The organism is Pseudomonas sp. PDM20 (assembly GCF_014852575.3).
In the GTDB taxonomy this organism is placed as follows: domain Bacteria; phylum Pseudomonadota; class Gammaproteobacteria; order Pseudomonadales; family Pseudomonadaceae; genus Pseudomonas.
The window spans coordinates 3,270,694-3,497,277 of sequence record NZ_CM181224.1 but is presented as its reverse complement, the minus strand read 5'-3'; the positions used below and the strand labels follow the sequence as shown (position 1 = coordinate 3,497,277).

Here is a 226,584-nt window from a genome sequence, read left to right as displayed (position 1 = left end):
GCGTCGAGGGCGGCGGGGTCGCCTTGCTGGGCGCGTTGCAGTTGCTGCGGGTCGATGGCGGGAAATTTCATGGTGTCCTCCTGACGTGCCGGACGAAAGACCGGCTGTTCTTCCTTGGACTCGGCTCCACTGATTTTTGTGACCATCAACCCTGTGCGGAGAGAAAGGTATACAGCCGCTCATCCAGCGAGTGCGCGACGTTGAAGCGCATCCACGGCACGCTGCGGCCGTCAGGCATGAACAGCTGGCCGGGGAACAGCAGGATCTTCGCTTCCTTGGCGCGGCTGGCGAGCAGGGTGGCGTCATCCACCGCGCGGTGCCGGGCCCAGAGGAACAGGCCGGCGCGCGGTTCATGGAAGATTTCCAGGCCGGCGGCTTCCAGGCGTCGCGCCACGCTGTCGTGGGCTTCGCCGAGCTGGTCGCGCAGCTGGCGCACGTGCTTGCGGTGGCGGCCCTGCAGGAGGATGTCCAGGGCCAGGGTCTCGGTGAGTTCCGAGCTGGTCAGGCCGCTGACCATCTTCAGCGGTACCAGCTCCTCGATCAGCTCGGGGTGCGCGGCGATGAAGCCGGTGCGCAGCGCCGGGGCGATGACCTTGGACAGGCTGCTGATGTAGATCACCCGCGCCAGCTGGTCGAGGTTGGTCAGCAGCAACTGGCCGGCGGGGTCGAGGTCGGCGTAGATGTCGTTCTCGACGATCAGGAAGTCGTACTTCTCCGCCAGTTGCAGCAGACGATGCGCCGCAGCCAGCGACAGGCTGCCGCCGGTGGGGCTCTGCAGGCGCGCCTGGGTGAAGTAGACCTTGGGGCGGTGTTCGCGGGCCAGTTGCTCCAGGCGGTCGAGATCCAGCCCGTCGGCGCTGCGCGGCACGCCCAGCAGCTGCGCGCCCTGCAGGCGCAGGTTGAGGAACAGGTTGTGGTAGCCAGGCTCGTCAACGAGCACCGGGTCGCCACGCTGCACCAGGTAGCGCACGGTCAGGTCCAGCGCCTGGCTGGCGCCGGCGGTCAGCAGGATCTGCTCCGGGCTGGCAGCCACGCCGGCATCACCCAGGCGGTCGGCCAGCTTGCCGCGCAGCTTTGGGTTGCCCTTGCTGTGGCCGTAGTTGCCGAACTGGGTCGGTTCTTCCCGCGCCAGGCTGCGCAAGCCGCGCAGCAGGCCTTCGCCGTCGAGCCAGTGTTCGGGCAGCAGGCCGACGCCGGGTCGCAGCTCCATGCCCAGCGGCTGGAAGACCTTGTGCAGCAGCAGGTGCGCATCGAAGTCGAATTCGGTGGGCGCCTCATCGCTGGCGCTGTCCTCGACCGCCGGGCCGCGCACATAGAAGCCGGCGTTGGGCACGGCGTTCAGACAGCCGCGCGCCACCAGCCGGTCGTACGCCTCGACCACGGTGAAGTGGCTGACGCCGTTGGCCTGGGCGAACTTGCGGATCGAGGGCAGCTTGGCGCCGGGGCGCAGGCGCTGCTCGTCGATGGCCTGGGCGATGCCGTCGACGATCTGGGTGACCAGGGGAATGTCCGAGGTGGGGTCGAGCAACAGCATCCGAAGGTCCGATTCTGGTGGGGAAGGATCTGTACAGGTCCGCGGACCATAACAGCACTGCAATTTCTGCGTTGTCCCTGTGCATGGTGCGGGCCGGGCGCGCCCAGCACACTCGGTCCCAGACGGCGGCAATTCGCCGCACAGCCTGAAACAAGAACCCCCGAACAAGAACAGGGACAGCCCGTCATGCGTGACACAGCTTACAACATCGATCCGTCGAGCATTTCCGCCGAAGAGTGGCAGGCCCGCTGCGACCTCGCCGCGCTGTACCGGCTGATTGCGCACTTCCGCTGGACCGACCACATCGACACCCACGTCTCCGCGCGGGTGCCGGGCGAGCCGGGCCACTACCTGATCAATCGCTACGGCGTGATGTTCCATGAAATGCGCGCCTCCGACCTGGTGAAGGTCGACCACGCGGGCGACGTCATCGATCCGCGCTTCGGGCCGAAAAGCGTCAATCGCGCCGGCTTCAACATCCATTCCGCGGTACACGCCGCCCGCGAGGACGTGGCCTGCGTGATCCACACCCACACCGCCGCCGGCATCGCGGTATCCGCCCAGGAAGACGGCCTGCTGCCGATCAGCCAGCACGCGCTGAAGTTCTACAACCGCCTGGGTTACCACGACTACGAAGGCATTGCCCTGGACCCGGCCGAGCGCTCGCGCCTGGTCGGCGATCTGGGCAGCCACATGGTGATGATCCTGCGCAACCATGGCCTGCTGGCTACCGGGCGCTGCATCGCCGAAGCCTTCAACCAGATCTACTTTCTCGAACGTGCCTGCCAGGCGCAGGTCCAGGCCCTGGCTGGTGGCCGCCAGCTGTGTTACCCGTCGCACGTTGTGTGCGAGCGCGTTGCGGTACAGGAAGAGGAAGCGCTGGTCGACGGCCTGCACCTGCTGGCCTGGGAATCGGCGTTGCGCCTGATCGAGGACGGCGAGGCCGCCTATCGCAGTTAAGAAAAACAGGCCTACCTGACCCTGTTACCGTGCCCCGGTCCGCAGAGACCGGGCGCCTGCGTGCTTGCACCATCTGCCAACAACAAAGCCAAGAGGTGGAAATGAAAAACCCGATTCTGGGAGCCCTGCTCATGGGCGTGGCGTCCGGCGCCATGGCTGCTGACCTGACCGTGATCTCCTTCGGTGGCATCAGCAAGGACGTACAGACCGAAGCCTTCTACAAACCCTTCGAGAAGAAGGAAGGAATGAAGGTGATCGCCGGCGAGTACAACGGCGAAATGGGCAAGATCAAGGCCATGGTCGACACCGGCGGCGTCAACTGGGACGTCGTCCAGGTGGAAGGGCCGGAGCTGCTGCGCGGCTGCGAAGAAGGCCTGTTCGAGCAACTCGACCCGGCGATCCTCGGCAAGGCCGAAGACTACGTGCCCGGCACCATCTCCGACTGCGGCGCCGGCCTGCTGGTATGGTCGATGGCCATGGTCTACGACGGCAAACGCCTTGCCAACGGCCCGACCGGCTGGACGGATTTCTGGGACACGAAGAAATTCCCCGGCAAGCGCTCCCTGCGCAAGGGCGCCAAGTACACCCTGGAGATCGCCCTGCTGGCCGATGGCGTGAAGAAGGAAGACCTGTACAAGGTACTGTCCACCAAGGAAGGCGTGGACCGCGCGTTCAGGAAGCTCGATGAGATCAAGCCGTCGATCCAGTGGTGGGAGTCCGGCGCGCAGCCGATGCAGTTCCTCGCCAGCGGCGACGTGGTCATGAGCACCGCCTACAACGGCCGCGCCTTCGCTGCGCAGGAGGAGGGCGTGCCGATGAAGGTGGTGTGGAACGGCAGCCTGTATGCCATCGACTCCTGGGCGATCCCCAAGGGCAGCCCGAACAAGAAGGCCGCCGAGGACTTCATCGCCTTCTCGCTCTCGCCCGAACAGCAGAAGATCCACACCGTGAAGCTGGGCTACGGCTCGGTGAACCTGGGGACCAACAAGCTGATCGATCCCAAACTGATCGAGCGCCTGAACACGGCGCCGGCGAACCTCGAACAGGCCGTGCCGGTGAACTTCGAGTTCTGGGTCGACCACGGCGAGGACCTGGAGCAGCGCTTCAACGCCTGGGCGGCGAAGGGCTGATCGGCGGTTTGACGCGGGTGGCAACACCCGCGTGATCGAATCGCTGGCGCGGTTCGCCCCTGCGAGGAGTCGTGTTCCCCCTCAGGGGCGGGCCCTGCCCGCGACCCGCCGGCAGGGCTGGCGTCAATTCAAACCTTGCGCCACACGCTCGCCAGCCAGGGCTGCTGCTCCCGTGGCAGGCCTGCCGGACGATAGTAGTGCTCGAGCTCGCGGAAGCCGGCGTTCTCCAGCAGGCGCGTCCAGTTCTCCAGGTCGTGGTAGGAGCCGTAGCGCCCGCCATTCCAGCCTTCCTGATTCTCCCCGCGCGGATTGGAGCTGAACAGCACGCCACCCGGCTTCAGCGCCCCATGCAGCTGGCGCAACACACGCGGCAGCTCGCTGCGCGGTACGTGGAACAGGCTGGCATTGGCATAGATGCCGTCGAAGCGCTCGGCGGGCAGCTCAAGAGCGAGGAAATCCTGCTGCCAGACTTCGCAGCCGCTGGCCTCGCGCGCCATGGCGACGAAGTCGGCGCAGCCGTCCAGACCGACCGGTGCATGCCCCATGCCTTTCAGAGCACACAGGTCGCGGCCTGGACCGCAACCGAAATCGAGCAGCACGAAAGGTGCTTCGCCCTGGATATGTCGCAGCAGCGCGGCAATGTTCTGGGTGACGTCGTGGTCCCAGGTGCCCTCGCGGAAAGACTGGGCACTGTTCTGGTAGTGCTGCAGGGTGACGCGGGAAATGTCGCGCAGGATCGGGTCTTCGGTGCTCATGGCGGTAGTCGGTCCGGGGTGGATGTCCGAGTCTACAACGACGCCTGACGGATGGCCCCATTGGCCGGTCACCGCAGGGCGAATAACCCGGAGCAGGCTGTCCGCCATGGCGGCGGATAACGCCATAGGCGTTATGCGCCCTACAGGGTTACAGCGGAGTCTCCCTGTAGGAACGGGCCGCTTACTAGAAATGCAGGGGCGCGATCGCGCCCATGAGGCGCTCCTACAGGGAAGTTTGAAAGTCGGCCTTGGGGCGCGGGCGGTAAAGGGGCGGTCCTAGACTGAGGCATTGCCATCACGGATCGCCAAGATGCTCCTCTCCCGAACCCTGTCCGGCCTGGATTGGCCCGCACTCACCCAGCAACTCGACGCCGACGGCCACGCGCTGATCCCCGGCCTGCTGGACAGGGCGCAGTGCGAGACGCTCCGCGCGCTCTACGACCAGGAGGCGCCATTTCGCAGCCGCGTGGTCATGGCCCGGCACAACTTCGGCCTCGGCGAATACCGCTACTTTGCCTATCCCTTGCCGACCCTGCTGCAGGAGCTTCGTCAAACCTTCTATCCGCCGCTGCGGGCCATCGCCAACACCTGGCAGGAGCGCATGGGCACCGGCATCCAGTACCCGCCGGAGCATGCCGGCTTCCTCGACCAATGCCACGCTGCCGGCCAGCGGCGGCCGACCCCCTTGCTGCTGCGCTACCGTGCTGGCGACTACAACTGCCTGCACCAGGACCTCTACGGGGAACGGGCCTTCCCGCTGCAGGTGGCGATCCTGCTGTCGCGGCCGGGCGAAGAGTTCACGGGCGGCGAGTTCGTCCTCACCGAGCAGCGCCCGCGCATGCAGTCGCGGGCGAGCGTGGTGCCTTTGCAGCAGGGCGATGCGGTGGTGTTCGCCGTGGCCCAGCGCCCGGTTCACGGCGTGCGCGGCTATCACCGGGTCAATCTGCGCCACGGCGTCAGTCGCCTGCATACCGGCGAGCGCTTCACCCTCGGGGTGATCTTCCACGATGCGCTGTGAGGAGTAGCATGGATCGGTCCAGGGAACCGGGAGATCGACATGCACTACGAAGTGATTCAGCGTCACCGCAGCGAGTACCCCGCGCCCATCACCTTCGCCAGGGGCGCACCGCTGTTCGTCGGTGAGCGTTATGAAGGCGCCGAGGGCTGGGAAGACTGGTACTTCTGCTCCACGCCCGGCCAGCGCGAGGGCTGGGTGCCGGCGCAGGTCTTCAACATGACTGCGCCGGGCGCGGGGGTGGCGATGGAGGACTACACCGCCCGCGAGCTCGACGTCGAAGTCGGCGAGCGCCTCGAAGGCGGCCGCGAGCTGGGCGGCTGGCTCTGGTGCGTGCGCTCCGGTGGCGAGGCCGGCTGGGTGCCGCTGGATTGCCTGCAGGAAGTCAGCGCCTGACCCGGCAACGCCTGCTACGCAATGGAGTCAGGCCTTGTAGCGGCGTCCGGCGTGCTGCTTGAGCCAGGCCATCAGCCCGCGCTGCTGCACCACCGTGGGTTGCTCTACCAATAGCGCGGCGCTGGCCTTCTGGCGGAAGTCCAGCAGACGGCCCATGGCCTCGGCGATCTCCTGGCGCGCCTCCATGCAGGGAGCGAGGGTTTCCTTGTCGATGTAGTAGGCGGCGCCATCGCTGATCGCGGTGAACTCAGCCTGCCAGGCCGAACCGGTCAGCACGCCGGCCTCGCCGAACACTTCGCCTGGCCCCATGCGGCCGGCCTCGATGGTCTGGCTGTCGTGGGGCAGGGTGACGCTGACCACGCCGGAGTCGATGATCAGCAGGCGGTCGCTGACATCCCCCGGCGCCAGCAGCACTTCGCCGCGCTTGAAGGGGCGGCGCTGCATGCGCTTTGCCAGTTCGTCGCGTTCCTCGTCGCGCAGTGCATCGAACAGCCCCGAACGCACCAGCAGCGCCCGTGCCCGCGAGGCGCTCTCGCGCATCGGCGCATCGGCTTCGGCGAGCAGGTTGATGCCTGCGGCCTGCAGGTGGCGGTAGGCGAGGTCGAACAACTGGTTGCGCACCTCGCGCTTCTCGCCCATGGCGGCGACGAAGCCGCTCATTTCGTATTCCACACCGTCCGGCGCGGACTTGCGCACGCTTACCGCTGGCGCAGGCGTGGCCAGCAGCGCTCGACAGCCGCCGAGCGCGTGCTCCAGCGCCTCCACGACCTTGCGCGGGCGGATGTGCGGGCTGACCGTCAGGCTCACGCTGACGCCATAGAGGTTTGCCGGGCGGCTCAGGTTGAGCACCTTGGCCTTGGCGGCGAGGGAGTTGGGCACCACGGCCAGCGTGCCCTGCGAGGTCTGCAGGTAGGTGGAGCGCCAGTCGATCTCGGTGACCTTGCCCTCGATACCGTCGATGGAGATCCAGTCGTCCAGCTGGTACGGCTTGGTGGTGTTCAGCACGATGCCGGAGAACACGTCGCTCAGGGTGCTCTGCAGCGCCAGGCCGAGGACGATGGCAACCACCCCGGAAGTGGCCAGCAGGCCCTTCACCGGCAGCTCCAGCACGTAGCCGGCGGCGGCGATGATGGCGACCAGGAAGATCAGTGCGCCGACCACGTCCTGCAGCAACCGCCCGCCGTGGCCGATGCGTTGCACCAGCAGGAAGCCCAGCACCACCGTCAGACAGCGCGCGGCGAACAGCCACCAGAATATCTGCACGGCCGTGGCGACCATGTGGCTGGGCAGGTCATCCGGCCAGGGCGCGGCGCGCAGCGGGTTCATCCCGGCGTTGAACAGCAGCAGGCTGAACAGCAGGAAGCACAGGATGCGCGTGGCCAGCCGCCAGTGCGGATGAGCCGGGCCGACCAGCCGCCAGAGCAGCAGGTCGATCAGCAACAGGACGGGGGCGGCGAACAGCGGGTGGGAAGTGAGCAGGGCGGGCATCGAGCCTCTCCTTGGAACGATCGCAAGAAGATGGCACAGAAAGCGCTTTCTGGCAGCGGCCTCAGCTCGGGTTGTGCGAGTTCACCAGCTTCAGCCACTCATCGGTCTCGACTTCCCCGGCAATGCGCAGCCTGGGTTCGCTCTCGTCGAACAGCACCAGGGCGCTGCCGTACTCGGGGGTGTCGGTCTCGCGCACCTTGAGGTTCTCGCGCAGGAGGTCGAAGCATTCGCTGTGAGTGACCAGCACGAGGTTGCGGTGCGCGGCCTTGTGCTGGCGGATCTGCTCGGCGAGGTCGCCATCCTTGCAGGTGAGCAGCCAGTCCTGGCGCGCCACGTTGCGGTCGAACATCAGGTCGGCGGTCTGCATGGTGCGGTTGGCCGGGCTGCTGTAGATGTCGGTGGCGGTCAGGCCCAGGCGCGTGATGCTCTCGCCCATGCTCCGGGCCAGGGCGGCGGCGCGGGCGGTGATGCCGTCGGCGGCGCCCAGGCATTCGGCGGTGGAGCGGTCGCAACGCTCCATGTGGCGCACCAGCAGGACGACCCCGCCGCGGGCCCAGTTGTGCGCGAACAGGCTGCTGCTCGGCACGTCTTCCAGTGGCGTGGGCAGCGAACGCCAGGCCACCAGGGCGAGAGTGGTGCAGGTCAGCAGGGAAGCGGCCAGAAGGCGAAGGCGGGGCAAGGGTCATCCTCGTGCGCAGGCGTCCGCGCGGGATGCGGGAAGCTGAAGGCATGCTGCACCGGGCGGGTGACAATCACGCGATGGGTTGATGACGGGGCGGTGATGAAAGTTCCCCGTGCCCATCGGAAGGTAGGGGCCTAGCGAGCGCTTTCGACCACGCTGACGGTGGCGGTGGTGCCGGCGCGCAGGCGGTCGCGGCCCTTGTAGTCGGGGGCGATGGCGATACGCACGGGGATGCGCTGGGCGAGTTTCACCCAGGTATAGCTCGGGTTGATGTTGGCCAGCAGGCGCGCGCCGGGGGCGTTCTCGCGGTCGGTGATGGCGAAGGCGATGCTCTCGATGCGGCCGTCGAAGCGCTCGCCACTCATCAGCTGCACGTCCACCCGGTCCCCCTCGCGGATACGCGGCAGCTTGGTTTCCTCGAAGTAGCCGCCGACGTAGAAGGAGTCGCTGTCCACCAGCGCCACCAGTGAATGGCCGGCCGTGGCGTAATCACCGGCGCGGGTCAGCAGGTTGGTCACGTAGCCGTTCACCGGCGCCATCACCTGGGTGCGCTCCAGGTCCAGGCGTGCCTGCTTCTGCGCGGCTTCGGAGAGCGCCACATTGGCTTGCGCCAGGCCCAGGTTGGCCTGTTCGCGCAGCAGTTGGGCCTCGGCCACGGTGACGTCGGTCTGCGCCTTCTCCCATTCCTCGTTGGAGATCGCCGAGCGCGCCTTCAGCGCCCGGCGCCGGACCTCCTCGTTGTGGCGCTGCTGCAACAGCGCCTGGTTGGCAGTGATGGCCGCCTGGGACTGGCCGAGTGCGGCGCGGGCGACTTCCACCGCGCGGTCGGCGTGCAGCACCGCCAGTTCGTAGCGCGCCGGGTCGATGGTCAGCAGCAGCTCGCCCTTTTTGACGTGCTGGTTGTCCTTCACCCGCAGTTCGACGATACGCCCGGTGACGTCCGCCGAGAGCGTCACCACGTCGGCGCGCACGCGGGCGTCGCGGGTCCAGGGCGCGCGGGTGTAGTAGGTCCAGGCGAAGTAACCGAGGATCAGGGCGAGCGCGACCACGGCCAGGGTGATCAGCGGCGGCAGGGCTTTGCGCAGGCTGGCCATTCAGTGCAGGGCTCCCATGAGCAGGATCAGGCCTGCGCAGATGCAGGCATAGAGCGCGCCTTCGAACAGCGCCTCGTGCCAGACCAGACGCAGGACGCCGAGGCGACGCAGGCTCCAGTCCAGCAGCAGGAAGATCGGCAGGGCCAGCAGCAGCGCCTGGGCCAGCGGCGGCAGGTAGACCCCGCCCAGTTCGATATCAACGGGCATGCAGCGCGGCTTCCCCGTGGTCGTCATGGAGGGCGGCGGATTCGCCGTAGAGGTCGCGGAAGCGCTCCAGCAGGTCGGCGGCCACCAGCAGCGCGACGCCGCTGACGAACACCGGGCGCATGGCGTCGCCGCTGGGGTAGTTGCCGTGGCTTTGCAGCTCGTCCAGCTCGCTGCCCAGCTCGCGCATGGCCGGCAGTACCCGGTGCAGCGGCGCGGCGGGTGGCTGGTCGAGGCAGGCGGCGAGTTCATCCAGCAGCAGTGACAGGCGCTCGCGCAGCGCTTGCGGCAGGCCGTTGGGGTTCAGGCTCTCGCGGCGCAGCTGGTGCAGCACCACACCCAGGGTCATGCTCGCCAGGCTGCACTGGAAGCGCTCGCCGGACTGGTTGTCGCGCGCCGCCGGCAACAACCCGAGCATGATCGCCAGGCGATCCACCATGCGGCTCTCGAACAGGAAGCGGCGAGCTTCGCTGGGCTTGGACAGCAGTACCGAGCGCACCTCGGCGCGGGTGCGGCGCGACTGACGGCGCAGACGCGCATCGGCGTCAAAGGGGAACACCCAGGCGTAGACCAGCAACGCCAGCACACCGGCACTGACGTAGCCGCCGGCGAACTCGAACCATTGCAGCGAGGTGTTGATCCACGCGCCCTGGTTCTGCGGGCCGACCAGGAGGAAGGTCGATAAGCCCAGACCGATGCCGATCCCGGCTGTCTGCGGGTTGGCCAGCCCGACTGCGATCACGTACAGCAGCGGCGTGAGGAACAGCGCGAGCATCTCGAAGTCGCCAACGCTGGGCAGCAGCAGGAACTGCAGCAGCGCCGCCGCCACCAGCGCCATGGCCAGCCCGCGCATGTAGGCCAGGCTCGCCATCAGCGGGCGCGGGAAGGTGGCGAGCAGGGAGCAGAGGATGCCGATCAGGATCATCCCGGCGCGGGCGCCGTCCCAGGCGGTCTCGATCCAGATCCAGCCGGCGCAGCACAGCGCGACGAACGCGCGGGTGGCGTTCATCGCGGCGAGGTGGAAGTCCAGGTGCAGGGCGTGGGCCTGGCTCTGCGGGTAGGAGCTGCTGCCGGGGCGGCCCTCCTGGATCGCCTCGCTCAGCTCGATCATCTCGTCGAGTTGCTGCATCAGCCGCGCCTGCTCGAAGCGCAGCGCCCAGGCCAGTGAACGCAGTGACGTGGGCAGGCCGTCGGCCAGTTCCTCCGCCTGCCGGGCGGCGGCGCCGAAGCGCTGGCGCAGCTGGGTGATGCGCTTGCGGGTGGCGCCGGGCAGGTCGCGGCCGAACTCGGCCAGCTCGGCAAGGCAGGCCAGTTCGTCCTCGCGCAGGCGCCGCACGGATTCGGGTAGCGGGCCGCTAAGGCGCGCTTCGATCAACTTGCGCTGGCGCCGCAGGATGGCCAGGCGCGAGGTCATCAGCACCAGCTGGTTGGCCAGTTGCTGCACCAGTTCATCGGCGCCGCGCAGCCGCGGGGCGTCGAAATACAGGTGGCGGCGCAGCATTTCCAGGGCGGCTATCTCGCCCAGTAGTTGCTTCTGGCGTTGCTGGAAGTCTTCCTCCAGCTCCTCGCCGCGGATCACCGCGGCGGCGTGCACGGCAATCAGGCGGATCAACTGGTCGACCTTGGCGAAATAACCGCGCGCGACACTCTGCGGCCGGGCGAAGAACAGGCTGACCAGGGTCACGCAGGCAACGCCCAGCAGGGTTTCGGTGACGCGGGTGATGGCCAGGGTGTAGGTGGATTCGGGCGCCGGCTGGGCCAGCAGCGCGACTATCACCGCGGTGAAGCCGCTGAGGACGAAGGCGTGGGAGTAGGTGAAGCGCATCAGGGTGCCGCCGGCCGTGCAGAGCGCCAGCCACAGCGCCAGGGTAACGATGAAGGGCAGCGGCGCCTGGGGAAACAGCGCCATGATGGCCACGGCGACCATGGCGCCGATGGTGGTGCCGATTACCTGGGCGAAGCTTTTCTGCAGGGTCATGCCGGCCAGCGGGGTGCTGATGATCACCACCGTCATGGTCGCCCACTTGGGCTGGTCGAGGTCAAGCAGGAACGCCAGGTAGAGCGTCAGCAGCCCCGCCAGCACGGTGCGCAGGGCGAACAGCAGGGTATCGCGGCCAGGATGGATGATGGCGCGCAGGTACAGCAGCATGGGTGACATGCCAGGCCCTCGATCACGGCGGGAAGACGCCCCGGCGGTGGAGCGTCGCGAACCCTGTTGAGTGTGGTCGAGGTTTTCCGGCTGTGGGAAATTTCTTGGCTTAGCCGGTGGCGTGCAGCGACTGCGCCAGACGCTCCTGGATGAAGTCGAGGAAGCACTGGATGCGCAGCGCCAGCTGCGAGTTGCGGTAGTACACCGCGTGGATCGGCTGGCGGCGCTCGCTGGTCATCTCCGGCAGCACGCGCACCAGCCGGCCGGCGCGGATGTCGTCACAGGTCATGAAGCTGGCGAGGCAGGCGATGCCCTGGGCGCCGATGGCCAGCTGGCGCAGGGTCTCGCCGCTGGAGGCGGACAGCGACGGGTCGACCGTGAGGGTGTCGCCCCCGGCGTGGCGGATCGGCCAGACGTTCAGCGCCTCGGGCTGGGTAAAGCCCAGCAGCGAGTGGCCGAGCAGCTCTTCCAGGTTGGTCGGGGTGCCGTGGCGCTCAAGGTATTGGGGAGCGGCGAGCAGGTTCAGGCGGCTGCTGCCCAGCGGACGGGCGTGCAGGCTGGAGTCGGCGAGGTGGCCGATGCGGATGGCGATGTCGGTGCTCTGTTCCAGCAGGTCGATGTTGAGGTCGTTGGTGTTGAGCTGCAGCTCGATGTCCGGATAGCGCTCGCGGAAGGCGCCGATATGCGGCACTACCGCGTGGAGCATGAAGGGCGACGCCGCGTTGATCCGCAGACGCCCGGCCGGGGATTGCTGGCGCAGGGCCAGGCGCTCTTCCAGGGCGTCCATCTGTTCGAGGATGTGCCGGGCATTCTCGAGGAAGAACTCGCCTTCCTCGGTCAGCTTCATGCGCCGCGTGGTGCGGTTGAGCAGGGTGGTGCCGAGCTTTTCCTCCAGCTTCGACAGCGCCCGGCTGACGGCCGAGGGCGTCAGCCCCAGTTGTTCGGCGGCGGCGGTGATGGAGCCGCAGTCGATCACCGTGGCGAAGGTCTTGAGTTCGTCGGAGTGGGCTTTCATCGGCAGGCCTGTTCGGGAGCGGCGGGGTGATTGTAGGGGCGGCGTAGCTGGGTTGTCTTGAACATCGGGCGCCATTGCAGGAGCAGGCCATGCCCGCGACCGCGCCCTTAGGGCGACTCTGCAGGGAGATTCGGTGCCAGGTGCCGGTAGGGTTGGAATTCGTCCGATGGCAGACTTCCGCTGCGATGGCCAGCGCCGGCCCTGCCGACGGATCGCGGGCATGGCCCGCTCCTACAGGGATACCGGTGCTGGGACCAGGGTGCGGGACTCAGTAGGTGCCCGGATAGGCGCCGCCATCGAGCAGCAGGTTCTGCCCGGTCAGGTAGCCGGCGTGGGCGCTGCACAGGAAGGCGCAGAAAGCACCGAACTCCTCGGCGCTGCCGAAGCGCCCGGCGGGGATCTCCTGTTTGCCGGCATCCACCAGTTCGCCTTCGTCGCGTCCACTGAGGGTTGCCGCGCGGTGGAAGCCGCTGCGCAGGCGGTCGGTGTCGAAGGAGCCGGGCAGCAGGCCGTTGAGGGTCACGTTGTTGCCCGCTACCTGCGGCTGGCGGGCAACGCCGGCAACGAACCCGGTCAGGCCGCTGCGCGCGCCGTTCGACAGGCCGAGGGTGGCGATCGGCGCTTTAACCGAACCGGAGGTGATGTTGACGATGCGCCCAAAGCCGCGTTCGGCCATGCCGTCGATGGTGGCCTTGATCAGCTCGATGGGCGTGAGCATGTTCAGCTCCAGGGCACGCAACCAGTCCTCGCGTTCCCAGTCGCGGAAATCACCAGGCGGGGGACCGCCGGCGTTGTTGACCAGGATGTCCACCTGCGGGCAGGCGGCGACCAGTGCGGCGCGCACGTCCGGCTGGCTGATGTCGCCGGCCACTTCGCGTACTTCCACGCCCAGCAGGCGCAGTTCAGCGGCGGTGGCGGCGAGGGTGTCCACGTCGCGGGCGTTGATCGCCAGGTTCACGCCCTCGCGGGCCAGCGCCAGGGCGCAACCCTTGCCCAGGCCCTTGCTGGCGGCGCTGACCACGGCCCAGCGGCCCTTGATGCCCAGATCCATGATGTTCTCCTGTTCGTTCTGAGGGTTTTGTCCGGGGCGCTCTTGTAGGATGGGTGGAGCGCAGCGATACCCATGCGGCGGGGGCACGGCATCGATGGGTATCGCTGCGCTCCACGCCATCCTACGACGTGTTCATCCTGCCAGATGGGGATTCGGCTTTACCCCGAAGCGGTCCGGTCAGGCGATGACCATCGGCGCCGGCAGGCGACTGATCCATTTACCGCTGCCTGCGCCGGACTTCAAGCGGTGCAGCGCTTCGGGCAGCTCGGCGAAGTCGAAAAATTGCTTCGCCGGCGCCTGCAGCTGGCCATTGGCGACGCCCTGCATCAATTGTTCTGCGCCTGCGTGCAGTTCTTGCCAGTCGAGGGTTTCGCCATGGGCGTGGATACTGTTGAGCGCCACTTCATGCAGCGAGATGGCGGTACTGAAAGCCGGCAGCGGGGCGCCTTCCTGGCGGTCCTGGATGCACACCAGGTGGCCGTTGTAGCCCAGCAGCGGGGCGAGGCTGGCGGCGTGGTTACCGCTGACGGTGTCGAAGATCCCGTGCAGGCGACGCGGGCCGAGGGCTTCGAGCAGGTGCTGGGTCCACTGGCCGTCGCGGTAGTCGAAGACTCCGGCGATACCCAGTTGCAGCAGGTGCTCGCGGCGTTTCGCCGAGGCCGTCACCCACACGCGCAGGCCGCGTTGCAGGGCGAGTTGCGCCAGCAGGTAGCCGACTGCTCCGCCGGCCCCGGTCACCAGCACGTCGCGGTTGTTGCAGGCCGGCAGCTTGTCCAGTGCCTGCCAGGCGGTGAGACCGGGGCAGGGCAGGCTGGCGGCGGTGGCGTCGTCCAGCGAATCGGGCACCGGGTAGACGGCGCGGGCGCGCAGCAGGGTGTATTCGGCGAAGCTGCCGCCGCGGGTCAGCGCCTGGTGGTAGGCGACGCGGGCACCGGCGCGCAGGTTCACCTCGCTGCCCACCGCGATGACGATGCCGACGCCATCCACGCCGGGCACCTGGCCTTGCTGCCAGTCGTCGCGGCCCCAGTCGATCATCTTCCAGTCCACCGGGTTCAGTGCGATGGCGGTGTTGGCCACCAGCACTTCGTCCGGGCCCGGCGTGGGCACCGGCAGGCGGGCGAGGGTCAGCCCGTCGAGGCCGGCGCCGGGCGTCCAGGTCCAGGCGGCGTAGTCGTTTGCGGGGGTGTGTTCGGGTGCTCTCATGAGTATTCCTTGGAAGCGGAAAAGCCGCCCCGAGGGGCGGCTGTCAGACAGGGACGAATCAATCCCAGGCCGGGGCCAGGCTTTCCGGGCTGGTGATGCGCTCGTTGCGCTCCAGCGCGGCGATGGCGGCCATGTCGGCGTCGGTCAGGCGCAGGTCGACGGCGCGCAGGTTGCCTTCGAGGTTCTCGCGCTTGGTGGACGAGGGGATGACCGAGTAGCCCAGCTGCATGGCCCAGGCCAGGGTGACCTGCGCCGGGGTTGCACCGTGGCGCTTGGCGATCTCGATGATCACCTCGTCGCTGAGCACCTTGCCGTAGCCCAGGGTCATGTAGGAGGTGATGTGGATGCCCTGGCTTTTGGCGAAATCGACGACCTTGCGGTTCTGCAGGTAGGGGTGCAGTTCCACCTGGTTGGTGGCGATCTGGCCCGCACCAACGGCGGCGATGGCTTCCTGCATCAGCGCGATGGTGAAGTTGGAGACGCCGATCTCGCCGGTCAGGCCCTGGGCCTTGGCTTCGGCCAGGGCGCCCATGAATTCGGCGACCGGGACTTCGCCCTTGGGTGACGGCCAGTGGATCAGGGTCAGCTCGACACGGTCGGTACGCAGCTTGTGCAGGCTGTCCTTGAGGCTGGGGATCAGCTTGTCGGCAGCGTAGTTCTCGGTCCAGATCTTGGTGGTCAGGTACAGCTCGTCACGCTTGACCCTGGCGCCGGCAATGGCCTCGCCGACGTCGGCTTCGTTGCCGTAGATCTGCGCGGTGTCGATGGCGCGGTAGCCCAGGTCCAGCGCGGTGCGGATGGAGTCGATGACGGTCTGGCCCTTGAGGCGGAAGGTGCCGAGGCCGAATGCGGGAACGCTCATGGGAAGTCTCCTTGGTCGATCAGTGAGTGGGAACCGCGCCAGCGGCGGCCGGTTCCATGGAATTTCTGCGGTCCAGACGGCCACTCAGGGCGGTCAGGCCGAAGGCGGCGAGGGTGACCACGGCGGCGATCCAGGGGGTGTGGCCCAGGCCCAGGTGACTGACGACCAGACCGCCCGCCCAGGAACCGCCAGCCACGCCGAGGTTGAACGCGGCGATGTTGAAGCCGGCGGCCACGTCCACGGCATCCGGCGCCACGCGCTCGGCCTGTTGCACGACATACACCTGCAGGCCTGGCACGTTGCCGAAGGCCACTGCGCCCCAGGCCAGCACCGTCAGCACCACCAGCCACGGGTTGCCGGCGGTGAAGGTCAGCACCAGCAGTACCGAAGCCAGCAGGCCGAAGATGATCTTCAGGGCGCTGACCGGGCCGCGCTTGTCGGCCAGGCGGCCGCCCCAGATATTGCCGATGGCCACCGAGACACCGTAGGCCAGGAGCACGGCGCCGACCATGTTCGGGCTGAAACCGGCCAGGTCCTGGAGGATCGGCGCGAGGAAGGTGAAGGCGATCAGCGAACCGCCGTAGCCCACGGCGGTCATCGCATAGACCAGCAGCAGGCGCGGTTGCAGCAGCACGCGGGCCTGGCGCAGCAGCGGTGCCGGCGGGGTGTGCTGGATGTTCTTCGGCACGAACAGCAGGCTGCCGAGCAGGGCGACCACGCCAAAGGCGGCGACCACCAGGAAGGTCACGCGCCAGCCCAGGTGCTGGCCAATGAAGGTGCCCAGCGGGATGCCGGTGACGAAGGCCACGGTCATGCCGCTGAACATGGTCGCGATGGCGCTGGCGGCCTTGTCCTTGCTCACCAGGTTGGTGGCGATGATCGAGCCGACCGAGAAGAACACACCGTGGGCCAGGCCGGTGAGGATGCGCGCGATGATCAGCGATTCGTAGCTGGGTGCCTGCCAGGCCACCAGGTTGCCGAGGGTGAACAGCGCCATCAGGCCGACCAGCAAGGCCTTGCGCGGGATGCGCCCGGTCATGGCGGTGAGCAGCGGTGCACCAATGGCGACGCTCAGGGCGTAGAGGCTGACCAGCAGGCCGGCGGAGGGCAGGGTGACGCCCAGGTCGGTGGCGATGGTCGGGATCAGGCCGACGATGACGAACTCCGTCGTGCCGATGGCGAAGGCGCTGAGCGTCAGCGCCAGGAGTGCGAGGGGCATGGTGTGGGGCTCCGGACGAATGGGATGCGATGGGAGGCATTGTCCGGAAGTCAGTCATTGAGAAAAACGCGGTAAACAGCAAAGGATAGTTGAGTCGGAGTCACGAATAGCGGGGTGTCTACGCTGATGTATTCATGAGGATCAGCGATGAAGGGCATCCCCGAGGAGGATTCATCCATGCATTACACCGGCACTTGCCACTGCGGCGTGGTGGCTTTCGCCTTCGACGCGGAGCTCGATGAACTGGTGCGCTGCGACTGTTCGCTGTGCGGCAAGCGCAACGCCCTGATGGCGACCGTGCCGAAGGACAACTTCCGATTGACCCGCGGTGATCAGGCCCTGCACCTGTATCGCTGGAACAGCGGCGTCGCGCTGCATTACTTCTGCGGGACATGCGGCATCTACGTTTACCACCAGCGCCGCAGCAATCCGGCGCTGCTCAGTGTGAATGCCTGCTGCATCGACGGCTTCGACCCGGAGTCGCTGCCGCTGCGGCGGGTGGACGGCAAGAGCATGACCACCGTGGTTTCCGGGAACGACGGAGCCAACCTGTAGGAGCAACTGTCTTTCCCTGGTAGTTCGGTGTTTGTGCTTTCCCCCTCACCCCAGCCCTCTCCCTCAGGGAGAGGGAGCAAATCGTGCCGGCTGACGCTGTGATTTCATCCGGCACCGAACGGAGAGGGTTAGGGTGAGGGCCGATCCGAGCACAGATCTATCCCGTAGGAGCGGGCGCTGTGCGTCGGTAATTCCCGCTAGTTGCGGATTCCGCCGCCCGGGACTTCGCGGATAAGTTCGTAGGGCGCATATCGCGCCAGCGTTATCCGCCCTGCAAGGCCAGATGCCCATAAAAAAGCCCCGCATTGCGCGGGGCTCTTTCATTCACTCGTCACTCAGGCGTGCTTGCGCAGCTCGGTGCTGAGGCCGGCCTGGGCGATCGTTGCGATCGCCTGGTCGCGAGCGGCCTCGGAGTCGTACAGCTTGCTGGTCAGCAGTTCTGCACCGGTGTTATCGCGGATCACGAAGAAATTCTTGCCGCCGGGGGACATCTGGCGCTTGTAGCGCTCGACGGCCGCACAGGAGCTGCGGAGGCTGTTGATGGCCTGCTCGGCTGCCTCCTGTGTCGGGTAGGCCAGAGTTTCCAGCAGAGTACCGTGGGCAGTGTTCTTGAGCAGAACGCGACGGTTGCCGCTGCTGAGTTCCTTGATTTCATACCAACCGGGCATGTGTAGCTCCATATAACCGGTGTCAACGTCCTGCGGGTGTTCCCGCAGGGTGACAGGCCAGTTTAGGAGTACGAGCGTTCTATTTGTATAGGAAAAGTCCTATGAATCATGGGGTTACTGTATCAATTTGTCTCAGGGTCACGGGTCTCAGAACGTCGCCTTGACCTGCAGGCCGAGCAGCAGGGCGTTGTCGATGTCCTGGCCGGAGAAGGCGCCCGGCTCGATGACGTACTGCACGTCCGGGCGCAGGGTCAGCCAGGGGGTGGCCTGGTAGCCGTAGCTCAGCTCGATCAGTTGTTCGCCGCTGTCCAGGTTCGGATAGTCCTGGCCGTTGGCGAGAGCGTTGTTCTCCTGCACCTCGCGGCTGCGCGGGTTGGGCACGGCGCGGCCATAACCCAGCGCGAGGCTGTCCTTCGGGCGGCCTTCGAAGGGCTTGTAGAGCACGACGCCGGCGCCATACCACCTGGTGAAGGGCGAGGCGGCGCTGCTGGCGGCCGAAGCCTGGCCGAACAGGTGCAGGCTGCGCCCCTTGGTGGCCGGGTCGTTCCACACGGCCTGGTCCACCAGCAGGTAGTGGCCGCTGCGGCCGGACTCCTGCTTGTCGCTGCCGATGCGCTGTACGTCGGAGCTGTCGTAGTACCAGCCCAGCTTGTACTCGCCGGGCAGCTCGCCCTGGGGCTTGTAGATCAGCTCGATGGGCACCACGGTGCCGGTGGTGTGCCTGGGGGTGAGGTGCCAGGCGCGGCTGGAGTTGCCGTTGCTTTCCGGGTCGACGTTGAAGGCGGCGATGCGCAGCTGCCAGTCCGGCGCGAAGCTGTACTTCACCCGCGCTCCCAGGTGCGCGTTGGGGTAGTTGGTCCAGCCGCTGCCGCCGGACATGTTCAGCGGGTGGCCGCAGAAGCCGGCGTTCATGAAGTTGCAGAGGATGCCGCTGTCCAGCCCGCCGACGTCGTTGCCCATGGCCATGTAGCCGAGCTTGAAGTTCAGCGCCTGGCTCAGGTCGCGCTCATAGCTCAGCTCGGTCAGGCGGGTATAGAGGCCGCCGTAGTTTTCCTGCACCGGCAGGCGGTTGCCCACCAGGTCTTCCGAGGCGCTGTTGCCGCGACGGTCGTTGATGGTCAGCTGGACCTTGCCGCCGTTGTCCAGGCCGTAGAGTTTCGACAGGTCGAACTGCACGCCCAGCTTGATGTTCTGCGAATAGCGCGCCGAGCGGTGCAGGCCGCCGTGGGTGTTGTAGGCGGTCTCGCCGCTGTAGTCGCCGGTGAACTTGACGCCGTCCTGTTCCAGCTGGTGGCGCAGGCCGCCCCAGTCGCCGGTCATGGTGGGTCGGTCGAGGAGGCCTTCTTCGGCCAGCGCAGGCAGCGAGGCGACGCACAGCAGCAGGCCGGGCGTTAGGCGAAGGGAAGTGCGCATGGGATTTCCTGAACGTGAAGCGAATAAAAAAAGGCGCGGTGGTAGTGCCGCGCCGGAAGGAGACGCCCGCACGAGGCGGGCGCGATGGGATCGTCAGGCCGGGCCGCTCACTGCTTGTCGGGCAGGGCGTAGGCCATTACGTAGTCGCCGCGATCGGTGGACTGGCGTGCGCCGCCGGCAGTGATGACGATGAACTGTTTGCCGGTCTTGGGCGACACATAGGTCATCGGGCCGCCCTGGCTGCCGACGGGCAGGCGGGCCTTCCAGATTTCCTTGCCGTTGCCGCTGTCGTAGGCGCGCAGGTAGAAGTCCTGGGTGCCGGCGATGAACACCAGGCCGCCCTGGGTGGACAGCGTGCCGCCGAGGGTCGGCAGGCCGATGGGGATCGGCAGGTGCATGCGGATGCCCAGCGGGCCGGTGTCTTCCACGGTGCCCACCGGAACCTGCCAGGCCACCTGGCGGGTCTTCATGTCGATGGCGGTGAGGGTACCGAACGGCGGCGCCTGGCAAGGAATGCCGGCCACCGAGAGGAAGCGGTTCTTGTTCACCGCGTAGGGCGTGCCCTTGAGCGGCACGGCGCCCATCCCGGTGTTCAGCGCTTCGCCGCCGCCGGCCGCCGCGCCCTTGTTGGCCGAGGGGATCATCTGGATCCACAGGCCCAGGCGCATATCGTTGACGAAGATGAAACCGTGCACCGGGTCGGTGGAAAGGCTGCCCCAGTTCATGCCGCCCAGAGAGCCGGGGAAGCTCAGCGACAGGTCGGTACCCGGCGCGGTGTAGAGGCCGTCGTAGCGCATCTTCTTGAAGTCGATGCGGCACAGCAGCTGGTCATACGGCGTGGCGCCCCACATGTCCGATTCGGTGAGGGTCTGCGCGCCGATCTGCGGCATGCCGACGGATTTCGGCTGGGTCGGCGAGTAGGGCTCGTTGGGGATGTTGCCTGGCTTGACCGGTACATCCTTCACCTCGGTGAGCGGTTTGCCGGTGGCGCGGTCGAGCACATAGATCTGCCCGGCCTTGGTGCCGATCACCACCGCCGGCACGGTCTTGCCGTCGTCCCTGGTGAAGTCGATCAGGCTCGGCTGCATCGGCAGGTCGAAGTCCCAGAGGTCGTTGTGCACGGTCTGGTAGACCCACTTCTCGGCGCCGGTGGTGGCGTCCAGGGCCAGGATCGAGGCGCCGTAGGTGTGGTCGAGCTTGCTGCGCTCCACGCCATAGATGTCGGTGGAGGAACTGCCCATGGGCAGGAAGACGGTATTCATCGCCGGGTCGTAGGACATCGGCGCCCAGCTGTTGGGAGTGCTGCGCACGTAGGTCTTGCCGTCTGCCGGGGCTTCCTTGTCTTCCGGGTTGCCCGGATCGAAGGCCCAGCGCATGGCGCCGGTGATGACGTCGAAGCCACGGATCACGCCACCGGGCATGTCGGTCTGGACGTTGTCCGCGACGCGACCGCCGACCACCACGGTGGTACCGGCTATGAGCGGCGCGGAGGAGAGCTGGTAGTAGGAATCGGGCACGTCACCCAGGCCGGCCTTGAGGTCGACCTGGCCGTTGTTGCCGAAGCCCTGGCAGAACTCACCGGTGTCGGCATCCACCGCGATCAGGCGCGCATCGATGGTGTTGGTCAGCAGGCGACGTTGGCAGTTGGCGCCGGCCGGCACGCTGGCGGCGATGACCTGCGAGCTGTTGGGCTGGGTCGGCTGGGCGATCTCCTTGGTGGCATCGAAGTAGGCCATGCCACGGCAGCGCTGCCAGACCTTGGACTGGGCGTTGATCTCGTTCTTCCAGAGTTCCTTGCCGGTGTCCGCATCGAGGGCGATCAGGTTGTTGTGCGGGGTGCAGATGAACACCTTGTCGCCGACCTGCAGCGGGGTGAGCTGGTCTTCCGCGCCATTGCCGTCGCTGATCGCCACGTCGCCGGTGTGGTAGGTCCAGGCCACCTTGAGCTGGTCGACGTTGCCACGGTTGATCTGGTCCAGTGCGGCGAAGCGGCTGCCGCCCTCGGTGTTGCCGTAGTGGGCCCAGTCCTTCTGCGTGTGGGCCGGGTCAACCGGTGCCAGACCGGGGCCCTTGCCGGTGGGGGCAACGCTGGGGTGGGCGACGAACATGTTGCCGGCGGCGATCACCACCAGCACTGCCAGCACGCCAGCGATGCCGTATGCACCACGACCTGCGTCGCGGCCGGCGGAGCGGGCCAGCAGCGGGTAGACCAGCGCAACTGCCACGCCGATCGCGCTGAACATGAACAGGCGCGAGAACAGCGGCCAGAACGCCAGGCCGGTGTCGGCCACGGCCCAGACCGCGGTTGCCACCAGGAAGGCGGCGAACAGCCAGGCGCCGGCCGGCTTGCGAAGGGCGATCAGCAGGCCGGAAACGGCCATGGCCAGACCGCCGATGAGGAAGTACCAGGAACCGCCGAGGCTGACCAGGCGGATGCCGCCGGCGGCCAGGGCGAGGCCGAGGAGGGCGATGACCACACCCAGGCCGAGGAGGATGAAAGTGCTCACGCGGGAGGCGCGCTGTACCGGTTTCATACAGAAGGTTCTCACTGTTGGATTCGCCGATTATACTCTTAGCAAGCTAATTAACTAGATAGTACAAACGTCGAAGTTAAAAAACCGGATGAATGAAATAGCCTCTCGCACGCTCATTTTCCGCAACATCCCGACCGATCAACCCTCTGTGCAGAGGCTGCCGAGACTGGCAGCATCGCTGCTCGGTCCTACAGAAGAATCCTAGCCGCCGTGCCTGTTTCCCGCTCCGCTGTGCCCGCCCGACTCAAACTCCTGCCGCTGCTGATCTGCGGCGTCACCCACGGCCAGCTGGCCCGCGCCGCTGACCCGCAGAGCGCCGAGCAAGCGCTGGCCGCGCCCATGGTGGTGACGGGTGCCTATGCGCCGGTGTCGAGCTTCGACCTGCCGTTCTCCATCGATACCGTGCAGCAGCCGCAGCTCAGCGACGGCCAACTGGGCGTCAACGCCTCCGAAGTGCTGCAGCGGGTGCCCGGGCTGGTGGTGCAGAACCGCCAGAACTACGCCCAGGACCTGCAGATTTCCTCCCGTGGCTACGGCGCACGCTCGGCTTTCGGCATTCGCGGCCTGAAGCTGCTCAGCGACGGCATCCCCGCCAGCACACCGGACGGCCAGGGCCAGGCAGCGACGCTGAACCTGGATGTCGCCGAGCGCATCGAAGTGCTGCGCGGTCCGGCCTCGACGCTCTACGGCAGCAACAGCGGCGGGGTGATCCAGATGTTCTCCCGCGACGGCTACGGTCCGCCGAAAGTCGGCGCGGAAACCACCTTCGGCAGCGACGGCTTCAACAAGAACCACCTGTATGCCGAAGGCGGCACCGACCAGGCTGGTTTCCTGCTCGATGCCTCGCGCATGGACACCGACGGCTACCGCGACCACAGCGCCGCGCGCCGCGACCAGACCTTCGCCAAGCTCAACTTCAAGCCCGATGAAGACAGCCGGATGGCGCTGATCTACAGCAGCCTGGAGCAGAACAACACGCAGGACCCGCTGGGCCAGACCTGGGACGCCTATGAGCACGACCCGCGCTCCGTCGCTCCGGCTGCCGAGCTGTACAACACGCGCAAGAGCATCGATCACCAGCAGCTGGGCATGAACTACGAGCGCTATTTCGGCGATGCGACCCTGCAGTTCAACCTCTACGCCGGCCAGCGCAGCGTGGTGCAGTACCTGTCGATCCCCAGGACGGTGGCTTCCAACTCCCAGCGCGGCGGTGGCGTGGTGGACTTCGACCGCGAGTTCCACGGTGGCACCCTGCGTTGGATCCAGCCGGTGCACGGCGTGCCGGGCGAGCTGACCGTCACCACCGGGGTGGACTACGACCGCAGCGAGGATGACCGCAAGGGCTTCCAGAACTTCAGCGGCGACCAGTTGGGCGTGAAGGGCGAGATGCGGCGCAACGAGAACGACATCGCCACCAGCCTCGACCCCTACGTGCAGGCGCGCTGGGAACTGGGTAACTGGACCTTCGACGCCGGCCTGCGGCACAGCACCATGAAAATGGAAGTGGACGATCGCTACCTGGCCAACGGCGACTCCAGCGGCTCGAAGAAGTACCAGCAGAACAACCCGTCGCTCTCGGTGATGTACGCCTTCACTCCCGACCTGCACGGCTACGTCAGCGCCGGCAAGGGTTTCGAGACCCCGACCCAGGCCGAGATGGCCTACGCGCCGGGCCTGAGCGAGAGTTTCAACTTCGGCCTCGACCCGGCCACCAGTACCCAGTATGAGGTCGGTCTGAAGGCCAGGGTCGCCGGTAATACGCGGGTCAACGCGGCGATCTTCGAGATACGCACCGACGACGAGATCGTCGTCGCCAGCTCCAGCGGCGGCCGCACCAGTTACCAGAACGCCGGCAAGACCCTGCGCCGGGGTTTCGAGCTGGGCGTGCAGAGCGACCTGTCCGAACACTGGCAGGCCAACCTGGCTTACACGCGCCTCGACGCCACCTACGACGAGGACTTCGTCGAAAGCGGCAGTACCATCGAGAAGGGCAACCACCTGCCCGGTGTACCCGGCAGCAGCCTGTTCGGCGAGCTGGTGTGGAAGCCGCAGGATGGCATCAGCATGGGCTTCGAAGGCCAGTACCGCAGCAAGGTCTATGTCGAGGACAGCAACGAGGACAAGCCGGCCCCCAGCTATGCGGTGTTCAACTGGCGCACCCGCTTCGAGCAGCACGTCGGGCCCTGGACCTTCCACCAGCTGGTGCGCCTGGACAACCTGCTGGATCGCCAGTACGTCGGTTCGGTGATCGTCGGCGACAGCAACGGGCGTTACTACGAGGCGGCGCCGGGGCGCTCGTGGTATGCGGGGGCCGGGCTGGAATACCGGTTCGATTGAGTCGCCGCCGGATCGCCTTCCAATGTTCCGATTGTCGTCTGCGGGGCGCCACAAGGCCCCTGAATCCTCTATCCTCGCGTCCTTTGCATTGCGTGGGACGAGTTGGTAATGGGCAGATGGGCAATGGGCGCACTGTTGATGTGCGTGGCGGGCATGGCGTCGGCGGCTGATCCGCTGTTCGGCAAGTACAACTACGGCGCGGCGCAGAAGGGCTTCGGCAAGCAGCAGGGCTTCGTCGAATGCCTGCAGCCCATGGGCGTCACCGCGCGCTGCAAGGATGGCGTGGACTACGCCGGTACGCGCTTCCGCCTGGCGCTGACCTTCGACAAGCAGAAGCTGGTCGAGGCGGTGCTGTACAGCGAATACAACGATGCCGCTTACCGGCGCGTACTGCAGGAAGTGGCCAAGCGCTTCATGCTGGTGGCCATCGCCGACGACAAGAACGTGGTCGACGTGCTGGCGCACACCCTCAACCCGAACCGCACCGAGGCCGACGCCAAGGCCATCGGCGACTTCGAGACCCATGCGCTGCGCAGCGGGATGATCAGCTACCGCCTCTACGAGCAGCTCGACAAGTACATCAAGCCGGGCCTCGACGCCCGCCAGGTACTGGCCACGGTGCCGTCGAGCATCCGCGTGGCCGAGGTCACGGTGAAGCACGGCAAGTCCGATAACTGGCTGATCGTGAAGTTCTCCAAGCCGGGCCTGGCGCCGAAGAAGCCCAAGGCCTGATATCACCGGCCGCAGCGCCCCGGCTTCATATCTTCGTATGAGGCCTTTCCCCGGATTGCATGGAATGGACGATTGTTCGCCACTGGCCTGACACAGGACAGTGGCGCCACTACCGTTCAACCTGGAATCCGCACATGAAACGTTCCCTGTGGCTGGAGGAAATCGCCTCCGAGCTCACTCCGCTGCCTGCGCTGGAAGGCCCGCTCGACGTCGACGTGGCCATCGTCGGCGGCGGCTTTGTCGGCCTCTGGACTGCGCTGCGCCTGCTCGAGCTCAAGCCTGATTGCCGTATCGCCATCATCGAGCGCGACATCTGTGGCGGCGGCGCCTCTGGGCGCAACGGCGGCTTCGTCATGTCCTGGTGGCCGAAGATCAGTTCGCTGGCCGCGCAGTGCGGCAAGGACGAGGCACTGCGCCTGGCCCGCGCCTCGGCAGCGGCCATCGGTGAGATCGAAGCATTCTGCAAGGCCCACGACATCGATGCGCACTTCCGCCGTGCCGGCTGGTTGTGGACTGCCACCACCGACGCCCAGCGCGGTGCCTGGAAGGGGGTGCAGCAGACCTGCGAGCGCCTCGGCGAGCCGGTGTTCCAGTCACTCTCCAACAGCGAAGTGGCGCGCCGCGCCGGCTCCGCGAAACACCTCGAAGGCGTGCTCGAAGCCAGCAACGCCACGGTACAGCCGGCCCGCCTGGTGCGCGGTCTGCGCCGGGTGGCGCTGGAGAAGGGCGTGCGCATCTTCGAGAACACCCCCATGCTCAGCCTGGAGCGCGGCCGGCCGGCGGTGATCCGCACCCCCGGCGGCGAACTGCGCGCACCGAAGGTGGTAATGGCGACCAACGCCTGGGCGGCGGCAATTCCCGAACTGCGCCGTACCATCCTGCCGGTGACCAGCACCGTGGTCGCCACCGCGCCGATCCCGGAGCGCCTGGAGCAGATCGGCTGGACCGGTGGCGAAGCCATCACCGATTCGCAACTGATGGTCGACTACTACCGCACCACGCAGGACGGCCGCATCGCCTTCGGCAAGGGCACCGGGATGATCAGCTTCGCCAGTCGCATCGACGAGAGCTACGACCACAACCCGCAGCTCAGCGAAGACACCGAGCAGGACCTGCGCCGCACCTACCCGCAACTGGACGACGTGCCGGTGACCCACAGCTGGTCCGGCCCCATCGACCGTACCTACGACAGCCTGCCGGTGTTCGGCCACCTGGAGGGCGCGCCGCACATCGTCTACGGCATCGGCTGGAGCGGCAACGGCGTCGGCCCGAGCCGCCTGGGCGGGCGCATCCTCGCCAGCCTGGCGCTGGGCATCGATGACGAGTGGAGCCGTTGCGGCCTGGTCGGCCGGCAGCCCAAGCGCTTCCCGCTCGAACCGGTGCGCTACGTCGGCGGCCTGATGGTGCGCGGCGCGGTGCAACGCAAGGAACAGGCCGAGGCGCAGAATCGCAAGGGTGGCTGGCTCGACCGCACCCTGGCCGGCTTCGCCCCGGCAGGGCTCGAAGACAAGGACCTCTAGGAGATAAGAAACATGCCTCAACCAATCCTGCTCACCGGCACCGCCGGCCTCGAACTGCCGGCGCCGCAACCGGTGAAGGAACCCCTGGGCGCACCGGTATCCAGCGCCGCGACCCACGCCGAGGAAGGCGAGGGCGGCCTGCTCACCGGTGTCTGGGAATGCACGCCCGGCCGCTGGCGGCGCCAGGTGCTGTCGCGGGAATTCAGCCACTTCATCAGCGGCCACTGCCTGTTCATCCCGGACGACGGTGAGCCGATCGAACTGCGCGCCGGCGACGCCGTGCTGTTCCCGGCGAACTGTCAGGGCACCTGGGACATCCGCGAGACCGTGCGCAAGAGCTTCGTGATCATTCCCTGATCCCGGCGTCCATGCCGGCAATCTGCGCCGAGCGCAGCGCGATCCAGAGGACGGCCACGTCCTCGGTGCAGTCCAGCGAGCGCTCGGTGATTTCCTCGATGCGGCGGATGCGGTAGACCAGCGTCTGCTTGTGCACGTTGAGCCGTTGTGCGGCCTTCTGCCAGGAACGGTTCTGCTCGAGGAAGACGCGCAGGGTGTGCTGCAACTGGCCACCCTGTTGCGCATCGTAATCCGCCAGCGCACCGAGTACCCGGCGATGCACACGCCGTGCTTCTTCCAGGCTTGCCGGCAGCCAGGACTGCTCGCCCTGGGCATCGGCATAGGCCACCAGCGGGCGCTGGTGGTTGGCATGGGCCAGCGCGAGGCGCGCTTCGCGCAGGGCTTCCACCGCCCGTAATGCATGGCCCAACGGGTTGCTGTGGCCCAGGGTGCAGTCCAGCTCGGCCTGCAGCGTTGCGGCCTGCGCCGGATCGCTCAGCAGCAGGATCAGTTCGTTGCCCTGGTGTCGCACCAGCAGGCCCATTCCCAGTCGCTGAAGTCGCTGCTGCCAGTGTTGCGGCAGCTCGCCGGCGGCGCGCGCCAGCACCAGGCAGGCGGCATCCACCGGGCAATTCAGCTGCGCCAGCCGTTCCTGCGCGGCGCGCTCGGTGAGGCGCTGCTGCAGCAGATCGTCCAGCAGTTCCGAACCCAGCCGCAGCATGCGTTCGTGCTCGACTTGGGCGCGCTCCAGCTCGATCCCCAGTACCGCCACGATGTGATGCAGCAGGCCGTAGTCGAGCAGCTCGCCTCCGGTGGCGAGGATCTCGCAGGTGGTCAGCGACGGCAGCGGCATCACCAGCGCTTCCTGTTCGCCATTGCTGCAGCGGGTCACGGTGTCCGGCACCGAGCGGCGCTGGGCGAGGGTTGCCCGCCAGCTGGCCGGCAGCGGAGGCAGGCCTTCCTGCCAGGGTCGCAGCGTCGCCGAATCGAACAGGAACAACTGCGCGCGCACGTCGCTGCACAACCGGCGCAACAGGCCGGCGAGGCCGAGCCCGCGCAGGCCGATGCGGGCGCTTTCATAGATGCGCGTCACGGCGCTGCGGCGCTCGTGTTCTTCCTGCTTGCTGGCGTCGACGATGGCGCGGGTCACGGCGGAGAAGGGCACCGCGTAATCGGTCATCAGCAGTGGGAAACCCAGCTGGCAGGCTTCGTCCTGCAGGGCCTGGATATCCGCCGGGGCCTGCATGTTCTCGCCGATCATCAGCCCCGAGATGCGTGCCGCGGCCAGGCGTTGCAGGTAATCCCGTTGCGCCTGGGCCTGGGCGGGAATGCCGATGCCGGTGGTCATCAGCAGGTCCCCTTCGCCCAGCCACTGGGTCGGGTCCGCCAGCTCGCACACATGCGCCCAGCGCAGGCGCCGGCCGACGCCTTCGCTGCCGCCGAGCAGCCGGGTGCGCAGGGAAGCGTTGTCGAGGATGTCCTGGATATGGAATGGCATGGCGGGTCCGCGGGCAGGAGTGACGATCGATCGGGCCGGCAAGCATGCCACCAAGCGCGAGGCCTTGTCGCGCCTGGCTTGAGCGAGCCTTGCGGGCTTCGTACCGGGATACGAGCAGGGCCCTTCGAATTGTAGTTCCGTCTGATTGTGGAGCCTGGCGGCGGCCCCAAGACTAGCTGGCAGTGCGCCATGCGAGCCCTTGGAGGCCCCGGATGGCGCCGCCTGCCGCGAGGCGGGCCGTCTACTCACCGGAGACCATAACAATGAACAAGATCCTGAGTTCCTCCATCGCCTGCGCCCTGGGTTGCGCGGCGACTTTCCCTGCCTTCGCCGACCTCACCGTGGTCTCCCACGGCGGCGCCAACAAGGCTGCCCAGGTCAAGGCCTTCTACCAACCCTACATGCAGCAGAGCGGCAGCCGCCTGATCGCCGACGAGTTCAACGGCGAAATGGCCAAGGTCAAGGTGCAGGTCGATACCGGCAGCGTCTCCTGGGATGTGGTGGAGATGGAAATGCCGGAACTGGCGCGGGCCTGCGACGAGGGCCTGCTGCAGGAAATCGGCGAGCAGCCGGGAATCGCCAAGCTCGCCCCGGAGCTGCTGGATGGCGCGGTACAGCCGTGCGGCGTGGGCTTCTTCGTCTGGTCCACGGTGCTGGCCTACAACGCCGACAAGCTCAAGAGCGCGCCCACCGGCTGGGCGGATTTCTGGGACACGCAGAAATTCCCTGGCAAGCGCGGCCTGCGCAAGGGCGCGATGTACACGCTGGAGTTCGCCCTGATGGCCGACGGCGTGGCGCCGAAGGATGTCTACGCCGTGCTCGGGACGAAGGAAGGCCAGGACCGCGCCTTCAGGAAGCTCGACCAGATCAAGCCGAGCATCCAGTGGTGGGAAGCCGGCGCACAGCCGCCGCAATACCTGGCTTCCGGCGACGTGGTGATGAGCTCCGCCTACAACGGCCGCATCGCTGCCGTGCAGGACGAAAGCCAGCTGCGCGTGGTGTGGAATGGCGGCATCTATGACATGGACGCCTTCGCCATTCCCAAGGGCGCGAAGAATACCGAGGAAGGCCTGCGCTTCATCCAGTACGTGCTGCAGACCGAACAGCAGAAGAACTACGCGCAGCAGATCGCCTATGGCCCGGTGAACCGCGCCGCAGTCCCGCTGGTGGACGCCGCCCGCCGCACCAACATGCCTACCGATGAGGCCAACCTGGCCGGTCAGGTGGCGATGAATGCGGCCTTCTGGGCCGACCATGGCGAGCAGCTGGAGCAGCGCTTCAACGCCTGGGCCGCCAAGCAGTAAAGCTTCACAGTGTGCGGCGTCGCCGCACTTTCAGGCCGCCCTCGGGCGGCCTTTTTTGTGGGCGCTCCTACAACGACTAGCGCCGTGACTCCCCTGTAGGAGCGGGCCACGCCCGCGAACCGCGGACGAAGTCCGCGCGTCCCGTCGTGGATCGGTACCGTAAGCCCTGCTGACGGATCGCGAGCATGGCTCGCTCCTACAACGACTAGTACCGTGACTCCCTTTTTGGAGCGGGCCATGCCCGCGAACCGCGGACGAAGTCCGCGCGTCCCGTCGTGGATCGGTACCGTAAGCCCTGCTGACGGATCGCGAGCATGGCTCGCTCCTACAGCGGCTAGCACCGCGACTCCCTTGTAGGAGCGGGCCACGCCCGCGAACCGCGGACGAAGTCCGCGCGTCCCTACAAGGAGCGCCGTGCCTGGCCGAATCGCCGGGCACAAAAAAGCCCATCGGCAGCGCCGATGGGCTTCGGGTCAAACGCAGGAGCGGATCAGGTCGCCAGGCTCAGCGATGCCGATTGCTGCAGCGAGCGACCCTTGGTTTCCGGCGCCCACGCCAGGCAGATGAAGAACGCCAGCAGGGTGATGCCCGCACCGATCAGCAGGGTTGCCTGCAGACCGATGGACTCGATGCCGATGGGCATCAGGTAGGTGCCGGTCGCCGCGCCGATGCGGCTGAAACCGACCGCCACGCCGACAGCGGTGGCGCGTACGGAAGTGGGGAACAGCTCGTTGGGGTAGATCCACTCCAGGATGCTCGGGCCGCCGGAGACGAAGGCGTAGAAGGCGAAGGCACCGACGATGAACCAGGCCGGGGCGTCCGCCCACAGGCCCAGGGCCAGCAGCGGCAACGCCATCAGTGCGAAGGGCACCACCACCATGGGGCGGCGGCCCCAGGTTTCCACCAGCTTCAGCGCCGGGATCACGCCGATGGCGAAGAGGATGGCGATCATCAGCTCGCCCAGGGTCGAGGAGTTCTCGCCTTTGATGCCGGCGGTCAGCAGGATCATGCTGCCGAAGGTGTAGAGCACGTATTGCGGGGTGATCTGCGCGAAGTAGAGCATGCCGCACATGATGGTGCGCTTGAGGTAGCCGCCCGAGGAAATCATCTTCAGGTCGCTTTTCCACGAACGATGACGGCCACCGTCGTTCAGTTCGGCGACGTCGGCGGGGGTGATCACCACGTCCTTGTCGTAGACCAGCTTGATGACCTTCTGCGCTTCCTCGATGCGCCCCTTGCTGGCCAGCCAGCGTGGCGATTCCGGGATGCCGCGGCGGATCAGCACGACGATGATGCCCACCACCGCGCCGCTGAACAGCATCCAGCGCCACAGCGAGTGGTCGCCGGTCCAGGAGACCATCAGGTAGCCGACGATGAAGGCGGTCATGGCGCCGCAGGACCAGGCCAGCCCGGACACGCCGATCATGAAGCCACGGCGCTTGGACGGGGTGAACTCCGTGAGCAGCGAGGTGGCGATGGGGTAGTCCGCGCCGACTGCGAGGCCAATGACGAAGCGCAGCACGATCAGTTGCCAGGCTTCGGTGACGAAGGCCGAGAGGCCGCAGGCGATCACCAGCACGGTGAGATCCAGCGCGTACATGGTTTCCCGGCCGATGCGGTCGGTGATGGCACCGAACACCGTCGCGCCGAAGAAGATGCCCAGCAGCGAGGCCGCGCCGATCATGCCGGTTTCCACCGAGGTGGCGGCGATGTCCTGGCCGAAGCCGATCAGCGCAATGCCGATCAGGCTGAGGATGTAGCCATCGAGGAAGGGGCCTCCGCAGCAGGCCAGCAGCAATTTCCGGTGAAATTTCGATACCGGGGAATGTTCAATGACATCAAACACGCTCATGGGTACAACCTTTGTTGAATTTATAAGTGGCCGGGCAGGCAGCTTTCTGGAGCCGGCAACGGGCGGCAGGAGCCCTTTTCAGAGGCCGGCAAGGGGGAGGGAGAGGGTGCAGGGGGAGGCCCGGGCGGACAATTCACCCAAGGTAAGAAGCGCCGCGGAGGGCCTTGTACGATCGTATGAGCGGCGCCGCTGAGGCACTCAGCGCGCGCTGGCCTGTTGCAGCAGCAGGTGCACGGTGGCGCAGCAGCCTTGGCCGGGCAGATGGGAAACCTGCAGCTCGCCGCCGAGGCTGTTGATCAGGTGCTGGGCGATATTCAGGCTCAGGCTGTTGCGGGCCGGGTTGCGCGCAGGGTAGTCGCGGGTCAGTTCGGAAAGGGAATAGGCGCGCAGTTCACGGCGCTTGCTGCCCGGAAGGCCTTCGAGGGTGATACGCACACCCATTTGCTGCTGCTTCGGGCTGGCGGCGATGCGCAGCTGGACGCTGCCGTCGTCGGTCAGGTCGATCACGTACAACCCCAGATGGCGCAGGACCTCGCGCAGGGACTTGGCGTCGACCAGCAGGGCTTTGCGCGAGCGACTGTCGGCCTCCAGTTTCAGCGGCAGCTGTTTCTGGTCGGCCGGTGCGTGCAGGACGTCGAGGACTTCGGAGGCGAGCTCGTCCAGCCGCGTCGGCATCAAGGGAACGTCGTCCTGGGCGATGAGCGCCCGCTTGAGCGAGGCGCCGTGGACCTTCAGTTCCTCGAGTATCGCCAGGGCCTGGTCGAGATCCGTGGCGTTGGGCTGCGCAAGGGAGCCGGCAAGCGCCTCGATACGTTCGTTGAGATGGGTCGTCGCGCTGGTGAACAGGTCGGTCAGCTGCTGGTGTGCCAGTTCGCTGGCTTCGGCACGGCTGCGCAGGTCGTTGAGTTGGTCGTAGCGTTCGGTGATGTCGGTGCTGCAGCAGATCATCCCGAGCAGGTTGCCGTCGCCGTCGCGGTAAGGTGTGCCCCAGTGGTGGAGCACGCGGCGTTCGCCGTGGACCGAGAGTTCGATGTCCTTGCTGAAGGGCTGCTCCTCGGCGAGTGCGCGCTGCAGGAAGCGCAGCATGTTGCGGGCATCGGTCGGTTGATACCAGTCCACCTCGGTGGTGCGGGTGCCGAGCACGTCGTCCAGTTCCGCCTGGTACAGCTCCAGGTGCGCCGGGTTGGCGTACACCAGGCGCGCCTCGGTATCGCGGACATAGAAGGCTGCCGGCAGGCTTTCCACCATGGAGCGCCACAGGGGGGCCTCACCACCGTCGGCGCCCGTGTCATGGGTATGGCTTGCCGGTGCCGCGAGATGGTTGCGCCGGGCGAAGTCGATCAGCTCGAGCATGCTGGAGAGGTTGAGCTTGCTGCGCATGCGTGCGCGATAGGTGCTGACGGACTTTTCGCTGATGGTCAGCTCGTGGGCGATTTCCTGGTTGCTGTAGCCGCTGGCCAGCAGGCTGAGCACGCTGAGTTCTCGGTTGGACAGCGAAGCGACGCGCTCGGCGTCATTCTCGTGCAGGCTGGCGCGGTGCACGCTGCCGAGCATTTCGGCTGGGAAATAGCTGTGCCCGCGCAGGACCACCGCCAGGGCTTCCTTGAGCCGGTCGATGTCCTGGTGCTTGCTGACGAAGCCCGAGGCTCCGACCTGCAGGAAACGGCCGACGTAGTGCTCCGAATCCTGCGTGCTGTAGCCCAGGATCGGCAGCGTCAGGCCGCGGCTGCGCAGGCGTGAGATGACGTCAAGGCCAGTGAGCTGCGACAGGTCGATGTCGATGATCAGCAGGTCCGGTGCGAGGCGGGTGGTCAGGCTCAGCGCCTCGAGGCCATTGCAGGCCTCGCCGACCACCGTGTGGCGCTCCGCCTGCAGCAGCATGCGCACCGCGTAGCGGGTCATCGGGTGTTCGTCCGCGATCAGTATCCGCGCCATCTGTTCCCCCTGGGTTGCCCTTCACTCTAGGGCATGGTGATCGCACTCGTGTAATCATTTTCCTACAAATCGTGACTGGTTTTCGCATCCTCACTTTGAGCGGGCACGCCAAGAATGGCCTCAACCGCTTCCCCTCAAGGTGACTCGCCATGGAACCCCTCACACGCAGTCCCAACCTTTCCCACACACCGCTGGCACTGTTCATTGCCATGCTCATCGCCTCTCCGGCGCTGGCTGTGGACTTCAACTCCCCGCAGGTTTTCACCGCCACCAGCGCACTACCCCACGCGCTGGTGCAGTCGCGCGTCGATATCCCCGGCAACGGCCCAGCCGTCAACGTGCAGGGCACTGACTTTTCCCTGCGTGATGTGCTGCTGCGCAACGCCGGCAGCGGCGGAGCGCTGCAAGCTCTCGGCGGCGCGGTTCTGGACGCGACGGCGCTCGACGCGCAGACGCTGGGTGGCCGTAGCCCGGCCATCCGCGTCGACAGCAGCTCCCTGCGGCTGAGCGATTCGAGCCTGGTGACGCGCGGCATCCTCAGCTACGGCATACAGGTGTCGGGGGCCTCGGCCCTGCAGGTGGAGCACTCGCGCATCGAAACCTTCGAGACCAGCAGTACCGGCATCCTCGTGGAAAGTGACGCGCTCCCCGGTCTGGTCAGCCACTCGCAGATCCACACGCACAAGGCCGAGAGCGCAGGCGTCGGCCTGAGCGCCAGCGGCCCGCTGGAGCTGGTCGACACGCGGATTCTCACCGAGGGCAGTTCCAGCTACGGCGTTTCCGCGAACAACGGCAGCCAGGTGCTGCTGGGCCAGGGCAGTACGGTGAATACGCAGGGAGACTATGCCGCTGCACTGAGCGCCCGGGACGGCTCGGCCATCGCCATGAGCGACGGCTCGGTGTTCACCCAGGGGCGCCAGTCCACCGCCGCCTTGGCCGGCCGGTCCAGCCAGATCGAGCTGCAAAATACCCAGTTGCTGAGCGCAGGCGCCCAGTCTTCCGCGCTGGAAATCAGCGGCGACAGCCGCATCGGCCTGTGGGACAGCCAGGCCGCCAACGTCGATGGCAGCACCGTGCTGTTCTCCGGAGGGCAGGGTATCGGCCAGCTGGAACTGACCGACTCGGCGCTCACCGGCCAGCAGGACCTGATCGAAACCGCCAGCGGCAGCCAGGGCCATGTTGATGCCCGGGGCGCGCAGCTGCATGTCGTCGCCGGCAGTGCCTTCCTGGTTCGTCCGGGCAGCGTGCTGAACGCCGCTCTGGACAGCTCGACAGTCGAAACCCCGACCCTTGCCAGCGTCGAGGACAACGGCCAGTTCGACCTGCTCGCGAACGGCAGCACCCTGCATGGCAACACTCAGTTGCTGGCTCCGTCCCGTGGCCGGCTGGACATGGACCTGGGCACCAGCACCTGGGAGTTTGCCGGTAACGCCTCCCTGGGAAATCTCAAGCTGCGCGATTCCGCGGTGTTCTTCAGCGGCCCCGGCTACCAGGTGCTGACGGTGAATGGCGACCTCAGCGGCAATGGCCGCTTCCAGATGAAAACCGATCTTTCCACCTCCCGGGGTGACCTGCTGCAGGTGCTGGGCCAGGCCCAGGGCAGCCACGAGATACTGGTGGCCGACAGCGGCCGGGACGCCCAGGGCGCCCCGCTGAAACTGGTCGGCACCGGTGGCGGCACCGGGCAGTTCAGCCTGCTCGGCGGTCATGTGGACGCCGGGGCGTTCCGCTACGGACTTCAGCAGCAAGGCAACGACTGGTACCTGGTGCAGACCGGGCAGGTGGCGCCGATGACTGGGCTCACTCCGTCGCTGCGCCCGCAGTTGGTCCCGCAGCCCAATGGCAGCAGCATCCCGATGACGGCGCTCAACCCCTCGATACCACCGCAGAAGGTGCCCCAGCCCAACGGCAGCAGCGTGCCCATGACTTCGTTGAATCCGTCGCTGCGCCCGCAACTCGTGCCGCAGCCCAATGGCTCGAGCATTCCCATGACGGCGCTGAACCCCTCGATGCGCCCTCAGCTGGTGCCCCAGCCCAAGGTCGATACGCTGCCGATGACGGCGCTGACACCGGCGAATCAACCCGCCGTCGCCACGGGTACCCCGTCCATTGCAATGAGCACACTGACCCCGGCATCGCGCCCGGCCAGCCAGGCCCAGCGCCTGTCCAAGGGTGCCAACGCCGCATTGGGCATGCAGAGCGCCGCCGCCAACCTCTGGCAGAGCGAACTGGGCACCCTGACTCGCCGCCTCGGCGAACTGCGCCAGGGTCACGACCAGGGCGGCCTGTGGACCCGCGCCATGGGCGGCAAGCTGAACGTCGATAGCGGCGACAGCCGTGCTTTCGAGCAGAGCCTGAGCGGGGCCGAGATCGGCGCCGACCGCGCCTTCGAACAGGCTGACGGCACCCTCTACGTCGGCGGCATGCTCGGGGCTGGCCATGCCGACCAGGACTTCGGCGAGCACAGCTCCGGCGACCTCGACAGCCGCAGCGTCGGCCTCTACGCCACCTACGTGCGCGAAGACGGCTGGTACCTGGACTCGGTACTCAAGTACGACCACCTGCGCGGCGAAGTGAAGGTGCCGACCAACACCGGTGGCCAGGTCCGCGGCCACTACGACTCCGACGCCTACGGCGCCAGCGTTGAGCTGGGTCGTACCGTGCAACTGGGCCAGGGCTGGTTCGTCGAGCCGCAGGTACAGCTTTCTGGCGCCCACCTGCAAGGGCCGCAGTACACCAGCAGCGACGAACTGGAAGTGGACGGCGACGCCGTGGACTCCGTCCAGGCTCGGGCCGGCGGGCGCGCCGGGCGCAACTGGCAACTGGACTCCGGCGCACAGGTGCAGGGCTACCTCAGCGCCTCGTGGATCGACGAACTGGCCGGCGACAGCACGGTCAAGGTCAACGGCCACGCGCTGGACAACCAGCTGCCGGGTTCGCGCGCCGAACTGGGCGTCGGCGGTTCGCTGCTGGTCAGCGCCCACCAGAAGCTGATGCTCGAAGCCCACTACGCCAATGGCCACGAAATCGAGCAACCGCTGTCGCTGACCCTCGGCTACCGCTACCTCTGGTAGTCGACCATCCCGCTCGGGCACACGCCGTGTGCCCTCTGGAGACCCATCATGAGTCGCGCTCGCATCGTCAGGACCGGCACCCTCGCCAGCCTGCTGGGTGTCGCTCTGGTACTGACCGGCACCGGCTACCTGGCCTGGCATCTGGTCGTGCAACACACCGCGGAACGCCTGGAAACGCTGGCCCGGCTCGCCTCGCAACGGGCGGACAATACCTTCGCCCAGGCCGCCGCGACGCTGCGCGAGCTGAACCGCTCACCGCTGCCGCCCTGCTCGGCGGAGGGCATCGAACAGATGCGTCTGCTGGCCATCGACACGCTGGCGGTGAAGGCGGTCGGCTACGTCGAGGAAGAGGTGTTCGTCTGCAGTTCCTGGGGCCTGGTCGGTCGTCCGGCAGAGCGTTGGCCGGAAGACTTCCGCACTCGCGAAGGCATGGGCGTGTCGATCAACGTGCAGCCGTTCATGGCGCCAGCCAAACCCATGCTGGCCCTGCGCGATGCGGCGTTCAACCTGCTGATCGACCCCGAGCACTTCCTCGAAACCTCCCTCGCGCCCGGCGTCAGCCTGGCCCTGGGCACACCGGCAGGGCACTGGCTGGGCACGCCGGCCGCCGGCTTTGCCCAGGTCCTCACGCGCATCCATAGCGAGCCGCACTCTGCGCTGCGGGGTGGTTACCTCTATACGCGGGTCAACCATGGCAACTGGCAGACGGTGGCTGCGGTCAGTCGCGAGGCCCTGGTCCGCGACCTGTGGCGGGAGCTGCTCATGCTCACGCCGCTGGCCCTGCTGCTTTCCGGCCTGTGGTGCTGGGTGGTTGCACGTCGCGTGCGTGCCTATCTGTCGCCACTGGCAGTGTTGACACGGGCCGTGGCGAACAATGAGTTCACTGCCTTCTACCAGCCCATCCTCGACCTGCGCGATGGCCGCTGCATCGGCGCCGAAGCGCTCGTGCGCTGGCGTCGCAAGGACGGCTCGGTGACCCTGCCTGAGAGCTTCCTGCCCCTGGCCGAATCCAGTGGCCTGGTCGAGTCGATCACCGCGCAGGTGATCTCGACGGTCTGCCGCGACCTGGGCGCCAGCCTCGCTTCGGGGCAGTTACAGCATGTCTCGATCAACCTCTCGGCACTCGACGTGGCAAGCGGGACCTTCCTGCCGCACTTGGTCGAAGCACGGCAGCAGGCGGGCATCGATCCCGGCAGCATCTGGCTGGAAGTGACCGAAAGCTGCCTGTTGAGTATCGACGCCGCGCACCGGACACTGGCGCAAAGCCGCGAGGCGGGCCACCCGATCGCCCTGGACGATTTCGGCACCGGTTACTCCAGCCTGCAGTACCTGCGGCGCCTGCCACTGGACCTGCTGAAGATCGACCGCTCCTTCGTCCAGTCGCTGTCGGACGGCGCGCCTTGCCCGGTGACCGACCACACCATCGCCATGGCTCGCCAGCTGGCGCTGCGGATGGTGGCCGAAGGCGTCGAGACCGACGAGCAGCTGCAGTACCTGCGTCAGCGCGGCGTGCAGTACGGCCAGGGCTGGCTGTTCGGCAAGGCGATGCCGCTCAACGAATTCCTCGCTTACCTCGCCGGCCAGACCTGGCTGGCGGCCTCATGATTTCCAACCCCTGACCACAGGATGACCACCATGAAAACCTCCCTGCTGCTGTTCTGCCTGCTCAGTGCCACCCCGGCACTCGCGCTGGCCGCCGATACCGTCACCACGGTCCCGGTGCACTTCACCAAGGGCGCGAGCAGCACCACCGTCAAAGGCAGCTTCAAGGGCTATGACACGGTCGTCTACACCCTGTCGGCCAAGGCCGGGCAGCACATGAAAGTCGCTGTCAGCGGCAGCAACAACGCCAACTTCAACCTCTACGCGCCGGGCAACGAGCCGGGTGAATCCACCGCCCTGGGCAGCGGCGCCGTGGGCCAGGACTGGAGCGGCGCGCTGCCGGCCTCTGGCACCTACAGCGTGCAGGTCTACCAGATGCGCGCCACCGCACGCCGCGGGACCAAGGTGGACTACAGCATTCACTTCGGCATCGAGTGACGCCGGGCCTGCCCTCCGGGTGACTCAGGGCTTCTGCGCCCGGGTTGCCGGGAGGGGGATCAGGTCGGCGCAGAACCAACCGGGCAAGGAGGTTGGGGAATTCATGCGCGCCTTACTCCTACAGATCGAGCAAGTGAGGGCCGACAGGACTTCGGGACCAGTCCTGCATTCGATCCAATAACAAACTGCCTATGTTCGCTTCTCCATTCCTTCACTCAGGGAACGAACATGGCGGTTGGGTATTTCATCCGCAGGGGCGATAGAACCACCTGCGGCGGCGTTGTAATCGAGGGAGACCCCTCGTTCATACTGGATGGCAATCCGTTGGCCCGCGAAGGGGATCGGGTTCTATGCGGGAGGGATCACCAGACTTATCCCATCCTCGGCGGCGTTTATGACTTCATCTCGGAACGTCCCGCCGCAGGCTCGCTGGACAGCGTCAGCGGATGTCCCTGCAAGTCGCAACTGATCCCCTCGTCGTATGACATGTCCTACCAAAAAGACCCTGGCCCTTCCAACGCAGCGCAGAGAGGCACACAGGTAGCTCGTTCGGCACCAACTGCAGAGCGTGCCGGCTTTGCTCGCAATGCGTCGGCAATAAAGCCGGCGAGCAGCCTTGCATCCAAGGGCTGCGTGTTCGCCAAGTGCAGCAAGCTGCCGAATTCGGTGATCGACTACAGCACCTCGTCGGGTGCGTTTCCTGTCGACAATGCGAGCGACTACGGAAATCTCGTACTGCTAGGGGGCCGCGCGGCAGACGATCACGGCAAGGTGCAGCTCAGGAAGATCAGCGGCAACGTCCCTGCAGGTTTCGGTTCCCTGGCATTGCGCGGGCTTGCTCCCGCAGGCCCGCAAGAATCCTGTGGCGGTCTTTGCGACGTCGTTTCCGCTGGCGGAGCAGTGGCCAGTGGTGGTCAGGTTGCGGCAGGAGTTGGTGGCCGTGCAGTTGGTGGCGGCATCCTCACGGGAGGCGTTGTCGGGGGCGCTCTCCTTGGCGTTGTTGCGATGCTCTGGCCTTCCAGCCTGGGGGACAGCGCCCTCTACACGGAAGAGCAACTTCGCACAATGAGACAGGGGCGAACCCGTGTACGCATTCGTGTAGAGCAGCAATCAGATGGCAAGCTGAAAGGCTACGGCTTCAACACTCAGCTCCGCAGCGAGTGGGAAATGATCCCCGTTGTTCAGTTCGAACCGACTGGTAGCCAGATGGTTGCCGACTTGGGGGATGGGATTGGGCTGATCTGGACGCCTGCTGCCAATCCTGCCGACACCCTGGGTATTCCAGCCTTGGAAGCTGCACCCCAGGCGCCGCAGATCACGATCTACCCGCCTGTGGAACAGGCCGATACCCTCATCGTCAACCCGATCTACCCGCCTGAGTATCGAGACTTCATTCTCGTGTTCCCCGCAGGCTCCGGGATTGCTCCGCTCTACATCGTGATGAATGCCCGGCATGAGCCGGGGACAGTGAGAGGTGCTGGGGAATATGTGTCTGGAACCTGGTTGCTAGGGGCAGCTGAAGGGCTCGGAGCGCCGATTCCAGCGAGTGTTGCTAATGAGTTGCGTGGGAAAAGCTTTAATAGTTTTAACTCGTTCAGGAGGGCGCTTTGGAAGGCCGTAGCGAAAGACTCAGAGCTGGTCGCTAAATCCACCCGGAAGAACCTTCAGCGTATGCAGAAAGGCAAAGCCCCACGTGTACGTGAAGTTGACATGGTGGGCGGGAGGCAATCATTTGAGTTGCACCACGTGGACAGAGTTACGGATGGTGGCGAGGTTTATGACGTAGACAATCTCCGCGTCAACACGCCAAGGAATCACATCACCCTGCACAGAAAGAGCAAGTAGCACATGGCTAAGTACGACATTCTGAAGGAAAGCTTCTCGGACTACACGGAAGCTGAGTTTATCCAACTTCTAGAAGACCTCTTTGAAGAGGATGCATCAGAATCTGATGAGATGGCTGATGTGCTGTTATTGCACTTTCGAAAGGTGAGCCAACACCCTGCTGGCTCCGACTTGATTTACTACCCCGAGCCGGGGGCTGATGACTCAGCAGAGGGAATTACACGCACAGTGAAGGAGTGGCGTGCCGCCAACGGATTGCCCGGATTCAGGAAGAGCTGATCCGCCGAGTCAGCGGCTAACCGAGTTCTAATCGGGAGTTTGGCGGGGTTGAAAAAATAGGACGCTAAGGCTCAAAGCCGCTCCGCCCGATACTGACTGGGCAACCGCCCGAGAACCCGCTTGAAGGTCTGCGAGAACGCACTCGGGCTCTGGTAGCCGTGCTCCAGCGCCACTTCCAGCACCGAGGCGCCGGCGATCAGGCGTTGCAGGCTGAGGACCATGCGCACGCGGGTGCGCCAGTCGCCGAAGTTCATTCCCAGTTCGCGCTGGAACAAGCGGGCGAGGGTGCGGCTGCTCATGTTCAGTTGCTGCGCCCAGTCTTCCATGCCGGTCTCGTTCGCCGGTGCGCCAATCACCGCGTTGCACAGCCGCAGCAGGCGCGGGTCCTGCGGCAAGGCGAGGTGGATGCCGACCGTCTGCGCCGCGTCCATCTCCACCAGCAGCAGTTCATGCAGGCAGCGGCGGCGGTGCTCGTTGCCGGCGTCGGTCGGTACGGCACTGGCGGCCACGAGCAGTTCCCGCAGCAGTGGCGTTACTGCGATCAACTGGCACTGCTGGCCGCCCCAGGGCCAGGTGGAAGCGGGCATGAACAGGGTGCGCATGCGCACGTTGCCGAACATGCGGATCTGGTGCTCGTTGCCCGGCGGCACCCACAGCGCATGGCCGGCCGGTACCACCCAGTTCTTCTGCGCCGCGCCGACCAGCATCACGCCGGAGATCGAGTGGATCAGCTGCGCCTGGGGATGGCAGTGGGGCAGGATTTCTTCGCCATCCTGATGGTCGTAGGCCAGCGCTTCGAGGGAGAGTGCGCAGGTCATGACGGGCTGCCTTCGGTGCGAGTGGAGGTGTCGAGCGGTTTCATGCGGAGCTCCTGGTGGGGCTTGCATTTTAAGTGAAACTTCTGGCGGATAATCGGCTTTAGAGTGCTGGAAAGTGAATTATCAAGCAATTAATGCTCGAATTATCGGCAGATGAAGCAATCGCCTGAAAGGCGGTGGATGGTCAGTGGGACGAGACAAAAGCCGAACCTTCCTGCGCCGGCGGAATCGCGAAGTTCTCCCGCATGCGCTGCGCCTCCGCCAGGGGCGTACGGCCGAACAGGCGCTTGAACTCGCGGTTGAACTGCGAGGCGCTGGCGTAGCCGACGGCCAGGCTCGCCGCCTGAGCCGTCATGCCCTGGCGTACGATCAGCAGCCGCGCCTGGTGCAGCCGCGTGCACTTGAGGTACTGCATGGGCGAGGTGCGGGTAATGACCTTGAAATGGCTGTGGAATGACGGAACGCTCATGCCGGCCTCGCTGGCCAACTGCGGTAGGTCGAGGGGCTGTGCGTAGCCCGTGTGGATGCGCTGCAGGGCCCTGGCAATGTTGCCGAAGCGACCACGCATGGCCAGCGCCGCGCGCATGGCATTGCCCTGTGCGCCGGTCAGCACGCGGAAGTACAGCTCGCGCAGCAGGGCCGGCGCGAGGATGGCGGCCTCCAGCGGATCGCCCAGCGCTTCGAGGAAGCGCAGCACGGACTGTGTCAGTGCCGGGTCCATCGGGCTGGAGAACAGGCTGCGCGGGGCGGTTTCTGCGGGTGGCTGGCCCAGCTGGAGGCTGTGCTGGTCGATCTGCAGCATCAGCTCGGCGGCGAGCTGGAAGTCCAGGTGCAGGTAGATGGCCAGCAGCGGACGCTCTGGTGTGGCGTCGGTTTCCATGGTGAAGGGCACCGGCACCGCGACGGCCAGGTAGTGCTGTGCGTCGTAGACGTAGGTTTCATCGCCGAAATAGCCGCGCTTGCAGCCCTGGCAGACGATCACGATGCCGGGATCGTAGAGCACCGGAGTGCGCGCCAGCGGTCGGTTCGAGCGGAACAGGCGCACGCTTGGCAGTGCGGTGAGGTTGTAGCCCTCCTGCGGAGCCAATGCGGCGATCAGGGCGACCATGCGCGCCTGCTCACTGCTGGGAGTGTCGATATCGGCATTCATAGAATCAGGCAATAAAGACAGAGCTTGAGGTCTCTGAAAGGGAGGTGAGGCTGCGTATTGTGCACTCATTCCCCCTGCAATGGAGTCACCCCATGTCATCTCCCAAGACCCTGCTGATTACCGGCGCCAATAGTGGCTTCGGCCTGGCCCTGGCCCACGCGGCGCTCGCCGCCGGACATCGCGTGGTGGGTACGGTACGCACCGAGCAGGCCCGCGCCGAACTGGAAGCACTGGCGCCCGGCCAGGCCTTCGGCCGCCTGCTCGACGTGACCGACTTCGACGCCATCCCCGGCGTGGTCGAGGAAGTCGAAGCCAGCGTCGGCCCGCTGGACGTGCTGGTGAACAGCGCCGGCTACGGTCACGAAGGCATTCTCGAGGAGTCGCCACTGGAGGCGATGCGCCGGCAGTTCGAGGTGAACGTCTTCGGCGCCGTGGCGATGCTCCAGGCCGTGCTGCCCTACATGCGCCAGCGCCGGCGCGGCCACATCCTCAACATCACCTCGATGGGCGGCTACATCACGATGCCGGGCATCGCTTACTACTGCGGCAGCAAGTTCGCCCTGGAGGGGATCAGCGACGCGCTGGGCAAGGAAGTCGAGGGTTTCGGCATCGCGGTGACCGCCGTGGCGCCGGGTTCCTTCCGCACCGATTGGGCCGGGCGCTCCATGGTGCGCAGCCCGCGCTCCATCGCCGACTACGACGCGCTGTTCGACCCGGTGCGCCAGGCGCGGCAGGAAAAGAGCGGCAAGCAGCTGGGCGACCCGCAGAAAGCCGCGCAAGCGATGCTGGCGGCGATCGAAGCGCCACTGCCGCCACGGCATCTGCTGCTGGGGAGCGACGCGCTGGGGCTGGTGCGGCAGAAGCTTTCAGCCCTGCAGGAGGAGATCAGCCACTGGGAAGCGCTCAGCCGCTCCACCGACGGCTGAGCGGCGCATCAGTAGCCGGCGTTGCGCTCCTCGGGGCGCAGGGTGAGGACTTCGAAGCCCGTGGCGGTCACCGCCACGGTGTGTTCGAACTGCGCGGAGAGCTTGCCGTCGAGGGTGACCACGGTCCATTCGTCCGCCAGGGTTTTCACCCCGGAATGGCCCTGGTTGAGCATGGGCTCGATAGTGAAGGTCATGCCTTCGCGCAACACCTGCCCGGTGCGCGGGCGGCCGAAGTGCAGTACCTGCGGCGGCTCGTGCATCTCGCGGCCGATGCCGTGGCCGCAGTAGTCCTCGACCACGGTGTAGCCGTGCTGCCGGGCGTGCCGCTCGATGGCGTGGCCGACGTCGCCCAGGCGCGCGCCGGGCTTCACCGCGCGGATGCCTTTCCACATCGCCTCGTAGGTGACCTCCACCAGCCGCCGGGCAGCGGGGGCGACGTTGCCGATCAGGTAGGTCTTGCTCGAATCGGCGATGAAGCCGTTCTTCTCCAGGGTGATGTCGAAGTTGACGATGTCGCCGTCCTGCAGGCGGTCCGCCTCGGATGGCACGCCATGGCAGACCACCTGGTTGCGCGAGGAGTTGAGCACGTAGGCGAAGCCGTACTGGCCCTTGCTGGCCGGCCGCGCGTGCAGTTCATCGACGATGTAGCGCTCGACCCGGTCGTTCACTTCCAGGGTCGTCATGCCTTCCAGCGCCAGCGTGTCGACGAAGCTGAAGACCTTCGCCAGCAACCGGCCGGATTCGGCCATCAGTGCCAGTTCCGCGGGAGTCTTGGTCACTTGGCGCCTCCCGCGGCGGAGTATTTGACCCCGGCTTCCTGCAGTTCGCGGGTGATGATCTCGTTGAAGCTCAGGGTCGGTTCCAGCTCGCAGAGCATGCCGATCTTGATCCAGAACGCCGCCTGGGCGTTGATCGACCGGCAGGCCACGGAGCTGGCGCGGCGCAACTGGTCGTGCAGGTCGTCGTCCAGGTTGATGATGCCCATGATTCTCTCGCCTCTCTCTGACGCAATTCGCTATGAAGCATAACAAAACATATATTCATCATATTGATCGAGGCGAGGGAATGCAAAGCCGGCGGCTCAGCCCACCTGCGAGACGGGCTCGGCCAGTGGTTGGGCCAAAGCGATCGCCCCCTTGCCGGCCAGTTCCGCCAGTTGCTCGGTGGCCAGCCCCAGTTGCTCGGCCAGTACCTGCGCGGTGTCCTGGGCGAACATCGGCGGCGCCAGGCGGTAGGTGGGCGGCGAGGCGGAGAAGCGTGCCGGGTAGCCTAGCAGGGTGACTTCGGTGCCGTCCTGCCGGGTCAGGGTCTGCAACAGGCCGCGGGCCTGTACCTGCGGATCGGCGAGGGCCTGCTGCAGGTTGTTGATCGGGCCGCCGGGCACGCCGGCCTTTTCCATGGCGGCCAGCAGGTCGGCGGCATGCCAGCCGGAGATGCTTTTTGCCAGTTCCACTTCCAGTTCGCGGCGGTGCTGGCTGCGGCCGGGGTTGCGGGTGAAGCGTGGGTCGTCGCCAAGGTCGTCACGGCCGAGGAGGCGGCACAGCGCCTGGAACTGCCCGTCGGAGCCGCAGGCGACGAGGATGTAGTCGTCGTTGCAGGCGAAGTCGCGATACGGCACCACGTTGGGGTGGGCGTTGCCCAGGCGCTGCGGCACCTGCCCGCTGACCAGATGGTTCATCGCCTGGTTGGCCATCAGCGACAGCTGGCTGTCGAGCAGCGCGCAATCGATGTGCTGGCCTTCGCCGCTGGCGTGGCGATGGTTCAGCGCGGCGAGGATCGAGATGGTCGCGTACAGACCACAGAACAGGTCGCTCACCGGCAGGCCGACCTTCAGCGGCCCGGCGCCGGGTTCGTCGTCGCGGCGCCCGGTGATGCTCATCAGCCCGCTCATGCCCTGCACCAGGAAGTCGTAGCCGCCGCGCCCGGCATAGGGGCCTGTCTGGCCGAAGCCGGTGACCGAGCAGTAGATCAGCTTCGGGTTCAGTGCCTTGAGCGCGGCGTAATCCAGGCCATAGCGCGCCAGGGTGCCGACCTTGTAGTTCTCCACCAGCACATCCGCTGAGGCGGCCAGGCGTCGCAGCAGCGCCGCGCCGTCGGGGTGGCCGAAGTCCACGGCGATGGCGCGCTTGTTGCGGTTGGCGCAGAAGTAGTAGGCGGCGTCCCAGGTGGGGCTGCTGTCTTCCAGGAAGGGCGGGCCCCAGGTGCGGGTGTCGTCGCGCCGGGTGGGGCGCTCGACCTTGATCACGTCCGCCCCCAGGTCACCGAGTATCTGCGTGGCCCAGGGCCCGGCAAGGACCCGCGAGAGGTCGAGGACGCGCAGGCCCGAGAGCGGGCCGTGCTGTTGAGTGTTGCTCATGCTTCTCTCCAGTTCGCTGCGGGGCTTCAGTGCAGGTCTTTGCCGCGGGTTTCGGGCATGCGCACGAAGGCCACCAGGGTGATCACCGCCATGATCGAGACGTAGACCAGGAACCACTGCTCGTGGCCGCGGCTCTGCAACCAGGTCATCAGGTAGGGCGTGGTGCCGCCGAAGATCGCCACCACCAGGTTGTACGGCAGGCCGATGCCCAGGGCGCGGATATCGGTGCTGAACAGCTCCGACTTGATCGCCGGGGCGATGGCTGAGTACAGCCCGTAGAGCAATAGGCCGAACAGCTCGACGGCGAGGATCGAGGCGAACGAGGCCTCCATGGAGCGCACCACCGGATAGAGCAGGGCGGCGTAGCCCAGGGCGAAGACGATCAGTTGCGGGCGGCGGCCGATGCGGTCGGACAGCCAGCCGAACAGCGGCTGGGAAATCATGAACACCACCAGCGCCAGGCTGCTGGCGGCATAGGCAGTACCCGGCTCCACGCCGAGGCTGCGGATGGCGTGCACCGGCAGGTAGCTGACGAACAGGTAGAAGGCGAAGGCCCCCAGCAGGCTGATGCCGACCAGGCGTCTCACGGCTTCCGGATGCTCGCGCCAGAGGGTGCGCAGCGGCTGCTCGATGCACTGGCCGCGACGCTGCTCCTGGCTCTTGCGGAAGGCCGCGGTCTCGTCGACACCATGGCGAATCCAGAAGCCGGCGAGGCTGCCCAGGCCGCCGATGAAGAACGGAATGCGCCAGCCGAAGTCGATCAGCTGTTCACGGCTCAGCCACTGGCTCAGCACCCAGGCCAGGCCCGAGGCGAACAGCAGCCCGAGGGCGATGCTGGCGAAGAAGAAACCCGAGTACAGGCCACGCTGGCTGGCCGGCGCCGATTCGGCAAGGAAGGTCGCGGCGGCGCCGTACTCGCCGCCTACCGAGAGCCCCTGGACCATGCGCGCCACTACCATCAGCACGGGCGCGGCGATGCCGATGGTGGAATAGGTCGGCATCAGGCTGATCAGCAGCGAGGGCAGCGCCATCATCAGGATGGTCAGGTTGAGCGCCGCCTTGCGCCCGGCGCGGTCATTGAAGATGCCGATCAGCCAGCCGCCCAGCGGGCGCATGGCGAAGCCGATGGCGAACACCGCGAAGGAGGCGAGCAGGGCGGTGGTCTCATTGTCCGAGGGGAAGAACTGGTGGCTGAAGTAGAGCGCGAAGGCGGTGTAGACCGTCCAGTCGAACCATTCCACGGTGTTGCCGACGCTGCCGGCGATGATGGTGCGCCAGGCGATGGGCCGGGCGCTGGCAGCCGCGCTCGTTGAAGCGGCACGATGCGGTTGGCTGAGAAGGTGGGCCATCGGTGTTCTCCATTGTCATTGTTTTGAGAAGCACGGTTTTGAGAAGCACGGTTCTGAGGGGTACGGCTCAGGCTGCGGGCAGGTGGCGACGCAGGAAGGCCAGGCTGTCGCCGCTCTCCCGCAGGGCTGCGCGGCCGATCAGCGGCTGCCAGTGCGCCTCGCTGCCGAAGTCCGTACGCCAGGCATACAGGCGGCGGGTGTAGAGCTGCAGGTCGCATTCCTCGGTGACGCCGATGGCGCCAAAGACGGCATGGGCGATGGTGCAGATGCGCACCGCCGCGCTGCTGCAGCGCGCCTTGGCCACAGCGGCGGGGATGCCTTGCGGCCATGTCGACCCACGCAGCGCCAGTTGCGCCGCCATGCGCGCGGCGAAGACTTCCTCGGCGAGCACGCTGATCTGTTGCTGGATGGCCTGGAAGCCGCCGACCGGCTTACCGAACTGCTGGCGGGTAGTGGCGTAGTCCAGGGTCAGTTGCAGTACCCGCTCGGCGGCGCCGGCGATCAGCGCTGCGCTGAAGGCCGCGCCGAGGGCGCGCCAGTCACGATTTGGCGGCAGGCGCTGGGCGTTCTCCGGCAGGCTCGGCCAATGCAGTTCCTCGGTGCTGCTGGCGTGAACGCCATCCGCCCGCCGTTGTGCGCCATCCACCGGCATTAGCCAGGCGTCTTCCGGCAGCGTCGCCAATACCCAGCGGGATTGCGCGGCAAACGGCACCGCATGGCAGCGCAGGCCCTGACCAGCGCGTTCGCCATTGGCCAGGGCGATGGGCCCTTCGGGCAGCGCCAGGCCGGCTTCGGCCAGTGCCAGGCGCGCCCACCAGGTGCTGGCGAGCGGCAGCGGCAGGGCCGCGCCGCCAGCGGCGAACAGCAGGTGGCAGGCGGTTTCGGCACTGGCCGCCGCGCCGCCGAGTTCCTCGGGCAGCAGCAGGTCGGCGAAGCCGTGTTCGGCCAGCGAACGCCACAGCCCGTCGGCGGGCTCGCCCAGGTCGATGCGGCGCACGCGCTCGGCGCTGACTTCGCCTTCGAGCCACTGGCCGAAGGCGTCGAGAATGAGGTTGTCGAGGCTCATGGGGATTCCTATCGCAAGCCGAGGCCGCGGGCGATCACGCCGCGGAGGATTTCGCGGGTACCGCCGCGCAGGGAGAACACCGGGGCCATGCGTTCCAGGTAGGCCAGGGTGCGTTGCAGCAGGTGCGGGACGGCGGCGCCCTGCACCGCGCCCAGCAGGTCGCCGAGCAGGGTCGGGATGGATTGTTCGAAGCTGGTGCCCAGGTCCTTCACCAGCGCCGCTTCCACTACCGGGCTGCGGCCGTCCGCCAGTTGTGCGGCGAGGCTGACCGACAGCGCACGCAGCACCATCAGCTCGCCGAGCAGTTGGCCCAATAGACGTTCCTGGCCTGCCTGCGGGTCGGTGCGCAGCCAGTCCAGCCAGGCATCGAGCAGGGCAATACTGGAGTAGATGCGCTCCGGCCCGCTGCGCTCGAAGGCCAGCTCGGCGGTCACCTGCTTCCAGCCGTCGCCTTCCTCGCCGACCAGCGCTCCGGCGGGCAGCTGTACGTTGTCGAAGAACACTTCGCAGAAGTGCTCGGCGCCGGTCAGGTCGCGGATCGGGCGGATGCTCACGCCCGGCAGCGACAGATCGACCAGCACCTGCGACAGCCCGCGATGGCGGTCCTGGGCGCTGCCGGAGGTGCGCACCAGGGCGATCATGTAGTGGCTGTGCTGGGCGTAGGTGGTCCAGATCTTCTGCCCGTTGAGCAGCCAGCCGTCGGCATTGGCTTCGGCGCGGGTGCGCACGCTGGCCAGGTCCGAGCCGGAGTTCGGTTCGCTCATGCCGATGCAGAAGAACTGCTCGCCACGGCAGATCGCCGGCAGGTGCTGGCGCTTCTGCTGTTCGCTGCCAAAGCGCAGCAGCAGCGGGCCGCTCTGGCGGTCGGCGATCCAGTGCGCGGCTACCGGCGCACCGGCGCAGAGCAGTTCTTCCACCACCACGAAGCGCGCCAGCGGGTCGAGGCCGGCGCCGCCATACTGGCGCGGCAGGGTCAGCCCGACCCAGCCGCGCTCGGCCAGGGCACGGCTGAAGTCGGCGTCGAAGCCTTGCCAGCTGCGCGCCCGCAGGTCGGTGGGGTAGTCCCGCAGGCGCTCGGCGAGGAAGCTGCGCAGCTCCTCGCGCAAGGCCTCGTGCCGCGCCGGCAGCGCGCGGAAATCGAGGGCTTCGAGCATCAGCCTTCACTCCGCTCGGGGCGGCCGGCGAGCAGGCGCTTGACCTGGTACTCCATCACCGTTTCCTCGCGCTGGTTGAGCACGAAGACGCGGGAGGTGACCACGGCGCGGTTGTTCTTCGAGGTCGGGCGGACGTCCTCGATCTCCACCACGGCTTCCAGGGTGTCACCTACGACCACCGGGCCTTTCACGCTCTTGTGCAGTTCCAGCAGGGCCAGGCCGGTGCCTTGCAGCATGGTCTGCATGAGGATGCCTTCGATCAGGCTGTAGCTCAGCGCCGCCGGCACCGGGCGGCCCTGGATGGCGCCGTTGAAGGTGCTGTCGATGAAGATGACTTCGGTCTGCCCGGTGACGCCGACGAAGCCGATCAGGTCGGCCTCGGTGACGGTCCGGCGGAAGGTGCGGAAACGCTGGCCGGCTTCGATCTGCTGCCAGTAGTAGCCTTGCCCGAGGGCGATTTCGTTGTGCGCCATGCACCACTCTCCTGTTGGGATTGTTGTCGTCGAGTGGGGTCAGGCTATGGGCAGGGCTCGTACTCATCCAATATTATTTGGAGAACGATTGATACATATGGAGTATCAGTATGGAGCTGCGCCAGATTCACCAGTTCCTCGCCCTGGCCGAGACCCTGAACTTCCGCGAGGCCGCCGAGCGCCTGCACATGTCCCAGCCGCCGCTGTCGGTGTCGATCCGCAAGCTGGAGGAGGAGATCGGCCTGCCGTTGTTCGAGCGCACCACGCGCCAGGTGGCCCTCACCGAAGCCGGCGAGGCGGTCCTGCCGGAGCTGCGCAAGGCGTTGCTGCACTTGCAGCAGGCGCGGCGTTACGCGCTTGAGGCAGGGGCCGGGGAACGCGGGCAATTGACGTTGGGTTCGTTCGGCTCGGCGACGCTTTCGCTGATTCCACAGCTGATTCCGGAGTTCCGCCAGCGCTATCCGGGCATTGCCCTGGAGCTGCGCGAGCTGCCTTCCAGCGGCGTGCTGGAACTGGTGGAGAATGGCGGCGCCGATGTCGGTCTGGTGCGTTTCCCACTGCCGCAGCCGACGGCGCTGAAGCTGATTCCGCTGGTGTGGGAGCCGATGATGCTGGTGGTCCCTCAGGACAGCCCGCTGGCACTGAGCGGGCGCAGCCGCGTGCACCTGGCGGAAGTCGCCGACCAGCCGCTGATCGATTACCCGCACACCGAGGGCCTGCACTACGTGCTGTTGCAGCTTTGCCAGGCGGCGGGGTTCGTGCCGCAACTGGTGCATTCCACCACCCAGGTGCAGGCGGCCATCAGCCTGGTGGCGTGCGGTCTGGGCGTGGCGCTGGTGCCGGCGCTGCATGCGCGCAACTCATCGGCGCCGGTGTGCTTCCTCGAGCTGGAAACCCCGCGCCAGGAGCGCACCGTGGCACTCGCCCTGGTCTACAACCCGGATAACGAGAGCCGCGTGGTGAGGCAGTTCCGCGATGTGGCGGTAGAGTTGCTGGCCGCGGAAGGCTAGGGGTTGAGCTTGCGCAACGCAGGCGGACGGGGTTGCCGCTCGCCACGCTGACGGCGCAGTTCTGGCAGCAGTCCACGCAGCACGCGCAGGCCCCGTTCGGCATCGGGTGTACTGCCGTACAGCAGGCGCAGGGTTCGTTGCAGCTCGGTCGAGCGCACCTGCTGCCTCTGCAGCCAGAGGTAGAGACCATCCAGCCGCGCAGGCCGCTGCTGCAGTTGCCGGTGCAGCCGACGCCAGGCCCGATGTTCCGAATGCCGGTAGCGTTGGCGCAGCCGGCTGACGAGGCGCTGCAGCCATCGCAGGGCCGCTGCGGCGGGCACGGCCAGCCAGTGCCAGGCCAGCGCCAGGCCGGCAATCAGCAGCAGGGCGGCCAGCGCGTGCCGCTCGATCCACAGCCCCAGTCGATCGCGCCACGCCCTGTGGTTCACCGAAGGCGGTGGTGCGGCCACTTCCAACGTCAGGCCCGGCAGCTGCTCCACGTGCAGTTCGCCGTTGCTGGCTTGCCGCCAGCGCAGTTCCAGCGGCGGCAACTCGATGCGTCCCGCGCGCTCGAACTGATAGGCGACGCTGTCGACACGCAGCGCTCCATCGCTGTGGCCGCGCCCGTCGTCGAGCTCCTGCAGTCGGACGGGGTTCGGATACTGGCGGGTGCCTTCCACGGCGGCGAATTCGGCGGGAGGCAAAAGCTCCATCGGCGCGCCCCGTACCCGCAGCTCGACGCGGCGCTCCAGGCTGTCGCCCACCTGAAATGCAGCCACGGGCGGTCGCAGAACCTGCTGCAGTTGCACCGAGTCGGCGACCAGGCGGGCGCCGTCGTCCGGTGCGGGCGATACCCCGAAGCTCAACGGCCGGCTGTTGGCGTGAAGCGTGGCCGTGGCTTGCCCGACCTGCGCGCTGACCTTGAGCGCGGGAATCTCGAAACGCTGCGCCTGACGGGGCGTGATCCGGTACTGGTAACGCAGGCCAAAGAAGGTCTGCCCGTCGCGCTCCACCGTCAGATGCACGGGGGAGCCGGCTGGCTCGGCCACGCGGGTGCCTGGCAGTTGCAGGGCAGGGAGCTGCGGCGCGGCGGTGAACCAGGTGTCCGTCAGTACGTCCAGTTGCAGCGCCAGCGTCGCGCCGAGACTTACCTTGGAATCGGGGATGAGCTGGGCTTCGACGCGCAATTGTGGTCCGTCTGCATACGCGGCAGTGGCGAGCAGCATCAGCAGCAACTGCAGGACCCGCTTCAAGGCCTGTCCTCCCCGATGTGGCTGCCCTGCGCGCGGAACTTGTTGCGCAGGAAGGCGGCGGGAGAGGTCTGCAGGCTATCCAGCCAGTGCTCGTCGGCCGGTCGTTGGCCCGAGGGCTGGGCGATGCTGCGGCCCTTGTCCGCCGAGTCGTCGATGACTTCATCGTCGCCGCGTTGCTTGGGTGCGTTTTGCGCGGCGTCTTCGCGGTCCTTTTCCAGCGCTTCCACCAGCGCAAGGTTGGCGCGAGCTTCGGGGAAGTCGGCCTTCAAGGCCAGGGCCCGGCGATAGGCTTTGATGGCCTCGGTGAGGCGGTATTGTCGGGCTTGGCAATTGCCTGCGTAGAAGTGCGCCTCGGCCGTGTCGAGACGGGAGAACAGCGCGAGGGCGCCGGCGTAGTCCGCTGCCTGATAGGTCGCCAGTGCCTTCCAGTAGGGATCGTCGAAGCGCTCGGCGGCCAGTGCCGGGCGTCCATGCTGGAGGGCCCAGCGGCCTTGCTGGTCCGGACTGGCGAAGGCGTCCAGCCAACTGGCGGCCATGGCGGGCGGGGTTGGCAGGGCAGCGCCCAGGACCAGCAGCGCAGCCCCCAGCCAGTGGACCCTACAACCACGGCGCAGGCTGAGCAGCACCACCGGGAGCAGCGCCCAGCACAGCCAGTAGCCGACTTCCCGCGAACCTTGCGCAGCTTCCTGGCGGGCCTGGAAGTGCCGCACGGCTTGCTGGCCGATCCAGCGCACGTCGCTGTCGTCCGGGCTCAGTGCGCGCAGGCCGGCATCCAGGGCGCTGGCCAGTTCGGTCAGGGAGGCGGAGCGTCCTGAGGGCGCCGCGCTGCAATCCACCAGCAGCCATTGCAGCGCATCGCTGGCGTGGCGCTGCAGGTCGTTGAGTTCGCGAGGGTCCGCATTGTCGGCGAACAGCACCAGGCTGGCGGGCGTGCCCGCGTCCTCCGAAAGGTTCGCGGCCAGATGCTGGACGCCACGCAGGTCGCTGCCGGGTGTTTCGATCAGGGCGGTGGACAGCGCCTGGACGTAGCTTTCCAGCAGGCCGGGGTCGTCGGTGGGCGGCAGCACCAGGTGTGCGCTGCCGGCATAGGCGATCAGCGCGGTGGGCGCGCCCTGGCGATCCCTGAGCAGATCGCGCAGCTTGCGCTTGGCGGCTTCGAGGCGGGTGGGGCGCAGGTCCGGTGCATCCATGCTGGGCGACAGTTCGACGGCGAGGATCAGCAGGCCGCGATCATCGGCCAGGTCAGCTGTGTGCCCCGGCCAGATGGGGCCGGCAACTGCCACTGCGCCGAGGCAGAGGAACAGCGTCAGCAGGTGCGCCGGGGCGAGCCGGCCTGCGCCCGGCCGATCGAGCAACAGATGTTGCAGTAGGTGCGGTGCGATGCGTTCTGCCAACCGTCGACCGAGGTCCTGACGACGGCGCCAGAGCTGCAGCAGCAGGAGCGTCACGACGATCAGTAGCAGCCAGAGCGGTCGATGGAATGGCATTCAGGCTCTCCGCAGGCTGGGCAGGCGCACGGCGCCGGCGGCCAGCAGATGGCCGCAGCAGGTCAGCAGCAGGGCCAGGCCCAGCGGCCAGTAGAAGCCTTCATGGCGCGGGCGGGGGCCCAGCCGTGGCTGTGGGTGCGGAGCGCCGCGGTCCAGTTCGGCGTAGACGTCGGCCAGCGCCCGGCTGTCTTCGGCACGGAAGAAGCGTCCGCCAGTGGTCTCGGCCAGGACTTGCAGGCGCTCGCTGTCGACTTTCTCCGCACCCTGCCCGCGACTGTCGCCGATGGCGATGGCCTGTAGCACTACGCCGCGCTGCACCGCCAGTTCCACCGCGCGCTCCGGAGGAACGGCACTGGCGTTGTCGCTGCCGTCGGTGAGCAGCACGATCTGCTGTGCACGCAGCGCCGGCCCGGCCAGCACGCGCAGGCTCAGGCCGATGGCATCGCCGATGGCGGTATTCGGTCCGGCCATGCCGATGGCGCTGTCGTCCAGCAGGCGCAACAGGGTCTTGTGATCGAGAGTCAGCGGGGCCTGCACGTAGGCGCCGCTGCCGAACACCACCAGGGCGAGACGGTCGCCGCTGCGCCGGGCAATGAAGTCGTGCAGCACCTGTTTCACTGCCGTGAGCCGGTCCAGCTGGCGCCCCTGGGTGTCGCGATAGTCGCGGGTGGCCATGGATTGCGACAGGTCGATGGCCAGCACCAGGTCGCGCGCCGGCTCGATCAGCATTTGCGGCGGTTCATAAAAGGCGGGGCGGGCGAGGGCGAGCAGCAACAGGCACCAGTTGAGCTGGTTCAGCCAGCCCTGCCAGCGTGCGGGAGCCTTGCCCAAGGGTGCGTGATGCACGCGGCGCAGTTCGCTGAAGAACGGCACGCGCAATGCCGTGCGCGCCACGCGCTGCTCGGGCAGCAGCCAGATCGCCAGCAGGCCCAGCGGCCACAGGGCCAGCACCCAGGGGTAATCAAGCTGCCACACGGTGAGCCTCCAGCCAGAGGCGCACCTGGGCGAAGAGGGCGTCCCAGTCCGCTTGCGGCCAGCGCTGCAGTTGCGCAGAAGGGGCGTAGGCGAGCTGCGCCAGGCGTTCCGCGAGATCGGAAGCCAACGGCCACGGGCAGTGCCGTTGCAGGAAGGCCTGCCAGGCCGGGCCGTTCAGCGTGGTGATTTCCGCGTGGCGATTGCGCAGTTCGGGGATCGACAGCGCGCAGCGCTTGAGCAGCGAGGCCAGCTCGCGCCGCTGTTCCGCAGCTTGCAGCGCCAGGAGATCGAGTTGTGCCAGGGCTTCACGCCGGTACTGCTGGCCGCGCCAACGTCGGTAGCGCCGCAGGCCGAGCAATGCCGCCACGAGGATCAGGACCATCAGCAGCACCCACCAGCCCCAGGCCGGCGGCCAGTAGGAAGGCAGCGGCGGCAGCGGCAACTCCTGCAATTGCCGCAGGTCCGGGGCCACGCTGCTCATGCCAGGACTCCTAGGCGCAGCAGTTCGCGGCGCAACTGGTCCAGCGGCGCTTCGGCGGTGCTCAGGCGCAGCAGCGGCACCTGGGCCAGGCGCAGGTGTTCCGCCACGCTGTCCAGGCGACCACGGAGGTAGTCCTGCATGGGATGGCGCACGGTCCTGCGGCGCAGGTCGAGGTCCAGCCAGCCAATGCCATCGCTCAGGCTCAGCGGCGTGTCGCCGTGCAGCTGAAGGGCGAGCGGGTCCTGTACCTGCAAAGCGAGAATCCGGTGGCGCCGACGCAGTTGCTGCAGCAGGTCACGGGTGTGCTCATCGCAGCCCGAGAAGTCGCTGATCAGATACAGCTGCCCGCCACGCTCCGGGCCACTGAGCAGCGTTTCCAGCAACGGGTTCAGCCGCGCGCCGTTCGCCGGGGCGCTATCGGCAGACAGTGCATGGTTGTGCCGCAGCATCGCCGCGCAGAAGGCGCGAATGCCGGCCGGGTTGCGGGTGGGGCGCAGGCGCTCTTCATGGCGGTCACTGAACACCAGCCCGCCGACCCGGTCGCCGCCGTGCAGCGCGCTCCAGGCCAGCAGCGCGCCCAGTTCCACGGCCAGGGTGGATTTCAGGTAGCGCCGCGAGCCGAAGAACATGTCCATGCGCTGGTCGACCCAGATCAGCGCGGGGCGCTCGCGCTCCTCGCTGAAGCTGCGTACCAGCGGCGTGCCGTGGCGCAGGCTGGCGCGGCTGTCGAGACGCCGCAGGTCGTCGCCGGGGCGGTAATGGCGCAGCTCCTGGAAGTCCAGCCCGCGCCCGCGCAGGGTCGAAGCGTGCTGGCCGATCAGGCTGGCGGCGGCAAGGCGGGTAATGCGTGCGCCCAGGCGCCGCGCGGGCATTTCCAGGGCCAGCAGGCGGCCGAGGTCGGCGTAGGCCAGACCGTCGGCGCGGCGCTCAGGCGGGAATGGCGACATGGTCGCGCAGCCGGCAGAGCACGGCGTCGGTATCGATGCCCTCGGCCACCGCCTCGTAGCTGAGCAACAGGCGATGGCGCAGGACGGGCAGCAGCACCGCGTGGATGTCGTCGGGCAGGACGTGGTCGCGGCCTTCCAGCCAGGCGTGGGCGCGTCCGGCGCGGTCCAGGCTGATGGCGCCGCGCGGGCTGCAGCCAACCTCGATCCAGCGCGCCAGTTGCGCGTCGTAATCGGCGGGGCGGCGACTGGCGCGCATCAGGTCCACCAGGTAACGGTCGATGCTCGGCGCCACTTCGATGGCGGCGACCTGCTCCCGTGCCGCCAACAGAATCTCCGCGTCCAGCGGCTCCACGGCTTCGCGGGCACGAGCACCGCCGCAACCTTCGGCACGCAGCAGGCGCAGCATGGTTTCCTCGTGCTCGGGCGCCGGGTAGTCGAGCTTGAGTTTCATCAGGAAGCGGTCCAGCTGTGCTTCGGGCAGCGGGTAGGTGCCTTCCTGTTCGATGGGGTTCTGCGTGGCGAGCACCAGGTACAGCTCGGGCAGCGGGTAGCTGCGGCCGGCGCAGGTGATCTGGCGTTCTTCCATGGCTTCGAGCAGTGCCGCCTGGACCTTGGCCGGCGCGCGGTTGATTTCGTCGGCGAGGATCAGGTTGCCGAACAGCGGGCCCGGCTGGAACTGGATTTCGGCATGCCCGCCGTGGGCGTGGAGGGTTTCCGCGCCGGTGATATCCGAGGGCAGCAGGTCGGGGGTGAACTGGATGCGGCTCATCCTGCCGTGCAGGTGTTGCGCCAGGGCCTTGACCGTGCGGGTCTTGGCCAGTCCCGGGAGGCTTTCCAGCAGCAGGTGGCCGTCGGCGAGCAGGGCGATGAGCAGTTGTCGGATCACCGTTTCCTGGCCCAGCACGACGCGGCAGAGGTTGCGCTCCAGGTCCAGGAGCGGAGTGCGAATGTCCAAGAGGGGGCTCCGTGCGGTCACGCCTGGGGTTGTACAGTGCGCGGTGAAGCACCACACCCCTCGTAACGGAGGGGTGTGGTGGTGGCTCAGGGCTTGGCGGCGGCCTGTTGCTGCCTGGCCTTCTCGGCGATCTTCTGGTACACGGCCTGCTGCACCTGGTCGATGGTGAAGCTGGCCGGGCGCTGGCTCGGCGGCCAGTCGACGAAGGTCTGCAGGAACTGCGCGGATTTCATGGTGGCGATGCCCAGCAGGTAGGCGTTCTTCACCAGCCAGTCGCTGTACTGGTCGGAGACGATGTCGGCGGTCTCGTACGGGTCCATGCGCAGGTTGAACAGCTTGGGAATCCGCAGGCAGACGAAGGGCTCGCTCCACACCTCGAAGCCACCAGGCTTGCGCTGTTCGCAGAACACCGCCTTCCAGTCGCCGAAGCGCATGGCCACCAGTTGGCCGTCGTCGTTGAAGTAATAGAACTCGCTGCGCGCGCTCTTCGGGCTCTTGCCGGTCAGGAAGGCGAGCTGGTCGAAGCCGTCCAGGTGGACCTTGTAGCTGGTGCCGCCGGCAACCGGCGCCCAGCCCTTGAGCAGCCTGTCCTTGGCGTCGGGCACGCCGACGGCGGAGAGCAGGGTGGGGAACCAGTCCAGCCCGGAGAACATCCCGTTGGAGACCTGCCCCGCCTCGATGTGCCCCGGCCAGCGGACCATCGCCGGCACGCGGAAGGCGCCCTCGTAGTTGGAGTTCTTCTCGTTGCGGAACGGCGAGGTGGCGGCGTCCGGCCAGGTGAAGCGGTTCGGCCCGTTGTCGGTGGTGTAGATGACGATGGTGTTTTCGGTGAGCTTCAGGTCATCCAGGGTCTTGAGCAGTTTGCCGACGTCGCCGTCGTGCTCGAGCATGCCGTCGGCGTACTCGTTGCCGGGCATGCCGCTCTGGCCCTTCATCGAATCGCGCACGTGGGTATAGAGGTGCATGCGCGTGGTGTTCATCCAGACGAAGAACGGCTTGTCGGCCTTGGCCTGCTTGTCGATGAAGTTGATTGCCGCCTGGGTGGTCTCGTCGTCGATGGTCTCCATGCGCTTCTTGGTCAGCGCGCCGGTGTCCTCGATCTTGCCGTCAGCGTAGGAGTGGATCACCCCGCGCGGGGAGAAGTGCTGGACGAAGGGGTTGCTCGGGTCCTTGGGCCAGTACGGACGCTCGGGCTCTTCCTCGGCGTTGAGGTGGTAGAGATTGCCGAAGAACTCGTCGAAACCATGCTTTGTCGGCAGGTATTCGTCGCGGTCGCCCAGGTGGTTCTTGCCGAACTGGCCGGTGGCGTAGCCCTGGCCCTTGAGCGCCTGGGCCAGGGTGATGTCACGGTCCTGCAGGCCGACCGGCGAGCCCGGCACGCCGACCTTGGTCAGCCCGGTGCGCAGCGAGGCCTGGCCGGTGATGAAGGTCGAGCGCCCGGCGGTGCAGCTGTTCTCCGCGTAGTAGTCGGTGAACAGCATGCCTTCCTTGGCGATACGGTCGATGTTCGGCGTGCGGTAGCCGACCACGCCCTGGGAATAGGCACTGATGTTGGTCTGGCCGATGTCGTCGCCGAAGATCACCAGGATGTTCGGTTTGTCGGCCGCCTGGGCGCCGGCTCCTGCCAGCAGGCCGACGGCCAGGGCGAGCCGCGGCAGCCAGCTGCGTTTGCGGGTCATAGCACGGTTCTCCGTGATGCTTGTTGTTGTGGTTTGCAGGCCCTGGCGCAGGTGGCCGGGCACAGGGCGCCATTGAACGCGGCAAGGGGTGGGGTGCAAATCACCCGTTGGGGTGGTTCGCCGGATGGTCGTGAGCGGGCGATGTCCAGGGGTGTTACGGGGGGTATCGCGGGGTCGGCCCGCCCCAGGGGAAAGGCTCGCGGGAACGCTGCCGGGTAGCGCGGAAAAAAGCCGGGATCACCTGCACGGGTGAGGATGAAAATCACCTGATCGGGCGGTTTTGGCGGGCCTTGCGCACTGCCAGCATGCGCACTCCAACACCTGGACCACCTGGAGTACCGCATGCCAACAATAACAATGCGCGGACACTTTCGACCGCAGGCGCTGGCGCTGGCCATCGCCCTGGCGAGCGCACCCTGCGCACACGCCGTGAACTTCAATATCGGGGAAATCGAAGGCCAGTTCGACTCGTCGCTGTCCCTGGGCATGAGTTGGGCGCTGAACAATCCCGACCCGAATTTCGTCTCCAACTACAACGTGGTCGGCGCCAAGGGCAAGGCCGCCTCACGCACCGCCGACGACGGCCGGCTGAATTTCAGCAAGGGCGACGTATTCTCGAAGATCTTCAAGGGCACCCACGACCTCGAACTCAAGTACGGCGACTCCGGTGCCTTCCTGCGCGGCAAGTACTGGTATGACTTCAAGCTCAAGGACGAGGACCTGCGCTACTACAACATCGACGACCATGGCCGCGACCAGTCGGCCCAGGCCTCGGGCGGCGAACTCCTCGACGCCTTCGTCTACCACAACTACCAGCTGGGCGACCGGCCGGGCAACGTGCGCTTCGGCAAGCAGGTGGTGAGCTGGGGCGAGAGCACCTTCATTCCCAACTCGATCAACTCCATCAACCCGGTGGACGTCTCGGCGCTGCGCCGCCCCGGCGCCGAGGTGAAGGAAGCGCTGGTGCCGATCCAGCTGCTGTACTTCTCCCAGGGCCTCTCCGAGAACGTCACCGCCGAGGCCTTCTACCAGATCAAGTGGGACAAGACGATCACCGAGAACTGCGGCACCTTCTTCTCCGTGGACGCCGTGGCCAAGGGCTGCGACGACCGCCTGGTGATCGCCGGCCCCGACTTCGCGCCCAACGACCCGCGCGCCAACGCCGGCACCATCCTGGATGTCGCCGGCAACCGCGCCAACGCCTACATCCCGCGCACCGACGACCACGAGCCGGGCGACTCAGGGCAGTTCGGCCTGGCCATGCGCTGGTTCCTGCCGGACTTCAATGACACCGAGGTGGGTGCGTACGTGATGAACTATCACAGCCGCAACCCCTTCCTGAGCTTCACCCGCACCACCTACGCCGGCGCCTCCAACGCGCTGACCACCGCCAGCCGCGTGCGTGGTGCGAGTTACTTCGTCGACTACCCCGAAGACATCCGCCTGTATGGCCTGAGCTTCCAGACCAACCTCGGCGGCGTGGCGCTCAACGGCGAGGTCAGCTACCGGCCGAACATGCCGATGCAGATCAATACCGCCGACCTGAACCTCGCGGCGGTCAACCAGGTGGGGCTGGTCAACGGCGTGGCCACCGCGGTGTCGCCGGTATTCGTCGACGGCCAGGCGGTGAATGCGCCGGGCGCAGCCATCGAAGGCTACAAGCGCCTGCCGTTCACCCAGGTACAGGTCACCGCCACGCAGTTCTTCGACCAGGTGCTGGGCGCCGAACGCCTGACCCTGGTGGGCGAGGTCGGCTACGACCACATCAGTGGCATCGGCAGCTCGGTCGGCGATCTGCGCTTCGGCCGCAGCCCGACCTTCGGCGCCGGCGAACTGCTCGACCAGTCGGTGTGCGTGGGCACTGCTGCCGGCACCAAGACCGCCAGCAACCCGCAGCAGGAGTGCAACAACAAGGGCTTCTACACCAGCAGTTCGTGGGGCTACCGCGTGCGTGGCGTGCTCGATTACCCGAACGTCATCGCCGGCATCAACTTCAAGCCGAACATGGCCTGGTCACAGGACATCAACGGCACCGGGCCGAGCTTCGAGGAAGGCGCCAAGGCGATCAGCCTGGGCCTGGATGCCGACTACCAGAACACCTACACGGCGAGCCTGAGTTACACCAACTATTTCGGCGGCGATTACAACACCCTGACTGACCGCGACTACATGTCCGTCAGCGTCGGCGTGAACTTCTGACCCTTCGCCCGCAAGAACTGGAGAGCAGCATGCAAATGATGAGTTTGATGAAGGGCACCATCCTCGGTCTGAGCCTTCTGGCAAGTTCGGTACACGCCGCAGTGTCGGCTGACGAAGCCGCCAAGCTGGGTGCCAGCCTGACGCCGCTGGGTGGCGAGAAGGCCGGTAATGCCGACGGCAGTATCCCGGCCTGGGATGGCGGTTTGAAGCCGGGCGCTGCCAAGGTGGAGAACGGTTTCCTCGGCGATCCCTTCCCGGACGACAAGCCCCTGTTCGTGATCACCGCCGCCACGGCCCAGCAATACAAGGACAAGCTGAGCAATGGCCAGGTGGCCATGTTCAAGCGCTATCCCGACACCTACCGCATTCCGGTTTACACCACCCGCCGCACGGCGGCCAGCCCGCAGACGGTCTATGAAGCCGCCAAGGTCAGTGCGCTGCATACCGAAGAAGTGGACGGCGGCAATGGCCTGGCCAACTTCCAGGGACGCAACTATGCCTTCCCGATTCCGAAGAACGGCGTGGAAGTCGTCTGGAACCACCTGACCCGTTATCGCGGCCCCAATCAGCGGCGCCTCAGCGCCCAGGCAACACCGCAAACCAACGGCTCGTTCACGGCGGTCGAGTTCGAGGAAGACCTGAGCTACCCGCAGCTCCTCAAGGACGCGGATCCGAAACAGACCGAGAACGTCCTGTTCTTCTACAAGCAGCGCGTCACCGCGCCGGCGCGCCTGGCTGGCAACGTGCTGCTGGTCCACGAGACCATCGACCAGGTCAAGGAACCCCGCCTGGCCTGGGTCTACAACGCCGGTCAGCGGCGCGTCCGCCGTGCTCCCCAGGTGGCCTATGACGGCCCCGGCACCGCCGCCGACGGCATGCGCACCTCCGATGACTCGGACATGTACAACGGCGCGCCGGACCGCTACGACTGGAAACTGGTGGGCAAGAAGGAGATGTACATCCCCTACAACAACTACCGGCTGTGGTCGCCCAAGCTCAAGTACACCGACATACTCCAGGCCGGCCACGTCAACCCCGACCTGACCCGCTATGAACTGCACCGGGTGTGGGAAGTAGTCGCGACCCTGAAGCCGAACCAGCGGCACATCTACGCCACGCGTCGTTTCTACTTCGACGAGGACACCTGGCAGGCCGTGGAGTCCGAGGCCTACGACGGTCGCGGCCAGCTGTGGCGCGTTGGCGAAGGCTTCGCGGTGAACGACTACCAGCAAGGCACGGCACTGTACGCGGTGAACGCACTGAACGACCTGATCGCCGGGCGCTACCTGGCCATGGCGATGATCAACGAAGCGCGGCGTGGCATCGACTACAGCGCGCAGCCGAGCATGAGCGACTTCACCCCCGCGGCCCTGCGCAACGCCGGTATCCGCTGATCCGCGCTGCCTGAAACAGCCCGGCGCCGCGACTCTCGTGGCGGCGCCGGGTCAGGGCTAGTCCTGCGGCTAGTCCGAACGACCGATTGTCCCGCCTCGCCCCGCAATGATCTTCTGACACCCCGACGCAGCACGAACTACAACGATAACGGGTGTCGCCATGTCCAGTTTCCCCGCCATTGCCGCCGCTACGCCGGTCGCCCCGCAACTGCCCCGCGAGCCACTGCTGCACGCCCTGCTGGAGTCGCCCCGGCGCCTGAACCTGCTGTGCGCCCCGGCCGGCTACGGCAAGAGCGCACTGGCGCGCGCCGTGCTGGAACGCCTGCCGTCGAGCTGCGCCCGCGTCTGGCTCGACTTCGCCGGGCAGCCCCTGGCGCTGAGCGCCTGCTGCACCCAGATCGCCCGTCAGCTGGGCTTGATCGACAGTGACCCGGCCAGCGTGCAACTGGCCCTGCAATCGCGCCGGCAACCCCTGTGGCTGGTGCTGGACGACTACCCTCAGGCCGCCGACCCCGAGCTCGACGCCTGGCTGCAGCGCCTGCTCGGTCTCGCAGAAGCACCGCTGTATCTGCTGGTGAGCAGCCGCCAGCGCCCGGCCTGGAACCTTTCGCGCCTGCTGCTGGATGAACGCCTCTGTGAGCTGGGCGCCGCGCGTCTCGCGTTCAGCCGTGACGAATGCGACCTGCTGGCGCTGGCGCAGGGCTACGACGCCGACTGCCGCGAGCGCCTGTGGGCCGCGACCCAGGGCTGGTGCGCTGGCGTGCGGCTGGTGCTCAGCGCGCGCGACGGCGTGCACGCGCCGGGGGAGGTGGCTTCCTGGCTGCGTACTTACCTGTCCCAGGAGCTGCTGGGCCGGCTCGACGCCGAGGCCGGCGCGATGCTCTGCGGTCTTGCCTACCTGCCGCGCTTCAACCGGGAAATCTGCGCGAGCCTGTGGGAAGAACAGGGCGGCGTGCTCTTCGACCGCCTGCAACAGGGGCAGGGTTTTTTCCTCGCCCTGGATGCCGAGGCCAGCTGCTTCCGCCTGCCGCCGCTGGTGGCCAAGGCATTGCAGTGTCACCTGCAGGGCCCGGCGCTGACCCGCCTGCGCCTGCGCGCCTGTGGCGTGCTGGGCCAGGCCGGCTGGCTGGACGAAGCCATCGAGATGGCGCTGGAAGCCGGCCAGCCGGAAGTCGCCGCCGGCTACATGGACCGCCTGGACATGGACTGGCTGTTCAGCGGCCGTCACCTCGGCCTGCTGCTGGAGTGGCGCGAGCGGCTGCCAGCGACCCTGCTGGAAAGCACCCCCCGGCTGATCAGCCTGAGCGCCCGTGCGCTGCTGTTCAGCTGGCGCCTGGACGAAGCGCACCAGTGCATCGAGCGCCTGGGCAACTTCCTGCCGCAGCCCCAGGCGCCGCGCAACCGCCGCCTGCTGGCCAACTGGCTGGCGCTGCGCGGTGCGCTGGATGGCATGCACGGCCGCCTCGAACAGGCCCGCGACCACTGCAACGCGGCACTCGAAGACCTGGAAGCGCGCGACTGGCGGTCGACCTTGTTGTGCCTGACCACCCTGGCGCGGCTGGACATGGCCACCGGCTCGCTGCCGCAGGCCCGACGTATTCTCCAGGCTGCGCTGGAGCTGGCGCGACGCCAGGGCTGCCTGGCCAGCGAAGTGCTGATCGACTTTGACCGCGTGCGCCTGTGCCTGCTGGCCGGCGAGCGCGAACAGGCCCGCAGCCTGCTGGACGCCTGCCGCGAGCGGCTGCCGGCCAGCGGCGAGGGGCATGAGCTGCTGCGCGGGCGTCTGACCTTCCTCGATGGCGAACTGCGGTTGCTGCAGGGCGATGCCATGGCTGCTGCGGCCGCGCTGGAAGGCGGGCTGGGCCTGGCGCGTTCCTGCGCCGATCCTTACATCCTCCATGGCCTGCTGGGCCTTGGCGAAGCGGCGTCGCGCAGCGGTGACGCAGCGTCCGCGCAACGCTACTGCGAGGAAGCCGAACGCCGCATGCACTGCTGGAATGTGCAGCCCGATTGCTACCGGCTGTCGTTGGAAAGCCTCAAGTTGCGCCTGCTGGCGCGCCAGGGCCAATGGCTGCGCCTGCACCACGAGGCGACGGTGCTGGACGGGGAGCTGGAGCAGCGCCCGGAACGGGTCGCGCCGCTGCATACGCCGTCACTGCCGCAGCGCGTGCGTTACCTGCTGGCGCTGGCGGAAGCCGGCTGTGGCCGGATCGACGCCGCGCGGGCCCGTCTGCTGCAGTTGCGTGAAGAGTGCCAGGCCCTTGGCTATCAGGCATTGGCGGGCGAGGCCGAACATGCCTTGAACAGCCTGCGGGTCGAGATCGCCCCGGAGCGCCTGCCCAGCCTGTTGCCGACTTCCAGCGGCGAGGCCGAGGACAGCGCCCACGGCCTCACCGCGCGGGAAGTGGCCGTGCTGCGTCTGCTCGCCGAGGGCCTGTCGAACCAGGAGATCGGCAACAGCCTGTTCATCTCGCTCAACACCGTGAAAACCCACGCCAAGAAGATCAACGTCAAGCTCGGCGTGCGCCGGCGCACCCAGGCCATCGTCCGCGCCAAGTCACTGGGGCTGCTCGGTTGAGCCGGCCTCCTGCATGCCGCGCAGCAGGTCCACCAGCGCGCGGGCACAAGCCGGCAGGGCCTCGCGGTCGCGCAGCAGCACGCTGCGTTCGCGTACCACCCAGGGCTCGTCCAGCGGCAGAATTCGCAGATTCATGGTGCGGCTGTGGCGGATGGCGGCGGTCTCCGGAATCACGCCGATGCCGACCCCGGCCTCGACCATCCGGCAGATGGCTTCGAAGCTGGCCACCTGGATACGCAGGTTGAGGTCGCCGCCCATGCGCTCGACCCGTTCGCGCAGGAAGCTCTGCAGGGTGCTGCCTTCATGCAGGGCGATGTGCGGGTAGTCCAGGGTGTCGGCGAGGGTCAGGCGGGGCAGGGCACAAAGCGGGTGGTCGGGCGCTACCGCGAGGACCAGCCGGTCGGTGCTGAAGTGGACGATCTGCAGGCCTTCGGCGCGCACCGGGCCGGCGACTATGCCTAAGTCCGCCGAGCCGTCGAGGATGGCGCGGACGATGTCGCGGTTCAGACGCTCCTGCAGGTCGACGCTGACGCCGGGGCGCTCGGCGAGGAAGTCCGCCAGCAGTTCGGGGAGGAATTCGGTGACCGCCGTGGTGTTGGCGAAGATGCGGATGTGCCCGACCTGGTCGCCGGCCTGGCCGCTGAAGTCGCTTTTCAGGTGGTCCACCTGGCGCAGGATCAGGCGCGCGTGCTGCAGCAGGCGCTGGCCCGCCGGGGTCAGCTCGACGCCACGGTTGTCGCGGTAGAGCAGACGGCAGTCGAGTTGGCCTTCCAGCGCCTTGATCCGTGCGCTGGCGGCGGCCGCCGAGAGATGGGCGCGGCGGGCGCCCTGGGTCAGGCTGGGGGCTTCGGCGATGTGCGCGAAAAGCCGCAGGTCGGCGAGGTCGAAATGCATGGGGCGGTTCTCCGCGAAGCGACCAACAGCGGCGCTAGGCTTGAAGTGTAGAAATGGCGTTAGGCATTGCCTAACGCTGGATTATGAAAATGTGGATTCGACGAACGCAAGCCCTGTTGCATGCTCCGTTCATCAAACCTGCCAAGAGGTCCGCAATGAGCGATTCACCCTACGCCGACTGGATCGGCCGCTCCCAGGAGCGCGAGGAAGAACTGAGTACGCTGCTGGTCCGCCGTCTGGCCGTGACCCTGGCCGAAGACGCCCCGGCCGCCGGCGAGGCGCTGCCGCCGCTGTGGCACTGGATGTTCTTCCAGGATGAAGTGACCGAGCCGGGCCTGGGCGCCGACGGCCATCCGGCGCGGGGCGGCTTCCTGCCTCCGGCCGATGGGCGCAACCGCATGTGGGCCGGTGGCCGCCTGGAGTTCCACGAGCCGCTGCGTGTCGGCGGCGTGGCGAAGCGCACCACCACCATCCTGAATGTCGAGGAAAAGCACGGCCGCACCGGCTCGCTGCTGTTCGTCACCCTGCGCCACGAATTCGCCCAGGACGGCTGCCTGGCGTTCAGCGAGGAGCAGGACATCGTCTACCGCGAGCCCACTCCGCCCAAGCTCACCAGCGGCGATGCACTGCCCGCCGGGGACTGGAGTGAAGCAGTAGAGCCGACGCCGATCCTGCTGTTCCGCTACTCCGCGCTGACCTTCAACGGCCACCGCATCCATTACGACTGGCCCTACGTCACCGAGGCCGAGGGCTACCCCGGCCTGGTGGTGCACGGCCCGCTGATCGGCACCCTGAACCTGCGCGCGTTCTGCCGCGCCAACCCCCAGGCACGTCTGCGCCGCTATGCCTACCGTGGCCTGCGCCCGCTGATCAGCCCCGAACCGTTCGACGTCGGCGGCCGCCTGAGCGGCCCTGGCAAGGCCGAAGTCTGGGCCGGCAACGGCGCCGGTATCGCCCAGCGCGGCGAAGTGGAATTCGACTGACCGCACCGCTTCCGGTGCCTCCAACAAGAAAGACATGAGGTGTTTCGATGACGTCCACCCCCGAAGAACTCCAGGCCATCCGTGACGGCGTGCGCGCCCTGTGCGCGGAGTTCCCCGCCGAGTACTGGCGCAAGATCGACGAAGAGAAAGGCTTCCCCGAGGACTTCGTCCGCGCCATGACCGAAGCCGGCTGGCTCTCGGCGATGATCCCGGAAGAATACGGCGGTTCGGGCCTGGGCCTGGCCGAAGCCTCGGTGATCCTCGAGGAGGTGAACCACTGCGGCGGCAACTCCGGCACCATCCACGGGCAGATGTACAACATGTTCACCCTGCTGCGTAACGGCAGCGCCGAGCAGAAGGCCTACTACCTGCCCAAGCTCGCCAGCGGCGAACTGCGCCTGCAGTCCATGGGCGTCACCGAGCCCACCACCGGCACCGACACCACCAAGATCAAGACCACCGCCGTGCGCCAGGGCGACAAGTACATGATCAACGGCCAGAAGGTGTGGATCTCGCGCATCCAGCATTCCGACCTGATGATCCTGCTGGCCCGCACCACGCCGCTGGCCGAGGTGAAGAAGAAGTCCGAAGGCATGTCGATCTTCCTCGTCGACCTGCGCGAAGCCATCGGCAACGGCCTGACCGTGCAGCCGATTGCCAACATGGTCAACCATGAAACCAACGAGCTGTTCTTCGACAACCTGGAGCTGCCGGCCAGCAGCCTGATCGGCGAGGAAGGCAAGGGCTTCAAGTACATCCTCGACGGCCTCAATGCCGAACGCACGCTGATCGCCGCCGAGTGCATCGGCGACGGCCGCTGGTTCACCGAGAAGTCCGCCCAGTACGCCCGTGACCGCGTGGTGTTCGGCCGCCCGATCGGGCAGAACCAGGGCGTGCAGTTCCCCATCGCCGAGGCGCATATCGAGATCGAGGCTGCCGACCTGATGCGCTGGCGCGCCTGCCAGGAGTACGACAGCGGCAAGAACGCCGGCGCCGCCGCCAACATGGCCAAGTACCTGGCTGCCAAGGCCAGCTGGGAAGCGGCCAACGCCTGCCTGCAGACCCACGGCGGCTTCGGCTTCGCCAACGAGTACGACGTCGAGCGCAAATTCCGCGAGACCCGCCTGTACCAGGTGGCGCCGATCTCCACCAACCTGATCCTGTCCTACGTGGCCGAGCACCTGCTCGAACTGCCGCGCTCCTTCTAAGCCGGGACGAGAAGAACAATGAACAATACCCACGCCCTTGCCGAGTTCCTTGCCGGCCTGCGCTACGAAGACCTGCCCACGTCCGTGGTCGAGTACACCGAGGAGCTGTTCGTCGACTGGCTCGGCTCGGCCCTGGCCAGCCAGAACCGCCACCCGATCCCGCTGTTCCAGCGCTACGCCCAGCGCATGGGCCCGGCCAGCGGCAAGAGCCGCGTGCTGGTGGACGGCAGCTCGACCTCCGCGTACTTCGCCGCGCTGGTCAACGGTGCCAGCTCGCACCTGGTAGAGCAGGACGACCTGCACAACAGCTCCGTGCTGCACCCGGCCACCGTGGTCTTCCCGGCGGCCCTGGCGGCCGCGCAGGAACTGGGCAAGTCCGGCCGCGAACTGATCCTCGCCAGCGTTGCCGGCTATGAGGCGGGCATCCGCATCGGCGAGTTCCTCGGCCGCTCGCACTACCGCATCTTCCACACCACCGCCACGGTCGGCACCCTGGCTGCCGCAGTGGCCGTGGGCATGTTGCTGGGCCTGGACAGCCGGCAGTTCGTCAACTGCCTTGGCAGCGCCGGCACGCAGGCCGCCGGGCTCTGGGAGTTCCTTCGCGACGCCGCTGACTCCAAGCAGCTGCACACTGCGAAAGCCGCCGCTGACGGCCTGCTCGCCGCCTACCTGACGGCCGATGGCCTGACCGGCGCGCAGAACATCCTCGAAGGCGAGCAGGGCATGGCTGCCGGCATGTCCAGCGACGCCGACCCGAGCCGTCTGGTGGACGGCCTGGGTACCCGCTGGGCGCTTTGCGAGACCTCCTACAAGTTCCACGCCTCCTGCCGCCACACCCATCCCGCCGCCGATGCGCTGCTGGGCCTGATGCAGCGTGAAGGGCTCAGCCATGGCGACATCGCCAAGGTCACCACCCGCGTGCACCAGGGTGCCATCGACGTGCTCGGCCGCGTCGTCGTGCCGCAGACGGTGCACCAGGCGAAGTTCTCCATGGGCACCGTACTCGGCCTGATCGCCGTACACGGCAAGGCCGGTCTGGTGGAGTTCGAGGAATTCTCCCTGAGCGATGCCCAGGTCTCGGCCTTCCGCGAGAAGGTCAGCATGCAGCTCGACCCTGAAGTGGACGGCGCCTACCCGCGGCGCTGGCTGGGCCGCGTCGACGTGCTCACCACCGACGGCCGCCAGCTGCACGGCGCCATCGACGAGCCCAAGGGCGACCCGGGCAACGGCCTGAGCCGCGCCGAGCTGGAAGACAAGTTCCGCCGCCTGCTGGCCTTCGCCGGCCAGCGCAGCCAGGCCGAAGCGGATCGCCTGGTGCAGGCCAGCTGGGCACTGCACCAGTTGCCGAGCCTCGACGTCTTCCACTGAGTCTGCTGCGGGCGGCCAGTCCGCCCGATTCTTCCGAAGCAAGCGCGTCGGCCAGCCAGCCGGCGTCTGGAGTTGCCCATGAGTTCGCGTCCCCTCGACGGCATCACCGTCGTCAGCCTGGAACACGCCATCGCCGCGCCGTTCTGCACCCGTCAGCTGGCCGACCTCGGCGCCCGCGTGATCAAGGTCGAGCGCCCCGGCGTCGGCGACTTCGCCCGCGGCTATGACGAGCGCGTGCGCGGCCTGGCCTCGCATTTCGTCTGGACCAACCGCTCCAAGGAAAGCCTGTCCCTGGACCTCAAGCAGGAACCGGCGCAGGCCGTGCTGGAGCAACTGCTGGAAACCGCCGACGTGCTGGTGCAGAACCTCGCGCCGGGCGCCGCCGCGCGCCTGGGGCTGTCGTTCGACGCGCTGCACGAACGCTTCCCGCGCCTGATCGTCTGTGACATTTCCGGCTACGGCGAAGGCGGCCCCTACGAGCAGAAGAAGGCCTATGACCTGCTGATCCAGAGCGAGAGCGGCTTCCTCTCGGTGACCGGCGGGCCCGGCGCCGACGAGATGGCCAAGGCCGGCTGCTCGATTGCCGACATTTCCGCCGGCATGTACGCCTACAGCGGCATCCTCTCCGCGCTGCTGCTGCGTGGCCGCACGGGAGAGGGCAGCCGCGTCGAGGTGTCGATGCTCGAAGGCATGGCCGAGTGGATGGGCTTCCCCATGTACTACGCGTTCGAAGGCCAGTCGCAGCCGCCGCGCGCCGGCGCTGCCCACGCCACCATCTATCCCTACGGGCCGTTCCCCACCGGCGACGGCGGCAGCGTCATGCTCGGCGTACAGAACGAGCGCGAGTGGAAGCTGTTCTGCGAAGTGGTCCTGCAGCGTCCGGAGCTGGCGGTCGATCCGCGTTTCACCGCGACCAGCCTGCGGGTGGCCAACCGCGATGCCCTGCGTGGACTGATCGTCGAAGCCTTTGCCAGCCTTGGCGCCGAACAGGTGGTCGAACGCCTGGAACAGGCGCAGATCGCCAACGCCCACGTCAACGACATGCGTGGCCTGTGGCAACACCCGCAACTCGCCGCCCGCGACCGCTGGCGTGAGATCGACAGCCCGGCCGGCCGCCTGCCGGCGCTTTTGCCGCCGGTGAACAGCAATGCCTACGCGCCGCGCATGGACGCCGTGCCGGCATTAGGTCAGCAGACGGATGACCTGCTGCAGGAACTGGGTTATACCCCCGCTGATATCCAGCGCCTGCACGAGCAGGGCGCGGTATGACCCAGGAGAACCCAATGATTCAGCAAAGCCCGGCGGATTCCATCGTGCGAACCGCGCTGTTCGTTCCCGGCAGCCGCCCGGAGCGTTTCGCCAAGGCCCTGGCCAGCGGCGCCGACGCGGTGATCGTCGACTTCGAGGATGCTGTCGAGGCCTCGCTCAAGGCCCAGGCCCGCGACAATCTGGAAGCCTTCCTCGGCGCCAATCCGGAGGCCCGCGTGCGGGTGCGGGTGAATGCCGCTGGCGATCCGGAACAGGCCGCCGATCTTGAACTCTGCCGGCGCCTGCCGGGCGTCATCGGCATCCTGCTGCCCAAGGCCGAGCGCGCCATGCAGGTGCGTATCGCCGCGTCCTGCGGCAAACCGGTGTGGCCACTGATCGAGAGCGCCCGTGGCCTGCTCGCACTGGGCGAAATCGCTGCCTGCGAGGGTGTGGAACGCCTGACCTTCGGTGGCCTCGACCTGGCGCTGGATATCGGCATGAGCAGTGGCACCCAGGCTGCCTCGGTGGTCTATGACCAGGTGCGCCTGAGCCTGCTGCTGCATTCACGGGTGAACGACCTGCAACCGCCGCTGGACACCGTGTTCCCCGCGTTCGACGACGCCGAAGGCTTCGCCGCGACCATCCGCCATGGCCGCGACCTCGGTCTGCTCGGCGCGCTCTGTATTCATCCGAAGCAGGTCGGTGTCGCCCATGCGGCGCTGGCCCCGAGCGCGGACGAGCTGGATTGGGCGCAGCGGGTGGTGGCTGCCGCGCAGAGCGGCGCGGCGGCCTTCCAGGTCGACGGGCAGATGGTCGATGCGCCGGTGCTGGGCCGCGCCCGGCGGTTGCTGGCCAGCGCTGGCGACTGATTTCCAGTGTTTCCTGTAGGAGCGGGCCATGCCCGCGATCGCGCGCATGGCCCGCTCCTACAGGTCAGCTCCGCGCTTGCGCTTCCCCCTCACCCCAGCCCTCTCCCTGAGGGAGAGGGAGCAGATCGTGCCGGCTGACACTTGGGTTTCACCCTGTGCCGAACGGTCCCCTCTCCCCTTGGGAGAGGGTTAGGGTGAGGGGTAATCCGAGCGAAGAAGTTTTTGGACAGAACCCTGGCAGTGCGCCATGCATGTTCAATCCAGCAATCCCCGCGCCCGCGCAATCGCCACGGCCTCGGTGCGCCCCTGGGCGCCGAGCTTGGCGTTGATGTTGCGCAGGTGGGATTTCACGGTGAACTCGGAGAGGAACATCTTCTCGGCGATCACCTTGTTCCGGTGCCCGGCTGCCAGCAGGCGGATCACCTGGATCTCGCGGGTGGTCAGGCCTTCGCCGGCAGCGCCGGGTACCTGGCCGTTGCTCGGCGTCTCGCCATGGCCGACGAAGCGCTGCAGCAGGGTGGTGAGGAAGCGCGGCTCGATGCCCAGCGCCCGCGACTGCGCCTGATGCGGAACCGCCCAGCGTTGCAGCAGGCCACCCAGGCGCGGGCCCTCGTCGAGGAAGGTGCGCATGAAGCCTTCATGACTGGCGAAGCGCAGCGCCTCGCTGAGTGCCTCGAAGGACTCCTCGGTTCGCTCCAGGGCACTGAGCGCGAGGGCATGCAGCAGGCGCAGCTTGAGTTCGCGGCGATGGTGCTGGCGGGTGTTGGCCTCGGCCATGGCTTCGCGCAGCTCGCGCTCGGTGTCCTCGCAGTCGCCCTGGGCGATGCGCAGGCGGAAGCGGGCGATGCTCGGGGTGTCCACGTCGTTGCCATGCAGCAGGATGCCCGGCCGCTCCCAGTCACCATGCAGCTCGGCATAGCGCAGGGATTGGCGGGCCGATTCCAGTCGATTCTCCAGGGTGGCCGCGCGTGCACGCTCCAGCCAGGCCGAGCAGATCACCCGTGCCGAGCCGGACTGCTGGCCGATCTGTTCCAGGTCCGCCAGCAGGCGCAGCCAGGCGTCGCGATCGCCCTTGAGCAGGGCGACGCGGGCCAGCAGGACATGGCAGGAAATCAGTGAATCCGGCGGGCTGCTTTCCTTGGCGTGGGGCAGCACTTCGCCCAGCAGCTGCTCCACCTCGTCCAGCGCGTCGGTTTCGTAGAGTGCGATGGACAGCGTGATCTCCAGCGACGGCCGCCCGGCGAGAATCTTCTCAGCGCCGCCCGTGGTTTGCGTCGGGAAGGCCGCCTGCAGGCGCGCCACGGCATTGCCCAAACGCCCCTGGATCATGTCCAGCGCGCCCTCCAGGCAACTGGCGACGCTGCCCATGGACTGGGTGCGGCTCTGCGAGCAGCGCAGGATCGCCCGCGACAGCAGGCGCCGCGCCTCTTCGTAGCGTCCAGTGGAGACCAGGCTGTAGCCCAGGCAGTTGGCGATCACGCCGTACTGGAACTGTTCGTCATCGGGGATGCGCTGGATGTGCGCCAGGCCCGCTTCGCAGCAGGCTTCCACCTGGTCGGTGAGGGCGAACAGCAGGCAGCGGATGGTTTCCGCTTCCAGCGCCAGCGGTTGCTCGCCGTCCTCGGTGGCGCCACGGATCAGCGCGATGCTGGCCAACGCGTCGGTGTAGCGGCGGTGCAGGGCGAGGGTCCAGGAATAGCCCAGGCAGAGGTTGGGATAGCGCTGCAGGGTCTGCGGCGGAATCTGGTCCAGCCAGCGCAGCAGCAGGCGCGAACGGCCCACGTCCATGAATTCGCCGACATGCCGCGTCAGGTGCAGCGCGGCCTCGTCGCGGGCGCCGGCCTGCAGCAGGTGGTCGATGGCCGGCACCGGGCGCTGCTCGGCCAGGTACCACTGCGCCGCCAGCTGGTGCAGCCGTGCGGCATGGCCGGGGTAGGAGCGCTGCAGTGCGTCGCGCAGGTAGCTGGCGAACAGGCTGTGGTAGCGGAACCACTGGTGTTCGCTGTCCAGGGGGAAGAGGAACAGGTTGGCGCGTTCCAGGTAGGCGAGCATTTCCTGGCCGTCCTGCCCGCCGGTGACGGCGTTGCACAGCGGCACGCAGAGCTGGTCGAGCACGCTGGTGAGCAGGAGGAACTGCCGGCAGGCCTCGCTCTGCCGCGCGAGGATGTCCTCGGTCAGGTACTCGGCCAGCTCCAGGTTGCTGCCGGAGAAGCTGGAGACGAAGGCTGCGTGGTCGTTGCGCCCCTGCAGCGACAGGCTGGCGAGGTAGATGGCGGTGATCCAGCCCTCGGTACAGCGGTAGAGGGTGGCGATCTCGGCGTCACGCAGCGGCAGTTCGCGCTTGTCGCGGATGAAGCGCGTCGCCTCGTCGAGGGAGAAGCGCAGCGCGCCGGGGTTGAACTCCAGCAGCTGGCCACGGGCACGGATGCGCCCCAGGCCGATGTCCGGTGTCGAGCGCGAGGCCAGCACCAGTACGCCGCAGGGCGGCAGGGTGTCGATCAGCTGCTGGACGAAGTTGAGCACCGCCGGGTTGTGGATCGCCTCGAATTCGTCCAGCAGCAGGGCGAAGGGGCGAGTGCGGTCGGAGAGCTCTTCCAGCAGCGTCTGCATCTGCTGGGACAGGCCCTGCGGCTCGCCGGTCGGCGTGGCGTCGAGTTGGCGCAGGCCGTTGGCGAGGTGGGCGACGAAGCGTTGCAGGTCGTTGTCCGCGGCATCCAGGTTGAGCCAGAGCACCTGGCGCTCCTGGGCCAGGCAGCGCTCGCGGTACTGCTGCAGGAGGGTCGTCTTGCCGAAGCCGGCGGCGGCGCGGATCAGGATCAGCCGCGCGCTGGACTGCTCCATCTGCTCCAGCAGGTGCTGGCGGGGCAGATGGCTGGCGGAGACGGACGGCGTGGCGAACTTGCTCGACAGGATGCGCAGGGGCGCGGTCCCGGTGGCAGAGGCGGCGGAAAACTGGGCAGACATGGCAACTCCGCTGGCCGGTCGTGTGGCTGCGCTGGGCGCGCCGCCGGCTCAATTGTTTTTCTATGTCGCGGCATCTTGCCACGGCCGGCGGCGGGATCGCAGTCGTCCATTCGAACTACTCGACAGTTTGAGGCACGCCAGAGCCCCGAAATTCGGCCCGAGCGGACTAGTCCGTGATTCGTCCGTTCGATCCATTGTTGCCCGCTGGCCCGTCGCTAGGCTGGGGAGCTGCCGGATATCCCGGCGCTTGCACAGCCAGACAGGAGCGATGCGATGGCGGGCCCGCTGACGGGATTGAAGGTAATCGAGATGGTCGGCCTGGGGCCGGCGCCGTTCTGCGCCATGCTGCTGGCTGACATGGGCGCCGAAGTGATCCGCGTGCAACGCCCCGGCCAGGCGCTGGGCGAGCGGGCGCGCTTCGACGTGCTCGGCCGTGGCCGCCGCGCCGTCGCCCTGGACCTGCGCCAGAGCGAAGGGGTGGAAACCCTGCTGCAACTGGTGGAAGGCGCCGACGCGCTGATCGAAGGCTTCCGCCCCGGTGTGATGGAACGCCTGGGCCTGGGGCCGGAGCAATGCCTGCAGCGCAACCCGAAGCTGGTGTTCGGCCGCATGACCGGCTGGGGCCAGAGCGGCCCGCTGGCCCAGGCAGCCGGCCACGACATCAACTACATCGCCCTGGCCGGCGCGCTGCACGCCATCGGCCGACCCGGCGAGAAGCCGGTGGTGCCGCACAACTACATCGGCGACTTCGGTGGCGGCGGCATGTTGCTGGGCTTCGGTGTGCTCTGCGCGCTGCTGGAGGCGCAGCGTTCCGGCAAGGGACAGGTCGTCGATGCGGCCATGACCGACGGCACCGCGCTGCTCTCGGCGATGATGTACGGCTTCCGCGCGGGCGGCCGCCTGAGCGACGAGCGCGGCGCCAACCTGCTCGACGGCGGCGCGCATTTCTACGACACCTACGCCTGCGCCGACGGCCGCTTCATCGCCCTGGGCGCCATCGAACCGCAGTTCTACGCCGAGCTGCTGCAGCGCTGCGGCATCGACGACCCGCAGTTCCAGCAGCAGATGGACCCGCGCCAGTGGCCGCAGCTCAAGGCCAAGCTCACCGCGCTGTTCCTGCAGCGCAGCCGTGCCCAGTGGTGCGAGCTGCTCGAAGGCAGCGACGCCTGCTTCGCCCCGGTGCTGGACTGGGCCGAGGCCGCGCAGCACCCGCACAACCGCGAACGCGGCACCTACCTCGAACTCGACGGCGTACTCCAGCCTGCGCCGGCGCCGCGCTTCAGCCGCACACCCGCCGCGACGCCGACGCAGGCTGCGGGCGAACCGCAGAGCGAAGCGGTGCTGCGCGACTGGGGACTGAGTGACGAACGCATCGCCGACCTGCAGCAGGCCGGCGTCATCTGAACCCCGCAGCGACGGGGGCCAACAGCACAACAACAAGAAAGGTGAACCGATGGAACGCTTGTACGAGTACATAGTGGTAGGCGCCGGCTCGGCCGGTTGCGCAGTGGCCGGGCGGCTGGCCGATGCCGGCTGCAAGGTGGCGCTGCTGGAAACCGGCGGCCACGACCACCACGGCAAGGTCACGGTGCCGGTGGGCCTGGTGCTGACCATTCCGCGCAAGGGCGACTACAACTACGCCTACGAAAGCACCGCGCAGCCGAGCCTGGCGGGTCGCGCCAGCTACCTGCCGCGCGGTCGCGGGCTGGGCGGCAGCTCCTCGATCAACGGCATGCTCTACCTGCGCGGTACGCCTTCGGATTACGACGGCTGGGCCGCTGCCGGCTGTGAAGGCTGGAGCTGGAAAGAGGTGCTGCCGTACTTCAAACGCGCCGAGAACAACGAGCGCGCTGCCGGCAAGGACGACGCACTGCACGGCGGCAGCGGCCCGCTGCACGTCACCGACCCGCGTTCGCCGTGCTCCTGGGCGCGCCACTTCATCGAGGCGGCGGCCAGCGCCGGCCACGCCTACAACCACGACTTCAACGGGCCGCAGCAGGAGGGCGTGGGTTACTTCCAGGTCACCCAGTTCAACGGCGAGCGCTGGAACGCCGCGCGGGCCTATCTGCACCGTGGCAATGCCGGCGATGAGACGCACAATGGCGGGCGCTCGAATCTGCAGGTGCTGACCGGCAGCCGCGCGCTGCGCATCCTGTTCCAGGGCAAGCGTGCCACCGGCGTGCTGGTGGAACGTGACGGCCAGGAAGTGGCGCTGCATGCCTCGCGGGAAGTGATCGTCTGCGCCGGCAGCCTGGTGTCGCCGCAACTGCTGATGGTTTCCGGCATCGGCCCGGCCGCGCACCTGCGGCAGCTGGGCATCGCGCCGCTGCACGACGCGCCCGAGGTCGGGCAGAACCTGCAGGAACACCCGGACCTGATCCTGCACAAGCGCATCTTCAGCACCGACCTGTTCGGTGTGACCGTGCGTGGCGCGCTGAGCTACCTGGGGCAATGGCGCAAGTACAAGCGCGAGCGCGGCGGCCTGTTCACCCGCACCTTCACCGAGGCCGGGGCCTTCCTCAAGACCGATCCGGCGCTGGCCGACCCGGACATCCAGCTGCACTTCGTGATGTCCTCGGGCGACAACCACGGGCGCACCTTCCACTACGGCAGCGGCTACTCGGTGCACGTCTGCGTGCTGCGCCCGCACAGCCGCGGACAGATTCGCCTGCACAGCGCCGACATGCGCGACGACCCGCTGATCGAGCTGAACCTGCTGCAGGACGAGCGCGACATGGCGACCATGCTCAAGGGCGTGAAGCTGGTGCATCAGATCCTCGAACAGCCGGTGCTCACGCGCTTCGGCGGCAAGCCGCTGTTCCATGGCCACCTGAAATTCGACGGCAGCGACGACGAAGCGGTGAAACAGATGATCCGCGAGCACTGCGACAACGTTTACCACCCGGTGGGCAGTTGCCGGATGGGCGGCGACGAGCAGTCGGTGGTCGATCCGCAGCTGCGCGTGCGCGGCGTCCAGGGCCTGCGCGTGGCGGACGCCTCGGTGATCCCGCTGCAGGTAGGCGGCAACACCAATGCGCCGACCATCATGGTCGGCGAGAAGTGCGCCGATCTGCTGCTGGCCGAGCGCAATGACGCCCAGCCGGGCCGCGCGGCCTCGCTGGGGGAACTGCAGACCAGTTGATACCGAGTTGTACGGGGGGGAAGGGCCGGGCGGCTTCGGGCGCCCGGCCCTTTTTTATTGCCTGCAGATCACCTGTAGGGCGCATAACGCCTACGGCGTTATCCGCCAGCGCGGCGGATAACCCGTTCCGGGTTATGCGCCCTACGGTCCTGCCGGCGATCCCGTTCTAGTCCATTCGAACCACCCGCCAAACCACCGCAGCTTCATCCCTTCGACCGACGCCGCGCCCAACGCCCCTCCCTAGTATCGAACTCACAAGAACAACATCGATTGGAGACCTGCCATGTACCTGACCCAAGGCCTGCAACGCATGCTGCAGCAGGACCCGGACCACGTCGCGACCATCTTCCGCGGCCGCACGCGGACCTTCCGCGAGCAGGGCGAGCGCGTCTCGCGCCTGGCCGCGGCCCTGCAATCGCTGGGCATGCGCAACGGCGACCGGGTCGGCATGCTGGCCCTGAACTCGGACCGCTACCTGGAATACATGCTGGCCACCTGGTGGGGCGGCGGCGTGCTCAACCCGGTGAACATCCGCTGGAGCGTGCCGGAGATCGTCTACTCGCTGGACGACTGCCAGACCGAAATCCTGCTGATCGACGACCACTTCCTGCACCTGGCCGAAGGCATCCGCGCCGGCGCCAGGAGCGCCCCGGTGCTGATCCATGTCGGTGACGGCGCCGCGCCCGAAGGCATGCATTCCTTCGAGGGCCTGATCGCCAGCCACGAGCCCATCGAAGACGCCCTGCGCGGCGGCAACGACCTCGCCTCGATCATGTACACCGGCGGCACCACCGGCCTGCCCAAGGGCGTGATGCAGTCGCACCTGAACCTCTGGTCCTCCGCCGTGGCGCGGATGGCCGAGTTCCCCGCCGAGGACGACTCGCGCACCCTGCACGCCGCGCCGATGTTCCACACCGCCGCCATGGCGCGCTGCCTGAGCCAGGTGATCGGTGGCTACGTCAACGTGTTCATCCCGATGTTCGATCCGCTGGAAGTGCTGCAGACCATCGAGCGCGAGCGCATCAACGAGATGCTGCTGGTGCCGACCATGCTGCAGGCGGTGATCAACCACCCGGACTTCGAGCGCCACGACCTGTCCTGCCTCAAGCGCATGGCCTACGGCGCCTCGCCGATTTCCCTGCCGGTGCTGGAGCAGGCCCTGGCGAAGTTTCCCGGCATCGCCTTCATGCAGGCCTACGGCATGACCGAAACCTCGCCGGTGATCTCGGTGAGCCCGGACTGGACCCACCAGGCCGAGGGCATCGCCAGCGGCCTGGTACGCAGCGCCGGGCGCGGCGGCTTCGGCGGCCTGGTGAAGATCGTCGACGAGGAGGGCAACGAAGTCCCCCGTGGCGTGGTGGGCGAGATCATCGTCTGCGGCCCCAACGTCATGCTCGGCTACTGGAACCGCCCGGAAGAGACCGCCAAGACCCTGCGCAACGGCTGGCTGCATACCGGCGACGGCGCCTACATGGACGAGCGTGGCTTCCTGTTCATCGTCGACCGCCTCAAGGACATGATCGTCACCGGCGGCGAGAACGTGTACTCCGCCGAGGTCGAGAACGTGGTGGCCCGCCACCCGTCCGTGCAGAGCTGCGCGGTGATCGGCATTCCCCACGAGCGCTGGGGCGAAGCGGTGCACGCGGTGGTGGTGCTGCACGCCGGCAGCGACGTCTGCTCCGACGACATCCGCGCCCACTGCGCCCAGCACATCGCCGGCTACAAGTGCCCGAAATCCGTCGAGTTCGTTGCCGCTCTGCCGCTCTCGGCGGCCGGCAAGGTGCTCAAGCGCGACCTGCGCGCTCCCTACTGGAAAGACCAGAACCGCGCCGTCAACTGACGGCGCGCGACACGCCCATCCCCAAGGAGAAACACATGAGCAATAAAGTAGTGGTGGCCGGGGTCGGCATGATCCCCTTCACCAAGCCGGGCCAGAGCGACGAGTACCACATCATGGGCGCGAATGCGGCCAAGGCCGCACTGGCCGACGCCGGTATCGACTATGCGCTGGTGCAGCAGGCCTACGTGGGCTACGTCTACGGCGACTCCACCTGCGGCCAGGCCGCGGTCTATGGCGTCGGCCTGACCGGCATCCCGGTGGTCAACGTCAACAACAACTGCGCCACTGGCTCCACTGCGCTGTTCCTGGCGCGCCAGGCCGTGGAAAGCGGCGCCGTGGAATGCGCCATCGCCCTGGGCTTCGAGCAGATGGTCCCCGGCGCGCTGAAGGGCGCCTACACCGACCGTACCGGCCCGATGGACCGCTTCGCCAAGACCATGACCCAGGTGCAGGGCTTCGACGAGGCCGCGCCGCGCGCCGCGCAGTTCTTCGGCGGCGCCGGGCGCGCCTACATGAAGGAATACGGCATCAGCCGCGAAGTCTTCGCCCGCATCCGCGTCAAGGCCAGCCAGCACGCCGCGCGCAACCCGCTGGCGGTGTTCCGCAACGTGGTCAGCGTCGACGAAGTGATGGCCTCGCCGATGATCTTCGACCCGCTGACCCGCCTGCAGTGCTGCCCGCCGACCTGCGGCGCGGCCGCCGCCATCGTCTGCACCGAGGCTTTCGCGAAGAAGCACGGCCTGCGCACCGACGTGGTGATCGCCGCCCAGGCCATGACCACCGACCGCAACAGCACCTTCGACGAAGGCGACATGCGCAAGGTCGTCGGCTACGACATGACCCGCAACGCCGCCAACATCGTGTACGAGAAGGCCGGTGTCGGTCCGCAGGACATCCAGGTGGTCGAGCTGCACGACTGCTTCACCGCCAACGAACTGATCACCTACGAAGGCCTGATGCTGACCCCCGAGGGCACCGCCGAGAAATTCATCCTCGACGGCGACAACACCTACGGCGGCCGCATCGTCACCAACCCCTCCGGCGGCCTGCTCTCCAAGGGCCACCCGCTGGGCGCCACCGGCCTGGCCCAGTGCTTCGAGCTGACCCGCCAGCTGCGCGGTACCGCCGATGCCACCCAGGTGGAAGGCGCGCGCTTCGCCCTGCAGCACAACCTGGGCCTGGGCGGCGCCTGCGTCGTCACCCTGTTCCAGCGCCAGTGACCGGGGAGCCGCGAGCATGATTGACAAGAGCCATATCGGCGCGGTGGTCTCCAGCCACACGCAACTGGTCGAGGCGGGGCGCCTGCGCTTCTTCGCCAAGGCCACCGGCCAGACCGATGCGCGCTACAGCGACGAGACCGCCGCCCGCGACGCCGGCTACCCCGGCCTGCCGGTGCCGCCGACCTTCCTCTTCTGCCTGGACATGGAAGCCGGCGGCTCGGGTTCGGTGCTCAAGCGCCTGAACATCGACCTCGGCCGCATCCTGCATGCCGAGCAGGGCTTCACCTACCACCGCATGGCCTTCGCCGGTGAGCGCCTGTCCTTCGAGACGAAGATCGTCGACATCTACGACAAGAAGGGCGGCGCCCTGGAATTCGTGGTGCGTGAAACCCGCGTCAGCAACGCCGCCGGCGAGCTGGTGGCGGAACTGCGCAACAGCCTCGTCGTACGCAACGGATAAGGAGCCGAGCGTGAACCTGAATGCAATCGCCGTCGGCGACGAACTGCCGAGCTTCACCACCGACCCGGTGAACCGCACCACCCTGGCGCTCTACTGCGGCGCCTCGGGGGACCACAACCCGATACACGTCGACATCGACTTCGCGAAGAAGGCCGGCATGCCCGACGTGTTCGCCCACGGGATGCTGTCCATGGCCTACCTCGGCCGGCTGCTGACCAACTGGGTGGCGCAGGAGCGCCTGCGCAGCTACTCGGTGCGCTTCGCCGCGATCACCCAGCTGGGCGACGCCATCACCTGTTCTGGCCGCGTGCTGGAGAAGGACGAGGCCGCCGGCACCCTGCGCCTGGAAATCACCACCCGCAACCAGGCGGGTGAAATCAAACTGTCCGGCGAAGCCGTCGTGGCCCTGGACGCCTGAAACAGGAGAACAACAATGAACAACAAACTCGCAGGCCAGGTCGCCATCGTTTCCGGTTCCGGCCGTGGCATCGGTCGTGAAATCGCCCTCAAGCTGCACCGCGACGGCGCCGCCGTGGTGGTCAACGACCTCGACGCCGCCCCGGCAGAGGAAGTGGTCGCGCAGATCGTCGCCGAAGGCGGTCGCGCCGTTGCCTGCGTCGGCAGCGTGACTGAAAAGGACTTTGGCGAGCGCTTCGTGAAGACCGCCCTGGAGTCCTTCGGCGGCCTCGACATCATCGTCAACAACGCCGGCTACACCTGGGACAACGTAATCCAGAAGATGACCGACCAGCAGTGGGACGACATCATGGAAGTCCACGTCTCCGCGCCGTTCCGCATCCTGCGCGCCGCTTCCGGGCACTTCCGCGAAGCTGCCAAGAAGGAAGCCGAGGAAGGCCGCGAGGTATTCCGCAAAGTGGTCAACATCTCCTCCGTCTCTGGCGTCATGGGCAACCCCGGCCAGGCCAACTACTCGGCCGCCAAGTCCGCGATCAACGGCCTGACCAAGGCCCTGGCCAAGGAGTGGGGCCGCTACAAGGTTTGCGTCAACAGCGTCGCCTTCGGCCTGATCGAAACCCGCCTGACCTCCGCCGCAGCGGGCGAGGGCGCCACCATCAACGTCGGCGGCCGCGAGCTGAAGGTCGGCATCAGCGAACAGATGGCGAAGAACGCCGCCGCGCTGATTCCCATGGGCCGCGCCGGCACTCCGGAAGAGGCCGCCGGTGGTGTCTACCTGTTCTGCATCCCGGAGTCGAACTACGTCTCCGGCCAGGTGCTGATTGTCGGCGGCGGTCGTCCCTGACCGTCCCTTTGCCGGCCGCCCCGTGCGGCCGGCCTTCTTATCCGAATCGTTTCCCGAATCGCTTGCCGAGGAGCCGCCATGAGCGCCACTCAATCGCCGTGGATCACCGACGACCTGGTGATCTTCCAGGACTCCATCCGCCGCTTCATCGCCAACGAACTGGTGCCCCATGAAGAGCGCTGGTGGAAGCAGCAGTACATCGACCGCGACATGTGGCGCAAGGCCGGCGAGTTCGGCATGTTGCTGCCGAGCATCCCCGAACAGTACGGCGGCGGTGGCGGCACCTTCGCCCACGACGCCATCGTCACCCTGGAACAGAGCCGGGCGATGTGCTCCAGCCTGGGCACCAACGTGCACAGCGGCATCGTCGCGCACTACCTGCTGCGCTACGCCAGCGAAGAGCAGAAGCTCGACTGGCTGCCGAAGATGGCGCGTGGCGAGATGGTGGGCGCCATCGCCATGTCCGAGCCGGGCGCCGGTTCCGACCTGCAGGCGATCAAGACCCGCGCCGTGCGTGACGGCGACGAGTACGTGATCAACGGCTCGAAGACCTTCATCACCAACGGCTATCACGCCGACCTCATCCTGGTGGTGGCCAAGACCGACCCGGAGAAAGGCGCCAAGGGCACCTCCATCGTGGTGGTCGAAACCAGGGACCTGCCCGGCTTCCGCCGTGGCCGCATCCTCGAGAAGATCGGCCAGAAGGGCCAGGACACCACCGAACTGTTCTTCGACGACGTGCGCGTGCCGGCCAGCAACCTGCTGGGCCCGGAGGAGGGCAAGGGCTTCATCCAGCTGATGCAGCAGCTGCCCCAGGAACGCATGATCATCGCCCTCGGCGCGCTGGCGACCATGGAGCGCGCGGTGGCCGAGACGGTGGAGTACGTGCGCAGCCGCAAGGTGTTCGGCCAGACCCTGCTGGACCTGCAGAACACTCGTTTCAAGCTCGCCGAGTGCCAGAGCACTGCCGTCATTGCCCGCGCCTTCGTCGACGACTGCATGGTCAAGGTGCTCAAGGGCGAGCTGTCCGGCGAGACCGCAGCCATCGCCAAGTGGTGGAGCACCGAGCAGAACTGCAAGGTGATCGACGAGTGCCTGCAGCTGCACGGCGGCTACGGCTACATGCTCGAGTACCCCATCGCGCGGATGTACGCCAACGCCCGGGTGGGCCGCATCTTCGGCGGCTCCAACGAAATCATGAAGGAAATCATCGCCCGCACCCTGTGATGCGGGTGGGCCGGGCCGCCACGTGCGGTCCGGTCATTCCCGCCGGGATGCCCGCCGCGAGGTACGCATGTCGAGCATCGAACTCTCCATCGAAGACGGACTGGCGCGCCTGACGCTGGCTAGTCCGGAACGCCGGAACGCATTGACCACGGCGATGGTCGCCGAGCTGATCGACGCGCTCACCGCCCTGCGCCGCAACCCTGAAGTGCGCGCGCTGCTGTTATCCGGCGCTGGCGGGGCTTTCTGCTCCGGCGGCGACGTCAGCAGCATGGGCGGTACGCCCGAAGCCGGCGCGGTGCGCATGCGCATGGCCGAGACCAACCGCCTGCTCGCCGCCCTGGCCGACTTCGACCGCCCGGTCGTTGCGCTGGTGGACGGCGTGGCCTATGGCGCCGGTTTCAGCCTCGCGCTGGCTGCTGACTTCGTCATCGCCAGCGAGCGTGCCCGCTTCTGCATGGCCTTCGCCCGCATCGGCCTGGTGCCGGACCTGGCCGCCTCCTGGCTGCTGCCGCGCCTGGTGGGCATGCAGCGCGCCCGCGAGATCATCTATTCCGCCCGCGAGATCGGCGCCGCCGAAGCCGTGCAACTGGGCATCGCCCTGGAACGGCATGAAGGCGAGCGCGCCATCGAACGCGCCGGGGAACTGGCTCGAGCGCTGGCAGAGATGTCGCCCCCGGCCTTCGCCATGAGCAAGCGCCTGCTGGCCCGCAGCTTCGAGAACGACCTGGCCGCCCAGCTCGACGCCGAAGCTGCCGCCCAGGCCGTGGCGCTCACATCCGGCTACGTGAAGGAAGCCTCCGCGCGCTTCCTGCGCAAGGAAGCCCCGCAATACCAGTGGCCGTCGCGCCGCGACGACTGAACGACAACAACAACGAGGCTCAGACCCGCCATGACCCAGACCAGCCCCGGCGCTGCCATCCGCGCCGTGCTCGACCGCCAGCGCGCCGCGCACCTGTCCAGTGAACCGCTGAGCGCCGAGCGGCGCATCGAGCTGATCGACCGCGCCATCGGCCTGCTGGTCGATCACCAACAGGCAATCGTCGAAGCGGTGCGCGCCGATTTCGGCCAGCGCAGCGATGACTTCTCCCGCGTGGTGGAAGTGCTGTCGCCACTGATGAGCCTGAAGCAGACCAAGGCCCAGCTGCTCGGCTGGATGCAGCCCGAGCCGCGCCACTGCGAGCGCGGCGAAGCCTGGGTGGAGTACCAGCCGCTGGGCGTGGTGGGCATCGTCACGCCATGGAACTTCCCGGTGAACATGGTCTTCACCGGCCTTGCCGGAGTCCTGGCCGCCGGCAACCGGGCGATCATCAAGCCCTCGGAATTCACCCCGCACAGCTCGGCACTGATTGCCCGGATGATTGCCTCGGTGTTCGCCGAGGACGAAGTCGCGGTGATCACCGGCGGGCCGGAAGTCGGCCAGGCGTTCTGCGCCCAGCCCTTCGACCACCTGCTGTTCACCGGCGCCACCAGCATCGGCCGCCAGGTGATGCGCGCCGCCGCCGAGAACCTGGTGCCGGTGACCCTGGAGCTGGGCGGCAAGTCGCCGACCATCATTTCCCGCTCGGCCGACTTCCAGGCCGCGGTGCAGAAGATCATCGCCGGCAAGCTGCACAACGCCGGGCAGATCTGCCTGGCGCCGGACTACGTGTTCGTCCCCGAGGAGTCGCTGGACGACTTCATCGCCAGCGCCCGTGAAGTGATCGCGCGCATCTACCCGAGCCTGCGCGACAACCCCGACTACACCTCGGTGATCAACGTTCGCCACCAGCAGCGCCTGCAGGGCTACCTGGACGAAGCCCGCGAGGCGGGCGTAGAGCTGATCGAGCTGAACCCGGCCGGCGAGGACTTCGCTGCGCAAACCGGGCACAAGCTGGCGCCGACCCTGCTGCGCAACCCCGGCGACGAGCTGAAGGTGATGCAGGACGAAATCTTCGGCCCGCTGCTGCCGATCAAGCCGTACAAGACCATCGCCGAGGTGATCGACTACATCAACGCCCACCCGCGTCCGCTGGGCCTGTACTACTTCGGCGTCGACGCCGACGAGCAGGCGCTGGTGCTGCGCCGCACCACTTCCGGGGGGGTGACCATCAACGACGTGATCAAGCACGTTGGCGTCGAGAGCCTGCCGTTCGGCGGTGTAGGTCCTTCGGGTATGGGCTCGTACCACGGCCGCGACGGCTTCCGCGCCTTCAGCCACGCCAAGGCGGTGTTCAAGCCGGCCGACGGCCCGGACCTGATGCGCCCGCCTTACGTTGAGCCGCTGCGTCAGGCCGTCACCGCCATGATCTGTCGCTGAGGAATCGCCATGAAAGCTGCTGTACTGCGCCAACCGGGCACGCCGCTGTCCATCGAGGAAGTTGCCATCGGCAAGCCCGGCCCGCGCGAAGTGCTGATCCGCACCCGCGCCGTGGGCCTTTGCCATTCCGACCTGCATTTCATCGAAGGTGCCTACCCCTGGCCGATGCCGGTGATCCTCGGCCACGAGGCCGCCGGCGTCGTCGAGCAGGTGGGCTCGGAAGTTCGTTCGGTGAAGCCGGGCGACCACGTCGTCACCTGCCTCTCGGCCTTCTGCGGGCATTGCCCGCACTGCGTTTCCGGACACCTGTCGCTGTGCGTGTCGCCGGAGACCAAGCGCGGCAAGCACGATGAGCCGCGCCTGAGCGAGGTCACCAGCCTCAAGCCGGTGAACCAGTTCATGAACCTCTCGGCCTTCGCCGAACAGATGCTGGTGCACGAGAACGCCTGCGTCGCCATCCGCCGCGACATGCCGCTGGACCGTGCCGCCGTGCTCGGTTGCGCGGTAATCACCGGCACCGGCGCGGTGTTCAACACCGCCCAGGTGCGGCCGGGCGAGACCGTGGCGGTGATCGGCTGTGGCGGCATCGGCCTGTCCACCCTCAACGGCGCGGCGCTGGCCGGGGCAGGGCGGATCATCGCCATCGACCGGCTCGACTCGAAGCTGGAACTGGCGAAGACCTTCGGCGCCACCGACGTGATCAATGCCGCCGACGGCGACGCCGTGCAGCAGGTGCTGGAGCTGACCCGCGGCGGCGTGCAGCACGCCTTCGAGTGCATCGGCCTGAAGCAGACCGCCGAACAGGCCTTCGCCATGCTCGCGCGCGGCGGCAGCGCCACCGTCATCGGCATGATCAAGCCCGGCGTGAAGCTGGAGCTGAGCGGCCTGGACTTCCTCGCCGAGCGGCGCATCCAGGGCTCTTTCATGGGCTCCAACCGCTTCCCGGTGGACCTGCCGCGGCTGGTGGACTTCTACCTGCAGGGCCGGCTGAAACTCGACGAGCTGATATCCCAGCGCATCGGCCTTGAGCAGATCAACCTGGGCTTCGACGAGCTGCGCCGCGGAGAACTGGCGCGCTCGGTCATCGTCTTCGACCAGTGAAACGCGGAGAACCCCCATGAAGACACGCATTACCGAACTGCTCGGCATCCGCTACCCGATCATCCAGGGCGGCATGATGTGGGTCGGTCGCGCCGAGATGGCCGCCGCCGTTTCCAACGCCGGCGGGCTGGGCATCCTCACCGCGCTGACGCAGCCGACCCCGGAGGCGCTGGGTGAGGAAATCGAGCGCTGCCGGACCCTCACCGACAAGCCTTTCGGCGTGAATCTGACGCTGCTGCCGTCGATCAATCCGCCGCCGTACGAGCGCTACCTGGACGTGATCATCGCCAGCGGCGTGAAGGTGCTGGAGACCGCCGGCAACAATCCCGGCGAATTCATCGCCCGCGCCAAGGCCGCCGGCATGACGGTGATCCACAAGTGCGTGGCCGTGCGCCATGCGCTGAAGGCGCAGAGCCTGGGGGTGGACGCAGTGTCCATCGACGGTTTCGAGTGTGCCGGGCATCCGGGCGAGGACGATGTTTCCGGCCTGGTGCTGATCCCGCTGGCGGCACGCCGCCTGCAGGTGCCAGTGATCGCTTCCGGCGGCATCGCCGATGGCGAAGGCATGGCTGCCGCCCTGGCCCTGGGCGCCGAAGGGGTGAACATGGGCACGCGTTTCTGCGCCACCCAGGAGGCGCCGATCCACGAGAACATCAAGCGCGCGCTGGTGGGCGCCACCGAGCGCGACACCCGGTTGATCTTCCGCACCCTGCACAACACCGCGCGGGTACTGCGCAACCCTATCTCCGAGGAAGTGGTCAGCATCGAGAAGCGCGGCAATGCGCAATTCGAGGACATCCGCCACCTGGTGGCCGGTGCCCGTGGCCGCGCGGCGCTGGAGAGCGGCGAGGCGGACGACGGCATCGTCACCGCCGGGCAGTGCGTCGGCCTGATCGACGACATCCCCAGCTGCGCCGAGCTGCTGCAGCGCATGGTCCGCGACTGCCGGGCCAGCCTCCAGCGAGCCCAGCGTTACGCGGGGAGCGAAGCATGAGCGCCAGTGATTTCATCGAAGAGGAGGGCGCCGTGCCCGCCGGCTTCCAGCCCATGTCGCGGCCGGGCTTCGTCAACAACTGCGGTGGGGTGTACGTGAACCTGGAACGCCGAGTGGTGGCGGCGCGAATCCTCGAGGAGCACCTGAACCCGCTGGGGATTGCTCACGGCGGTTTCCTCGCGACCCTGGTCGATACCGGCTTCGGCACGGCAATCAAGCTCACCGCCGGCAGCGAACTGCCCCCGGCCACCATCAACCTCGACATGGACTACCTGAGCCCGGCGCTGCCGGGGCGCTGGATCGAAGTCCATGTGCAGATCCACAAGCTCGGCCGCAGCATCTGCGTGGCCAGTTGCGACCTGCTTGACGGCGACAAACTGCTGGCGCGCGGCAAGGGCACTTTCATCAACAACACGCGCAGCCTGCACGGCCGGGCGCAATGAACCAGGAGCCAGCCATGGCCGAGAATCCCTCAGCCGCCGCGCCCGTCGGACCGGAAGCGCAGTACCAGCGGTTCCTCCAGCAGGGCCGTTTCATGATCCAGCACAGCGCTTCCACTGGCCGCCATGTGTTCTACCCGCGGGTGGCCGTCCCCGGCAGCGGCGAGACCGACCTGGAATGGGTCGAGGCTGCCGGCACCGGGCGCATCTACGCCATCACCGTTAACCGCTCGCGCAATGCCAGCCACAACGTGGCGCTGATCGATCTCGACGAAGGCGTGCGCCTGATGTCGCGCATCGAAGGCCGGGAAACCGCGCCCATCGGCAGCCGCGTCAAGGCGCGGGTGATCGAGGAAGACGGGCAGGCGCTCGTGGTGTTCGACGTGATCGAAGAGGTGCAGGCATGAATTCGTCCCTTCGCGGCAAGACCGCCATCGTCGGCATCGGCAGCGCCGGAATCGGCGAAGCCCACGGTTTCAGTGCCATGGAACTGCTCGGCCAGGCTTCGCTGAAAGCCATCGCCGATGCCGGGCTGAAACTCTCCGACGTCGATGCGGTGTTCTCCGCCACCAGCTCCCATGCGTTCCCGACGCTGTCGGTATGCGAGTATCTGGGCATCAAACCCAGGTTCGTTGACGGCACCAACGTCGGCGGTTCCAGCTTCGAATGGCACCTGCTGCAGGCCACCCTGGCGCTGCAGGCCGGGCTGTGCGACGTGGCGTTGATCTGCTATGGCTCCAACCAGCGCACCGCCGGCGGCAAGCTGGTGTCGATGAGCGAGCCGCAGTGGCACGAGACGGCCTACAAGCCGCGCCACCCGATCACCTCCTATGCGCTGGCGGCCAGCCGGCACATGCACCAGTACGGCACCACCCGCGAGCAGCTGGCGGAAGTGGCGCTGGCCGCACGCGGCTGGGCCAACCTCAACCCGGAGGCCTTTGCCCGCGGCCCGCTGAGCATGGACGACGTGCTGGGCGCACGGATGGTCAGCGACCCGCTGAGCGCCGCCGACTGCTGCCTGGTGACCGATGGCGCCGGCGCCTGCGTGATGGTCCGTGCGGACCGTGCCCGCGACCTGCCGAACAAACCGGCCTACTTCCTCGGTGTCGGCGGCGCGCAGTGGCACCGTTCGGTAGTGTGCATGCCGGACCTGACTGTCACCGCCGCCTCGGAAAGCGGCCCGCGCGCCATGCAGATGGCCGGCGTGAGCCACGCTGACGTCGACCTGGTGATGCTCTACGACGCCTTCACCATCAACACCATCCTGTTCCTCGAAGACCTCGGCTTCTGCCCGAAGGGCGAGGGCGGGCGGTTCGTCCAGGGCGGGCGTATCGCTCCCGGCGGCGAGCTGGCGGTGAACACCAATGGTGGTGGGCTGTCGTGCGTGCATCCGGGGATGTACGGGATGTTCCTGATCCTCGAAGCGGTGACGCAGATTCGCGGCCAGGCCGGTGCGCGGCAATTGAAGAAGGCGGATGTCGCGCTGCTGCATGGCAACGGCGGGACGCTGTCGAGCCAGGTCACGGCGTTCCTGGGGAGTGAGGCGGTGCTCTGATCGGGCATCGAGCAAGAGCCCCTCACCCTAACCCTCTCCCAAGGGGAGAGGGGACCGTTCGGTGCAGGTTGAAACCAATGCGTCAGCCGGCACGATCTGCCCCCTCTCCCTGAGGGAGAGGGCTGGGGTGAGGGGGAAGCCCAGGCACGCAATCATCAGGCAAGCACCGAAAGCCCGCCCGGCCCTGCCGCGCGGGTTTTTCGCTTTCCCGTGGCACGAAAGAAATCCCGCCCGAAATTGGTCCGAACGAACTACAGCCAGCCCCGCGCCACGTCCCGATACTCGACGGCGAAACCCCTGCCGTGAAAGCGGCCCACAAGAACAACAGGTCTGAGGAACACCTCGATGGATATCCACTACACGCCCGAAGAGCTGGCCTTCCGCGAGGAAGTGCGGGCCTTCCTGCGCGACAAGCTGCCGGCCGAGCTGGCCGCCAAGGTCAAGCTCGGCAAGCGCCTCTCCAAGGAAGACAACGTCTTCTGGATGCGCACCCTGAACGATCGCGGCTGGCACGCCTCCCTCTGGCCGGTGGAACACGGTGGCACCGGCTGGAGCGTGGTGCAGAAGTACATCTTCGAGGAAGAGTGCGCGATCTTCGGCGCGCCCCGTGTGCTGCCGTTCGGCGCGGTCATGGTCGGCCCGGTGATCATCAATTTCGGCACCGAGGAGCAGAAGGCCTACTTCCTGCCGCGCATCCTCGACATGACCGACTGGTGGGCCCAGGGTTATTCCGAGCCGGGCTCCGGCTCCGACCTGGCCAGTCTGAAGACACGCGCCGTGCGCGACGGCGAGCACTACATCGTCAACGGCCAGAAGACCTGGACCACCATGGGCCAGCACGCCGACTGGATTTTCTGCCTGGTGCGCACCGACCCGCAGGCCAAGGCCCAGCGCGGCATCAGCTTCCTGCTGATCGACATGAAGTCCCCCGGCATCACCGTGCGCCCGATCATCACCCTGGACGGCGAGCACGAGGTCAACGAGGTCTTCTTCGACAACGTGAAGGTGCCGGTGGCCAACCTGGTGGGCCAGGAGAACGACGGCTGGACCTGCGCCAAGTACCTGCTCACCCACGAGCGTACCGGGCTTGCCGGCATCGGCTTCTCCAAGCAGTTGCTGCGCCAGCTCAAGGGCATCGCGGCGCGCGAGCGCAAAGGCGGGAAACCGCTGATCGACGATCCGCTGTTCCGGGCGCAGATTGCCGATCTGGAAATGCAGCTGATGGCGGCAGAAATGAGCAACCTGCGCATCCTCGCCGCCGCCCGCGAAGGCGGCGGCAGCGGCGCGGAAAGCTCGATCCTCAAGGTGCGCGGCACCGAGATCCGCCAGGCGATCACCCATCTGCTGCGCAAGGCCGTCGGCCCCTACGCGCTGCCGTTCCTCGAAGAGGAAATGGAAGCCTGCTCCGGCGACCTGCTGCACACCGACTACAGCGCCACCGCCGCCAGCCAGTACTTCATCATGCGCAAGCTCTCGATCTACGGCGGCTCCAACGAAATCCAGAAGAACATCGTTTCCAAAGTGAACCTCGGACTCTGAGAGGCAGCCGACCATGGACTTCAAACTCAATGAAGAGCAGCAGATGCTGCAAGACACGGCGGCGCGTCTGGTACGTGACGCCTACGGATTCGAACAGCGCGAGGCTTTTCGCCGTAGCGAGCTGGGCTACAGCGCCGACTTCTGGCGCCAGCTCGGCGAGCTGGGCCTGACCGGCGTGTCCCTGCCCGAAGCCTACGGCGGCTTCGGCGGCGGCGTGGACAGCATGCTGGTGCACACCGAACTGGGCCGTGGCCTGTGCCTGGAGCCTTACCTGCAGTCGGTGGTATTCGCCGGCGGCCTGCTGGCCCAACTGGGCAGCGACGCGCAGAAGGACCAGCTGCTGACCCGCGTTGCCAGTGGCGAGCTGCAACTGGCGGTGGCCTTCGAGGAACCGCAAAGCCATTACGAACTGAACAGCGTGGCCACCCGCGCCGAACCGGTGAACGGTGGCTGGCGTCTGAGCGGGCGCAAGGTCGCGGTGATCGGCGGGCACAGCGCCGGGCTGATCCTGGTCTCGGCTCGCGTGGCCGGCGGCGAGCAGGACGAGCAGGGCATCGGCCTGTTCTTCCTCGACCCGAACGAGGCGGGCGTGAAGCGCCGCGTCTACCCGACCGCCAACGGCCTCAAGGCCTGCGAGCTGTACCTGGACGGTGCCTTTGTCGCCAGCGAGCACGTGCTGGGCGAACCCGGCGAAGCCTTCGATGCGCTGCGCTACCAGCAGGGTCGCGCCATCGCCGCGCAGTGCGCCGAGGCGGTCGGCGCCATGGAAGCCACCTGCGAGCTGACCCTGGACTACCTGAAGACCCGCAAGCAGTTCGGCGTCGCCATCGGCTCCTTCCAGGTGCTGCAGCACCGCATGGTGGACATGCGCGCCGAACTGGACCAGGCCAGCAGCATGGCGATCCTCGCCGCCTGCGTCGCCGACCAGCCCGACAGCGCCGAACGCAGCCGCGCCCTGGCTGCCGCCAAGTACATCACGGTCCGCGCCGGCCGCCTGATCTCCGAGCAGTGCATCCAGCTGCACGGCGGCATCGGCCTCACCGACGAATACCTGGGCTCGCACTACGCCAAGCACCTGGTGATGATCAGCCATCAGTTTGGCGACGACGACCATCACTTGCAGGCGTTCAGCCAGATGATGGACGTGGCCTAGTACGTAGGGCGTATAACGCGCCAGCGTTATCCGCCGCTGCCCCGAATGACGGCGGATAACCGCAAGCGGTTATGCGTCCTACGTTCTGCTTTCCTACAGGCCCCTGGCGTCTCGCAGGTGTAGCCCAGTCCCAGAGTCACCCCTTGTTCCGGGCCGCAAGGCCCGGTTTTTTCCAGGAGTCCCCGATGAAAGTCCTCGTAGCCGTCAAGCGCGTGGTCGATTACAACGTCAAGGTCCGCGTCAAGGCGGACCACTCCGGCGTCGATCTGGCCAACGTCAAGATGTCCATGAACCCCTTCTGCGAAATCGCCGTGGAAGAGGCCGTACGCCTGAAAGAAAAAGGCTTCGCCAGCGAGATCGTGGTGGTCTCGGTCGGCCCCAGTGGCGCGCAGGAGCAACTGCGTACCGCATTGGCACTGGGCGCAGACCGCGCGGTGCTGGTCGAGAGCAATGACGAACTGAGCTCGCTGGCCGTCGCCAAGGCCCTGCAAGCCCTCGTCGATAAAGAGCAGCCGCAACTGGTCATCCTCGGCAAACAGGCCATCGACAGCGACAACAACCAGACCGGCCAGATGCTGGCTGCGCTGACCGGCTACGCCCAGGGCACCTTCGCCTCCAAGGTCGAAGTCGCTGGCGACAAGGTCAACGTCACCCGTGAAATCGACGGCGGCCTGCAGACCGTTGCCCTGAACCTGCCGGCAATCGTCACCACCGACCTGCGCCTGAACGAGCCGCGCTACGCGTCGCTGCCGAACATCATGAAGGCGAAGAAGAAGCCGCTGGAAACCCTCACTCCTGATGCGCTGGGCGTCTCCACGGCCTCCACCGTGAAAACCCTCAAGGTCGAAGCGCCCGCCGCGCGCAGTGCCGGCATCAAGGTGAAATCCGTGGCCGAACTGGTCGAGAAACTGAAGAACGAAGCGAAGGTGATCTGATGGCGGTCCTGGTTATTGCAGAACATTCCAATGGCGCGTTGGCCTCGGCGACGCTGAACACTGTCGCCGCTGCGCAGAAGATTGGTGGCGACATCGCTGTGCTGGTCGCTGGCCAGAATGTCGCTGGCGCGGCCGAAGCCGCTGCCAGGATCGCCGGTGTTGCCAAGGTGCTGGTCGCCGACAACGCCGCCTACGCTCACCAGCTACCGGAGAATGTGGCGCCGCTGATCGCGTCCCTCGCCCGCGATTTCGGCCACGTTCTGGCCCCGGCGACCACCAACGGCAAGAACTTCCTGCCGCGCGTCGCCGCCCTGCTGGACGTCGACCAGATCTCCGAGATCATCGAAGTGGTCAGCGCCGACACCTTCAAGCGTCCGATCTATGCCGGTAACGCCATCGCTACCGTGCAATCCTCGGCCGCCGTCAAGGTCATCACCGTGCGTGGCACCGGCTTCGACGCCGTTGCTGCCGAAGGTGGCTCCGCCGCTGTTGAAGCTGTTTCCGGCCCGGCCGATGCCGGCAAGTCCGCCTTCGTGGGCGAAGAACTGGCCAAGTCCGACCGTCCGGAACTGACCGCTGCCAGGATCGTCGTTTCCGGCGGCCGTGGCATGGGCAATGGCGACAACTTCAGCATCCTCTACTCCCTGGCTGACAAGCTGGGCGCTGCCGTCGGCGCTTCCCGCGCTGCCGTTGACGCCGGCTTCGTGCCGAACGACATGCAGGTCGGCCAGACCGGCAAGATCGTCGCTCCGCAGCTGTACGTGGCCGTCGGTATCTCCGGCGCCATCCAGCACCTGGCGGGCATGAAGGACTCGAAAGTGATCGTTGCGATCAACAAGGACGAAGAGGCGCCGATCTTCCAGGTTGCCGACTACGGCCTGGTGGGGGACTTGTTCGAGGCGGTGCCGGAGCTGCAAGGCGCGCTGTGAGCCGCGGCCGGCGTGCCCGACAAAAGAAATCCGGGTCGCCACGCGCATGGCCGAAAGTGATCTAGCTTGAATGGAGGGGAGCCGGCGTCGGTGCCGGCTCCGCGAGCAGATCGGCGCCGCGTCCGTGTGCGCCGCACGTCCCTCACCCCAGGTGACGAAACGCCATGGACTCCCCGAAGAAAGCCTCCAGCAAGAAAGCCGGTGCCCCCGAATCTGCCGTGCAGTTCCGCTCCCGCGAGGAGCGCCTGGACGTCGGCCGGCGCCTGCGGCAGAAGATTCCCCGCGAAAGCCATGGCAAATGGAAGTCGCCCGGGCGACAGCGCGATGTCATCGCCATCCTGGAAAAGTCCAACCGCGACCGCCTCAAGGACCTGGTGCCGATCCGCTACGGGCGCATGTTGCGCAGCCCGTTCACCTTCCTGCGGGGTTCGGCCGCACTGATGGCCCATGATCTCGCCGGGCTTCCGCATATCGGCGTGAAGGTGCAGGCGTGCGGCGACTGCCATCTGCTCAACTTCGGATTTTTCGCGACCCCCGAGCGCAACCTGGTCTTCGATCTCAACGACTTCGACGAAACCCTGCCGGCGCCCTGGGAATGGGACATCAAGCGCCTGGCGGTGAGTTTCGCGGTGGCTGCCCGCAGTAGCAGCATCGCCGATGCTCGCGCCCGCGAAATTGCCATGACCTGCGTGCGGGCCTACCGCGAGAACCTGCGCTCCTATTCGCGCATGAGCCCGCTGGAAGTCTGGTACTCGCGCCTGGATACCCAGGCCCTGCTGGACATGGCGCCCGATGCCAAGGCGCGCAAGTTTCGCCAGCAGCTGTTCGACCGAGCCCGCGAACGGGTGGTGGAAAGCGCCTTCCCGAAGATCGCCGGGCAGGTGGCCGGCCAGCCGCGCATCATCGACCAGCCGCCGATCATCTACCACGTCGCCGAAGCGGACTTCATGCAGCGCGTACTGAGCAGCCTGGCGGACTACCGCGGCAGCCTGTCGGACGATCGCCGGGTGCTGTTCGAGCGTTACCGCCTGGTCGACGCGGCAGTGAAGGTGGTCGGCATCGGCAGCGTCGGCACGCGCTGCTTCATCGCGCTGCTGTTTTCCGAGGAGAACCACCCGCTGATCCTGCAGTTCAAGGAGTCCTGCCGCTCGGTACTCGAGCCTTACGCCGGCAAGTGCCAGTACCGCCACCAGGGGCAGCGTGTGGTGATGGGCCAGCGCCTGATGCAGTCCTCCAGCGATATCTTCCTTGGCTGGATGCGCAGCCCGGCCGGGCGCGACTACTTCGTCCGACAGCTGCGCGACATGAAACTGTCGGTGCCGGTGGAACGCATCAGTGCCGTGCAACTGGAGCGCTACGCCGATATCTGTGGGCTGACCCTGGCCCGCGCCCACGCCAAGTCCGGCGACGCCGCGAGCATCAGCGGTTACCTGGGCAAGGGCGACGCCTTCGACAAGTCGATAGGCGACTTCGCCTTGCTCTATGCCGACCAGACCGAACGCGACCACGACGCGCTGGTCAAGGCCGCGCGCAGCGGGCGAGTAAAGGTGTTGATGGAGGAAGAGTAGGGCGTCCTGCGAGCCGTTTCGCGTCAGCAGGAATTCAATCTGCGCAGCGGCGGCGCCTACGAGGGACTGCTCCTGTCTTCTGATCACTTCTCCTGCAAAAGAGCATGCAAATGGAAGCATCCGGCAAGAAGATGACCCTGACCGGTCTCACCACCCTGGTCGCGGTCAACATGATGGGGTCGGGCATCATCATGCTGCCCACCAGCATGGCGCAGCTGGGGGCGATCTCCCTGCTGTCCTGGATCATCACCGCCATCGGCTCGATGGCCATCGCCTACTGCTTCGCCCAGTGTGGCATCTACTGCACCCGCTCGGGCGGCATGTCGGCGTACACCGAGGAAGCCCACGGCAAGTCGGCGTTCTTCCTCTGCTCGTACCTGTATTTCCTGTCGCTGGCCATCGGCAACGTGGCTATCGCCATCTCCGCAGTGGGCTACCTGACACCCTTCATTCCCTGGCTGGGAACCGGCGCCATGCCGCTGTTCATCGGTAGCGTGGCGCTGATCTGGCTGACCACCCTGGCCAACTTCGGTGGCCCCAAGGTGACCGGGCAGATCGGCTCCATCACGGTCTGGGGGGTGATCATCCCGGTGGCGGGCCTGTCGATCATCGGCTGGTTCTGGTTCGACAGGCAGGTGTTCGACGCTGCCTGGAATCCGAACAACATCGCCATGGGCGACGCCATCACCCAGAGCATTCCGCTGACCCTCTGGGCCTTCCTCGGCATGGAGTCGGCGGCGCAGAACTCCGACGCCGTGGAGAACCCCAAGCGCAACGTGCCGCTGGCCTGCCTGCTGGGCACCCTGGGTGCGGCGGTGGTCTACGTGCTGTCGACGACGGTGATCATGGGCATAGTGCCGAACCCGGAGCTGGCCAATTCCAGCGCGCCGTTCGCCTTCGTCTATGCGCGGATGTTCAATCCGGTGGTGGGCAACATCATCATGGCGCTGGCGGTGATGGCCTGCGTCGGTTCGCTGCTGGGCTGGCAGTTCACCCTGGCACAGACGGCCAAGGTCACCGCCGACCAGCACATGTTCCCCCGCCTGTTCAGCAAGGTGACGCTGCTCGGCGCACCGATCCTCGGGCTGGTGGCCAACGCCGCGCTGCAGAGCGCCATGGCGGTGTCGACCATCTCGCCCAACGCCTCGGAGCAGTTCGGCAAGCTGGTCAGCCTGGCCGCGGTGACCAACATCGTGCCGTACATCACCGCGCTGTTGGCGCTGCTGGTGATCATGCAGAAGGCCGGAGTGACCGGCTTCCCGCACCACCGCAACGTGGCGGCGTTGCTGATCGCCATGGCGTACAGCTTCTACGCGCTGTACGCCTCGGGGATGGAAGCGGTGTTTGGCGGCATGCTGGTCACGGCGGTGGGCTACCTGATGTTCGGCTACATTGCCGACCGCTTCATCGATCCGCAGGCGAAGCTCAACGTGGAGGCCCGGCCATGAACCGCTGGCTCCCCCGCGCCATCCTCCTGCTGGCCGCCGCGTTGCCGCTGGTCGCTCCGGCCCAGACCCTGGAGCGCATCCGTAGCAGCCATACCCTGACCCTGGGCTACCTGCCGGAGCGCCCGCCGTTCTCCGCCAGCGAAGGCGAGGGCGCCGTCGGCTACGGCATCGACCTGTGCCAGAAGGTCGCCGACCAGTTGCGGACCCAGCCGGGTCTTGCGCAACTGCAGGTGCGCTTGGTCGCGTTGAATGCCGACAAGGCGCTGGAAACGGTGGGCGCAGGAGGCGTCGACCTGCTCTGCAGCCCGATGGTGGAAACCTTGAAGCTGCGCCAGGACCTCGATTTCTCCCTTCCCGTGTATACCGCCGGGCTGGGCGTGGTGGTCCGCAAGGATGCGCCGTTCTTCCTGGTGCGCTCGCTCAACGGCGAGGTGGACCAGAGCGGCCCGACCTGGCGTGCCACGCTGAACCGCGGTCTGGCTGCCTACACCTTCGCGGTGCCCGGCAATACCAGGGTGGAGACCTGGGTGCGCGAACGCCTGCGCCTGCTCAAGGTTCTGGTCACCGTGCAGGCCGTAGCCGGCCCCCCGGAGGGAGTCGAAGCGGTCGCGGGCGGCAAGGCCGATGCCTTCTTCTACGACCAGATGACCCTGCGCAACCTGGTGGAGCACAGCGCTGGCAGGGCCAACCTGATGGTGCTCAGCCGGCGCTTCGAGTTTGCCCCGGTTGCATTGGCGATGCCGCGCGGCGACGAGGACTTCCGCCTGCAGGTGGATACCGCGCTGAGCGAGCTGTATCGCTCCGACGATTTCGTGCCGCTGTACAGCAAGTACTTCGGCGCACCAAGCGAGCTGGACCAGAGCCTGTTCAAGGTCTATTCGCGGCCGTAGGCCGGGCCGGATTGCAGGCGGGCACTTCGTTGCCCGCTTGCGTTTCAGGGTTGCGCAAGCAGATGGGCGTTGGTGTCGATCAGCGTCTGCGCGACCTCCACCAGGCCATTGATGGCGAACTGCACGCCCATGCACACCAGCAGGAAGCCCATCAGTCGCGAGATGGCGTCGATGCCGGACTTGCCGGTGGCCTTCATGATCAGGTCCGAGGCGCGCAGGCAGCCCCAGAGGATCAGTCCGGTGCAGAGGAAGATCAGCGGAGGCGCGACCAGGATCACCCAGTTCGGGAAGCTGGTGCTGTGCTTGATGCTGGCCGCGGAGCTGATGATCATCGCGATGGTGCCGGGCCCGGCGGTGCTGGGCATGGCCAGCGGGATGAAGGCGAAACTGGTGCGTTCGGGCAGGTCCTCGCGGGAGTCAGGGGAGGGCATGGGCGCGGGGAACAGCATGCGTCCGCCGATGATGCAGAGGATGCCGCCCCCGGCGACGCGCAGGCCCGGAATCGAGATGCTGAACACCCCCATGATGAACTCGCCGATGTAGTAGGTCAGCGTCATGATGATGAATACGTAGCAGGCGGTCAGCAGCGCCTGCTGGTTCTTCTCTTCGCGGCTGAAACCCTGGGACAGCGCAAGGAACAGCGCGACCGTGGTCGGCGGGTTGATCAGCGGCAACAGGGCCAGCAGCCCGAGTAGGATGGCGTCGAACAAGCTGCTCATGAGCGGGCGTTTCTCCAGTGACGGACGGCTGGGGGAAGTTTAGGTGCGAATCCGCTGGCGGCGCGGAAACTATCGTGACCGGCTCGACGCTGGCAGTACGGCCGCTGATCTACGCTGTAGACGATAAGGTTGCCGCTTCGCTGGGCCTTTTGTCGTTTTCGCCAGGAGCCACTTCCCCGATGTCCGAAACCCCGTCGCAATCCCGATCCGGCTTCGACTGGCAGCGCTGGCTGCCCGGCCTCGTCACCCTGCGCAACTACCAGACGAGCTGGTTGCCCAGGGACCTGGCCGCCGGGCTGGTGCTGACCACCATGCTGGTGCCGGTGGGGATTGCCTATGCCGAGGCTTCCGGCGTGCCCGGTATCTACGGGCTGTACGCGACCATCATCCCGCTGCTGGCCTACGCGCTGTTCGGGCCGAGCCGGATCCTCGTGCTCGGCCCCGATTCGGCGCTGGCCGCGCCGATCCTCGCGGTGGTGGTGCAGTACGCGGCGAGCGACCCGCAGCGGGCCATTGCCATCGCCAGCCTGATGGCGCTGGTGTCCGGTGCGGTTTGCATGATCGCCGGCCTGCTGCGCCTGGGCTTCATCACCGAACTGCTGTCCAAACCGATCCGCTATGGCTACATGAACGGCATCGCACTCACGGTGCTGATCAGCCAGTTGCCCAAGCTGTTCGGCCTGAAGGTCGACAGCGAAGGACCGCTGCGGGATATCTGGCAACTGGGCCAGGCACTGATGGAGGGACGCGCCAACTGGACGAGCTTCGCGGTGGGCGCCGGCAGTCTGGTGCTGATCCTGCTGCTCAAGCCCTACAAGCGCATTCCGGGCATCCTTATCGCGGTCATCCTGGCGACCCTGGCGGTCAGCCTGTTCGACCTCGGCAACCAGGGTGTCAAGGTATTGGGGCAGCTGCCGCAGGGGCTGCCGTCGTTTGCCTTCCCCTGGGTGACCGATATCGACCTGGTGGAAGTGGTGCTGGGCGGCGTCGCCGTGGCCCTGGTTTCCTTCGCGGATACCAGCGTGCTGTCGCGCACTTACGCGGCACGACTGAAAAGCCCGGTGAACCCCAACCAGGAAATGTTCGGCCTCGGCGTGGCGAATGTCGCCTCAGGGCTGTTCCAGGGCATCCCCATCAGCAGCAGTTCCTCGCGTACCCCGGTGGCCGAAGCTGCGGGGTCGAAAACCCAGCTCACCGGCATCATCGGCGCGCTGGCGGTGACCTTGCTGTTGCTGGTGGCACCGAACCTGATGGAGCACCTGCCCAACAGCGCGCTGGCCGCGGTGGTGATCGCCGCCGCGCTGGGCCTGTTCGAGTTCGCCGACCTGAAACGCATTTACCGCATGCAGCCCTGGGAGTTCTGGCTGTCGATCAGTTGCTTCGTCGGCGTGGCGGTGTTCGGCGCAATACCCGGCATCTGCATCGCCGTGGTGATCTCGGTGATCGAATTCCTCTGGGACGGCTGGCGGCCGCACCATGCGGTGCTCGGCAGGGTCGATGGAGTGCGCGGCTATCATGACGTAACGCGTTACCCGAATTCCCGTCGCATACCGGGATTGGTGCTGCTGCGCTGGGATGCGCCGCTGTTCTTCGCCAACGCCGAGCAGTTCCAGAATCAGGTGCTGGCGGCGCTGGACGAGTCACCGACGCCAGTACAGCGGCTGGTGATCGCCGCGAGCCCGGTGACCAGCATCGACGTGACGTCCGCCGATATGCTCGCCGAACTGGATAAGGTGCTGGAGCAGCGCGGCGTCGAGCTGCAGTTCGCCGAGATGAAGGACCCGGTGAAGGACAAGATGAAGCAGTTCGAGCTGTTCGAGGGCCTGGGCGAATCGGCGTTCCACCCGACGCTGGGCGCTGCGGTGGATGCCTACCTGGCCGATTCCGGCGTGGACTGGAAGCCTTAGGCCGCGCGGGCTCGCGCGCGGCGGCCGTCGATCCAGATGAGCATGCCGCTGGCGTAGAGCGACACCGCGAGGAACAGCGCCATGCGGATAGCGAAGGCGCGGTAGACGTCCTGGCCGCCGGCGCTGTCCGCCACCGACTGGCCAAGCAGGATCAGCATGGTGGTCAGGCAGCTGACCCAGTACGCGGGACTCTTGCGCGTGGTCACGGCGGCGTACAGCCGACGGCCTTGCCAGAGGGTGAACAGCAGCACCCAGAGGAAGAACATCCACAGGTGCACGAACAGGCTCAGGGCGCCCCAGACCAAAATCGCCAGCACGCCGGCCAGCAGGGTGGAGCCGATCAGCTCGCGGCTGGCATGGCGCGCACGGGTTTCCCCCGCCTGCTGGCCGAGGCTCACGGACTTCATGATCAACGGCATGAAACGGTCCGGCGCGATGATCGCCAGGAGGAAGGCGGGCATCACGATCAGCGTGGCGCGCAGGGCGATCCAGGCGGCTTCCTGCTCATTGGGCAGGGGCTGGGCTGGGGGCGAGGGCGCATCGGCGGGCTCCGGGAACAGGGCGTGGGCCACGGCGGTGCTCAATACGGCCAGCAGCATGCCTTTGGCCAGCGCCTCGACCACCGACAACGCCAGGGTGAAGTCACTTGTGCCGGCGGCGGCGATCATGGTCAGGCCGATCACCAGCAGGTTCGCCAGCAGGCCGTTGCCACCGCGTAGCGCATAGCGGAACACGCAGTACAGGCCGACGCCGACCAACAGCACGCCGCTGAGGGGCGCGTGGCGCAGCAGCGGGATCAGCAGCAGGCCGATGCCGCAGCTGAGCATTACCAGCACCGCCAGGGCCGGAGCCGCCTTGAGCGGCAGGGCCTGGGCGCGCATCGCCAGCAGGAGCACGGCAAGCACGGGGGCGAGGAACGGGATCGGCATGCCGATTCCGTAGCTGGCCGCCAGGCACAGCGCCGTGCCCCAGGCCAGCCGGAGCGCACGTCGGCGACGCAGCTCAATAGGCATACGACAGCCAGCTCATCAGCCACATGAACACACGGCCGAGCAGGTTCAGCGGATTGCCTTCGCTGGGCAGCGCCATGACTTCGGCCTGACCGCCCACGCGCAGGCCGGCCGGGCTCGCCAGCTGGTCGCGGTCCAGCTCGACTATCACCGGGAAACGCTGCGCCGAGCGCAGCCATTCGCGGCTGTTCTGCACCGTCGGCAGCGAGCCCGGCGGCGTGCCCTGGCCGACGCTGACGCCGTAGCCGATGCTGCGGACACGCCCGGTGAGCAGCTCGCCCGGTAGCGAGTCGAGCACCACCAGTACCGGGGTACCGTTGCGCAGGTGGCCGAGATTGTTCTCGGTCATGTCGGCGCTGATCCACAGGTCGTGGATGGCGATCAGGGTCATCACCGGGCTGCCGGGGCCGACATAGTGGCCGACGTCGGTGCGCAGGTCGGTGATCAGTCCGTCGGAGTCGGCGCGCACCGTGGTGCGGGCAAGATCGAGGCGGGCCTTGGCGACGTTGGCCGTGGCGCTGCGCAACTGGGCGTTGTCTTCATCATGGCCGCCTTGCTGTTCGCGGGCGCGCTCGACTTCGGCGCGGGCCGCCGCGACCTGGCTGGCCGCCTGTTCGCGGGTTGCCTGCGCGCTTTCCAGGCGGCGTACGGAAACCGTACCGGGGTCTTCCTGGTAGAGCCGCTGCAGGCGCTCGGCATCCTGCCGGGCCTTGCGCTCATTGGCCTGGGCGGCGGCGAGCGAAGCCTGGGCGGAGTCGATACCGGCGGTGCTCGCACCGATCTGCCGGCGCACCGTGTCCAGGTCCGCCTCGGCGCGCTGCAGGGCGATGCGGTACTGCTCCTGGTCCAGTTCGAAGAGCACGTCACCCTTGCGCACTTCCTGGTTATTGCCCACGGCCACGCGCTTTACCGGGCCGGCCACCTCGGCGCTCACCGCGACCACGTAGGCCTGCAGCCGCGCCTGCTGGGTATAGGGCGTGAAGCGATCGGCGAGCAGGTACCAGACCAGGCTGACGACGATCAGCAGCAACACCAGGCGCATGCCGCGATCCGGCGCGGATTTGCCGGGGGCGGGAGGCGAGGGCGGTGCCGGCGGGGTAGCGGGGGTGTCGCTCATTTCGGGCTTCCTTGATCCTTGGCGGCTGGGGAGGGCTCATCGAGCAGGTCACCCCAGTCGGTGCGTTGCTGCATCTGTTGCCGGGTAGCGGAATCGATGGGCGCGCGCTGGCTGTCCCAGCCGCCGCCGAGCGCCTTGTACAGCGCCACCAGGCTGCTGACGGCGTTGCCGCGGCTGACCAGGTAGCCGTCCTGCTGTTGCAGCAGCAGTTGCTGGGCATCGAGCACGCGCTGGAAGTCGGCGAAACCTTCGCGGTATTGCGAGCTGGCGAGGCTCAGCGAGCGCTGCGCCGCCTGCGAGGCCTGCTCGCGGATGCCGGCGCTCTGCAGTGAGCGCACCAGGCCACTGGCGGCGTCGTCGGCTTCGCGCGCGGCGTTGCGCACATCCTGCTGGTACAGCTCGATCAGTTGCTGCAGGCGCGCATCTTCCACGCGCACGGCGTTCTTGCGCCGGCCGTAGTCGAAGGGGTTCCAGATCAGGCTCGGGCCGGCGGCGAGGTTGAAGCTGTCGGGCAGGTTGCTGGCCGAGACGAAGCTCCAGCCGAGGCTGCCGATCAGGCTCAGCGACGGGTACAGGTCGGCCTCGGCGACGCCCACCAGCGCCGACTGCGCGGCCACCGCCTGTTCGGCGGCGCGGATGTCCGGGCGGCGCTGCAACAGGCTGGCCGGCACATCCTGGAGAATCGCCCCGTTGGGCATCGGCAACTGGCCGTGGCGCGCGAGCAGCTCCGGCATCTCGCCCGGCGGGCGGCCGAGGAGGGCGCAGAGGATGTTGCGCAGAGCGTTCACCTGGTTCTCGAATTCGGGGATGGTCGCTTTGGTCGCCAGGTACTGGGTACGCGCCTGCTGCCAGTCCAGCTCGTCGTTTTCTCCGTGGCGGAACAGCCGCTCGGTGATTTCCAGGCTGCGCTCCTGGCGCCTGGCGTTCTCGCGGGCGATATCCAGGCGCGCCTCGGCGGTGCGCAGGCCAAAGTAGGTGTCGGCGACCTGCGCGCGCAGCAGCACCATGGCGTCGGCGTAGTTGGCCTGGGTGGCGAAATACGCTGCATCGGCCGACTCGATGGCACGGCTGAAGCGGCCCCAGAAATCGATCTCCCAGCCGATGTCGAAACCCACGCTGGATTGCCAGAACACCGAGTCCCGTGCGCTCGGCGCGCCGTGCTGGTTTTGCTTGAGGTAGAGGCTGTCGGCGCTGATCTGCTGCAACTGCGGATAGCGTCCGGTCTCGGCGATGGCCAGTTGTGCGCGCGCCTCGGCGATGCGCAGGCCGGCCACGCGCAGGCTGGTGTTGTGCGCGTCGGCCTCGGCGATCAGGGCATCCAGGGTCGGGTCGGCGAAGACCGTCCACCAGCGGCTGAAATCCGGCGCAGCCGCATGCTGGCCGGCCTGCTCCAGCAGCGGCGTGCTCCAGCCGTTCAGCCACGGCTGCTCCGGCTTCTGGTAGTCCGGGCCGACCTGGGTGCAGCCGCCCAGCAGGGCGGCGATGATCAGGATGCCGCGTGTGACGCGCTCTGCCATGGCGATCCCTGGGTCATTCGGCCGGCGTGGCGGGCTTGTCCATCTTCGGCACCTGCTGGTCCACCCATTGCCAGAACAGCTTGTAGGTCACGGCGAGGATCACCGGGCCGAGGAACAGGCCGATGATGCCCTTGACCACCATGCCGCCGAGGGCGCCGATCAGCACCACCGGCATCGGCACGTCGACGCCGCGTCCGAGCAGCAGCGGCTTGAGTACGTTGTCGGCGAGCCCGGCGACGAAGATATAGATGGCGAACACGATGGTCGTGCCGGTGAAACCTTCGGTACTCAGCACATAGATGATGACTGGCAGGGTGACCAGGCTCGCCGGTGCCTGGGCGATGCCCAGCACCAGCACGATCAGCGCGAGGATGCCTGCGCCGGGGATGCCCTTGATGACGAAGCCGATGCCGATCAGCAACATCTGGATGAAGGCGATGCCGATTACCCCCAGGGCCACTGCACGGATCGTTGCGGTACACAGCGCGGCGATGTGCAGGCCGCGTTCCGCACCGGAAATCCGCTGGGCGATGCGCTGCGCGGCGATGGTGCCCATCTCGCCGAAGGCCATGATGATGCCGGAGATGATGATGGCGCCGACGAACAGCAGGAAGGCCCCGCCGGCACTGGCGGCGGCGCCCAGCAGCATGCGCCCGGCGTCCTTGATGTTGGGCATCAGGCCGCGCAGCACATCGGTGAGGCTGGTGGAGGCGGCCAGCCAGAGGTCATAGACGCGCGGACCGATCAGCGGCCACTCGGCCACCGAAGGCTGGGGCGCCGGCACGTGCAGGGTGCCGCTCTTGAGGATGTCGCCGACGCTGCCGGCGGACTCGGTGATGGACATTGCCATCAGGTAGATCGGCACAATCAGCACCAGCAGCACGAACAGCACCAGCAGGGTGGCGGCGTGGCCATCCTTCAGGCCGGTGCGCGCCTTGATCCTGCACAGCACAGGATAGAGGGTGACCGCGAGGATCACCGACCACAGCATCAGTTCGAGGAACGGCTGGAACACCTCGAAGGAGAAGATCACCAGGGCGGCGACCAGCCCGGCCTTGATGAGTATGTCGAGCATGCCCTGGGAGAGGGCTCCGTCGAGCTTGAATCCTGGTTGCATGGCTGTTCTCCTCAGGCGGGACGGTCATTGCGCTGTTCGGCGCCTGGTTGGGGTGGTTCGGGTGGTTGTGGGGTGGGTGGAGTGACACCGGCAAGGCCGCTGCCATCGTCGGCGAAACAGCCACCCGGTTCGTCGTCGCGGCCCTGGCGGTGCAGTTCCAGCAGCGATTGCACTTCCTGCAACTGGTAGCGGCGCACCCAGGCGGCGGCCTGTTCCTCGCTCACGCCCAGTTCGATAAAGGCGCGGCGGCCCATCTCCAGGCTGGAGTGGAAAGTCTCGCGCACCGGGTTGGCGCCCCGGTCGAGTAATTGCAGGACCTGCTGGCGGTTCAGTGCGCGGGCGATCACCCGGGTCCTGGGGTAGAGGCGGGAGAGGGCGTCCACGGTGTTCAGGTTGATCTGCGGGTCGTCGGTGGCGACTATCACCAGTTCCGCCTCGCCGACCTTGGCGGCGTGGAGGATTTCCGGCCGCGTCGGGTCGCCGTAGTACACCGGCACGCGACCTTCCTTGCCTTGGCGCACGATGGCGTCCATCGAGGTATCCAGCGCCACCACCGGCACACCCTGGGCCTGCAGCAGGTTGGCGACCACCCGCCCCATACGGCCCATGCCGGCTATCACCACGCGCGGCTCGCCGCTGACTTCCGGCGGCCCATCCGGCACCTCGCCGACGGACGCATCGCCTCGCAACTGACGGGCCAGCGCCATCATCACCAGAGGCACTACGGCCATCGACAGGGTAATGACCAGGACCAGCACGTCGTGGACCCGCTGCTCCAGGAGTTGGTGATCCAGGGCCAGCTTGAACACCACGAAGGCGAATTCGCCACCGGACGCCAGCACCACGCCCAGGCAGAGCGCTTCGGAACGCTCCAGTCCGCCGGTGAAGCGCCCAAGGCCGAACAGCAACGGCAGCTTGATGCCCACCAGCAGCACCGTCAGGCCCAGTACCAGCAACGGCGCACCGACCAGCAGGCTGAGGTCGGCAGTCATGCCCACGCCAACGAAGAACAATCCGAGCAACAGGCCCTTGAGCGGCTCGATCTGGGATTCCAGTTCATGGCGGAACTGCGACTCGGCCATCAGCATGCCGGCGAGGAATGCGCCCAGCGCCATGGAGACACCGACGTGCTCCATGATCCAGGCGGTGCCCAGTACCACCAGCAGTGCGGTGGCGGTGGAAAGCTCGCGCAAGCCCGAGCCGACCGCCCAGGTGAACACCGGACGCAGCAGGTAACGGCCGCCGATGATCACGATGCCGATGCCCACGGCGACCGTCAGCAAAGGGCGCACGCCTTCGTTGGAAGGGTCGCCGCTGCCCGCCAGCAACGGCACCACGGCGATCAACGGAATGGCCGCGATGTCCTGGAACAGGAGGATGCCGACAGCCAGCCGGCCATGGGGTTTGCCCAGTTCCTTGCGCTCGGCGAGCACCTGCAGGCCAAAAGCGGTGGAAGAAAGCGCCAGGCCCACACCCAGTACCACGGCAGCGGCAGGTGACTGGCCGAACAGCAGGAAGGCGATCAGCCCGAGTACCAGGGCCGTTAGCCCTACCTGCAGCGACCCTACGCCGAACAGCGAGCGGCGCATCATCCACAGGCGCCGTGGGGAAAGCTCCAGGCCGATGATGAACAGCAGCATCACCACGCCCATCTCAGAGAGGCGGCTGACGTTCTCCGGGTGGCTGACCAGGCCCAGCACGGACGGGCCGATCAGGATGCCGGCCAGCAGATACCCCGGCACGGCGCCCAACTTCAGGCGTTGCGCCAGGGGTACGAGAATGACGACCGTCAGCAGGAAGATTACCGTCGCCTGCAGCAGGCTCCCGTCATGTGGCATTCATCAGCCCTCTTGTGGTTCCTTGCGGGCCACTTGGCCCTGTCGATACCGCCCGGCAGGTGTTCTCCCGCCGGCTGCTTCCTGGCTGCCACGTCACCCCGCTCCCAGGGCTTCTCTGGGGAAAGAGAGCAGGGGGCTTGCATCTGCTACTGCGCCGCTCAGGCACACGCATCGCACAGGCCTCACGTTGTGGAGGACCTGGCGAGTGCTGATCGGTGAGAAATGAGTATGGGTGATCCGCAGCTTTTTGCCGGCCGGCGAGCTTAAGTCGCTATCGCCCACCTAGAAAGGCAACTCCAGCAGATTCAAATACTTACGATGGTTCGGGGAAAACTAGAGCTTCCAGATCGGACCGTAGCTGCCAAAGCAGGCGTTCGACAGCGCCTGCGGGCGTACGCCGTGGGTTTCGTATCCGCCGAATTCGTTGATTTCCAGGGTCAACTGAGGGGTGAGTTCCTTGCCACTTTTCAGCCGCACGCTGTCGAACACCCGCAGCTTCTTGCCGGTGTTGACCACGCTGGTCTCCATCCAGGCGTCGGGCGTGCTGGCTTCGTCCAGACGCGCCAGAAGTGCGTTGTAGAGCGGCAGGTAGCGGCCATCGGGAGCCTTGCAGTCGATATTGATCTTCTTCACCAGGGCCTCCGCCTCGGCGGAGCTGAAATACAGGCGGCTACCGAAATCCTGCTGCAGCCTGTCGACGTAGCTGCCCTGGCTATCGTTCTTCGCGGCAGCCGTCATCGGTTGTGGGGAAAGGTCCGCCAGACACGACTGCCGGCTTTTATAGAAGGTGTGAGAAACGCGAACACCCGTGGGCTTGTAGATCGCCGAAGTGATCAGCACGTCGCCATTGCCGCTCAAGTGATCGCCATCGGGAACGTATTCGCCGCCATTGCCCCAGACACCGTCCGGGAGCCCGTTCGGCCATTCGGTGCAGGTGGCTGGCGAAGTATCGCGGCGAAGCTCGTAGAGACGGCCCTGGAGAAAAGCCACCTGGGCATGAGCGAAGAATGAAATCAGCGACAGGCAGGATGCGATGAGCAGTCGAGTCCGATTCAAGAAGCGTCTCCTTGTTGCCCATCGGAGTTCCGGCAGGCCATACGCACAGAAGAATAGTCGGGCTCGTGCCAAATGCTTTCGAAGTTGTCGCAGGGAGCGCCCAGGGGGAAATGTACGCAACCCGCTGATTGATTCACATCGAGCAAGAGTTGGCCCAAGCGACAGGCGGGGGAAGAACGGACCGATTGATTGACTCAGGTCCATGAACCGCGAAGGTCGATTTGTCCGCCATTTCCGCGTCCTTCAGACTGGTTGTCTTGTATACAGTTTCTGGAGTCGATGATGCGGAAGTCCCTCTCAGCACTTGCTTTTACCATCCTGGCGTCACAAGGCGTCATGGCCGGCGAGACCACGACCACGGCGGTCGGAGGCGGTATTGGAGGCGCTCTGGGGAGCGTGGTGGGCAATGCCGTCGGTGGTAGTACTGGCGCGGCGATCGGCGCCGGGGTCGGCGGGGCGGCAGGCGGCGCGATGTCGGCGAAGAACGGGAAGAAGACCGAAGCGGCCATTGGTGGCGGCCTCGGTGCGGCGGGCGGCCAGGTGGTCGGGAGCAAGGTGGGCGGATCTACTGGCGGCCTTGTGGGCGCGGGTCTCGGTGGCGCGGCGGGCAGCGCCATCGGCAACAACCTGGCCGACGATGGCCATGACCACCATGACAATCACGACCACCACGACAACCACCACAAGCACAAGCACCATCATTGACCGCCATTGCCGGCGCGCTCCTGCGCTCTGGCAATCTGCCTCTCAGGACGTGGTCAGGGCCACGATGATGGGGCCGCAGACTGCCAGCAGCACGTTCGAAATGGCGTAGCAGACCGTGAAGCCGACGACCGGGGTGTTGCTGCCGGATTGCTCGATGATCTTGTTCATCGATGCGGCCTCCGTCTGGGCGCCGGCCAGGGCACCGAACAGGATCATCGGGTGGAGCCCCAGGACGTAGCGGCCGAAATAGAGCGTCACCAGCGGCGGAATGATCGTGACGATCGCTCCCGCGACCAGCAGGGCGGCGCCTTGCTCCTGGATGGCGGTGATGGCGGCGGGTCCTGCCAGCAAGCCGACGACGGCACCGAATGCTGTCAGGCCGAACTCGGAGAACGCCCATTGTGCGGCCGGAGGCAGCGCACCGAGCTCGGGATGACGCGAGTTGAACCAGCCGATCAGCAGCCCCGCCAGCAGCACGCCGCCGCCGATGCCCAGCTCCACGGGAATCATGCCGATATGCGTCGAGAGCATGCCGACCAGGGAACCGATCACCATCCCCAGGGCATGGATGGCAATGTCGCTCTTGTAGTTGCTTGTGCGGATGCGACCGATCTGCTCGGCCAGGGCCTCGACACTCGCGGTACGGCCCACCAGCGTAATGACATCGCCCCGGTGCAGCACCGTTTCGGGCAGCAGTGGCAGCTCCAGCCCCTGGCGGGTGATGGTGCGGATATAGCAGCCCATGCGCTCGGCGCCGATCAGCATGGCCTTGATCTGGTGAATGGTCTTGCCGGCCAGCTTGCGGGAGGTGAGCACGATGTCGGCATCGCGGGTGGGAAACGACATGCTTTCCGGGTTGTCGATTTCCGGGCCTATCCATTGGCTCAGCTCGGGCACGGCCTCGCGCAAGGCATAGACCGCGAGTATGTCGCCGGCGCTGAGCTTCAGGTCCGCTGAGCGCTCCAGAATCTGCCCGTTGCGAATGACCCGCTCGATACTCAGCGACGCGTGAAGCGCTTCGATGTCCTGGATGCGCTGGCCAACGGCGGCGGGCACGCTCAGGCAGTGGGCGCGCACGACGATGCGGGTGTAGGGAATGCTGATGGCGTTCTCTTCCCGTTCGATGCCCAGTTGACGCTCCAGCTCCCTCGCCGACTCCTTCAGGTCGACCCGCAGCAGCCTGGGGGCGATGCTGCCGACGAAGACCACCAGCCCGATGGTGCCGAACACGTAGGTAATGGCGTAAGCGACCGCCATGTGGCTGTTGAGCTGGGATTTCGCCGCTTCATCGATGGCCAGTTGTGCTATCGCGCTGCTGGCGGTCCCCATGATGGCCGTGTCGGTCAACGCGCCGGCTCCCAGCCCGGCGGTAAAACCCGCGTCGAACTGGAAGATTCGGTTCATGACCAGGATGGTGGCCAGTGCGGTGGCGCACAGGACGACGGACAGCACGACCAGTTTGACCGTGCCGCGGTTGAGGCTGCCGAAGAACTCCGGCCCGCTCTTGAAGCCCACGGCGTAGATGAACAGCGCGAAGAATACCGACTTCAGCACGTGCGGCACTTCCAGGCCGATCTGACCGATCAGCAAGCCCATCAGCAGAGCGCCAGCCACCGATCCCAGGTGAAATTCGCCGATGCGTACGCGGCCCAGGAGCACGCCCAGCGCGATGGCCAGGAAGACCGCTATCTCAGGGTTGGCGCGCAATGCATGCAACACGAAGTCGACCATCGACGAATCTCCCTCTCGTAATGGGCTGCAGTTGAAAAGCCGGGGCTGGACTCAGTATGGCTGGCCCCGAGGAAACCGTGAGCAGGCCCGCTGACCATTTGGTCCGGCACTCTTCAAGCGGCCCCCGGCGATTATTCGACTAGTCTTCCCCGACATAAGCGTGGCGCGAATCGGGGGCAGTAGCGCGTACACGGCAAGCCGAGAGTCCGCATGTCGACCTCCAGCGATCTGATCATTTGCGAATACTGCGATGCGGTGTACCGGCGTGAGCCGCTCCAGCGCCATCAGCGTGCCCTGTGCGAGCGCTGTGGCGGAGTCCTTCACCGGCACAATGCGCTGACGATTCAGCAGCGACTGGCCCTGGCCATTACCGGCGCCATCCTGCTGGCGTTCGCCCACAGCTACCCGGTGATGACCATCAGCATGCAGGGGCTGAGCAACTCCGCGACGCTGTGGGATTCGGTGATGATCCTCAGCAGCGGCAGCATCACCCTCATCGCGCTGGTCGTGGCGCTGGCGATCATCCTCGCCCCGGTGCTGCAGATAACACTGCTCATCTGGGTGCTGGCGTTCGCCCAGTCCGGGCGCCGGGCGCCGGCTTTCGCCTTCAGCATGCGCTGGCTGGAGGCCCTGCGCCCGTGGAGCATGCTGGAGGTCTGCCTGTTGGGAACCATGGTCGCGGTGATCAAGCTGGCCGGCCTGCTCGACGTGATCCCCGGCATCGGGCTGCTGGCCATGGCGGCGCTCAGCGTACTGATCCTCTATATCGCCGGGAAGGATATCCGCGAACTCTGGGAGCGCGTATGAGCCGTCCCCCCCTGGCGACCGAACTCAACCTGTGCCTCTGCCATGGTTGCGGACTGGCCTGCGATGTCCGTGAGCACGGCCATCACTGCGGGCGCTGCGGTGCGCCGCTGCATGTGCGCAAGGGCGAGGCCGTTACGCGCGCCTGGGCGTTTCTCATCGCCGCCCTGATCTTCTACATCCCCGCCAACCTGCTGCCGGTGATGCATACCGAGATGCTCGGCCAGGGCATCGACAGCACCATCGGCGGCGGCGTGCTCGAGTTCTGGGAAAGCGGGGCGTGGGATATCGCCCTGATCATCTTCATCGCCAGTATCGGCGTGCCGGCGGTCAAGTTCCTGGCCATGGGCATGTTGCTGCTGACCGTGCAGCGACGCAGCAGCTGGGCGCAACGCCAGCGCTCCCAGCTGTATCGCCTGGTCGAACTGATCGGCTACTGGTCGATGCTCGACGTGCTGGTCGTCGCGCTGGTGGCCGCCCTGGTGCAGATGCGCGAACTGGGCACCATCGAGCCGCGAGCGGGCATTCTTTTCTTCGGCCTGGTGGTTGTCTTCACCATGCTTTCCGCCATGAGTTTCGATCCACGGCTTATCTGGGACGACGGAGACCCTATCGATGCAGCAGGACACCCTTAAGCCAGGCACGCCGGGGGCCGCGCCGGTGCGCACGCGGCGCTGGAACGTGTCGATGGTCTGGATTGTGCCGATAGTCGCGCTGCTGGTGGGCGCCTCGCTGATCGTGCGCAACTGGATGGAGCAGGGGCCGACCATCGAAATCTCGTTCAGGACCGGCGAAGGCCTGGTCGCGCACAAGACCCAGGTCAAGTACCGCAGCGTGGTCATCGGGGAGGTCGAGGCGGTGGAGCTGGCCAACGACAAGAACAGCGTCAACGCCACGGTGAAGCTCAACAAGGAAGCGGAATCCTTTGCCACCCAGGGCGCCAAGTTCTGGGTGGTGCGCCCACGTATCGGTGCCGGTGGCGTTACCGGTGTGGACACACTGCTGTCGGGCAACTTCATTGGCGCGGATGCCGGGGAGTCGCGGGCGCCGCAGAAGCGCTTCACCGGGCTGGAGGCTCCTCCGCCCATCACCTATGGCGAGAAGGGCAAGAGCTTCGTATTGCGCGCTGAAGACCTCGGTTCGCTGGATATCGGCTCGCCGATCTATTACCGCAAGATTCCGGTGGGGCAGGTGACCTCCTATGCCTTGCGCAGCGATGGCAAGGGCGTGGACCTGGGCATTTTCGTCGAGGCGCCGAACGACGCCTTCGTCACCCAGAACTCCCGTTTCTGGAACGCCAGCGGCGTGGACGTCGATGTAGGCGCCAACGGCCTGAAGGTCAATACCGAGTCGCTCTCGGCACTGCTGGTGGGTGGGCTGGCCTTCGGCACGCCGGAGGGAAGCACCGACGTGGCGGCTGCCAACGACAACCAGGTCTTCGACCTGTACGCCGACCGCGAGGGCGCCCTGGCGCCGCCGTCGGGTATCGCCCAGTACCTGCGCCTGCGTTTCGACCAGTCGATGCGCGGGCTCAGCGTGGGCGCGCCAGTCGAGTTCATGGGCGTCGAGTTCGGCAAGGTCACGGGCATCCAGCTGGACTACGACGAGAAGCAGCAAAGCTTCCCGGTGCTGGTCGATGCGGTGATCTACCCGCAGCGACTGGGCCCGGTGCACCAGAAGATGGTCCGGGCGTTCAACAGCACGACCGGGGATGAGGCCGGGGTCACCCGTGTGATCAGCAGCTTCGTCGAGCACGGTATGCGTGCCCAGGCGCGCAGCGGCAACCTGCTGACCGGCCAGCTGTACATTTCCCTGGACTTCTATCCCGATGCCAAGCCCGTGGCCTTCGATGGCACTGCCCGGCCGCTGCTGATCCCCACGGTTCCCAGCAGCCTGGAAAAACTCCAGGAGCAGTTGCAGGCAGTGGTGGAGCGTATCCGCAAGCTGCCGCTGGAGAGCATCGCCAACAATCTCGATGGCAACCTGCGCGAGCTGCAGGGCAGCCTCAAGCAGTTCAATACCCAGACCTTGCCCGCGGTGACCAGCACCCTGGCCGAGGTGCGTTCGACCCTGGCCACGGCCAACTCGGCGCTGGGCGAGAACTCGCCGCAGCGGGAGAAACTCAGCGATACCCTGAATGAGCTGGATCGCATGTCACGCTCGCTGCGCGATCTCTCCGACTACCTCGGACGTCACCCCGAATCGCTCATCCGTGGCAAACCCAAGGGTGCGGATGCGGACAACCTGCAGCCATGAGCAAGCACCGTACACAGGAGAGAAAGCCGATGCCGAAGTCATCCCTGCTGCCATTGGCGGGACTGTTCGCGCTGCTGGGGGGCTGCAGCAGCGCGCCGGTGCACTATCACACGCTGCTGCCGGCCCAGCCCGGCAGCCCCGCCAGCGGCCAGGTGCGCGTCGAGCGCGTGCTGCTGCCGCCGCAGGTGGATCGCTCGCAGATGGTGGTTCGCCAGGGCGGCAGCGGCCTGGTGATCCTCGAGACCGAGTGGTGGGGCGCGAATCTGGTCGACGAGTTCGGCAACGCCCTGCAGGACCAGCTCGGTGCGCCTGCGCCCGGCGCGTCGCTGTTGCGAGTGGAGGTCCAGCGATTCGATTCGGTGCCGGGGCAGTATTCACTGCTGGAGGCTCAATGGCGCTTGCGCAAGCACGGCAGCGAGAAATCCCTGACTTGCCACAGCAGCCTGCAGAGCCCTGCGGAGAATAGCGTGGACAGCCTGGTGAGCGCGCATCAGAGCAACCTGCGCAAGCTGGCGGAGCAGGTGGCGCGGGCCAGTGCAGGGGGCGCGAGCGCCTGCCCCTGAGCGGCGGCGGGGAAGGGCAGTGCTGCCCCATCGAGAAAATTCGATACCGAAAAAGGGTACCCTTGGCAGCGCTTGCGCCCGCTTCTGGCACAGGCTGACGCGTTACAGGAGATAACACTTGATGGAGACTTCGTCCCGCCCCCGCAGCACCCTCAATCCACCGGTTTTCTACACCAGCGCCGCACTGATCTTCCTGCTCGTGCTGTACGCCGTGGTCTTCCAGGCCGAGGCCCAGACGCAGTTCGACAGCGTGCAGCGCTGGATCTTCGGCAATGCCAGCTGGTTCTACATCCTCGCCGTCGCGCTGATCCTGATCAGCGTGGTGTTCCTCGCCATCAGCCGCTACGGTGACATCAAGCTCGGCCCCGATCACAGCGAGCCGGAGTACCGCAGCAGCAGCTGGTTCGCCATGCTGTTTTCCGCCGGCATGGGCATCGGCCTGATGTTCTTCGGCGTAGCCGAGCCGATCATGCACTTCACCAGCCCGCCGGTGGGCGAGGCGGGCACCGTCGCTGCCGCCCGCGAGGCAATGAAGATCACCTTCTTCCACTGGGGCCTGCACGCTTGGGCAATCTACGCCATCGTCGGCCTGATCCTGGCGTATTTCAGCTTCCGCAAGGGCCTGCCGCTGACCCTGCGTTCGGCGCTCTATCCGCTGATCGGCGAGCGCATCTACGGGCCCATCGGCCACGCAGTGGATGTCTTCGCCATCATCGGTACCGTATTCGGCGTCGCCACTTCCCTGGGCTACGGCGTGCTGCAGATCAACAGTGGTTTCCACCACCTGTTCGGCCTGCCGGTGAATCCCACGGTGCAGATCATCCTCATCACGGTGACCTGCGGCCTGGCCACGCTTTCGGTCGCCAGCGGCCTGGACAAGGGCATCCGCATCCTTTCCGAGCTGAACCTGGCGCTGGCCGTGATCCTCATGCTCTTCGTGCTGCTGCTCGGTCCGACCGTCTTCCTGTTGCAGACCTATGTGCAGAACACCGGCGCCTACCTGTCGGACATCGTCAACAAGACCTTCAATCTCTACGCCTATCAACCGACCGACTGGATCGGCGGCTGGACGCTGCTCTACTGGGGCTGGTGGCTGTCCTGGTCGCCCTTCGTGGGGCTGTTCATCGCGCGCATCTCGCGCGGCAGGACGATCCGCGAGTTCGTTTGCGGCGTGCTCTTCGTGCCGGCCGGGTTCACCCTGCTGTGGATGACGGTGTTCGGTGATTCGGCCATCCACATGATCCTCAACGAGGGGGTGCGCGACCTGGCGACAATCGTCGATCAGGACAGCTCGCTGGCGTTGTTCGCCTTCCTGGAGCACTTCCCGCTGTCGAGTGTGGTGTCCATGGTGGCGGTGCTGATGGTGGTGGTGTTCTTCGTGACATCCGCCGATTCCGGCGCACTGGTGGTGGATATGCTGGCCTCTTCCGGGCATGCCCATTCGCCACTGTGGCAACGTATCTTCTGGTCGGTGAGCATCGGTGTGGTCGCCGTGGCGCTGCTGCTGGCTAACGGGCTCAAGGCATTGCAGACGGCGACCATCGCCAGTGCGCTGCCTTTCTCGATCATCCTGCTGGCGTCGATCTGGGGCTTGTTCCGCGCGCTGCACCTGGACGCCACGCGGCGCGGCCTGCGCAACCAGGCGTTGCCTGCACCGCGCCATGCCCCCCATCACGAAGGCGGCTGGCAGCGCCGCCTGCGCAACATCGCCATGAAGCCACGCCGCGCCCACGTCACCCGCTTCATCAGCGAGGTGGTCCGCCCGGCCTGCGAGGAGGTGGCAGCAGAGCTGCGCAAGCAGGGGCAGGAGGTCTCGGTGGTGGAACTGGACGATGGCCGTGTCAGCCTCGACCTCTCGCCTTCGGGCGAGGCGCACTTCCGCTATGAGGTTCGCCCGCGGGCCTTTACCAGTCCGAGCTTCATGGTGCTCGACGACAGCGATGGCGGTGAAGCCCGCAAGTACTTCCGCGCCGAGGTGCATCTGCGCGAAGGTGGCCAGGATTACGACATCATGGGCTGGAGCCGTGACGACGTGATTGCCGACATCCTGGATCAGTACGAGCGGCATCTGCACTACCTGCATGTAGTGCGCTGAGGCCTGTGGTGGGCTCCGCCGCCATTGGCGGGGCCCATCGAGAGCGGCTGCGGGAAAGTCTCAGTCAGTGCCGGCCGGGGCTTTCCCGTCCAGGTAGGGAGCGGCCAGCTCCAGCGCACCGCGTCCGCCCCGGCGAAGGCAGGCCAGCAGCGAAAGCCAGGGGATATCGGTCATCACCACGGCATCGCTGGTCAGTGTCTGCACCTCGCCAGCGGTGCCGCCTGCGGGGCCACCGTCAGGCATGTAGACCAGCAGCCAGTCTTCCCGGCTTTCCAGGCACAGGCCGAATCGGTAGCCGCTGTCCTGGATGACCATCACGACGCGGGCGCCTTCGATGTTCTCCATGCCGGTGAATCGGGCTGTCGCGTCCTTGAGCAGCTGGTAGCCCGGCAGATTGCCGAGCAGCCGGTCTTCCAGCGCCCGTAGTGCGCTGGAAGCTGCTGCAGTCCTGGCCAGCAGACCCGCCAGGAAGCAGAAGAGCAGCAGCACGAAGATGGCCGCCACGGTGACGGAGGTGGCTCCCGCGACAGAAAAGCCCGCGAAGATCGGCAGCACCTTCTGCAGCGGGCCACTGAGCAGATGGATGGCCTTCTCGATGAGGATGAACAGCAGTACCAGCGGAAGAATGAAGAGCAGACCGCCGGCAATGGTGGTCTTGATGAATCTGAACATGCGCAGTCTCCCTGGCTTTGCGGCCCGACTCCATGGGATCGCCCCGGGCCCCTTGTGTCGCAAGAGCTTAGACGCGCGGTGAGCAAGCACCCGGCGGATCTGCCCGCCAGTCAGTCGAAGCAAAGAGCATTTCACGACAGGGCATATGCCAGGCGAAAGCTTGGGCGAGGGGCTCTGCCGCTCTATTCCCGGTGGCCAGATTCGGCAATTGCTGTCGCCAGCGGGCAATGCGATCGGCTGCGCTCATACCTAAGTATGAGTTTCTGAATCCCTACTTCGTCGCTTACGTCGTTCTCTCGTACTGATTAGTTTTCCCGGGCCAACACCAACCACGGGAAAGCCGCATGACAACAACAAAAGCGCGCGCCGGATTCGCCCCCAACGCACTGGCGCTAGCCGTTGCACTGGGCTGTGCCGCACAGGCCCAGGCCGTCACGTTCAATATCGGTGAAGTCGAGGGAACCTTCGACTCGTCCCTGTCCGTGGGGGCCAGCTGGGCGCTACGCGGTGGTGATCCGGACCTCATCGGCGTCAACAACGGCGGCAAGGGCCTGTCGCAGACCACCGATGACGGGCACCTGAACTTCAAGAAGGGCAAGACCTTCTCGAAGATCTTCAAGGGCATCCACGACCTCGAGCTGAAGTACGAAGACACCGGCGTGTTCCTGCGCGGCAAGTACTGGTACGACTTCGAACTCAAGGATGAAAGCCGGCCGTTCAAGGACATCGACGACAGCGGTCGCAAGGAGGGCGCGAAGTCCGCTGGCGCGCAGATGCTCGATGCCTTCGTCTACCACAACTACACCATTGCCGATCAGCCGGGCTCGGTCCGTCTGGGCAAGCAGGTGGTGAGCTGGGGGGAGAGCACCTTCATCCTCAACAGCATCAACTCGATCAACCCGATCGACGTTGCCGCCTTCCGCCGCCCCGGCGCCGAGATCAAGGAAGGCCTGATCCCGGTGAACATGTTCTACGTGTCGCAGAGCCTGACCGACAGCCTCTCGGCAGAAGCCTTCTACCAGCTGGAGTGGGACCAGACGGTCGTCGACAACTGCGGCACCTTCTTCTCCCAGGCGGACGTGGTGGCCGACGGCTGCAGCAGCAACCTGCGCCTGCTGACCAACAACCTCGCCGCCGGCAATGCCATCAACGCCGCGCTGCCTGGAACCACCATGGACATCGACCAGAACGGCGAAGGCACCCTGGTGCGCCGCAGTGGCGACCGCGATGCCCGTGACGGCGGCCAGTGGGGCCTGGCGCTGCGCTACATGTTCGACCCGCTGAACACCGAGTTCGGCGCGTACTTCATGAACTACCACAGCCGTGCGCCGTTCCTCAGCGTGACCGCACCTTCGCAAAGCCTCTACAACGTGGCTGGCCGCACCGGTGCAGCGGCCCCCCTGGTGGTGGCGGGGAACTCCAGTTACTTCATGGAGTATCCGGAAGATATCCACCTGTACGGCCTGAGCTTCTCGACCACGCTGCCCACCGGAACCGCCTGGAGCGGCGAGATCAGCTACCGGCCCAATGCGCCCGTCCAGCTGAACACGACGGACCTGCTGTTCTCCGGCGTCGGGCCACTGGCTGCCATCAACCCGGTGGCCTATGCCGCCTACGGCAATGCCTCGGTACTGCAGGCCACTCCGGGAGGCGACCTGCACGGCTATCGCCGCAAGGAAATCACCCAGTTCCAGACCACCCTGACGCACTTCTTCGATCAGGTCATGGGCGCCGAGCGCCTGACCCTGGTGGGCGAGGTGGGTGTGGTGCATGTCGGTGGGCTCGACTCGACCAGCGAGGCGCGTTACGGCCGCGACCCGGTCTACGGGCCGGGACCGCTGCCCGCCACCGGTTCGGTCAACACCTGCCGCGCGCTCAACCAGACCACCATCGCTGGCGCGGTGGGCAACAACGACTACACCAACCTGACCACCAACTGCACCGATGACGGCTACGTCACCGCCACCTCCTGGGGTTACCGCGCCCGCGCGATCTGGGACTACAACAGCGTCTTCGCCGGGGTGAACCTGCGGCCGAACATCAGTTGGTCGCACGACGTCCACGGCTACGGCCCCAACGGCCTGTTCAACGAAGGCAGCAAGGCCGTCAGCTTCGGCCTCGATGCGGACTACGCCAACACCTACACCACCAGCCTTTCCTACACCGACTTCTTTGGCGGCGACTACAACACGTCGGTCGACAGGGACTTCGTCGCGCTCAGCTTCGGCGTGAACTTCTAACCCAGGGGACCCTGCCATGCAGACTCAGAAAACACTGTTGAAATCCGGCGTTCTGGCCCTCTCGCTACTGGCCAGCAGCGTGATGGCTGCCGCCCCGGCGGCCGAAGTGGCGCAGCTGGGTGGAACCCTGACGCCCATGGGCGCCGAAAAGGCCGGCAACGCCGACGGCAGCATTCCGGCCTGGACCGGCGGCCTGCCGGTGAATGCCGGGGCGGTCGACGGCAAAGGCTTCCTGGCCGACCCGTTCGCCAGCGAGAAGCCGCTGTTCGTCATCACGGCGGCCAACGCCGAGCAGTACAAGGGCAAGCTCACCGAAGGCCAGATGGCGATGTTCAAGCGCTATCCGGACAGCTACAGGATCCCGGTATACCCGACGCACCGCACCGCGGCGCTGCCCGATGACATCTACGCCGCGATCCGGACCAGTGCCCAGCACACCGAGCTGGTCGGGGGCGGTAACGGCCTGCAGAACTTCGACAGCCACTACTACGCCTTCCCGATCCCGAAGACCGGCGTGGAGCTGGTGTGGAACCACGAAACACGTTACCGCGGCGGTAACATCCATCGCTACATCACCCGCGTGCAGCCGCAGGTGGATGGCTCCTTCTCGATGGTGCACTTCGAGGATGAAGTGTCCTATCCCGCCAACCTGCCGGATTTCGACAAGGCCAAGGGCGACAACATCCTCTTCTACTTCATCCAGCGGGTGACCGCGCCGGCGCGTCTGGCGGGCAACGTGCTGCTGGTGCACGAGACCATCGACCAGGTGAAGGAACCGCGCCAGGCGTGGCTCTACAACGCCGGTCAGCGCCGCGTTCGGCGTGCTCCGCAAGTTGCCTACGACGGCCCGGCAACCGCTGCCGACGGCCTGGCTACCTCCGACAACTACGACATGTACAACGGCTCGCCCGATCGCTACGACTGGAAGCTGGTCGGCAAGAAGGAGCTGTACATCCCCTACAACAGCTACAAGCTCGACTCGCCGTCGCTCAAGTACGACGACATCATCAAGCCGGGGCACATCAACCAGGACCTGACCCGCTACGAGCTGCACCGGGTCTGGGAAGTGGTGGGTACGCTGAAGGACGGTGAGCGGCACATCTACGCCAAGCGCCACATGTTCTTCGACGAGGACACCTGGCAGCTGGCCGAGGTCGACCACTATGACGGCCGTGGCCAGCTGTGGCGTGTCGGTGAGGGCCACGCGCAGCAGTATTACAACCAGAAAGTGCCGGGCTACACCGCCGAGACTCTCTACGATGTCATCTCTGGCCGCTACTCGGTCATGGGCCTGAAGAACGAAGAGAAGCAGAGCATAGTGTTCGGCGCCAAGGCGCTTGCCGCGGACTACACCCCGGCAGCATTGCGCCAGACGGGCGTTCGCTGACGTCATCAGTTCACCGAGCAACTCCGTGTTGGGCGGCCGAACAGCCGCCCTTTTTTATGCCTGATCGTCGGCAAGCCCAATACAGCCTCAAGGGCAAGCCGTACCATGGCGAACTTTGTATCAGCGAGTAACGCCATGCCCACGGCGAACATCTATTCAGACCCGTGCCGCGTTCCCTCGTTGCCTACCGGCTTTCTGCCGCGCCCCCGACTCAGCAAGACCTTGCTCGCTGCGCGCTGCCGGCTGCGGCTGATCTGCGCCCCGGCGGGAAGCGGCAAGAGCGTGCTGCTGCGCGAGTGCGCCCTGGCCCGTCCCGAACAGACCCAGGTGCTGTGGCTCGACCTGAAAGGCCTGGTGCTGGATGACGTGGCCTTGCTGCGCCTGCTCGCTTCGGCGCTGGAGCTCGTCGACAGCGATCCCATCTCGGTGCTCAACTGCCTGGCGCAGCGCGAAGGTGCGCTGTGGATCATGCTCGATGACCTGCCGCGAGCGGCAGACGAGCGCATCGACCGTCTCCTCGAGCTCCTGCTGCGAGCGTCGGCGCCGACGGTGTCCTGGTGGATCGCCAGTCGTCGCAGGCCTGCCTGCAAGCTGGAGCGCCTGTTGCTCGACGGCGAACTGCTGGAGCTCGGCGCAGAAGACCTGGCCATGACGGCCACCGAATTGAGCGAGCTTTTGGGCAGCCTGTATGGCGAGGTGCCGGTTACCAGCGTGCAGACCCTGATGATGCAGACCGATGGCTGGTTCGCCGGCATCCGTCTGCGCCTGCATGGCCGAGACCCCGGGCAGTTGCCGGAAGCGATGCAGGGCAACGCGCTGGTGAGACGCTACCTGGAACAGGAAGTGCTGGCGGAGCTTTCGGCGGAGTTGCGGGATGCGTTGTGCAAGCTGTCCTGCCTGCAGGACTTCGACGATTCCCTGTGCGATCACGTACTGGGCGCAGGCGAAGGCAAGCAGCTGCTTCAGCAACTGCTCGACGCGGGTGTGTTCATCGAGACGCTCGATGCGGACCTGGGATTGCATCGTGTTCGTCCGGCGGTGGGTAGCATTCTGGCGACGGAAGTTGCCCAGGGCCTGAAGCGTGCGTTGTACCGCCATGCCTGCCAGTGGTCCGCCGGGCGCGAGCAGGTTCGCCAGGCAATCGATTACGCGCTGCTCGCGGAGCAGCCCGAGATTGCCGCCAGCCTGTTGCAGCACTTCACCCGCGACCGACTGCTGCACGGCAGCCAGATGGCCCGAGTGCTCCGATGGCGCAACCTGCTGCCTGGTGAGCTGATCTCCAGTACGCCGCGCCTGCTGATCCTGAACTCCTGGGCGCTGCTCATCAGCGGCCGCCTCGACGAGGCGGAAGTCTGCGCAGCGCAGCTGCAACGCTTCCTGCCGCAGCCGACGGCACAGCGTCAGCGCGAGCTGCTCGCACAATGCCAGGCGCTGACCGGCAAGCTCGAATACCACCGGGGCAAGGCCGATGCACGGCACATGCGCGAAGCGCTGGAGAACCTGCCGGAATCTGCCTGGGCGCAGCACGTGATCGTGCTCACCGCGCTGATCGAAGTGGAAATCGTCGACGGGCGAATGGAGACGGCCGAGCAGTTTCACCGCGATGCCATCAAGATGGCGCGCCGCCATGGGAGCCGCATGCTCGAAGCAGTATTGCTGCTGCAGCAGGTGCAGTTGCTGGAAATGCGCGGCGAACTCGCTCAGGCGCTGCACCTGACCGAGCAGTTGCACCGGGAGTTGTGCGTTGAAGGCAAGGGCGAGGCCAACCCCCTGCGCGGCCGGACACGACTGCGCCTGGGTGCCTTGCTGGCGCGGCGCGGCGACTACGCCGTTGCCCGCGGACATTATGAAGCCGGGTTGCAGGAATGCCTGGACTGCGAAGACCCGGCGGCCTCCTGGGGCTACATCGGCCTGGCCGAGCTCGATGCAATGCAGAAGTCGCTCGGCCAGGCTCACCAGCGTCTGGCCGATGCAGAGCGCCTGCTGCAGTTCCGCAACATCACCGAGCCGCTGTACCAGAACCTCCTGCTGCTCGGTTACGCCCGGCTGTGGATTCAGGAAGGCAATGCCGGCCGCGCTCGTAGCGCACTGGAGGAGGGACTGCGGCAGTACAGCGGTGCAGAGTGCTGCAGGCCACCGTACGGCAATCCCGAACTGGTCCAGCATCTGCACGTGGCGCTGCTGCATGCACGGCAGGCGATGGGTGAAGAGGTCAGCGATGCCTTCGAGGACATGCTCAAGGCGGCCCTGCGGCAGGAGCGTCGCAGTCTTGCCATAGAGTTGTGGTTCGGCATGGCCGAAGCACTCTATGCCAAGGGGCAGCAGGGCGGCGCGCAGCGGGCGTTGCTCGATGCGATGGCACTGTCCCGGCAGACTGGCATGCTCAGCGCCGAGTATCACTGCAGCCTGCGCAATCCCGGCCTGATTCGCTGGGGCAAGGACTCGCTCAGGCCGAAGGACCAGCAGGCCGCCGCAGTGTTGCTCAGCCCGCGTGAGCTCTCGGTGCTGAAGATGATTGCCCAGGGGTTGTCCAACCAGGACATCGCCGAGCAGCTGTTCATTTCACTGCACACCGTGAAGAGCCATGCGCAGAAGATCAACGTGAAACTGGGAGTGGCGCGGCGTACGCAGGCCATTGTCCGGGCCAAGGAACTGGGGCTGGTGCGGTAGCCTCCAGCTACGCTAGCGGTAGGGCGGATCTTCGGGGTCAATTGCGGCGCTGCCGTCGAGCAGTTGTCGCCGGATCGCGCGCGGCGTGTCATCGAACCAGCGGCGACAGGCTCGGTTGAACACGCTCTGTTCGCTGTAGCCCAACAAGCCCGCGACCTGGGACATCGGCATGTGGCGCTCGGCAAGGTAGCGTTGCGCGCAGGAACGTCGAGCCTGTTCGAGCACCTGCTCGAATCCCGTGCCCAGCTCCGCCAGGCGACGTTGCAGCACCCGCTCATGCAGGCCGAGTTGCTCGGCGATCAGGCCGATCCGGCAGCGCTGGGTGGGCAGCGTCCGCAGGATCAGGTTCTCCACCTGATGTACCAGGCCGGCGGCGGCCTGGGCATCGAAGGGCCGCAGGTAGTCCAGCATCACCCGGTGCAGCTGCGGGTCCTGTTGTTCGATGCGCATGCCCAGTTGCTCATTGCTCAGGACCAGGGCATTGCAGTCCTGGTTGAAGTAGGCCGGGCTCCTGAAGTAGCGCTTGTAGCGGGCGGGGGGCAGTGCGCCGGCTCCGCTGAGCAGCACGGAGCGAGCGCTGAACTGGCTGCCGCACAGAAGCTTCAGGGTGTTGTGGCCAACCCCCAGTGCCAGCTCCTGCATCTGCCTCAGGCGCGTGGGGCCGGGCAGGCGAATCTCGATCAGCAGCCGCGGCGCCTGACGATCACTGCGGTCGAGCTGCACATCGATGCCGGGACTGTGATAGCCGATGAACCGCGAGATTTCCTCCAGCGCCTGGCCTACCGTGGCCGAATTCCGCGCGATCAGCGCCACCGGCCCGAGCACCTGGAGGTCCTGGTACTCGGCCATTCGCAGGCCCAGGTCGGGGCAGTCCAGTTCGTTGGCGGCACATTCGAGCACGCCCACCAGGGCGCGCAGCGGTACCCGTGCCTCGTCGTCTTCGAGTGCGGCGGGGGCTATCTGGAAGCGGTGCAGCAAGTGCTCGCAATCCCCGCCCAACTGAGCGATCAGTTGCGGAAAGCCGATGAACGAGGTCGTGCGGATGAGGGCGGTCACAGTCGTCGAAAGTCAAAAACAAGTCGTTGAAAGTCAATTAATGTGCGCCTCGGCGGCGAAGAATTCCAGCGGTCTGCGCCGAGACATGCTGCTCGGTGCGTATCGCCCGCGAACCGAGAAGAACAAGTATGGAATTCGACTACATCATCGTTGGTGCCGGCTCGGCCGGCTGCGTACTGGCCAATCGTCTGAGTGCCGACCCTTCGGTACGGGTGTGCCTGCTGGAGGCGGGTTCCGAAGACACCTCGCCACTGATCCACACGCCGATCGGCGTAGCCGCCATTCTGCCGACACGCCACGTCAACTGGGCGTTGCAGACGGTCCCGCAACCCGGCCTGGGCGGCCGTGTTGGCTACCAGCCGCGCGGCAAGACCCTGGGCGGCAGCAGCTCGATCAACGGCATGATCTACATTCGCGGGCATCGCAGCGATTACGACGACTGGCAGGCCCTGGGCAACGCGGGCTGGGGCTATGACGACGTGCTGCCGTACTTCCGCAAGAGCGAAGGCCATCATCTGGGGGGCTGTGACTACCACGGTGGCGATGGTGAGCTGTATGTGGGTCGCGTGCAGCCGCACGCGGTCACCAATGCCTTCCTCGATGCGGCCCAGCAGGCCGGGCACTCTCGCAATGCCGACTTCAACGGTGCCGAGCAGGAAGGGGTAGGGCACTACGACGTGACCATCCGCGAGGGCCGGCGCTGGAGCACCGCTTCGGCCTTCCTCAAGCCCATCCGCGAGCTTCGCGGTAACCTCTCGGTCATTACCGGAGCCCAGGCCCAGCGCATCCTGCTGCAAGGCAAGCGCGCCGTGGGCATGCAGGTGTCGGTCAAGGGCGAGCGCCTGGAAATCAGGGCACGCAGGGAAGTACTGCTGAGCGCAGGGGCCTTTGGCAGTCCGCAACTGCTGATGCTTTCAGGCATTGGTGCGGAGGCCGAACTGAAACCCCACGGTATTGCGCTGCAGCACGAGCTTCCGGGCGTGGGGGAAAACCTCCAGGACCACCCGGACTTCGTCGCCTGCTACAAGAGCCATGACACCACCCTGCTGGGCATCTCCGCCAGGGGCACGGTGCGCATGGGCAAGGCCTTCTTCGATTACACCCGCCAGCGTACCGGTCCCTTCGCGAGCAACTGTGCCGAGAGCGGTGGCTTCCTGAAAACATCCGCGGACCTGGCCCGCCCGGATATCCAGCTGCATGCGGTGATCGGCCCGATCGACGACCACGGTCGCAAGCTGCACTGGGGACATGGCTTCAGCTGCCATGTCTGCGTGCTGCGGCCGAAAAGCATCGGCAGCGTCGGTCTGCACTCGGCCGACCCTTTCGCCGCGCCGCGCATCGACCCCAATTTCCTCGGCCATGACGACGACGTCAGCACGCTGCTGAAGGGATACCGCATGGTGCAGGACATCGTCGGCCAGGCACCGCTGGCCAGGTACGGCCTGAAGGACCTGTACAGCCAGAACCTCTCCAGCGACGAGCAACTGATCGAACTGCTGCGCAAGCGCACCGATACCGTCTACCACCCGGTTGGCACCTGCAAGATGGGCAGCGACGAGATGGCGGTCGTGGACGGGCAACTGCGTGTGCACGGCATCGAAGGCTTGCGGGTCGTCGATGCCTCGATCATGCCCACGCTGGTTGGCGGCAACACCAACGCCCCGTCGATCATGATCGCGGAGCGGGCCGCGGAGTGGATCATCGCTGCCTGAGTGCCGCCAGAGCAGCAGGACCCCCGAAGATCGTGGCGGGCCCGCCCAGCTCAAGTGGGCGGCCCGTCAGCGAATGCCCAGCGCGCGATCCAGCGACCAACTGCCGGCACCGCGCCCGATCAGCCACAGCAGCAGGCCCGCCCAGACCAGGTGGGTGGGCCAGGCGTCCGGATAGACGAACACCTCGATCACCGTGGTCATCCCCAGCAGCGCCAGGGCCGAAAGGCGGGTGAACAGGCCCAGCACCAGCAGCAGCGGGAAGAGGTGCTCGGCGTAGGTCGCCAGGTGGGCGGCGATCTGCGGCGGCACCAGCGGCAGCATGTACTCGGTGCGAAACAGCTCGTAGGTGCTCGGGGTGATGGTCAGGAGCCCTTCGACCTTGGTGCGCCCGGAGAGGAAGAAGGTCGCGGCGATTCCCCAGCGCGCCACCAGGCAGAGAAAGGTGGCGCCGAGCAGGTGCTGCAGGAAGTCGGCCATGCGGTTCCAGCGTTGGCGCAGGCCGGTGCGGGGCAGGGTAGTGCGGGCGATGTCCATGATGGTCTCCTCACGCGAGGGCGATGGGACGGAAAACCCCGGCGCCGAGCAGGCGGCCGAACAGGTCGTGGAAGTCGAGATCCGGTTGCGCCTGAAGTGCCTGGGTCGATGCCTGATCCAGGTTGTCTCCTGCTGCACAGGCGTCGAGAAAGGTACAGCCGCCGACCTCAAGCGCGTGCCAGGCGACGCCATCGGAATGGCCGACCAGTAACGCGCCTTCGCCTTGCCAGGGCAGCTCTTCGGGTATCGGCAGGGCTTCGCGGTTGCAGCGCCAGATGCTGTAGATCGGCTGCTCGGCAAACCAGCGCCAGCGCACGCAGGCACGCGTTTCCAGGTGGCAGGTGGCAAGATCCGAGGCGGTCATGCCGGCCAGGCTGGCGAGGTCGAGGCGCGCCTCCTGAGGTGCGACGAAGGCCTCCGTCCATGACCGGTCCAGGCGCGCCACGGCGCCAAGGTAGGGCAGTTCCCGTGCAGGTTCGAATGCATCGAGGAAATCGGCAAAGCTCTCACCGTAGAGGATCAGGCGGGCATCGTCTGGTGGCGTCTCGCGGGCGTGAATGGCTGCCGCCGCGCGCATCCAGTCGGTACCGACCAGGCGCTCGATGGTCGGGAAGTTATCGCACAGCGCATCGACGCAGCCCTTGAACACGGTGTTGCGATACACCTCGAAGGCCGCCTGTGTGATCACGCCTTGCAGCGCCGGAGCAGGGCGCCGGTAGATGGCGTCGACAAAGGCATCCTGGAAGGCGCCAAGCGAGCTCTTCATGGTTTCACCTCCGCCAGGTTGAGGATCGCCTGAGCGATCTCGCGCTCGGCCAGCAACTCTTCGAAAGCAGGCAGATGGTCGTCGCGCTCGATCAGTGTCGGCCTCGGGCCGATGCGCTGGATCAGGTGTTCGTAGAGCGCCCAGACCGGCTCGGCGACCGGCGCATCGTGGGAGTCGATCAGCAGTTCGCCGCCCTCGTCGCGGCTGTGGCCGGCCAGGTGGATTTCAAGGATGGCTGCTGCCGGGAAACGGTCGAGGTAGCGTCTCGCATCGAAGCCGAGATTGTGCGAGCTGACATGCACGTTGTTGACGTCCAGCAGCAGGCCGCAGCCGGTGCGCAGCGCGAGCTCCGTGAGGAATTCGATTTCGTCGCAGTCGTGGCCCTCCAGGCGCAGATAATGGCTGGGGTTCTCGATGGCGATACGCCGGCCCAGGGCTTCCTGGGTGCGCTGGATGTTCTCGGTGATGCGCGCCAGGGCCGCATGGCTGCGCGGGAAGGGCAGCAGGTCCGGCAGGTACTGGCCGCGCCAGGTCGACCAGGCCAGGTGCTCGGAAATCAAGTGCGGTTGCACGCGCTCGACCAGCGCGCGCAGATGCCGAAGATGTGTCTCGTCAGGTGCAGCATCGGCCGCCAGGGACAGCGAAACCCCGTGCAGCGATAGCGGATGGCGTTCGGCGATCCGTTCCAGCCAGGCAAGGCGGGGACCGCCGACCATGTAGTTCTCCGGATGCACTTCGAACCAGAGACCCAGGGCGGAGCAGGCCAAGGCCTGGGCGTAGTGTTCGCCCTTGAGCCCCAGCCCGGCGCCCGGTTGATGGAATGCGTTCATGGTCGGCGGCCTTGGCTCAGGCCTTGCTCGGCGTCAGCGAGCCCATGCCGTGGGGCGTCTTGATCGTGGTGCAGGTGCCGGCCGGAACGTTCTTCCAGTGCATGCCGTCGTAGTCCTTCTTGGCGCTGCCCGCGCAGGTGGTGCCGGCACCGGCCTTGCAGTCGTTCTTGCCGGCCATGGCGACGCCGTAGCACTTCTCCATGGCCGCGCCGTCGCTGGCCTTGGTGTTCATGTCGTCGGCCAGGGCGGTGCCGGTGATGGCGGCAAGGGCGAGGGCGGCGGTGGCAAGGGTCAGGTTTTTCATGGTGCGGTCTCCCGTTCGGTTGAGGGGCCGCGGAAGGCTTTCCGGCGGCTCGGTGAGTAGTTCGCCGGGAGAGGCGGTCCGGTTACAGCGTCGCGAAATTTTTTTGAGAATTTTTTGGCGCGGCCCTAACGTATTGAACCAAGGCCTGTTTTTTCGCAGGCGAACGGGACGCCAGCAGGCTGGGGCGAGACCGGGAAAGAATTCACCTTCGGTGTAACCAGGACGGTCGATGCAACGAACTACCAGCCAGGAAGCGTTGATCGCGCGTGAGGCGCAGCTGCAGGCACTGTTGCTGCGTGGCATGGACGGTGACGGCAGGGCCTATCGCGAGTTCCTCAGCGCACTCGCCACGCACTTGCGGGCCTTCCTGGGCCGGCGCCTGAGCCAGCGCCCCGGCGAGGTCGAAGACCTGCTGCAGGAAGTGCTGCTGGCGGTCCACAATGCCCGCCACACCTACCGTGCCGAGCAGCCGCTGACCGTCTGGGTGCAGGCAATCGCGCGCTACAAGCTGGCCGACCACTTCCGCGCCTTTGCGCGCCGGGAGGCGCTCCACGAGCCGCTGGCGGATGACGAGGGAGAACTGTTCGCCGTCGAGAATGGCGAACCCGCGCAGGCCAGCCGCGACCTCGGCAAGCTGCTGCAGCAACTGCCCGACAAACAGCGCCTGCCGATTGTCCATGTGAAGCTGGAAGGGCTGTCGGTAGAGGAAACCGCCAGCCTGACCGGGCTTTCCAGTTCCGCCGTGAAGGTCGGCATCCACCGCGGGCTCAAGGCCCTGGCGAACATCATCCGAGGGTTGCGAAGCGATGAAGACCAATGAACTGATCGACCTGTTGAGCGCAGGCGAGGGCGCAGTGGACCGTCACGCTCTGGGCAAGCGCTTCGCCATCGCGCTGCTGGCCGGTGCCCTGGGCGCACTGCTGTTGATGGCGGCAATTTTCGGTGTGCGCCCCGACCTCGGCGAGGTGGCGCGCACACCGCTGTTCTGGGCCAAGGTCGCGCTGCCCGGCAGCCTTGCCCCGCTTGCCCTGTGGCTGAGCAGCCGCCTGGCGCGGCCAGGCGTGGGCGGCGGGGCGGCCTGGGTGCTGCTGGCGCTACCCGTGCTGCTGGTGTGGATCGGCGGAGCGGTGGAGCTGGCCGGAGTACCCGCCGACGCCCGCACTGGCCTGATCCTCGGCAAGACCTGGCGCACCTGTCCGCTGAACATCGCGCTGCTTTCGGTGCCGACTTTCATCGGCGTGTTCTGGGCACTGCGCGGCCTCGCACCGACGCGCTTGCGCATTGCCGGCGGCGCCGGCGGGCTGCTGGCGGGAGCCACGGCGACCCTGGCGTACTGCCTGCACTGCCCGGAGATGGGCATTCCATTCTGGGGTGTCTGGTACCTGCTCGGCATGCTTCTGCCGACCGCGCTGGGTGCAGTGCTCGGGCCACGGCTGTTGCGCTGGTAACTGCGCGGCAACCCGTCCGGGATAGGCATTGTGCATGCCGGACATGGATTTCTCTCACAGCTTGCGAGCTCCTTCGGCCATTGCCCCCGTTCAGCGGCAGCTATCGAGTCAAAGAATTTTCCCCGAGGCAGGGGCCGCTTCTGTCACCAAGACCTCCAGAAGCTGGCTACGCTTGATTCAGTTTGTTCTCAGCAGATCGGCTTTGCTTCCAAGGAGCGATGGGATGGGGCGTTGGATCGGCGCAAGGCTCAGCTTGATGCTGGTGGTGTTGGGATTGGCCTGTACGGTTGCAGCCAGGGCCGAACCTGCGTCAGGCCCCGATGCAACCGAGGGCATCGCCGCTGACCCCGTGGAGCTGAAGATCGCCAACCGCAGCATCGTCGTGTTCCGCGCCACCTTGCTGGGCGAGACGCCGGCAGGCCGACAGCAGCGGGCCAAGGCAGTTATCGAGGATGTACTGCAAGGGACCGACGACCTGCAGGTCAGCACTGCCCCCATCCTTCACAGCTACATGGTTCTGCTGGGCGGCCGGCGCGCCTTTATCGTTTCGCCACAGGACCTCGATTCGCCGGAAGGCTCTGTGCAGGAGGCCGCAGCAAGGGCTGCCGCGAACCTCAAGGTGGTGGTGGAGGAAACCGGCCAGGCGCGCAACCTTCGATTCCTGCTCAAGGCCCTGGGGTACTCTGCAGTTGCCACCGTCCTGTACGTGTTGCTGCTGAGGCTGGTGCATTTCCTCAGACGCAAGGTGCGAGGCCGGCTACCACAGCTGATGCGCGAGCGGGCCCGACAGATCAGGGTGGGGCAACTGCAGCTGTTCGACATGCAGTATCTCTACTACCTGGCGGATCGGCTGATCTGGCTGTTCTGTTGGGCAGTCGTGTTTCTGCTGAGCTACGAGTGGCTCAGCTATGTGCTGTCGCAGTTCCCCTATACCCGGCCCTGGGGAGAAAGCCTCGACGTCTACCTGTTCCGGCTGCTGGATTACCTGCTCAGCGGGATCGTCAGCGCGATACCGGGCATTGCGGTCGCCGTGATGATCTTCTTCATCGCCCGGGGCATCAGCGGGTTCAGCAAAAGGCTGCTGGAGCGCCTGTCCCGGCCTGGCACGATTCGCTGGTTGACCGAAGAGACCCTGCAGCCCACCACGCGCCTGACTTCGCTCGCCATCTGGTTGTTCGCCGTCGTCATGGCGTATCCGTACCTTCCCGGTTCAGGGACCGAGGCGTTCAAGGGGCTGTCGGTGCTCGTCGGCCTGATGATCTCGCTGGGGGCTTCCAGCGTGGTGGGGCAGGCTGCCTCCGGCCTGATCCTGACCTACTCGCGGACCCTTCGTGCCGGGGAGTTCGTGCGCATTGGCGACCACGAGGGCACCGTGACGGAGGTCGGTATGTTCAACACCACTATCCGCACTGGCCTTGGCGAGGTGCTGACACTGCCGAACTCGATGATCACCGGGTCGGTCACCAAGAACTACTCGCGGATAGTGCAGGGCCAGGGTTACGTCGTCGACACCGTGGTCACCATCGGCTACGACACGCCCTGGCGGCAGGTGGAAGCGATGCTCATCGAGGCTGCCCGGCGTACGGATGGCATCTTGCAGGTCCCGCCGCCTTACGTGTTCCAGACGGCCCTGTCGGACTTCTATCCCGAATACCGACTGGTTGCCCAGGCCATCCCCAGCGAGCCCCGTCCACGGGCGCAATTGCTGAGCATGCTGCATGCCCATATCCAGGACGTGTTCAACGAATATGGCGTGCAGATCATGTCGCCGCACTACCTTGGGGACCCCGATATTGAGAAGGTGGTGTCGCGCGAAAACTGGTATGCAGCGCCTGCCAAGCACCCTGAGGCTGACTAGAAGAAACAGGGAAGGGTCGACGTAACCTGAACAAACCCACCAGGGCGCGCCCAAGCCTGTGTGGTGGCCGCGAGCTGATCATTCCCGGCGGCCGCTATGTAGCCGTTATCGGCGAGAGCATCAGGCCGATCTACCGAGACTGGCTGCCGGACAGCGAAGAACTCCGCAAGCACCTGTTCCTGGGTAGTCGAGACGAGCTCGACCAGCGACAGGTGCGCCTGGCCCTGATCGCAAAGGGCGACGAGTTTTTCGCCTGCCTGCAGCGATGAGTGAGTTTGCTGGAAGCCTGATGGCTGACAAGTTCCTGCGGTTGCGAAGCCTGCTGGAGAAACTGCTGTCGCTGCAAACACCGGAAGCTCGCGTGGAGTTATCGTCGAAGTTTACCCAGCTTCGATCCCCAGCTTTTTTAGAGCAGGAGTGAACGCACGCACCGAACGCTGTGCAAGCAAATGGGGCCGGTGCAGGTGAAGGGTATGGGGGACATCGGAAGAAACTGGATATGGAGCGATGGCCATGGGGAGAGCGGCCTGAACCTGATATTTAATTTAACATAATATACATTATGCGAAGCCTAGGGTTTGTCTGACTGCATCACCAGGGCCAACAAGAAAGCCCAGCAAACCAGGCTCGGCAGGAAAACGCCGAGCACCAGGTCCAACCCAGTCGCGCTGTCAAAAATCATCTGCTCGATCATCGCCACGGCCTCGAGCTGTATTCGCTGTCAGGAACGATCGTCAGGCCGTTGCCGGCGTACGATTCTGCGGCGTTGCTCACCGTTGAATGCTGAGGGATCGCCACGCCCGCCACCGTACCAGTCGCTGCAGCGCCTGTCCCGGTCGCGGTCGCGGTTCCCTGATCAGGCACGGCCGGATCGAACACGCCTTGTTCGACGTACGCCATGCAGGCCTCGAACGAGATATCCAGCCGCGAACCCTGCTGGCTGTTGCAGCGACACCCGTACAGCTTGCCCTCGATCCTGCCGATCACCATGCGCTTGGCGTTCTTCTGGATGAAGTAATCGTCCCTGGAAGACACACAGAACGGCTTCGGATAAGCCACAGGCCTAGTCAACTCGTCGTAGATAGGCGCAGAACTGGGCACATCAGGAATGCGCGGAATCCGGTCATTGATGTACTGCTCCTTGCTGACATGCAGCTCGGCAGACGCACGACCAGGTGCTGATGCGACCGGCTTCGCCGAACCTTCCTGGACGACCTGGTCCGCTGGCTTGTCGTGCTGAGCGTACCGGCTCCAGTAGATCTTCCCGACGCCCAGGGCAAGCGCGACACCGCAGGCGATCAAGACCACCATCGCCTTGGGCGGCCGGAACTTGAAGTGATGCTCGGTGCCTTCCTTGACCGACTCGTAACAACCGAAATAGCTCTTGTCGATGGTGATCCTGGACGACTCGCCGTTCTCGAACTCCATCTTGCTGCTGCTGACGGCAAGCTCGGGCTTCTGAAAAACCCAGCGCTTGATAATCGGGCCGCCGTTGCCGCGGCTGTAGTGGATGTGACAGTTGCAGAGATCTCGCATGTGCGAGTCGATCAGCTTCGGGCTCTGAGTGATGCAGTGCAGCTCGTGGCCGTCCTTACGCATGATTTCCAGGCGCGTGGCGTAGTCAGGAACCTTGGAGCCCTGGGGGCGAACCCTGAACCAAGTCTGCGCCTCGTCGATGACGATAATGGCGTTGGGCGGCAGCTCGAACCACTTCTCCGGCGTGTCGAACGGGATCCACTCGGCCTTGATGGCCGGGTGCCCTGGATTGAAGCCGGTCACGTTGCAGTAGTAGACCTTGCGGCCTTCCTGGTGGGCCTTCTGGTCCACTTCCTTGATGGTGTTGAGGGTCTTGCCGTTGCCCTGAAGGCCCGTACGCAGCACGAACATAGCTAGCCCCCCTTCCCTACGCTACCCAGCTTCGTGACGCTGCCAGAGGCCTTGTCGATGCCGGCAAGGGTCGCCCGAGCAGTGATCGCGCCGAGCACGATGTTGATGGCCACATCCACCTTCGCAAGGCCGAACAGAGCGACATACGCCGCGCCGCTGGCACTGATGTTGGCGACGATGGCATCGCGCGCCTGGTCGAGCACCAGGGTCAAGCCGGTATACGTCACCAATCCGACGCCCAGGGCGGTAAGGACCTTGGCCACCAGGGGGCCGACGATGGATGACAAGAACGAGAACAGCGCTACGAATTGCATATCAGGCACCTCCGCCAATACCGCGACCCACGTAGACCGCGAAGAAGATGGACGCCGCGGCGACCAGGAACGGGCCGACGCCCGAAGCGAAATCACAAGTGGGCTGCCAGCTCAGCTGAACAGAGCCAGCGCCACGGGTATGCAGAGACCCGCGCTCAGGCGCCGGGCAAGCTGATGGAAGCCAGCGCGACGCGCCAATGGCCTGCTGAAACAGCCCGGACATGTCGTGTTCATCCTCGGTTACCTGGTACTCGTCCTTGGCCAGCTCCGACTCGATGCCGGCCTTGGCGTCCTCGTAGTTCCAGTCGCACCTGGACTGTTTCTGCTGCTTGAGGATCGCGCACTGGATGACGTCGCCGGAGCAGCTCAGAGGCTGGCCGCACTGGTCGCCAGTCACCTCGTCCTTGTCCTCCTCTTCCTCCTCGCCCTCTTCTTCGCCAGCAGGCTTGCAGCCAGCGCCGGTGCAGGTGGAAGTCTCACCACCGTTAGAGCCGTCAGAGTTGGTCTTACCGGAGGTGTTGTTGACCGTGGTGGTCGAGGTGCAGGCGTTCACACCGTTGCAGGTCGTGACCGTGGTGGTCGTAGTGGTCTCGGTGGTCTTGCTGCCGTCACTGGCCGGGGTCTCCAACGTCTCGGTTTTCGTGTCGGTGCTCTTCTTCTGGGGGCTGGGCTTGCCAGCGACACAGCCATACACACCGTTGACCTCACCGCACTGCATCTTCCCCGGCTCCTGGAAGCCATCCGTGGCCAGGCAGCTGTAGTGAACACGACCCTCAGCGTCGGTGGTCTTGTTGGTGCACTCGTTCTTCTTCTGGCTGGATGGCGAAAGGTCCTTCGGCGGGGTCGTCATCGTCGTATCGTCGGTCTTGCACTCGACACCATTGCCCTTGTAGCGGAAAAGGCAGAAGGCAGAGTCCTGGTCCGCGCCGGCGCCGACAAACCGATAACAATCGGTCGGCCCCTCACCCATAGAGGCGTACTGGCAGGAGTTGCTGCAGACCACTCCAGGAGGTTCGGCGAGCGTGTTCTGAAGAATCACCCCGCCCTGACTGAGCACTCCTCTCTTGTGCTGATGCTGAACAACCTGACCGATAGTAGATTCGCACTTGCTCGGGTCGGGCGGAACACAAACCCCAGTCTCAGCGTTATAGGTGTATCCCTCCGGGCAACCACTGCCGAGACGGCCAATCAGAACGCTCGCAGTGTTCGCAGCCGACCATACGAAATTGCAGTAGAAAACCTCATCAGAAGACCGAGTGAGCGAGGCATTCCGCGCGTTTTCACTAGCGAGACTGGCGACAATCGCATCACAAACAGCGCCCGGAGAAGACGCGGTAAACACGCCACCACCAGGAGCTGGCGAGTTCTTCCAGTAGTAGTCCTCAGCAGAAGCGAAGGACGCCGAAAGCACCAGGAGCAGGCCTACCAGGAAGCGACCCATCACAACCTCCCGAAGAACAGCACAGCGAATGCCAGGGTAACCACCACCAGGGCGTAAGAATTCGGGTCCATCTCAGTTTCCTCCAGGCAAAAAGAACCCCGCCGGAGCGGGGTTCGGTGCTTCGGCAGCAGCGGCCGGTGACGGCTTACAGCGCGCGGCGCAGGTACTTGAACGCGGCGATGCCGATGATCACGACCAGGACCAGGCCACCGATGGTGGCGGCGTCGGTGCCAGCGGTTTCGATGGCGGACGAAGCATCAGCCGGAACAGCGGCCATGGCCTGTTGAGCAGCCAGGGCGCCGAGGGTCAGGGCACCAGTAACGGCACGAGCGAAGGTACGTTTCTGCATGAGACTTACTCCTTGGTTTAGAGCGCTTTTCTGAGCGCGAGAACCCCGAAGACGATGGCGAACAGAACAATCGCTTGATCTGTAAGCTCACTCGTTTGCTCGGAGGTGAGCCCCGGTTGATGGGGCACTTCGACGAGCGTGCCAGTGCACCGAAGCGAGCCTTCCGACTGCGTCCAGGTGCCATCGCACGCCACAAGATTCATGGTCAGCTAGCCGCCTTGAGCTGGCCCTGAGCGACCAGGGGAAGCGGCTTGCAGCCGTTTTCGTTGGACAGCCAGGTATCCATGCCCTTGCCGTTGTTCCACATGCGGTTGTAGACCGGCACGCACACCTGCTTGCCCTTCAAGGTGTCGTAGAAATCGCGGACACCGTTGTCGAGCTGAGCCTTGGAAAGGCGGATGCCCGTGGTTTTCTGAGCCAGCTGACCGAACTGGTCGGGCTCGTCGTTTACCACCAGGACGTAGTGCTCGACGAAGCCGTTGTTACTGGTTTTCTCCGAAGTGCCGTTGCACAGACCGATTTTCACGAGCATGGGGGAACCTCACGGTTTGGTTTTCGCGGTTGATCGCACCAGGTCCAGAACGGCCGGAGCGCGACGATGTAGATGCCAGCGAGCAGCGCAACGCCGCCGATGGCAGTGATGATCGGGACCAGGAGCGGCTGCTCCTGGAAGGCCTGCCAGATGGCGGCCATGATGGGATTCGTTGCGGCCACAATGGCCAGATAGACCACCCAGCCGAAGGCAAAGCGAAGCGGCGCTTTCATTGCGGCACCCCGCAGGAATGCAGGAGGTCCTGGAGCACTTTCTCGAGACCAGAAGTCATGATCTGGAGCATCTGGTCCTCGCCGTAGGCGATCAGGCCGACGCCGACACCCACGCCCAGGAGGAACGGAAACCACCAGGCGTCAGCGACGCACAAGATCAGGCGCAGGACTCGCTTGCGATCGGAGAAGGTCATGCCCTCCCCCGGCTTGCCGGTAACGGGCGTGATCATGCGGCCTCCACGCGCGGGCAGTGATCCCAAGCGTTGAGCTTGAGCACTGTCAGGCGCTCGTAGACATCGAACTCGATCAGGTCGGCGCTCAAGTAGCCCGAGAGCAAACCGGACACGTAACCGAAGTTGAATGACCGCGATTCAGGCTTGTAACGCAGGTCGGTGAGCGCCCGCTGGAGCTTGTTCAAGTGAGTGCTGAGCATCAGGCAGCCTCCACTACAGGTTCGACGTACCAGTCAGGACGCTGCGCGCTGAAGTCGACCTGGACGAAACGGAGCAGCGGAACCACGTTGTTGGTACGGTCCATGTCCTGGAGCTTCTGCAAGGCAGCCTTACTCAAACCGGCCTCGGCAATGTCCTTGATGTGGCGATAGAAGGTCCTGGGAGCCAGGTCCTTGGTGTGGTCCCAGCCGTAATCCTTGATGCTCAGATAGGTACGGAACAGGGTCTTGGCGTAGGCGTCACTCGGCTTGCCGTTACGGCCCAGCTTGGTGAACTTTTCAGTCAGTGCGGCCAGCACTTTTTCATCATCAACAATACGCATCTGGGTACCCTCAAAGGCCGCGAAAAGATCCGCTGTAACCGCTTGCCAGCACTCCTGAATCAGGCAGCGCCCCTCCCCTGCGAGCTGCTGCTGGTGAGCGATCAGATCAACAAGTCGCGACGGGATGCCGCGACGTTCCATCCACCGATGCATAACGGTGGCTTCCATGCGAAGCAGGTATCGCACCCACTCCTGGAGTCGAGGGTCTGACATGACCCGATAGGTACGAGCAGCCGAAAGGTTGCCCCGCCCTGCCCGCTTCAACTCGTCCAGCTGCGCCTGATACTCGGTGTGTTTCAGGTAAGCCTTGAGCCGCTTCAGACGAGACTCTTTGGCGCCCCAGTAGGCTGAGGTCTGGTAGTTGTCGCCACGGCTCTTGGTGTGGCCGTTGCTCACGTTGGTCAGCGCCTGGATGACCTGGAGCGCGGTTCGCTCATCAGGCAGCCGGCTGGAGAACGTGCAGTCGATGGCGTAGACCTGGGCCGCAGCGATATCGAGCTTGGCGAACAGCTGCGGATACGTGCCGGCAATCCACTTCAACATGACCTCTGCACCCTTCTGGATACAGGTCGGGCCGAAAACGTTGTGGCCCTGGAGCAGCTTCGCCGGAGAGGCTTTGACCTCAATGCCAGGCATCAGCCGCTTGCCCAGCGACTGGTGGAAAACCTTGAAGGCCAGCGGCGTGAAGCCGGTGGACAGAGACTCCCACGCATGGCGCAGGTACTCCGCTTCAAGCTTGCCACCCTCCCCTATGCTGATCTGACCCTGGAGCGGAACACCGAGGGTGGCCAGGTCAACAGAGTGCACCGGATCATCACGGCCATCGGCCCCGAGCAGCTGGATATGCTCGGAGGCGAAGGGGATGAAGAGATGCAGTTTGTCGAGCATGTGTAAGCGATTCCCTGCTTTTGCATGCATGCATGCAAGTAACATTTGCCGGGAATGTATACGCGCACGCATGCATACGTCAACACAAGTAACATGTATGCACGTAGACTTTTGGAGGATTTCAGACGATGGGTAATGGCACTATGCCTGCGACGCTGCGATTGACCGCCACAGAACAAGAGCTGTTGCGGCAAAAATGCATTGAAATCAACAAGATGCTGATAAAGCACGGACGCCAGCCGATAAAGGACAGCGAGCTAGCTCACTTTTTGCTTGAGAAATCAGTGGGATACGTCGAGGTTGGCAAGGAAGGCCAGCTGGAGCTCGATGTGCGCTGAGTGTCACCATGTCACAAAAGTCCACCATTAGAGATGGTGGACCCGACCCGCTGCGCGGGCCGGCAAAACACCCGGAGCCCCACCGATGCAATGGATTCTGCTGATGACCCTATACGCCTCCAGCGGGGAGCCGCTGGAGACGCTGAAATTCGAAGGCTACGCCTCGCAGAAGGCCTGCGCCGGCGATGCAGGCACCATCCCGCTCCAGGTGATGGGCTACCGCAGGGAAGTCGCCAAAACGAGTCAGGCCTGCATCCAGGTGCACGCTGAGGCATCTAAACACCAGGGGTGAACCCCTGCGCCCTTCGGGCTACCCCCGCTCCTCTGCAAGCCTGCCTTTCTCTTCCAGGAACATTCGTTCCTTCCAGCCAGGGCTCCGCCCTGCGCCTTCCGGCTACCCGTTGGGCCCTTGGCCCAATGCTTCGCGTATCACACCTGCCGGGCTAGACGGCTCAACTTTCCTCGGAGATCTGCCAGCACCTGGTGCGCGTTGACCGCGTGCTCTCTGTGGGGCCGCAGTACGCGCCATTGGGTTAATCAGTGATAAGCGGGGTCGGAGCGGCTACAGGTCCAGGATTTGCCGGCACAGCTCCTGGAGCGCGGCGAGTCGTTCGTCCAAGACCGCGCCCTCCTGGTGAAAGTCGTCGAGCTGGCGGCGCAACTTGCGCAGATCGCCCAGGACGTTCGGGTAGTCCTGGAGCACGTAGGAAACCGCTTGCAGCGGGTCACGCGACGGGGCGTAGAGGGTGGCCAGTTCGACCAGGTGATGCGGGATTTCGAGGGGCAAGGGCGTTCGCATAATGGCCATTACGTTACGCGAGGCATGGAGGCTGCGCCATGTTCCATACCCCGCTCAACGTAACGCCTCACATTATGCGAAGCCTAGGGTTTGTCTGACTGCATCACCAGGGCCAACAAGAAAGCCCAGCAAACCAGGCTCGGCAGGAAAACGCCGAGCACCAGGTCCAACCCAGTCGCGCTGTCAAAAATCATCTGCTCGATCATCGCCACGGCCTCGAGCTGTATTCGCTGTCAGGAACGATCGTCAGGCCGTTGCCGGCGTACGATTCTGCGGCGTTGCTCACCGTTGAATGCTGAGGGATCGCCACGCCCGCCACCGTACCAGTCGCTGCAGCGCCTGTCCCGGTCGCGGTCGCGGTTCCCTGATCAGGCACGGCCGGATCGAACACGCCTTGTTCGACGTACGCCATGCAGGCCTCGAACGAGATATCCAGCCGCGAACCCTGCTGGCTGTTGCAGCGACACCCGTACAGCTTGCCCTCGATCCTGCCGATCACCATGCGCTTGGCGTTCTTCTGGATGAAGTAATCGTCCCTGGAAGACACACAGAACGGCTTCGGATAAGCCACAGGCCTAGTCAACTCGTCGTAGATAGGCGCAGAACTGGGCACATCAGGAATGCGCGGAATCCGGTCATTGATGTACTGCTCCTTGCTGACATGCAGCTCGGCAGACGCACGACCAGGTGCTGATGCGACCGGCTTCGCCGAACCTTCCTGGACGACCTGGTCCGCTGGCTTGTCGTGCTGAGCGTACCGGCTCCAGTAGATCTTCCCGACGCCCAGGGCAAGCGCGACACCGCAGGCGATCAAGACCACCATCGCCTTGGGCGGCCGGAACTTGAAGTGATGCTCGGTGCCTTCCTTGACCGACTCGTAACAACCGAAATAGCTCTTGTCGATGGTGATCCTGGACGACTCGCCGTTCTCGAACTCCATCTTGCTGCTGCTGACGGCAAGCTCGGGCTTCTGAAAAACCCAGCGCTTGATAATCGGGCCGCCGTTGCCGCGGCTGTAGTGGATGTGACAGTTGCAGAGATCTCGCATGTGCGAGTCGATCAGCTTCGGGCTCTGAGTGATGCAGTGCAGCTCGTGGCCGTCCTTACGCATGATTTCCAGGCGCGTGGCGTAGTCAGGAACCTTGGAGCCCTGGGGGCGAACCCTGAACCAAGTCTGCGCCTCGTCGATGACGATAATGGCGTTGGGCGGCAGCTCGAACCACTTCTCCGGCGTGTCGAACGGGATCCACTCGGCCTTGATGGCCGGGTGCCCTGGATTGAAGCCGGTCACGTTGCAGTAGTAGACCTTGCGGCCTTCCTGGTGGGCCTTCTGGTCCACTTCCTTGATGGTGTTGAGGGTCTTGCCGTTGCCCTGAAGGCCCGTACGCAGCACGAACATAGCTAGCCCCCCTTCCCTACGCTACCCAGCTTCGTGACGCTGCCAGAGGCCTTGTCGATGCCGGCAAGGGTCGCCCGAGCAGTGATCGCGCCGAGCACGATGTTGATGGCCACATCCACCTTCGCAAGGCCGAACAGAGCGACATACGCCGCGCCGCTGGCACTGATGTTGGCGACGATGGCATCGCGCGCCTGGTCGAGCACCAGGGTCAAGCCGGTATACGTCACCAATCCGACGCCCAGGGCGGTAAGGACCTTGGCCACCAGGGGGCCGACGATGGATGACAAGAACGAGAACAGCGCTACGAATTGCATATCAGGCACCTCCGCCAATACCGCGACCCACGTAGACCGCGAAGAAGATGGACGCCGCGGCGACCAGGAACGGGCCGACGCCCGAAGCGAAATCACAAGTGGGCTGCCAGCTCAGCTGAACAGAGCCAGCGCCACGGGTATGCAGAGACCCGCGCTCAGGCGCCGGGCAAGCTGATGGAAGCCAGCGCGACGCGCCAATGGCCTGCTGAAACAGCCCGGACATGTCGTGTTCATCCTCGGTTACCTGGTACTCGTCCTTGGCCAGCTCCGACTCGATGCCGGCCTTGGCGTCCTCGTAGTTCCAGTCGCACCTGGACTGTTTCTGCTGCTTGAGGATCGCGCACTGGATGACGTCGCCGGAGCAGCTCAGAGGCTGGCCGCACTGGTCGCCAGTCACCTCGTCCTTGTCCTCCTCTTCCTCCTCGCCCTCTTCTTCGCCAGCAGGCTTGCAGCCAGCGCCGGTGCAGGTGGAAGTCTCACCACCGTTAGAGCCGTCAGAGTTGGTCTTACCGGAGGTGTTGTTGACCGTGGTGGTCGAGGTGCAGGCGTTCACACCGTTGCAGGTCGTGACCGTGGTGGTCGTAGTGGTCTCGGTGGTCTTGCTGCCGTCACTGGCCGGGGTCTCCAACGTCTCGGTTTTCGTGTCGGTGCTCTTCTTCTGGGGGCTGGGCTTGCCAGCGACACAGCCATACACACCGTTGACCTCACCGCACTGCATCTTCCCCGGCTCCTGGAAGCCATCCGTGGCCAGGCAGCTGTAGTGAACACGACCCTCAGCGTCGGTGGTCTTGTTGGTGCACTCGTTCTTCTTCTGGCTGGATGGCGAAAGGTCCTTCGGCGGGGTCGTCATCGTCGTATCGTCGGTCTTGCACTCGACACCATTGCCCTTGTAGCGGAAAAGGCAGAAGGCAGAGTCCTGGTCCGCGCCGGCGCCGACAAACCGATAACAATCGGTCGGCCCCTCACCCATAGAGGCGTACTGGCAGGAGTTGCTGCAGACCACTCCAGGAGGTTCGGCGAGCGTGTTCTGAAGAATCACCCCGCCCTGACTGAGCACTCCTCTCTTGTGCTGATGCTGAACAACCTGACCGATAGTAGATTCGCACTTGCTCGGGTCGGGCGGAACACAAACCCCAGTCTCAGCGTTATAGGTGTATCCCTCCGGGCAACCACTGCCGAGACGGCCAATCAGAACGCTCGCAGTGTTCGCAGCCGACCATACGAAATTGCAGTAGAAAACCTCATCAGAAGACCGAGTGAGCGAGGCATTCCGCGCGTTTTCACTAGCGAGACTGGCGACAATCGCATCACAAACAGCGCCCGGAGAAGACGCGGTAAACACGCCACCACCAGGAGCTGGCGAGTTCTTCCAGTAGTAGTCCTCAGCAGAAGCGAAGGACGCCGAAAGCACCAGGAGCAGGCCTACCAGGAAGCGACCCATCACAACCTCCCGAAGAACAGCACAGCGAATGCCAGGGTAACCACCACCAGGGCGTAAGAATTCGGGTCCATCTCAGTTTCCTCCAGGCAAAAAGAACCCCGCCGGAGCGGGGTTCGGTGCTTCGGCAGCAGCGGCCGGTGACGGCTTACAGCGCGCGGCGCAGGTACTTGAACGCGGCGATGCCGATGATCACGACCAGGACCAGGCCACCGATGGTGGCGGCGTCGGTGCCAGCGGTTTCGATGGCGGACGAAGCATCAGCCGGAACAGCGGCCATGGCCTGTTGAGCAGCCAGGGCGCCGAGGGTCAGGGCACCAGTAACGGCACGAGCGAAGGTACGTTTCTGCATGAGACTTACTCCTTGGTTTAGAGCGCTTTTCTGAGCGCGAGAACCCCGAAGACGATGGCGAACAGAACAATCGCTTGATCTGTAAGCTCACTCGTTTGCTCGGAGGTGAGCCCCGGTTGATGGGGCACTTCGACGAGCGTGCCAGTGCACCGAAGCGAGCCTTCCGACTGCGTCCAGGTGCCATCGCACGCCACAAGATTCATGGTCAGCTAGCCGCCTTGAGCTGGCCCTGAGCGACCAGGGGAAGCGGCTTGCAGCCGTTTTCGTTGGACAGCCAGGTATCCATGCCCTTGCCGTTGTTCCACATGCGGTTGTAGACCGGCACGCACACCTGCTTGCCCTTCAAGGTGTCGTAGAAATCGCGGACACCGTTGTCGAGCTGAGCCTTGGAAAGGCGGATGCCCGTGGTTTTCTGAGCCAGCTGACCGAACTGGTCGGGCTCGTCGTTTACCACCAGGACGTAGTGCTCGACGAAGCCGTTGTTACTGGTTTTCTCCGAAGTGCCGTTGCACAGACCGATTTTCACGAGCATGGGGGAACCTCACGGTTTGGTTTTCGCGGTTGATCGCACCAGGTCCAGAACGGCCGGAGCGCGACGATGTAGATGCCAGCGAGCAGCGCAACGCCGCCGATGGCAGTGATGATCGGGACCAGGAGCGGCTGCTCCTGGAAGGCCTGCCAGATGGCGGCCATGATGGGATTCGTTGCGGCCACAATGGCCAGATAGACCACCCAGCCGAAGGCAAAGCGAAGCGGCGCTTTCATTGCGGCACCCCGCAGGAATGCAGGAGGTCCTGGAGCACTTTCTCGAGACCAGAAGTCATGATCTGGAGCATCTGGTCCTCGCCGTAGGCGATCAGGCCGACGCCGACACCCACGCCCAGGAGGAACGGAAACCACCAGGCGTCAGCGACGCACAAGATCAGGCGCAGGACTCGCTTGCGATCGGAGAAGGTCATGCCCTCCCCCGGCTTGCCGGTAACGGGCGTGATCATGCGGCCTCCACGCGCGGGCAGTGATCCCAAGCGTTGAGCTTGAGCACTGTCAGGCGCTCGTAGACATCGAACTCGATCAGGTCGGCGCTCAAGTAGCCCGAGAGCAAACCGGACACGTAACCGAAGTTGAATGACCGCGATTCAGGCTTGTAACGCAGGTCGGTGAGCGCCCGCTGGAGCTTGTTCAAGTGAGTGCTGAGCATCAGGCAGCCTCCACTACAGGTTCGACGTACCAGTCAGGACGCTGCGCGCTGAAGTCGACCTGGACGAAACGGAGCAGCGGAACCACGTTGTTGGTACGGTCCATGTCCTGGAGCTTCTGCAAGGCAGCCTTACTCAAACCGGCCTCGGCAATGTCCTTGATGTGGCGATAGAAGGTCCTGGGAGCCAGGTCCTTGGTGTGGTCCCAGCCGTAATCCTTGATGCTCAGATAGGTACGGAACAGGGTCTTGGCGTAGGCGTCACTCGGCTTGCCGTTACGGCCCAGCTTGGTGAACTTTTCAGTCAGTGCGGCCAGCACTTTTTCATCATCAACAATACGCATCTGGGTACCCTCAAAGGCCGCGAAAAGATCCGCTGTAACCGCTTGCCAGCACTCCTGAATCAGGCAGCGCCCCTCCCCTGCGAGCTGCTGCTGGTGAGCGATCAGATCAACAAGTCGCGACGGGATGCCGCGACGTTCCATCCACCGATGCATAACGGTGGCTTCCATGCGAAGCAGGTATCGCACCCACTCCTGGAGTCGAGGGTCTGACATGACCCGATAGGTACGAGCAGCCGAAAGGTTGCCCCGCCCTGCCCGCTTCAACTCGTCCAGCTGCGCCTGATACTCGGTGTGTTTCAGGTAAGCCTTGAGCCGCTTCAGACGAGACTCTTTGGCGCCCCAGTAGGCTGAGGTCTGGTAGTTGTCGCCACGGCTCTTGGTGTGGCCGTTGCTCACGTTGGTCAGCGCCTGGATGACCTGGAGCGCGGTTCGCTCATCAGGCAGCCGGCTGGAGAACGTGCAGTCGATGGCGTAGACCTGGGCCGCAGCGATATCGAGCTTGGCGAACAGCTGCGGATACGTGCCGGCAATCCACTTCAACATGACCTCTGCACCCTTCTGGATACAGGTCGGGCCGAAAACGTTGTGGCCCTGGAGCAGCTTCGCCGGAGAGGCTTTGACCTCAATGCCAGGCATCAGCCGCTTGCCCAGCGACTGGTGGAAAACCTTGAAGGCCAGCGGCGTGAAGCCGGTGGACAGAGACTCCCACGCATGGCGCAGGTACTCCGCTTCAAGCTTGCCACCCTCCCCTATGCTGATCTGACCCTGGAGCGGAACACCGAGGGTGGCCAGGTCAACAGAGTGCACCGGATCATCACGGCCATCGGCCCCGAGCAGCTGGATATGCTCGGAGGCGAAGGGGATGAAGAGATGCAGTTTGTCGAGCATGTGTAAGCGATTCCCTGCTTTTGCATGCATGCATGCAAGTAACATTTGCCGGGAATGTATACGCGCACGCATGCATACGTCAACACAAGTAACATGTATGCACGTAGACTTTTGGAGGATTTCAGACGATGGGTAATGGCACTATGCCTGCGACGCTGCGATTGACCGCCACAGAACAAGAGCTGTTGCGGCAAAAATGCATTGAAATCAACAAGATGCTGATAAAGCACGGACGCCAGCCGATAAAGGACAGCGAGCTAGCTCACTTTTTGCTTGAGAAATCAGTGGGATACGTCGAGGTTGGCAAGGAAGGCCAGCTGGAGCTCGATGTGCGCTGAGTGTCACCATGTCACAAAAGTCCACCATTAGAGATGGTGGACCCGACCCGCTGCGCGGGCCGGCAAAACACCCGGAGCCCCACCGATGCAATGGATTCTGCTGATGACCCTATACGCCTCCAGCGGGGAGCCGCTGGAGACGCTGAAATTCGAAGGCTACGCCTCGCAGAAGGCCTGCGCCGGCGATGCAGGCACCATCCCGCTCCAGGTGATGGGCTACCGCAGGGAAGTCGCCAAAACGAGTCAGGCCTGCATCCAGGTGCACGCTGAGGCATCTAAACACCAGGGGTGAACCCCTGCGCCCTTCGGGCTACCCCCGCTCCTCTGCAAGCCTGCCTTTCTCTTCCAGGAACATTCGTTCCTTCCAGCCAGGGCTCCGCCCTGCGCCTTCCGGCTACCCGTTGGGCCCTTGGCCCAATGCTTCGCGTATCACACCTGCCGGGCTAGACGGCTCAACTTTCCTCGGAGATCTGCCAGCACCTGGTGCGCGTTGACCGCGTGCTCTCTGTGGGGCCGCAGTACGCGCCATTGGGTTAATCAGTGATAAGCGGGGTCGGAGCGGCTACAGGTCCAGGATTTGCCGGCACAGCTCCTGGAGCGCGGCGAGTCGTTCGTCCAAGACCGCGCCCTCCTGGTGAAAGTCGTCGAGCTGGCGGCGCAACTTGCGCAGATCGCCCAGGACGTTCGGGTAGTCCTGGAGCACGTAGGAAACCGCTTGCAGCGGGTCACGCGACGGGGCGTAGAGGGTGGCCAGTTCGACCAGGTGATGCGGGATTTCGAGGGGCAAGGGCGTTCGCATAATGGCCATTACGTTACGCGAGGCATGGAGGCTGCGCCATGTTCCATACCCCGCTCAACGTAACGCCTCACATTATGCGAAGTTATCTATGCAGCGCACAGGGTCGAGTGTCACAGAATCAAAGTCCCCGGTTGGCTGTTTTGCCCCTGGTGCCTGTCTTTCCTGAAAACTGGATTTCCGTTGTCCAAGGCAATCCATCGCTCATGGTGCGCCTCGACTCCTGACTGAGGTTCTTCAGAAGCTGCACCTGTTCTTTGTCGTTGATGGCGCGGCAGCACCTGTTGAGGCAAATCGCATCTCTTATCCTGTCCCGGCCTGCGGGCGGAAACCTGTGGCCGCCTTGCAATCGAAAGCGGCCATGCCACGCAGATCGCTCGCTACTCGGAAGTTTTCCCCGTTGTACCGCTGACTCCCAGTTCCCGAGCGACCTGCTGCAGCCTTTCCAATGACACCGGCTTGCTGACATGCGAGTTGAAGCCGGCGGCATGGGCATCCTCAGCATCCGCGGCAGCGCCATAGCCAGTCAGCGCCACAGACGGTGTCTGGGCGTGCTGTGGCAATTGGCGGGCTCTGCGCATCAGCTCGTATCCATCCATGCCAGGCATCCCGATATCCGAGAGGATCAGATCAAAGGACGAGCCTTCCAGGCATCTCAAGGCTGTCGGACCATCCTCGGCGGTCGTCACGTCCGCGCCCTCGATCGTAAGCAGTTGCTCCATGATCAGGCGGATATCCGGTGAGTCGTCCACCAGTAGCAGACGGGCTCCGGCAAAGGGGCCGGTAGACTCCTGCAAGGTGTCCACCGGCAGGTCGAACTGACGGTAAAGCGGCAGCCACACCGTGAATAGTGCGCCCTGCCCTCGCCCTGCAGACGACGCTTCGATCCGCCCTTGCTGCGCTTCAACCAGCTCGCGCACCAGTGCCAGGCCGATACCAAGGCCCGGTGTGTGACTTCGTTGCTGCTCATTGCTGGCCTGGCCGAACAGTTCGAATATGCGTGGCAGATCTTCCACCGGGATACCTTGGCCATTGTCCCGCACCTGGATGCGCAACATGCCCTCGTCCTGCTCGAGGGCGACCTGGATATGGCCGCTGGCGGGAGTGAACTTCACCGCATTGCTCAGCAGATTCCAGAGGATCTGTTCGACACGTACCGGGTCCGCCTCGGCCACCAGCGGGTCATTGCCACGCGCGGGCATCTGCAGATCGATCAGCAGGTCCTTCTCATGAGCTTCCGCGGACAAGGCGCCAACCACTTCCTCGATCACACTCTGCAGGATGACCGGCGCCAGATTGAGCTTGAGTTTGCCGGTATTGACCCGCGACAGATCCAGCAGGTCATCGATGATGCGTGCCTGGCTGCGTACCGAGCTCTGGATGCCTTCGATGGCGCGCGAGGCCACCGCATGCGAGCGCACCGCAGACAGGCGCGCAATCAGCTCGGCATTGAGCTGGATGATATTCAGCGGATGCTTGAGTTCGTGGGACATCATCGCGAAGAACTCATCGCGCAGACGGATCTTCGCCTGGTTCTGCTGCAGGCGGTGTTCCTGCTCCGTTTCCGCGCGCTTTTTGCTGGTCACGTCACGGCCGATCTTGGCATAGCCATGTGGGCCGCCATTGGGCAGCGCAGTGGTCACGCTGCTGCAGAAGAAGGTGCTGCCGTCCTTTCGCAGGTGCCAGCGATCGGTCTCCACCCTCCCCACCTGCCGCGCCACCCGCAGTTCTTCGCGCAGCACGCCGGAGCGCTGGTCATCCTCGCTATGCAGGATATCCAGGCTCTGCCCTATCACATCGGCCTCGCGGTAGCCGTAGGCGCGTTCGGCGCCCTTGTTCCAGCCAGTGATGCTGCCGCTGCGGTCCAGGGTGACAATGATGAAGTCCTGAGTGCTTTCCACCGCGAGGCGCAGGCGCTCCTCGCTTTCCCGGGCCTTGTCTTCAGCGAGGCGTCGTTCAGTGACGTCGATGAATGTCAACACCGCACCGTCGATGATGTTGTCGGTCGTCCGGTACGGCAGCATCCGCACCAGGTAGCGCCTTTCATCCTGGCTGGAAACTTCGCGCTCGATGGTTCGCAGGGACTCGAAGCTGCTCGACGCATCGCGGGCCAGGTCCGGGTAATCCAGCCGGTGGGTGATATCCAGCAACGAGCGTCCAGTGTCGGATGCGATGATGCTGAAAATCTCGGTGGCGCGCGGGGTGTAGGACTTGATGCGCATGTCGCGGCCGACGAAGACGGTGGCGATGTCGGTGGACGCGATCAGGTTCTGCAGATCGTCGTTGATCTTGCCGGTTTCCTCGACCTTGGTCTTGAGCTCCTGGTTGACCGTGATCAGTTCCTCGTTGATCGACTGCAGCTCTTCCTTGCTGGTCTCCAGTTCCTCGGTCGTCGAACGCAGCTCTTCGTTGATCGCCTGCAGTTCTTCGTTGGACGCCTTGAGCTCTTCCGTGGACGTTTCCGCCTGCTCGATGGTCGCCTGCAGCTGCTCCTTGTTGCGCTGAAGTTCACTCTCCAGCTGCGAGAGCACGCTGTCCTTGACGTTCTGCTGATGGCCGTTGGCGTCGCCACTCATGGTCTCTTCGACTTCATCGAAGATAACCAGAGCGAAGTCCGAGTCCATGTCGCGGAATGGCCGGATGACCATGTTGATGTAGGACGTGGTGCCATCGCGCTCATGCTTGACGCGCCGCGCCTCGACGCTCTTCCCGGTCTGGAACGCCTGGAACAGCGCGGTGCGCAGCTCCAGGCGCAGCGACGGATGGACCAGAGACAGCAGATTGTGCGACGGCTCGCCACCGACATAGCGCAGGTAGCGCCCGGCCTGGTCGGACATGTGCACGATGCTCGACTCGTGGTTGACCACCACGCTGGGCGGCGCGTACTGCTCCAGCACGCGCTGGTGCAGGTCGGCAAAGGACACACGGCGACGCTCGGCCGGGCGCTCGTTGCTCGCCTGCGGCGTATCGGCAAGGGGCATCACCGGCAGTGGCGAGGTCGGCCGGCCCATGACCGCGCCGGCCTTGGCGCGGTAGATGCGGTTCTTCTTGTCCACCGGGGTGAAGAGCTCCTGACAGACGTCAGCCGATTCGGAACTGCCCAGGAACAGGTAGCCGCCCGGCGCCAGGGCGAAGTGGAACATCTGCAGGATGTCCGCCTGCACTTCGCGGTCGAGGTAGATCAGCAGGTTGCGGCAACTGATCAAGTGCAGCTTGGAAAACGGCGGGTCGCGCAGCAGGTTGTGCATGGCGAACAGCACGCGCTCGCGGATTTCCTTTTTCACCCGGTAGCGCGTCTGCTCCTTGGTCACGTACTGGCGCAGGCGCTGGGGCGTGATGTCGGGAAGGATCGCTTCGGGGTAGACCCCGCTACGGCCGATGGCGATGGCGTGCTCGTCGATGTCGGTGGCGAACACCTGGAACTGCCGGTCGATCTCCCGGTAATCCACGTGCTCGGCGAGCAGGATGGCCAGCGAGTACGCCTCTTCACCGGAGGAGCACCCGGCGCTCCAGACCCGCACCGGGGCATCGCTGGTTTCCGGCATGTCGAACAGGCCCGGGATGATGTCGCGCTCCAGCGCTTCGAAAGCCTCGCGATCACGGAAAAAGTTGGTGACCCCGATCAGCATGTCGGCCAGCAGGTGCCGGGTTTCTTCCGGCGCGCCCTGAAGGAAGGCGCGGTAGGCCGGCAGGTCCCCCAGGCGATTGACCTGCATGCGCCGTTCGATGCGCCGCAGCACCGTGGCGCGCTTGTAGTGCTTGAAGTCATGGCCGGTGCGGGTGCGCAGCAGACTCAGGATGTCCTTCAGAGCGGTTTCGGCGGCGCGCGACTGCTCCGGGTCCTCGATGGAGCGGAACGGCGTGGCGACGTCGGCGTCTGCGGGCAGTTGCATGTTGCGCATGCTCTGCCACAGGTCGATGAGTTTCTGCGGCATGTCACCCACCGGCAGGACGAAGTCCACCTGGCCGGTGGCAATGGCACTGCGCGGCATCTCGTCGTACTCGGCGTCGTCCGGTGACTGGGCGATGGTCACCCCGCCCTGCTCTTTCACCCGCGACAGCCCGGCCGAACCGTCGCTGCCGTTGCCGCTCAGGACAATGCTCACCGCGTGCTCGGCGTGGGCGTCCGCCAGCGTGCGCATGAAGATATCGATGGCGATGTGGCGCGGCTGGCCGGGGTTGAGCTCGGTCACGCGCAGGTAGCCATCGTTCATGGTCAGCTGCATGGCCGGGGAAATCAGGTAGACACAGTTGCGCTCGATGGGCGTCGGCTCACTGACCTGCTGCACCTTCATCTTGGTGACTTTCTGCAGGATCTGGTGCGCGCTGCTCTCATGATTGGGCGAGAGGTGCATCACCACCACAAAGGCCATGCCGTTGTCGTTGGGCATGTTTTCGAACAGCCGCAGCAACGCACCCAGACCACCCGCCGACGCGCCGATGCCAATCACCGGAAAGTTGAGGTGGCTGGGCTGCACCTTCAGCTTGAGGCCTTCGGCGGCGGGGATCTCTTCACTCATGGCTCAGGGTTCCTTGGATCGTGTTCCTGCGAGTCAGGCGGCCGGATCGCCGGCAGGCCGAAGAGTAGCAGCGTTGAGCATCGAAACCGAGATTCGGCGCGCCAAATTCGAAAGCGGCTATCGACGTCTGCGCCACCTGGAACGGGCGTACCGTCAGGCTTCGTGCATTGCTGCTTGCTCCAGCAGAAGACCACGGGTCGGGCAGTCGGGTTCGTAATTCCTGCGCTCGCAGGAGGTGGATCGTGCATTCTGCCGCCGCCGAGCCGGGGGGCCATGCGTTCTGCATCCCTTGCATGCGCACCTTCAATCACAACTCTTTGAAAGTATTGATTTTAATATTTTGAAACAGCTGGCATGCGCGGTGCAAAGGCAGGTTCAGGCCCAGCCAAAGGAGCACCGCCCATGATTGCCAGCGCCGATACCTCCCTCACTAGCACTCTCGATCACTCCGGCGTCGCCTGGCCGGCGATCTTCGCCGGCGCGGCCGCCGCCGCGGCACTGTCGCTGATCCTCATTGTCCTGGGCTTCGGCCTCGGGTTCTCCGCAGTGTCGCCGTGGCCTGGCGATGGCGGCAGCTTCAAGCAGATGAGCATCTCCACGTTCATCTGGCTGGCGATCACCCAGGTGCTCGCTTCCGGCCTGGGCGGATACCTGGCCGGACGCCTGCGGGTGAAATGGGCCAGCCTGCACGGCGATGAAGTCTATTTCCGCGATACCGCCCATGGCTTCCTCGCCTGGGCCATCGCGACGCTGGTCACCGCCACCCTGGTGATCGGCTCGGTCAGCAGCCTGGTGGGTGGTGGCCTGCAGGCGGGCGCCACGGTGGCCGCTGGCGCGGCGGCGAGTGCCACCAGCGCTTCCTCCGGCAAGGACGACAACGACGCCGCCTACTTCATCGACACCCTGTTCCGCGACAACCGGCCGGTCGCCGTCAGCGATGACGCCGCCCATGCAGTCGCCTCCCGTATTTTCGTGCGCGGCCTGGCCGAAGGGCAATTGAGCGCAGACGACCGCACCTACCTCGCCCGAGTGATCGCCCAGCGCACCGAGATCAGCCAGGCCGAGGCCGAGCAGCGCATCGATGCCGTGTTCGCCCAGGCGCAACAGGCCAAGCAACAGGCATTGCAGGCCGCCGACACGGCCCGCAAGGTCGCTGCCGGTTCGGCGCTGTGGATGTTCGCGGCGCTGCTGTGCGGTGCGTTCTTCGCCAGCTTCATGGCCATCCACGGCGGCCGCCGCCGTGACGCAGAGCTGCTGGTGGCTCACCACCTGCACTCCACCTCCCCCGCCCACTCCATTCGCTGACAGGAGACTCACCATGCGCTCGATCCTCCTTTACTTCCTCGGCGTGCCGATCCCGATCATCATCCTGATCGCGCTGTTCTGGCATTGACCCCCGTTAAGGGGATGCGGGAGGGTAACCCCTACCCTCCCGCAGCACTTCTGCGTGACAGACTCCCGCGGCACCGCTCGTGCATTGCGGCTGAACTTCTGCCCCCTACCCGGCCCCAAACCTACTCCTGTCATTCGCGATAAGGAGCAACCATGGAGTCGCTGTATGCCTGGCTGGACCTGAGCCAGCTCGGCCGCTTGCTGTTGGTAGTGGTGGCCGCCGCCGCGGGATTCCTCATCCTGCGCTTTTTGATCAGCCTGGCGCGCAAGCGCCTGGAGGGGCTTACCAGCCAATGGGCGCGCTACGCCGCGGCAATCGCCGGGCGCACCAGCAACGTGCTGGTCTTCGTCTTCGCCTTGATGCTCGCGCTCAAGCTCACCACCCTGCCCGACAACTGGAGCACCGCCCTGTCGCACGCCTGGTTCGTCGTGCTCGCGCTGCAGGTCGCCTGGTGGCTGGATGTCTGCGTGCGCCTGTGGACGCACAACCTGTCCCGCTCGCGCTTCGGCGGCATCCAGAATCCGGTAATGGCAACGATTGTCTCGGTGGTGGTGCTGGTGGTGGTCTGGGCCGTGATGCTGCTGTCGATCCTGGCCAACCTGGGCGTGGACATCACCGCGCTGATCGCCAGCCTCGGTGTCGGCGGCATCGCCGTGGCACTGGCGGTGCAGACCATCCTCAGCGACATTTTCGCCTCGCTGTCGATTGGCTTCGACAAGCCCTTCGAGATCGGCGATTTCGTGGTGTTCGGTGACGTGGCCGGAACCATCGAGCACATCGGCCTGAAGACCACGCGCATCCGCAGCCTGAGCGGCGAGCAGATCGTCTGCTCGAATGCCGAACTGCTCAAGCAGACGCTGCACAACTACAAGCGCATGAACACCCGCCGCATCGTTTTCCAGTTCGGCATCAGCTACCGGACCTCGGCTGAGCAGGCCAAGGCGGTTGCCGACCTGGTCAGGGAGATCATCGACGAGATCGACGAGGCGAAATTCGATCGCGCGCATTTCCTCTCCTTCTCCGAGAGCCGCTTGCTCTACGAAGTCGTCTTCATCATGCAGACGGCTGACTACAACCGTTACATGGACGTGCAGCAGCGGATCAATCTGAGCTTGCTGGCCGGCATGCAGGAACTGGGCGTGGAGTTCGCCTTCCCGGTGCGCGAGCTACGCAATGTCTCGGCTGTTCGCGACTTGCGCGAGCGGGATCGCGGGGTATTCGATGCACAGCGCCAGGAAGGATCGCCGCGCGGCACCAGCCACTAGCGTCAGTCAGTGGGAGCCGAGCGCTCGTAACGGGCGTTGAAGGCCTGGATGAAGGCGTTGCGCAGGATACCGAGGAAAGCCTGGAAGGCACTGATGTCCTGGCGATGGATATTGCCGTTCAGATCCACACGGGTAGCGAACTGGTCCTTGCGCTGGTTCTTCAACACCGTCTCGCCGCCACCGACCAGGGCTTCCCAGATCGAACGGAACAGGCCCTTGTCCTTCTCCTCCACATCCTGTTGCCAGTTGAACACGTCGACATCGCGCAGTAGCGGTTTGATGTAGCCGCTGAGGCGGCCGTTGTCCGCTTTCGCTTCGATCACCAGGGTGCCGTGGCCACGATTGAAGTCGAACTTGCCGTAGGCGGAGGCGAAGTCGTTGACCCGGCGCAGCTCCACCTCGCTGGCGCGCAAGCGCAACTGGAAGTCCTCGAAGTCGGTGAACGGGTCGAATGACGCCTCGACCTCCACCGGCGCCTGGTCGAACAGGCGCGCACGCCCCTCAAAACGGGCGACCCGCTCGCCCTTCTCGTCCGCCACGTTGGTGAGGTTGTACAGGCTTGCGTTAACCGCGCTGGCAGACAGGTGCACCGGTGGATTGGACTGGTAGTTGTGGAAGCGAATGCGCCCATCCTCGATGCGCAGCTCGTCCAGAGTGATCGGCAACAGCTTCTCCAGCTGCGCATGCCAGTTGGTGCCGGCGCCGCTCTGGGATTCCTGGCTGCTGCCGCCATCGACGAAATTCAGCTCCGGCCGCAGGAAGATCACCCGCGCCACGATCCCGTGCTCGTACCACAGCGCATGCCAGCTCACGGCAAGGTCTATCACTGGCGCGTCCAGCAGCGGCACCGGCACCTTGCCGCTGACCTTGACGATCTTCAGCCCGTTGATGCGGTAGGCGCCGCGCCACAGCGCGAGGTCCACATCGGTGATCTGGCCGTGATAATCGCCCATGCGCTCCAGTTGGCCGTTGAGGTAGTCGCGGATCACGTAGGGCAACGCGATATGCGCGACCAGCAGCAACAGCAGGATCGCCAGGACGCTCGCCATGGGCACGCTGTAGCGCCTTTTCATCCCTGTCTCCAAAGGTTCTCTGGCAGTGGACTGGCCTGGTGGCGAGCGAGTTCAGGGAATTGCTGCCGCCCGGCTGCGACAACGGCGCGGCGACGAATGATATTCAAATGCCATCATTCTGTGGTTTATTCGGGTTTTCAGGCTTTGACCCGGAGGTTGCGTGCCGCCGATTTTCAGCAAAGGCACCTACGAGCTGTTCACCCCCGGCGGGGTCGGCAAGCGTATCGGCGTGCTGCGCAACGGCCGCGTCGAGTTGCTGAGCAGCCCGGATCGCTTCCGCGTCTACGCCAACCATCTGTTCATCGAACTGGATGGCCAGGACCTTGGCGAATGCATCGGCGAGATAGACGCCAGCGGCCAGGCCCAGTGGCTGGATGGGCGCGCCCTCTTCCGCGTAATACCGGTGTCCTCCTGAGGCGCGCCGCGTCAGATCAGGAGCAGACCGACCGCGAGCTACGCGGCAATGGCCTCATTTCTCGGCAATGCCACTGAGGGTGATGCCGTACCGGCGCAGCAGCTCGGTACTGGAGGCATCGCCGTGCTGGTCTCTTGCCGCTCCGTACTCACCGGCGGGCAGGTTCTGCCGCACCCAGCCCAGGAGGAACGCCGTCGCCTGCTCGATGCTCGGGCGCCCGTCGTGGTTCATGTCCAGCGTGCTGGTGTTGTTGTCCTTCTGGTAGCTGATCACCCATTCAGTCATAGGTACCTCCTCGGTTCGCTGCATTGCGCCTGTGCAAGTGAGTCGCCCGGCCCGCTGGAGTTGCCCCGGTGCGACAGACGGACCGACCGCCTGCGAGTCAACTCGAACCAAACGCCGCCAGCACCTGCCTACGGAATACCGGAGGCCCTGGCGCCTTGGCATTCAGCAGCGGGAGAGCGACATGAGCAAACAGAATCTGAGCGGATGGGAACGGGCGGCCTCCATCGCCGCAGGCATTGCAGCAATCGGCCTGGGCGTGCGACGTGGCGGGCTGGCCGGCTGGTTGCGCGTGGGCGCTGGAGTGCTGGCGGCCAAGCGCGGCCTGAGCGGGCACTGCCAGGTGAAGGCGGCGTTGAACAAGCCGGTCCTGGAACCGTTGCGCTCCGAACGGGCCGCTGCGGTGCCCTCCCCTGGCGTGGCGGATTCGACGGTGTCGGAAGCGCGCATCGACCATGCCCTGGAAGAAACCTTCCCGGCGAGCGATCCGATCTCGCCCTGATCCTGTGCGGCACCCCGGCCGTCAGTCATGCAGTTCTCCTGTTCGGTCACGCAGCCTTGAGCGCTTCGCCCAGTGCCTCGTTGAACGCCTTCAAGTCACCGGGGGTGCGCGACGTGATCAGCGTCCAGCCCTTGGCCGGGCAAACCTCCACCTGGGCGTCGCACCAGTCGGCGCCGGCGTTCACCAGGTCGGTGCGGACACTGGCATAGGAAGTCAGTGATTTCTCGGAGACCACACCGGCGTCGATCAGCAACCAGGGGCCGTGGCAGATGGCGGCGATGGGTTTGCCTGCCTCGCTGAATGCCTTGACCAGTCGTTGAGCGTCCGCGTCCTGGCGCAGGGTGTCGGCATTCACCGTACCGCCGGGGATCACCAGCAGGTCGTAGTCACCGGCCTTGAGGCCCTTGATCCTGGCGTCGGAGTTCACCTGGATGTCCTTCTCGCTGTCGTGCACCCAGGTCTGCGCCGAACCGCCCTTCACGCTGGCATGGATGACGGTGGCGCCCTGCGCTTTCAAGGCACGCATCGGCTCGAGCAGTTCATCGCGTTCGATGCCGGCATTGGCGGTGATGATCAGGACGTTCCTGCCTTGCAGATTATCAGTCATGGATAGACCTCCTCTGGAGCAGGACGCCGCTGGGGCGCCCTGCTCGCGGATGGGTTGCGGTTGTGACGGATCAATGCGCCCGCGCCACCGAGCGCAGGAGATTGGCACTGAGCTTGTCGGCATTGCAGCTGGCGACGTTGGCCAGGGAGACGATGCCCACCAGGCGCTTCTCGCGGTTGACCACGGCCAGGCGGCGCTTCTCGATCTGCGCCATGTTCTTCGCCACATGGTCGACGGATTCGTCATCGAAGCAGTAGCAGACATCCTCGCTCATCACTTCGCTCACCGGCGTGCTCAGGTTCAGCCCGTCGGCCAGGCCGCGCACAACCAGGTCACGGTCGGTGAGGATGCCGCTGAGGTGGTCGTTGTCGTTGACCAGCAAGGCGCCGACGTCCACCTGCCGCATCAGCAGTGCAGCCTCCTGCAGCGTGGTGTCCGGGGAAATGGTGCGCACCTCGCGGCTCATGATCTCGCGTACGGCCATGGAGCTGCGTTCGGTCGAGCGGTCACTTCGGGCTTGGTCTCTCATGACATGTCCTCCTGTGTCGTGGCTGTCGTTCGGTGGAAAGGCAGTCGCCGCGATCGTTCGATGTTTCCGTCGCACCGGTCATTCAGGAGTGCTTGTTTCATTGGCAGTCTTCGGCGCCAATTTGCGCGCCGTCGACCTCGTGGATCAGCCCCGGCTGCAGCTCTTAGACTCGCGCTGAGTCCGCGTGGCGCCGTGGAACACCATCGCCGCGAGGCATGACTGGATTTCAATCCCCCGGATTGCGCTCCTGCTGTTCTTCCCGGTTGGCCACTTTCTGTGGCGAACCTTCCGTGGCGTTGTTCTCCTCGCCCATTTCCTCGTAGGTCTTGCGCAGCTTCTGCAGTTCTTCGCTGCCCATGTCGTCCAGCCCCATGAGCACGCGGTGGGCGTGATGGGTGGTGCGCAGGAGTTCGTCGATCTTGATGTGCAGCGCGTCGGTGTCGCGGTTCTGGGTGCTCTGGATGAGGAACACCATGAGGAAGGTGATGATGGTGGTCGAGGTGTTGATCACCAGTTGCCAGGTGTCGTTGAAATGGAAGAACGGCCCGCTGAGCGCCCACCCCACCAGCAGCACGCAGGCGAGGGCGAAGGTCAGCGGGCGACCGGCCCATTGCGACAGGGCCTGGGCGAAGCGCGAGAAGCTGGCCCCGGCCTTTTTCTCGTCGGGGGAATTATTCGCCGCGTTCGACATGGACAGTGCGCTCAGGGACGGTGATGGTGACTTCGCGCGGCGGCGTCGGCTTTTCCAGGACCTTGTGCTTCCGACCGCCGGGTTTGCCGGCGGAAGCAGTCCGAGGGGCGGTCATGGCGTGCTCTCCGCAATAGGGGTACCTGTCCGGTAGAGGGGGCGCCCGCGCCACGAGTTCAGAAAAACCATGGCCGGGAGCCGCGATCGGCTGAAGGCGAGTTCACGGGCATGGCCCGCTCCTGCAGGTCGCCCCACGGGATGCAAGCGCCTGCAACGCACACCCGGCTCAATACGCGTCAGGCGTCGTGCCCTTCTTCTGGGTGTTGTCGTGGTTCTTGCTCTTCTGCTTGTCCCTGCTTTCCTGGGACTGCACCTGGCTGTTGTCGTCGGTGCGGCCTTCGTCCTTCTGCTTCTGCTGCGAAGCCGGCGGCGTAGGCGCCTGGCCGGGGCTCTGGCCGTGGGGCTTTTCGTTGGTCGGCACCTGGTTGGTCGCCTCGGCGGCGTAGGCTGGAATCAGTCCGATGGACAGCCAGGCCAGCAGAACGGCGGCAAAGGGCCGGGTGAGTCTGGTTTTGTTCATGGTGCGCTCTCCTCTGGTTGGATCAATTCGGGGTTGGATCAGTTCGGGTTGGATCATTTGCGCGCCAGCAACTGCCGCGCGCTCTGGCGCAGCACGCCCCAGCGGCGCGGGTCGCCGGGCAAGGCGCCGAGCAGGTTGCGCGCCTGCTCGAAGCTGATGTGCGGCGGCAGCGGCGGTACATCGGGGTCGGTGAGTACCTCCAGCAGCACCGGGCGGTCGGATTCGAAGGCTTCCTGCCAGGCTGCGCCCAGATGCGCGGGGTCGGTCACGCGGATGCCGCGAAAGCCCAGCAGCTCGGCATAGCGCGCATAAGGGAAGTCGATGACTTCCTGGGCAGCGGCAAACTCCGGGTCGCCGGCCAGGGCGCGCTGTTCCCAGGTGACCTGGTTGAGGTCGCCGTTGTTGAGCACCAGCACGATGAATGTCGGGTTGTCCTTCCAGCGCTTGTGGTACTGCTGCACGGTGACCAGTTCGGCGTTTCCGTTCATCTGCATGGCGCCGTCGCCGACCATGGCGATCACCGGGCGTTCGGGGTGCGCCAGCTTGGCCGCCAGGGCGTAGGGCACTCCGCTACCCATGCTGGCCAGCTTGCCGGAGAGCGAGCCGAGCATGCCTGGGCGCGCACGCAGGTCGCGGGCATACCAGTTGGTGTGGGAGCCGCTGTCGCCCGCCAGGATCACATCGTCCGGCAATTGCGGCGAAAGCTCCCAGAACACCCGCTGCGGGTTGATCGGTTCGGCGGGCTTCATCGCCTGCTCGCGCAGCTCCTTCCAGCTGTCCTCCACCGCCTTCTCAATACGGATGCGCCAGGTACCGTGGCGCTTGGGCTTGAGCAGCGGCAGCAGGCGCTGCAGGGTTTCCCCGGCGTCGCCCAGCAATACCTGGTCGATCGGGTAACGCATGCTGACGTTGCGTGCCTGCAGGTCGATCTGCACCGCCCTGGCCTGCCCCGGCCTGGGCAGGAATTCGCTGTAGGGAAAGGTGGTGCCGATCATCAACAGCGTGTCGCAGCGCTCCATCAGCTCGGCGCTGGCGCGGGTGCCGAGCAGGCCGATGGAGCCTGTCACGTAAGGCAGGTCGTCGGCGATCACCATCTTGCCCAACAGCGCCTTGGCAACACCCGCGGAAAGCGCCTCGGCCACCGCTTCGACTTCCTGGTGAGCCCCCAGCGCACCGGCACCGACCAGAATGGCGACCTTGCGCCCGGCATTGAGGATTTCCGCGGCGGCCACCAGCTCTTCCTCGCGAGCATAGGGTCGCGGTGCGATGAAACCGACCCCCGAATAGACATGGCCATGCTTGTGTGGCGGCTTTTCCGCCGGCATCTGCTGCACGTCGTTGGGGATGATCACCGTGGCGACCTGGCGCTCGCAGCAGGCGACCCGCAATGCCCGGTCGATCACATGGAGCAACTGGCTCGGGCTGGCCACGGTCTCCACATAATTGCTCACGTCGCGGAACAGCGTATGCAGGTCCACTTCCTGCTGGTAGTCGCTGCCCAGGGAAGTCACCGCCTGCTGGCCGACGATGGCCAACACCGGCTGGTGGTCCATGCGCGCATCGTAAAGGCCGTTCAGCAGGTGGATGGCGCCCGGCCCGGAGGTCGCCAGGCAGACGCCCACGTCACCGGTGAACTTGGCGTGGGCGCCGGCCATGAAGGCAGCCATTTCCTCGTGGCGCACGCGAATGTAGTCGAAGTCTTCGGCGTGCCGGCCGAAGGCTCCCATGATTCCGTTGATGCCGTCGCCGGGATAGCCGAAGACGCGATGTACGCCCCACCGGGTGAGGCGTTCGAGCAATTGATCGGCGACCGTCTGGGACATGCTTTCCTCCGTTGGATTGGCGAGGGAATTGCGCAGCGCAGGCATTGCGCCCCTTTCTCGACCGACCGGCCCTGTCGGGACGGGTTCAGAACAATTCGTCAGCGGCGAGGCTTTACGAGGTGTCTTTCCAGCGTGGTCGCCTTCCCTACGAACGGCACGCAGAGGGTTTGAACCCATGCGCGGCAAAGTCAGTCCGGATGAATAAGCCCCTCACCATCGGACATCGCCATGACCCAGGATGGCCTGAATGCACTGTGCGCCCTGCTCCAGGATTTCGAACTGCCGCTGCACGCCGACCAGCAGCAAGCCACGCTCGGCCACGCGCTGCGCACCCTGAGCGACAGCGGCCTGGACCTGCTGCCCAGCCCGGGGAGCGGCGCCACCCTGCGCCGCTGGCAGGCTCTGTCGGCGGTAGCCGGCAGCGATCTGTCGCTGCTCAAGCTGTACGAGGGGCATACCGACGCCTTGGCCATCCTTGACGAACTGCAGGGAGAAACCCGTCCCGGCACCTGGGCGGTCTGGGCGGCCGAGCCGCCGGGTACCAGCGTGAGGATCGTTGCCCGCGAGGCCGGGTTCGTGCGCATCAGCGGCAGCAAGCCATGGTGCTCGGGCGCATCGCTGGTGGAGCACGCGCTGGTGACGGCCAAGGATGAGCAGGATCGCCCGCAGTTGATTGCCGTGACCCTCGACCAGCCGGGCGTAAGGATGGGCGATGGCGATTGGCATGCCGTCGGCATGGCGGCTACCCGCAGCGCCACGGTTGATTTCCAGGGGGTACTGGCGCGCTGCGTAGGCAATCCGCAGGCCTATCTGCAGCGGCCGGGTTTCTGGCACGGCGGCGCCGGCATAGCCGCCTGCTGGTACGGCGCTGCCAGTTGCCTGGCCAGTTACCTGCGCAATGGCCGGACCGAAGACGTGCACGCCATGGCCCATCTGGGCGCGGTGGATGCCGCGCTGGCTGGCGCCGCCGGTGCATTGCGCGAATGCGCCAGCTGGATCGACGACAACCCGGAGGCCGACTCCGAGCTGCCCGCGCGCCGGGTACGTGCCCAGGTCGAAGGCGCGGTCGAGGCTGTGCAATGGCACGTCGGCCACGCCCTTGGCGCCACGCCTTTCTGCCGCGACCGGCGCTTCGCCCGGATTGCCGCCGACCTGCCGGTATTTCTCCGCCAGAGCCACGGCGAGCGCGACCTGGCGCACCTTGGACTGCAGCTGGCGAACCAGCGCCACGAACGGTGGGCGTTGTGAGTGACGCTTTCAACCTGATCGCCGGTTCGGCCGGCACGCCCACCTCAGCCTGGCGGGCCGGCGGGCAGTTGGACCGGCTGCCGCGAATCAGCAGCCGCGAGCTGTTCCCGGCGGGCCGGCGGTTGGTGGTGGTGGCGCCGCATCCCGACGACGAGGTACTGGCGTGCGGCGGCCTGTTGGCCAGTCTTGCCGGTGATCGCGAGGGGCTGCTGATCTCTGTCACTGATGGTGAAGGCAGCCACCCGGACTCGCCGCACTGGACGCCGCAGCGCCTGCGCACGACTCGGCAGGAAGAAAGCCGTCGCGCACTGGCCGAACTGGGTCTCGATCTCCTCTCATGGCAATGGCAACGCCTGCACCTGCCGGACAGTGCTGTACAAGCCGATGCCCTGGCAGAAGCGCTGACCGAATGGCTACGACCCGGCGATCGGTTGATCAGCACCTGGCGCCACGATGGTCACCGCGACCACGAGGCCACCGGGCTGGCCTGCGCCCAGGCCGCCGCGCGCTGCGGCGCCCGGCATATTGAAGCGCCAATCTGGGCCTGGCACTGGGCCTCGCCCGGCGACCCGCGCCTGCCCTGGGCCAGGGCGCAGCGACTGGATATCGACGAGGCCGCGATGCAGCGCAAACGCCGGGCGATCCACGCGCACGCCAGCCAGCTCGAAGGCCCCCGGCCGATCCTCGATGCGCGCCTGCTGGAGACCCTGCTGCAACCCTTCGAGGTGTATTTCCTGTGAGCGCACTGACCTCCAGCCATTTCGACGAAATGTTCCGTGACGATCCTGACCCCTGGTCATTCCGCTCATCCTGGTACGAGCGCCGCAAGCGCGGGTTGATCCTTGCCAGCTTGCCGCGCGGCCGGTTCGCCAGTGGCTACGAGCCGGCCTGCGCGAATGGCGAGACCAGCGCCGAACTCGCCGGCAGGGTCGACTCGCTGCTGTGCAGCGACTTCAGTGCCGAGGCCCTCGCCCTCGCCTGCCAGCGTCTTGCCGGGCTTGAGAACGTTCGGCTGGCCAGGCACTGCCTGCCCGCCGACTGGCCTCGGGAGCGCTTTGAGCTGATCGTGCTGGGTGAACTGGGCTATTACCTGGCGCCTGACGACTGGGCCTGCATCTGCCAGCGCGCGGCGGCCAGCCTGCAGCCGGGCGGCGTGCTGGTCGCCTGCCACTGGCGCCATCCCATCGACGGCTGCTCGCTCACGGGGGATGCGGTGCATGAACACCTCGCACGGGCAATGGCCGCTGCAGCCACGGTCAGCCATGTCGAGCCGGATTTTCGCCTGGAGCTGTGGTACGGCGAGGCCGCTGCATGATCGGCGTACTGGTGCCGGCACATAACGAAGCGGAACTGCTCGGCGCCTGCCTGGCGTCGCTGCAGCAGGCGGCACGGCATCCGGAGCTGAACGAGGAAACGGTGTGCATCCTTGTCGTGCTGGACGCCTGCACTGACGGCAGCGAAGCCGTGGCGCACGCAGCGGGTGTCTCCGTGCTGCGAGTCGAAGAGCGCAACGTTGGCCATGCCCGCCGCGCCGGGGCGGCGCGTCTGCTGGAACTGGGTGCCCGCTGGCTGGCCTGCACCGACGCGGACAGCTGCGTCGACCGCGATTGGCTGGTGCGCCAGCTGGCTTTCGGCGCAGAAGCTGTCTGCGGCACCGTACGCGTGGAGGACTGGTCGCCCCGCGTGGAGCCGGTTCGCCTGATCTACGAGGATCATTACCAGAGCCACGAGGACCACCGGCATATCCATGGCGCCAACCTGGGCGTCTGTGCCCGCGCCTACCAGCGCGCCGGCGGCTTCCGCCCGCTGCCTGCGGACGAGGACGTGCACCTGGTCCGCGACCTGGAGCGCAGCGGCGCTCGTATCGTCTGGACGCACCAGACCTGCGTGACGACCAGCGCTCGTCGTGATTGCCGGGCGCGCCACGGTTTCGGCGAGTTCCTTGATGGACTCGCGGCACCGTCTGGATGAACGGGCGGCGCCGTGTGGCTCAGCCGACGATCAGCCGGTTGGCCCGCTCGCCGACCACCATCTCGGTGATCCAGCGCACCAGGATGTCGGTATAGGCGGCCTGGGACGTCTCGCTGCTCAGCGCATGGTCGGCCTGGTCGATGATCCGGTGAGTCAGCGAATGTGTGCGCTGGAAGGCTGCGCGGTAACTCATGATGGTCGGGTGCGGGATATAGCTGTCGTGCTCGGACTCCACCAGCAACACATCGCCGTGAAACCCGGAACAGGCCTTCAGTGCGCGGTTGCTGGCCGCCGGGATCAGGCTGGAGCGGTAGGCCATCAGGTCGTCGCGGGGCAGGTCGCGCTTGGGCACGTCCCAGTCCTCGTCGCGGTAGATCGCCGGCACGCGCAGGGCGAGCCAGCGCACAGCGCGCAACTCGGTGAGGATCGCGGCGAGATAGCCGCCATAGCTGGTGCCGACCACCGCGATGGCGCTGGAGTCGATGCGTGGGTGCGCCGCCAGCCGATCATAGGCGGCCAGCAAGTCGCGCAGGTTGTCTTCGCGGGTGATGGAAGCCTGCAGCGCTTCGCCAGCGCCGTGGCCGGCCAGGTCGAAGGTCAGGCAGACGCAGCCAAGCCCGGCGATACCGCGAGCCCGATTGAGATCGCGCTCCTGGCTGCCGCCCCAGCCGTGCACGAAGAGTACGCCGGGTACATGAGTGCGCGGGCTGAGGAAATTACCCTGCAGGCGCAGGCTGCCGACATCGATATCGATGCGCTCGTCGCTGGAAAACTCACGGGGAAACAGCTCGTCACGGGAAGACATAAGGCGCCACCATTGCGTACTTCATGAGGAAATCGCCGTGCTCGTCCGGCCCGCGATACAGCACGCGAACGTTGTCCGGCAGGGGTTTGTCCTCGAAGATTTCGAACGTCGAGGCACGCACCACGCACAGCGCCGGATCGGCGACGAAGGCTTCCAGCGCCGCCAGTTCTGCTCCGCTGGCACCGCCGATACGCCAGGACTGCTCCAGCACGCCCGAGCAACGCTGGCCGTGGACGTCCAGGCCCTGGGCGACGTCATAGTTGCGCCGCGAGGCGAAAAAGGCCGGCAGCAGCTGATGCGCGGCGCGGTCGAACTGCATCGCCTGGTGGATTGCCAGTTTCACCGATTCCACCAGGTCCAGTGCGAGCAGGCAGGCGAAGTCGCCACGCACCACCAGCAGGTCACTCCCGCCGTAAACCAGCTCACCGCGCGGATTGCGGTTGCGCTGCTGGACGCCGTGATAGCTGAGCAGAACACCATTGATCATTACCTGGCCGACGCTGTGGGTCTGCGGCTCGTCCAGGTCGTCCTCGATCACCAGCCCTTCCTGGTAATCATCTTCCTCGTAGCAAGCCAGGGCCTCTGCCAACTGGTCCGTATCCGCCACGACCTGCTGGCCCTGCCCGCCCCGGCTGGCTGCCGGCTTCAGCCGTTGCGGGCCACGCTGCAGGCGGGCGCTGGCACAACGCACGGCGTCGTTGTGGGAGAACACGCTGTGGCCATCGAGCACCAGCGGTTTTACCCGTGCAGCGAATGCGTCGCTCCAGCCGCGCGGAGTCAGGGTCGGTCGGTCGATCAGCGGGTGGACGATGGCCTTGCCGCCCTGGAAGCCGTATTGCACATAGCCGCCGAACAGGTCCAACGGGCCATGGATGCCAAACTCCTCAGCCTGTTCGCGACCTGCCACCGTGGCATCCGGCACCCAGTAGAACTGCTGGCCGGGCTGCCGGTGCGAGGGCGGTTCGGAGCGGAAGTCCAGGCCCTGGATCTGCGCCAGCCAGGCGCTCAGCGCCTCGTGGGTCTGGCGGTCGGCAGGCTGCGCATCCGGGTCCAGCGAGCAGGCCACGACCAGGCGTGGGCGATCGGCATCGTTCATGAAGCGTCCCTCGGTCAGGCTGTATGAACAACCTGACTGACGCAGCAGTCATCGGTTCTACACAGATGACGAACTGCTGGAGCCGACCATGAATCAGCATCGCAACGACCAGGACCGTGAAGCACAGATACGCCAGAAGGCCTATGACCTCTGGGTTGCCGAAGGCAAACCCAGCGGCCAGGCCGCCCGCCATTGGCAGATAGCGGAGGAGCACCTGGGTCACTCGTTGCCCGTCGAGCGCGCTCAGGAGCTGGACTACAAGGGCAAGCGCAACCCTCGCCGCGAAGCGTAGCGGCAAGGCGTATTGCAACCGACGCAGGGGGGCATCGTGCATTCTGCTGGTCGCACATCGCCACGCTCCCTTCCGAATTGCCCTTCCGATCAAGCAGTTAGCGCCACGTCGAAGACTGGTACGGACCCTGCTTGCAGCAATGCCTGTCGGCCACAGCATTTTCGGTCGCGTCTTCTGCCCCTGCCTGATGCCCCTCCAACCGAACGGCTCCCGCGCTGACCGGGATGCCGCCACGTCGGTAGTGCGCGTCGGCAGAAATTCGAAACTTCGCCCGCTGGGGGCAGGTCCCCCGCAGGACAGGACAAACACCACGGAGAACCACGGGGCTGGCAGGAAACGCCAGTCGCCCTGACGAATCGAGGAGTCAACGATGCGTAACCAGCTGGCCGATGTGCGCCTGGAAGAAGCCACAGTCAACGTCACCCCGATCCCGTCGGCCGAAGGTACGCCGCCGCAGCGGCGCAAACGGATACTCTTCGCCACCTCCGAATTCAGCGACTTCGTCAAGGCCGGCGGCCTGGGGGACGTCTCCGCCGCTCTGCCCCGCGCGCTGCTCGCCGATCACGATATCCGGGTGTTGATACCCGGTTATCCGCAGGTGCTCAAGGGCGCTATCGCCTGCAGGATTGTCGGACGCCTGCCAGGCCGCGCCGCGCTGCCGGCCTGTGACATCGGCGAGCTGAAGCTGGCCGACGGGCTGGTGGTCTACGCGGTGATCTGCCCTGAGCTCTATGACCGTCCCGGCACCCCCTATGTCGACCAGAACGGCCACGAATGGGCCGACAATCACATTCGCTTCGCTCGCCTGAGCCTGGCCGCCGCCGACATCGCGGCCGGCGTGAGCGCGCTGGCGTGGTCGCCGGACCTGCTCCACGTCAACGACTGGCCCACCGCACTGGCACCGGCCTACATGGCCTGGCGCGGGCAGACCACACCCAGCGTGCTGACCATCCACAACCTCGGCTACCAGGGTTCCTGCCCGCTGGGCTGCTGCGCCGAGCTGGGCCTGCCGGACTCCGCCGGCTTGCCGGGCAGCATGGAGTTCTACGGCAAACTGTCGTTCCTCAAGGCCGGTATCAGTCATGCCAGCCACATCACCACGGTGAGCGAGACGTATGCCCGTGAGATCACCGGGCCGGACCTCGGCTGCGGCATGCACGGCGTGCTTGCCCAGCGTCGTGATCGCGGCCAACTGAGCGGCATCACCCATGGCATCGATGCCGGCTGGGACCCGCTGACCGATCCGCACCTGATCGAAGGTTTCGACGCCTCGCACATTGCCGGCAAACGCCGCAATGCCGACTACGTGGAGAAGCAGTTCGGCCTGCTCCCAGGACGCGGCCCGCTGTTTGCAGTGGTCTCGCGGCTGGTCCAGCAGAAAGGCATCGACCTGACCCTGGCGATCGCCGACGAGATGGTTGCCGCTGGTGGCCGGCTGGTGTCCATCGGCTGCGGCGAGCCGGAGCTGGAGCAAGCCATGCGCGAGCTCGCCGAGCGCTATCCGGGCCGGGTCGGCGTGCAGGTCGGTTTCGACGAGACCACCGCCCGACGCATCTATGCCGCCAGCGACTTCCTGCTCATGCCCTCGCGCTACGAGCCGTGCGGCCTCAGCCAGATGTACGCCCAGCGCTTTGGTTCGCTGCCCATCGCCCGGCACACCGGCGGGCTGGCCGACACCATCATCGATGGCGTCACCGGCCTGCTGTTCCGCGACGAAACCCCCGCCAGCTACTTCGACGCCGTGCGCCGCGCACTGAACATCTACCGCTACCCCGAACTGCTGCACGCCATGCGCTGCAAGGCCATGGAGTCGCCGCTGCCCTGGGACGAAGCCGTGCGTCCCTATACCTCCCTCTACCAGCGCCTGCTGCAACGGGTGCCGGCGCAGGCCGTGCGATGACCTTGCAGCACGGCGCGATGACACTGCCCGACGGCAAGGTGCGGTTTTCGCTGTGGGCGCCGGATGCGCAGCGCGTTGAGGTGGAACTGGGCGGTGGCAAACGCCACGACCTGGAAAAGACCGAAGACGGCTGGTTCAGCGCCGAGGTTCCAGCCATCGTCGGGCAGACCTACCGCTACCGCATCGACCACGACCTGCTGGTGGCGGATCCGGCTTCGCGGGACCAGGCCGGTGGTGTCGAAGGCGAAAGCCGTGTGGTCGACCCCGGCGCCTACCGCTGGCTGCACCCGAACTGGCGCGGCCGACCCTGGCACGAAGCGGTGATCTACGAAGTCCACGTCGGACTGTTCGATGGGTTCTCGGCGCTGCAGGGGCGACTGGAAGAGCTCGCCGCGCTGGGTATCACCGCCATCGAACTGATGCCGCTCAATGCCTTCCCCGGTCGGCGCAACTGGGGTTATGACGGTGTGCTGCCCTACGCGCCGTCGTGTGCCTATGGCGACCCGGACAATCTGCGCCGACTGATCGACACGGCCCACGGTCTGGGGCTGATGGTGTTCATCGACGTGGTCTACAACCACTTCGGCCCGCAGGGCAACTACCTTGGTCGCTACGCCAGCGCCTTCTTTCGCGCCGACCAGCAGACGCCCTGGGGCCCGGCCATCGACTTCCGCCATCCGGCGGTGCGCGAGTTCTTCATCGGCAACGCCGAAATGTGGGTGCACGAGTACCGCGTGGACGGCCTGCGAATCGACGCCGTGCACGCCATCTCCGACAAGGGCTTCCTTCTTGAACTGGCCGAACGCGCCCGCCGGGCCGCCGAAGGCCGTGAGCTGCACCTGATCCTGGAGAACGAACACAACGAGGCCAGCCTGCTGCAAGGCGAGCGCGGCTTCGACGCCCAGTGGAACGACGACCTGCACCACTGCCTGCACGTCCTGCTCACCAGCGAGAACGAAGGCTACTACGTCGACTACTCGCACACCCCGATCGAACAGCTGTGCCGCTGCCTGCGCGAGGGCTTCACCTTCCAGGGCGAGACCGACTACCGGGGCGTCGCCCGCGGCGAACCCAGCGGCCAGCTGAGTCCCCAGGCCTTCGTGGCCTTCCTGCAGAACCACGACCAGGTCGGCAACCGTGCCTTGGGCGAACGTCTCACCGCCCTCGCCCCCAGGGAGCACCTGCGTGCGGCCTGCGCGCTGGTGCTCCTCAGCCCCATGGTGCCAATGCTGTTCATGGGCGAGGAATGGGGCGAGCAGCAACCCTTCCTGTTCTTCACCGACTACCAGGGGGAGCTGGCGCGGGCTGTCACCGAAGGTCGACGAGAAGAGTTCAGGCGCTTCAGCCGATTTTCCTCGCCGGGCGCTGCGGCCTGGATTCCCGATCCCAATGACTATCAGACCTACGTGGCTTCCCGGCCTCGTCCCGAGCAGGGTGACGACACCTGGCGAGCGCACTGCCGGCAGTTGCTGGCGCTGCGTCAGCGCTGGCTGACACCCCACCTGCCCGGCAGCCGCGCACTGGATGCGCAACCGCTGGCCGAGCGTGCACTGAGCGCGAAATGGCGGCTCGGCGACGGCAGCCTCTGGCGCATCGACCTCAACCTCGGCTCGGACGACGTCGCCATCGAACCGCCGGGCGAAGGCGCCCAGGTGCTGTTCTGCTGTGGCCAGGGCGTGGCGCACTACCGCCACGGCTGGTTGGGCGCCGCCGCGTTGGTCGCCAGCCTGGAGACGACCTGATGAGCGATGCGCAACTGGAGCGCCTGGCCAGCGAAGCGGGCCTGGCCATCGACTGGATGGATGCCGATAACCGCCCGCAGCGCCTGACCGCCGAGGTCCAACGCTCTGTGCTGGAAGCGCTTGGCTTCCCGGCGCAGAGTCCGGAGCAGATTCGCCAGAGCCTGGATGCGCTGGAGCGCCGCCAGGCAGAACTGCCACCGCTGATTACCGCCGACCAAGGGCAGCCGATTGCCGTTCCGGTGCCACCTGGGAGTCGCTACAAGCTGTTCAACGAAGACGACAGCGGCCACAGCGAAGGCCAGGTCGACGAACACGGACAATTACCCGCGATCGAGCAATCGGGCTACTACCCCCTGCACCTGGGCGAGCGGGAAATCATCCTTGCCGTGGCACCCCCGCGTTGCCCGTCGGTGGAGCAGTATTGTGGCGGAAAGCAGCGTGTCTGGGGCCTTTCCGCGCAGCTTTACTCCCTGCGCCGCGAGCAGGACGGTGGCGCCGGCGACATCGCCGCCCTCGCCCAACTGGTGCGTACGGCAGCCGGGCAAGGCGCGGATGCCATCGCCATCAGTCCGGTGCACGCCATGTCCCCCGCCTCGCGGGAGATCTACAGCCCGTACTCGCCGTCGAGCCGGCTGCTGTTCAACGAACTCTATGCAGCGCCTGGACTTGTACTGGGCGACGAACCGGTACGCGAGGCGCTCGCCGCCGCCGGGCTGGAAGCCGAACTGGCGCGCCTGCAAGCGCTGCCGCTGATCGACTGGCTCGGCGTCGCCCACCTGCGCGACCGCCTGCTGACGCAGCTCTACGGGCAGTTCCAGCACGAGGCCGGCGAGCTGCAAGAAGACTTCCTCGCCTTCCGCAATCTCGGTGGCGCCGAACTGCTGCAGCATTGCTGCTTCCAGGTCCTGCAACTGCGCCGCGCCGAAGCCGGCGACGGGCTGGACTGGCGCTTCTGGCCCGAGGATTACCGTAACGCCGGCAGCACCGAGCTGGGCCATTTCATGGTCGACGAAGAACAGGCGATCAGCCAGCAGGCGTTCGGCCAGTGGTTGATCGCCCGCGGCCTGCGGCAGGTGCAGACCGACGCGAAAGCTGCCGGCATGGGCATCGGCCTGATCGCCGACCTCGCGGTGGGTGCCGAACCGTCCGGCAGCCAGGCGTGGATGCGCCAGGATGAACTGCTTACCGGCGTCAGCGTCGGCTGCCCGCCGGACATCCTCAACCGCGCCGGGCAGAACTGGGGCATCTGCGCCTTCTCCCCGGACGGTTTGCGGCGCAATGGCTTCCGCGCCTTCATCGAGATGTTGCGGGCGAACCTGCGCTACGTCGGTGGTCTGCGTATCGATCACATCCTCGGCCTGCGCCGGCTCTGGGTAATTCCAGCCGGCGCGGAGCCACAGGACGGCGCCTACCTCGATTATCCGATCCAGGACCTGTTACGGTTGATCTGCCTGGAAGCAGAACGCGCCCAGGCAATCATCATCGGCGAGGACCTCGGCACCGTGCCACCGGGGCTGCGCGAGGCACTGGCCGAGCGCGGCATCCTGGGCATGCGCGTGCTGCTGTTCGAGCAGCAGCACGGCCGCTTCATCGCACCGGCACAGTGGCCAGACAACGCCCTGGCCACCAGCACAACTCATGACCTGCCGACCCTGGAGGGCTGGCAGAAAGGCCGCGACATCGACTGGCGCGAGCAGCTCGGCCAGCGCAGCCGCGAGACCGCCGCGGACGAGCGCAATACCCGCCAGCACGAGTCCTTCGCCCTGCGCCGGGCCTTGGGCGAGAACCAGATCCAATCAGACCCGGTGCTGGACGGCGCCATCGAGTTCCTAGGGGCCACGCCTGCGCCGTTGGTGTTGCTGCCGCTGGAAGACGCCCTCGCCTGCATCGAGCAGCCCAACCTGCCAGGGCCCGGCGATGCGCATCCGAACTGGCGACGGCGCTTCGAGCGCAACGCCGCAGAGATGCTTGACGACCCGCAAGTGCGTGCGCGCATGGAACGCCTGCGCCGTGCGCGTGACGGAGGGCGTGAACATGGCTGAAATCCGCGCCACCCTGCGCCTGCAGTTCCACCGGGAGTTCACCCTGGATGACGCCCTGCCCTGGCTGGACTACTTCTCCCGGCTCGGCATCAGCCACCTGTATGCCTCACCTCTGCTGGCTGCGCAGCCGGGCTCGATGCACGGTTACGACTCCGTGGACCCGACCCGCATCAGCGAGGAGCTGGGCGGCGAGCCAGCGCTGCGCCGGCTGGTGGCGGGCCTTCGGCAGAACGGCATGGGGCTGATCGTCGACACCGTGGCCAACCACATGCGTATCGGCGACGCCAATCCCTGGTGGCAGGACGTGCTCGAGTGGGGCCTGGACAGCCCCTATGCGCACTTCTTCGACATCCGCTGGCACAGCGACGACCCGCTGCTGGACCAGCAGGTGCTGCTGCCGTGCCTGGGCGAGGACTATATCGACGAGGTGACCTCGGGGCGCATCTGCCTGGATTACGACAACGCCAGCGCGCGCTTCCTGCTGCGCTACGGCGAGCAACGATTCCCGGTCTGCCCGTCCAGCTACGGGATGATCCTCTGCCATACCGAATGCCCCGAACTGCTGGCCCTGGCGCCGCGCTTCGTCGAGTTGCACCACCATCCGCTGGGCCGTCATCTGGCGCAGGCGCTCTGCCGGGAAGCGGCCGCTCCGCTTGCCGACAGCGGACGGCTCACCACCCTGCTGGCGTCCTACCGCGAGGATTGGCACAGCCTGCACCGCCTGATCGAGCAGCAGCATTACCGGCTGGCCAACTGGCGGGTGGCGGCGGACGACATCAACTGGCGGCGCTTCTTCGACATCAACGAGCTGGTAGGCCTGCGCGCCGAACACCCGGACGTGTTCCAGGCCAGCCACGCCTACCTGCTGCAACTGATGGATGAAGGGCTGATCGACGGCCTGCGCATCGACCACGTGGACGGCCTCGCCGATCCGCGCGGCTACTGCCGACGCCTATGGCGAGCCACGCGCGGCGCACCGGTCTACGTGGAAAAGATCCTCGGCCCCGACGAAGCCCTGCCGGCGGACTGGAAGGTGCAAGGCACCACCGGCTACGACTTCATGAACCAGGTGTCGCAGCTGCTGCACGACGCCCGTGGCGAGCCGTTGCTGCGCCACCTGTGGCTGGAGGTCAGCGGCCGGCAGGACGGGTTCGCCGAGGAAGTCCGCCAGGCACGCAAGCATGTGCTGGCCTCGCTGTTCGCCGGCGACGTCGAAGGCCTTGCACAGCAGCTCTGGCACATCGCTCGGTTCACCCTGGCCAGCCGCGACATCCCCTTGGGCTCGATCCGCCGCGCGCTGTTCCAGTTGCTCGCCGCCTTCCCCGTCTATCGCACCTATGCCGACGCGCTGGGCCGCTCCGAGCAGGACGAACACTTCTTCAGCCAGGCGCTGGAGCAGGCCCAGCAACACCTGGAACCGGGCGACCAGCGGACCCTCGGCTGGCTTGATCGCATGCTCGGCGGCGAGGCGCTGCGCAGTCAGCCGCCCGGCCCGATGCGGCAGCTGCGCAAGCTGGCACTGGACCGATTCCAGCAGCTCACACCACCGATCGCCGCCAAGTCCCTGGAGGACACCGCCTGCTACCGCTCGGCGGCAGCGCTGGGGCGCAACGATGTCGGCTTCGATCCGCAGTCCCTCGGGGGCGATACGGACGCCTTCCACCTCGCCTGCCTGAAGCGCCTGCGCAACTTCCCCCGCGCCATGCTGGCCACCGCGACCCACGACCACAAGCGCGGCGAGGACTGCCGGGCGCGCCTGGCGGTGCTCAGCGAGCGCGCCGGGTGGTTCGCCGAGCGGGCCTGGAGCTGGTGGAAACTCGCCGCGCCGCTGCGCCAGCACATCGCCCGTGGCCCCGCGCCCAGTGGCGGCGACGAACTCATCCTCTACCAGTGCCTGCTCGGCAGCTGGCCGCTGGAACTCGACATCGACGACGCGGAAGGCCTGCGCGAGTATCACCGGCGCATCGAGCAATGGCAGCGCAAGGCGATTCGCGAGGCCAAGCTGGACAGCGACTGGAGCGCGCCCAACGAAGCCTACGAACGCGTCTGCGGCGAATTTCTCGCCGGCATCCTGCTGGCGGACGACGGCGCGGCGCTGCGCCGGTCCATCGCCGAAGCAGCACGCAGCCTGATGCCCGCCGGGGCGCTCAATGGACTGACTCAGTGCGTGCTGCGCAACACCACGCCCGGGGTTCCGGATCTCTACCAGGGTTGTGAGCTCTGGGACTTCAGCCTGGTCGACCCGGACAACCGGCACATCCCGGACTTCGCCAGCCTGGAGGCCACGCTGGACGGCCCGCCGGATTGGCCCGCGCTGCTGCGCGACTGGCGCACTGGCCGCATCAAGCAGGCGCTGCTCGCTTGGGCCCTCGGGCTGCGCAAGCGCTGGCCGGCACTCTTCGCATCTGGCGACTACCTGCCGCTGGAGGCGCGCGGCGAGCACGCCGCACAGGTCGCCGCCTTCGTCCGCAGCCACGCCGGCCAACACCTGCTGGTCGTGGTGCCGCGCTGCGTAGCCGGGCTGCTCGGCGACTCTTCACTGCCGCAGGTGCCACCAGCGCGCTGGACGGACACGCGCCTGCACCTGCCTTCCTCGCTGGCCGCCATCCGCTGGAACGGGCTGGCTGGCCCGCTCGAACCGCACAACGGGGAACCCCGCCTGGCTGAGCTGCTCGGTGAGACCCCGGTCAACCTGCTCATATCCGGAGGTGAACGATGAAGGTCAATGAGCGAAGAGTCCGCGAACTGGCCTACCAGATCTGGGAGTCCGAGGGGCGCCCGGAAGGCCAGCATGACCGCCACTGGCGCATGGCGCGCAGCCTCGCCGAAGCCGAGGCAGGAAATGTCGATGGTACGCAGGAACCGGTGAAACCCCGCTTCGAGGGGGACAAGGAACCGGAGAAACCTGCCCTCCTCCAGGAGCCGCCGCGGCGCAAGGGACGCCTGCCCAAGGCAGACCCGGAAGTGCCGAACCAGGACGAAGGCGAAACCGTGACGCCGACACCGCCGGCGGCCGAGCGCAAGTCCCCGGCCAAGGCCAAGCCGACCAAAAGTGCGCCGACCGTGACGCCCACTGCCAAGCGCAAGCCCAAGCCCAGCCCGGCCGAGGCAGCGACTCCCGGCAACCCAACGGCGCCAAAGCCACGCACGAAGAAGTAGAGTATCTGACCCCAGGAGCCGGCCATGACCCGACGAGCACAGTCCCGCGTCACCGAAGGCCGCCCCTTCCCGCTGGGAGCCACATGGGATGGCCTGGGCGTCAACTTCGCGCTGTTCTCCGCCCACGCCACGCGGGTCGAGCTGTGCCTGTTCGATGCCCAGGGCAAGCACGAGATCGAGCGCATCGAGCTGCCCGAATACAGCGACGAGATCTGGCACGGCTACCTGCCCGATGCTCATCCGGGGCAGATCTACGGCTATCGCGTGCATGGCCCCTACGAACCCGACGCGGGGCACCGCTTCAACCCCAACAAGCTGCTGATCGATCCTTATGCGCGGCAGCTAGTGGGTGAACTGAAATGGTCCGAATCGCTGTTCGGCTACACCATTGGCTCGCCGGAGGCGGATCTCAGCTTCGACGAACGCGACAGCGCGGCATTCGTCCCCAAGTGCAAGGTCATCGATCCGGCCTTCACCTGGGGCGAGCAGCAGCCGGTGCGCGTGCCGTGGGACGAGACTGTCATCTACGAAGCCCACCTGCGCGGCCTGAGCATGCGCCACCCCGCGGTGCCCGAGCGCCTGCGCGGCACCTGCGCCGGGCTGATGAACAGCGAGCTGCTGCAACACCTGCGGCAGTTGGGCATCACCAGCCTGGAACTGCTGCCGGTGCATGGCTTCCTCGACGACAAGCACCTGCTGGAAAAGGGCATGAGCAACTACTGGGGCTACAACAGCATCGCCTTCTTCGCGCCCCAGGCCCGCTACCTCGCCAGCGGCCACGTCAACGAGTTCAAGGAAATGGTCGCGCACCTGCACGCCGCCGGTATCGAGCTGATCCTCGACGTGGTCTACAACCACACCGCCGAAGGCAACGAGCTGGGCCCGACCCTGTGCATGCGCGGGATCGACAACGTCTCCTACTACCGCCTGCAGGCCGACAACCGCCGCTACTACGTCAACGATTCGGGCACCGGCAACACCCTCGACCTGAGCCACCCGTGCGTGCTGCAGATGGTCACCGACTCGCTGCGCTACTGGGCCACGGAGATGCGCGTGGACGGGTTCCGCTTCGATCTTGCGTCGATCCTCGGGCGCTACGCCGACGGTTTCGACGAGCGCCACAGCTTCCTCGTCGCCTGCCGCCAGGACCCGGTGCTCAGCCACCGCAAGCTGATCGCCGAGCCCTGGGACTGCGGCCCCGGCGGCTACCAGGTGGGCGGCTTCCCGCCCGGCTGGGTGGAGTGGAACGACCGCTTCCGCGACACCGTGCGCAGCTTCTGGCGTGGCGATGAAGGCCAGCTGCCGGACCTGGCGCGGCGTCTCACCGCCTCGGGCGACCTCTACGACCAGCGCGGCCGTCGGCCCTATGCCTCGGTGAATTTCATCACTGCCCACGACGGGTTCACCCTGCGCGACGTGGTCACCTACGACCACAAGCACAACCAGGCCAACGGCGAGGACAACCGCGACGGCCACGACGACAACCGCTCATGGAACCACGGCGTCGAAGGCCCTACCGACGATGAGGGCATCCGCCGCCTGCGCGTGCAGCAGATGCGCAACCTGATGGCCACGCTGCTGCTCTCCCAGGGCACGCCCATGCTGCTGGCCGGTGACGAGTTCAGCCGCACCCAGCAGGGCAACAACAACGTCTACTGCCAGGACAACGAACTGGGCTGGGTGGACTGGAACCTCGACGACGAAGGCCATGAACTGCTGGCCTTCACCCGCCGGCTGATCCGCCTGCGCCAGGCCTACCCGATCCTGCGGCGCGGGCGCTTCCTGGTGGGCGAGTACAACGAGGACCTGGGTGTGCGTGACGTCACCTGGCTCGCGCCGGAGGGCGAGGAAATGACCGAGGATCGCTGGCACGACCCGCAACGGCGCAGCCTCGGCATGCTCATGGACGGTCGCGCGCAACCCACGGGTATCCGCCGCAGCGGCGGTGACGCCACCCTCCTCCTGCTGCTGAACGCCGGGCACGAGGGTCTCGATTTCATCCTTCCGGAGACAGCCCAGGGCCGCGACTGGCAGTACCTGCTGGACAGCGCCGAACCGCAGGAGCATGAGCACAACTGGGAGTTCGGCGCTGCCTACCCGCTAAGCGCTCGCTCGCTGGCCCTGTTCACCCTGCGTCGCAGCGACGACTGACCGTCGGGCAATCCGGCTGAACGTCGCCCACGCGGCTCAGTCGGAACCAGTAGACGCGGAGGCCCGAAATCGCCAAAGGCAGGCCCGGCGTCGGAATATCAACTCCATGGGGAGGAGGCACATGACCCAGGCCGAGGCCGGTCCGCAGAGCCTTGCCCAGGCGCAAGCCGGAACCTTGCTGCGCGTGCTCACGGTAAACACCCACAAGGGCTTCAACGCCTTCAACCGTCGCTTCATCCTTCACGAACTGCGCGACGCGGCGCGCGCCACCTCGGCGGACCTGGTGTTCCTCCAGGAAGTCCACGGCGAACACCAGTTGCACGCCGAGCGCCATGCCAACTGGCCCCAAGCGCCCCAGTACGAGTTCCTCGCCGACAGCATGTGGCCGGCCTTCGCCTATGGACGCAATGCCGTCTACCCCGAAGGCCATCACGGCAACGCCCTGCTCTCGCGCCTGCCGATTCGCTGTTGGGACAACCGCGATGTGTCGGTGGCCGGTACCGAGCAGCGCGGCCTGCTGCACGCACAGATCGACCTGCCCGGCGAAGGCACGCTGCACGCGGTCTGTGTGCATCTGGGGCTGCATGAAGCGCAGCGGCAGAAACAGCTCCAGCTGCTGTGCGCGCTGATTGGCGACCTGCCCGCCAACGACCCGGTGGTGGTCGCCGGTGATTTCAATGACTGGCGCTGCAAAGCCACCGGCGTCCTTGCCGGCTGCGGCCTGCGCCCAGCCTTCCCCGAGAGCGTCGGCGAACCGCGCAGCTTCCCCGCGCGCTGGCCGCTGCTGCGGCTGGACCGCATCTACGTGCGCCACCTCAAGGTCACCTTGAGCGAAGTGCTCAACCGCAAGCCCTGGCCGCACCTCTCCGATCACCTGCCGCTGCTCGCGGAGGTGTCGCTATGAACGAGGTATGGCGCGACGGCAACCGCGTGGAGCTGCTGATCAATGGCGAGGATTTCTTTCCCAGCGTGTTCCGCGCCATCGAGAGCGCGCGGCACGAAGTTCTGCTGGAAACCTTCATCCTGCGTGACGACAAGGTGGGGCGCGGGCTGCGCCAGGTACTGATCGACGCTGCCAATCGCGGCGTCCGCGTGGAAGTGACCGCCGACGGCTACGGTACGCCGGACCTGGACGCAGGCTTTGTCGGCGGCCTGCTGGATGCCGGTGTGCGCCTGCACCTGTTCGACCCACAGCCACTGCTGCTGGGCATGCGCACCAACCTGTTCCGCCGCCTGCACCGCAAGCATGTGGTGGTGGACGGTGCCGTGGCCTTCGTCGGCGGCATCAACTACTGCGCCGACCACCTGGCCGACTTCGGCACCATGGCCAAGCAGGACTACGCGGTGAGGATCGAAGGCCCCGGCGTGGAAGACATTCGTCGCGCCTGCCTGGAGTTGCTCAGCCCTGCTCCTTACCTTGAGGGCGGCGACATTCCCGCCGCTGACGCCGCGCACCCTGGCGCGTCGGCGGGCCCTTGCCGGACCTGCCTGGCCATCCGTGACAACCTCTACCGCCGCACCGAGATCGAGCAGCATTACCTGCGCGCCATCCGTCAGGCGAAGGAGCGGCTGCTGATCGCCAATGCCTACTTCTTCCCCGGTTATCGCCTGCTGCGCGCCCTGCGCGATGCGGCCGGGCGCGGGGTGAAGGTGCAGCTGATCCTCCAGGGACTGCCCGACATGCCGCTGGTCCGGCTATGCAGCAAGCTGCTCTACGACACGCTGTTGCGCGACGGCGTGGAAATCTACGAGTACTGCGAGCGCCCGCTGCACGGCAAGGTCGCGGTCGTCGACCGGCACTGGGCCACAGTGGGCTCGAGCAACCTCGACCCGCTGAGCCTGTCGCTGAACCTGGAAGGCAACCTGATGATCGAGGATGAGGCCTTCGCCGGTGGCCTGGACGAGCACCTGCAGGGCCTTGCCGTCGACAGCTGCCGCCGCGTCACCCGCCAGCATGCCCGCCGCGGCTACTGGTGGCGCGCGCCGCTGGTGTTCCTGAGCTTCCACTTCCTGCGTCACTTCCCCGCCATCGCCGGGCAGTTGCCGGCACACCGGCAGATGCTCCACCCCGCCAGCATCGACGATGAGGCCGGCCATTCGCCGGTGCAGCCATGAACCACAAGCGCTTCTGGAAGCGGGCCAACCGCGCCTTCAACATCGTGCTGCTGATCGCCCTGCCGGTGCTGCTGTTCCTGCTGCTGCGCGCCACCGACTGGGACGAGGTATTCCGCCTGCTGCGCGAGTACCCGCTCAGCACCCTGGCGCTGGGCATGCTGATCGCCTTTTGCAGCTACGGCATCTTCAGCAGCTTCGATGTGCTCAGCCGGTTCTACATCGGCCACCCGCTGCCGGTGCGCCGGGTATTCACCGTGGCCTTCGTGTGCAACGCCTTCAACCTCAACCTCAGCTCCTGGGTCGGAGCCATCGCCTTGCGTTACCGCCTCTACGGGCGACTGGGGATGAGCACGGGGGACATCACGCGCATCCTCACCTTCAGCCTGATCACCAACTGGTACGGCTACCTGCTGCTGGCGGGGGCGCTGTTCGTCTCCGGTTTCCCCGACCTGCCGCAGAGCTGGTCCCTCGGCCAGAGCGGCCTGCGGGCAATCGGCGTGTTGCTCCTGCTGCTGGGCGCGGCCTACCTGCTGGCCTGTCGCTTCGCCAGCCGCCGCGCCTGGGGCTGGAAGCGCTACCGGCTGAACCTGCCGACCTGGCGCCTCGCCGCTCTGCAGGGCATCGCCGGGGCCAGCAACTGGTCGATGATGGCGCTGCTGATCTACAGCCTGCTGCCCGCCTCGGCGAGCTATCCGGAAGTGCTGGCGACCCTGATGATCAGCAGCATCGCCGGCGTTGTATTGCATGTGCCGGCGGGCCTGGGGGTCATCGAGACAGTGTTCATCACCGTGCTGCGCGATCATTTCTCCCGCGGTGAACTGGTCGCCGCGCTGATCGGTTATCGGGTGCTGTACTTCCTCATTCCGCTGCTGCTCGCCTGCCTGGTCTACCTGTGGCTGGAACGGCATGCCAGGAAGCTGAAGCGGCGCGCGGATCGCCGGGAAGCCGCGCGGGCGTCCTGACCGCCGACCCTGCCGGCGGATCAAGGCGTGGCCTGCCGCTACAGGTCGACGGCGTCGCCGGTGGGGCGCAGGATCAGGCAGCCCAGCGGCGGCAGGTCCAGCGCCAGGGACTGAGTCTGCCCGTGGGACTCATGGGGGTCGCTTTCCAGCGCCCCCCGGCTGCCCGCACCCGAGCCGCCAAATGCGTCGGCGTCGCTGTTGAGCAGTACCTGCCAATGGCCGGCCAGCGGCACGCCGATGCGGTAGTGCGGACGTGGTACCGGGGTGAAGTTGTGCACCACCAGCAGCGGCGCGCCGTCGCCAGCCAGACGCAGCCAGGCGTAGACGCTGTTGCGCTGGTCGTCGCCGATCAGCCAGTGGAAACCCTCGGCGCGATCGTCGAAGGCGTGGAGCGCGGGCTCCTCACGCAACAGCTGGTTCAGCTCGCGAACCAGCGCCTGGGCGCCGAAGTGCTCGGCGTAGCGCAGCAGGTACCAGTCCAGCTGGCCGTCGTGGTCCCATTCGCGCCACTGGCCGAACTCGCACCCCATGAACAGCAGCTTCTTGCCCGGATGGGTCCACATCATCGACAGGAACAGCCGCAGGTTGGCGAACTGTTGCCAGCGGTCGCCGGGCATCTTGCCCAGCAGCGAACCCTTGCCGTGCACCACCTCGTCGTGGGAGATGGGCAGGATGAAGTGCTCGGAGAAGGCGTAGAGCAACCCGAAAGTCAGCTTGTGGTGGTGATGGCCGCGGTTGATCGGGTCTTCGCGGATGTACGCGAGGCTGTCGTGCATCCAGCCCATGTTCCACTTGTAGGCGAAGCCCAGGCCGCCCTCTTCCGTCGGCCGGCTGACGCCCGGCCAGGCGGTGGACTCCTCGGCGATGACCAGCGCGCCCGGCGCTTCGGTGTGTACCACGCTGTTGAGGTGGCTGAGGAACTCGATGACTTCGAGGTTCTCCCGGCCGCCGTGGCGGTTGGGAATCCACTCGCCGTCCTTGCGCGAATAATCGCGGTAGAGCATCGAGGCCACCGCATCCACCCGCAACCCGTCGATATGGTATTCACGCAGCCAGTGCAGCGCCGAGGCCAGCATGAAGCCATGCACCTCGTTGCGGCCCAGGTTGTAGATGTAGGTGTCCCAGTCCTGGTGGAAACCCTCGAACGGGTGCGCGTACTCGTACAGCGCGGTGCCGTCGAAGTGCGCCAGGCCATGGGCGTCGGTGGGGAAATGCGCCGGCACCCAGTCGAGGATCACGCCGATCCCGGCCTGGTGGCAGCGGTCGACGAAACGGGCGAATTCCGCCGGGCTGCCGTAGCGCGCGGTGGGCGCGAACAGCGACAGCGGCTGGTAGCCCCAGGAGCCACCAAAGGGATGCTCCATGATCGGCATCAGCTCGATATGGGTGAAACCCAGGTCGTCGATATAGGGGATCAGTCGATCCGCCAGCTCGTCCCAGGTCGGCGCGCGGTTTTCCACCCACTGCCAGGAGCCGGCGTGCAATTCGTAGATTGACAGTGGCCGGTCGAATCCCTGGCGCTCACCACGTTGCAGCATCCATTCGTCATCCTGCCAGGCGAAGGGTGTCGGGTCCGCTACCCGCGAGCCGGTGGCCGGCGGCATCTCGGTGGCCAGCGCCATCGGGTCGGCCTTGAGCGGCAGCAGGCCGTCCTGGCCAAGCAGTTCGTATTTGTAGACCTCGCCCGGCTGCAGGCGCGGGATGAACAGTTCCCAGACGCCAGCCGGGTAGCGCAGGCGCATCACATGCCGGCGACCGTCCCAGCCGTTGAAGTCGCCGACCACCGAGACCCGCCTGGCATTGGGTGCCCACACGGCGAAACGCACGCCGGGCACGCCTTCGTGCTCCATCGCCTGCGCGCCGAAGCATTTGCCGAGCTGGCGATGGTTGCCCTCGGCGAACAGGTAGAGGTCCAGTTCACTTACGGAAGGGCCGAAGGCATAGGGGTCCTCGGTGACCTGCTCATGCTCGGGCCAGTGGATGCGCAGCCGGTACGGTGTCTTCCGGGGCAGGCGCGCAACGAACAGCCCACCAGCATCCAGCGGCTCCATGGCGACGAGGAATTCGTCCTGCGGCGACAACAGTTCCACCGCCAGCGCACCGGGCAGCCATGCCCGCACCAGTTCGCCCTCTGCGTCACGGTGCGGACCGAGGAAGGAGAAGGGATCGGCGTGGTCGGCACGCTGCAGATGGTCCAGGTCGCGGAGCGGTGTCATGTACGTCCTCCAATCAGATGTCGCGCCAGTTCGAACAGCCCTTGCAGCGGAACGTCCAGCCAGTCAGGGCGATGTCCGGCTTCGTACAGCACTTCGTACGCGGCCTTCTCCAGGCTGAACAGGGCCAGCGCCGCGCCCTCGCCTTCGCGGCCATGCCATTCGTGCGGCAGGTCCACAGCGGCGGCTCGATAGGCTTCGAGGAAGGCGTCGCGGGCTTCGCGGCGATAGCGCAGCGCCAGCTCCGCGCGCGCTGCCTGGAGTTCTGCGGGCGCCTCGGTGCCCTGGGCGCTGCGCAGGGCCATGGCGGCGGCATAGTCGAAGGAACGTAGTACGCCGGTCACATCTTTCAGCGGGCTATGGCGACGACGGCGCTCGGCCAACGGGCGGTTCGGCTCGCCTTCGAAGTCGATGAGGAACGCATCGCCCTGCACCACCAGGACCTGGCCCAGGTGCAAGTCGCCGTGGACGCGGATCATCACCCCGCCCTCGGCCAACCGCGCCAGGTTGGCCACGGCCTGCAGCAGTTCGCCGCGTTTCTCCAGCAACCAGTCGACCATCACGCCGCCACGCTCATCCAGGTGGCCACGAGAGCGTTGCAGAGCCTCCAGCGCCTGTTCGATCTGCGTGCCGATGCTGCTGTTCCAGGCGGCGCTGTCAGCGGCGCCACTGCGGTGCAGGCCGAAATCCGGCACGTCGGTGGCTTCGGCCAGCAACTGGTGCATCTCGCCCAATCGCTGGCCAAGCTTGCCGGCGAACAGGCGCAACTCTTCCATCACGTCGAACCCAGGCTCGGCAGCTTCCACGCCCGGCAGCACGCCGTCGCGCATGGCGCGTTCCAGCTGGTTCAGTGTCCAGCTCCAGGCATCGCCCTGGTTGCTCAGGTAGCCCTGCAGCAACATCAGGGTATGCGGCTCGCCCCTGGCGTCGATACGCCGTACCTCGCCCAGCAGCGGAGCGATGTTGGCGTAGCCGCGGCGGCTCAGGTAGCCACCCATCTCCGCCTCCGGATGTACACCGGGGAATACGCGGCGCAGCAGTTTGAGCAGCAGCTTGTCGCCGATCAGCGCGGAGCTGTTGGATTGATCGACGCTGAGTACGCGGACTTCCGCCTCCTCGCCGATCTCGCCGTACTGCGGCAAGCCGGGTTGCGGCAGGAACTGCAGCTCGCCGGCAGGGCCTTGCATCGTCGCTGTTTCGCGCAGCATGCGCAGGACCAGGCGGCTGAATGCGGGCAAGGCAAAGGCGTCGGTCAGCAGCCCGACCTTGCGCCCGCGGCGTAGCCGGGCCATGGCCAGTTGCTGAGGCAGATCGTTGCCGGCGCTGCCTTTCTCCGGCACGGCAGCCAGTGGCAATTGATAGTGCTCCGCGCCCTCGGCACCGGCGACTTCCACCTCCGCCAGCATCGGCGCCGCATCGTCCTCGGTCAGTGGCATCGCATACAGCAGGTGGGCACTGCCGGCTTCCAGGCGGCCGCCGGCGAACCAGCGGCGCTTGGGCAGGTAGCGCGGCAGCGAGTCGTTCTCCAGCAGCTCGCGTGGTGCACCGTTCATGATCTCGCCCAGGCGCTGGGCCAGCACCAGGGTTGGCAGCTCGGGCATGCGCTCCACGGGCTGCACGTGCCAGGCCGGCATCTGCTGGCTGTCGGCGAGGTAGAACCAGTAGAAACCGTAGGGCGCCAGCGTGAGCAGGTAGGTCAGCCGACCGATGGGCGGGAAGGAAGCGCCACCGAGCATCTCGACGGGCACCCGGCCGTCGAAGGCTGCCAGGTCCAGCTCCACCGCCTGGGCGGCATTGGACAGGTTGGCGACGCACAGGATGGTCTCTTCGCTTGCGCCCTCGCCCTCCGGCCGGTACTGGCGCAGGTAAGCCAGGATGCGCCGGTTCGGCGGCGAGAGCATGCTGATGCTGCCGCGGCCGAAGGCCTTCTGCTGCTTGCGCACGCCGAGCATGCGACGGGTCCAGTTGAGCAGTGAGTGCGGGTCGCGCGCCTGCGCCTCGACGTTGACACCCTGGTAGCCGTAGAGCGAATCGAGAATCGGCGGCAGCACCAGGCTGGCCGGGTCCGCACGGGAGAATCCGCCGTTGCGATCCATCGACCATTGCATCGGCGTACGCACGCCATCGCGGTCGCCCAGGTAGATGTTGTCGCCCATGCCGATCTCGTCGCCGTAGTAGAGGGTCGGCGTGCCCGGCATGGACAGCAGCAGGCTGTTGAGCAGTTCGATGCGCCGGCGGTCGCGCTCCACCAGCGGCGCCAGGCGGCGGCGAATTCCCAGGTTGATGCGTGCGCGGCGGTCGGCGGCGTAGTAGTTCCACAGGTAGTCACGCTCGTCGTCGGTGACCATCTCCAGGGTGAGCTCATCGTGGTTGCGCAGGAAGATCGCCCACTGGCAGTTGTCCGGGATCGCCGGGGTCTGGCGCAGGATGTCGCTGATCGGGAAGCGGTCTTCCTGGGCGATGGCCATGTACATGCGCGGCATCAGCGGGAAGTGGAAGGCCATGTGGCACTCGTCGCCGGGGCCACCGTCCGTCCCGCCAAAATAAGGCCGCGTGTCCTCCGGCCACTGGTTGGCCTCGGCCAGCAGCATGCGGTCCGGGTAGTGGGCGTCCAGCTCGGCGCGGATGCGCTTGAGCACCACGTGGGTCTCGGGGAGGTTCTCGTTGTTGGTGCCTTCACGCTCGATCAGGTAGGGAATCGCATCCAGGCGCAGGCCGTCCACGCCCATGTCCAGCCAGTAGCGCATCACCCCGAGCACTGCGCGCAGCACCTGCGGGTTATCGAAGTTGAGGTCCGGCTGGTGCGAGTAGAAGCGGTGCCAGAAGTACTGCCCGGCCACCGGGTCCCAGGTCCAGTTGGATTGCTCGGAATCGATGAAGATGATCCGCGTCTGGTCGTACTTGCCGTCGTCGTCGGACCACACGTACCAGTTGCGCGCCTGGGAGCCCTTCTTCGCCCGACGTGCGCGCTGGAACCACGGGTGCTGGTCGGAGGTGTGGTTGATGACCAGCTCGGTGATCACCCGCAGCCCGCGTTCGTGGGCCGCATCGATGAAGCGGCGGGCATCGGCCAGGGTGCCGTAGTCGGGGTGCACGCCCTTGTACATGGCGATGTCGTAACCGTCGTCGCGGCGTGGCGAGGGGTAGAACGGCAGCAGCCAGAGGGTGTTCACACCCAGGTCGGCGATGTAGTCGAGCTTCTCGATCAGCCCGCGGAAATCGCCGATGCCGTCGTTGTTGGCGTCGAAGAAGGACTTCACGTGCAACTGATAGATAACCGCGTCCTTGTACCAGAGCGGATCATCGAGAAAGGGGCGGGTCTTGCGCTTGGCCATGGGTCGCGCTCCTTTACGGGTCAGGTCTCGGGATGCAGGCGCCAGATGCCGAACGGCAGGTGCCAGGGCTCGATGCGCATCCACTGGCGCTTGCCGTGCCAGGTCCAGCGGTGGCCGTTCATCAGGTCCTCACCGCCCATGGACGCGTCATCGGGCAGGCCGAACTCCCAGAGCGGCAGCTCGAAGTCGGCTTCCTGGGCGTTGTCCGGGTCGAGGCTGACCGCGACCAGGATGAAGTTGGACAGGTCCGCGGTGCGCTTGCCGAACAGCAGGATGTTGTCGTTGAACGCGCGATAGGCCTGGAAGCCGAGGTGGCTGTGCAGCGCCGGGTTCTCGCGGCGGATGCGGTTGAGCCGGGTGATCTCGCCGACGATGTTGCCGTGGGCGTGGTAGTCGCGCTGGCGCAGCTGGTACTTCTCGGAATCGAAGTACTCCTCCTTGCCCGGCACCGGGTCCGCCTCGCACAGCTCGAAGCCCGAGTACATGCCCCACAGGCCCGACCCCATGGTCGCCAGCGCCGCCCGGATGAGAAAGCCGGTGCGCCCGGAGCGCTGCAGGAAATAGGGGTTGATGTCCGGCGTGTTGACGAAAAAGTTCGGCCGGTAGCAATCGCGCAGCGGCGATTGGTTGAGCTCGCTGAAGTACTCCTCCAGCTCCTGTTTGGTGTTGCGCCAGGTGAAGTAGGTGTAGCTCTGGCTGAAGCCCACCTTGCCCAGTCGCGCCATCATCGCCGGCCGGGTGAAGGCCTCGGCGAGGAAGATCACCTGCGGATGCTCGCGGCGCACTTCGGCGATCAGCCACTCCCAGAAGGGCAGCGGCTTGGTATGCGGGTTGTCGACGCGGAACAGGTTGACGCCCTGCTCCACCCAGCCCAGCACCACCTGCAGCAACCCCATCCACAGATCGGGTACGGCGTCCGGCGCATAGAAGTCGACGTTGACGATGTCCTCGTATTTCTTTGGCGGGTTCTCCGCGTGGCGGATGGTCCCGTCGGCGCGCCAGCTGAACCAGCCGGGATGTTCGCGCAGCCAGGGGTGGTCCGGCGAGCACTGGATGGCGAAGTCCAGGGCGACTTCCAGGCCGTGTTCGCGGGCGGCTCCCACCAGGTCGCGGAAATCTTCCAACGTGCCGAGCTGCGGATGCACGGCGTCATGGCCGCCCTCTTCGCTGCCGATGGCGTAGGGGCTGCCGGGGTCGTCCGGACCGGCCTGCAGGCTGTTGTTACGGCCCTTGCGGTGTTGGCGGCCGATGGGATGGATCGGCGGGAAATACAGGACGTCGAAGCCCATGGCGGCGATGTCCGGCAGGCGCCGGTGAACGTCGGCGAAGCTGCCGTGCTGGCCGGGCACGCTGCTTTCCGAGCGCGGGAACAGCTCGTACCAGCTGGCGAATTCGGCCAGTGGTCGCTCCACATCCAGTTCGAAAGTCAGGCTGCGGGTCAGGTACGGGCGGTGTTCTGCGCGCTGCATCACCTCCAGGGTACGCGGCGCCATGAGCAGGCCGAAGCGCGCCTCGCGCTCTTCGCTGCCCTGCAGTTCGCGCACGATCTGCGCCAGCTCCGATTCACAGTCCTCCGGCGCCGTCTGCACCACGTGCTGCAGCAGTTCGATGCCCTCGCGGAACTCCAGGTCCACCACCTGCCCAGCGGCGTATTTCTTCTCCAGCTCGTAGCGAAAGCTCGCGTAGCTGTCGATCCAGGCCAGCACGATGAATTCGGTGCGGCCAACCTGGGTCGGGGTGATCTGCGCTTCCCAGTGGTCATTGCCCAGCGCCAGCAGCGGTGTCTTCTGCCACGGCTGGCCCTTGCCTTCGCGCCAGGCGACTTCGGCACCGAGCTTGTCGTGGCCATCACTGAAGATGCGCGCATGGATGCGCGACGTGCGGTGGCTGATGGCCTTGGCAGCAAAACGACCGCTTTCCAGGCGTGGCTGCACGTCCTCGATGACGATGCGCGGCTCATTGGCGGCGGCCTCGGCCCGGCTGGCCGGATTTTCCCGTTCCATTGCGGCGCCCTCCTCGCGGCGGTGCGCGCTCCGTGGCGCGCTCGTGGTGGATTGGCGAGCTACAGGGGTTGGGAACGACGCTGCGGCGGCAAGTTCAGGCTAATTGCGCCAGTGGTTGGCTCAGGAGGTCTTGCGCTTGGGCGCGGGCTTGCTGGTTGCGCTCTTCTTCGCCGGCGCACTGGCCGTCGAGCGCCGCTTCCCGTCGCCCTTGAGGCTGCGTTTGAGCAGCTCGGTGAGGTCGATGATGTCCGCACCTTCGCCACTTTTCGCTTCCGCTTGCGGGACGCTCTCCAGTTGTCCCTTGGCGGCCTTCTGCTCCACCAGGCGGTGGATTTCCTCACTGAAGCGGTCTTCGTAGTCCGCCGGTGTCCAGTGGCCGGACATGTCCTTGACCAACCGCTCGGCCATTTCCGTTTCGCGCTTGTCCAGCTTCACCTTGTCCAGCGCCAGGCCCAGCTCGTCCACCTCGCGCACGTCCGCCGGCCAGCGCAGGGTCATCAGCAGGATGGCTTCGCCTTCCTCGCGCAACATCGCCAGGTGTTGGCGGCTGTGCATCACCAACTGGCAGACGGCGGCCTTGCCGGTCTTCTTCAGGGTGTCGCGCAGCAGCACGTAGACCTTTTCGCCGCGCTTCTCCGGCGTGAGGTAGTACGGCGAGTCGTAGAACGGCACGGGGATTTCCTCGATGTCGATGAAGCTGAGGATGTCGATGCTCTGGGTCGCCTCCGGGCGTGCGGCGCGGATTTCCTCCTCGCTGATGACCACATAGCGGCCTTTCTCCAGTTCCACGCCCTTGACGATGTGTTCCCTGGGTACCTCCTTGCCGGTGATCTTGTTCACCCGCTTGTAGCCAACCGGCTCCAGACTGCGCTCGTCGAGCCAGTCGAAATCGGTGCCGCTGGAGCGCGAGGCGCTGTTGAGCGCTACCGGGATGTGCACCAGGCCGAAGCTGATGGCGCCTTTCCAGATCACACGGGCCATGGGCAGTCCTCCTGCAGGGGCACGCCGTCGTCGAAGTGCACGCGGCCCTCGCCGTCGATGTCGCGTACCCGTGCGAGCATCCGGCGCGCCGCTGCTTCGGCTTCCGACGTGTTTCGGCTGCCGGGGGCATAGACCCACAGCACCTCCACCGCGGCGCCCTCGCGGATGACCTGGTATTCGATCAGCCCGCTATAGCGGCCGTTTTCGAACATGGCGTCGGTCCAGGCGCAGGCCTGGGCGAATTCACGGAACATCGCGGTCCTCTCTCGACTCGTGAGGGGCATGTTTATGGTTGCGCTCCAGCCAGCGCGGCAGGCAGTGCAGCACCAGCAGCGCCAGCAGCGTGCCGAGCACCGCCGTGGCCGAATGCCCGAGCCCGACGCTGATACCGATGGCCGTACTCAGCCAGAGCCCGGCGGCGGTGGTCAGGCCCTTCACTTCGGAGACCTGGCTGCCCTTGAGAATGGTGCCGGCGCAGAGGAAGCCGATCCCCGCGGCGATGCCCTGGATGACCCGGCTGACGGCATCGGCCTGCGCGCCGCCTTCCCGGATCGCCATCACGAACAGTGCCGCACCCAGGGTCACCAGCATATGCGTGCGCAGGCCGGCGGCCTTGCCCTGGCTCTCGCGCTCATAGCCCACCACACCACCCAGCACCACGGCGAGGCTCAGGCGCAGCGAGGCGCGGGTGATCTGCTCGACTTCGCTGAGGTCGGAGAACTCGGCCACCAGCGTCAGCCAGATTCGCTCCAGTGTGTCCATGTCCGGCTCTTGTTGAAGCCCTGATAAGAGTCCAGACCCGGACGAACGCCATTTGGTTTGCTTGATTTCGCCTGCAACCGCTGACCGCCCGGCAGAAAGTCAGCGCTTCCTCCGCGGCAAGCCCCGCGTCTTCGTAGCCAGGGCTTGCCGGCTGTCGCTGTGTCGCGAGCGGTTCACTCCCCGCCGACGGGCACCTGCCAGATGTCCTGGGCGTACTCGCGAATGGTCCTGTCCGAGGAAAACCAGCCGACTCGTGCGGTATTGAGCATCGAGGCTTTCCACCAGCGCGACGGCTTTCGCCAAAGCTGCTCCACGCGCTCCTGCGCGTCCCAGTAGGCGTCAAAGTCCGGGCAGACCATGAAGCGGTCGTCATGGCGCAGGCTGTCGATCAACGCGGTATAGCGCTGTGGGTCGTCCGGCGAGAACACGCCGCTGCTGACCGCCATAAGCGCCTCCTGGAGACGCGGCGAATCGGCGATCTCGTTGTGCATGGCCAGCTCCCCCGCCCGTTTGCGAGCCTCCACCTGCTGCGCCTTGAGGCCGAAGATGAACATGTTCTCCGGGCCGATACGCTCGCACATCTCGACGTTGGCGCCATCCAGGGTGCCGATGGTCAGCGCGCCGTTGAGGGCGAACTTCATGTTGCTGGTGCCTGACGCCTCCAGGCCCGCCGTGGATATCTGCTCGGACAGGTCCGCCGCCGGAATGATGGATTCGGCCAGGCTGACGTTGTAGTTGGGGATGAACACCACCTTGAGCAGCCCGCGCACGGTGGGGTCGGCATTGACCGTGCGGCTGATGTCGTTGGCCAGCTTGATGATCAGTTTGGCCAGCACATAACTGGGGGCGGCCTTGCCGGCGAATATCTTCACCCTGGGCACGCGTTCGGTGGTCGGGTCGTTGCGGATGTCCTGGTACAGCGCCACGGTGTGCAACAGGTTGAGCAATTGACGCTTGTACTCGTGGATGCGCTTGACGTGCACGTCGAACAGCGCGTCCGGGTCGACACGCAGGCCCAGGCGCTCCTCGATAAGCACGGCCAGGCGCTGTTTGGCGTTGCGCCGCTGCTGGGCGAAGCGCTGGCGCACGGCGGACTTCTCGGCGTGGGCCGCCAGGTCGCGCAAGCGGCTCTCGGGGTTGTCCAGGACGTCGTCACCGAGGGTGTCGACCAGCAGTTCGGTCAGTTCGGGGTTGGTCTGGAACAGCCAGCGGCGGAAGGTCACGCCGTTGGTCTTGTTGCTGATGCGATTCGGGTACAACCGGTGCAGGTCACGGAACACCGTCTCGCGCATCAGTTCGGTGTGCAGTGCAGAGACACCATTGACGCTGTGCGATCCAAGAAATGCCAGGTTGCCCATGCGCACGCGGCGGCCGTGGTCCTCCTCGATCAGCGAGACCGACCGCAGCAGGGCGAAGTCGTGGATGTCCTTGGCGCGCAGGGCGTCGATATGGAAGGCATTGATCAGGTAGATGATCTGCATGTGCCGGGGCAACAGGCGCTCCATCAGCCCCACCGGCCAGGATTCCAGCGCCTCGGGCAGCAGCGTGTGATTGGTGTAGGACAGGGTCGCCACGGTCAGCTCCCAGGCGTCGCTCCAGTCCAGCCCGCGCTCGTCCAGCAGCAGGCGCATCAGCTCGGCCACGGCGATGGCCGGGTGGGTGTCGTTGAGCTGGATGGCGACCCGCTCGGGCAGGCCGTACACGTCCTCGCCCTTGCCCAGGTGGCGCTGCATCAGGTCCTGCAGGGAGGCAGCGACGAAGAAGTACTCCTGGCGCAGGCGCAGCTCCTGTCCGGCCTCGGTGCTGTCCGCCGGGTAGAGCACGCGGGAGATGCTTTCCGCGCGCACGGTGTCGGCCACTGCCCCCAGGTGATCACCGGCGTTGAAGCGGTCGAGCTTAAGGGTTTCCTCGGCGCGGGCACGCCACAGGCGCAAGGTGTTCACGCTGGCAGTGCGCCAGCCCACCACCGGCATGTCATAGGCGACCGCGCGAACGCGCTCTACCGGCTCCCAACGCTGGCGCTCGACACCATTGGCGTCCGGCTCGCTGTAGACGCTGCCGCCAAAGCCGACGCTGTAGGCGGATTCGGGACGCTCGAATTCCCAGGGGTTGCCGAAGTCCAGCCAGGTTTCGGTGTGCTCCTGCTGCCAGCCATCGCCGATCACCTGCTTGAACAGCCCGTGCTCGTAGCGGATGCCGTAGCCGTGGGCGGGGATGTCCAGCGTCGCCATGCTTTCCATGAAGCACGCTGCCAGCCTGCCGAGGCCTCCATTGCCCAGTGCCGCGTCTGGCTCCAGCAGGCGGATGCGTTCCAGGTCCACGCCCAGTTCCGACAGTGCCTGGCGTGCCACCTCGAGCAGCCCGAGGTTGCTCAGGTTTTCGATCAGCAGACGGCCGATGAGGAACTCCAGGGAGAGGTAGTACACGTGCTTGCGCGCGCTTCGATCGATGGCGCGGGTGGTTTCTTCCCAGTTGTCCACCTGGTACTTGCTCGTGGCCAGAGCCACCGCTTCGAACCAGTCATGGTCAAAGGCGTCGGCCGGGTCCTTGCCGACCGCATAGCGCAAGCGGGTGAGCACGGCGTGCTTGAAGATCTCGACTGCCGACTGATCGGGAATGCTGTCCAGGGCCATTGCCGTCTCCTGCTTCTGTCGGTGACTGATTGCCGATGGCGCACGAGGCGCCCCAGTGCATCTGTCCGCGAGGGAAACGCTGAGTTCAGACCTTTTCCTCCACCGGCATGGCCCGCTCATCAGAAACGCCGAACGATCGGCGACGAGCGGTTTCTCCCCACTGTGGCCCGCGCTGGCGGGCCGGGCGCTCGAAGAGCGTGCACTGACGCATCAGCCAAGGGAGAACAGCCATGCCACGGGGCGATAAAGACAAGTACACCGACAAGCAGAAGCGCAAGGCCGAACACATCGAGGAAAGCTACGAGAGCCGTGGCGTCCCCAAGGACGAGGCAGAAGCCCGAGCCTGGGCAACCGTGAACAAGCAGTCCGGCGGCGGCGAACGCAGCGGTGGCTCGGGCCGGAACAAGAGCGCACCGGCCAAGGCCGCCGCGCGGCGCAGCTCGGCCAAGCGCGCGGTAGCCACCAAGCAAGGCGTGCCGCGGCCTGACCAACCGCTGGAATCCATGACCAAGGCCGAATTGCTCAACCGCGCCCGGACCCGGCACATCGCCGGTCGTTCGAGCATGCGCAAGCAGCAGCTGATCGAGGCCTTGCGAAGCGCGGCCTGATCTCCTGCGGCTCAGCCGTTGACCACCGTCCCGCCGTTGACGTGCAGCACCTGCCCGCTGACATAGGAGGAATCGCTGCTGGCGAGGTAGACATAGGCCGGGGCCAGTTCTTCGGGCTGTCCTGGTCTCCCCATCGGCGTGTTGGTGCCGAAGGTCGCGACTTCCTCGGCATCGAAGGTCGAAGGAATCAGCGGTGTCCAGATCGGTCCCGGTGCCACCGCGTTGACGCGGATGCCGCGCCTGACCAGGTTCATCGCCAGCGAGCGGGTGAACGAGGTGATCGCGCCCTTGGTGGATGAGTAATCGATCAGTTTCGGGTTGCCCTTGTAGGCGGTGATCGAGGTGGTGTTGACGATGGTGCTGCCCTCGCCCATCAGCGGCAGCACCGCCTTGGTCAGCTGGAACATGCCGAAGATGTTGGTGCGGAACGTCCGCTCCCACTGCTGCTGCGTAATGTCTTCCAGGCACTCCTGGGGATGCTGTTCCCCCGCATTGTTCACCAGTATGTCCAGACGTCCCCAGCGCTCCTCGACGCGGCGCGCCACTTCCGCGCAGAAGCCCGCATCGGCGACATCACCGGACATCTCCAGGCATTGCTGGCCGAGGGATTCGATGATCTGGCAGGTCTTGAGCGCGTCCTCGGATTCGTCGAGGTACAGCAACACCACATCGGCGCGCTCACGGGCGAATGTCACCGCGACGGCACGACCAATGCCGCTGTCGCCACCGGTCACGATGGCGACCTTGCCGGCCAGCTTGGCAGCAGCACGGTACTCGCCGGAGACGAACTCCGGCTGCGGGCGCATCTGTTCCTCCAGGCCCGGCTGCTGGTCCTGGTGTTGTGGTGGCAGGGTTTCGGTCTCGCTCATGGGGTTCTCCTTCGATGCACCAGGGCATCTCGGATGGGTTCAACCACGCGGCGGCTTTTGCTGTCCGCAATGGCAGTGCGTGTCCTGACAGTGTTTTTCGCCATCCGGATGGCCGTCGGCGCAGGCCTGGCAACAGTAGGCACGGCCTTCGCGGTACACGGCCGTGGCTCCCAGGCTGCAGGAACAGCCGGGGCAGGAGCAGCGTTGTTCATTCATGGCTTGGTTACTCCAGCAGTGATCGACTCACTGGGTAGGCCGATGCCGGGGAGCTTGGTTCAGGCTTTTTCACCAATGGTTCAGGCCGCCGACCGGCTTTTCTGAACCGTGCGCCCAGGGCTGCGTCCACTGCGGTAGTCGCAAAGCCAGAAGAAGGAGAAATTCCCATGTCGACTCCCCTCGCCTCCTCTTACCTGCGCTGGTTGTTGCTGAGCTTCGCAGTGCTCGCCGGCAGCAGCTTTGCAGAGGGCAAGGCCGATGAATCAGCTTTCATCTCCGCCGCCCTGACCAACAGCCAGCAGCAGCTCGCTCGCGCCCAGCAGGCCATCCGCTACGGCAAGACCCTGGCGGTGCGCGACCAGGCCCAGGGCGTGCTGGACGAACATTCGGCGATGCTCCGCGACCTGCAGACCCTGGCGCAGAAAAAAGGCGTGCCGGCGCAGAGCGACGCCCCGCTGAAGCCGGAAAACAGTCAGGCGCCGCTCACCGCCAGTGACCGCTTCGATCATGACTATGCGGTGGCGCAGCTGCGATCGAGCAAGGAAGCGGTGACCTCCTTCGATCGCATGAGCAAGGAAGCCGCCGATTCGGATCTGCAAGGCTTCGCCCGTCTCTGGCTGCCGATGCTTTATCACCAACGCGAGCTGGCGGACCAGCTGGTGGCGTCGCAGGCTCCCTGAGCCGCAGTCTTCAGCCTTCCAGTTGTTCGATCATCCGGCGAGTCAGGCGCTGCCTGGTGTTGGCCCAGCCTGCCCACGGATCGGCTGCCGCCAGCCGCTCGTCGATGTTGGCAACCGTCCACTGATTCGCCGCCTTGAGCGTGGCAAGCTCATCGCGACGAACCGGTACGGACACCGGCAAGCCCTCCCGCGCCCGCACCGACCAGACGCAGACCGTGCTGGCGCCCCGAGTGTTGCGCAGATAGTCGATGAAGATTTTCCCGACGCGGTTCTTCGGCCCGGAAACGGCACTGAAACGATCGGGCATCAGCTTGGCCATATGCCGGCTGATGGCATGGGCGAAGTCCTTCACCTCGTCCCAGCTGTGACGCCGCTGCAGGGGGACGAGGATGTGCATGCCCTTGCCGCCGCTGGTCTTCAGGTACGCCGAGAGTCCGAGCTCATCCAGCAGCGTCAGGGCCAGCTGCGTCGCCTCGATCATCCGCTGCCAGGGCAGTGACGGGTCCGGGTCGAGATCCAGGACGAAGCGGTCAGGCTTCTCCAGATCATCCAGGGTGGCGTTCCAGGTATGCAGTTCCAGAGCGCTCATCTGCGCAGCGCCCACCAGTCCCCTGGCCGTGGCGATCCGCAGCAGCGGCGCATGGCCCGGATCGAGTTTCGGATCGAGCGGCTGCGCGCCTGGGATTTCCGTGCGCGAGGCATGGCGCTGGAAGAACTGCTCGCCACCGACACCGTCCGGTACGCGCACCAGCGACACCGGGCGGTCAGCCAGCCAGGGCAGCAGGCGCTCGGCGGCCTTTTCGTAGTAATGCGCCACGTCGATCTTGCGCAGTTGGCTGGCAGGGTCGATCACCCGGTCGGGATGGGTGATGGTCACGCCCTGCAGGGTGTTGCCCGGTGTTCCCTTCGCAGTCTTTGTTTCAGCGCCCTGTGCGGCCTTTTTCGGTTTTTCCTCGACGATGGCCTGCACCGGCTTGTCACTGCGCAGGCCCTGGAATACCGCCTGGCGCACCAGCCCCTCGCGGGTCATTTCGGCAAAGGCGACTTCGCACAACAGCGACGGGCGCAGCCAGGTCACGCCCCTGGCGTCCGCGCCCTTGGGCGCGGCCTTCAGCGGGCAGGTCTTGCGCTGTAGAGGTTTGAGCTGCTGATGGAGGGCTTCGAGGCTCGCTGCGCTGAAACCGGTTCCGACCTTGCCGGCGTAGCGCAGCGCGCCATCCTCGTCATGCAGGCCGAGCAGCAAGGCACCGAAGTGCGAGCGCGAGCCTTTGGGCTCGCTGAAACCGACAATGACGAATTCCTGCCGGCGCTTGCACTTGAGCTTGATCCAGTCGTGCGAACGCTTCTCGGAATAAGGGCTGCCGGCACGCTTGCCGATCAGGCCTTCCAGGCCGAGACGACAGGCGCTGTCGAGGATGCTGCGCGGGTCGTCGGTGAAGTCTTCCGAGTAGCGCAACGCTTCATTGTCATTGCCGCGCAGGACCTGCTGTAGCGCCTGGCGGCGTTCCTCCAGCGGCTTGCTGCGATAATCCGAGCCGTCCAGCCAGAGCAGGTCGAACAGGGTGTAGTGGATCGGCGCGGAGACATTGGCATCGAAGGCGTTCTGCAAGCGCTGGAAGTCCGGGCGCCCCTCCTCGTCCATCACCAGTATCTCGCCGTCCAGCCAGGCGGACTGTACCTCGAGCGCTGCCAGAGCCTTGCTCAGCTCCGGTAGTTTTTTCGACCAGTCGTGGCCGTTTCGCGTCATCAGGCGCACCTTGCCTCCATCGAGGCGAGCGAGGATGCGGTAGCCGTCGATCTTGATCTCGTAGCGCCAATCGCCGGGAGGCGGTGCGTCCACCAGCGTGGCGAGTTGCGGGGAAATGGCGTCGGGGAGCGTGGCTTTGCGGGTTGTCGGGGTCTGCTTGGCCGACCTGGCCCGTTTGGGAGGCGTCCTCTTCGCCCCGGAAGACTCGCTGGGCAGCGATTGCCCGGTCACGACGCTCAGCGGCTCCTCGGCCAGGATGTCGAAGCGCGGATAATCCCGCGCCTGGTCGTCGCGTCCCTTAATCAGGAACCATTGCGGCTGGCGACCCGCCATACGGGTTCGCACCAGGTTCCAGCTGCCGGCGAGCTTGCTGCCTTCCAGGCGAAACTTCAGGTGGCCGCTCTGCATGCCCTCGTGGGGATCGCCGATGGGCGTCCAGCGGCCTTCGTCCCAGACGATCACGTCGCCTGCGCCGTAGTGTCCTTCGGGGATGTGCCCCTCGAAGCGCGCGTAATCCAGCGGATGGTCTTCCACCTCGATGGCCAGGCGCTTCACGCTGGGGTCCAGGCACGGGCCCTTGGGCACTGCCCAGCTTTTCAGCACCCCATCCAGCTCCAGGCGAAAGTCATAGTGCAAGTGGCTGGCGTCGTGCTTCTGCACCACGAAGGCATACTCCCCGGCATGGCTGCCCGGCGCTTCACCACTGGGTTCCGGGGTGCCGCTGAAGTCACGCTTGCGGGCGTACTCCTTCAGGGTCTGATTCGAGATGGCGGCGCGGGCCATGGGTCATTGCTCCTCATCGGGGTCGGAGTCATCCCAGGGTTTGCCGTCCAACGGACGCACGCGGCCTTCCTCCGCCTCATCCAGGCCGATGCCACCGCCAATCTCGCTTTCGCGGCGAATGTGCAGTTGCTTGTCCACCGGTGCGCTGTCGCCCGGCTCCAGCGGCGATTCGGTACCGTCCTCGTCGATCAGGGTTTCCGGGGCCAGATCGTCCATGCTCACGCCATCTTCCACGGCGCTGTCGCCCAGGGTCTCGCCACCGGTCTGGCCCATCTCGCGGCGGCGCTGCGCAGGAAACTCGCGCTCCACCTCTTCGGGCGAACGCTCGTCGCCGATGCGTCCTTCGGGAGCCTTCTCGAAATCCAGCTCGCGCACGCTGCCCATGCGGTCTTGGGTGTCGTCGATCTCGATGTGCTGCGGGTTGGGTTCTTTCTTCGCGGAGTTCTTGGCGGAACTGGTCATGGCGCTGCCTCCAGGGCTGAATGGTCCTGTGTGCGTTCAGGCCGGTTGAGCCGGCGCATAGCGCTGGAGTTCAGGTTTTCTGCTGGGAGGATCGGCAAGGACGGCAAGCCATCCGCCCGTCAGCCACCCGCTACTGCACCGGCCGCCAACCGGTTCTCCGCCAGCAGATGGTGCACCACCGCAACCAGCGCAGCCGCATCGGTTTGCCCCTTGCCACGCGCCGATTGGTAGGCCATGCGCTGCCGATCCGCGCTATTGCCTCCCTCGATGATCCTGGCGGCATGGGTGAACAGCCGCTGGCTTTCGTCGTCCCGCCAGTCTTCCACGGCTGTCTCCGCTCGCTGGAGCCAATCCTGCGCACTGACCACCTGATCGCCTTCCACCAGAAAGTGCCCCGCGCAGCCATGCCGCCGAGCCTGCCAGAAGTTCTCCGCCAGCAAGGCTCGCTGCCAGTTCGGCTCTTCAGGTTCGTGTGCCTCCCGCGCCTGGCTGACCAGCAGACGGAACAGGCCGGCGATGCACAGCGCATCGTCGATCCGCGGACAGGCGTCGGGGATGCGCAGCTCCAGGGTCGGGTAATGCGCCGAGGGCCGCAGGAACCACCAGGCGTGACCGGGCTCGTGCATCAGGCCGTACTGCAGGAGCAACGCGATGTAGCGTCGCCACTGCGACTCATCGGTGAATTGCGCGGGTGGCCCCATGCGCGGCCACTCCCCGCAGAGCGACTGGCGATAGCTGACCAGCCCTGTGTCACGCCCGCCCCAGAACGGCGATGACGCACTCAGGGCGAGCAGCAGCGGCATCCAGGGCAGTACACGGTTCATCACGCGTACACGGTCGATGCCGCGCACCTCCACATGCACATGCAGACCGCAGAGCAGGCTTTGCCGCGCCACCACGCCCGCCTCGTCGAACAAGCGCTGGTAGCGCGCGCGGAATGCAGGGGGCTGAGAGTGCGGATGGGTGAAGGGATGGGCAGCGACGCAGAGGGTTTCCAGTCCGTGGGAACGGGATATCGCGCGCAATCGGCGGCGGCGGTCGCTCAGAAACGCGGCTGCCTCGTCGAGCTGGCGCAGGACCGGGCTGACCAGTTCGTACTGGCACTGGAAGATTTCCTCCGCGACCTCCTCGCCCAGTACGCCACGGCAGGCATGGGAAAAGCCCAGTGGCACGTCGCGAGCGAGGTCCAGGCTGGCGGGATCGAGCAGGAAGAACTCCTCCTCGATGCCGAAACGGGGCAACGCGGGGCGTGCTGGCATGGCGGACCTCGCGGTATGGCAGTCATGGCTGGGACGCGCCGTCGCCGGTGGCGTTCAGTCTTTCGGCCCTTCGCCCCCTGCGCTTGGGCGTTTACTTGAAACCTTTGTTCGCCCGCTCACTCGCAAGAGAAAGCGTCCCGATTTTTCCAACGAGGAGCCCCGCATGACGCCACCCGCCTCCCGGAATGCTGTCGCCTCGTACCGCGAGCACTGCTCCATCCGCGATCTCTATCAGTCCCTGCTGCGCACTCCGCAGGACTGCCTGGAGCGTGCAGCCACGCTTCTTGATACGCAGCTGGACCTGCAGGCTGCCCACGACGACGAGCTGCCCGCCGACCCGCAACGCTGGGACAGTTGGCTGTCCAACCGCGCCGAACGCAGCGCACAGGGCTATGCCACCTACCTGAGCGAGCGCCGGGAAGGCGCACCGCGTCGGCACTTCGCCAACCGCGCCCATGCCCTGCACTTCCTCCAGGCCATCGCTCCCACCAAGCGGGTAGACGGCGCCTGGCTCTACGGTGTGCTCGACCACTGGAGCGACACGCGCCTGCTGCCGCTGGTACATACCTGCCTGGAAGAGCTGGGCCACGGTATCCCCGCGCGCAACCACGTGCTGGTGTACCAGCGCCTGCTGGACAGCCTGGGTTGCGATGCCCCGCCCGACCTGAGCGATGCGCATTACCTGCAAGGCACCCTGCAGCTGGCGCTGGGCTATCTGTCCGACGACTACCTACCCGAAGTGCTGGGCTACAACCTGGGATACGAGCTGCCGCCGCTGCACCTGATGATCACCAGTTGCGAACTGCGCGAGCTGGGTATCGACCCGGAGTACTTCCGCCTGCACGTGACCATCGACAACGCTGCCACCGGTCACGGTCGCAAGGCATTGCAAGCACTGGAAGCCAACCTGCCGCAGCTGGCCGATCGCGGCGCTTTCCTGCGCCGCGTGCACGCCGGTTACCGACTCAACGACGCGGGACTATCCAACCAACAGCTGCTCGATGGTTTCGACCTGGGAACCGAAGTGGTCGCCATGCTTGAGCGCAAGCGGCCCTTCGCCAGGCAGATGCACGATGACCGTGCACGCATTGGCGGGCGCACGGTGAACCAGTGGATGGCCGGCCCCGGGCGCATGGGCGAATTTCTTGCTGCGTTGCAGCAACTCGGCTGGATCAGGCGCCACCAGGACCCCGCCAACAGTCGTCTCTGGGGCCTGATCTCCGGAGACAGCGCGGCCATGTTCGGTGTGTTCAATCCCTACGAGCGGCAGCTGCTGCACGACTGGATCGCCGGCAACTGGAGCGAGCCTGCGCAACGCAATCCCTGGGGCGGTAGCGAGAAAGCCAGCGCCGCCCCACCGTCGGCACGCTCGGAGTTCGCCACCGAGGAGCGCGCCCTGCTCAACGAGCTGTCCACGCTTTCGCCGCGCAGCCGCATGCATCGCCTGGTCGCTCTCATGGCCCCGCACCGCCACTGGACACCAGCCGGGCTGCTGGCCACGCGCATCTACACCGACAAACTGGGGATCGAACCATGACTACATTCTTCGACTCGCGCCTGGAGACTTTGATCACCCTGGGGCAGGAGTTGCAGGCGCAAGACTACCGTTTCACCACGGTCACCCCCGCGACCCACGCGCGCGTCAACGCCCGGCCGGAAAACCAGCTGGCCGGCGATCTGCAGGGCGTGTTCGGCTGGAGCCGGCTGTTCCCCGACGCGCTAGTCAGCGAGCGCATGCTCGCCCTGCTGGAAACCGGCGGACTGCTGCAGCGCCAGGACAGTCAATGGCGCAGCGCGGTGCGCTGGTCGAGCCTGGACGACCAGCTGTTCGCTCACTCCGCCTACCCCACGGTGGAGACCGATGCGGTGTTCTTCGGCCCGGACACCTACCGTTTCGCCCACGCGCTGCACCAGTATTTCCAGAGTGGTGAGGCCGGCAACGTGCGCCGCGCCGTGGATATCGGCTGCGGTGCCGGCCCCGGCGCCATCCTCATCGCCCAGGCCTTCCCGGAGGCAGAAGTCACCGCCGTGGACATCAATCCGCGCGCCCTGGACTTCACCCGTGCCAACGCCTATCTCGCCGGCATCGATGACCTGCAGATTCGCCAGAGCAACCTGCTGGAGCGCATCGAGGGGCAGTTCGACCTGATAGTCGCCAACCCGCCGTACCTGCTCGATCCGGACGAGCGCACCTACCGCCATGGTGGCGGAGCATTTGGCGCAGGCCTGTCATTGCGCATCGTCGAAACCGCGCTGCAACGCCTGAACATCGGCGGCTCCCTGCTGCTCTATACCGGCGCCGCGGTGGTCAACGGCGAGGCGCCCCTGCGCCGACAGCTGGACGCATTACTGATCGATCGTCCGGTGAGCTGGCACTACGAGGAGATGGACCCGGATGTGTTCGGCGAGGAGCTGGACAGCTCGGCCTACCAGCAGGCTGAGCGGATTGCGGCAGTGACGCTGACGGTAAAACGGCTGGGCTGATCTTTTAGCAGGGCGGATAACGCTGCCGGCGTTATTCACCCTGCATTCTGACCTGCAGGAGCGGGACACGACCGCTCCTGCAGGGCCAACTCAAGCCGGAATCTTCGTCACCTGCGCCTCCCTCGCCCAGATGCGGTGCAGCTTCAGCGCCTTCTCGAAAGCCGCGAACACATCCGCTGCCGTGCGCCCCTGGACGATGCCCTCGTCAGGCGACAGACCGAGTTGGCCCGGTAATGCCTGCGCATCGCCGCAGAAGGCCAGCGGCTTGAGGTGCTTGTAGGCTTCCAGCAGGTAATGCAGCGCACGCCCGTCACCGCCGATCTGCTGGGTCGCCTTGGCGCCGCCGGGGACATACACCGCATCGAAGGCCACTGACGGCAAGCCATCCCAACTGGCGTCTGGAGTCAGCCATGCACCACCTTCCGCCTTCACCGGCGAAGTGCTCGGACCGATCAGCTTGCCGGCAGCTCCTGCCTTCTCGAGCGCATCTTTCAAGTCGCGCACATCACGCTCGCTGACGCCATCGGCGATCAGGATCGCCACCTTGCGGGAGCGGATATCCCCGGCCAGCAAGTTGGCCTGGCTCAGCGCCGGTGACGGCTTGGGCTGGGGCACCCTGGCTGCCTTGTGGGTGACTTTCACGCCGATCTGGCTGGCGACTTTCTCCGCGAGTTCCGGGCAGATATTGGCGAGGATTTCGTTTACCTCGCGCTCACGGATCGGCATCCGTTCCACCTTGGACAGCTCGAACACATAGGCCGAAGCGACATGCCCCTGCTCCGCCTCGCTGAGGCTGTGATAGAACAGCGCCGCCTGGGTGAAGTGGTCGGCAAAGGAATCGGCACGCACCCGCACCTTGGCGCCTGTCATCGGCTCGTGGTAGCTGGTGAAACCGCCCTGGCGCGCGGCTGGCGGCGTCTCCTTCGGCCAGCCGTCATCGATGGAGTTCGGCTCATAGGCCGCGCGGCCCTTGTGCAGCATGTGCTGGTGCAGGCCGTCGCGCTGGTTGTTGTGAAACGGGCATAGCGGCTGGTTGATCGGGATCTGGTTGAAGTTCGGGCCGCCCAGGCGCAGCAGTTGGGTATCGGTGTAGGAAAACAGTCGGCCCTGCAGCAGCGGGTCGTTACTGAAGTCGATACCGGGCACGATATGGCCGGGGTGGAACGCGGCCTGCTCGGTCTCGGCGAAGAAGTTGTCCGGGTTGCGGTTGAGCACCATGCGCCCGAGCAGCTTCACCGGCACCCGTTCCTCGGGCACCAGCTTGGTTGGGTCGAGCAGGTCGAAGTCGAACTGGTCTGCATCGGCCTCGGGGATGACCTGCACGCCCAGTTCCCATTCGGGGTAATCGCCCCTCTCGATGTCGTCCCACAGTGTGCGGCGGTGGAAGTCCGGGTCCTTGCCGGCAAGCTTCTGCGCCTCGTCCCAGAGCAGCGAACAGACGCCGGATTTCGGCCGCCAGTGGAATTTCACCAGCGAACTGTCGCCAGCCGCATTGATCAGGCGGAAGGTGTGCACGCCAAAGCCCTGGATGTGCCGCAGCGAGATGGGAATCGCCCGGTCCGACATGGCCCACATCACCATGTGCGCCGACTCCGGAGTCAGCGAGACGAAGTCCCAGAAGGTGTCGTGGGCCGAGCCGCCGGTGGGCATCTCGTTGTGCGGTTCGGGCTTCACCGCGTGGACGAAGTCGGGGAACTTGATGGCGTCCTGGATGAAGAACACCGGCATGTTGTTGCCCACCAGATCGTAGTTCCCCTCGTCGGTGTAGAACTTCACGGCAAAGCCGCGCACGTCGCGCACGGTGTCCGCGGAGCCACGTGGGCCCTGTACGGTGGAGAAGCGCACGAATACCGGCGTCTGCTTGCCGGCCTTGCCCAGAAACGACGCCTTGGTGAGCGAGCTCCAGTCCTCGTACGACTCGAAGAAACCATGAGCCGCCGCACCGCGGGCGTGGACGATGCGCTCGGGAATCCGCTCGTGGTCGAAGTGGGTGATCTTCTCCCGCAGGATGAAGTCTTCCAGCAGCGAAGGGCCGCGTTCGCCGGCGCGCAGGCTGTTCTGGTTGTCGGCGATACGCACATCGGTGTTGGTGGTCAGCGCCTCGCCAGTCGCGTCTTCACGGTAGCGCTCCAGGGCTTCCAGTTTTTCATTGGTGTTGCCCCGATCGATAGTCTCGGTGCCCGCCAAGCGGCTCTTCTTTGCAGTGGGTTTGGCCACGGTAGAGTCCTCCTCATCAGGATTCGAATCAGCGCGCGGCATGAAAGGACAGCCGCGTCGGGATCTACCTGATGGGACAGACCTGCCTCTGAGAGTTCACATATTCGCTCGACCTGCACCGAGAGCGACCGCCTTCGTCCTCGCCTGCGGCCCCTGCAACCGCTGACCGCCCGTCCCACGCGACAAACTGCTCTTCGAGCGGCCAATCCATCCGCTCGCGACCGTTCATCCCCAGCACTGAACGCTCCCCGGCCAGGCTCGTCATCCGGACATGCCCCTGCTCGCGGGGCCTCATCCGACCAGAGGAATCACCATGAACATGACAGGCCATCTGCGAAACGGACTACTGTGCGCCCTCTTCCTAGTCGCCGCCCCGGTGATGGCGGAACAGAAGTCCGCACAGGACCAGCATTTCGTCAGCGAAGCGTCAGCCGCCGGCATGGCGGAGATCGACGCAGCAAAACTGGCGCTGAAGAAGAGCCAGTCTGCCGATGTGAAAACCTTCGCACAGCACATCATCGACGATCATGAAAAGGCCAATGCCACGCTGAAGTCGCTCGCCGCAAAGCACCAGCTGCAACTTGCCGACAGCGCCAGCCTGACCAGCCAGGCAAAGGCCAAGGTGCTCGACGTGCGCGAGGAGTCCTTCGACGCAGCCTATGCCAACAATCAGGTCAGCGCTCACGAGGAAGCGGTGAAGGTCTTCACCGACGCAGCCAACCATGCCGCCGACGCGGACATCAAGAACTTCGCCCAGCAGACCCTGCCCGTGCTCCAGCAGCACCTGGAGATGGCCCGGGATCTGGTCAAGGCGCACCCCTCCAGTTAAGCCAGGGAGCGAATCTTCCCCCTCGCTTATCGTTCAGCGTGCAGCTGACCCCGAGGGTTCAGCTGCACCGCAGAACTCCACCGCTTCTCGCCACGGCCCACCATATGAGAACGACCATTTCTTAACAGCCGACAGGCGAATATCGCCGCCACTCTCGGATTGATAGATAAGAGCGGCGTTTGATGAAATTGTGCGGAGCCTCGCCGACCATCCTGCTGGCGATCGGAGCGCGGCGTTGCTGGGCGCGGAATCGACACAGGCGGCTTCGGATGACGACGGCATCGTGGTCTACGATGCCCAGCACGAGTCGCTGACCAAAGCCTGGAGCGAAGGCTTTACCCAGGACAGAGGGACCAAGGTGACCTTGCGCAAAGGCGACGATATCGAGCTGGGCAACCAGACACGTCCTCAGTCCCAGCCGAGTTTCGCCCCGTAGGCTCTCCTCCACGCCACCCAGTTGCCGCGAAGGAGACGCCTCGCCATGAATCCCGGTATGAGCTGAACAAGGTCCCGGAGGCCACGCTGGCCTTCCGGGTCAACAAGATCATGTCCACCACCGTGGTGTGATGCTGTTCAGCGCCCTCCTCGCCGCTTTTTCGCAGCGTGGAAGCTCGGCGTGGATGCCGTGCCGAGCTTCTGGGTCACCTACATCCTCACCCGCCTCTTCGGCGCCTCGCTTACCACATCACCCGCACGCCGACCTTGGCGCCGACCGAGTGGCTGTCGCCGAAGTCCTGCAGGCTGGTGCGGCCCAGCAGTTCGCCGAAGAGCATGGAACGGTCGTCGTCCCAGTTCAGCGATGCGCCGACACCCAGGCCGGCCCACAGCGCCTGTTCCTCACTCTTCACATGCAGGTCCGACACGTTGGCCGAAGTCCCGTTGGCGAAGTCGTAGTACAGGTTGGTGATGCCGTAGAGGTGCGAGCGGCTGGTCTTGCCGTTGCTGGCGGTCCACTGGGTTTCGCGGTCCAGGGATACGCCCAGGCGCGAGACCAGGCTGTCGCCGTTGTCGTCGGAGACCTTGGCGTCGTAGTCGTCGCGGAACGAGTCGAAGCTCACCTGCGACCAGCTCAGCTGGGCCTGCGGCGTCACCGACCAGGTCTGGTTCAGCGCCACGCGATGGCCGACTTCAACGCCAACGGCCACACCGTTGCCACGGTTGCCGTTCTCCAGCTTCTTGCCCAACTGCGAAGAGCGCAGGTCGCTGTCGTACCAGCTGACAGTCGCCTGGCCGTCCACATAGGTGCCGTCGTTGCCGTACCAGGTGGCCGCGCCGCCGAAGCCGTAGCCGGTCACGTCTATGGAGCCATCGCCGTACTTCGAGGTCACGCTGGAGTTGGCGGTGCCGTAATGCAGAGTCGGGCCGACGACCAGGGTGCCGGCGTCGCTCTCATAGACCGGTGCGTCGAAGCCGGCTTCGAACTTCCACAGGTGCACGTCGTAGTTGGCGCTGCTGGTGCTGGACGATGGATCGATCTGCGAATCGGAGCCCTCTGCCCTCACCCACGCACCGCGACCGATGGCAGGCCGGCCATCTTTCGCTTCGCTTTGCAGCTCGGCGTCCGGCTGCCAGTAGCGGTTGCCGACGCGCTGCTGCAAGGTGCCAAGTTCGTTGAAGCGCTGCAGGACGCTGGAGTAGCTCTCGTACAGGGCAACTGTCGGCGCCAGCAGCGGTCCGGACGGCGGCGTCACCGGAGGAACTACGGGCGGTGTCACCGGAGGCGTTACTGGCGGAGTCACGGGTGGCTCGACAGGCGGAGTCACGGGCGGAGTCACGGGAGGAGTAACCGGTGGAGTGACCGGCGCATCCAGCGAGGAACGCAGGTACCAGCCGCCGTCATTGGAGGCCGTCACGCCGTTCTGGTACAGGCGATAGGCGTAGGCGCCCGCCACGACAGCCGGCTGGCCCTGATAGGTGTAGTTGCCAGCGAGGGTGAACAGGCCGTTGGACAGGCCCTGGACGTCGATCAGCTTGATGCCTTCCACGGTCGGTGCGCCCAGCCCGCCGACGTTGGTGACCCGGATGGTACCAGTGCCGGAGGTATCGCCGGTGATCACCAGGCGGCCAGTCGCCGAGCTGTCGTCGCCCAGCACGGTGTTGACGGCCACCACGCCGCCATTGCCGATGTAGTCGCCATCGATGGTCAGCACGCCGGAACCGCCGCCCGGGGTGATAGTGCCACTGTTGCTGACGTTGCCGATCACAGTGCCGCTGCCGGACAGGGTGCCCAGGGCATTCACTGTCACCGGGCTGGTGATCGAGCCGTCGATGGCCAGGGTGCCGAGGTTGACGGTGGTCGGGCCGGTGTAGGTGTAGACGTCGGTCAGGAGCGTAGTGCCGCTGCCGTTCTGCGCCACGCCACCCGCACCGGTGATCTGCCGGTTGAAGGTATAGGTGTCGCTGCGGTTGAAGGCGAAGGTGGCGCCGCTGTCGACGACTACATCGCCGGCGAGGGTGCCGCTGGTGCCGCCGTTGCCGAGCTGCAGGGTGCCCTGCTGTACGTTCCAGGGGGCAGTGACAGTACTGTCGCCGATCAGCGACCAGGTGCTGCTGCCGGTTTTCTGGAAGATATCGAAGTTCTGATACTGCGCACCGAGGCTGGATACGTCGAACTGGTCATCGAGGTTCCCGCCCAGGCGGAAGATATCGGCGGTATTGGTCGCGCTGGCGATTACATTGCCGCGAATGTCCGAGCCTGCCTGCAGCTCCAGCGTCGAAAGGCCGGCGCCGGTGGCGAACTCGACGGCGTTGGCATAACCGCTGCCCGCATTGATACGCCCGGAGTTGACGATGGTGAGGTTGCCGGTGGGCCTGAACATGTAGATCGCCGCAGCACCGTCACCGGCCTCGATCAGCCCGGAGTTGGTGATCGTGCTGGTGCCCTGTGTGAGGCGGATGCCCATGCCGCCGGTACCGCCGTTCAGAGCGGCTCCGCCGCGGATGATGCCCTGGTTGATGATACTGGTGCCGACCGACACTCCATTGAAAACCCCTGCGGCAGACACGCCGCCGTCGCTGGTCCCGCCAACGATGACGCCGCTACCGGAGTTCACCAGGTTGGAAGCGGTGCTCGCCAGCGAGACCCCCGAACCCAGGCCGGTGCTGGACGCATTGAAATTGGTCGCAGCGCCGCCGGTGATCGTGCCGTTGTTGGTGAGCGTCGCTCTGGTCGAAACGGCGAGGCCGGTATTGCCGGAGACGTTGCTGCCAATGCCCTGGCCGCCGGTCACCGTGCCGTTATTGACGAACACGCCATTGCCAACGGCGAGGCCATATCCCGGCGTGGTTGCACTCGCCGCGCCGACGTAGGTGCCTTCGAAGGTGTAGTTCGAATTGATCGGAATGGTGCTGTAGATACTGGTCAGCACGAAACCCTGGGTATCGATGGTGATGGACTTCGTCGTGACAAGGGTCGCGCCAGTGAAGGAAAAGCTGGCGGTCAGGTTGATCGTGGAGCTGCTGTCGGCGTCGGCGTTGGCGGCGACGACCGCTGCCTGCAACTCGCTCTGGTTGGAGGCGGTATAGACCCCTGCACGGGCAACCTGGGGAGCCAGGTTCGCTGCGACGAGGGCAAGAGTGATTGCAGAAAGTTGAGGCGCACGCACGCAAGTGCGCTGCATTCCATGGCGCTTATAGGAGGACTTCATGTGATCCCGCTCGGTGTGTTTTATTTGTTACAGGGTTGAAGCGGCGGCGAGCTTAGATCACGGCTTGATCGGGAGATACGAACGGTTAACAGCGGGGGGATTTAATGTTGTCAGCAGAACTCAATATTTATCAAACACCCGTCATTACTGGGTTTTCTGCGAATTTCCGGCACGCCGGTACTGGGACGATCGTAACGCGTTACGCGGAAATCGCTCGATTTAAGGTAACGCGTTACCAGGCGTATTCTTGTAGCTTATCCTGTACAGAATCCGCGCAGACATTAGAGCCGGAGCACCGGGTGCGTGCCGGCAGCGCCTAGTCGGCCAAGTCCTCCAGCACGCTTTTCAGGCGCTCCAGCGTTGTCGGCGTGCAAGCCTGCATCGGTTCGCGCACCTCGTTGGCGATCAACCCCTGGAGCGCCAGCGCACCTTTCACGGCAGCAGGATTGGGCTCGGCGAAAGCCGCCTGCATCCACGGCAACAGCCGGTAGAACGTACCTCGCGCGGAGATCAGGTCGCCCTCTTCCATCTGCCGGAACATCCGCACGTAGAGATCGGCGCGCACATGGGAAGAAGCCGAGATGGCGCCGGCGCCGCCCAGGCAGAGGTTGGTGTAGATCTGCAGGTCTTCGCCGGTGAGCACCTCAACCTGGCCGTCCGCAATCAACGCCAGGGTGGTTTCCACATCGCCCGCGCAATCCTTGATCGCCACGATGTTCGGATGGCGCACGATACGACGCAGCGTCTCGCGCTCGATGCGCGCGCCGGTGCGGTAGGGAATGTCGTAGAGCACCACCGGGACGCTGGCGGCGTCGGCCACGGTGCGGAAGAACGCCTCCAACCCGGCCTGGGATGGGCGGATGTAGTACGGCGCCGGCACCAGCACGCCCGCCACCGGGCGGCGCTGAATGTCCTGCAGGAAGGTCAGCAGCTCGCGCTGATTGTTGCCTGCCAGCCCCATGATCACCTGCTGCGCGGGCACCCACTGCAACACGGCATCGAGCACTTCCAGCTGTTCTTCATGGCTCAGCGCGGCCGCCTCGCCCGTGGTGCCGCAGACCACAAAGCCCGCGACGCCCTGTTCCAGCAATTGCGTCACCAGCCCCTGCAGCGCCGGATAGTCCACCGCACCATCACGAAAGGGAGTGACCAGTGCCACCCAGATTCCACGAAAATTCGACATGCAAAAACTCCTGTTGGCTGACCGTCGGGTCGCCGTCAGGGAGGGATGCGGGAATCAAGCGGGAGGGAGGTTCGACCTTGCGCCTTGTGTCCTGTCAGCCCATCTGACGGGACAGCGCCCCGGTCAAATGAGCGACTGTTTCTTCGATTTCTTGGCAACGACAACGCACGCGCAGGCCCGGGCAAGGAAGCCCGAAGCGGAGAGCGAGTGGTTGAAGATGGAGAACATGGAGCTCTCTTACCCAATATCAGGTTGCGCGAAATGTCTGACGGATACTGCTGAAGGAGCGGGAGAGCTGTCAACTCCCCCGCTTCGCTTTGCGTGTCCGCAGGTAGTGCCGGTCAGTCCTTTCCGCAACGGCTCTCATCGTGCTGCAGGCTGGCCTGACTGACCTGGCTGCCCGGCGGAACGCTGCGGGTCAGCCAGACGTTGCCGCCGATGGTCGAGCCCTTGCCGATGGTTACGCGGCCGAGAATGGTGGCGCCGGCGTAGATCACCACTTCGTCCTCGACGATCGGGTGACGCGGTTCGCCCTTGTGCAGTTGGCCGGTTTCGTCGGAGGTAAAGCGCTTCGCACCCAGGGTCACGGCCTGATAGATGCGCACCTGTTTGCCGATGATCGCCGTTTCTCCGATCACCACACCGGTGCCATGGTCGATGAAGAAGCTGCTGCCGATCTGCGCGCCAGGGTGGATGTCGATGCCGGTCGCCGAGTGCGCCAGCTCCGAGATGATCCGCGCCAGCAGCGGCAGGCCGGCGTTGTACAGATGATGCGCGAGACGGTGGTGAATGATCGCCACCACGCCCGGATAGCACAGCAGTACCTCGTCAACGCTGCGTGCTGCAGGATCGCCCTGGTAAGCGGCCATCACGTCGGCATCGAGCAGCCTGCGCATCTCCGGCAGCGCGCGTGCGAAGTCGCGCACCAGCACCACGGCATGCTCATCGACCCGGCCGTCCACCACATCACCGCGCTGCCGCGCGCTGTAGCGCAGCTCCAGCCGGGCCTGTACCAGCAGCGCATTCAGCGCGGCGTCCAGGGTATGGCCGACGAAGAAGTCCTCGCTCTCTTCGCGCAGGTCGTTCGGACCAAGGCGCATGGGGAACAGCGCGCTGGCCAGGCGCTCCACCACTTCCTCGATAGACTGGCGCGAAGGCAGTTCGCGACCGCCCTGCTCCGGGTGGCGGCCCGTGCGGCTGCGCCATTCATTGCGCGCGCCACGCAGGTCCTCGACGATCTGCGCCAGTTGCCAGTTCACCGGGCCATTCTCGTTCAGTCGATTGGCGTCGTTCATCGCTTGCTGTGTTCCTTGATTCACGGGGGCTTTCAATCACGATTGCCTATCCTGATCGGTCGCGCCGCGCAGGACAAATCGCCGGAAGGCATAACCTAATGTCTTTTTCGTAGGACAGAAGTGTTTCTGTAGCAACAGCGAATCAACAGTGATGTTGCTGCGGCAACACCCTTTTGCCATCAGAGGCGCGAAATCCGCGGCCTCCCGCTCTGGCACAGGCCTTGCTGCCGTGCAATGCCTGCCATGCAGCCGCCCTTTTCTCTTTCTGCCTGACCGAACGTACCGACGACGGCTGCCGGGCCCGAATTCCAATGAAGACTTGCCACGCGTGCACCGACGGGGCGACGCCCCATTTCGACGATGGCAACGAGGACATCCCATGAGTCTCGATATTTTCTGGTTCCTGCCGACTTCCGGCGACACCCGCTACCTGGGCCATTCCAGCAGCGGCCGCCCGGCCACCAACGAATACATGCGGCAGATCGCCGTGGCCGCCGACCAGCTCGGCTATGACGGCCTGCTGATCCCCACCGGCAGCAGCTGTCTCGACCCGTGGGTAACGGCTGCCAGCCTGGTGCCGGTCACCCAGCGCATCAAGCTGCTGGTTGCCCTGCGCACCTCGCTGGGCAACCCCACCGCCTCGGCGCGCCAGGCCGCGACCCTGGACCAGGCCAGCGGTGGTCGCCTGCTGCTCAATGTCGTGCCCGGCGGCGACAGCACCGAACTGGAAGCTGACGGCGTATTCCTTAGCCATGATGAGCGTTACGCCGCTTCCGACGAGTTCCTGACCATCTGGCGCCGTCTGCTGTCAGGTGAAACCGTGGATTTCGCCGGCAAGCACCTGAAGGTCAACGGCGCACAGAATTTCTTCCCGACCGTGCAGAAACCCTACCCACCGCTCTACTTCGGCGGCTCCTCCCCCGCCGCACATGACCTGGCCGCCAAGCACGTGGATGCCTACCTGACCTGGGGCGAGCCGCCTGCCGCCGTGGCCGAGAAGATCGCCGACGTGCGCGAACGCGCGGCGCGCCAGGGGCGTACGGTTCGCTTCGGTGTGCGCCTGCATGTCATCGTTCGCGAGACCAACGAGAAAGCCTGGGCCGCCGCGGACGAACTGATCAGCCACCTGGATGATGCCACCATCGCCGCCGCGCAATCCAACTACGCGAAGATGGATTCGGTCGGTCAGCAGCGCATGGCTGCGCTGCATGGCGGTGATCGCAACAAGCTGGAAGTGGCGCCGAACCTCTGGGCCGGTGTCGGGCTGGTGCGCGGTGGCGCCGGCACGGCGCTGGTGGGTGATCCGCAAACCGTTGCCGAACGCTTGCTGGAGTACGCCGCGCTGGGCGTCGACAGCTTCGTGCTGTCGGGTTATCCGCATCTGGAAGAGGCTTATCGTTTCGCCGAACTGGTGTTCCCGCTGCTGCCCGGCAAGGGCCGCGTGACGGTGGACGGTGTACTTACCGGCGGCGCCTTCGACGTACGTGCCGGGCGCGAGAAAACCACGGAAGCGGCCGCCTGAAGCTCAATCCAGAGCGCTCGGCCGATGGCCGGCATTGCCCCTGAGTGATCAGGGGCTACTCTTGCCCAAGCCCATTCTGCAGGTCGGCTCTGCCAAGGAAGCAGGACGACATGCACTGGCTGATCGAGTATCGATTCAATGGCGAGGACCGCCATCTGTTCATGCGCGCGCGAACTCTCCCTCACATCAAGGCCGTCGCCTTTTCCATCTACGTCCGTGAATTTCCCGAGCAACCCCGTCCGTTGCACGCCACCGCGGAGGTCGAATCGTGGCTGGGCGCCTGCGGCATCACCATCAGCGACGTAAGCCTCGCCGCGCTCAAGTCTGAGGCACTTTCCTAGTCGCCAGCCCCCACCGCTCGAAAGGAAACGTCCTGCACGTTGTGCGCCTCCACATTGCGCCGGATGGTGTGGTAGCGCTTCTGGTAGCCGCGCAGGTCGTGGGTCGGAATATGCAGGTGTCGCGCGACATGGCTCCACGCCCGCGCCTCGCTCATGGACTCGTCTTCGGCCTCGAATTCGAACGCCCGTCCATCTCTCACAAAGCTGACGTGGTACCGCTTTGTCAGGGATTCGTCCTGCATGGCGCCTCCGGGTATCTGGCTGTATTTCAAGCACTGACCGGGCGTCGGCGTGGGCGGTTCAAAGAGAATGGCGACCAGGCCATCGGCATGCGGCTCAGTCCATCACGACCAGGGAGATCGTGCCGCCTTCGGCAGGTGCATGGTGCAGGACGAGGTCGATCCGGTGGGCGGCGTGAAGCAGGGTTTCGGCGTCGTGTTCCAGCAACAACGCGGCCGCCATCAGCGCCGTTGCCGTATCGGGAGTGGCGGCCTTGAGTGCGGCCTCACGCAGCACCTGAACCACGCAGGTCTCGTTGAAAGCCGAGGCCATCAGTACCTTTCGCAGTCGTTCCACGTCAGCCTCCTTCCTTGTCGGTGCGTGCTTGTGGGCGTGCATTGCAGGAATAGCCCGGTTTTATCTTCCCCACCCCGCCAGCCGACGATTGGCGGGGCCTGCAGCTACAGCTATTATTAGTAACGCGTTACCATGGGATCGATCAGATTTCGGTAACGCGTTACCAGCCCTTCAAGAGAGCCAGCATGAAAGACGCCAAGGACAAAGCCACTCGCGACGCCTTCGAAACGCCGCGCAAGGGCCGCCCCCGCAAGGAAGGCGCCATGACCAACGCCGAGAAACAGGCCGCGTATCGCAAGCGCCGGGCGGAGTCCGGTGGCGGTGCAGTGATGCTCAACAACGAGGAAATCTGGCTGATCTGCCATGCACTGGACGGCAAGGTCTGGGAAGCGGACAGCGAGCAGCGGCAGAAGCTCATTGCCCGACTGCGTAAACGAGTCGTCTGAAAATTCCTACATCAACCCGCAGATCAGCTCCATGCCAAGGTCTCTTACCTGTCGGTCGGTGCGCAGCTCATTGCCGTGAATGCCGATCACATTGGTTGGCGGTGTGGAGGTATAGCGGCTCTGCAGGCTGATCAGGTAACGGCCGTCTTCCTGTCGGTCGCAGGTGAAGTCGAACAGCGGATAGCTCCGGTGAAGGAGCTCGGCGACATCGTGACAGCTTGGCGGATTCATGGGGTTCTCCTGCGTTGCTGCGCCTATCCTGCGCCGCTGCGCCGGGAATGGAACCGCGGCCACTGGCCATCACCCGTTTCGCCTATTTCGTCGCCACCGCGCAAAGGTCAACGATTTGAGCGGCTTGAGCCGGGCGCTACGACCATTTTCCGGCTTCGCCAATAAACCAGCCCGGACCGACGGCAAGACTTTACATATAACGATTTTTCGCCGCCGCCATGACGGATCGTTCTGAAAAAGAGTCGAACACCCCTGCGCGATATGTTTCGGATGAAGGGAATGCACGGCATTCGCCTATTCATTTCTCACATACATTGCCCACGGAGTAGTTCCCATGGCCGAACATAGAGGCGGTAAAGGCAACTTTGCAGAAGACCCCCAACGTGCTTCCGAAGCCGGCAGGAAAGGCGGCCAGCACAGTGGCGGCAACTTCAAGAATGATCCGGCGCGCGCATCCGACGCGGGCCGCAAGGGAGGTCAGCGCAGCCACAGCGGCCACTGATCGCCGGGCTGGCGAGGCGTTTCGACGCTCGCCAGCTCGTTGTACATCGCGCAAGTACGAAAACGGCGCCGAAGGATCGGCGCCGTTTTTCATGGAGCGTCAGGCTCCCGATCACTGGGTGCAGAGCACCTCGCTTACCTGGATATCCGAGCGCGAATCGCGCCCGACCGGGCCATGCAGTGCGCGGACGAATTTCTGTGCCTGCTCGCGACTCAGGCTTTCCTGTCGCAACACGGTGCTCATGGACTGGCCATTGCGGCTGTAGCGGATCAGGTATGCATGCATGGTGCTTCTCCTCCCCGGTGAAGGCGGCCGTTCCGCTGATCGGACGGCCTTTGTTGCGCAGGAGTCTAGTTCAGCATCCAGGGTTGCACGGGCGGGCTGAGCAACGTGCGCTGAATGGCACCTTCGAGTTCGTCGAGGTCCGCCGACTTGGGCAGCACAGGGTAAGGCGCGCCCTCCTCGCCCTTCTCTGCCCAGGGCGACAGCACCAGCACGCGCATGCGCGGGCGCAACGGCAGGCAGGCTTCGATCAGTGCGGCACCTGTCAGTGGCCCGGTGAGTTGCTCGTCGATCAGGAACAGATCGATGACCGAGGATGACACCAGGTGCTCGATGGCTTCTTCCTCGCTTAAAGCGCTGAGTACCGCGTGGCCCTGGCCGAGCAGGTGGTCTTCCAGGCGCTGGAGTTGCTCGGGCCTTTCCTCGAGGACCAGCACCATCTTGCTGTCGTGTGTCTGCATGTTGTGCCTCTTCCTTTTCGAGTCAGGCTTCAGAGAGGTTCGTGCAGCAAGTTCCACGCCTGTTTAGCGCTGTCGGCCAGAGGCTCGGCGCAGAGCGGTTTGCACATCAGGTGATCGCACGGCGCCAGTAGCAGAACGCCCGAATGCGCCGATTGTTCGATGCAGAATGCCCGGTCGGGGCGGGGTGAATTCGAAGTCGAGGCACCGCCTGACGGCGATTTCGCGGGCATGGCCCGCTCCTACAGTCGAGGTAGCGGCAGGGGCACCCTGTAGGAGCGGGCCGCGCCCGCGACCCGTGAGCAGGGCTCACGGGGTTGAAGGTAGGAGGAAGGCGCGGGCTTTGTCCGCGGTTCGCGGGCATGGCCCGCTCCTGCAGGGTGTTGCAGGCGCGGGCCATGCAGTGCTGTTTCAGCGCCCTGCCCGCTCCTCGCCCTCCAGCAGGCGCGCGGCGTCGCTCAGGCGCATCCAGACGCCACCCTGCCATTGCAGCATCGCCAGTGAATGGCCCTGGACCTCGCGCTGGAAATGGCGCGGACCGGTGCCGAACTGCTGCTGCGAATCGCGCAGCACGGGCACCACTTCGTTGCTCAACCACTGGCGCAGGTTACGGTTCTCCGGGTGGAAGAAGTACACCAGCAGCAGTGTGTAAAGGCCGCTTTCGCTGACCAGCAGTTCGTCCTCGCGCCCGCCGGCCAGTCGTTCCCGACGGTACTGGTCGGGGTCGAGCTTGCGCGGGACGTGGGCGCTCAAATGGGTATTGGTCAGGCGGGCCAGGTCGCGGGCGACGAACCACGGCTGGCGGTCGAGCATCAGCCCGCGCAAGGTGCGGTCGAAGCGCTGGAAGTTCTGGCAGTGCAGGCCGTTGTCGGCCGGGAAATCAAGGGATTTCATCTTGCGGTCACTCCATGTACAGCTGGATGAGCCGCCACCCGAAAGGGAGGCGGACCGTGCGAGGGTGGAAGCCGGTGGACATCGCCATAGACCGGTCGGGCAATAGCCCGCCTCACACGGTCCGCCATAGACAACCGAGGGCGCACCAACTGGCAAATGCCGGTTGAGCCGTCCTCACTACAGCGCTAGCGATGTCCACAGGCTTCCACACCTGGCCACGGCTGTTCCGTGGCGGAGAGAACGCTAAGCAGCAGGCTTGTAAGACCGCAATGCGGTTGGTGCGTCAGGGGTTTCCGTTCTGTGCCAGGTCAATCTGTCGGATATCAACTGGCTGAAGAAGCGCGGCTCCGACTGGTGCGGCGATTTCCTCGACGATCATCATGCCGCCCGGTGCACGCACCGCGAGGGTGACGGAATTTTCCGTGATGGCCTTCACCTCGATCTCGATGCCCTGGGTCAGCAGCAGGTGGATCAACCGCTCCCCGGCTTCGCCCTGAAGGATGTTGAGGGACAGTACGTCGCCGACCTTGCTTTCGCCCTGATGGATCTGCATGTCGAACTCCTCCGCCGCATGCCGATGAAGTGCGGTGGAGGATGGCGGGATATCGGGTGAGGTGTATGTAGGCTCGTTCTTTTCAGCCGTGGAGAAAGGTCCGTATACGCAAGATCGCCTGTCGGCGATTTCGCGGGCATGGCCTGCTCTTACAAGCGGCGTCGCGGCCGGCTTCGTCACGACGGGGCATATGCCCTCAACCGAAACGGCCTATCGCCACAAGTTGCTTGGCACGACGGGCCAGGCTGTTAGGGTAAGGACACTTCCCAGACTTTCCCCTGGCCCCTTTCCGACGGGGCCTTCTTTTTGCCCTGCCGGTACACGCTGGCTCGGCGCTGGGCTGACCTAACCTGCCGCCACCTGGGTTTTCTCCAGCAGGCGAGCCAGGCATTTCCGGTCCACCGCTTCGCTGAACAGAAAGCCCTGCACTTCGCCACATTGCTCGTCTTCGAGGATGCGCAGCTGATCTTCGGTTTCCACGCCCTCGGCAGTGACTGCCAGGTTCAGCGCCCTGCCCAGGCCGATGATGGCCTGGACGATGGAACGGTCGCGGCCGGTGGTGTCGAGGGTGGCAACGAAGCGGCGGTCGATCTTGATGCTGTCGAACGGGTACGCGCGCAAGTAGCCCAGGGACGAGTAGCCGGTGCCGAAGTCGTCCATGTTCAGCTTCACGCCCAGTTCCTTGAGCGCCTGCATGGTCAGCAGCGCGCACTCCACGTCGCCCAGCATGGTGTTCTCGGTGACCTCCAGTTCCAGCCGCTCGGCGGCCAGTCCCGAGTCCACCAGCGCCCGTTTTACCTGACTGACGATGTCGGCGTGGGTGAACTGGCTGGGCGAGATGTTCACCGACACCAGCATCGAGCCCGGCCAACCGGCCGCCTCGCGGCAAGCCTGCGCGAGCACCCATTCGCCGATATCGATGATCAGGTCGCTCTCCTCGGCCAGCTTGATGAACTCCTCCGGCCCCACCAACCCGCGCGAGGGGTGATTCCAGCGCAGTAGTGCCTCGGCGGAGACGATGGCCAGGTCACCGATGCGGTAGCGTGGCTGGTAGTACAGCTCCAGCTGGCCCTCGCGCAGGGCCTCGCGCAGTTCGGTCTCGCTGCGCTTGCGCGCCTTCAGTTGCAGGTCCATGTGCTCGGAATAGAAGCGCCAGGCGTTGCGTCCGGCGGTCTTGGCTTCGTACATCGCCACGTCCGCGCAGCGCAGCAGGTTCTGGGCGTCGCCCTGGGCATCGCCCGAGAGCACGATGCCAATGCTGGTGCCGATGTGCAGCAGGTTGCCGTTGTACTCGATGGGCTGATTGATGATGGCCACCAGGCGCCGGCAGAAAGCCTCTGCGTCATCGCGCCCCTGGGACTGGCTGTCGACGATGACGAACTCGTCGCCGCCCAGGCGTGCCACCAGGTCCTCGCCGCGGATCGAATCGCGCAGGCGCTCGGCGACTATCTGCAGCACCGCATCGCCGGCCGGGTGGCCGAGCGTGTCGTTGATGGGCTTGAAGCGATCCAGGTCGAGCATCAGCACGGCCAGTTGCTCCTCGCGACCGCTGCCCAGCAGGTCATCCATGAAACTGGCGAGCTTGGCGCGGTTGGGCAGCCCGGTCAGGGCGTCGTGCAGCGACAGGTGCTGGATACGCGCGTGGGCTTCGACCTCGTGGGTGATGTCGGCGCTGGTGCCGCGATAACCGAGCCCGCCCGCACCGGACGCCGTGAACTTGCAGATGCGCCGCAGCCCGTGGGCGTCGCGAAACCCGCAGGTCAGCGTGGTGGAGTGGCCTTCCTGGGGGTTCTTCTCCAGCCAGGCGACCAGGCTCGTCGTGTCGCAGGTGATCAGGTCATCGATCCGCCGCCCGATCCAGTCATCGATGCGGTAGCCGGTCAATGTCTCGAAGCGCGCGGAAAGATAGGTCAGCCGGAAGCTCTCGTCGGTTTCCCATATCCAGTCGGAACTGGCCTCGGCAACAGCCTTGAAGCGCTGTTCACTGGTTTCCAGCGCCTGATTGGTGCTCTTCAGGCTGCGCTGATAGTGATCGACTACCCGCGCGTTGGTCAGCGAAGCGCGGATCAGCCAGACCAGGAAGATGAACACCAGTAGCACCACGGCCGCCCACACGCCGGCCATTCGATGCAGCATGTCGCTGCCGGGCGTGGGGGTGCGCCAGCTGAGTTCGAAACCGGAATCACCCAGGTCGACGGCGCTGCCGTCGCTGACCCGGACATCGTCAGCGCGCACCTGCAGCGCGATCAGGCCGAAATCCCGCGCGATCTTCTGCAGTTTTGCGGGGGTGAGCCGGTCGACGAAGATCATCAACGGGCCGTCCAGCGGCGGGTTGGCTCGTGTGGGGCGAACCAGTGCGGCGGTGGCAATGGCTGGCTGATCGCCCAGGGTCACATAACGCGTTACCACTGCGTCACGCCGCGCCGCCACCGTAGCGGCATCGCGCAGCTCGTCGAGGTTCACCGGCATCTCGCGGGTGCAGTGGCTGCGCGTCGGCTGGCCGTCGCGCATCACGTACTCCTCGCCGGCCTGGTTGAGCACACAGACCATCTCGTACTCGTTGGCGGTGTACAGCAGCGGGCCGACGTTGTCCTCGCGGTAGGCCCAGTCAGCGTTGAGCGGCGGACTGAGGTATCGGTAGGCGTCGTTCCAGAAGGCGTAGGTGCGGATCAGGGATTCCGAGGCGGCGATGCGGTTCTGCAGTGCCTTGCCGGCGTAGAACCGTGTCTGCTCCCGGGCCATCTCATCCTGCAGCGCTGCGATGTGCCCCATTACCGCCCCGCTCACCCCCAGCGCTCCGATCAGGATCAGGATGAACAGCGTCAGATGCCAGGTGACAGTGCGCTGGGCGGATATCTCGCGTGGCGCGGCAAGCCGGGTGACATGGGTATTCATCGGCGTCTCTTCTGGGAGGACTTACCACTAGGAGTGACGGGGCGTGCGGATGTTCAACCTGAGCGCCGGGCGCAGGGAGCCGGCGACCGTTCGCGCGCAATACCTGAACCTTCGATAGGGTTCTAGCTCACAGCCAACAGCAGGCCCGCCCGCGCCCAGCTCGTCCGGGCTGGGCGCGGGCGCAATCGCTTTCCGGCAGGTCGCAGGCGCCAAAAGGTCCGTCTAACCTCCAACCGGAAACGCATCCGCGAGCTGCCCAATCACCCTGGACAAGCTGCTGTGACTCGCGAAAGGAGGTTCAGATGCCCAGTCCGCGCTACACCAACCGCCGCCACGCCGGAATCGCCCTGGCGATGGTCCTGCGCGACATGCCCCTGGTCGCCCCGCTGGTCCTCGCCCTGCCCCGTGGCGGCGTGCCGGTTGCCAAGGAGATCGCCCGCATCCTCGGCGCCCCGCTGGACGTGCTGCTGGTGCGCAAGATCGGCGCGCCGGGCAACGAGGAGTTCGCCCTCGGGGCCATCGTCGATGGCCCCGAGCCGAACTGGGTGGTGGACGAGCAGATGATCGAGCGCTTCGACCCGCCGCCGGAGTGGTTCGAGCAGCAGGTGCTGGAGCAGATCCGCGAGCTGGAGCGCCGCCGCGTGCTCTACCGCGGCGTGAAGGCTCCGGCGCAACTGGAGGATCGCGACCTGATCGTGGTCGACGACGGCCTCGCTACCGGTAGCAGCATGCGCGCCGCGCTCAAGTGCCTGCGTGCGCAGCACCCGCACAAGGTGGTGCTGGCCGTGCCGGTCGGCCCGGCGGAAACCGTGCAGAAGCTGCGTGATGAGGTGGATGCGCTGGTGTGTCTGGATACCCCGTCGCCGTTCCGCGCGGTGGGCGACCATTACCGCGATTTCCACCCACTCAGCGACCAGGAAGTGATCGACCTGCTGGCCAAGTAACGGGCCCCGAGTAGGAGTGAGCGATCCGTGAGAGGGACTCACGGCTTCAATGCTTGCAGGAATACGCGGACTTTGTCAGAGCTTCGCGGGCATGGCCCGTTCCTACAGGTCCAATCGTCTGCCAGACCATTGCCGCGATGCTGGGCAACGTCCGCGATCCGTCAACGGGGCAGACGGTGTCCAGGTACGCCGGGCGCGCACCTCAGGCGCTTTCGCGTTCCAGTACCCGGCAACTGAGCAGGTTCAGCCGCTCCACCGCGCCTTCCAGTGTCACCACGCCAATCGACTGCAACACCCGCAGCGCGGCGATCTCGCCGATCTCGCGGGCCGGCGGTTTGATGGTGGACAGGCTAGGCAGCAGCATCGGCGCGAAGGGGTAGTCGCCAAAACCCAGCACCGCGCAATCCTCGGGAATCTTCAAGCCGGCGCGCTGACCGGCCAGCAGGCCGCCGGCGGCGAGGTTGTCGTTGGCGAAGATGATCGCCTCCGGCCGCTGCGCCCCCCGCGCCATCAGCGCTTCCATGGCCTGCCGCCCGGCTTCGAAGGGCGCGCTTTCGGTGGGCACGAACATCCACGGCTCGCCGCCCAGCTCGCGCAGGGTGTCGGCGTAGCCGTCGCGACGGTCCAGGGCACTGAAGTCACCGGGCGCGCTGTTCTGCACGAAGGCAATGCGTCGATAACCCTTGCCGTGCAGATGGCGCACCGCATACACCCCGACCTGATAATGAGAAAACCCGACCTGGATCGGCGCGCGCTTGGGCTGGTAGTCCCAGACCTCCACCACCGGCATGTCCGCGCCGGCAATCAGCTTCTCGGTGGCGGCGCTGTGGAAGTGGCTGGTGAGCACCAGCGCCGCCGGGTTCCAGCCGAGGAAGGCCCGCACGGCGCTTTCTTCCTTGTCCTCGGAGAAGTAGCTGGAGGCCAGCAGCAACTGGTAGCCGTGGGCGGCCAGGGTGTCGCTGAAGGCCTGGATGGTGTCGGCAAAGATCGGCCCGGAAATGTTCGGCACCACCATCCCCACTACCCTGCCCCGCGCCGAAGCCAGCCCGCCAGCCACCTGGTTGGGCACGTAGCCCAACTCCTCCACCGCCGCGCCGATCCGCTCGCGCAGGTCATCCGACAGCTGCGCCGGCTGGTTGAAATAGCGCGACACGCTGATGGCGGAAACGCCCGCGCGTTCGGCAACCGCGGTCAGCGTTACGCGTCCTGCGCCGCGGCGCTTTCGGGGTGTCTGACTGGCCAAACCGGCACTCCTGCTATGGGTCCTGAACTTATATTTCAGGAATATAAACGTAATTTTTAATTATTTGACGATCTATCTGGCGATTCAGGATACTCGCCGATGTTAGCGCTAACAACACAAACTGTCCGCAACGATCCCAGCCACTCGCACGAGCGAGCGCTCATGACAGTCCCGCAGAAAAAGGCGCCCCGGCAAAGAGAACCGAGGGCGGACCAGGGCACGAAGGAGTGGCTATGCAATCGCAACAACGGGGGACGCTCGGCCGTCCACAATTCACTGGCCGGCGCAGCGCACTGGCGCTGGGCATCGCCAGCGTGATCGGCGCTCTGGCCTGCAGCGTGCAGGCAGCCGAAACCAGCCATGGCGACAACCAGTCCGCCGATGCGGCGCCGACATTGAAAGCCGTGACTGTCACCGCCACCCGCCGCGAAGAGTCGCTGCAGAAGGTGCCGGTGGCCGTCTCGGTGATCGATGGTGAGCAACTGGAACGCGACAACCGCAACAACGTGTCGAGCATCGTCCAGCAGGTACCGACCCTGAACTTCCGCACCGGCGCCTCGAACAAGGACACCTCGCTGTTCGTCCGTGGCGTGGGCACCATCTCCACCTCCCCCGGCGTCGAGCCGAGCGTGTCGACGGTGATCGACGGCGTGGTACTCGGCCGCCCCGGCCAGGCGACCCTGGACCTGCTCGACGTCGAGCGCATCGAAGTGCTGCGCGGCCCGCAGGGCACGCTGTTCGGCAAGAACGCGTCGGCCGGCGTGCTCAACGTGGTCACCCGCGAGGTGCCGGACGAAACCACCGGCTACATCGACTACTCGCATTTTGGCGGCGGCAACGAGAACCGCACCCGCTTCGGTATCGGCGGCACGCTGATCCCCGGCAAGCTCAAGGCCAGCGTCACCACCCTGCTGGGCAGCTACGACGGCAACGTGGACAACGTCTACAACGGCCAGGAAGTAAATGGCTACAACCGCGCCGGCGTGCGCACGAAGTTCGAGATCACCCCGAACGACGACCTCAAGGTCACCCTGATCGCCGACTACATGAAGGGCAACGATGACAGCCCCAGCGGCGTCATCACCAGCACTTCCAGCGCGGCATTCGCCAGTGCCCTGCGCCCGGTGACGGCGGACAGCGACAACCGCAAGATCAACAGCGACTACCGCACCCACGTCGACGACACCAACAAGGGCCTGTCGGCGCAACTGGACTGGAACCTGGGCGACTACACCCTGACCTCCATCAGCGCCTGGCGCGGCTGGGACAACACCCAGTGGCAGGATGGCGATCGTCTTTCCCAGGTCACCGCGAGCATCCCCAGCTCCCACGACAAGGGTGAGCTGAACTACGACCAGTATTCCCAGGAACTGCGCCTGGCCTCGCCCAAAGGCGAGTTCCTCGAATACGTCGGCGGCCTGTACTACATGCACGCCGTGGACGACGAGACCTACCGCCGCGTGGTGACCTCTACCACCGCGCAGAACACCGGCGTGGCCGACTACAGCACGCGCAGCGACACTTACGCGGTGTTCGGCGAGAGCACGCTGAACTTCACCGATGACTTCCGTGGCATCGCGGGCCTGCGCTACACCCACGATGATCTGGAATACGACCATCGCCGCCGATCCACTTCGGCCACGGCGGTGACCGGCATCCAGCCGTCCACGTCCAGCTCCGGCTCCACCGATGAAGACGGCTGGTCCGGCCGCCTGGGCCTTCAGTACGACCTCAGCGAGCAGCTCACCAGCTACCTGACCTACTCGCGCGGCTACAAGGGCCCGGCCTACAACGTGTTCTTCAACATGCAGCCGCGCGACACCGAGGCGCTCAAGCCGGAGACCTCCAACTCCTGGGAAGCGGGCCTGAAGGCCACCGCGCTGGACAACCGCCTGACCGCCAACCTCGCGGTGTTCCACACCGTTTACGACAACTACCAGGCGAACTTCTACGACACCGTCGCCGGCCAGGTGGTGACCCGCCTGATCAACGCCGGCAAGGTGAAGACCGAGGGCGCCGAGCTGGACTTCAGCTACCAGGCCACCCGCCAGCTGAAGGTCTCCGGTGCCGTTGCCTACACCAAGGCGCGCATCGACAGCTTCGCCTGCCCGGCCGGTGCGGCCGCTGCCTGCAACGTCGACGGCAAGCCGCTGCCCTTCTCGCCGGACTGGAAGAGCTACGTGCGCGCCGACTACAGCATCCCGCTGGACAACGGCCTGGATGTGGAACTCGGCACGGACTACAGCTGGCAGGACAAGGTGCAGTACGACCTCAGCCAGAACCCCGACACCATCCAGGGCGCCTACGGCCTGTGGGGCGCCAGCATCGCCCTGGCCGACTACAACGACGGCTGGCGCGTCGCCCTGCTGGGCAAGAACCTCACCGACAAGTCCTATTCGCCCCTGCTGGCCACGGGCGGCAGCTACGTCTACCGCATGGTGCCGCGCGACGACGGCCGCTACTTCGGCGTCGAGTTGCGCAAGGATTTCTGATCGCCACCCAGGCTGAGCAATTCGCGGCGCCGGCTCGCCCCGGCGCCGTCGACAACAACACCCACGCCACCTTGCGTCCCTCCCGACGGACACACAGGAAAACCTCACATGACACGCACCCTTTCCCTTGGCGCCTTTCTCATGGCCACCGGTCACCACGTCTCGGCGTGGCGCCACCCGGACGTGCCGGCCAACGGCGGCCTCGACTTCCGCCTCTACAAGCGCCTGGCGCAGGTGGCCGAAGCGGCGAAATTCGACGCGCTCTTCGTTGCCGACAGCGTGGCCGCGCCCACTGGCGACATCGCCAGCCGCATGGCGCGCTCCGATCACTTCGAGCCGCTGACCCTGCTCTCGGCGCTGGCGGCGGTGACCGAGCGCATCGGCCTGGTGGGCACCGTGACCACCAGCTACAACGAGCCGTACCACGTGGCGCGCAAGTTCGCCTCGCTCGACCATCTTTCCGAAGGCCGCGCCGGCTGGAACCTGGTGACCTCCGACGCGGCCGCCGAGGCGCTGAACTTCAACCGCCAGGAACACTTCGGCCACGCCGAGCGCTATGCCCGCGCGCGGGAATTCCACGAAGTGGTCACCGGCCTGTGGGACAGCTGGGAAGACGACGCTTTCACCCGCGACAAGACCAGCGGCCAGTACTACGACCCGGCCAAGCTGCATGTGCTGAACCACGAGGGCGAAAACTTCCGCGTACAGGGCCCGCTGAACGTCGCGCGCTCGCCCCAGGGCCGCCCGGTGATCGTACAGGCCGGCAGTTCCGAGACCGGACGCGAGCTGGCCGCGCAGACCGCCGAAGTGGTGTTCACCGCGCAGACCTCACTGGCCGCCGCCCGCGATTTCTACAACGACCTCAAGGGTCGCCTGCCACGATTCGGTCGCAGCGCGGATGACCTGCGCATCATGCCCGGCGTGTTCGTGGTGGTCGGCCAGAGCCAGGCCGAGGCGCAGGAAAAGTTCGAGGCATTCCAGGAGCTGGTGGAGCCGCAGGTCGGCGTCGCGCTGCTGTCGCGCATGCTTGGCAACTTCGACCTCTCCGCCTACCCGCTGAACGGCCCGCTGCCTGAGCTACCGCTCACCGACAGCGGCCAGCGCAGCCGCCAGCTGCTGCTCACCGAACTGGCCGGGCGCGAGAACCTCACCCTTGCCCAGCTGGGCCGGCGCATCGCCGGCGGACGCGGGCACTACAGCCTGATCGGCACGCCGGCGCAGATCGCCGACGAGCTCCAGGCCTGGTTCGAAGGTGGCGTCGCCGACGGCTTCAACGTCCTGGTGCCGCACCTGCCCGGCGGGCTGGAAGACGTGGCCAACCATGTCGTCCCGGAACTGCAACGACGCGGGCTGTTCCGCCGCGAGTACAGCGGCAGCACCCTGCGCGAGCATCTCGGGCTCAAGCGCCCGGCCAACCGCTACACCCTCTGACGATCCACGGGCCGCACTGGCTGCGGCCCGTTCCCACAGGAGTCCCCATGACCTATCTCGCCCACCCCGACCGCTACCAGCGCGTCCCTTACCGCCGTGTCGGCCGCAGCGGCCTGGTGCTGCCCGCTCTTTCCCTGGGCCTGTGGCACAACTTCGGCGACAGCGTGCCGCTGGACCGCCAGCGCGCCCTGCTGCGCACCGCCTTCGACCTGGGCATCAACCACTTCGACCTGGCCAACAACTACGGCCCGCCCTACGGCAGCGCCGAGATCAACTTCGGCCGCCTGTTGCGCGAAGACTTCGCCGCCTACCGCGACGAACTGGTGATCTCCACCAAGGCCGGCTGGGACATGTGGCCCGGCCCCTATGGCCAGGGCGGCAGCTCGCGCAAGTACCTGCTCTCCAGCCTCGACCAGAGTCTCAAGCGCCTGGGCGTGGACTACGTGGACATCTTCTACTCGCACCGCTTCGACCCGGACACGCCGCTGGAGGAAACCGCCGGTGCCCTGGCCACTGCCGTGCAGCAAGGCAAGGCGCTGTACGTGGGCATCTCGTCCTATTCCGCCGGCAAGACCGCCGAACTCGCCGCGCTGCTGAAGGAATGGAAAGTACCGCTGCTGATCCACCAGCCGGCCTACAACCTGTTCAACCGCTGGGTGGAGAAAGACCTGCTGGCCACCACCGACGAGCTGGGTGCGGGCGTCATCGCCTTCACCCCGTTGGCCCAGGGGCTACTCACCGACCGCTACCTGAACGGCGTGCCGGGCGATGCACGGGTCAACCAGCCGGGCGGCGCCTCGCTGCGCCCTGAGCACCTGTCCGAGGACAACCTGCGCCGCGCCCGCGCGCTGAACGAAATCGCCCGGCGCCGCGGCCAGAGCCTGGCGCAACTGGCGCTGGCCTGGGTGCTGCGCGATGCCCGCGTTACCTCTGCGCTGATTGGTGCGAGCCGGCCGGAGCAGATCGTCGAGAACGTCGCCGCGCTGGATAACCTCGTGTTCAGCCGCGAGGAGTTGGCGGAGATCGATCGTCACGCCGTGGAAGGCGGGATCAACCTCTGGGAAAAACCCTCCCACGACTGGAAGGAATGAGGCTGTGAGACTGCTCAATCGACTGCTCGCCGGATTGCTGCTGCTCGTGGCTGGCACCGCCCAGGCGCAGGACCCGGCGCAGCTGCGCATCGGCTACCAGAAGGCCTCGGTCAGCCTGGTGCTGGCGAAGGAACACGGCCTGCTGGAGAAGCGTTTCGCGCAGACTCAGGTCCAGTGGATCGAATTCCCCGCCGGGCCGCAGATGCTCGAAGCGCTGAACGTCGGCAGCCTCGATATCGGCTCCACTGGCGACATCCCGCCGATCTTCGCCCAGGCCGCCGGCGCCGACCTGCTCTACGTCGGCGTCGAGCCACCCAAGCCGCAGGCTGAAACCGTGGTGGTGCCC

General features: G+C 65.9%; 204 protein-coding genes and 4 pseudogenes (2 of these 208 cut by a window edge). 101 read left to right on the top strand and 107 right to left on the bottom strand.

Going from position 1 to position 226,584, the window contains the following annotated elements; genetic code table 11:
* Nucleotides 1-71, bottom strand: the beginning of a protein-coding gene (locus IB261_RS15950) for an RNA polymerase sigma factor (RefSeq protein ID WP_192382564.1). The gene continues 730 nt to the left of window position 1, outside the view; only the first 71 of its 801 coding nucleotides appear in the window; its start codon is at nt 69-71; the stop codon falls past the left edge of the window.
* A 74-nt stretch (nt 72-145) separates the two neighbouring features.
* The gene (locus IB261_RS15945; RefSeq protein WP_192382563.1) at nt 146-1,534 is read right to left on the bottom strand and encodes an aminotransferase-like domain-containing protein; all 1,389 of its coding nucleotides are present in this window, start codon (nt 1,532-1,534) and stop codon (nt 146-148) included.
* Nucleotides 1,535-1,720: 186 nt separating this feature from the next.
* On the opposite strand from IB261_RS15945, the gene IB261_RS15940 reads away from it, so the two are divergent.
* Nucleotides 1,721-2,494, top strand: coding sequence for a class II aldolase/adducin family protein (locus IB261_RS15940; protein WP_192382562.1), 774 nt, complete (start codon nt 1,721-1,723; stop codon nt 2,492-2,494).
* A gap of 101 nt (nt 2,495-2,595) precedes the next feature.
* Nucleotides 2,596-3,624, top strand: a complete 1,029-nt coding sequence (locus IB261_RS15935) for an ABC transporter substrate-binding protein (protein WP_192210961.1) — start codon at nt 2,596-2,598, stop codon at nt 3,622-3,624.
* A 128-nt stretch (nt 3,625-3,752) separates the two neighbouring features.
* On the opposite strand, the gene IB261_RS15930 is transcribed toward IB261_RS15935, so the two are convergent.
* The gene (locus IB261_RS15930) at nt 3,753-4,379 is read right to left on the bottom strand and encodes a class I SAM-dependent methyltransferase (RefSeq protein WP_192210962.1); all 627 of its coding nucleotides are present in this window, start codon (nt 4,377-4,379) and stop codon (nt 3,753-3,755) included.
* A gap of 310 nt (nt 4,380-4,689) precedes the next feature.
* Here IB261_RS15930 and IB261_RS15925 point away from each other — a divergent pair, with 310 nt between their 5' ends.
* Nucleotides 4,690-5,397 carry a 2OG-Fe(II) oxygenase gene (locus IB261_RS15925; protein WP_192382561.1) on the top strand — a complete coding sequence of 236 codons (708 nt, stop codon included), beginning with the start codon at nt 4,690-4,692 and terminating at the stop codon, nt 5,395-5,397.
* Nucleotides 5,398-5,436: 39 nt separating this feature from the next.
* Nucleotides 5,437-5,790 (top strand): SH3 domain-containing protein, encoded by a 354-nt coding sequence (locus IB261_RS15920; RefSeq protein ID WP_081520431.1) that lies wholly within the window; start codon nt 5,437-5,439, stop codon nt 5,788-5,790.
* A 27-nt stretch (nt 5,791-5,817) separates the two neighbouring features.
* Here the strand turns inward: IB261_RS15920 and IB261_RS15915 are convergent, their stop codons facing one another.
* From IB261_RS15915 to IB261_RS15870, 10 genes are all read right to left on the bottom strand, one after another.
* Nucleotides 5,818-7,278: a mechanosensitive ion channel domain-containing protein gene (locus tag IB261_RS15915; RefSeq protein WP_081520430.1), complete on the bottom strand. Its 1,461-nt coding sequence runs from the start codon at nt 7,276-7,278 to the stop codon at nt 5,818-5,820.
* Between the two features lie 61 nt (nt 7,279-7,339).
* The gene (pmrG, locus tag IB261_RS15910) at nt 7,340-7,957 is read right to left on the bottom strand and encodes a lipopolysaccharide core heptose(II)-phosphate phosphatase PmrG (RefSeq protein ID WP_081520429.1); all 618 of its coding nucleotides are present in this window, start codon (nt 7,955-7,957) and stop codon (nt 7,340-7,342) included.
* Nucleotides 7,958-8,094: 137 nt separating this feature from the next.
* Nucleotides 8,095-9,054 carry an HlyD family secretion protein gene (locus IB261_RS15905; RefSeq protein WP_192382560.1) on the bottom strand — a complete coding sequence of 320 codons (960 nt, stop codon included), beginning with the start codon at nt 9,052-9,054 and terminating at the stop codon, nt 8,095-8,097.
* Nucleotides 9,055-9,261, bottom strand: a complete 207-nt coding sequence (locus IB261_RS15900) for a DUF1656 domain-containing protein (RefSeq protein WP_045207441.1) — start codon at nt 9,259-9,261, stop codon at nt 9,055-9,057.
* Nucleotides 9,251-11,416, bottom strand: a complete 2,166-nt coding sequence (locus IB261_RS15895) for an FUSC family protein (protein WP_192382559.1) — start codon at nt 11,414-11,416, stop codon at nt 9,251-9,253. Before IB261_RS15895 ends, IB261_RS15900 begins: the two co-directional genes overlap by 11 nt.
* Before the next feature lie 100 nt (nt 11,417-11,516).
* Nucleotides 11,517-12,422: a LysR family transcriptional regulator gene (locus IB261_RS15890; RefSeq protein WP_081520426.1), complete on the bottom strand. Its 906-nt coding sequence runs from the start codon at nt 12,420-12,422 to the stop codon at nt 11,517-11,519.
* 268 nt (nt 12,423-12,690) lie between these two features.
* Nucleotides 12,691-13,473, bottom strand: coding sequence for an SDR family oxidoreductase (locus IB261_RS15885; RefSeq protein WP_192382558.1), 783 nt, complete (start codon nt 13,471-13,473; stop codon nt 12,691-12,693).
* A gap of 177 nt (nt 13,474-13,650) precedes the next feature.
* Complete coding sequence (locus IB261_RS15880; RefSeq protein ID WP_151187208.1) at nt 13,651-14,676, bottom strand: zinc-binding dehydrogenase; 1,026 nt, start codon at nt 14,674-14,676, stop codon at nt 13,651-13,653.
* Between the two features lie 58 nt (nt 14,677-14,734).
* Nucleotides 14,735-15,538, bottom strand: a complete 804-nt coding sequence (gene dkgB, locus IB261_RS15875) for a 2,5-didehydrogluconate reductase DkgB (protein ID WP_081520423.1) — start codon at nt 15,536-15,538, stop codon at nt 14,735-14,737.
* A gap of 19 nt (nt 15,539-15,557) precedes the next feature.
* Nucleotides 15,558-16,757: an MFS transporter gene (locus IB261_RS15870; protein WP_192223517.1), complete on the bottom strand. Its 1,200-nt coding sequence runs from the start codon at nt 16,755-16,757 to the stop codon at nt 15,558-15,560.
* 177 nt (nt 16,758-16,934) lie between these two features.
* On the opposite strand from IB261_RS15870, the gene IB261_RS15865 reads away from it, so the two are divergent.
* Nucleotides 16,935-17,312 carry a GFA family protein gene (locus tag IB261_RS15865; RefSeq protein WP_192382557.1) on the top strand — a complete coding sequence of 126 codons (378 nt, stop codon included), beginning with the start codon at nt 16,935-16,937 and terminating at the stop codon, nt 17,310-17,312.
* Nucleotides 17,313-17,647: 335 nt separating this feature from the next.
* Here IB261_RS15865 and IB261_RS15860 read toward each other — a convergent pair whose 3' ends face one another.
* From IB261_RS15860 to IB261_RS15850, 3 genes are all read right to left on the bottom strand, one after another.
* Nucleotides 17,648-17,980 carry a DUF1508 domain-containing protein gene (locus tag IB261_RS15860; RefSeq protein ID WP_081520420.1) on the bottom strand — a complete coding sequence of 111 codons (333 nt, stop codon included), beginning with the start codon at nt 17,978-17,980 and terminating at the stop codon, nt 17,648-17,650.
* A gap of 147 nt (nt 17,981-18,127) precedes the next feature.
* Nucleotides 18,128-19,393 carry a carbohydrate porin gene (locus tag IB261_RS15855; RefSeq protein WP_192382556.1) on the bottom strand — a complete coding sequence of 422 codons (1,266 nt, stop codon included), beginning with the start codon at nt 19,391-19,393 and terminating at the stop codon, nt 18,128-18,130.
* 107 nt (nt 19,394-19,500) lie between these two features.
* A complete protein-coding gene (locus tag IB261_RS15850) occupies nt 19,501-21,927 on the bottom strand; it encodes a glucose/quinate/shikimate family membrane-bound PQQ-dependent dehydrogenase (RefSeq protein WP_192382555.1) in 2,427 nt (808 codons plus the stop codon).
* Between the two features lie 339 nt (nt 21,928-22,266).
* Between IB261_RS15850 and IB261_RS15845 the strand changes: the two genes are divergently transcribed.
* The 4 genes from IB261_RS15845 to IB261_RS15830 all read left to right on the top strand — a co-directional run bounded on the left by IB261_RS15845 (nt 22,267) and on the right by IB261_RS15830 (nt 26,873).
* Nucleotides 22,267-24,264, top strand: a complete 1,998-nt coding sequence (locus IB261_RS15845) for a TonB-dependent receptor family protein (RefSeq protein WP_192382800.1) — start codon at nt 22,267-22,269, stop codon at nt 24,262-24,264.
* A 108-nt stretch (nt 24,265-24,372) separates the two neighbouring features.
* Entirely contained in the window at nt 24,373-24,996 is a 624-nt protein-coding gene (locus IB261_RS15840) for a hypothetical protein (protein ID WP_151187202.1), read from the top strand.
* Between the two features lie 134 nt (nt 24,997-25,130).
* Nucleotides 25,131-26,516 (top strand): NAD(P)/FAD-dependent oxidoreductase, encoded by a 1,386-nt coding sequence (locus IB261_RS15835; RefSeq protein ID WP_192210970.1) that lies wholly within the window; start codon nt 25,131-25,133, stop codon nt 26,514-26,516.
* A gap of 12 nt (nt 26,517-26,528) precedes the next feature.
* Nucleotides 26,529-26,873, top strand: coding sequence for a cupin domain-containing protein (locus tag IB261_RS15830; protein WP_081520414.1), 345 nt, complete (start codon nt 26,529-26,531; stop codon nt 26,871-26,873).
* Here IB261_RS15830 and IB261_RS15825 read toward each other — a convergent pair.
* On the bottom strand, nt 26,863-28,350 hold the full coding sequence (locus tag IB261_RS15825; RefSeq protein ID WP_192382554.1) for a PucR family transcriptional regulator: 1,488 nt from the start codon (nt 28,348-28,350) through the stop codon (nt 26,863-26,865). The two genes, IB261_RS15830 and IB261_RS15825, sit on opposite strands and share 11 nt — an antisense overlap.
* A 263-nt stretch (nt 28,351-28,613) precedes the next feature.
* Here IB261_RS15825 and IB261_RS15820 point away from each other — a divergent pair, with 263 nt between their 5' ends.
* The gene (locus IB261_RS15820; RefSeq protein ID WP_081520412.1) at nt 28,614-29,654 is read left to right on the top strand and encodes an ABC transporter substrate-binding protein; all 1,041 of its coding nucleotides are present in this window, start codon (nt 28,614-28,616) and stop codon (nt 29,652-29,654) included.
* Nucleotides 29,655-30,144: 490 nt separating this feature from the next.
* Here IB261_RS15820 and IB261_RS15815 read toward each other — a convergent pair whose 3' ends face one another.
* Nucleotides 30,145-31,506, bottom strand: coding sequence for an MFS transporter (locus IB261_RS15815; RefSeq protein WP_192382553.1), 1,362 nt, complete (start codon nt 31,504-31,506; stop codon nt 30,145-30,147).
* 198 nt (nt 31,507-31,704) lie between these two features.
* Nucleotides 31,705-33,441, bottom strand: coding sequence for a response regulator (locus IB261_RS15810; protein ID WP_192382552.1), 1,737 nt, complete (start codon nt 33,439-33,441; stop codon nt 31,705-31,707).
* Nucleotides 33,442-33,590: 149 nt separating this feature from the next.
* On the opposite strand from IB261_RS15810, the gene IB261_RS15805 reads away from it, so the two are divergent.
* The 5 genes from IB261_RS15805 (at nt 33,591) to IB261_RS15785 (ending at nt 40,679) form a co-directional block, all read left to right on the top strand.
* Nucleotides 33,591-36,515, top strand: a complete 2,925-nt coding sequence (locus IB261_RS15805; protein WP_192382551.1) for an autotransporter outer membrane beta-barrel domain-containing protein — start codon at nt 33,591-33,593, stop codon at nt 36,513-36,515.
* A gap of 48 nt (nt 36,516-36,563) precedes the next feature.
* Nucleotides 36,564-38,120, top strand: a complete 1,557-nt coding sequence (locus IB261_RS15800) for an EAL domain-containing protein (protein ID WP_192382550.1) — start codon at nt 36,564-36,566, stop codon at nt 38,118-38,120.
* Nucleotides 38,121-38,150: 30 nt separating this feature from the next.
* A complete protein-coding gene (locus IB261_RS15795) occupies nt 38,151-38,555 on the top strand; it encodes a pre-peptidase C-terminal domain-containing protein (RefSeq protein WP_192382549.1) in 405 nt (134 codons plus the stop codon).
* A 228-nt stretch (nt 38,556-38,783) separates the two neighbouring features.
* Nucleotides 38,784-40,400 carry a pyocin-S2/colicin E7-DNase domain-containing protein gene (locus IB261_RS15790; protein ID WP_192382548.1) on the top strand — a complete coding sequence of 539 codons (1,617 nt, stop codon included), beginning with the start codon at nt 38,784-38,786 and terminating at the stop codon, nt 40,398-40,400.
* Nucleotides 40,401-40,403: 3 nt separating this feature from the next.
* Complete coding sequence (locus IB261_RS15785) at nt 40,404-40,679, top strand: bacteriocin immunity protein (protein ID WP_151187193.1); 276 nt, start codon at nt 40,404-40,406, stop codon at nt 40,677-40,679.
* Nucleotides 40,680-40,750: 71 nt separating this feature from the next.
* Here the strand turns inward: IB261_RS15785 and IB261_RS15780 are convergent, their stop codons facing one another.
* A complete protein-coding gene (locus tag IB261_RS15780; RefSeq protein ID WP_192382547.1) occupies nt 40,751-41,497 on the bottom strand; it encodes an AraC family transcriptional regulator in 747 nt (248 codons plus the stop codon).
* 184 nt (nt 41,498-41,681) lie between these two features.
* Nucleotides 41,682-42,647 carry an AraC family transcriptional regulator gene (locus IB261_RS15775; RefSeq protein ID WP_192382546.1) on the bottom strand — a complete coding sequence of 322 codons (966 nt, stop codon included), beginning with the start codon at nt 42,645-42,647 and terminating at the stop codon, nt 41,682-41,684.
* Nucleotides 42,648-42,739: 92 nt separating this feature from the next.
* Between IB261_RS15775 and IB261_RS15770 the strand changes: the two genes are divergently transcribed.
* A complete protein-coding gene (locus IB261_RS15770) occupies nt 42,740-43,573 on the top strand; it encodes an oxidoreductase (RefSeq protein WP_192210981.1) in 834 nt (277 codons plus the stop codon).
* Between the two features lie 8 nt (nt 43,574-43,581).
* Here IB261_RS15770 and map read toward each other — a convergent pair whose 3' ends face one another.
* From map to IB261_RS15735, 7 genes are all read right to left on the bottom strand, one after another.
* On the bottom strand, nt 43,582-44,322 hold the full coding sequence (gene map / locus IB261_RS15765) for a type I methionyl aminopeptidase (RefSeq protein WP_494515533.1): 741 nt from the start codon (nt 44,320-44,322) through the stop codon (nt 43,582-43,584).
* Nucleotides 44,323-44,348: 26 nt separating this feature from the next.
* On the bottom strand, nt 44,349-44,558 hold the full coding sequence (locus IB261_RS15760) for a ParD-like family protein (RefSeq protein ID WP_081520395.1): 210 nt from the start codon (nt 44,556-44,558) through the stop codon (nt 44,349-44,351).
* A 96-nt stretch (nt 44,559-44,654) separates the two neighbouring features.
* Nucleotides 44,655-45,929: a CaiB/BaiF CoA transferase family protein gene (locus IB261_RS15755; protein WP_192382544.1), complete on the bottom strand. Its 1,275-nt coding sequence runs from the start codon at nt 45,927-45,929 to the stop codon at nt 44,655-44,657.
* 26 nt (nt 45,930-45,955) lie between these two features.
* Nucleotides 45,956-47,278 carry an MFS transporter gene (locus IB261_RS15750; RefSeq protein ID WP_192382543.1) on the bottom strand — a complete coding sequence of 441 codons (1,323 nt, stop codon included), beginning with the start codon at nt 47,276-47,278 and terminating at the stop codon, nt 45,956-45,958.
* A 67-nt stretch (nt 47,279-47,345) separates the two neighbouring features.
* Entirely contained in the window at nt 47,346-48,344 is a 999-nt protein-coding gene (locus IB261_RS15745; RefSeq protein ID WP_192382542.1) for an acyl-CoA dehydrogenase family protein, read from the bottom strand.
* Between the two features lie 8 nt (nt 48,345-48,352).
* Nucleotides 48,353-49,501, bottom strand: coding sequence for an acyl-CoA dehydrogenase family protein (locus tag IB261_RS15740; RefSeq protein ID WP_412548394.1), 1,149 nt, complete (start codon nt 49,499-49,501; stop codon nt 48,353-48,355).
* Nucleotides 49,498-49,971: a MaoC family dehydratase gene (locus IB261_RS15735; RefSeq protein ID WP_081520390.1), complete on the bottom strand. Its 474-nt coding sequence runs from the start codon at nt 49,969-49,971 to the stop codon at nt 49,498-49,500. Before IB261_RS15735 ends, IB261_RS15740 begins: the two co-directional genes overlap by 4 nt.
* Before the next feature lie 110 nt (nt 49,972-50,081).
* Here IB261_RS15735 and IB261_RS15730 point away from each other — a divergent pair, with 110 nt between their 5' ends.
* The gene (locus IB261_RS15730) at nt 50,082-50,981 is read left to right on the top strand and encodes a LysR family transcriptional regulator (RefSeq protein ID WP_192382540.1); all 900 of its coding nucleotides are present in this window, start codon (nt 50,082-50,084) and stop codon (nt 50,979-50,981) included.
* On the opposite strand, the gene IB261_RS15725 is transcribed toward IB261_RS15730, so the two are convergent.
* The 7 genes from IB261_RS15725 to IB261_RS15695 all read right to left on the bottom strand — a co-directional run bounded on the left by IB261_RS15725 (nt 50,978) and on the right by IB261_RS15695 (nt 58,737).
* Nucleotides 50,978-52,213 (bottom strand): BatD family protein, encoded by a 1,236-nt coding sequence (locus IB261_RS15725; protein WP_192382539.1) that lies wholly within the window; start codon nt 52,211-52,213, stop codon nt 50,978-50,980. The genes IB261_RS15730 and IB261_RS15725 overlap by 4 nt on opposite strands.
* Nucleotides 52,210-53,700 carry a VWA domain-containing protein gene (locus IB261_RS15720; RefSeq protein ID WP_192382538.1) on the bottom strand — a complete coding sequence of 497 codons (1,491 nt, stop codon included), beginning with the start codon at nt 53,698-53,700 and terminating at the stop codon, nt 52,210-52,212. Before IB261_RS15720 ends, IB261_RS15725 begins: the two co-directional genes overlap by 4 nt.
* Nucleotides 53,701-54,675: a VWA domain-containing protein gene (locus IB261_RS15715; RefSeq protein WP_192382537.1), complete on the bottom strand. Its 975-nt coding sequence runs from the start codon at nt 54,673-54,675 to the stop codon at nt 53,701-53,703.
* Nucleotides 54,662-55,156, bottom strand: a complete 495-nt coding sequence (locus tag IB261_RS15710; protein ID WP_192382536.1) for a DUF4381 domain-containing protein — start codon at nt 55,154-55,156, stop codon at nt 54,662-54,664. Before IB261_RS15710 ends, IB261_RS15715 begins: the two co-directional genes overlap by 14 nt.
* The gene (locus IB261_RS15705; protein ID WP_192382535.1) at nt 55,153-56,103 is read right to left on the bottom strand and encodes a DUF58 domain-containing protein; all 951 of its coding nucleotides are present in this window, start codon (nt 56,101-56,103) and stop codon (nt 55,153-55,155) included. The genes IB261_RS15710 and IB261_RS15705 overlap by 4 nt, the downstream gene beginning before the upstream one ends.
* On the bottom strand, nt 56,084-57,058 hold the full coding sequence (locus tag IB261_RS15700) for an AAA family ATPase (protein WP_081520383.1): 975 nt from the start codon (nt 57,056-57,058) through the stop codon (nt 56,084-56,086). The genes IB261_RS15705 and IB261_RS15700 overlap by 20 nt, the downstream gene beginning before the upstream one ends.
* 86 nt (nt 57,059-57,144) lie before the next feature.
* Nucleotides 57,145-58,737, bottom strand: coding sequence for an arylsulfatase (locus tag IB261_RS15695; protein WP_192382534.1), 1,593 nt, complete (start codon nt 58,735-58,737; stop codon nt 57,145-57,147).
* A 342-nt stretch (nt 58,738-59,079) separates the two neighbouring features.
* On the opposite strand from IB261_RS15695, the gene IB261_RS15690 reads away from it, so the two are divergent.
* The 3 genes from IB261_RS15690 (at nt 59,080) to IB261_RS15680 (ending at nt 64,908) form a co-directional block, all read left to right on the top strand.
* A complete protein-coding gene (locus IB261_RS15690; protein ID WP_168190544.1) occupies nt 59,080-60,936 on the top strand; it encodes a DUF1302 domain-containing protein in 1,857 nt (618 codons plus the stop codon).
* A 29-nt stretch (nt 60,937-60,965) separates the two neighbouring features.
* Nucleotides 60,966-62,330: a DUF1329 domain-containing protein gene (locus tag IB261_RS15685; RefSeq protein ID WP_151187178.1), complete on the top strand. Its 1,365-nt coding sequence runs from the start codon at nt 60,966-60,968 to the stop codon at nt 62,328-62,330.
* 160 nt (nt 62,331-62,490) lie between these two features.
* Nucleotides 62,491-64,908, top strand: coding sequence for a helix-turn-helix transcriptional regulator (locus tag IB261_RS15680; RefSeq protein ID WP_225606062.1), 2,418 nt, complete (start codon nt 62,491-62,493; stop codon nt 64,906-64,908).
* On the opposite strand, the gene IB261_RS15675 is transcribed toward IB261_RS15680, so the two are convergent.
* Nucleotides 64,888-65,802, bottom strand: coding sequence for a LysR family transcriptional regulator (locus tag IB261_RS15675; protein ID WP_081520379.1), 915 nt, complete (start codon nt 65,800-65,802; stop codon nt 64,888-64,890). The two genes, IB261_RS15680 and IB261_RS15675, sit on opposite strands and share 21 nt — an antisense overlap.
* A gap of 155 nt (nt 65,803-65,957) precedes the next feature.
* Between IB261_RS15675 and IB261_RS15670 the strand changes: the two genes are divergently transcribed.
* The 5 genes from IB261_RS15670 to IB261_RS15650 all read left to right on the top strand — a co-directional run bounded on the left by IB261_RS15670 (nt 65,958) and on the right by IB261_RS15650 (nt 71,478).
* Nucleotides 65,958-66,785: an HTD2 family dehydratase gene (locus IB261_RS15670; protein ID WP_192382533.1), complete on the top strand. Its 828-nt coding sequence runs from the start codon at nt 65,958-65,960 to the stop codon at nt 66,783-66,785.
* A gap of 47 nt (nt 66,786-66,832) precedes the next feature.
* Nucleotides 66,833-67,993 (top strand): acyl-CoA dehydrogenase family protein, encoded by a 1,161-nt coding sequence (locus IB261_RS15665; RefSeq protein WP_192210994.1) that lies wholly within the window; start codon nt 66,833-66,835, stop codon nt 67,991-67,993.
* Between the two features lie 18 nt (nt 67,994-68,011).
* Nucleotides 68,012-69,361, top strand: a complete 1,350-nt coding sequence (locus tag IB261_RS15660) for an MmgE/PrpD family protein (protein ID WP_192382532.1) — start codon at nt 68,012-68,014, stop codon at nt 69,359-69,361.
* A gap of 78 nt (nt 69,362-69,439) precedes the next feature.
* The gene (locus IB261_RS15655; RefSeq protein WP_192382531.1) at nt 69,440-70,630 is read left to right on the top strand and encodes a CaiB/BaiF CoA transferase family protein; all 1,191 of its coding nucleotides are present in this window, start codon (nt 69,440-69,442) and stop codon (nt 70,628-70,630) included.
* A gap of 14 nt (nt 70,631-70,644) precedes the next feature.
* Entirely contained in the window at nt 70,645-71,478 is an 834-nt protein-coding gene (locus IB261_RS15650; RefSeq protein WP_192382530.1) for an HpcH/HpaI aldolase/citrate lyase family protein, read from the top strand.
* Nucleotides 71,479-71,733: 255 nt separating this feature from the next.
* On the opposite strand, the gene IB261_RS15645 is transcribed toward IB261_RS15650, so the two are convergent.
* Nucleotides 71,734-74,442 carry a winged helix-turn-helix domain-containing protein gene (locus tag IB261_RS15645; protein WP_081520373.1) on the bottom strand — a complete coding sequence of 903 codons (2,709 nt, stop codon included), beginning with the start codon at nt 74,440-74,442 and terminating at the stop codon, nt 71,734-71,736.
* Between the two features lie 273 nt (nt 74,443-74,715).
* Here IB261_RS15645 and IB261_RS15640 point away from each other — a divergent pair, with 273 nt between their 5' ends.
* The 22 genes from IB261_RS15640 to IB261_RS15535 all read left to right on the top strand — a co-directional run bounded on the left by IB261_RS15640 (nt 74,716) and on the right by IB261_RS15535 (nt 98,440).
* Nucleotides 74,716-75,846: a CaiB/BaiF CoA transferase family protein gene (locus IB261_RS15640; RefSeq protein ID WP_192382529.1), complete on the top strand. Its 1,131-nt coding sequence runs from the start codon at nt 74,716-74,718 to the stop codon at nt 75,844-75,846.
* 49 nt (nt 75,847-75,895) lie between these two features.
* Nucleotides 75,896-77,584 carry a GMC family oxidoreductase gene (locus IB261_RS15635; protein WP_192382528.1) on the top strand — a complete coding sequence of 563 codons (1,689 nt, stop codon included), beginning with the start codon at nt 75,896-75,898 and terminating at the stop codon, nt 77,582-77,584.
* Nucleotides 77,585-77,867: 283 nt separating this feature from the next.
* The gene (locus tag IB261_RS15630) at nt 77,868-79,424 is read left to right on the top strand and encodes an acyl-CoA synthetase (RefSeq protein WP_151187173.1); all 1,557 of its coding nucleotides are present in this window, start codon (nt 77,868-77,870) and stop codon (nt 79,422-79,424) included.
* Nucleotides 79,425-79,459: 35 nt separating this feature from the next.
* Nucleotides 79,460-80,644 carry a lipid-transfer protein gene (locus IB261_RS15625; protein WP_192295993.1) on the top strand — a complete coding sequence of 395 codons (1,185 nt, stop codon included), beginning with the start codon at nt 79,460-79,462 and terminating at the stop codon, nt 80,642-80,644.
* A 16-nt stretch (nt 80,645-80,660) separates the two neighbouring features.
* Nucleotides 80,661-81,104 carry a MaoC family dehydratase N-terminal domain-containing protein gene (locus tag IB261_RS15620; protein WP_192295992.1) on the top strand — a complete coding sequence of 148 codons (444 nt, stop codon included), beginning with the start codon at nt 80,661-80,663 and terminating at the stop codon, nt 81,102-81,104.
* Between the two features lie 10 nt (nt 81,105-81,114).
* Nucleotides 81,115-81,522 (top strand): MaoC family dehydratase, encoded by a 408-nt coding sequence (locus IB261_RS15615; RefSeq protein ID WP_081520367.1) that lies wholly within the window; start codon nt 81,115-81,117, stop codon nt 81,520-81,522.
* 15 nt (nt 81,523-81,537) lie between these two features.
* Nucleotides 81,538-82,365: an SDR family NAD(P)-dependent oxidoreductase gene (locus tag IB261_RS15610; protein ID WP_151187172.1), complete on the top strand. Its 828-nt coding sequence runs from the start codon at nt 81,538-81,540 to the stop codon at nt 82,363-82,365.
* A 78-nt stretch (nt 82,366-82,443) separates the two neighbouring features.
* Nucleotides 82,444-83,592, top strand: a complete 1,149-nt coding sequence (locus IB261_RS15605; protein WP_081520365.1) for an acyl-CoA dehydrogenase family protein — start codon at nt 82,444-82,446, stop codon at nt 83,590-83,592.
* Between the two features lie 67 nt (nt 83,593-83,659).
* Nucleotides 83,660-84,451, top strand: coding sequence for an enoyl-CoA hydratase/isomerase family protein (locus IB261_RS15600; RefSeq protein ID WP_192223485.1), 792 nt, complete (start codon nt 83,660-83,662; stop codon nt 84,449-84,451).
* Between the two features lie 30 nt (nt 84,452-84,481).
* On the top strand, nt 84,482-85,888 hold the full coding sequence (locus IB261_RS15595; RefSeq protein ID WP_192382527.1) for a coniferyl aldehyde dehydrogenase: 1,407 nt from the start codon (nt 84,482-84,484) through the stop codon (nt 85,886-85,888).
* Nucleotides 85,889-85,897: 9 nt separating this feature from the next.
* On the top strand, nt 85,898-86,989 hold the full coding sequence (locus IB261_RS15590) for a Zn-dependent alcohol dehydrogenase (protein ID WP_192382526.1): 1,092 nt from the start codon (nt 85,898-85,900) through the stop codon (nt 86,987-86,989).
* A gap of 16 nt (nt 86,990-87,005) precedes the next feature.
* Entirely contained in the window at nt 87,006-87,983 is a 978-nt protein-coding gene (locus IB261_RS15585; RefSeq protein WP_192295985.1) for an NAD(P)H-dependent flavin oxidoreductase, read from the top strand.
* Nucleotides 87,980-88,426: a PaaI family thioesterase gene (locus IB261_RS15580; protein WP_192382525.1), complete on the top strand. Its 447-nt coding sequence runs from the start codon at nt 87,980-87,982 to the stop codon at nt 88,424-88,426. The genes IB261_RS15585 and IB261_RS15580 overlap by 4 nt, the downstream gene beginning before the upstream one ends.
* Before the next feature lie 14 nt (nt 88,427-88,440).
* On the top strand, nt 88,441-88,830 hold the full coding sequence (locus IB261_RS15575; RefSeq protein ID WP_192382524.1) for a Zn-ribbon domain-containing OB-fold protein: 390 nt from the start codon (nt 88,441-88,443) through the stop codon (nt 88,828-88,830).
* A complete protein-coding gene (locus tag IB261_RS15570; protein ID WP_192382523.1) occupies nt 88,827-89,978 on the top strand; it encodes a thiolase family protein in 1,152 nt (383 codons plus the stop codon). The genes IB261_RS15575 and IB261_RS15570 overlap by 4 nt, the downstream gene beginning before the upstream one ends.
* A gap of 345 nt (nt 89,979-90,323) precedes the next feature.
* On the top strand, nt 90,324-91,517 hold the full coding sequence (locus IB261_RS15565; protein WP_192382522.1) for an acyl-CoA dehydrogenase family protein: 1,194 nt from the start codon (nt 90,324-90,326) through the stop codon (nt 91,515-91,517).
* Between the two features lie 13 nt (nt 91,518-91,530).
* Entirely contained in the window at nt 91,531-92,670 is a 1,140-nt protein-coding gene (locus IB261_RS15560) for an acyl-CoA dehydrogenase family protein (protein ID WP_192382521.1), read from the top strand.
* A gap of 185 nt (nt 92,671-92,855) precedes the next feature.
* Nucleotides 92,856-93,605, top strand: a complete 750-nt coding sequence (locus IB261_RS15555) for an electron transfer flavoprotein subunit beta/FixA family protein (protein WP_192382520.1) — start codon at nt 92,856-92,858, stop codon at nt 93,603-93,605.
* Nucleotides 93,605-94,534 (top strand): electron transfer flavoprotein subunit alpha/FixB family protein, encoded by a 930-nt coding sequence (locus IB261_RS15550; protein WP_192382519.1) that lies wholly within the window; start codon nt 93,605-93,607, stop codon nt 94,532-94,534. The genes IB261_RS15555 and IB261_RS15550 overlap by 1 nt, the downstream gene beginning before the upstream one ends.
* Nucleotides 94,535-94,698: 164 nt before the next feature.
* Complete coding sequence (locus tag IB261_RS15545) at nt 94,699-96,102, top strand: DUF2252 domain-containing protein (RefSeq protein ID WP_192382518.1); 1,404 nt, start codon at nt 94,699-94,701, stop codon at nt 96,100-96,102.
* Nucleotides 96,103-96,212: 110 nt separating this feature from the next.
* Nucleotides 96,213-97,550, top strand: coding sequence for a putrescine-ornithine antiporter (potE, locus tag IB261_RS15540; protein ID WP_192382517.1), 1,338 nt, complete (start codon nt 96,213-96,215; stop codon nt 97,548-97,550).
* A complete protein-coding gene (locus IB261_RS15535; protein WP_192382516.1) occupies nt 97,547-98,440 on the top strand; it encodes an amino acid ABC transporter substrate-binding protein in 894 nt (297 codons plus the stop codon). Before potE ends, IB261_RS15535 begins: the two co-directional genes overlap by 4 nt.
* A gap of 44 nt (nt 98,441-98,484) precedes the next feature.
* On the opposite strand, the gene IB261_RS15530 is transcribed toward IB261_RS15535, so the two are convergent.
* Entirely contained in the window at nt 98,485-99,159 is a 675-nt protein-coding gene (locus IB261_RS15530; RefSeq protein WP_192210616.1) for a MarC family NAAT transporter, read from the bottom strand.
* A gap of 179 nt (nt 99,160-99,338) precedes the next feature.
* Between IB261_RS15530 and IB261_RS15525 the strand changes: the two genes are divergently transcribed.
* Nucleotides 99,339-101,066: a SulP family inorganic anion transporter gene (locus IB261_RS15525; protein ID WP_151187163.1), complete on the top strand. Its 1,728-nt coding sequence runs from the start codon at nt 99,339-99,341 to the stop codon at nt 101,064-101,066.
* Here IB261_RS15525 and IB261_RS15520 read toward each other — a convergent pair.
* From IB261_RS15520 to IB261_RS15495, 6 genes are all read right to left on the bottom strand, one after another.
* Nucleotides 101,063-102,079 carry a DUF2955 domain-containing protein gene (locus IB261_RS15520; RefSeq protein WP_192382515.1) on the bottom strand — a complete coding sequence of 339 codons (1,017 nt, stop codon included), beginning with the start codon at nt 102,077-102,079 and terminating at the stop codon, nt 101,063-101,065. The genes IB261_RS15525 and IB261_RS15520 overlap by 4 nt on opposite strands.
* Complete coding sequence (locus tag IB261_RS15515) at nt 102,069-103,193, bottom strand: HlyD family secretion protein (protein ID WP_192382514.1); 1,125 nt, start codon at nt 103,191-103,193, stop codon at nt 102,069-102,071. The genes IB261_RS15520 and IB261_RS15515 overlap by 11 nt, the downstream gene beginning before the upstream one ends.
* Nucleotides 103,190-104,710 carry an efflux transporter outer membrane subunit gene (locus IB261_RS15510; RefSeq protein ID WP_192382513.1) on the bottom strand — a complete coding sequence of 507 codons (1,521 nt, stop codon included), beginning with the start codon at nt 104,708-104,710 and terminating at the stop codon, nt 103,190-103,192. The genes IB261_RS15515 and IB261_RS15510 overlap by 4 nt, the downstream gene beginning before the upstream one ends.
* 13 nt (nt 104,711-104,723) lie before the next feature.
* On the bottom strand, nt 104,724-105,827 hold the full coding sequence (locus IB261_RS15505; protein WP_192295966.1) for an AI-2E family transporter: 1,104 nt from the start codon (nt 105,825-105,827) through the stop codon (nt 104,724-104,726).
* A gap of 11 nt (nt 105,828-105,838) precedes the next feature.
* Complete coding sequence (locus IB261_RS15500; RefSeq protein WP_192223469.1) at nt 105,839-107,665, bottom strand: monovalent cation:proton antiporter-2 (CPA2) family protein; 1,827 nt, start codon at nt 107,663-107,665, stop codon at nt 105,839-105,841.
* A gap of 333 nt (nt 107,666-107,998) precedes the next feature.
* Nucleotides 107,999-108,721, bottom strand: coding sequence for a hypothetical protein (locus IB261_RS15495; protein WP_192382512.1), 723 nt, complete (start codon nt 108,719-108,721; stop codon nt 107,999-108,001).
* A gap of 282 nt (nt 108,722-109,003) precedes the next feature.
* On the opposite strand from IB261_RS15495, the gene IB261_RS15490 reads away from it, so the two are divergent.
* On the top strand, nt 109,004-109,426 hold the full coding sequence (locus IB261_RS15490) for a YMGG-like glycine zipper-containing protein (protein WP_192382511.1): 423 nt from the start codon (nt 109,004-109,006) through the stop codon (nt 109,424-109,426).
* A gap of 42 nt (nt 109,427-109,468) precedes the next feature.
* Here IB261_RS15490 and aspT read toward each other — a convergent pair whose 3' ends face one another.
* On the bottom strand, nt 109,469-111,157 hold the full coding sequence (gene aspT, locus IB261_RS15485) for an aspartate-alanine antiporter (protein WP_192382510.1): 1,689 nt from the start codon (nt 111,155-111,157) through the stop codon (nt 109,469-109,471).
* Nucleotides 111,158-111,367: 210 nt separating this feature from the next.
* On the opposite strand from aspT, the gene IB261_RS15480 reads away from it, so the two are divergent.
* The 5 genes from IB261_RS15480 (at nt 111,368) to IB261_RS15460 (ending at nt 116,875) form a co-directional block, all read left to right on the top strand.
* A complete protein-coding gene (locus IB261_RS15480) occupies nt 111,368-111,964 on the top strand; it encodes a paraquat-inducible protein A (RefSeq protein ID WP_192382509.1) in 597 nt (198 codons plus the stop codon).
* On the top strand, nt 111,961-112,596 hold the full coding sequence (locus IB261_RS15475) for a paraquat-inducible protein A (protein ID WP_081520010.1): 636 nt from the start codon (nt 111,961-111,963) through the stop codon (nt 112,594-112,596). Before IB261_RS15480 ends, IB261_RS15475 begins: the two co-directional genes overlap by 4 nt.
* Nucleotides 112,577-114,217 carry a PqiB family protein gene (locus IB261_RS15470; RefSeq protein ID WP_081520009.1) on the top strand — a complete coding sequence of 547 codons (1,641 nt, stop codon included), beginning with the start codon at nt 112,577-112,579 and terminating at the stop codon, nt 114,215-114,217. Before IB261_RS15475 ends, IB261_RS15470 begins: the two co-directional genes overlap by 20 nt.
* A 29-nt stretch (nt 114,218-114,246) precedes the next feature.
* The gene (locus IB261_RS15465; RefSeq protein ID WP_081520008.1) at nt 114,247-114,780 is read left to right on the top strand and encodes a PqiC family protein; all 534 of its coding nucleotides are present in this window, start codon (nt 114,247-114,249) and stop codon (nt 114,778-114,780) included.
* A gap of 121 nt (nt 114,781-114,901) precedes the next feature.
* Nucleotides 114,902-116,875 (top strand): BCCT family transporter, encoded by a 1,974-nt coding sequence (locus IB261_RS15460; RefSeq protein ID WP_081520007.1) that lies wholly within the window; start codon nt 114,902-114,904, stop codon nt 116,873-116,875.
* Between the two features lie 60 nt (nt 116,876-116,935).
* Here the strand turns inward: IB261_RS15460 and IB261_RS15455 are convergent, their stop codons facing one another.
* Nucleotides 116,936-117,547, bottom strand: a complete 612-nt coding sequence (locus IB261_RS15455; RefSeq protein ID WP_081520006.1) for a hypothetical protein — start codon at nt 117,545-117,547, stop codon at nt 116,936-116,938.
* A gap of 344 nt (nt 117,548-117,891) precedes the next feature.
* On the opposite strand from IB261_RS15455, the gene IB261_RS15450 reads away from it, so the two are divergent.
* From IB261_RS15450 to IB261_RS15435, 4 genes and pseudogenes are all read left to right on the top strand, one after another.
* On the top strand, nt 117,892-119,787 hold the full coding sequence (locus IB261_RS15450) for a DUF1302 domain-containing protein (protein ID WP_192382508.1): 1,896 nt from the start codon (nt 117,892-117,894) through the stop codon (nt 119,785-119,787).
* Nucleotides 119,788-119,803: 16 nt separating this feature from the next.
* On the top strand, nt 119,804-121,174 hold the full coding sequence (locus IB261_RS15445; protein WP_192382507.1) for a DUF1329 domain-containing protein: 1,371 nt from the start codon (nt 119,804-119,806) through the stop codon (nt 121,172-121,174).
* Nucleotides 121,175-121,279: 105 nt separating this feature from the next.
* A pseudogene (locus IB261_RS15440) lies at nt 121,280-123,496 on the top strand (winged helix-turn-helix domain-containing protein); the annotation flags it as partial.
* Nucleotides 123,497-123,655: 159 nt separating this feature from the next.
* Nucleotides 123,656-123,844: pseudogene (locus IB261_RS15435) on the top strand (response regulator transcription factor); the annotation flags it as partial.
* A gap of 12 nt (nt 123,845-123,856) precedes the next feature.
* Here the strand turns inward: IB261_RS15435 and IB261_RS15430 are convergent.
* Nucleotides 123,857-124,900: an AraC family transcriptional regulator gene (locus IB261_RS15430; RefSeq protein ID WP_192382506.1), complete on the bottom strand. Its 1,044-nt coding sequence runs from the start codon at nt 124,898-124,900 to the stop codon at nt 123,857-123,859.
* Nucleotides 124,901-125,028: 128 nt separating this feature from the next.
* On the opposite strand from IB261_RS15430, the gene IB261_RS15425 reads away from it, so the two are divergent.
* Nucleotides 125,029-126,612 (top strand): GMC family oxidoreductase, encoded by a 1,584-nt coding sequence (locus IB261_RS15425; protein ID WP_192382505.1) that lies wholly within the window; start codon nt 125,029-125,031, stop codon nt 126,610-126,612.
* Between the two features lie 66 nt (nt 126,613-126,678).
* Here IB261_RS15425 and IB261_RS15420 read toward each other — a convergent pair whose 3' ends face one another.
* The 4 genes from IB261_RS15420 to IB261_RS15405 are packed head-to-tail and all read right to left on the bottom strand — an operon-like array spanning nt 126,679 to nt 129,046.
* On the bottom strand, nt 126,679-127,146 hold the full coding sequence (locus IB261_RS15420) for a DoxX family protein (protein ID WP_192382504.1): 468 nt from the start codon (nt 127,144-127,146) through the stop codon (nt 126,679-126,681).
* 10 nt (nt 127,147-127,156) lie between these two features.
* Complete coding sequence (locus tag IB261_RS15415) at nt 127,157-127,912, bottom strand: HvfC/BufC N-terminal domain-containing protein (protein WP_151187152.1); 756 nt, start codon at nt 127,910-127,912, stop codon at nt 127,157-127,159.
* On the bottom strand, nt 127,909-128,742 hold the full coding sequence (bufB, locus tag IB261_RS15410) for an MNIO family bufferin maturase (RefSeq protein ID WP_192382503.1): 834 nt from the start codon (nt 128,740-128,742) through the stop codon (nt 127,909-127,911). The genes IB261_RS15415 and bufB overlap by 4 nt, the downstream gene beginning before the upstream one ends.
* 16 nt (nt 128,743-128,758) lie before the next feature.
* A complete protein-coding gene (locus tag IB261_RS15405; RefSeq protein WP_081519997.1) occupies nt 128,759-129,046 on the bottom strand; it encodes a BufA1 family periplasmic bufferin-type metallophore in 288 nt (95 codons plus the stop codon).
* 229 nt (nt 129,047-129,275) lie between these two features.
* Here IB261_RS15405 and IB261_RS15400 point away from each other — a divergent pair, with 229 nt between their 5' ends.
* The 5 genes and pseudogenes from IB261_RS15400 to IB261_RS15380 all read left to right on the top strand — a co-directional run bounded on the left by IB261_RS15400 (nt 129,276) and on the right by IB261_RS15380 (nt 132,773).
* Nucleotides 129,276-129,866, top strand: coding sequence for a sigma-70 family RNA polymerase sigma factor (locus IB261_RS15400; protein ID WP_192382502.1), 591 nt, complete (start codon nt 129,276-129,278; stop codon nt 129,864-129,866).
* A complete protein-coding gene (locus tag IB261_RS15395; RefSeq protein WP_192382501.1) occupies nt 129,853-130,494 on the top strand; it encodes a DUF1109 domain-containing protein in 642 nt (213 codons plus the stop codon). Before IB261_RS15400 ends, IB261_RS15395 begins: the two co-directional genes overlap by 14 nt.
* Nucleotides 130,495-130,717: 223 nt before the next feature.
* Entirely contained in the window at nt 130,718-132,352 is a 1,635-nt protein-coding gene (locus tag IB261_RS15390) for a mechanosensitive ion channel domain-containing protein (RefSeq protein WP_500862558.1), read from the top strand.
* A 50-nt stretch (nt 132,353-132,402) separates the two neighbouring features.
* Nucleotides 132,403-132,519, top strand: a pseudogene (locus IB261_RS15385) (AraC family transcriptional regulator); the annotation flags it as partial.
* A 122-nt stretch (nt 132,520-132,641) separates the two neighbouring features.
* Nucleotides 132,642-132,773, top strand: coding sequence for a hypothetical protein (locus tag IB261_RS15380; RefSeq protein ID WP_263866273.1), 132 nt, complete (start codon nt 132,642-132,644; stop codon nt 132,771-132,773).
* A gap of 269 nt (nt 132,774-133,042) precedes the next feature.
* Here IB261_RS15380 and IB261_RS15375 read toward each other — a convergent pair whose 3' ends face one another.
* The 9 genes from IB261_RS15375 to IB261_RS15335 all read right to left on the bottom strand — a co-directional run bounded on the left by IB261_RS15375 (nt 133,043) and on the right by IB261_RS15335 (nt 138,770).
* Nucleotides 133,043-134,239: a zonular occludens toxin domain-containing protein gene (locus tag IB261_RS15375; RefSeq protein WP_192382500.1), complete on the bottom strand. Its 1,197-nt coding sequence runs from the start codon at nt 134,237-134,239 to the stop codon at nt 133,043-133,045.
* 2 nt (nt 134,240-134,241) lie between these two features.
* Nucleotides 134,242-134,553 (bottom strand): DUF2523 domain-containing protein, encoded by a 312-nt coding sequence (locus IB261_RS15370; RefSeq protein WP_192382499.1) that lies wholly within the window; start codon nt 134,551-134,553, stop codon nt 134,242-134,244.
* A 1-nt stretch (nt 134,554) separates the two neighbouring features.
* Nucleotides 134,555-135,994, bottom strand: a complete 1,440-nt coding sequence (locus tag IB261_RS15365; protein WP_192382498.1) for a virulence factor TspB C-terminal domain-related protein — start codon at nt 135,992-135,994, stop codon at nt 134,555-134,557.
* Nucleotides 135,995-136,139: 145 nt separating this feature from the next.
* Nucleotides 136,140-136,343 carry a major capsid protein gene (locus IB261_RS15360; protein WP_192382497.1) on the bottom strand — a complete coding sequence of 68 codons (204 nt, stop codon included), beginning with the start codon at nt 136,341-136,343 and terminating at the stop codon, nt 136,140-136,142.
* A gap of 205 nt (nt 136,344-136,548) precedes the next feature.
* Complete coding sequence (locus tag IB261_RS15355; RefSeq protein WP_192382496.1) at nt 136,549-136,875, bottom strand: DNA-binding protein; 327 nt, start codon at nt 136,873-136,875, stop codon at nt 136,549-136,551.
* Nucleotides 136,866-137,108: a hypothetical protein gene (locus IB261_RS15350; RefSeq protein WP_192382495.1), complete on the bottom strand. Its 243-nt coding sequence runs from the start codon at nt 137,106-137,108 to the stop codon at nt 136,866-136,868. The genes IB261_RS15355 and IB261_RS15350 overlap by 10 nt, the downstream gene beginning before the upstream one ends.
* On the bottom strand, nt 137,105-137,338 hold the full coding sequence (locus IB261_RS15345) for a hypothetical protein (RefSeq protein ID WP_192382494.1): 234 nt from the start codon (nt 137,336-137,338) through the stop codon (nt 137,105-137,107). The genes IB261_RS15350 and IB261_RS15345 overlap by 4 nt, the downstream gene beginning before the upstream one ends.
* The gene (locus tag IB261_RS15340) at nt 137,335-137,541 is read right to left on the bottom strand and encodes a hypothetical protein (RefSeq protein ID WP_192382493.1); all 207 of its coding nucleotides are present in this window, start codon (nt 137,539-137,541) and stop codon (nt 137,335-137,337) included. The genes IB261_RS15345 and IB261_RS15340 overlap by 4 nt, the downstream gene beginning before the upstream one ends.
* Nucleotides 137,541-138,770 (bottom strand): phage/plasmid replication protein, II/X family, encoded by a 1,230-nt coding sequence (locus IB261_RS15335; RefSeq protein WP_192382492.1) that lies wholly within the window; start codon nt 138,768-138,770, stop codon nt 137,541-137,543. The genes IB261_RS15340 and IB261_RS15335 overlap by 1 nt, the downstream gene beginning before the upstream one ends.
* 128 nt (nt 138,771-138,898) lie before the next feature.
* Between IB261_RS15335 and IB261_RS15330 the strand changes: the two genes are divergently transcribed.
* Together IB261_RS15330 and IB261_RS15325 are read left to right on the top strand one after the other, a co-directional pair.
* Nucleotides 138,899-139,108: a hypothetical protein gene (locus tag IB261_RS15330; protein WP_192382491.1), complete on the top strand. Its 210-nt coding sequence runs from the start codon at nt 138,899-138,901 to the stop codon at nt 139,106-139,108.
* Nucleotides 139,109-139,193: 85 nt separating this feature from the next.
* Complete coding sequence (locus IB261_RS15325) at nt 139,194-139,400, top strand: hypothetical protein (protein WP_192382490.1); 207 nt, start codon at nt 139,194-139,196, stop codon at nt 139,398-139,400.
* Nucleotides 139,401-139,670: 270 nt separating this feature from the next.
* Here IB261_RS15325 and IB261_RS15320 read toward each other — a convergent pair whose 3' ends face one another.
* From IB261_RS15320 to IB261_RS15275, 10 genes are all read right to left on the bottom strand, one after another.
* Nucleotides 139,671-139,895 (bottom strand): hypothetical protein, encoded by a 225-nt coding sequence (locus IB261_RS15320; RefSeq protein ID WP_225606061.1) that lies wholly within the window; start codon nt 139,893-139,895, stop codon nt 139,671-139,673.
* Between the two features lie 214 nt (nt 139,896-140,109).
* Complete coding sequence (locus IB261_RS15315) at nt 140,110-141,306, bottom strand: zonular occludens toxin domain-containing protein (RefSeq protein ID WP_192382500.1); 1,197 nt, start codon at nt 141,304-141,306, stop codon at nt 140,110-140,112.
* A 2-nt stretch (nt 141,307-141,308) separates the two neighbouring features.
* On the bottom strand, nt 141,309-141,620 hold the full coding sequence (locus IB261_RS15310; RefSeq protein WP_192382499.1) for a DUF2523 domain-containing protein: 312 nt from the start codon (nt 141,618-141,620) through the stop codon (nt 141,309-141,311).
* A 1-nt stretch (nt 141,621) separates the two neighbouring features.
* Nucleotides 141,622-143,061 (bottom strand): virulence factor TspB C-terminal domain-related protein, encoded by a 1,440-nt coding sequence (locus tag IB261_RS15305; protein ID WP_192382498.1) that lies wholly within the window; start codon nt 143,059-143,061, stop codon nt 141,622-141,624.
* Nucleotides 143,062-143,206: 145 nt separating this feature from the next.
* The gene (locus IB261_RS15300) at nt 143,207-143,410 is read right to left on the bottom strand and encodes a major capsid protein (protein WP_192382497.1); all 204 of its coding nucleotides are present in this window, start codon (nt 143,408-143,410) and stop codon (nt 143,207-143,209) included.
* Nucleotides 143,411-143,615: 205 nt separating this feature from the next.
* Entirely contained in the window at nt 143,616-143,942 is a 327-nt protein-coding gene (locus tag IB261_RS15295) for a DNA-binding protein (protein ID WP_192382496.1), read from the bottom strand.
* On the bottom strand, nt 143,933-144,175 hold the full coding sequence (locus IB261_RS15290) for a hypothetical protein (protein ID WP_192382495.1): 243 nt from the start codon (nt 144,173-144,175) through the stop codon (nt 143,933-143,935). The genes IB261_RS15295 and IB261_RS15290 overlap by 10 nt, the downstream gene beginning before the upstream one ends.
* On the bottom strand, nt 144,172-144,405 hold the full coding sequence (locus tag IB261_RS15285; RefSeq protein WP_192382494.1) for a hypothetical protein: 234 nt from the start codon (nt 144,403-144,405) through the stop codon (nt 144,172-144,174). The genes IB261_RS15290 and IB261_RS15285 overlap by 4 nt, the downstream gene beginning before the upstream one ends.
* Nucleotides 144,402-144,608, bottom strand: a complete 207-nt coding sequence (locus IB261_RS15280) for a hypothetical protein (protein ID WP_192382493.1) — start codon at nt 144,606-144,608, stop codon at nt 144,402-144,404. The genes IB261_RS15285 and IB261_RS15280 overlap by 4 nt, the downstream gene beginning before the upstream one ends.
* The gene (locus IB261_RS15275; protein WP_192382492.1) at nt 144,608-145,837 is read right to left on the bottom strand and encodes a phage/plasmid replication protein, II/X family; all 1,230 of its coding nucleotides are present in this window, start codon (nt 145,835-145,837) and stop codon (nt 144,608-144,610) included. Before IB261_RS15275 ends, IB261_RS15280 begins: the two co-directional genes overlap by 1 nt.
* 128 nt (nt 145,838-145,965) lie before the next feature.
* On the opposite strand from IB261_RS15275, the gene IB261_RS15270 reads away from it, so the two are divergent.
* Both IB261_RS15270 and IB261_RS15265 read left to right on the top strand, forming a co-directional pair.
* Complete coding sequence (locus IB261_RS15270; RefSeq protein ID WP_192382491.1) at nt 145,966-146,175, top strand: hypothetical protein; 210 nt, start codon at nt 145,966-145,968, stop codon at nt 146,173-146,175.
* A gap of 85 nt (nt 146,176-146,260) precedes the next feature.
* Entirely contained in the window at nt 146,261-146,467 is a 207-nt protein-coding gene (locus IB261_RS15265; RefSeq protein ID WP_192382490.1) for a hypothetical protein, read from the top strand.
* Nucleotides 146,468-146,737: 270 nt separating this feature from the next.
* Here the strand turns inward: IB261_RS15265 and IB261_RS15260 are convergent, their stop codons facing one another.
* Both IB261_RS15260 and IB261_RS15255 read right to left on the bottom strand, forming a co-directional pair.
* Nucleotides 146,738-146,962: a hypothetical protein gene (locus IB261_RS15260; RefSeq protein ID WP_225606061.1), complete on the bottom strand. Its 225-nt coding sequence runs from the start codon at nt 146,960-146,962 to the stop codon at nt 146,738-146,740.
* A 389-nt stretch (nt 146,963-147,351) separates the two neighbouring features.
* The gene (locus IB261_RS15255; protein WP_192382488.1) at nt 147,352-151,491 is read right to left on the bottom strand and encodes a CheR family methyltransferase; all 4,140 of its coding nucleotides are present in this window, start codon (nt 151,489-151,491) and stop codon (nt 147,352-147,354) included.
* A gap of 402 nt (nt 151,492-151,893) precedes the next feature.
* On the opposite strand from IB261_RS15255, the gene IB261_RS15250 reads away from it, so the two are divergent.
* Nucleotides 151,894-152,796: a hypothetical protein gene (locus IB261_RS15250; RefSeq protein ID WP_081519939.1), complete on the top strand. Its 903-nt coding sequence runs from the start codon at nt 151,894-151,896 to the stop codon at nt 152,794-152,796.
* 240 nt (nt 152,797-153,036) lie between these two features.
* Nucleotides 153,037-154,149: a mechanosensitive ion channel family protein gene (locus IB261_RS15245; RefSeq protein WP_192382487.1), complete on the top strand. Its 1,113-nt coding sequence runs from the start codon at nt 153,037-153,039 to the stop codon at nt 154,147-154,149.
* 2 nt (nt 154,150-154,151) lie between these two features.
* Here the strand turns inward: IB261_RS15245 and IB261_RS15240 are convergent, their stop codons facing one another.
* Entirely contained in the window at nt 154,152-155,222 is a 1,071-nt protein-coding gene (locus tag IB261_RS15240) for a DUF748 domain-containing protein (RefSeq protein WP_151187106.1), read from the bottom strand.
* 160 nt (nt 155,223-155,382) lie between these two features.
* Here IB261_RS15240 and IB261_RS15235 point away from each other — a divergent pair, with 160 nt between their 5' ends.
* A complete protein-coding gene (locus IB261_RS15235; protein WP_081519936.1) occupies nt 155,383-155,637 on the top strand; it encodes a hypothetical protein in 255 nt (84 codons plus the stop codon).
* Nucleotides 155,638-155,691: 54 nt separating this feature from the next.
* Here IB261_RS15235 and IB261_RS15230 read toward each other — a convergent pair whose 3' ends face one another.
* Nucleotides 155,692-155,922, bottom strand: coding sequence for a hypothetical protein (locus IB261_RS15230; protein WP_081519935.1), 231 nt, complete (start codon nt 155,920-155,922; stop codon nt 155,692-155,694).
* A gap of 181 nt (nt 155,923-156,103) precedes the next feature.
* Here IB261_RS15230 and IB261_RS15225 point away from each other — a divergent pair, with 181 nt between their 5' ends.
* Complete coding sequence (locus IB261_RS15225; protein ID WP_081519934.1) at nt 156,104-156,421, top strand: YgaP-like transmembrane domain; 318 nt, start codon at nt 156,104-156,106, stop codon at nt 156,419-156,421.
* Nucleotides 156,422-156,467: 46 nt separating this feature from the next.
* On the opposite strand, the gene IB261_RS15220 is transcribed toward IB261_RS15225, so the two are convergent.
* The 6 genes from IB261_RS15220 to IB261_RS15195 all read right to left on the bottom strand — a co-directional run bounded on the left by IB261_RS15220 (nt 156,468) and on the right by IB261_RS15195 (nt 160,648).
* Complete coding sequence (locus IB261_RS15220; RefSeq protein ID WP_192382486.1) at nt 156,468-157,028, bottom strand: type 1 glutamine amidotransferase domain-containing protein; 561 nt, start codon at nt 157,026-157,028, stop codon at nt 156,468-156,470.
* Nucleotides 157,029-157,098: 70 nt separating this feature from the next.
* Nucleotides 157,099-157,512: a CBS domain-containing protein gene (locus IB261_RS15215; protein WP_081520032.1), complete on the bottom strand. Its 414-nt coding sequence runs from the start codon at nt 157,510-157,512 to the stop codon at nt 157,099-157,101.
* Nucleotides 157,513-157,783: 271 nt separating this feature from the next.
* The gene (locus IB261_RS15210) at nt 157,784-158,248 is read right to left on the bottom strand and encodes a low affinity iron permease family protein (RefSeq protein WP_081519932.1); all 465 of its coding nucleotides are present in this window, start codon (nt 158,246-158,248) and stop codon (nt 157,784-157,786) included.
* Entirely contained in the window at nt 158,229-158,363 is a 135-nt protein-coding gene (locus IB261_RS15205; protein ID WP_263864851.1) for a hypothetical protein, read from the bottom strand. Before IB261_RS15205 ends, IB261_RS15210 begins: the two co-directional genes overlap by 20 nt.
* Before the next feature lie 168 nt (nt 158,364-158,531).
* Nucleotides 158,532-158,825 (bottom strand): hypothetical protein, encoded by a 294-nt coding sequence (locus tag IB261_RS15200; RefSeq protein ID WP_081519931.1) that lies wholly within the window; start codon nt 158,823-158,825, stop codon nt 158,532-158,534.
* Between the two features lie 53 nt (nt 158,826-158,878).
* Nucleotides 158,879-160,648, bottom strand: coding sequence for a thiamine pyrophosphate-requiring protein (locus IB261_RS15195; RefSeq protein WP_192382485.1), 1,770 nt, complete (start codon nt 160,646-160,648; stop codon nt 158,879-158,881).
* 222 nt (nt 160,649-160,870) lie between these two features.
* Between IB261_RS15195 and IB261_RS15190 the strand changes: the two genes are divergently transcribed.
* Genes IB261_RS15190 through IB261_RS15175 form a run of 4 tightly spaced genes read left to right on the top strand, consistent with a single transcriptional unit; the run spans nt 160,871 to nt 163,867 of the window.
* On the top strand, nt 160,871-161,896 hold the full coding sequence (locus IB261_RS15190) for an acyl-CoA dehydrogenase (RefSeq protein WP_412548393.1): 1,026 nt from the start codon (nt 160,871-160,873) through the stop codon (nt 161,894-161,896).
* Nucleotides 161,893-162,636, top strand: coding sequence for a PIG-L deacetylase family protein (locus tag IB261_RS15185; protein ID WP_192382483.1), 744 nt, complete (start codon nt 161,893-161,895; stop codon nt 162,634-162,636). Before IB261_RS15190 ends, IB261_RS15185 begins: the two co-directional genes overlap by 4 nt.
* Nucleotides 162,633-163,211, top strand: coding sequence for a class I SAM-dependent methyltransferase (locus tag IB261_RS15180; RefSeq protein WP_318653065.1), 579 nt, complete (start codon nt 162,633-162,635; stop codon nt 163,209-163,211). Before IB261_RS15185 ends, IB261_RS15180 begins: the two co-directional genes overlap by 4 nt.
* Nucleotides 163,208-163,867: a glycosyltransferase family 2 protein gene (locus IB261_RS15175; RefSeq protein ID WP_192382482.1), complete on the top strand. Its 660-nt coding sequence runs from the start codon at nt 163,208-163,210 to the stop codon at nt 163,865-163,867. Before IB261_RS15180 ends, IB261_RS15175 begins: the two co-directional genes overlap by 4 nt.
* A gap of 19 nt (nt 163,868-163,886) precedes the next feature.
* Here IB261_RS15175 and IB261_RS15170 read toward each other — a convergent pair whose 3' ends face one another.
* Both IB261_RS15170 and IB261_RS15165 read right to left on the bottom strand, forming a co-directional pair.
* Entirely contained in the window at nt 163,887-164,672 is a 786-nt protein-coding gene (locus IB261_RS15170; RefSeq protein WP_081519926.1) for an alpha/beta hydrolase family protein, read from the bottom strand.
* Nucleotides 164,659-165,768, bottom strand: coding sequence for a DUF3182 family protein (locus IB261_RS15165; RefSeq protein ID WP_081519925.1), 1,110 nt, complete (start codon nt 165,766-165,768; stop codon nt 164,659-164,661). The genes IB261_RS15170 and IB261_RS15165 overlap by 14 nt, the downstream gene beginning before the upstream one ends.
* 88 nt (nt 165,769-165,856) lie before the next feature.
* Here IB261_RS15165 and IB261_RS15160 point away from each other — a divergent pair, with 88 nt between their 5' ends.
* The 10 genes from IB261_RS15160 (at nt 165,857) to IB261_RS15115 (ending at nt 180,131) form a co-directional block, all read left to right on the top strand.
* Complete coding sequence (locus IB261_RS15160) at nt 165,857-166,060, top strand: DUF2934 domain-containing protein (protein WP_192382481.1); 204 nt, start codon at nt 165,857-165,859, stop codon at nt 166,058-166,060.
* Between the two features lie 370 nt (nt 166,061-166,430).
* Entirely contained in the window at nt 166,431-167,960 is a 1,530-nt protein-coding gene (glgA, locus tag IB261_RS15155; protein ID WP_192382480.1) for a glycogen synthase GlgA, read from the top strand.
* Complete coding sequence (treZ, locus tag IB261_RS15150; RefSeq protein WP_192382479.1) at nt 167,957-169,702, top strand: malto-oligosyltrehalose trehalohydrolase; 1,746 nt, start codon at nt 167,957-167,959, stop codon at nt 169,700-169,702. The genes glgA and treZ overlap by 4 nt, the downstream gene beginning before the upstream one ends.
* On the top strand, nt 169,702-171,744 hold the full coding sequence (malQ, locus tag IB261_RS15145) for a 4-alpha-glucanotransferase (protein WP_192382478.1): 2,043 nt from the start codon (nt 169,702-169,704) through the stop codon (nt 171,742-171,744). Before treZ ends, malQ begins: the two co-directional genes overlap by 1 nt.
* On the top strand, nt 171,737-174,463 hold the full coding sequence (gene treY, locus IB261_RS15140; protein ID WP_192382477.1) for a malto-oligosyltrehalose synthase: 2,727 nt from the start codon (nt 171,737-171,739) through the stop codon (nt 174,461-174,463). Before malQ ends, treY begins: the two co-directional genes overlap by 8 nt.
* Nucleotides 174,460-174,903: a DUF2934 domain-containing protein gene (locus IB261_RS15135; protein WP_192382476.1), complete on the top strand. Its 444-nt coding sequence runs from the start codon at nt 174,460-174,462 to the stop codon at nt 174,901-174,903. The genes treY and IB261_RS15135 overlap by 4 nt, the downstream gene beginning before the upstream one ends.
* A 24-nt stretch (nt 174,904-174,927) precedes the next feature.
* Nucleotides 174,928-177,054, top strand: coding sequence for a glycogen debranching protein GlgX (gene glgX / locus IB261_RS15130; RefSeq protein WP_192382475.1), 2,127 nt, complete (start codon nt 174,928-174,930; stop codon nt 177,052-177,054).
* Nucleotides 177,055-177,175: 121 nt separating this feature from the next.
* The gene (locus tag IB261_RS15125) at nt 177,176-177,958 is read left to right on the top strand and encodes an endonuclease/exonuclease/phosphatase family protein (protein ID WP_192382474.1); all 783 of its coding nucleotides are present in this window, start codon (nt 177,176-177,178) and stop codon (nt 177,956-177,958) included.
* Nucleotides 177,955-179,169, top strand: coding sequence for a cardiolipin synthase ClsB (gene clsB / locus IB261_RS15120; RefSeq protein ID WP_192382473.1), 1,215 nt, complete (start codon nt 177,955-177,957; stop codon nt 179,167-179,169). The genes IB261_RS15125 and clsB overlap by 4 nt, the downstream gene beginning before the upstream one ends.
* The gene (locus IB261_RS15115; protein WP_151187090.1) at nt 179,166-180,131 is read left to right on the top strand and encodes a lysylphosphatidylglycerol synthase domain-containing protein; all 966 of its coding nucleotides are present in this window, start codon (nt 179,166-179,168) and stop codon (nt 180,129-180,131) included. The genes clsB and IB261_RS15115 overlap by 4 nt, the downstream gene beginning before the upstream one ends.
* 38 nt (nt 180,132-180,169) lie before the next feature.
* Here IB261_RS15115 and glgB read toward each other — a convergent pair whose 3' ends face one another.
* The 7 genes from glgB to IB261_RS15080 form a co-directional block, all read right to left on the bottom strand.
* Nucleotides 180,170-182,347 (bottom strand): 1,4-alpha-glucan branching protein GlgB, encoded by a 2,178-nt coding sequence (glgB, locus tag IB261_RS15110; RefSeq protein ID WP_192382472.1) that lies wholly within the window; start codon nt 182,345-182,347, stop codon nt 180,170-180,172.
* Nucleotides 182,344-185,679: a maltose alpha-D-glucosyltransferase gene (gene treS, locus IB261_RS15105; protein ID WP_192382471.1), complete on the bottom strand. Its 3,336-nt coding sequence runs from the start codon at nt 185,677-185,679 to the stop codon at nt 182,344-182,346. Before treS ends, glgB begins: the two co-directional genes overlap by 4 nt.
* A gap of 20 nt (nt 185,680-185,699) precedes the next feature.
* Nucleotides 185,700-187,682 (bottom strand): alpha-1,4-glucan--maltose-1-phosphate maltosyltransferase, encoded by a 1,983-nt coding sequence (locus IB261_RS15100; RefSeq protein WP_192382470.1) that lies wholly within the window; start codon nt 187,680-187,682, stop codon nt 185,700-185,702.
* A 120-nt stretch (nt 187,683-187,802) separates the two neighbouring features.
* Complete coding sequence (ku, locus tag IB261_RS15095; protein ID WP_081519911.1) at nt 187,803-188,663, bottom strand: non-homologous end joining protein Ku; 861 nt, start codon at nt 188,661-188,663, stop codon at nt 187,803-187,805.
* Nucleotides 188,651-188,917 (bottom strand): hypothetical protein, encoded by a 267-nt coding sequence (locus IB261_RS15090; RefSeq protein WP_081519910.1) that lies wholly within the window; start codon nt 188,915-188,917, stop codon nt 188,651-188,653. The genes ku and IB261_RS15090 overlap by 13 nt, the downstream gene beginning before the upstream one ends.
* Nucleotides 188,907-189,425, bottom strand: coding sequence for an MgtC/SapB family protein (locus tag IB261_RS15085; RefSeq protein WP_081519909.1), 519 nt, complete (start codon nt 189,423-189,425; stop codon nt 188,907-188,909). The genes IB261_RS15090 and IB261_RS15085 overlap by 11 nt, the downstream gene beginning before the upstream one ends.
* A gap of 173 nt (nt 189,426-189,598) precedes the next feature.
* Nucleotides 189,599-192,058, bottom strand: a complete 2,460-nt coding sequence (locus IB261_RS15080) for a glycogen/starch/alpha-glucan phosphorylase (protein ID WP_192382469.1) — start codon at nt 192,056-192,058, stop codon at nt 189,599-189,601.
* A gap of 230 nt (nt 192,059-192,288) precedes the next feature.
* On the opposite strand from IB261_RS15080, the gene IB261_RS15075 reads away from it, so the two are divergent.
* Nucleotides 192,289-192,666, top strand: coding sequence for a Rho termination factor N-terminal domain-containing protein (locus IB261_RS15075; protein ID WP_192382468.1), 378 nt, complete (start codon nt 192,289-192,291; stop codon nt 192,664-192,666).
* Between the two features lie 11 nt (nt 192,667-192,677).
* Here IB261_RS15075 and IB261_RS15070 read toward each other — a convergent pair whose 3' ends face one another.
* Together IB261_RS15070 and IB261_RS15065 are read right to left on the bottom strand one after the other, a co-directional pair.
* A complete protein-coding gene (locus IB261_RS15070) occupies nt 192,678-193,535 on the bottom strand; it encodes an SDR family oxidoreductase (protein ID WP_081519906.1) in 858 nt (285 codons plus the stop codon).
* 39 nt (nt 193,536-193,574) lie between these two features.
* A complete protein-coding gene (locus IB261_RS15065; RefSeq protein ID WP_151187083.1) occupies nt 193,575-193,751 on the bottom strand; it encodes a metallothionein in 177 nt (58 codons plus the stop codon).
* Between the two features lie 167 nt (nt 193,752-193,918).
* Here IB261_RS15065 and IB261_RS15060 point away from each other — a divergent pair, with 167 nt between their 5' ends.
* Nucleotides 193,919-194,431 carry a DUF4142 domain-containing protein gene (locus IB261_RS15060; RefSeq protein ID WP_192382467.1) on the top strand — a complete coding sequence of 171 codons (513 nt, stop codon included), beginning with the start codon at nt 193,919-193,921 and terminating at the stop codon, nt 194,429-194,431.
* 10 nt (nt 194,432-194,441) lie between these two features.
* Here IB261_RS15060 and ligD read toward each other — a convergent pair whose 3' ends face one another.
* The 3 genes from ligD to IB261_RS15045 form a co-directional block, all read right to left on the bottom strand.
* Entirely contained in the window at nt 194,442-196,961 is a 2,520-nt protein-coding gene (gene ligD, locus IB261_RS15055; protein WP_192382466.1) for a DNA ligase D, read from the bottom strand.
* Nucleotides 196,962-196,964: 3 nt separating this feature from the next.
* Nucleotides 196,965-197,423, bottom strand: a complete 459-nt coding sequence (locus IB261_RS15050) for a phosphotransferase system, HPr-related protein (protein ID WP_192382465.1) — start codon at nt 197,421-197,423, stop codon at nt 196,965-196,967.
* 119 nt (nt 197,424-197,542) lie between these two features.
* Nucleotides 197,543-198,682: a carboxylate-amine ligase gene (locus tag IB261_RS15045; protein ID WP_192382464.1), complete on the bottom strand. Its 1,140-nt coding sequence runs from the start codon at nt 198,680-198,682 to the stop codon at nt 197,543-197,545.
* 163 nt (nt 198,683-198,845) lie between these two features.
* Between IB261_RS15045 and IB261_RS15040 the strand changes: the two genes are divergently transcribed.
* Nucleotides 198,846-200,219 (top strand): iron-containing redox enzyme family protein, encoded by a 1,374-nt coding sequence (locus IB261_RS15040; protein WP_192382463.1) that lies wholly within the window; start codon nt 198,846-198,848, stop codon nt 200,217-200,219.
* Nucleotides 200,216-201,166, top strand: coding sequence for a class I SAM-dependent methyltransferase (locus tag IB261_RS15035; protein WP_192382462.1), 951 nt, complete (start codon nt 200,216-200,218; stop codon nt 201,164-201,166). Before IB261_RS15040 ends, IB261_RS15035 begins: the two co-directional genes overlap by 4 nt.
* Before the next feature lie 90 nt (nt 201,167-201,256).
* Here the strand turns inward: IB261_RS15035 and katE are convergent, their stop codons facing one another.
* Nucleotides 201,257-203,383 carry a catalase HPII gene (gene katE, locus IB261_RS15030; RefSeq protein ID WP_494515524.1) on the bottom strand — a complete coding sequence of 709 codons (2,127 nt, stop codon included), beginning with the start codon at nt 203,381-203,383 and terminating at the stop codon, nt 201,257-201,259.
* A 313-nt stretch (nt 203,384-203,696) separates the two neighbouring features.
* Here katE and IB261_RS15025 point away from each other — a divergent pair, with 313 nt between their 5' ends.
* Nucleotides 203,697-204,212 carry a DUF4142 domain-containing protein gene (locus IB261_RS15025; RefSeq protein WP_081519897.1) on the top strand — a complete coding sequence of 172 codons (516 nt, stop codon included), beginning with the start codon at nt 203,697-203,699 and terminating at the stop codon, nt 204,210-204,212.
* A 187-nt stretch (nt 204,213-204,399) separates the two neighbouring features.
* Nucleotides 204,400-204,612, top strand: a pseudogene (locus tag IB261_RS15020) (hypothetical protein); the annotation flags it as partial.
* A 277-nt stretch (nt 204,613-204,889) separates the two neighbouring features.
* Here IB261_RS15020 and IB261_RS15015 read toward each other — a convergent pair.
* From IB261_RS15015 to epsC, 3 genes are all read right to left on the bottom strand, one after another.
* Nucleotides 204,890-207,859 (bottom strand): autotransporter family protein, encoded by a 2,970-nt coding sequence (locus IB261_RS15015; RefSeq protein WP_192382460.1) that lies wholly within the window; start codon nt 207,857-207,859, stop codon nt 204,890-204,892.
* 316 nt (nt 207,860-208,175) lie between these two features.
* Nucleotides 208,176-209,042 (bottom strand): 4-hydroxy-tetrahydrodipicolinate synthase, encoded by an 867-nt coding sequence (gene dapA, locus IB261_RS15010; protein WP_192382459.1) that lies wholly within the window; start codon nt 209,040-209,042, stop codon nt 208,176-208,178.
* 341 nt (nt 209,043-209,383) lie between these two features.
* A complete protein-coding gene (gene epsC, locus IB261_RS15005) occupies nt 209,384-210,337 on the bottom strand; it encodes a serine O-acetyltransferase EpsC (protein ID WP_139791650.1) in 954 nt (317 codons plus the stop codon).
* A gap of 379 nt (nt 210,338-210,716) precedes the next feature.
* Between epsC and ssuD the strand changes: the two genes are divergently transcribed.
* Both ssuD and IB261_RS14995 read left to right on the top strand, forming a co-directional pair.
* Nucleotides 210,717-211,859 carry an FMNH2-dependent alkanesulfonate monooxygenase gene (gene ssuD, locus IB261_RS15000; protein ID WP_192223424.1) on the top strand — a complete coding sequence of 381 codons (1,143 nt, stop codon included), beginning with the start codon at nt 210,717-210,719 and terminating at the stop codon, nt 211,857-211,859.
* A gap of 110 nt (nt 211,860-211,969) precedes the next feature.
* Entirely contained in the window at nt 211,970-212,200 is a 231-nt protein-coding gene (locus IB261_RS14995; RefSeq protein ID WP_081519892.1) for a hypothetical protein, read from the top strand.
* Here the strand turns inward: IB261_RS14995 and IB261_RS14990 are convergent.
* Nucleotides 212,197-212,442 (bottom strand): hypothetical protein, encoded by a 246-nt coding sequence (locus tag IB261_RS14990; protein ID WP_081519891.1) that lies wholly within the window; start codon nt 212,440-212,442, stop codon nt 212,197-212,199. The two genes, IB261_RS14995 and IB261_RS14990, sit on opposite strands and share 4 nt — an antisense overlap.
* 94 nt (nt 212,443-212,536) lie before the next feature.
* A complete protein-coding gene (locus IB261_RS14985; protein WP_139791649.1) occupies nt 212,537-212,776 on the bottom strand; it encodes a hypothetical protein in 240 nt (79 codons plus the stop codon).
* A 185-nt stretch (nt 212,777-212,961) separates the two neighbouring features.
* Between IB261_RS14985 and IB261_RS14980 the strand changes: the two genes are divergently transcribed.
* Nucleotides 212,962-213,222, top strand: a complete 261-nt coding sequence (locus tag IB261_RS14980) for a hypothetical protein (RefSeq protein ID WP_192223829.1) — start codon at nt 212,962-212,964, stop codon at nt 213,220-213,222.
* Between the two features lie 6 nt (nt 213,223-213,228).
* Here the strand turns inward: IB261_RS14980 and IB261_RS14975 are convergent, their stop codons facing one another.
* Entirely contained in the window at nt 213,229-213,453 is a 225-nt protein-coding gene (locus IB261_RS14975) for a hypothetical protein (RefSeq protein WP_081519888.1), read from the bottom strand.
* Nucleotides 213,454-213,787: 334 nt separating this feature from the next.
* Here IB261_RS14975 and IB261_RS14970 point away from each other — a divergent pair, with 334 nt between their 5' ends.
* The gene (locus tag IB261_RS14970; RefSeq protein WP_081519887.1) at nt 213,788-213,955 is read left to right on the top strand and encodes a con-10 family general stress protein; all 168 of its coding nucleotides are present in this window, start codon (nt 213,788-213,790) and stop codon (nt 213,953-213,955) included.
* A gap of 111 nt (nt 213,956-214,066) precedes the next feature.
* Here the strand turns inward: IB261_RS14970 and IB261_RS14965 are convergent, their stop codons facing one another.
* From IB261_RS14965 to IB261_RS14945, 5 genes are all read right to left on the bottom strand, one after another.
* Nucleotides 214,067-214,240 (bottom strand): hypothetical protein, encoded by a 174-nt coding sequence (locus IB261_RS14965; protein WP_167523186.1) that lies wholly within the window; start codon nt 214,238-214,240, stop codon nt 214,067-214,069.
* Nucleotides 214,241-214,305: 65 nt separating this feature from the next.
* Nucleotides 214,306-214,698, bottom strand: coding sequence for a response regulator (locus IB261_RS14960; RefSeq protein ID WP_081519886.1), 393 nt, complete (start codon nt 214,696-214,698; stop codon nt 214,306-214,308).
* Between the two features lie 408 nt (nt 214,699-215,106).
* Nucleotides 215,107-215,589: a BRO-N domain-containing protein gene (locus IB261_RS14955; protein ID WP_081519885.1), complete on the bottom strand. Its 483-nt coding sequence runs from the start codon at nt 215,587-215,589 to the stop codon at nt 215,107-215,109.
* Nucleotides 215,590-215,872: 283 nt separating this feature from the next.
* Nucleotides 215,873-216,142 (bottom strand): hypothetical protein, encoded by a 270-nt coding sequence (locus tag IB261_RS14950; RefSeq protein WP_192382458.1) that lies wholly within the window; start codon nt 216,140-216,142, stop codon nt 215,873-215,875.
* A 345-nt stretch (nt 216,143-216,487) separates the two neighbouring features.
* Complete coding sequence (locus IB261_RS14945) at nt 216,488-219,037, bottom strand: bifunctional diguanylate cyclase/phosphodiesterase (protein WP_192382457.1); 2,550 nt, start codon at nt 219,035-219,037, stop codon at nt 216,488-216,490.
* Between the two features lie 302 nt (nt 219,038-219,339).
* Here IB261_RS14945 and IB261_RS14940 point away from each other — a divergent pair, with 302 nt between their 5' ends.
* Nucleotides 219,340-219,981, top strand: a complete 642-nt coding sequence (locus tag IB261_RS14940; RefSeq protein WP_151187071.1) for a phosphoribosyltransferase — start codon at nt 219,340-219,342, stop codon at nt 219,979-219,981.
* 202 nt (nt 219,982-220,183) lie between these two features.
* Here IB261_RS14940 and IB261_RS14935 read toward each other — a convergent pair whose 3' ends face one another.
* Nucleotides 220,184-221,224, bottom strand: a complete 1,041-nt coding sequence (locus tag IB261_RS14935) for a LacI family DNA-binding transcriptional regulator (protein WP_192382456.1) — start codon at nt 221,222-221,224, stop codon at nt 220,184-220,186.
* 233 nt (nt 221,225-221,457) lie between these two features.
* Here IB261_RS14935 and IB261_RS14930 point away from each other — a divergent pair, with 233 nt between their 5' ends.
* The 4 genes from IB261_RS14930 to IB261_RS14915 form a co-directional block, all read left to right on the top strand.
* The gene (locus tag IB261_RS14930; protein ID WP_192382455.1) at nt 221,458-223,716 is read left to right on the top strand and encodes a TonB-dependent receptor; all 2,259 of its coding nucleotides are present in this window, start codon (nt 221,458-221,460) and stop codon (nt 223,714-223,716) included.
* A gap of 108 nt (nt 223,717-223,824) precedes the next feature.
* Nucleotides 223,825-225,147 carry an LLM class flavin-dependent oxidoreductase gene (locus IB261_RS14925; protein ID WP_192382454.1) on the top strand — a complete coding sequence of 441 codons (1,323 nt, stop codon included), beginning with the start codon at nt 223,825-223,827 and terminating at the stop codon, nt 225,145-225,147.
* A 47-nt stretch (nt 225,148-225,194) separates the two neighbouring features.
* On the top strand, nt 225,195-226,238 hold the full coding sequence (gene mgrA / locus IB261_RS14920) for an L-glyceraldehyde 3-phosphate reductase (protein WP_192382453.1): 1,044 nt from the start codon (nt 225,195-225,197) through the stop codon (nt 226,236-226,238).
* A 4-nt stretch (nt 226,239-226,242) separates the two neighbouring features.
* Nucleotides 226,243-226,584 carry the beginning of a sulfonate ABC transporter substrate-binding protein gene (locus tag IB261_RS14915; protein WP_192382452.1) on the top strand. The gene runs 588 nt beyond the window's last position, so only the first 342 of its 930 coding nucleotides appear in the window; it begins with the start codon at nt 226,243-226,245; its stop codon lies off the right edge, out of view.

Bases quoted from the DNA above. Each gene is read 5' to 3' on its own strand.
- IB261_RS15945 (WP_192382563.1), bottom strand. From the start codon at position 1,534: ATGCTGTTGCTCGACCCCACCTCGGACATTCCCCTGGTCACCCAGATC.
- IB261_RS15940 (WP_192382562.1), top strand. From the start codon at position 1,721: ATGCGTGACACAGCTTACAACATCGATCCGTCGAGCATTTCCGCCGAA.
- IB261_RS15935 (WP_192210961.1), top strand. From the start codon at position 2,596: ATGAAAAACCCGATTCTGGGAGCCCTGCTCATGGGCGTGGCGTCCGGC.
- IB261_RS15930 (WP_192210962.1), bottom strand. From the start codon at position 4,379: ATGAGCACCGAAGACCCGATCCTGCGCGACATTTCCCGCGTCACCCTG.
- IB261_RS15925 (WP_192382561.1), top strand. From the start codon at position 4,690: ATGCTCCTCTCCCGAACCCTGTCCGGCCTGGATTGGCCCGCACTCACC.
- IB261_RS15920 (WP_081520431.1), top strand. From the start codon at position 5,437: ATGCACTACGAAGTGATTCAGCGTCACCGCAGCGAGTACCCCGCGCCC.
- IB261_RS15915 (WP_081520430.1), bottom strand. From the start codon at position 7,278: ATGCCCGCCCTGCTCACTTCCCACCCGCTGTTCGCCGCCCCCGTCCTG.
- IB261_RS15905 (WP_192382560.1), bottom strand. From the start codon at position 9,054: ATGGCCAGCCTGCGCAAAGCCCTGCCGCCGCTGATCACCCTGGCCGTG.
- IB261_RS15900 (WP_045207441.1), bottom strand. From the start codon at position 9,261: ATGCCCGTTGATATCGAACTGGGCGGGGTCTACCTGCCGCCGCTGGCC.
- IB261_RS15895 (WP_192382559.1), bottom strand. From the start codon at position 11,416: ATGTCACCCATGCTGCTGTACCTGCGCGCCATCATCCATCCTGGCCGC.
- IB261_RS15890 (WP_081520426.1), bottom strand. From the start codon at position 12,422: ATGAAAGCCCACTCCGACGAACTCAAGACCTTCGCCACGGTGATCGAC.
- IB261_RS15885 (WP_192382558.1), bottom strand. From the start codon at position 13,473: ATGGATCTGGGCATCAAGGGCCGCTGGGCCGTGGTCAGCGCCGCCAGC.
- IB261_RS15880 (WP_151187208.1), bottom strand. From the start codon at position 14,676: ATGAGAGCACCCGAACACACCCCCGCAAACGACTACGCCGCCTGGACC.
- dkgB (WP_081520423.1), bottom strand. From the start codon at position 15,538: ATGAGCGTTCCCGCATTCGGCCTCGGCACCTTCCGCCTCAAGGGCCAG.
- IB261_RS15870 (WP_192223517.1), bottom strand. From the start codon at position 16,757: ATGCCCCTCGCACTCCTGGCGCTGACGCTCAGCGCCTTCGCCATCGGC.
- IB261_RS15865 (WP_192382557.1), top strand. From the start codon at position 16,935: ATGCATTACACCGGCACTTGCCACTGCGGCGTGGTGGCTTTCGCCTTC.
- IB261_RS15860 (WP_081520420.1), bottom strand. From the start codon at position 17,980: ATGCCCGGTTGGTATGAAATCAAGGAACTCAGCAGCGGCAACCGTCGC.
- IB261_RS15855 (WP_192382556.1), bottom strand. From the start codon at position 19,393: ATGCGCACTTCCCTTCGCCTAACGCCCGGCCTGCTGCTGTGCGTCGCC.
- IB261_RS15850 (WP_192382555.1), bottom strand. From the start codon at position 21,927: ATGAAACCGGTACAGCGCGCCTCCCGCGTGAGCACTTTCATCCTCCTC.
- IB261_RS15845 (WP_192382800.1), top strand. From the start codon at position 22,267: ATGGTGGTGACGGGTGCCTATGCGCCGGTGTCGAGCTTCGACCTGCCG.
- IB261_RS15840 (WP_151187202.1), top strand. From the start codon at position 24,373: ATGGGCAGATGGGCAATGGGCGCACTGTTGATGTGCGTGGCGGGCATG.
- IB261_RS15835 (WP_192210970.1), top strand. From the start codon at position 25,131: ATGAAACGTTCCCTGTGGCTGGAGGAAATCGCCTCCGAGCTCACTCCG.
- IB261_RS15830 (WP_081520414.1), top strand. From the start codon at position 26,529: ATGCCTCAACCAATCCTGCTCACCGGCACCGCCGGCCTCGAACTGCCG.
- IB261_RS15825 (WP_192382554.1), bottom strand. From the start codon at position 28,350: ATGCCATTCCATATCCAGGACATCCTCGACAACGCTTCCCTGCGCACC.
- IB261_RS15820 (WP_081520412.1), top strand. From the start codon at position 28,614: ATGAACAAGATCCTGAGTTCCTCCATCGCCTGCGCCCTGGGTTGCGCG.
- IB261_RS15815 (WP_192382553.1), bottom strand. From the start codon at position 31,506: ATGAGCGTGTTTGATGTCATTGAACATTCCCCGGTATCGAAATTTCAC.
- IB261_RS15810 (WP_192382552.1), bottom strand. From the start codon at position 33,441: ATGGCGCGGATACTGATCGCGGACGAACACCCGATGACCCGCTACGCG.
- IB261_RS15805 (WP_192382551.1), top strand. From the start codon at position 33,591: ATGGAACCCCTCACACGCAGTCCCAACCTTTCCCACACACCGCTGGCA.
- IB261_RS15800 (WP_192382550.1), top strand. From the start codon at position 36,564: ATGAGTCGCGCTCGCATCGTCAGGACCGGCACCCTCGCCAGCCTGCTG.
- IB261_RS15795 (WP_192382549.1), top strand. From the start codon at position 38,151: ATGAAAACCTCCCTGCTGCTGTTCTGCCTGCTCAGTGCCACCCCGGCA.
- IB261_RS15790 (WP_192382548.1), top strand. From the start codon at position 38,784: ATGGCGGTTGGGTATTTCATCCGCAGGGGCGATAGAACCACCTGCGGC.
- IB261_RS15785 (WP_151187193.1), top strand. From the start codon at position 40,404: ATGGCTAAGTACGACATTCTGAAGGAAAGCTTCTCGGACTACACGGAA.
- IB261_RS15780 (WP_192382547.1), bottom strand. From the start codon at position 41,497: ATGACCTGCGCACTCTCCCTCGAAGCGCTGGCCTACGACCATCAGGAT.
- IB261_RS15775 (WP_192382546.1), bottom strand. From the start codon at position 42,647: ATGAATGCCGATATCGACACTCCCAGCAGTGAGCAGGCGCGCATGGTC.
- IB261_RS15770 (WP_192210981.1), top strand. From the start codon at position 42,740: ATGTCATCTCCCAAGACCCTGCTGATTACCGGCGCCAATAGTGGCTTC.
- map (WP_494515533.1), bottom strand. From the start codon at position 44,322: ATGGCCGAATCCGGCCGGTTGCTGGCGAAGGTCTTCAGCTTCGTCGAC.
- IB261_RS15760 (WP_081520395.1), bottom strand. From the start codon at position 44,558: ATGGGCATCATCAACCTGGACGACGACCTGCACGACCAGTTGCGCCGC.
- IB261_RS15755 (WP_192382544.1), bottom strand. From the start codon at position 45,929: ATGAGCAACACTCAACAGCACGGCCCGCTCTCGGGCCTGCGCGTCCTC.
- IB261_RS15750 (WP_192382543.1), bottom strand. From the start codon at position 47,278: ATGGCCCACCTTCTCAGCCAACCGCATCGTGCCGCTTCAACGAGCGCG.
- IB261_RS15745 (WP_192382542.1), bottom strand. From the start codon at position 48,344: ATGAGCCTCGACAACCTCATTCTCGACGCCTTCGGCCAGTGGCTCGAA.
- IB261_RS15735 (WP_081520390.1), bottom strand. From the start codon at position 49,971: ATGGCGCACAACGAAATCGCCCTCGGGCAAGGCTACTACTGGCAGCAG.
- IB261_RS15730 (WP_192382540.1), top strand. From the start codon at position 50,082: ATGGAGCTGCGCCAGATTCACCAGTTCCTCGCCCTGGCCGAGACCCTG.
- IB261_RS15720 (WP_192382538.1), bottom strand. From the start codon at position 53,700: ATGCCATTCCATCGACCGCTCTGGCTGCTACTGATCGTCGTGACGCTC.
- IB261_RS15710 (WP_192382536.1), bottom strand. From the start codon at position 55,156: ATGAGCAGCGTGGCCCCGGACCTGCGGCAATTGCAGGAGTTGCCGCTG.
- IB261_RS15705 (WP_192382535.1), bottom strand. From the start codon at position 56,103: ATGTCGCCATTCCCGCCTGAGCGCCGCGCCGACGGTCTGGCCTACGCC.
- IB261_RS15695 (WP_192382534.1), bottom strand. From the start codon at position 58,737: ATGACCCGCAAACGCAGCTGGCTGCCGCGGCTCGCCCTGGCCGTCGGC.
- IB261_RS15690 (WP_168190544.1), top strand. From the start codon at position 59,080: ATGCCAACAATAACAATGCGCGGACACTTTCGACCGCAGGCGCTGGCG.
- IB261_RS15685 (WP_151187178.1), top strand. From the start codon at position 60,966: ATGCAAATGATGAGTTTGATGAAGGGCACCATCCTCGGTCTGAGCCTT.
- IB261_RS15680 (WP_225606062.1), top strand. From the start codon at position 62,491: ATGTCCAGTTTCCCCGCCATTGCCGCCGCTACGCCGGTCGCCCCGCAA.
- IB261_RS15675 (WP_081520379.1), bottom strand. From the start codon at position 65,802: ATGCATTTCGACCTCGCCGACCTGCGGCTTTTCGCGCACATCGCCGAA.
- IB261_RS15670 (WP_192382533.1), top strand. From the start codon at position 65,958: ATGAGCGATTCACCCTACGCCGACTGGATCGGCCGCTCCCAGGAGCGC.
- IB261_RS15665 (WP_192210994.1), top strand. From the start codon at position 66,833: ATGACGTCCACCCCCGAAGAACTCCAGGCCATCCGTGACGGCGTGCGC.
- IB261_RS15660 (WP_192382532.1), top strand. From the start codon at position 68,012: ATGAACAATACCCACGCCCTTGCCGAGTTCCTTGCCGGCCTGCGCTAC.
- IB261_RS15655 (WP_192382531.1), top strand. From the start codon at position 69,440: ATGAGTTCGCGTCCCCTCGACGGCATCACCGTCGTCAGCCTGGAACAC.
- IB261_RS15650 (WP_192382530.1), top strand. From the start codon at position 70,645: ATGATTCAGCAAAGCCCGGCGGATTCCATCGTGCGAACCGCGCTGTTC.
- IB261_RS15645 (WP_081520373.1), bottom strand. From the start codon at position 74,442: ATGTCTGCCCAGTTTTCCGCCGCCTCTGCCACCGGGACCGCGCCCCTG.
- IB261_RS15640 (WP_192382529.1), top strand. From the start codon at position 74,716: ATGGCGGGCCCGCTGACGGGATTGAAGGTAATCGAGATGGTCGGCCTG.
- IB261_RS15635 (WP_192382528.1), top strand. From the start codon at position 75,896: ATGGAACGCTTGTACGAGTACATAGTGGTAGGCGCCGGCTCGGCCGGT.
- IB261_RS15630 (WP_151187173.1), top strand. From the start codon at position 77,868: ATGTACCTGACCCAAGGCCTGCAACGCATGCTGCAGCAGGACCCGGAC.
- IB261_RS15625 (WP_192295993.1), top strand. From the start codon at position 79,460: ATGAGCAATAAAGTAGTGGTGGCCGGGGTCGGCATGATCCCCTTCACC.
- IB261_RS15620 (WP_192295992.1), top strand. From the start codon at position 80,661: ATGATTGACAAGAGCCATATCGGCGCGGTGGTCTCCAGCCACACGCAA.
- IB261_RS15610 (WP_151187172.1), top strand. From the start codon at position 81,538: ATGAACAACAAACTCGCAGGCCAGGTCGCCATCGTTTCCGGTTCCGGC.
- IB261_RS15605 (WP_081520365.1), top strand. From the start codon at position 82,444: ATGAGCGCCACTCAATCGCCGTGGATCACCGACGACCTGGTGATCTTC.
- IB261_RS15600 (WP_192223485.1), top strand. From the start codon at position 83,660: ATGTCGAGCATCGAACTCTCCATCGAAGACGGACTGGCGCGCCTGACG.
- IB261_RS15595 (WP_192382527.1), top strand. From the start codon at position 84,482: ATGACCCAGACCAGCCCCGGCGCTGCCATCCGCGCCGTGCTCGACCGC.
- IB261_RS15590 (WP_192382526.1), top strand. From the start codon at position 85,898: ATGAAAGCTGCTGTACTGCGCCAACCGGGCACGCCGCTGTCCATCGAG.
- IB261_RS15585 (WP_192295985.1), top strand. From the start codon at position 87,006: ATGAAGACACGCATTACCGAACTGCTCGGCATCCGCTACCCGATCATC.
- IB261_RS15580 (WP_192382525.1), top strand. From the start codon at position 87,980: ATGAGCGCCAGTGATTTCATCGAAGAGGAGGGCGCCGTGCCCGCCGGC.
- IB261_RS15575 (WP_192382524.1), top strand. From the start codon at position 88,441: ATGGCCGAGAATCCCTCAGCCGCCGCGCCCGTCGGACCGGAAGCGCAG.
- IB261_RS15570 (WP_192382523.1), top strand. From the start codon at position 88,827: ATGAATTCGTCCCTTCGCGGCAAGACCGCCATCGTCGGCATCGGCAGC.
- IB261_RS15565 (WP_192382522.1), top strand. From the start codon at position 90,324: ATGGATATCCACTACACGCCCGAAGAGCTGGCCTTCCGCGAGGAAGTG.
- IB261_RS15560 (WP_192382521.1), top strand. From the start codon at position 91,531: ATGGACTTCAAACTCAATGAAGAGCAGCAGATGCTGCAAGACACGGCG.
- IB261_RS15555 (WP_192382520.1), top strand. From the start codon at position 92,856: ATGAAAGTCCTCGTAGCCGTCAAGCGCGTGGTCGATTACAACGTCAAG.
- IB261_RS15550 (WP_192382519.1), top strand. From the start codon at position 93,605: ATGGCGGTCCTGGTTATTGCAGAACATTCCAATGGCGCGTTGGCCTCG.
- IB261_RS15545 (WP_192382518.1), top strand. From the start codon at position 94,699: ATGGACTCCCCGAAGAAAGCCTCCAGCAAGAAAGCCGGTGCCCCCGAA.
- potE (WP_192382517.1), top strand. From the start codon at position 96,213: ATGGAAGCATCCGGCAAGAAGATGACCCTGACCGGTCTCACCACCCTG.
- IB261_RS15535 (WP_192382516.1), top strand. From the start codon at position 97,547: ATGAACCGCTGGCTCCCCCGCGCCATCCTCCTGCTGGCCGCCGCGTTG.
- IB261_RS15530 (WP_192210616.1), bottom strand. From the start codon at position 99,159: ATGAGCAGCTTGTTCGACGCCATCCTACTCGGGCTGCTGGCCCTGTTG.
- IB261_RS15525 (WP_151187163.1), top strand. From the start codon at position 99,339: ATGTCCGAAACCCCGTCGCAATCCCGATCCGGCTTCGACTGGCAGCGC.
- IB261_RS15520 (WP_192382515.1), bottom strand. From the start codon at position 102,079: ATGCCTATTGAGCTGCGTCGCCGACGTGCGCTCCGGCTGGCCTGGGGC.
- IB261_RS15515 (WP_192382514.1), bottom strand. From the start codon at position 103,193: ATGAGCGACACCCCCGCTACCCCGCCGGCACCGCCCTCGCCTCCCGCC.
- IB261_RS15510 (WP_192382513.1), bottom strand. From the start codon at position 104,710: ATGGCAGAGCGCGTCACACGCGGCATCCTGATCATCGCCGCCCTGCTG.
- IB261_RS15505 (WP_192295966.1), bottom strand. From the start codon at position 105,827: ATGCAACCAGGATTCAAGCTCGACGGAGCCCTCTCCCAGGGCATGCTC.
- IB261_RS15500 (WP_192223469.1), bottom strand. From the start codon at position 107,665: ATGCCACATGACGGGAGCCTGCTGCAGGCGACGGTAATCTTCCTGCTG.
- IB261_RS15490 (WP_192382511.1), top strand. From the start codon at position 109,004: ATGCGGAAGTCCCTCTCAGCACTTGCTTTTACCATCCTGGCGTCACAA.
- aspT (WP_192382510.1), bottom strand. From the start codon at position 111,157: ATGGTCGACTTCGTGTTGCATGCATTGCGCGCCAACCCTGAGATAGCG.
- IB261_RS15480 (WP_192382509.1), top strand. From the start codon at position 111,368: ATGTCGACCTCCAGCGATCTGATCATTTGCGAATACTGCGATGCGGTG.
- IB261_RS15475 (WP_081520010.1), top strand. From the start codon at position 111,961: ATGAGCCGTCCCCCCCTGGCGACCGAACTCAACCTGTGCCTCTGCCAT.
- IB261_RS15470 (WP_081520009.1), top strand. From the start codon at position 112,577: ATGCAGCAGGACACCCTTAAGCCAGGCACGCCGGGGGCCGCGCCGGTG.
- IB261_RS15465 (WP_081520008.1), top strand. From the start codon at position 114,247: ATGCCGAAGTCATCCCTGCTGCCATTGGCGGGACTGTTCGCGCTGCTG.
- IB261_RS15460 (WP_081520007.1), top strand. From the start codon at position 114,902: ATGGAGACTTCGTCCCGCCCCCGCAGCACCCTCAATCCACCGGTTTTC.
- IB261_RS15455 (WP_081520006.1), bottom strand. From the start codon at position 117,547: ATGTTCAGATTCATCAAGACCACCATTGCCGGCGGTCTGCTCTTCATT.
- IB261_RS15450 (WP_192382508.1), top strand. From the start codon at position 117,892: ATGACAACAACAAAAGCGCGCGCCGGATTCGCCCCCAACGCACTGGCG.
- IB261_RS15445 (WP_192382507.1), top strand. From the start codon at position 119,804: ATGCAGACTCAGAAAACACTGTTGAAATCCGGCGTTCTGGCCCTCTCG.
- IB261_RS15425 (WP_192382505.1), top strand. From the start codon at position 125,029: ATGGAATTCGACTACATCATCGTTGGTGCCGGCTCGGCCGGCTGCGTA.
- IB261_RS15420 (WP_192382504.1), bottom strand. From the start codon at position 127,146: ATGGACATCGCCCGCACTACCCTGCCCCGCACCGGCCTGCGCCAACGC.
- IB261_RS15415 (WP_151187152.1), bottom strand. From the start codon at position 127,912: ATGAAGAGCTCGCTTGGCGCCTTCCAGGATGCCTTTGTCGACGCCATC.
- bufB (WP_192382503.1), bottom strand. From the start codon at position 128,742: ATGAACGCATTCCATCAACCGGGCGCCGGGCTGGGGCTCAAGGGCGAA.
- IB261_RS15405 (WP_081519997.1), bottom strand. From the start codon at position 129,046: ATGAAAAACCTGACCCTTGCCACCGCCGCCCTCGCCCTTGCCGCCATC.
- IB261_RS15400 (WP_192382502.1), top strand. From the start codon at position 129,276: ATGCAACGAACTACCAGCCAGGAAGCGTTGATCGCGCGTGAGGCGCAG.
- IB261_RS15395 (WP_192382501.1), top strand. From the start codon at position 129,853: ATGAAGACCAATGAACTGATCGACCTGTTGAGCGCAGGCGAGGGCGCA.
- IB261_RS15390 (WP_500862558.1), top strand. From the start codon at position 130,718: ATGGGGCGTTGGATCGGCGCAAGGCTCAGCTTGATGCTGGTGGTGTTG.
- IB261_RS15380 (WP_263866273.1), top strand. From the start codon at position 132,642: ATGGCTGACAAGTTCCTGCGGTTGCGAAGCCTGCTGGAGAAACTGCTG.
- IB261_RS15375 (WP_192382500.1), bottom strand. From the start codon at position 134,239: ATGTTCGTGCTGCGTACGGGCCTTCAGGGCAACGGCAAGACCCTCAAC.
- IB261_RS15370 (WP_192382499.1), bottom strand. From the start codon at position 134,553: ATGCAATTCGTAGCGCTGTTCTCGTTCTTGTCATCCATCGTCGGCCCC.
- IB261_RS15365 (WP_192382498.1), bottom strand. From the start codon at position 135,994: ATGGGTCGCTTCCTGGTAGGCCTGCTCCTGGTGCTTTCGGCGTCCTTC.
- IB261_RS15360 (WP_192382497.1), bottom strand. From the start codon at position 136,343: ATGCAGAAACGTACCTTCGCTCGTGCCGTTACTGGTGCCCTGACCCTC.
- IB261_RS15355 (WP_192382496.1), bottom strand. From the start codon at position 136,875: ATGCTCGTGAAAATCGGTCTGTGCAACGGCACTTCGGAGAAAACCAGT.
- IB261_RS15350 (WP_192382495.1), bottom strand. From the start codon at position 137,108: ATGAAAGCGCCGCTTCGCTTTGCCTTCGGCTGGGTGGTCTATCTGGCC.
- IB261_RS15345 (WP_192382494.1), bottom strand. From the start codon at position 137,338: ATGATCACGCCCGTTACCGGCAAGCCGGGGGAGGGCATGACCTTCTCC.
- IB261_RS15340 (WP_192382493.1), bottom strand. From the start codon at position 137,541: ATGCTCAGCACTCACTTGAACAAGCTCCAGCGGGCGCTCACCGACCTG.
- IB261_RS15335 (WP_192382492.1), bottom strand. From the start codon at position 138,770: ATGCTCGACAAACTGCATCTCTTCATCCCCTTCGCCTCCGAGCATATC.
- IB261_RS15330 (WP_192382491.1), top strand. From the start codon at position 138,899: ATGGGTAATGGCACTATGCCTGCGACGCTGCGATTGACCGCCACAGAA.
- IB261_RS15325 (WP_192382490.1), top strand. From the start codon at position 139,194: ATGCAATGGATTCTGCTGATGACCCTATACGCCTCCAGCGGGGAGCCG.
- IB261_RS15315 (WP_192382500.1), bottom strand. From the start codon at position 141,306: ATGTTCGTGCTGCGTACGGGCCTTCAGGGCAACGGCAAGACCCTCAAC.
- IB261_RS15310 (WP_192382499.1), bottom strand. From the start codon at position 141,620: ATGCAATTCGTAGCGCTGTTCTCGTTCTTGTCATCCATCGTCGGCCCC.
- IB261_RS15305 (WP_192382498.1), bottom strand. From the start codon at position 143,061: ATGGGTCGCTTCCTGGTAGGCCTGCTCCTGGTGCTTTCGGCGTCCTTC.
- IB261_RS15300 (WP_192382497.1), bottom strand. From the start codon at position 143,410: ATGCAGAAACGTACCTTCGCTCGTGCCGTTACTGGTGCCCTGACCCTC.
- IB261_RS15295 (WP_192382496.1), bottom strand. From the start codon at position 143,942: ATGCTCGTGAAAATCGGTCTGTGCAACGGCACTTCGGAGAAAACCAGT.
- IB261_RS15290 (WP_192382495.1), bottom strand. From the start codon at position 144,175: ATGAAAGCGCCGCTTCGCTTTGCCTTCGGCTGGGTGGTCTATCTGGCC.
- IB261_RS15285 (WP_192382494.1), bottom strand. From the start codon at position 144,405: ATGATCACGCCCGTTACCGGCAAGCCGGGGGAGGGCATGACCTTCTCC.
- IB261_RS15280 (WP_192382493.1), bottom strand. From the start codon at position 144,608: ATGCTCAGCACTCACTTGAACAAGCTCCAGCGGGCGCTCACCGACCTG.
- IB261_RS15275 (WP_192382492.1), bottom strand. From the start codon at position 145,837: ATGCTCGACAAACTGCATCTCTTCATCCCCTTCGCCTCCGAGCATATC.
- IB261_RS15270 (WP_192382491.1), top strand. From the start codon at position 145,966: ATGGGTAATGGCACTATGCCTGCGACGCTGCGATTGACCGCCACAGAA.
- IB261_RS15265 (WP_192382490.1), top strand. From the start codon at position 146,261: ATGCAATGGATTCTGCTGATGACCCTATACGCCTCCAGCGGGGAGCCG.
- IB261_RS15255 (WP_192382488.1), bottom strand. From the start codon at position 151,491: ATGAGTGAAGAGATCCCCGCCGCCGAAGGCCTCAAGCTGAAGGTGCAG.
- IB261_RS15250 (WP_081519939.1), top strand. From the start codon at position 151,894: ATGATTGCCAGCGCCGATACCTCCCTCACTAGCACTCTCGATCACTCC.
- IB261_RS15245 (WP_192382487.1), top strand. From the start codon at position 153,037: ATGGAGTCGCTGTATGCCTGGCTGGACCTGAGCCAGCTCGGCCGCTTG.
- IB261_RS15240 (WP_151187106.1), bottom strand. From the start codon at position 155,222: ATGAAAAGGCGCTACAGCGTGCCCATGGCGAGCGTCCTGGCGATCCTG.
- IB261_RS15230 (WP_081519935.1), bottom strand. From the start codon at position 155,922: ATGACTGAATGGGTGATCAGCTACCAGAAGGACAACAACACCAGCACG.
- IB261_RS15225 (WP_081519934.1), top strand. From the start codon at position 156,104: ATGAGCAAACAGAATCTGAGCGGATGGGAACGGGCGGCCTCCATCGCC.
- IB261_RS15220 (WP_192382486.1), bottom strand. From the start codon at position 157,028: ATGACTGATAATCTGCAAGGCAGGAACGTCCTGATCATCACCGCCAAT.
- IB261_RS15215 (WP_081520032.1), bottom strand. From the start codon at position 157,512: ATGGCCGTACGCGAGATCATGAGCCGCGAGGTGCGCACCATTTCCCCG.
- IB261_RS15210 (WP_081519932.1), bottom strand. From the start codon at position 158,248: ATGTCGAACGCGGCGAATAATTCCCCCGACGAGAAAAAGGCCGGGGCC.
- IB261_RS15205 (WP_263864851.1), bottom strand. From the start codon at position 158,363: ATGACCGCCCCTCGGACTGCTTCCGCCGGCAAACCCGGCGGTCGGAAG.
- IB261_RS15200 (WP_081519931.1), bottom strand. From the start codon at position 158,825: ATGAACAAAACCAGACTCACCCGGCCCTTTGCCGCCGTTCTGCTGGCC.
- IB261_RS15195 (WP_192382485.1), bottom strand. From the start codon at position 160,648: ATGTCCCAGACGGTCGCCGATCAATTGCTCGAACGCCTCACCCGGTGG.
- IB261_RS15175 (WP_192382482.1), top strand. From the start codon at position 163,208: ATGATCGGCGTACTGGTGCCGGCACATAACGAAGCGGAACTGCTCGGC.
- IB261_RS15170 (WP_081519926.1), bottom strand. From the start codon at position 164,672: ATGTCTTCCCGTGACGAGCTGTTTCCCCGTGAGTTTTCCAGCGACGAG.
- IB261_RS15165 (WP_081519925.1), bottom strand. From the start codon at position 165,768: ATGAACGATGCCGATCGCCCACGCCTGGTCGTGGCCTGCTCGCTGGAC.
- IB261_RS15160 (WP_192382481.1), top strand. From the start codon at position 165,857: ATGAATCAGCATCGCAACGACCAGGACCGTGAAGCACAGATACGCCAG.
- glgA (WP_192382480.1), top strand. From the start codon at position 166,431: ATGCGTAACCAGCTGGCCGATGTGCGCCTGGAAGAAGCCACAGTCAAC.
- treZ (WP_192382479.1), top strand. From the start codon at position 167,957: ATGACCTTGCAGCACGGCGCGATGACACTGCCCGACGGCAAGGTGCGG.
- malQ (WP_192382478.1), top strand. From the start codon at position 169,702: ATGAGCGATGCGCAACTGGAGCGCCTGGCCAGCGAAGCGGGCCTGGCC.
- treY (WP_192382477.1), top strand. From the start codon at position 171,737: ATGGCTGAAATCCGCGCCACCCTGCGCCTGCAGTTCCACCGGGAGTTC.
- IB261_RS15135 (WP_192382476.1), top strand. From the start codon at position 174,460: ATGAAGGTCAATGAGCGAAGAGTCCGCGAACTGGCCTACCAGATCTGG.
- glgX (WP_192382475.1), top strand. From the start codon at position 174,928: ATGACCCGACGAGCACAGTCCCGCGTCACCGAAGGCCGCCCCTTCCCG.
- IB261_RS15125 (WP_192382474.1), top strand. From the start codon at position 177,176: ATGACCCAGGCCGAGGCCGGTCCGCAGAGCCTTGCCCAGGCGCAAGCC.
- clsB (WP_192382473.1), top strand. From the start codon at position 177,955: ATGAACGAGGTATGGCGCGACGGCAACCGCGTGGAGCTGCTGATCAAT.
- IB261_RS15115 (WP_151187090.1), top strand. From the start codon at position 179,166: ATGAACCACAAGCGCTTCTGGAAGCGGGCCAACCGCGCCTTCAACATC.
- glgB (WP_192382472.1), bottom strand. From the start codon at position 182,347: ATGACACCGCTCCGCGACCTGGACCATCTGCAGCGTGCCGACCACGCC.
- treS (WP_192382471.1), bottom strand. From the start codon at position 185,679: ATGGCCAAGCGCAAGACCCGCCCCTTTCTCGATGATCCGCTCTGGTAC.
- IB261_RS15100 (WP_192382470.1), bottom strand. From the start codon at position 187,682: ATGGAACGGGAAAATCCGGCCAGCCGGGCCGAGGCCGCCGCCAATGAG.
- ku (WP_081519911.1), bottom strand. From the start codon at position 188,663: ATGGCCCGTGTGATCTGGAAAGGCGCCATCAGCTTCGGCCTGGTGCAC.
- IB261_RS15090 (WP_081519910.1), bottom strand. From the start codon at position 188,917: ATGTTCCGTGAATTCGCCCAGGCCTGCGCCTGGACCGACGCCATGTTC.
- IB261_RS15085 (WP_081519909.1), bottom strand. From the start codon at position 189,425: ATGGACACACTGGAGCGAATCTGGCTGACGCTGGTGGCCGAGTTCTCC.
- IB261_RS15080 (WP_192382469.1), bottom strand. From the start codon at position 192,058: ATGGCCCTGGACAGCATTCCCGATCAGTCGGCAGTCGAGATCTTCAAG.
- IB261_RS15075 (WP_192382468.1), top strand. From the start codon at position 192,289: ATGCCACGGGGCGATAAAGACAAGTACACCGACAAGCAGAAGCGCAAG.
- IB261_RS15070 (WP_081519906.1), bottom strand. From the start codon at position 193,535: ATGAGCGAGACCGAAACCCTGCCACCACAACACCAGGACCAGCAGCCG.
- IB261_RS15065 (WP_151187083.1), bottom strand. From the start codon at position 193,751: ATGAATGAACAACGCTGCTCCTGCCCCGGCTGTTCCTGCAGCCTGGGA.
- IB261_RS15060 (WP_192382467.1), top strand. From the start codon at position 193,919: ATGTCGACTCCCCTCGCCTCCTCTTACCTGCGCTGGTTGTTGCTGAGC.
- ligD (WP_192382466.1), bottom strand. From the start codon at position 196,961: ATGGCCCGCGCCGCCATCTCGAATCAGACCCTGAAGGAGTACGCCCGC.
- IB261_RS15050 (WP_192382465.1), bottom strand. From the start codon at position 197,423: ATGACCAGTTCCGCCAAGAACTCCGCGAAGAAAGAACCCAACCCGCAG.
- IB261_RS15045 (WP_192382464.1), bottom strand. From the start codon at position 198,682: ATGCCAGCACGCCCCGCGTTGCCCCGTTTCGGCATCGAGGAGGAGTTC.
- IB261_RS15040 (WP_192382463.1), top strand. From the start codon at position 198,846: ATGACGCCACCCGCCTCCCGGAATGCTGTCGCCTCGTACCGCGAGCAC.
- IB261_RS15035 (WP_192382462.1), top strand. From the start codon at position 200,216: ATGACTACATTCTTCGACTCGCGCCTGGAGACTTTGATCACCCTGGGG.
- IB261_RS15025 (WP_081519897.1), top strand. From the start codon at position 203,697: ATGAACATGACAGGCCATCTGCGAAACGGACTACTGTGCGCCCTCTTC.
- IB261_RS15015 (WP_192382460.1), bottom strand. From the start codon at position 207,859: ATGAAGTCCTCCTATAAGCGCCATGGAATGCAGCGCACTTGCGTGCGT.
- dapA (WP_192382459.1), bottom strand. From the start codon at position 209,042: ATGTCGAATTTTCGTGGAATCTGGGTGGCACTGGTCACTCCCTTTCGT.
- epsC (WP_139791650.1), bottom strand. From the start codon at position 210,337: ATGAACGACGCCAATCGACTGAACGAGAATGGCCCGGTGAACTGGCAA.
- ssuD (WP_192223424.1), top strand. From the start codon at position 210,717: ATGAGTCTCGATATTTTCTGGTTCCTGCCGACTTCCGGCGACACCCGC.
- IB261_RS14995 (WP_081519892.1), top strand. From the start codon at position 211,970: ATGCACTGGCTGATCGAGTATCGATTCAATGGCGAGGACCGCCATCTG.
- IB261_RS14990 (WP_081519891.1), bottom strand. From the start codon at position 212,442: ATGCAGGACGAATCCCTGACAAAGCGGTACCACGTCAGCTTTGTGAGA.
- IB261_RS14980 (WP_192223829.1), top strand. From the start codon at position 212,962: ATGAAAGACGCCAAGGACAAAGCCACTCGCGACGCCTTCGAAACGCCG.
- IB261_RS14975 (WP_081519888.1), bottom strand. From the start codon at position 213,453: ATGAATCCGCCAAGCTGTCACGATGTCGCCGAGCTCCTTCACCGGAGC.
- IB261_RS14970 (WP_081519887.1), top strand. From the start codon at position 213,788: ATGGCCGAACATAGAGGCGGTAAAGGCAACTTTGCAGAAGACCCCCAA.
- IB261_RS14965 (WP_167523186.1), bottom strand. From the start codon at position 214,240: ATGCATGCATACCTGATCCGCTACAGCCGCAATGGCCAGTCCATGAGC.
- IB261_RS14960 (WP_081519886.1), bottom strand. From the start codon at position 214,698: ATGCAGACACACGACAGCAAGATGGTGCTGGTCCTCGAGGAAAGGCCC.
- IB261_RS14955 (WP_081519885.1), bottom strand. From the start codon at position 215,589: ATGAAATCCCTTGATTTCCCGGCCGACAACGGCCTGCACTGCCAGAAC.
- IB261_RS14950 (WP_192382458.1), bottom strand. From the start codon at position 216,142: ATGCAGATCCATCAGGGCGAAAGCAAGGTCGGCGACGTACTGTCCCTC.
- IB261_RS14945 (WP_192382457.1), bottom strand. From the start codon at position 219,037: ATGAATACCCATGTCACCCGGCTTGCCGCGCCACGCGAGATATCCGCC.
- IB261_RS14940 (WP_151187071.1), top strand. From the start codon at position 219,340: ATGCCCAGTCCGCGCTACACCAACCGCCGCCACGCCGGAATCGCCCTG.
- IB261_RS14930 (WP_192382455.1), top strand. From the start codon at position 221,458: ATGCAATCGCAACAACGGGGGACGCTCGGCCGTCCACAATTCACTGGC.
- IB261_RS14925 (WP_192382454.1), top strand. From the start codon at position 223,825: ATGACACGCACCCTTTCCCTTGGCGCCTTTCTCATGGCCACCGGTCAC.
- mgrA (WP_192382453.1), top strand. From the start codon at position 225,195: ATGACCTATCTCGCCCACCCCGACCGCTACCAGCGCGTCCCTTACCGC.